The sequence below is a fragment of the Microcoleus vaginatus PCC 9802 genome, assembly GCA_022701275.1.
In the GTDB taxonomy this organism is placed as follows: domain Bacteria; phylum Cyanobacteriota; class Cyanobacteriia; order Cyanobacteriales; family Microcoleaceae; genus Microcoleus; species Microcoleus vaginatus_A.
The window spans coordinates 5,035,001-5,265,686 of the sequence record CP031740.1; the positions used below are offsets into that span (position 1 = coordinate 5,035,001).

General features: G+C 45.1%; 173 protein-coding genes, 28 tRNA genes, 21 pseudogenes and 1 other annotated feature (1 of these 223 only partly in view). Of the genes and pseudogenes, 88 read left to right on the forward strand and 134 right to left on the reverse strand.

The features are described from left to right. The 4 genes and pseudogenes from D0A34_20540 to D0A34_20555 form a co-directional block, all read left to right on the forward strand. Positions 1-358, forward strand: partial view of a hypothetical protein gene (locus D0A34_20540; protein ID UNU20938.1) — the 3' portion only. Its footprint begins 65 nt before the window's first position; the window shows 358 of its 423 coding nt (coding positions 66-423); the start codon falls outside the window, past its left edge; its stop codon occupies positions 356-358. Positions 359-917: 559 nt separating this feature from the next. Continuing rightward, positions 918-2,660: a group II intron reverse transcriptase/maturase gene (gene ltrA / locus D0A34_20545; GenBank protein ID UNU20939.1), complete on the forward strand. Its 1,743-nt coding sequence runs from the start codon at positions 918-920 to the stop codon at positions 2,658-2,660. 130 nt (positions 2,661-2,790) lie between these two features. Beyond that, positions 2,791-3,504, forward strand: a pseudogene (locus tag D0A34_20550) (HNH endonuclease). Positions 3,505-3,650: 146 nt separating this feature from the next. After that, positions 3,651-4,718: pseudogene (locus D0A34_20555) on the forward strand (ISKra4 family transposase). Positions 4,719-4,843: 125 nt separating this feature from the next. Here D0A34_20555 and D0A34_20560 read toward each other — a convergent pair. From D0A34_20560 to D0A34_20585, 6 genes and pseudogenes are all read right to left on the reverse strand, one after another. After that, positions 4,844-5,889 (reverse strand): annotated as a pseudogene (locus D0A34_20560) (IS630 family transposase). A 263-nt stretch (positions 5,890-6,152) separates the two neighbouring features. After that, positions 6,153-6,434, reverse strand: coding sequence for a hypothetical protein (locus D0A34_20565; protein UNU20940.1), 282 nt, complete (start codon positions 6,432-6,434; stop codon positions 6,153-6,155). An 87-nt stretch (positions 6,435-6,521) separates the two neighbouring features. Continuing rightward, positions 6,522-7,024, reverse strand: a pseudogene (locus tag D0A34_20570) (transposase). Between the two features lie 117 nt (positions 7,025-7,141). Next, complete coding sequence (locus D0A34_20575; GenBank protein UNU20941.1) at positions 7,142-7,450, reverse strand: transposase; 309 nt, start codon at positions 7,448-7,450, stop codon at positions 7,142-7,144. 3 nt (positions 7,451-7,453) lie between these two features. Continuing rightward, positions 7,454-7,747 carry a hypothetical protein gene (locus tag D0A34_20580; protein UNU20942.1) on the reverse strand — a complete coding sequence of 98 codons (294 nt, stop codon included), beginning with the start codon at positions 7,745-7,747 and terminating at the stop codon, positions 7,454-7,456. A 49-nt stretch (positions 7,748-7,796) separates the two neighbouring features. Next, on the reverse strand, positions 7,797-8,048 hold the full coding sequence (locus tag D0A34_20585) for a transposase (GenBank protein UNU20943.1): 252 nt from the start codon (positions 8,046-8,048) through the stop codon (positions 7,797-7,799). Between the two features lie 448 nt (positions 8,049-8,496). On the opposite strand from D0A34_20585, the pseudogene D0A34_20590 reads away from it, so the two are divergent. From D0A34_20590 to D0A34_20600, 3 pseudogenes are all read left to right on the forward strand, one after another. Further along, a pseudogene (locus D0A34_20590) lies at positions 8,497-9,210 on the forward strand (alpha/beta hydrolase). 108 nt (positions 9,211-9,318) lie between these two features. Further along, positions 9,319-10,463, forward strand: a pseudogene (locus D0A34_20595) (IS4 family transposase). A gap of 23 nt (positions 10,464-10,486) precedes the next feature. Then, positions 10,487-10,786 (forward strand): annotated as a pseudogene (locus D0A34_20600) (alpha/beta hydrolase). A 172-nt stretch (positions 10,787-10,958) separates the two neighbouring features. On the opposite strand, the pseudogene D0A34_20605 reads toward D0A34_20600, so the two are convergent. Next, positions 10,959-11,102, reverse strand: a pseudogene (locus tag D0A34_20605) (IS1 family transposase). Positions 11,103-11,748: 646 nt separating this feature from the next. On the opposite strand from D0A34_20605, the gene D0A34_20610 reads away from it, so the two are divergent. From D0A34_20610 to D0A34_20625, 4 genes and pseudogenes are all read left to right on the forward strand, one after another. Then, on the forward strand, positions 11,749-12,057 hold the full coding sequence (locus D0A34_20610) for a transposase (GenBank protein ID UNU20944.1): 309 nt from the start codon (positions 11,749-11,751) through the stop codon (positions 12,055-12,057). A gap of 386 nt (positions 12,058-12,443) precedes the next feature. Next, complete coding sequence (locus tag D0A34_20615) at positions 12,444-13,475, forward strand: serine hydrolase (protein ID UNU20945.1); 1,032 nt, start codon at positions 12,444-12,446, stop codon at positions 13,473-13,475. A gap of 1,327 nt (positions 13,476-14,802) precedes the next feature. Further along, a complete protein-coding gene (locus tag D0A34_20620; GenBank protein UNU20946.1) occupies positions 14,803-16,656 on the forward strand; it encodes an ABC transporter ATP-binding protein in 1,854 nt (617 codons plus the stop codon). Positions 16,657-16,743: 87 nt separating this feature from the next. Continuing rightward, a pseudogene (locus D0A34_20625) lies at positions 16,744-16,969 on the forward strand (transposase). A 475-nt stretch (positions 16,970-17,444) separates the two neighbouring features. On the opposite strand, the gene D0A34_20630 reads toward D0A34_20625, so the two are convergent. Continuing rightward, complete coding sequence (locus tag D0A34_20630; GenBank protein UNU20947.1) at positions 17,445-17,585, reverse strand: hypothetical protein; 141 nt, start codon at positions 17,583-17,585, stop codon at positions 17,445-17,447. 101 nt (positions 17,586-17,686) lie between these two features. Here D0A34_20630 and D0A34_20635 point away from each other — a divergent pair. Together D0A34_20635 and D0A34_20640 are read left to right on the forward strand one after the other, a co-directional pair. Then, positions 17,687-18,744 (forward strand): annotated as a pseudogene (locus tag D0A34_20635) (IS630 family transposase). Positions 18,745-18,971: 227 nt separating this feature from the next. Beyond that, positions 18,972-20,038 (forward strand): annotated as a pseudogene (locus D0A34_20640) (ISKra4 family transposase). A gap of 193 nt (positions 20,039-20,231) precedes the next feature. On the opposite strand, the gene D0A34_20645 reads toward D0A34_20640, so the two are convergent. From D0A34_20645 to D0A34_20675, 7 genes and pseudogenes are all read right to left on the reverse strand, one after another. Then, positions 20,232-20,744, reverse strand: coding sequence for a helix-turn-helix domain-containing protein (locus tag D0A34_20645; protein ID UNU20948.1), 513 nt, complete (start codon positions 20,742-20,744; stop codon positions 20,232-20,234). A gap of 199 nt (positions 20,745-20,943) precedes the next feature. Then, positions 20,944-21,135, reverse strand: a pseudogene (locus tag D0A34_20650) (alpha/beta hydrolase). A 30-nt stretch (positions 21,136-21,165) separates the two neighbouring features. Next, positions 21,166-22,309, reverse strand: a pseudogene (locus D0A34_20655) (IS4 family transposase). A gap of 333 nt (positions 22,310-22,642) precedes the next feature. Further along, a pseudogene (locus tag D0A34_20660) lies at positions 22,643-23,295 on the reverse strand (IS1 family transposase). 125 nt (positions 23,296-23,420) lie between these two features. Continuing rightward, entirely contained in the window at positions 23,421-23,714 is a 294-nt protein-coding gene (locus D0A34_20665; GenBank protein UNU20949.1) for a DUF3288 family protein, read from the reverse strand. 99 nt (positions 23,715-23,813) lie between these two features. Next, on the reverse strand, positions 23,814-24,722 hold the full coding sequence (locus D0A34_20670; GenBank protein UNU20950.1) for a hypothetical protein: 909 nt from the start codon (positions 24,720-24,722) through the stop codon (positions 23,814-23,816). A gap of 55 nt (positions 24,723-24,777) precedes the next feature. After that, the gene (locus D0A34_20675) at positions 24,778-25,347 is read right to left on the reverse strand and encodes a tetratricopeptide repeat protein (protein ID UNU20951.1); all 570 of its coding nucleotides are present in this window, start codon (positions 25,345-25,347) and stop codon (positions 24,778-24,780) included. Between the two features lie 172 nt (positions 25,348-25,519). Here D0A34_20675 and D0A34_20680 point away from each other — a divergent pair. Then, a pseudogene (locus D0A34_20680) lies at positions 25,520-26,262 on the forward strand (SDR family oxidoreductase). A 309-nt stretch (positions 26,263-26,571) separates the two neighbouring features. Here D0A34_20680 and D0A34_20685 read toward each other — a convergent pair. Further along, positions 26,572-28,732: pseudogene (locus tag D0A34_20685) on the reverse strand (serine/threonine protein kinase). 337 nt (positions 28,733-29,069) lie between these two features. Here D0A34_20685 and msrP point away from each other — a divergent pair. The 6 genes from msrP (at position 29,070) to D0A34_20715 (ending at position 36,444) form a co-directional block, all read left to right on the forward strand. Then, positions 29,070-30,053, forward strand: a complete 984-nt coding sequence (gene msrP / locus D0A34_20690) for a protein-methionine-sulfoxide reductase catalytic subunit MsrP (GenBank protein ID UNU20952.1) — start codon at positions 29,070-29,072, stop codon at positions 30,051-30,053. A 266-nt stretch (positions 30,054-30,319) separates the two neighbouring features. Continuing rightward, positions 30,320-30,982 carry a Uma2 family endonuclease gene (locus tag D0A34_20695; GenBank protein UNU20953.1) on the forward strand — a complete coding sequence of 221 codons (663 nt, stop codon included), beginning with the start codon at positions 30,320-30,322 and terminating at the stop codon, positions 30,980-30,982. Between the two features lie 52 nt (positions 30,983-31,034). Further along, complete coding sequence (locus D0A34_20700; GenBank protein ID UNU20954.1) at positions 31,035-31,874, forward strand: hypothetical protein; 840 nt, start codon at positions 31,035-31,037, stop codon at positions 31,872-31,874. A gap of 2 nt (positions 31,875-31,876) precedes the next feature. After that, positions 31,877-33,130: a hypothetical protein gene (locus tag D0A34_20705; GenBank protein UNU20955.1), complete on the forward strand. Its 1,254-nt coding sequence runs from the start codon at positions 31,877-31,879 to the stop codon at positions 33,128-33,130. Positions 33,131-33,133: 3 nt separating this feature from the next. Then, on the forward strand, positions 33,134-34,333 hold the full coding sequence (locus tag D0A34_20710; protein UNU20956.1) for a hypothetical protein: 1,200 nt from the start codon (positions 33,134-33,136) through the stop codon (positions 34,331-34,333). Beyond that, positions 34,330-36,444 (forward strand): Lhr-like helicase, encoded by a 2,115-nt coding sequence (locus D0A34_20715; GenBank protein UNU20957.1) that lies wholly within the window; start codon positions 34,330-34,332, stop codon positions 36,442-36,444. The genes D0A34_20710 and D0A34_20715 overlap by 4 nt, the downstream gene beginning before the upstream one ends. Positions 36,445-36,511: 67 nt before the next feature. Here D0A34_20715 and miaA read toward each other — a convergent pair whose 3' ends face one another. Continuing rightward, a complete protein-coding gene (miaA, locus tag D0A34_20720) occupies positions 36,512-37,435 on the reverse strand; it encodes a tRNA (adenosine(37)-N6)-dimethylallyltransferase MiaA (protein ID UNU20958.1) in 924 nt (307 codons plus the stop codon). A 258-nt stretch (positions 37,436-37,693) separates the two neighbouring features. Between miaA and gyrB the strand changes: the two genes are divergently transcribed. Next, positions 37,694-39,634 carry a DNA topoisomerase (ATP-hydrolyzing) subunit B gene (gene gyrB, locus D0A34_20725; protein ID UNU20959.1) on the forward strand — a complete coding sequence of 647 codons (1,941 nt, stop codon included), beginning with the start codon at positions 37,694-37,696 and terminating at the stop codon, positions 39,632-39,634. A gap of 234 nt (positions 39,635-39,868) precedes the next feature. Then, complete coding sequence (locus D0A34_20730) at positions 39,869-40,585, forward strand: heme oxygenase (biliverdin-producing) (protein ID UNU20960.1); 717 nt, start codon at positions 39,869-39,871, stop codon at positions 40,583-40,585. A 159-nt stretch (positions 40,586-40,744) separates the two neighbouring features. Here the strand turns inward: D0A34_20730 and D0A34_20735 are convergent, their stop codons facing one another. Together D0A34_20735 and mfd are read right to left on the reverse strand one after the other, a co-directional pair. Then, the gene (locus D0A34_20735; protein UNU20961.1) at positions 40,745-41,443 is read right to left on the reverse strand and encodes an S-layer homology domain-containing protein; all 699 of its coding nucleotides are present in this window, start codon (positions 41,441-41,443) and stop codon (positions 40,745-40,747) included. An 81-nt stretch (positions 41,444-41,524) separates the two neighbouring features. Beyond that, entirely contained in the window at positions 41,525-45,100 is a 3,576-nt protein-coding gene (mfd, locus tag D0A34_20740) for a transcription-repair coupling factor (protein UNU20962.1), read from the reverse strand. A gap of 289 nt (positions 45,101-45,389) precedes the next feature. Between mfd and D0A34_20745 the strand changes: the two genes are divergently transcribed. After that, positions 45,390-46,721, forward strand: coding sequence for an HlyC/CorC family transporter (locus tag D0A34_20745; GenBank protein UNU22394.1), 1,332 nt, complete (start codon positions 45,390-45,392; stop codon positions 46,719-46,721). A gap of 67 nt (positions 46,722-46,788) precedes the next feature. Here the strand turns inward: D0A34_20745 and D0A34_20750 are convergent, their stop codons facing one another. The 12 genes from D0A34_20750 to D0A34_20805 all read right to left on the reverse strand — a co-directional run bounded on the left by D0A34_20750 (position 46,789) and on the right by D0A34_20805 (position 63,940). Continuing rightward, positions 46,789-48,123: a hypothetical protein gene (locus tag D0A34_20750; protein ID UNU20963.1), complete on the reverse strand. Its 1,335-nt coding sequence runs from the start codon at positions 48,121-48,123 to the stop codon at positions 46,789-46,791. A 6-nt stretch (positions 48,124-48,129) separates the two neighbouring features. Further along, on the reverse strand, positions 48,130-49,455 hold the full coding sequence (locus D0A34_20755) for a hypothetical protein (GenBank protein ID UNU20964.1): 1,326 nt from the start codon (positions 49,453-49,455) through the stop codon (positions 48,130-48,132). Positions 49,456-49,468: 13 nt separating this feature from the next. Further along, positions 49,469-50,701, reverse strand: a complete 1,233-nt coding sequence (locus D0A34_20760; GenBank protein ID UNU20965.1) for an SGNH/GDSL hydrolase family protein — start codon at positions 50,699-50,701, stop codon at positions 49,469-49,471. 169 nt (positions 50,702-50,870) lie between these two features. Beyond that, the gene (locus D0A34_20765; GenBank protein ID UNU20966.1) at positions 50,871-51,278 is read right to left on the reverse strand and encodes a sxtJ; all 408 of its coding nucleotides are present in this window, start codon (positions 51,276-51,278) and stop codon (positions 50,871-50,873) included. Positions 51,279-51,371: 93 nt separating this feature from the next. Continuing rightward, positions 51,372-53,348 carry a hypothetical protein gene (locus D0A34_20770; protein UNU20967.1) on the reverse strand — a complete coding sequence of 659 codons (1,977 nt, stop codon included), beginning with the start codon at positions 53,346-53,348 and terminating at the stop codon, positions 51,372-51,374. 169 nt (positions 53,349-53,517) lie between these two features. Beyond that, positions 53,518-54,003, reverse strand: a complete 486-nt coding sequence (locus tag D0A34_20775; protein ID UNU20968.1) for a hypothetical protein — start codon at positions 54,001-54,003, stop codon at positions 53,518-53,520. Between the two features lie 146 nt (positions 54,004-54,149). Beyond that, a complete protein-coding gene (locus D0A34_20780) occupies positions 54,150-55,070 on the reverse strand; it encodes an NAD(+) kinase (GenBank protein UNU20969.1) in 921 nt (306 codons plus the stop codon). 440 nt (positions 55,071-55,510) lie between these two features. After that, the gene (locus D0A34_20785) at positions 55,511-57,160 is read right to left on the reverse strand and encodes a hypothetical protein (protein UNU20970.1); all 1,650 of its coding nucleotides are present in this window, start codon (positions 57,158-57,160) and stop codon (positions 55,511-55,513) included. Positions 57,161-57,244: 84 nt separating this feature from the next. Next, positions 57,245-61,060 carry a cobaltochelatase subunit CobN gene (gene cobN, locus D0A34_20790; protein UNU20971.1) on the reverse strand — a complete coding sequence of 1,272 codons (3,816 nt, stop codon included), beginning with the start codon at positions 61,058-61,060 and terminating at the stop codon, positions 57,245-57,247. Between the two features lie 191 nt (positions 61,061-61,251). Then, positions 61,252-62,112 (reverse strand): EamA family transporter, encoded by an 861-nt coding sequence (locus D0A34_20795; GenBank protein ID UNU20972.1) that lies wholly within the window; start codon positions 62,110-62,112, stop codon positions 61,252-61,254. Further along, entirely contained in the window at positions 62,109-62,846 is a 738-nt protein-coding gene (locus tag D0A34_20800) for an ABC transporter ATP-binding protein (GenBank protein UNU20973.1), read from the reverse strand. Before D0A34_20800 ends, D0A34_20795 begins: the two co-directional genes overlap by 4 nt. 281 nt (positions 62,847-63,127) lie before the next feature. Beyond that, positions 63,128-63,940 carry an ABC transporter ATP-binding protein gene (locus D0A34_20805; protein ID UNU20974.1) on the reverse strand — a complete coding sequence of 271 codons (813 nt, stop codon included), beginning with the start codon at positions 63,938-63,940 and terminating at the stop codon, positions 63,128-63,130. Between the two features lie 319 nt (positions 63,941-64,259). On the opposite strand from D0A34_20805, the pseudogene D0A34_20810 reads away from it, so the two are divergent. Further along, positions 64,260-65,282, forward strand: a pseudogene (locus D0A34_20810) (HEAT repeat domain-containing protein). 429 nt (positions 65,283-65,711) lie between these two features. Here D0A34_20810 and D0A34_20815 read toward each other — a convergent pair. Beyond that, entirely contained in the window at positions 65,712-66,635 is a 924-nt protein-coding gene (locus D0A34_20815; GenBank protein UNU20975.1) for a hypothetical protein, read from the reverse strand. A gap of 963 nt (positions 66,636-67,598) precedes the next feature. On the opposite strand from D0A34_20815, the pseudogene D0A34_20820 reads away from it, so the two are divergent. Continuing rightward, positions 67,599-67,939 (forward strand): annotated as a pseudogene (locus tag D0A34_20820) (hypothetical protein). Between the two features lie 72 nt (positions 67,940-68,011). Further along, positions 68,012-69,880 (forward strand): tetratricopeptide repeat protein, encoded by a 1,869-nt coding sequence (locus tag D0A34_20825; GenBank protein UNU20976.1) that lies wholly within the window; start codon positions 68,012-68,014, stop codon positions 69,878-69,880. A 195-nt stretch (positions 69,881-70,075) separates the two neighbouring features. Here D0A34_20825 and D0A34_20830 read toward each other — a convergent pair whose 3' ends face one another. Continuing rightward, entirely contained in the window at positions 70,076-70,711 is a 636-nt protein-coding gene (locus D0A34_20830) for a L,D-transpeptidase (protein ID UNU20977.1), read from the reverse strand. 673 nt (positions 70,712-71,384) lie between these two features. On the opposite strand from D0A34_20830, the gene D0A34_20835 reads away from it, so the two are divergent. Continuing rightward, the gene (locus D0A34_20835) at positions 71,385-71,885 is read left to right on the forward strand and encodes an autotransporter (GenBank protein ID UNU20978.1); all 501 of its coding nucleotides are present in this window, start codon (positions 71,385-71,387) and stop codon (positions 71,883-71,885) included. Positions 71,886-72,241: 356 nt separating this feature from the next. After that, positions 72,242-73,588 (forward strand): sorbosone dehydrogenase family protein, encoded by a 1,347-nt coding sequence (locus D0A34_20840; protein UNU20979.1) that lies wholly within the window; start codon positions 72,242-72,244, stop codon positions 73,586-73,588. Between the two features lie 211 nt (positions 73,589-73,799). Here the strand turns inward: D0A34_20840 and D0A34_20845 are convergent, their stop codons facing one another. The 4 genes from D0A34_20845 to D0A34_20860 all read right to left on the reverse strand — a co-directional run bounded on the left by D0A34_20845 (position 73,800) and on the right by D0A34_20860 (position 76,474). Continuing rightward, a complete protein-coding gene (locus D0A34_20845; GenBank protein UNU20980.1) occupies positions 73,800-74,396 on the reverse strand; it encodes a DUF924 domain-containing protein in 597 nt (198 codons plus the stop codon). A 113-nt stretch (positions 74,397-74,509) separates the two neighbouring features. Next, positions 74,510-74,866, reverse strand: a complete 357-nt coding sequence (locus tag D0A34_20850) for a peptidoglycan-binding protein (protein UNU20981.1) — start codon at positions 74,864-74,866, stop codon at positions 74,510-74,512. A gap of 129 nt (positions 74,867-74,995) precedes the next feature. Then, positions 74,996-75,634, reverse strand: a complete 639-nt coding sequence (locus D0A34_20855; protein UNU20982.1) for a ThiF family adenylyltransferase — start codon at positions 75,632-75,634, stop codon at positions 74,996-74,998. A 12-nt stretch (positions 75,635-75,646) separates the two neighbouring features. Beyond that, positions 75,647-76,474 (reverse strand): hypothetical protein, encoded by an 828-nt coding sequence (locus D0A34_20860; GenBank protein UNU22395.1) that lies wholly within the window; start codon positions 76,472-76,474, stop codon positions 75,647-75,649. A gap of 153 nt (positions 76,475-76,627) precedes the next feature. On the opposite strand from D0A34_20860, the gene D0A34_20865 reads away from it, so the two are divergent. Further along, positions 76,628-77,020, forward strand: a complete 393-nt coding sequence (locus tag D0A34_20865) for a DUF4189 domain-containing protein (GenBank protein ID UNU20983.1) — start codon at positions 76,628-76,630, stop codon at positions 77,018-77,020. Positions 77,021-77,163: 143 nt separating this feature from the next. Here D0A34_20865 and D0A34_20870 read toward each other — a convergent pair whose 3' ends face one another. Further along, positions 77,164-77,505, reverse strand: a complete 342-nt coding sequence (locus tag D0A34_20870) for a hypothetical protein (GenBank protein UNU20984.1) — start codon at positions 77,503-77,505, stop codon at positions 77,164-77,166. 446 nt (positions 77,506-77,951) lie between these two features. On the opposite strand from D0A34_20870, the gene D0A34_20875 reads away from it, so the two are divergent. Continuing rightward, positions 77,952-78,218 carry a DUF433 domain-containing protein gene (locus D0A34_20875; protein UNU20985.1) on the forward strand — a complete coding sequence of 89 codons (267 nt, stop codon included), beginning with the start codon at positions 77,952-77,954 and terminating at the stop codon, positions 78,216-78,218. A gap of 77 nt (positions 78,219-78,295) precedes the next feature. On the opposite strand, the gene D0A34_20880 is transcribed toward D0A34_20875, so the two are convergent. The 40 genes from D0A34_20880 to D0A34_21075 form a co-directional block, all read right to left on the reverse strand. Then, positions 78,296-78,616, reverse strand: coding sequence for a type II toxin-antitoxin system prevent-host-death family antitoxin (locus tag D0A34_20880; protein ID UNU20986.1), 321 nt, complete (start codon positions 78,614-78,616; stop codon positions 78,296-78,298). Between the two features lie 47 nt (positions 78,617-78,663). Continuing rightward, positions 78,664-78,951, reverse strand: coding sequence for a Txe/YoeB family addiction module toxin (locus D0A34_20885; GenBank protein UNU20987.1), 288 nt, complete (start codon positions 78,949-78,951; stop codon positions 78,664-78,666). 101 nt (positions 78,952-79,052) lie between these two features. Further along, positions 79,053-80,492: a VWA domain-containing protein gene (locus tag D0A34_20890; protein ID UNU20988.1), complete on the reverse strand. Its 1,440-nt coding sequence runs from the start codon at positions 80,490-80,492 to the stop codon at positions 79,053-79,055. Between the two features lie 209 nt (positions 80,493-80,701). Beyond that, on the reverse strand, positions 80,702-81,163 hold the full coding sequence (locus D0A34_20895) for a hypothetical protein (GenBank protein ID UNU20989.1): 462 nt from the start codon (positions 81,161-81,163) through the stop codon (positions 80,702-80,704). Positions 81,164-81,477: 314 nt separating this feature from the next. After that, positions 81,478-81,550, reverse strand: a tRNA-Asn gene (locus D0A34_20900). A 215-nt stretch (positions 81,551-81,765) separates the two neighbouring features. Continuing rightward, positions 81,766-81,966, reverse strand: a complete 201-nt coding sequence (locus D0A34_20905; protein ID UNU20990.1) for a hypothetical protein — start codon at positions 81,964-81,966, stop codon at positions 81,766-81,768. A gap of 123 nt (positions 81,967-82,089) precedes the next feature. Next, on the reverse strand, positions 82,090-82,296 hold the full coding sequence (locus tag D0A34_20910; protein UNU20991.1) for a radical SAM protein: 207 nt from the start codon (positions 82,294-82,296) through the stop codon (positions 82,090-82,092). Between the two features lie 298 nt (positions 82,297-82,594). Next, the gene (locus D0A34_20915) at positions 82,595-83,557 is read right to left on the reverse strand and encodes a GNAT family N-acetyltransferase (GenBank protein UNU20992.1); all 963 of its coding nucleotides are present in this window, start codon (positions 83,555-83,557) and stop codon (positions 82,595-82,597) included. A gap of 189 nt (positions 83,558-83,746) precedes the next feature. Then, positions 83,747-83,820: transfer RNA gene (locus D0A34_20920), tRNA-Lys, on the reverse strand. A gap of 120 nt (positions 83,821-83,940) precedes the next feature. Continuing rightward, entirely contained in the window at positions 83,941-84,168 is a 228-nt protein-coding gene (locus D0A34_20925; protein UNU20993.1) for a hypothetical protein, read from the reverse strand. A 113-nt stretch (positions 84,169-84,281) separates the two neighbouring features. Beyond that, a complete protein-coding gene (gene tuf, locus D0A34_20930; GenBank protein UNU20994.1) occupies positions 84,282-85,511 on the reverse strand; it encodes an elongation factor Tu in 1,230 nt (409 codons plus the stop codon). A 241-nt stretch (positions 85,512-85,752) separates the two neighbouring features. After that, a tRNA-Lys gene (locus D0A34_20935) sits at positions 85,753-85,824 on the reverse strand. Positions 85,825-85,925: 101 nt separating this feature from the next. Next, the gene (locus tag D0A34_20940; protein ID UNU20995.1) at positions 85,926-86,498 is read right to left on the reverse strand and encodes a dihydrofolate reductase; all 573 of its coding nucleotides are present in this window, start codon (positions 86,496-86,498) and stop codon (positions 85,926-85,928) included. Positions 86,499-86,526: 28 nt separating this feature from the next. Continuing rightward, positions 86,527-86,907: a type II toxin-antitoxin system VapC family toxin gene (locus tag D0A34_20945; protein UNU20996.1), complete on the reverse strand. Its 381-nt coding sequence runs from the start codon at positions 86,905-86,907 to the stop codon at positions 86,527-86,529. Next, positions 86,904-87,122: a hypothetical protein gene (locus D0A34_20950; protein ID UNU20997.1), complete on the reverse strand. Its 219-nt coding sequence runs from the start codon at positions 87,120-87,122 to the stop codon at positions 86,904-86,906. Before D0A34_20950 ends, D0A34_20945 begins: the two co-directional genes overlap by 4 nt. A 216-nt stretch (positions 87,123-87,338) precedes the next feature. Beyond that, positions 87,339-87,415, reverse strand: a tRNA-His gene (locus D0A34_20955). 6 nt (positions 87,416-87,421) lie between these two features. Next, positions 87,422-87,494: transfer RNA gene (locus D0A34_20960), tRNA-Ala, on the reverse strand. 54 nt (positions 87,495-87,548) lie between these two features. After that, positions 87,549-87,625, reverse strand: a tRNA-Ala gene (locus D0A34_20965). Positions 87,626-87,632: 7 nt separating this feature from the next. Next, positions 87,633-87,706, reverse strand: a tRNA-Arg gene (locus D0A34_20970). A 99-nt stretch (positions 87,707-87,805) separates the two neighbouring features. Next, positions 87,806-87,871, reverse strand: a sequence feature (possible 23S ribosomal RNA but 16S or 23S rRNA prediction is too short). Between the two features lie 168 nt (positions 87,872-88,039). After that, a tRNA-Arg gene (locus tag D0A34_20975) sits at positions 88,040-88,112 on the reverse strand. Positions 88,113-88,117: 5 nt separating this feature from the next. After that, positions 88,118-88,192, reverse strand: a tRNA-Val gene (locus D0A34_20980). A gap of 5 nt (positions 88,193-88,197) precedes the next feature. After that, a tRNA-Gly gene (locus D0A34_20985) sits at positions 88,198-88,269 on the reverse strand. 331 nt (positions 88,270-88,600) lie between these two features. Next, a tRNA-Gly gene (locus tag D0A34_20990) sits at positions 88,601-88,671 on the reverse strand. A gap of 5 nt (positions 88,672-88,676) precedes the next feature. Further along, positions 88,677-88,753 (reverse strand) — tRNA-Thr (locus D0A34_20995). A gap of 173 nt (positions 88,754-88,926) precedes the next feature. Next, positions 88,927-89,000, reverse strand: a tRNA-Leu gene (locus D0A34_21000). A gap of 51 nt (positions 89,001-89,051) precedes the next feature. Beyond that, positions 89,052-89,127, reverse strand: a tRNA-Leu gene (locus D0A34_21005). Between the two features lie 4 nt (positions 89,128-89,131). Next, a tRNA-Pro gene (locus D0A34_21010) sits at positions 89,132-89,204 on the reverse strand. A gap of 4 nt (positions 89,205-89,208) precedes the next feature. Continuing rightward, positions 89,209-89,289, reverse strand: a tRNA-Leu gene (locus D0A34_21015). A gap of 23 nt (positions 89,290-89,312) precedes the next feature. Continuing rightward, a tRNA-Leu gene (locus D0A34_21020) sits at positions 89,313-89,389 on the reverse strand. Between the two features lie 29 nt (positions 89,390-89,418). Beyond that, positions 89,419-89,492 (reverse strand) — tRNA-Gln (locus D0A34_21025). Positions 89,493-89,497: 5 nt separating this feature from the next. Continuing rightward, positions 89,498-89,576, reverse strand: a tRNA-Gln gene (locus tag D0A34_21030). 10 nt (positions 89,577-89,586) lie between these two features. Beyond that, positions 89,587-89,661, reverse strand: a tRNA-Asn gene (locus D0A34_21035). Between the two features lie 6 nt (positions 89,662-89,667). Continuing rightward, positions 89,668-89,740: transfer RNA gene (locus D0A34_21040), tRNA-Phe, on the reverse strand. 4 nt (positions 89,741-89,744) lie between these two features. Beyond that, positions 89,745-89,831, reverse strand: a tRNA-Ser gene (locus D0A34_21045). A gap of 4 nt (positions 89,832-89,835) precedes the next feature. After that, positions 89,836-89,909: transfer RNA gene (locus D0A34_21050), tRNA-Tyr, on the reverse strand. A 120-nt stretch (positions 89,910-90,029) separates the two neighbouring features. Further along, positions 90,030-90,106, reverse strand: a tRNA-Glu gene (locus D0A34_21055). Positions 90,107-90,112: 6 nt separating this feature from the next. Further along, positions 90,113-90,187 (reverse strand) — tRNA-Trp (locus tag D0A34_21060). A gap of 3 nt (positions 90,188-90,190) precedes the next feature. Next, positions 90,191-90,265, reverse strand: a tRNA-Met gene (locus D0A34_21065). 102 nt (positions 90,266-90,367) lie between these two features. Beyond that, positions 90,368-90,441, reverse strand: a tRNA-Cys gene (locus D0A34_21070). Positions 90,442-90,517: 76 nt separating this feature from the next. Next, positions 90,518-90,594 (reverse strand) — tRNA-Asp (locus D0A34_21075). 443 nt (positions 90,595-91,037) lie between these two features. On the opposite strand from D0A34_21075, the gene D0A34_21080 reads away from it, so the two are divergent. Together D0A34_21080 and D0A34_21085 are read left to right on the forward strand one after the other, a co-directional pair. Next, entirely contained in the window at positions 91,038-91,235 is a 198-nt protein-coding gene (locus D0A34_21080; GenBank protein ID UNU22396.1) for a hypothetical protein, read from the forward strand. A gap of 146 nt (positions 91,236-91,381) precedes the next feature. Then, complete coding sequence (locus tag D0A34_21085) at positions 91,382-92,182, forward strand: biotin--[acetyl-CoA-carboxylase] ligase (protein UNU22397.1); 801 nt, start codon at positions 91,382-91,384, stop codon at positions 92,180-92,182. A gap of 233 nt (positions 92,183-92,415) precedes the next feature. Here D0A34_21085 and D0A34_21090 read toward each other — a convergent pair whose 3' ends face one another. Then, on the reverse strand, positions 92,416-96,027 hold the full coding sequence (locus tag D0A34_21090) for a BON domain-containing protein (GenBank protein ID UNU20998.1): 3,612 nt from the start codon (positions 96,025-96,027) through the stop codon (positions 92,416-92,418). Between the two features lie 120 nt (positions 96,028-96,147). Then, positions 96,148-97,194 (reverse strand): 4-hydroxythreonine-4-phosphate dehydrogenase PdxA, encoded by a 1,047-nt coding sequence (gene pdxA, locus D0A34_21095; GenBank protein ID UNU22398.1) that lies wholly within the window; start codon positions 97,192-97,194, stop codon positions 96,148-96,150. A gap of 121 nt (positions 97,195-97,315) precedes the next feature. Here pdxA and D0A34_21100 point away from each other — a divergent pair, with 121 nt between their 5' ends. From D0A34_21100 to D0A34_21110, 3 genes are all read left to right on the forward strand, one after another. Next, complete coding sequence (locus D0A34_21100; GenBank protein ID UNU20999.1) at positions 97,316-97,420, forward strand: cytochrome B6; 105 nt, start codon at positions 97,316-97,318, stop codon at positions 97,418-97,420. Between the two features lie 197 nt (positions 97,421-97,617). After that, positions 97,618-98,595, forward strand: a complete 978-nt coding sequence (locus D0A34_21105) for an NAD-dependent epimerase/dehydratase family protein (GenBank protein UNU21000.1) — start codon at positions 97,618-97,620, stop codon at positions 98,593-98,595. 1 nt (position 98,596) lies between these two features. Next, positions 98,597-99,514, forward strand: a complete 918-nt coding sequence (locus D0A34_21110) for an NAD(+) kinase (GenBank protein UNU21001.1) — start codon at positions 98,597-98,599, stop codon at positions 99,512-99,514. A 100-nt stretch (positions 99,515-99,614) separates the two neighbouring features. On the opposite strand, the pseudogene D0A34_21115 reads toward D0A34_21110, so the two are convergent. From D0A34_21115 to D0A34_21135, 5 genes and pseudogenes are all read right to left on the reverse strand, one after another. Then, positions 99,615-99,737: pseudogene (locus D0A34_21115) on the reverse strand (AAA family ATPase). Between the two features lie 145 nt (positions 99,738-99,882). Then, positions 99,883-100,452, reverse strand: a complete 570-nt coding sequence (locus D0A34_21120) for a hypothetical protein (GenBank protein UNU21002.1) — start codon at positions 100,450-100,452, stop codon at positions 99,883-99,885. Between the two features lie 507 nt (positions 100,453-100,959). After that, positions 100,960-101,293, reverse strand: a pseudogene (locus D0A34_21125) (hypothetical protein). Next, positions 101,290-101,520, reverse strand: coding sequence for a DUF433 domain-containing protein (locus D0A34_21130; protein ID UNU21003.1), 231 nt, complete (start codon positions 101,518-101,520; stop codon positions 101,290-101,292). The pseudogene D0A34_21125 and the gene D0A34_21130 overlap by 4 nt, the downstream one beginning before the upstream one ends. A gap of 143 nt (positions 101,521-101,663) precedes the next feature. Further along, positions 101,664-102,611 carry a GTPase Era gene (locus tag D0A34_21135; protein UNU22399.1) on the reverse strand — a complete coding sequence of 316 codons (948 nt, stop codon included), beginning with the start codon at positions 102,609-102,611 and terminating at the stop codon, positions 101,664-101,666. Between the two features lie 472 nt (positions 102,612-103,083). On the opposite strand from D0A34_21135, the gene D0A34_21140 reads away from it, so the two are divergent. Further along, positions 103,084-103,515, forward strand: coding sequence for a hypothetical protein (locus D0A34_21140; GenBank protein ID UNU22400.1), 432 nt, complete (start codon positions 103,084-103,086; stop codon positions 103,513-103,515). A 440-nt stretch (positions 103,516-103,955) separates the two neighbouring features. On the opposite strand, the gene D0A34_21145 is transcribed toward D0A34_21140, so the two are convergent. Continuing rightward, on the reverse strand, positions 103,956-104,228 hold the full coding sequence (locus D0A34_21145) for a hypothetical protein (protein UNU21004.1): 273 nt from the start codon (positions 104,226-104,228) through the stop codon (positions 103,956-103,958). A 251-nt stretch (positions 104,229-104,479) separates the two neighbouring features. On the opposite strand from D0A34_21145, the gene D0A34_21150 reads away from it, so the two are divergent. From D0A34_21150 to D0A34_21165, 4 genes are all read left to right on the forward strand, one after another. Next, the gene (locus D0A34_21150) at positions 104,480-105,037 is read left to right on the forward strand and encodes an NUDIX hydrolase (GenBank protein UNU21005.1); all 558 of its coding nucleotides are present in this window, start codon (positions 104,480-104,482) and stop codon (positions 105,035-105,037) included. An 81-nt stretch (positions 105,038-105,118) separates the two neighbouring features. Further along, a complete protein-coding gene (locus D0A34_21155) occupies positions 105,119-105,874 on the forward strand; it encodes an ATP-binding cassette domain-containing protein (protein UNU21006.1) in 756 nt (251 codons plus the stop codon). Positions 105,875-105,927: 53 nt separating this feature from the next. Beyond that, on the forward strand, positions 105,928-106,389 hold the full coding sequence (locus D0A34_21160; protein UNU21007.1) for a DUF29 domain-containing protein: 462 nt from the start codon (positions 105,928-105,930) through the stop codon (positions 106,387-106,389). 33 nt (positions 106,390-106,422) lie between these two features. Next, positions 106,423-107,064, forward strand: coding sequence for an ABC transporter permease (locus D0A34_21165; GenBank protein ID UNU21008.1), 642 nt, complete (start codon positions 106,423-106,425; stop codon positions 107,062-107,064). On the opposite strand, the gene D0A34_21170 is transcribed toward D0A34_21165, so the two are convergent. After that, complete coding sequence (locus D0A34_21170) at positions 107,051-107,686, reverse strand: DUF1802 family protein (protein ID UNU21009.1); 636 nt, start codon at positions 107,684-107,686, stop codon at positions 107,051-107,053. The genes D0A34_21165 and D0A34_21170 overlap by 14 nt on opposite strands. Next, positions 107,670-107,912 carry a hypothetical protein gene (locus D0A34_21175; GenBank protein ID UNU21010.1) on the reverse strand — a complete coding sequence of 81 codons (243 nt, stop codon included), beginning with the start codon at positions 107,910-107,912 and terminating at the stop codon, positions 107,670-107,672. Before D0A34_21175 ends, D0A34_21170 begins: the two co-directional genes overlap by 17 nt. Before the next feature lie 259 nt (positions 107,913-108,171). Between D0A34_21175 and D0A34_21180 the strand changes: the two genes are divergently transcribed. Together D0A34_21180 and D0A34_21185 are read left to right on the forward strand one after the other, a co-directional pair. Next, a complete protein-coding gene (locus D0A34_21180; protein ID UNU21011.1) occupies positions 108,172-114,105 on the forward strand; it encodes a response regulator in 5,934 nt (1,977 codons plus the stop codon). Beyond that, positions 114,098-115,642: a hybrid sensor histidine kinase/response regulator gene (locus D0A34_21185; protein UNU21012.1), complete on the forward strand. Its 1,545-nt coding sequence runs from the start codon at positions 114,098-114,100 to the stop codon at positions 115,640-115,642. Before D0A34_21180 ends, D0A34_21185 begins: the two co-directional genes overlap by 8 nt. Positions 115,643-116,202: 560 nt before the next feature. On the opposite strand, the gene D0A34_21190 is transcribed toward D0A34_21185, so the two are convergent. From D0A34_21190 to D0A34_21225, 8 genes and pseudogenes are all read right to left on the reverse strand, one after another. Beyond that, complete coding sequence (locus tag D0A34_21190) at positions 116,203-117,483, reverse strand: glycosyltransferase (protein ID UNU21013.1); 1,281 nt, start codon at positions 117,481-117,483, stop codon at positions 116,203-116,205. Positions 117,484-117,563: 80 nt separating this feature from the next. After that, positions 117,564-118,280, reverse strand: coding sequence for a class I SAM-dependent methyltransferase (locus tag D0A34_21195; protein UNU22401.1), 717 nt, complete (start codon positions 118,278-118,280; stop codon positions 117,564-117,566). Between the two features lie 12 nt (positions 118,281-118,292). Further along, positions 118,293-119,228 (reverse strand): annotated as a pseudogene (locus D0A34_21200) (class I SAM-dependent methyltransferase). 14 nt (positions 119,229-119,242) lie between these two features. Continuing rightward, positions 119,243-124,600, reverse strand: coding sequence for a glycosyltransferase (locus tag D0A34_21205; protein UNU21014.1), 5,358 nt, complete (start codon positions 124,598-124,600; stop codon positions 119,243-119,245). Positions 124,601-124,641: 41 nt separating this feature from the next. Beyond that, positions 124,642-126,141, reverse strand: coding sequence for a methyltransferase domain-containing protein (locus D0A34_21210; GenBank protein ID UNU21015.1), 1,500 nt, complete (start codon positions 126,139-126,141; stop codon positions 124,642-124,644). Between the two features lie 15 nt (positions 126,142-126,156). Beyond that, positions 126,157-127,569 (reverse strand): ABC transporter ATP-binding protein, encoded by a 1,413-nt coding sequence (locus D0A34_21215; GenBank protein UNU21016.1) that lies wholly within the window; start codon positions 127,567-127,569, stop codon positions 126,157-126,159. A 134-nt stretch (positions 127,570-127,703) separates the two neighbouring features. Then, complete coding sequence (locus D0A34_21220; GenBank protein UNU21017.1) at positions 127,704-128,555, reverse strand: ABC transporter permease; 852 nt, start codon at positions 128,553-128,555, stop codon at positions 127,704-127,706. 181 nt (positions 128,556-128,736) lie between these two features. Beyond that, positions 128,737-129,276, reverse strand: coding sequence for a hypothetical protein (locus tag D0A34_21225; protein ID UNU21018.1), 540 nt, complete (start codon positions 129,274-129,276; stop codon positions 128,737-128,739). 74 nt (positions 129,277-129,350) lie between these two features. Here D0A34_21225 and ruvB point away from each other — a divergent pair, with 74 nt between their 5' ends. The 12 genes from ruvB to D0A34_21285 all read left to right on the forward strand — a co-directional run bounded on the left by ruvB (position 129,351) and on the right by D0A34_21285 (position 144,403). Further along, entirely contained in the window at positions 129,351-130,439 is a 1,089-nt protein-coding gene (ruvB, locus tag D0A34_21230; GenBank protein ID UNU21019.1) for a Holliday junction branch migration DNA helicase RuvB, read from the forward strand. Positions 130,440-130,451: 12 nt separating this feature from the next. Beyond that, the gene (locus D0A34_21235; protein ID UNU21020.1) at positions 130,452-131,015 is read left to right on the forward strand and encodes a Uma2 family endonuclease; all 564 of its coding nucleotides are present in this window, start codon (positions 130,452-130,454) and stop codon (positions 131,013-131,015) included. Positions 131,016-131,117: 102 nt separating this feature from the next. Further along, positions 131,118-132,872 (forward strand): DNA repair protein RecN, encoded by a 1,755-nt coding sequence (recN, locus tag D0A34_21240; GenBank protein ID UNU21021.1) that lies wholly within the window; start codon positions 131,118-131,120, stop codon positions 132,870-132,872. 236 nt (positions 132,873-133,108) lie between these two features. Next, on the forward strand, positions 133,109-133,357 hold the full coding sequence (locus tag D0A34_21245) for a hypothetical protein (GenBank protein ID UNU21022.1): 249 nt from the start codon (positions 133,109-133,111) through the stop codon (positions 133,355-133,357). Positions 133,358-133,473: 116 nt separating this feature from the next. Then, positions 133,474-136,683, forward strand: a complete 3,210-nt coding sequence (locus D0A34_21250; protein UNU21023.1) for a GAF domain-containing protein — start codon at positions 133,474-133,476, stop codon at positions 136,681-136,683. 452 nt (positions 136,684-137,135) lie between these two features. Continuing rightward, complete coding sequence (locus D0A34_21255; protein UNU21024.1) at positions 137,136-137,684, forward strand: inorganic pyrophosphatase; 549 nt, start codon at positions 137,136-137,138, stop codon at positions 137,682-137,684. Between the two features lie 158 nt (positions 137,685-137,842). Beyond that, entirely contained in the window at positions 137,843-139,153 is a 1,311-nt protein-coding gene (locus D0A34_21260; GenBank protein UNU21025.1) for a serine/threonine protein kinase, read from the forward strand. Between the two features lie 145 nt (positions 139,154-139,298). Then, positions 139,299-140,666, forward strand: coding sequence for a serine/threonine protein kinase (locus D0A34_21265; protein ID UNU21026.1), 1,368 nt, complete (start codon positions 139,299-139,301; stop codon positions 140,664-140,666). Between the two features lie 251 nt (positions 140,667-140,917). Beyond that, a complete protein-coding gene (locus D0A34_21270; protein ID UNU21027.1) occupies positions 140,918-141,430 on the forward strand; it encodes an inorganic diphosphatase in 513 nt (170 codons plus the stop codon). Positions 141,431-141,950: 520 nt separating this feature from the next. Next, on the forward strand, positions 141,951-142,859 hold the full coding sequence (locus tag D0A34_21275) for an MBL fold metallo-hydrolase (GenBank protein UNU21028.1): 909 nt from the start codon (positions 141,951-141,953) through the stop codon (positions 142,857-142,859). A gap of 20 nt (positions 142,860-142,879) precedes the next feature. Then, a complete protein-coding gene (locus D0A34_21280; protein ID UNU21029.1) occupies positions 142,880-143,446 on the forward strand; it encodes a diheme cytochrome C in 567 nt (188 codons plus the stop codon). Positions 143,447-143,845: 399 nt separating this feature from the next. Further along, positions 143,846-144,403, forward strand: a complete 558-nt coding sequence (locus D0A34_21285; protein UNU21030.1) for an HPP family protein — start codon at positions 143,846-143,848, stop codon at positions 144,401-144,403. Between the two features lie 52 nt (positions 144,404-144,455). Here D0A34_21285 and D0A34_21290 read toward each other — a convergent pair whose 3' ends face one another. The 4 genes from D0A34_21290 to D0A34_21305 all read right to left on the reverse strand — a co-directional run bounded on the left by D0A34_21290 (position 144,456) and on the right by D0A34_21305 (position 150,117). Then, positions 144,456-144,761: a hypothetical protein gene (locus D0A34_21290; GenBank protein UNU22402.1), complete on the reverse strand. Its 306-nt coding sequence runs from the start codon at positions 144,759-144,761 to the stop codon at positions 144,456-144,458. A gap of 177 nt (positions 144,762-144,938) precedes the next feature. Next, a complete protein-coding gene (locus tag D0A34_21295) occupies positions 144,939-146,093 on the reverse strand; it encodes a phosphodiester glycosidase family protein (protein UNU21031.1) in 1,155 nt (384 codons plus the stop codon). 253 nt (positions 146,094-146,346) lie between these two features. Further along, entirely contained in the window at positions 146,347-149,472 is a 3,126-nt protein-coding gene (locus tag D0A34_21300; protein ID UNU21032.1) for a phosphoenolpyruvate carboxylase, read from the reverse strand. Positions 149,473-149,892: 420 nt separating this feature from the next. After that, positions 149,893-150,117, reverse strand: coding sequence for a hypothetical protein (locus D0A34_21305; GenBank protein UNU21033.1), 225 nt, complete (start codon positions 150,115-150,117; stop codon positions 149,893-149,895). 635 nt (positions 150,118-150,752) lie between these two features. Here D0A34_21305 and D0A34_21310 point away from each other — a divergent pair. Next, entirely contained in the window at positions 150,753-154,277 is a 3,525-nt protein-coding gene (locus D0A34_21310; protein UNU21034.1) for a hypothetical protein, read from the forward strand. A gap of 106 nt (positions 154,278-154,383) precedes the next feature. After that, entirely contained in the window at positions 154,384-157,257 is a 2,874-nt protein-coding gene (locus D0A34_21315; protein ID UNU21035.1) for a DUF5117 domain-containing protein, read from the forward strand. A 57-nt stretch (positions 157,258-157,314) separates the two neighbouring features. Here D0A34_21315 and D0A34_21320 read toward each other — a convergent pair whose 3' ends face one another. The 6 genes from D0A34_21320 to D0A34_21345 form a co-directional block, all read right to left on the reverse strand. Further along, positions 157,315-157,668 carry a hypothetical protein gene (locus tag D0A34_21320; GenBank protein UNU21036.1) on the reverse strand — a complete coding sequence of 118 codons (354 nt, stop codon included), beginning with the start codon at positions 157,666-157,668 and terminating at the stop codon, positions 157,315-157,317. Next, entirely contained in the window at positions 157,662-157,991 is a 330-nt protein-coding gene (locus D0A34_21325; protein UNU21037.1) for a DUF433 domain-containing protein, read from the reverse strand. The genes D0A34_21320 and D0A34_21325 overlap by 7 nt, the downstream gene beginning before the upstream one ends. A gap of 14 nt (positions 157,992-158,005) precedes the next feature. Then, positions 158,006-158,422 (reverse strand): hypothetical protein, encoded by a 417-nt coding sequence (locus D0A34_21330; protein UNU21038.1) that lies wholly within the window; start codon positions 158,420-158,422, stop codon positions 158,006-158,008. A gap of 87 nt (positions 158,423-158,509) precedes the next feature. Beyond that, positions 158,510-158,716: a hypothetical protein gene (locus D0A34_21335; GenBank protein UNU21039.1), complete on the reverse strand. Its 207-nt coding sequence runs from the start codon at positions 158,714-158,716 to the stop codon at positions 158,510-158,512. Between the two features lie 150 nt (positions 158,717-158,866). After that, a complete protein-coding gene (locus D0A34_21340) occupies positions 158,867-160,330 on the reverse strand; it encodes a hypothetical protein (protein UNU21040.1) in 1,464 nt (487 codons plus the stop codon). A 287-nt stretch (positions 160,331-160,617) separates the two neighbouring features. Then, positions 160,618-160,854: a DUF433 domain-containing protein gene (locus tag D0A34_21345; GenBank protein UNU21041.1), complete on the reverse strand. Its 237-nt coding sequence runs from the start codon at positions 160,852-160,854 to the stop codon at positions 160,618-160,620. A gap of 126 nt (positions 160,855-160,980) precedes the next feature. Here D0A34_21345 and D0A34_21350 point away from each other — a divergent pair, with 126 nt between their 5' ends. From D0A34_21350 to D0A34_21360, 3 genes are all read left to right on the forward strand, one after another. Next, positions 160,981-161,283 (forward strand): DUF433 domain-containing protein, encoded by a 303-nt coding sequence (locus D0A34_21350; protein UNU21042.1) that lies wholly within the window; start codon positions 160,981-160,983, stop codon positions 161,281-161,283. Then, complete coding sequence (locus tag D0A34_21355; GenBank protein UNU21043.1) at positions 161,280-161,594, forward strand: hypothetical protein; 315 nt, start codon at positions 161,280-161,282, stop codon at positions 161,592-161,594. The genes D0A34_21350 and D0A34_21355 overlap by 4 nt, the downstream gene beginning before the upstream one ends. 66 nt (positions 161,595-161,660) lie before the next feature. After that, entirely contained in the window at positions 161,661-162,929 is a 1,269-nt protein-coding gene (locus D0A34_21360; GenBank protein ID UNU21044.1) for an IS701 family transposase, read from the forward strand. Between the two features lie 133 nt (positions 162,930-163,062). Here D0A34_21360 and D0A34_21365 read toward each other — a convergent pair whose 3' ends face one another. After that, entirely contained in the window at positions 163,063-164,040 is a 978-nt protein-coding gene (locus D0A34_21365; GenBank protein UNU22403.1) for a protoheme IX farnesyltransferase, read from the reverse strand. A gap of 133 nt (positions 164,041-164,173) precedes the next feature. Next, complete coding sequence (locus D0A34_21370; protein UNU21045.1) at positions 164,174-165,088, reverse strand: heme A synthase; 915 nt, start codon at positions 165,086-165,088, stop codon at positions 164,174-164,176. Between the two features lie 835 nt (positions 165,089-165,923). Between D0A34_21370 and D0A34_21375 the strand changes: the two genes are divergently transcribed. Together D0A34_21375 and D0A34_21380 are read left to right on the forward strand one after the other, a co-directional pair. Continuing rightward, positions 165,924-166,106: a hypothetical protein gene (locus tag D0A34_21375; GenBank protein UNU21046.1), complete on the forward strand. Its 183-nt coding sequence runs from the start codon at positions 165,924-165,926 to the stop codon at positions 166,104-166,106. A gap of 237 nt (positions 166,107-166,343) precedes the next feature. Then, positions 166,344-167,777, forward strand: a complete 1,434-nt coding sequence (locus tag D0A34_21380; protein ID UNU21047.1) for a receptor ligand binding family protein — start codon at positions 166,344-166,346, stop codon at positions 167,775-167,777. A gap of 503 nt (positions 167,778-168,280) precedes the next feature. Here D0A34_21380 and D0A34_21385 read toward each other — a convergent pair. From D0A34_21385 to grxC, 16 genes are all read right to left on the reverse strand, one after another. Beyond that, a complete protein-coding gene (locus tag D0A34_21385; protein UNU21048.1) occupies positions 168,281-173,623 on the reverse strand; it encodes a GAF domain-containing protein in 5,343 nt (1,780 codons plus the stop codon). Positions 173,624-173,735: 112 nt separating this feature from the next. Next, positions 173,736-174,014, reverse strand: a complete 279-nt coding sequence (locus tag D0A34_21390) for a hypothetical protein (GenBank protein UNU21049.1) — start codon at positions 174,012-174,014, stop codon at positions 173,736-173,738. Between the two features lie 94 nt (positions 174,015-174,108). Then, positions 174,109-175,518 (reverse strand): hypothetical protein, encoded by a 1,410-nt coding sequence (locus D0A34_21395; protein ID UNU21050.1) that lies wholly within the window; start codon positions 175,516-175,518, stop codon positions 174,109-174,111. 59 nt (positions 175,519-175,577) lie between these two features. Continuing rightward, positions 175,578-176,432 carry a tetratricopeptide repeat protein gene (locus D0A34_21400; GenBank protein UNU21051.1) on the reverse strand — a complete coding sequence of 285 codons (855 nt, stop codon included), beginning with the start codon at positions 176,430-176,432 and terminating at the stop codon, positions 175,578-175,580. A gap of 87 nt (positions 176,433-176,519) precedes the next feature. Further along, entirely contained in the window at positions 176,520-177,308 is a 789-nt protein-coding gene (locus D0A34_21405) for a hypothetical protein (protein ID UNU21052.1), read from the reverse strand. Positions 177,309-177,524: 216 nt separating this feature from the next. Next, positions 177,525-177,689, reverse strand: coding sequence for a hypothetical protein (locus D0A34_21410; GenBank protein ID UNU21053.1), 165 nt, complete (start codon positions 177,687-177,689; stop codon positions 177,525-177,527). A gap of 21 nt (positions 177,690-177,710) precedes the next feature. After that, positions 177,711-177,887 carry a hypothetical protein gene (locus tag D0A34_21415; protein UNU22404.1) on the reverse strand — a complete coding sequence of 59 codons (177 nt, stop codon included), beginning with the start codon at positions 177,885-177,887 and terminating at the stop codon, positions 177,711-177,713. Positions 177,888-177,908: 21 nt separating this feature from the next. Next, positions 177,909-178,055: a hypothetical protein gene (locus D0A34_21420; protein UNU21054.1), complete on the reverse strand. Its 147-nt coding sequence runs from the start codon at positions 178,053-178,055 to the stop codon at positions 177,909-177,911. Continuing rightward, complete coding sequence (locus D0A34_21425; protein ID UNU21055.1) at positions 178,042-178,254, reverse strand: hypothetical protein; 213 nt, start codon at positions 178,252-178,254, stop codon at positions 178,042-178,044. Before D0A34_21425 ends, D0A34_21420 begins: the two co-directional genes overlap by 14 nt. After that, positions 178,184-178,390: a hypothetical protein gene (locus D0A34_21430; protein ID UNU21056.1), complete on the reverse strand. Its 207-nt coding sequence runs from the start codon at positions 178,388-178,390 to the stop codon at positions 178,184-178,186. The genes D0A34_21425 and D0A34_21430 overlap by 71 nt, the downstream gene beginning before the upstream one ends. Positions 178,391-178,538: 148 nt before the next feature. After that, the gene (locus tag D0A34_21435; protein UNU21057.1) at positions 178,539-181,040 is read right to left on the reverse strand and encodes a glycosyltransferase; all 2,502 of its coding nucleotides are present in this window, start codon (positions 181,038-181,040) and stop codon (positions 178,539-178,541) included. 608 nt (positions 181,041-181,648) lie between these two features. After that, on the reverse strand, positions 181,649-182,230 hold the full coding sequence (locus D0A34_21440) for a hypothetical protein (GenBank protein ID UNU21058.1): 582 nt from the start codon (positions 182,228-182,230) through the stop codon (positions 181,649-181,651). A 166-nt stretch (positions 182,231-182,396) separates the two neighbouring features. Further along, positions 182,397-184,235 (reverse strand): CHAT domain-containing protein, encoded by a 1,839-nt coding sequence (locus D0A34_21445; GenBank protein ID UNU21059.1) that lies wholly within the window; start codon positions 184,233-184,235, stop codon positions 182,397-182,399. Positions 184,236-184,343: 108 nt separating this feature from the next. After that, on the reverse strand, positions 184,344-185,486 hold the full coding sequence (locus D0A34_21450) for a gfo/Idh/MocA family oxidoreductase (GenBank protein UNU21060.1): 1,143 nt from the start codon (positions 185,484-185,486) through the stop codon (positions 184,344-184,346). A gap of 167 nt (positions 185,487-185,653) precedes the next feature. Further along, on the reverse strand, positions 185,654-186,640 hold the full coding sequence (gene gshB, locus D0A34_21455) for a glutathione synthase (protein UNU21061.1): 987 nt from the start codon (positions 186,638-186,640) through the stop codon (positions 185,654-185,656). A gap of 67 nt (positions 186,641-186,707) precedes the next feature. Continuing rightward, complete coding sequence (grxC, locus tag D0A34_21460) at positions 186,708-186,971, reverse strand: glutaredoxin 3 (GenBank protein ID UNU21062.1); 264 nt, start codon at positions 186,969-186,971, stop codon at positions 186,708-186,710. A gap of 163 nt (positions 186,972-187,134) precedes the next feature. On the opposite strand from grxC, the gene D0A34_21465 reads away from it, so the two are divergent. Continuing rightward, entirely contained in the window at positions 187,135-187,416 is a 282-nt protein-coding gene (locus tag D0A34_21465) for a hypothetical protein (GenBank protein ID UNU21063.1), read from the forward strand. A 46-nt stretch (positions 187,417-187,462) separates the two neighbouring features. Here D0A34_21465 and D0A34_21470 read toward each other — a convergent pair whose 3' ends face one another. Beyond that, positions 187,463-187,801 carry a PEP-CTERM sorting domain-containing protein gene (locus D0A34_21470; protein ID UNU21064.1) on the reverse strand — a complete coding sequence of 113 codons (339 nt, stop codon included), beginning with the start codon at positions 187,799-187,801 and terminating at the stop codon, positions 187,463-187,465. A gap of 467 nt (positions 187,802-188,268) precedes the next feature. Next, positions 188,269-190,059, reverse strand: a complete 1,791-nt coding sequence (gene hflX / locus D0A34_21475; protein ID UNU21065.1) for a GTPase HflX — start codon at positions 190,057-190,059, stop codon at positions 188,269-188,271. Positions 190,060-190,439: 380 nt separating this feature from the next. On the opposite strand from hflX, the gene D0A34_21480 reads away from it, so the two are divergent. Both D0A34_21480 and D0A34_21485 read left to right on the forward strand, forming a co-directional pair. After that, positions 190,440-190,652, forward strand: coding sequence for a high light inducible protein (locus tag D0A34_21480; protein UNU21066.1), 213 nt, complete (start codon positions 190,440-190,442; stop codon positions 190,650-190,652). A 302-nt stretch (positions 190,653-190,954) separates the two neighbouring features. Further along, positions 190,955-191,233: a Photosystem I reaction center subunit PsaK gene (locus D0A34_21485; protein UNU22405.1), complete on the forward strand. Its 279-nt coding sequence runs from the start codon at positions 190,955-190,957 to the stop codon at positions 191,231-191,233. A gap of 325 nt (positions 191,234-191,558) precedes the next feature. Here the strand turns inward: D0A34_21485 and D0A34_21490 are convergent, their stop codons facing one another. After that, positions 191,559-192,236 (reverse strand): DUF2834 domain-containing protein, encoded by a 678-nt coding sequence (locus D0A34_21490; GenBank protein ID UNU21067.1) that lies wholly within the window; start codon positions 192,234-192,236, stop codon positions 191,559-191,561. A 16-nt stretch (positions 192,237-192,252) separates the two neighbouring features. Here D0A34_21490 and D0A34_21495 point away from each other — a divergent pair, with 16 nt between their 5' ends. The 4 genes from D0A34_21495 to D0A34_21510 all read left to right on the forward strand — a co-directional run bounded on the left by D0A34_21495 (position 192,253) and on the right by D0A34_21510 (position 194,927). Further along, positions 192,253-192,495 carry a hypothetical protein gene (locus D0A34_21495; GenBank protein UNU21068.1) on the forward strand — a complete coding sequence of 81 codons (243 nt, stop codon included), beginning with the start codon at positions 192,253-192,255 and terminating at the stop codon, positions 192,493-192,495. Beyond that, positions 192,492-193,655 carry a hypothetical protein gene (locus D0A34_21500; protein UNU21069.1) on the forward strand — a complete coding sequence of 388 codons (1,164 nt, stop codon included), beginning with the start codon at positions 192,492-192,494 and terminating at the stop codon, positions 193,653-193,655. The genes D0A34_21495 and D0A34_21500 overlap by 4 nt, the downstream gene beginning before the upstream one ends. An 18-nt stretch (positions 193,656-193,673) precedes the next feature. Then, on the forward strand, positions 193,674-194,369 hold the full coding sequence (locus D0A34_21505) for a cyclase (protein ID UNU21070.1): 696 nt from the start codon (positions 193,674-193,676) through the stop codon (positions 194,367-194,369). 183 nt (positions 194,370-194,552) lie between these two features. Then, positions 194,553-194,927, forward strand: a complete 375-nt coding sequence (locus D0A34_21510) for a signal peptidase I (protein ID UNU21071.1) — start codon at positions 194,553-194,555, stop codon at positions 194,925-194,927. Here the strand turns inward: D0A34_21510 and galK are convergent. Continuing rightward, positions 194,917-195,996, reverse strand: a complete 1,080-nt coding sequence (gene galK, locus D0A34_21515; GenBank protein ID UNU21072.1) for a galactokinase — start codon at positions 195,994-195,996, stop codon at positions 194,917-194,919. The genes D0A34_21510 and galK overlap by 11 nt on opposite strands. Positions 195,997-196,273: 277 nt before the next feature. Between galK and rsmA the strand changes: the two genes are divergently transcribed. After that, positions 196,274-197,095 (forward strand): 16S rRNA (adenine(1518)-N(6)/adenine(1519)-N(6))-dimethyltransferase RsmA, encoded by an 822-nt coding sequence (gene rsmA / locus D0A34_21520; protein UNU21073.1) that lies wholly within the window; start codon positions 196,274-196,276, stop codon positions 197,093-197,095. 98 nt (positions 197,096-197,193) lie between these two features. Here the strand turns inward: rsmA and D0A34_21525 are convergent, their stop codons facing one another. After that, positions 197,194-198,747 (reverse strand): ATPase, encoded by a 1,554-nt coding sequence (locus D0A34_21525; protein ID UNU21074.1) that lies wholly within the window; start codon positions 198,745-198,747, stop codon positions 197,194-197,196. 90 nt (positions 198,748-198,837) lie between these two features. Here D0A34_21525 and D0A34_21530 point away from each other — a divergent pair, with 90 nt between their 5' ends. The 4 genes from D0A34_21530 to D0A34_21545 all read left to right on the forward strand — a co-directional run bounded on the left by D0A34_21530 (position 198,838) and on the right by D0A34_21545 (position 202,097). After that, a complete protein-coding gene (locus D0A34_21530) occupies positions 198,838-199,815 on the forward strand; it encodes a 4-(cytidine 5'-diphospho)-2-C-methyl-D-erythritol kinase (GenBank protein ID UNU21075.1) in 978 nt (325 codons plus the stop codon). 183 nt (positions 199,816-199,998) lie between these two features. Then, positions 199,999-200,352 (forward strand): DUF3082 domain-containing protein, encoded by a 354-nt coding sequence (locus tag D0A34_21535; protein UNU21076.1) that lies wholly within the window; start codon positions 199,999-200,001, stop codon positions 200,350-200,352. 66 nt (positions 200,353-200,418) lie between these two features. Further along, positions 200,419-201,054: a DUF488 domain-containing protein gene (locus tag D0A34_21540; GenBank protein UNU22406.1), complete on the forward strand. Its 636-nt coding sequence runs from the start codon at positions 200,419-200,421 to the stop codon at positions 201,052-201,054. A gap of 284 nt (positions 201,055-201,338) precedes the next feature. Continuing rightward, a complete protein-coding gene (locus tag D0A34_21545) occupies positions 201,339-202,097 on the forward strand; it encodes a hypothetical protein (GenBank protein ID UNU21077.1) in 759 nt (252 codons plus the stop codon). A gap of 111 nt (positions 202,098-202,208) precedes the next feature. Here the strand turns inward: D0A34_21545 and D0A34_21550 are convergent, their stop codons facing one another. Beyond that, a complete protein-coding gene (locus D0A34_21550) occupies positions 202,209-202,427 on the reverse strand; it encodes a hypothetical protein (GenBank protein ID UNU21078.1) in 219 nt (72 codons plus the stop codon). 71 nt (positions 202,428-202,498) lie between these two features. Between D0A34_21550 and metH the strand changes: the two genes are divergently transcribed. After that, entirely contained in the window at positions 202,499-206,050 is a 3,552-nt protein-coding gene (metH, locus tag D0A34_21555) for a methionine synthase (protein UNU21079.1), read from the forward strand. A gap of 254 nt (positions 206,051-206,304) precedes the next feature. On the opposite strand, the gene D0A34_21560 is transcribed toward metH, so the two are convergent. Together D0A34_21560 and D0A34_21565 are read right to left on the reverse strand one after the other, a co-directional pair. After that, the gene (locus tag D0A34_21560; GenBank protein ID UNU21080.1) at positions 206,305-206,928 is read right to left on the reverse strand and encodes a hypothetical protein; all 624 of its coding nucleotides are present in this window, start codon (positions 206,926-206,928) and stop codon (positions 206,305-206,307) included. A gap of 269 nt (positions 206,929-207,197) precedes the next feature. After that, positions 207,198-207,524 (reverse strand): hypothetical protein, encoded by a 327-nt coding sequence (locus D0A34_21565; protein UNU21081.1) that lies wholly within the window; start codon positions 207,522-207,524, stop codon positions 207,198-207,200. Between the two features lie 150 nt (positions 207,525-207,674). Here D0A34_21565 and D0A34_21570 point away from each other — a divergent pair, with 150 nt between their 5' ends. The 7 genes from D0A34_21570 (at position 207,675) to D0A34_21600 (ending at position 215,961) form a co-directional block, all read left to right on the forward strand. Continuing rightward, positions 207,675-208,775, forward strand: coding sequence for a tetratricopeptide repeat protein (locus tag D0A34_21570; GenBank protein UNU21082.1), 1,101 nt, complete (start codon positions 207,675-207,677; stop codon positions 208,773-208,775). Positions 208,776-209,234: 459 nt separating this feature from the next. Further along, positions 209,235-210,932, forward strand: coding sequence for an NAD(P)/FAD-dependent oxidoreductase (locus D0A34_21575; protein UNU21083.1), 1,698 nt, complete (start codon positions 209,235-209,237; stop codon positions 210,930-210,932). 490 nt (positions 210,933-211,422) lie between these two features. Next, positions 211,423-212,523 carry an NAD-dependent epimerase/dehydratase family protein gene (locus D0A34_21580; protein UNU21084.1) on the forward strand — a complete coding sequence of 367 codons (1,101 nt, stop codon included), beginning with the start codon at positions 211,423-211,425 and terminating at the stop codon, positions 212,521-212,523. 387 nt (positions 212,524-212,910) lie between these two features. Beyond that, positions 212,911-213,264 (forward strand): hypothetical protein, encoded by a 354-nt coding sequence (locus D0A34_21585; protein ID UNU21085.1) that lies wholly within the window; start codon positions 212,911-212,913, stop codon positions 213,262-213,264. A gap of 290 nt (positions 213,265-213,554) precedes the next feature. Next, a complete protein-coding gene (locus tag D0A34_21590; GenBank protein ID UNU21086.1) occupies positions 213,555-214,076 on the forward strand; it encodes a hypothetical protein in 522 nt (173 codons plus the stop codon). Positions 214,077-214,184: 108 nt separating this feature from the next. Beyond that, positions 214,185-214,481 carry a hypothetical protein gene (locus tag D0A34_21595; protein UNU21087.1) on the forward strand — a complete coding sequence of 99 codons (297 nt, stop codon included), beginning with the start codon at positions 214,185-214,187 and terminating at the stop codon, positions 214,479-214,481. A 145-nt stretch (positions 214,482-214,626) separates the two neighbouring features. After that, on the forward strand, positions 214,627-215,961 hold the full coding sequence (locus D0A34_21600) for a hypothetical protein (GenBank protein UNU21088.1): 1,335 nt from the start codon (positions 214,627-214,629) through the stop codon (positions 215,959-215,961). Positions 215,962-216,320: 359 nt separating this feature from the next. On the opposite strand, the gene D0A34_21605 is transcribed toward D0A34_21600, so the two are convergent. Continuing rightward, complete coding sequence (locus tag D0A34_21605; protein UNU21089.1) at positions 216,321-216,641, reverse strand: hypothetical protein; 321 nt, start codon at positions 216,639-216,641, stop codon at positions 216,321-216,323. A 112-nt stretch (positions 216,642-216,753) separates the two neighbouring features. Between D0A34_21605 and D0A34_21610 the strand changes: the two genes are divergently transcribed. The 7 genes from D0A34_21610 to D0A34_21640 all read left to right on the forward strand — a co-directional run bounded on the left by D0A34_21610 (position 216,754) and on the right by D0A34_21640 (position 228,745). Further along, the gene (locus D0A34_21610; protein UNU21090.1) at positions 216,754-217,647 is read left to right on the forward strand and encodes an ATP-sensitive inward rectifier potassium channel 10; all 894 of its coding nucleotides are present in this window, start codon (positions 216,754-216,756) and stop codon (positions 217,645-217,647) included. A gap of 75 nt (positions 217,648-217,722) precedes the next feature. Continuing rightward, positions 217,723-218,049, forward strand: coding sequence for a DUF433 domain-containing protein (locus D0A34_21615; protein UNU21091.1), 327 nt, complete (start codon positions 217,723-217,725; stop codon positions 218,047-218,049). 193 nt (positions 218,050-218,242) lie between these two features. Next, complete coding sequence (locus D0A34_21620; protein UNU21092.1) at positions 218,243-219,418, forward strand: exonuclease SbcCD subunit D; 1,176 nt, start codon at positions 218,243-218,245, stop codon at positions 219,416-219,418. A 251-nt stretch (positions 219,419-219,669) separates the two neighbouring features. Beyond that, positions 219,670-222,711 (forward strand): SMC family ATPase, encoded by a 3,042-nt coding sequence (locus D0A34_21625; GenBank protein ID UNU21093.1) that lies wholly within the window; start codon positions 219,670-219,672, stop codon positions 222,709-222,711. Positions 222,712-222,798: 87 nt separating this feature from the next. After that, positions 222,799-223,968: a pyridoxal phosphate-dependent aminotransferase gene (locus D0A34_21630; GenBank protein UNU21094.1), complete on the forward strand. Its 1,170-nt coding sequence runs from the start codon at positions 222,799-222,801 to the stop codon at positions 223,966-223,968. A gap of 16 nt (positions 223,969-223,984) precedes the next feature. Continuing rightward, entirely contained in the window at positions 223,985-225,874 is a 1,890-nt protein-coding gene (locus D0A34_21635; protein ID UNU21095.1) for an aminopeptidase P family protein, read from the forward strand. A gap of 312 nt (positions 225,875-226,186) precedes the next feature. Continuing rightward, positions 226,187-228,745: a hypothetical protein gene (locus D0A34_21640; protein UNU21096.1), complete on the forward strand. Its 2,559-nt coding sequence runs from the start codon at positions 226,187-226,189 to the stop codon at positions 228,743-228,745. A gap of 76 nt (positions 228,746-228,821) precedes the next feature. Here D0A34_21640 and D0A34_21645 read toward each other — a convergent pair whose 3' ends face one another. Continuing rightward, the gene (locus tag D0A34_21645; GenBank protein ID UNU21097.1) at positions 228,822-230,090 is read right to left on the reverse strand and encodes an IS701 family transposase; all 1,269 of its coding nucleotides are present in this window, start codon (positions 230,088-230,090) and stop codon (positions 228,822-228,824) included. Positions 230,091-230,686 lie beyond the last annotated feature (596 nt).

The following is a 230,686-nucleotide window of genomic DNA, read 5'->3' on the forward strand; positions in this document are numbered from 1 at the left end:
CGGTCAAGCAATTAAAACAGCGCTAGAGTCGCGTCGTTCTCTGCGGCGCGGTCGCAGAAGTCGGCACACAAGATATCGTCACACGAGATTTTTAAACCGGACTAAACCCAAAGCTTGGTTGGCTTTTAGCCTCCAACACAGAGTTTTGACCAGGCTTACTAGGATCCACAAGTTATCAAAAGTTGCACCAATTAAAACAATCTTTCAAGAATTAGTCATAGGTGATTTACAGAAGATAGAAAAGCCGGGAATTTCAGGAATTGAGTATCAGCAGGGTGTGTTAGCTGGTTACGAAGTTCGCGAGTATCTGCTCAATGTGCGACCCGTTTCCGCGAAAACGGAAAGCCTAGCGGCTTAAAGTGTAGGCGGAGCAAGGAATCAGCCTTTCGTATGGGCTGAAATGAACCTTGACAACTTAACGACCTTGAGGGTGTAAGTCCCTCCCCACAGGTGCAGTGGTGAAAGCATTACTCCTACTTCTAGGTGTAGCAACCCTAGAGGTAAAGCGGGGTAAAAAAGGAGGTAACTCGGCAACCTAACTGAGAATCCCTTCGAGCAGGAATCCATGAGCAGCGCAAGCGAAGATGTGTCTAAACCATCGTTAGGTATAACCAGTGAAATAGGTTGATCACACTGGGAGTCCCAAAAGGGCAAGGATAGGGAGTTGGCGGGTGTTAAGCCGACCAACAAAGCATTTCCCATAAACCCGGTGAATAGCATCGCTCTAAAGATTCAATCAATGGTCGTTAGGAACGGGATAACCCCCATACATCTCTCAGGAAGGTCGATGCCTGAGTAGGTAGCTAGCCAGATGATGTATGGGGGCAGGATTGAATCAGAAGCTAATGCCTCGCTGTAATGGCGAGGATACGCTGACAGATTCACGATTGTTTGGAAATGAATAGGAACAAGTAGCAATGAATACGTCTAATACTGAGTCAATACAGACAGAAGTGGAATGGAAGGATATCAACTGGAAAAAAATACAGAGGATAGTCTTTAAGTTGCAAAAGCGCATATTCAAAGCCTCTCAACGTGGGGATGTCAAGGCAGTCCGTAGGCTTCAAAAGACTTTGATGAAGTCTTGGTCGGCTAAGGCATTAGCCGTTCGTCGGGTAACTCAGGATAATCGGGGCAAGAAAACGGCTGGAATAGATGGGATTAAGAGTTTAATCCCCAAACAAAGGCTAGAACTTATACACCAACTGAGGTTAAACCAAAAGGCTAAACCTGTCAGGAGAGTCTGGATTGATAAACCTGGTAGAGACGAAAAACGCCCGTTAGGGATACCCACAATGAACGACAGAGCATCCCAAGCTCTGGTAAAAGCAGCCTTAGAGCCGGAATGGGAAGCAAAATTCGAGCCAAACAGCTACGGATTCCGACCAGGGCGGTCATGCCACGACGCAATCGAAGCAATATATGGAGCAATCAAGCAGAAGCCGAAATACGTGCTAGATGCCGACATTGCCAAATGCTTCGACCGAATAAACCATGAAGCGCTGCTAGAAAAATTAAATACATTCCCCACCATCCGCCGTCAAATCCGGGCATGGTTGAAAGCGGGAGTGATTGACTGGAGCGAATACGCTAATCGCAATAAAAAGAAAGGGTTCAGTCAATCATCTGAGGGAACGCCGCAAGGCGGGGTTATATCGCCCTTGCTAGCAAACATCGCCCTCCACGGCTTAGAAAATCGGCTACTCCAATACGTTGAAACCGTAGATATGAAAAATAACTACGGCAGACAACAGAGCAAACGCTCTAAGCGAATGACCCTAACAGTAGTTCGCTATGCTGATGACTTTGTAATTCTACACAAAGATAAAGCCGTCGTCCAAAGATGTATGCAGATAACAGCAGAATGGCTCAGTGGCATTGGCTTGGAATTAAAACCCGAAAAAACCAGACTCTCACACACTCTAGTTGAAGAAGGAGGCAACATAGGGTTCGACTTCCTCGGATTTAATGTTAGACAGTTCGAGGTAGGGGAGTATGCGTCTAAGCAAGGATTTAAAACCATCATCACACCATCCAAGGAAAAGCTGAAAGTCCATCTATCTAAAGTAGGCGACCTAATCGATAAGCACAAAGGTTCATCGCGAGATGCCTTAATTGCAACACTAAACCCCGTGATAAGGGGCTGGTCGAACTATTACAAAACGGTTGGCAGCAAAGATATATTCCAACTTGCAGACCACATCATCTATCAGCAAATACGAGGATGGGCAATTTACCGTCATGAAAGCGCCGACAAGACTTGGACAACCAAGGGAAATAACAATTGGGTATTCGCCACCAAAAACGGCAAGCATTGTCTAGCCAAGCATGGCGATACTCCAATAACCAGACACACAAAGGTGAAGGGTGAAATAAGCCCTTATGACGGAGATTGGGTCTACTGGAGCAAACGAAAAGGGGAATACCCTGAAACTCCCAAACAATTATCCGAGCTTATTAAAAAGCAAGATGGGAAGTGTTCGCACTGCGGTCTGTACTTCACGTCAGATTGTCTAATTGAAGTACATCACATAGATAGAAACAGAAGCAACAACAAGAAGACAAATCTGACAGCCGTACATAGACACTGCCACGACATTATTCACGCCAAATGGGAACCAAAAGAGTGGGAGATGAGAAGTGATGAATCTTATTTCTAGCCCCCTAACCCTTAATGGGAAAGAGGTACGCATGACAAGCGCCAAACAGTCGAGGAGCCGGATGATGGGAAACTATCACGTCCGGTTTTGCATGGGAGTTCGGGGTAGCGATACCCCGTTCGACCCTACCAAATGGGAAAGACAATGCGCTTACTGTAGCGCGGAAAATGTACCGCTACAGGTCGAGCATATTCCTCCTAAAGCGTCGGGCGGAACCAATAGAATATCTAATTTATGCTTAGCCTGTGAACCTTGCAATACCAAGAAAGGGACTCAGGATATCAAGATATTCTTAGCAAAAAAGCCCGATGTTTTGAAGAAAATCTTGGCACAAGCTAAGCGCCCATTAAAAGATGCCACTGCGGTCAACTCAACCCGATGGGCTTTGTTTGAGCGCCTAAAAGAGACAGGTAAAATGATTATCACGGGTTCTGGCTGGTTGACCAAATTCAACCGCATACGGTTGGAATTACAAAAAACTCACTTCTTTGATGCTGCTTGCGTAGGTGATACGTCTAATATTTCCGTATTAGCAAATCAGCCCCTCAATACCAAAGCTACGGCGCATGGTTCAACGCAGATGTGTCGCACCGATAAGTTTGGATTCCCTTCTCGGTAAGTTCCTAAATTTAAGTTTGCAAAGGGTTTTCAGACAGGCGACATCGTAAAAGCCGTTGTTACTTCGGGCCAGAAGATTGGCACTTATACGGGTAGAGTTGCTGTTCGCTCCTCTGGTAGTTTTAATGTGTCCTCAGCCCAGGGCTTAATTCAAGGAATCAACCACAAATATTGTTTTTATATTCATCAAAAGGATGGTACAATTATGGATTTTGAGAGTTATTGACGGGACACTAAAGTATCCCGTGTCCCTTTTCCTCCTAGGGCTAAAGCCACTGGGTTTCCAAGCGGGTGCATCTCACTTTTGCAAATCTCTAAAAAAGGCTAAAATAAAAAAGCCAGTAAAAACCTAAAAAAAGATGAGGTAAAAAAATGACACCCTCAGATCAACAGCAGCTAAAAGCATACTTAGAAGGGGCAGCCGAAATTCTTTACAGAAATACAGACCCAACAGATCTAAAAACTTTTGAAAGTATAGAAAAAGCCTTACGTCAAAAAATGTTAGAGGAAGTAGGCCCAGAACTAGGTAGCTTTTTTTTTCAAAAGTATCAGGAATTAAAACAGGAAAAACCCGAACAGTAAAATCTGTAGTCGGGTTGCTCAAAATTACCAACAATCAGGCGGAATATTTCGGGTTAAAATCTTTTACTCAACTCAGCCCCCTGATGGAGAAGTGTACTCTTTTAATCAGTGCCAATGAATCTTATCAAAGAGGAGAAAAAGATTTAGAAAAATTCACAGGTATTAAAGTTTATCATAGTACATTACAAAGATTGGTGAAGCGACAAGATTTTTAATTACCTACATCTAAACAAGGAGTGCCAGAAATTACATTAGATGGGGGAAAAGTCAGGCTCCGCAATGAGTACAGGGGCCAGCCATGTTATTGGAAAGATTATAAAGCTCTCTGTTTAGATAATGTTTATTGTGGAGCTTTTTTTCAAAGTGAGCAAGATCTAATTGACTGGACTAATAGTCAAAAATTACTACATCCTATTTATTGCAAAGGAGATGGTCATGCCGGGATTTGGAACCTATTCCAAGAAATTGGAGTGACTGAACAAAGAGAAGAGATTTTAGATTGGTATCATTTGAAAGAAAATATTTACAAAGCCGGGGGGTCATTGAGACGATTAAAGCAACCAGAAAGTCTATTATGGTGCGGTCAAGTTAATGAAGTTATCGATTTGTTTAAAGACCTGAAAAAGAAAGCAGTTAAAACATTTTGCACTTATTTGGAGACTCATCGCTGCCGAATAGTTAACTACCTATTCTATCAAGAATAATCCCTGAGTTCTCTAGGTTCTGGAACAGTTGAGTCAACGATTAAAAGAATTGGACGAGCGGGTCAAACTATCGGGAGCGCAGTGGAATATTGAGAGTGTTTCCTCTATTCTTTCTCTTCGGTGTGCTTATCTTAATGGTCAACTCTCCAGTTGATGTATTTGCAAAACTGAGATGCACCCTTCCAAGCTCCCGTAAAGTTTTTATGAATGCAACTAAAAGAGGAGTAGTAAGTAGGTAGGCGGTAAAAAACCTATCTATGTAACAAAACATTAAGTTACCTAATTGGAGTTAAACTTAAGACGTTGTGTAGTGTAATTTCCCCTTTGTCCTCTAACTTCTACTCCATGAATTACGGCGTAGGCGAGTTCTAACTCATCATCAAACATTTGTCCTGCCAATTCATCTTTTTTAATGTGTTGCCACTCCAATTCAATGGGGTTCATTTCCCAACAATACTTGGGCAAAAAGAAGATATATAAACCTTGATTTTCCCAACGCGGCCATAATTCTTGGACTTCTTTGCATCGGTGTATTGGGCCGTTGTCTTGTACGATTACTCTCCGTCGTCCAATCTCAGCAGCTTCCTGGGCTTCTCGTTCCATCATTTTGATATAAGCTTTTCGATCAACACCCCCAATGATTAAACCGTAAACAAAACTGATTCCCTGTTGAAGAAGTCCGACAATACTTAGTCTGCGACCACGCCGTTTCGTTTGTTCCAACCGTTTTTGCTCACCTATTTGGTAATAAGTATAACCAGGTTCACTCCACGCACAAAATCCTGATTCATCTAAATATTTTAAGTCAATTCCTCCCGCCGCTGCCTCTAATTGCAACATATCTAAGTCGGATTGCTTCGTTTCTTGTACTATGAGGTCTTGTTTTCCTTTATGACTTTTTCTAAGCGAATTTCCAAATAAACCTTTTTTTTTAGTATCCGTCTTAATCGGTCGGCACTTAGTTTAACAGAACGTTCTTTTTCTAATTTCTGGACTAATTGAAGACTGTTATATGTACGTGGTTCGTTTTTGAGGCATTCTTTTAAAAACTCTATATCTGACTCTTTCCACTTGGGTTTTGCCCCTCGACCAGGCGATTCCCAAAGCCCTTCCATGCCTAGATGCGACCATTTATGTAAAACCTCTCTCACTGTTTGTGGAGTCCAGTTAAAATGAGCAGCTATTTTTTCAACGTACCAGCCATGTGCATTTAATCTAATTACTTCTGCTCTATCTTTGACTTTTTGTGGAACATCCGCAATTCTCAGTTCTAATAGAGTTTTGTCTTGTTGTTGAGTCAGGAATACCCTTAATCTAGCGCCCATATATTGAGTTACCTCAGTAGATGTATTCTCTTTCTTTACTTATTTTAACATACTTCGGTTTTTTTGCGCCGACCTACTTATTTGGTTGCGCCTAATGCTCCAAAGCAGAAGCCACATGTAGAAAATATCCTTGGCGTAGGAGCGAAGCGACTTGCAAGCGGGCATCTTGGCTATTCCCCCCGAGCCAGGAACGATCGCTCATAATGGAAATGAAGGCGAGCAAAGTTTATTGCCGTTGAATTTGGGCAAGCAAGCGCTCCCATTTAGCAAGAACAGCAGTACATAGCTGCTGTCGGTGTAATGTTTTTGGTTCGATTCAATTTACCAAAGCTATCAAAGTCAAGGAGATTGACATGGAATGTCCACGGTGCAAGGGGATCAAAATCATTCACGTCCGCGCTGTTCCGGGTGTCCACCAGCAATATGATGTGGAATGCCCCGTTTGCGGTGGCACTGGAGAGCTTCCAGACTCCACCGAACTCCCGAACCATTGCCCCGCTTGTGGCGAACCTATCCGCGCGGGCGAGACGTGGTGCGATCGCCATAAACCAGCAGAGCAACTTGAGTAGGCATTAAACCGAAATAAGTGCCAATAGAGAAGAATTATAGTCATTTCAAATAAAAAAGAGACACTATTGAGCGCAGTAGGCACAGATGAGTTCATCTAAAGATGTGCCAGGAGGAACATACATTCTGGCTCGCTTTAAGGCACTAAAATCGTGTTCAATATCGTTCAGGTCTGGAGGATATTTCGGGAGAAAAAGAACTTGATGATCCGTTTCCTCTACCAGTTCTCGAATGGCTGTTTTTCGATGAATCGGTGCATGCTCCATGATTAATATAGATGGCTTTGTTAGAGAAGGTAAGAAATATAAAGATAACCACCCCTAAAAGCCTCCTGCATTGAGGCTTCCCGTAAAAACCATTGGGGCAATTAAGTCCTTTTTTGCTTTCCGTCTTCCGGCTACTAGATTTTCTCTTTTTCCACGTTTTCCGGAATTTTCACCCAGATTTTTTTTCCTTTTTTTGACCAGCCCTAAGCACAATCTTGAAACGACTCAAATCCTGATTCCTCACTAAAAACCCGACTTTGACTCCCCGATACTTTAATCAATTATCTGAGATTATACCACTTTCATAAAATAGTGCTACAATTAGTAAGTATCGTTTGTGTGAGCCAGTACCCAAATACAGCAAATTCCAGGTTTATGAAGTACAGTAGCAGCAGCTTGTAAACCAGTTTTTTAAGTGCTTACGATTGACCAAATAAGCGTGCCGTAGCCAGCAAAATGTCAACCATCTTAGTAGTGGTTGGCGAGAACTGACGTAAAAAAGACTTGAGTTGCGACCACCATAATTCTATAGGATTGAAATCGGGAGAATAGGGTGATAAGTTCAGTAAACTAGCACCAGCGCTTTGTATCAATGGTTCAATAGTCCCCAACTTGTGAGCGGGTAGATTATCCATAACAACTACTGCACCCTCCCATAAGTTTGGCACTAAAAAATGTTCAATAAAGACTTCAAAAGCTCTGCCATCCATTGAGCCATTTAGTGTCATTAATCATACAACTTTTTTTAAGCTAATTGCTCCGACAACTGTGACTTTAGCACCGCGATAAAATGGTTTTAAATCGTAGACTCTACTACCACATCTTGAACGTGCATGGCTTCGCGTTAGCCCCACTAGAACCCCCATTTCATCCAAAAATACTAGGTTGTCAGGGTGAATATTTTTCACTTTTTCCCAATATTCACACCTCAAAATTTGCACTCTTTTAGTGGCAGACTGACTACTGCGTATGGTCTTTTTTTCCGCGTCAAATTTTGTTTTTGTAGTTAGTTCACGACACATCATGCGCTTAGCTGACAGCTTCGTTGTAGTTCAAACGCCAATATTCACAATATTATGACAACGTGCTATCCGGATATTTTTCTACCATCTGGATCAATTCATTTGTGCGCGAGTTTAACACACTTTTTAGGCTTCCACCCTGTTGTTGGGGTTGAACATGACCCGTCATTTGTTTTTGTTTTAAGATTTTTTGAACAAACCCTTTACTCACATCAAATCTGGCGGCTACTTTTCTAATTGAGGTATCACCTTGTTCATAAATTTTAACTATTTTCTCACGCAACTCAATCGAATAAGGTTTCATTTTTTTCGCTTATGTATTAAATAGAGTGGATCATATATACATGGAATCTGCTGTATCAGCCATCTAACTTCTCACCTGGCTAGGAATTGCTATAGTCAATGCTATAGTCAACAGAGTAATTTAGCGAACTCATGCAATATGAACTATATTTCGTATGTAACTAAAGCTAAAATTAAGTTTATACCTTTAGGTAGATTTTACTCGATTGGTCGGGAGCATAGATTTGAGGCAGCGTTTTTAGGCTACCAGCACAAAACAAGCCACAAAAGCTGTAAATAGCTAAGATTTTAAACGGCTACAACTTGCAAACTCTTAAAAAGATAGCTTGGTACTCCTAAGAGCAACCTCTCATCTAGCTTAAATAATTCCTGAACCCTTACTTACCAGCCGTCGCCGACTTGCGTTTTTTTTTATAGCTTATGTACGCCCTTTTAAACTAAAATTAATTATCAATTATAAACTTTATTTCTTCTTTATAAAAAACTTATCAATTGTTTGTACAATTGCTGCCTTTATTGTGGTCTTTGATGGCAAAACCTCCGCCGCAACTAGCGATTATTCACCGCCATTTAAAGAAACCAGCTTTTACAGTACAACGATATCTGCTAATAACGATTTAGCAGACATTTATTATCCCAAACCATCCGATATTAATTCGGGCAAGTATTCTTTCCAGATTGTACTTTTATTGCAAGGTGCGCTTGTAGATAAATCCTTTTATTCAAATTACGCTAGCCTCGGGGCGCGGTACGGCTTTGTGGAAGTCGTTCTGAACCATTTCCGCCCTTTCTTTGCTCATCAATCCCAACTCACCGCCTAGCTGTCAGAAACTTCGCAAATTGGGGCGGTTTTGTCTCAAATGGCGATCGAAAATAGAAACACTACATCTCCGATTTCGTCTGTTGTCGATACACAGCGCCTTGGTTTATTGGGTCATTCTTTCGGTGGTGCAGTGGGGCTATCAGTGATTGGTAACAAATGCCTCCCAAAATTGTATTTGTGTCAAGAGCCATTTACGCGCCCGGAAGAACTATTAACAGGTGTATTTTTTGGAGCCAACTTACGCAATCCGATTTCAAATGAATTTGTGCCTATCGCTAATGATGGCATTGCAGTGGCGTTGATTCAAGGCGCTATCGATGCTGTCGCCCTTCCAGAGCGAGCTGACGGGGTGACCACCCCGTCAAAAGCCCCACCAGTGGCGGATTTGCCCAACGTGAGGTAAAAAAAGATGGGGTCGAAATTGTTAAGTGTCCCCATCTAGATAATTATGTTTCCTCAATTTTACCAGAACCATCTAGAAAAAACAACTCAAACCGGCCGAATACCAGACCCTGAAGGCTCTGGTATATATGTTACAGAGTCACAGACAAGTTAGTATTGAATTACTGGCTTCTTTCTGGCCTTATCCGATTCAATTTGAAAGTCGGAGGCGTAGCCTGCAAAGATTTCTGAAATTAGACTGCTTCAACATAGAAAGCCTCTGGTTTCCACTTGTTAAATAAATTTTAAAAGCTAAATTTAACTAATCTCAACCTTTGAAACTCGCGAGCGATAGAACGCAGTGGCGATCGCATAATGTATTTAGGGTCAGTCTGATTTGGGAAAAACGAAGTATCCCCTTATACTAGCGACTGCTAGACAAGAGAGGATGTAGTAACCTTGGTGAACAAAAAGCTCTAATCACTCCTGTTTTAGAGTTACTATCAGATTATGAAGTTATCGTGTTGGGGGATCGGAAATTTGGTAACGTCAAGCTCGCATCTTGGCTCTGTCACAGACAAGTAAAGTTTATTTTTAGAGTCGAACAATGGCGCTATATCCAAGACGAGAACTAGGATTACATCCGCTTGTCTGACCTGGGTTTAGTACCGGGAACCAGCTTTTATTTATCCGATGTAAAATTTACCAAATAAAAAGGATTTGGGACTTTTGATATTGCGGGTTATTGGCGACGTAAATATCGGGCTAAACGGAAGGATGAAGGTTGGTATCTTTTGACCAAGGTCGGCAATTTAAAGCAATCAATCAATATTTTTCAAGGTCGGAGTGGGATTGAGGGGATGTTTAAAGACTGTAAAACAGGTGGTTATAATTTAGAAAAAAGCCCTGCTAATAATCCTTGTTTAAGAAGTTTGATATTATTAATAGCGTTCGCCTACAGTTGTGCAGTGATTCAAGATCAAAGAATCAAGACAATGGGAATCCAAAAATATGTGGGTAGGTTAACTGAATATGGGCGGTCAATACGTCGCCCTAGTAGTTTTTGGATAGGATTATATAGTCAAGGTTGGGTAATTGGCCTGGAATGCAAGTCAAGATATTATTAGTAAATTAATGAGAATCAGGCGTAATAAACTACCATTCTTTCAGAGGGGTATAAGGGCTATGTGCTTCATTTTATCAATGTTTTGACTCTTGTTGTCACCCCGTCAGCCGAGCGAGATCAAAGCACCTTTGATAAAATTCAAATACCACCCAAAACTTTGATTACTGTTACGGGTGCGAATCATTTCGGCATTAGCGATGTTAATAACCCTGCTGGTGCGAACCCCGACCTCAATACTGCTACATTAGAGCCAGCCGTTGGTATTGAAACGATCGCCCGTTGGAGCGCCCTGTTTTTGCGTGCAAATATGCTTAAAGATCGAGCTGCATTTGATTATATTTACTCTCAAGGTGATGGCCTCGATCCGAAGGTCAGTGTCACCAGCGTGGCAGTTCCACAAACATCTTCTCTGGCAGGATTGGCGAGGTTTGGTATTGTAGGACTTGGTTATCGTTGGAGAAAACGGAAAGCTACTATGGCGAGTAGTAAATAGCTACGGAGATGACTAAAACTTGGTGTAATTAAAGTCAGGACATTCCTTTGGGGGGTAGTGCTCCATAGTCAGGATACTATGACTAATTTCAACAAGTTAAGGATGCGTTATAATGATGAATAAAATACCAGATAGCCCCAATATGATTAGATATTTTTTTAGCAAACAAGAGAACTTTGCTCCCTAAGTTGGATATTCTTTGTCGCCTTGTATTATTAAATCTTTCTATATACAGCAGATTCCATGTATATGTGATACAGTCTATTTAGTACATAAGCGAAAAAAATGAAACCTTATTCGATTGAGTTGCGTGAGAAAATAGTTAAAATTTATGAACAAGGTGATACCTAAATTAGAAAAGTAGTCGCCAGATTTGATGTAAGTAAAGGGTTCGTTCAAAAAATTTTAAAACAAAAACAAACGACGGGTCATGTTCAACCTAAAAAACAGGGTGGAAGCCCCAAAAGTGTGTTACACTCGCGCACAAATGAATTGACCCAGATGGTAGAAAAATTTCCTGATAGCACGTTGTCAGAATATTGTGAATATTGGCGTTTGAGCTACAACGAAGCAGTCAGCCCTAGCATGATGTGTCGTGAACTACAAAAACAAAATTTGACGCGAAAAAAAAGACCATACGCAGTAGTCAGTCTCCCACTGAAAGAGTGCAAATTTTGAGGTGTGAATATTGGGAAAAAGTGAAAAATATTCACCCTGACAACCTAGTATTTTTGGATGAAATGGGGGTTCTAGTGGGGCTAACGCGAAGCCATGCACGTTCAAGATGTGGTAGTAGAGTCTACGATTTAAAACCATTTTATCGCGGTGCTAAAGTCACAGTTGTCGGAGCAATTAGCTTAAAAAAAGTTGTATGATTAATGACACTAAATGGCTCAATGGATGGCAGAGCTTTTGAAGTCTTTATTGAACATTTTTTAGTGCCAAACTTATGGGAGGGTGCAGTAGTTGTTATGGATAATCTACCCGCTCACAAGTTGGGGACTATTGAACCATTGATACAAAGCGCTGGTGCTAGTTTACTGAACTTATCACCCTATTCTCCCGATTTCAATCCTATAGAATTATGGTGGTCGCAACTAAAAGCTTTTTTACGTCAGTTCTCACCAAGCACCACCAAGATGGTTGACATTCTGCTGGCTACGGCACGCTTATTTGGTCAATCGTAAGCACTTCAAAAACTGGTTTACAAGCTGCTGCTACTGTACTTCATAAACCTGGAATTTGCTGTAATTTGTTAAGCCACTATTTTTGGCTAAGGGTTTGTATTTTTTGGTCGAAAAAATTGTCGACTAGACCGGCAACAAATCTGTGTAAGTAAGAGCACATTGACTCTCGAAGAGGTGGTAAAGAATTCCATAATCCTTTAGATACCAACTCCTCTCTGCTGCCAATATACACCCCAACAATATCTTTGGTCAGACCATCTATAGCCACCCAATCCACTGTTTATTACCTTTCGAGCCTACCAATGACCAAATCTCATAACATTGAAGTTTTAATTTACCCTTTTTCTATCCTTAATACGCCTTAACCCTAACCGAGAACTATTGACATGATTCCAGTGATTAAAAAAGCTTGGCTTTACACATTTTGCTTGTTTTTACTGACTTTTAGTTGCACAAGCATTAACTCCAGTAATAGAGAAGACACCCCCAACAAGCAAACAAGTGCGCCGAGCGGTATCACAATATCCAACGCCGATCGCACAAACGAATTACGCGATCGCATTGAACAAATCTCTCACGCTGCTCAAGGGCGTGTTGGGGTGACAGCCACAGTGCTAGAAACCGCGCAGTCAGTGACTCTGAATGGAAGTCAGCAATTTCCGATGCAAAGCGTTTACAAGTTTCCGATCGCGATGGCGGTGACTCTGAAGGGAAATCAGCAATTTCCAATGCAGAGTGTTTACAAGTTTCCGATCGCGATGGCGGTTCTGGCTCAAGTAGACCAAGGAAAATTGAAGCTACATCAGAAAATTCGTGTTGAAACCAGTGATGTACTCCAGGGTAGTCGGATTCTCGACGAGAAATCGCAGGGAATGGAATTCATTCTGGCTGAACTATTAAAGTACATGGTTTCTGAGAGTGATGGTACGTCTTGTAATGTGCTGTTACGACAAGTCGGTGAGCCAAGGATTGTCACGGAGTATTTGCGTAGTCTTGGCATCAACGATATCGTTGTTGCTAATACGGAGAAGGAGCTAGCGCAAGACCCAGCAGTGAAGTATCGTAACTATGCGACACCTGATGCTACTGTTGTTTTGTTACGCGCTCTTCATGAGGGGAAAGGGCTTTCAAAATCTAGTCAAGCCTTATTGCTGCAATTGATGACACAGACAACTACAGGTCCAAAGCGCATTAAAGGACTGTTGCGTGATGGGACAGTTGTGGCGCACAAAACTGGTACTTCATCTACTGTAAATGGAGTGACGGCTGCAACCAATGATGTAGGACTTGTGGCGCTTCCCAATGGGCAACACATGGCGCTCGCAGTTTTTGTTTCAGATTCTCCAGCAAACGATGCGATACGCGAGGAAGTCATCGCAAAAGTGACGAAGGTCGCATGGGACGAATGGAGCAGATAGACATAAAAGTTTATAGGGAACCGTTTCTTTAGTGTTTGAAAATTTCGCTCAATTGCGATCGCAACCATTCATGAGAAGGAGCAGGCTAGTTGGAGGCCTTGGTGAATACAGGTATGAATTCAAGATTTCGGAATGGCTATAGGCCAACTAGGGTGAGTTTTGTAACATCAAGCGAAAAGGTGATTCATACTATGAATCAGCCACGCTAGAATCCTTATCCCTACGCCTCTTCTTTCAACCCATCCTCCAACAACATCCGCACTCTGATCCACTTTCTTGCGCCCCGTCTTTGCAGCCAACATCGACACTTTACGGTGCAGAGTTTCCGACATATCCACAGTAAACCTGACCGTCGTTTCTTTATCCGGTGCTTGCAGTTTGCTCATTAAACTAGGCTCCTTTGATTGGATGGGTACAGGGTTTGGTGCAAATGCTTCCGGCTGCGGTGGTGTTGCAGTTGGCAATGCAGTTTCCTGTGTTGGTTGTGTGGGTGGTGTTTCCCCTATTAGTGATGTTGCGGGTGTTGTTCCTACTGATACAACTTCTGTTGGTGCTTGCACACCTGTTTTTATGTGTGTTAGCTTATTACGTAGAAGGGCATATGTGTCAACGATTACCGTCTGTCGTCATTGTTCGAGGATGAGGAGTGGTTGAAGGCTTCTGATTCAGGGTCGGTGGTTGTTCCGGTTAAGTCATCCACTCCAGCAAAACGGAAAGCTTCAACAAAATGTACTTGTGAGGGTTTTCCAGTTCCAAGTTTTCGGACGTTAATAACAAATTTATCGACAATCGCTAAAAACTGAGTCTCGCCTAAATTGCGTCTGGTTTCAGTTAGTTTCGACAAGCTGACGATACCAGCTCCTTTGCAACAGAGAGCTTTGGATTTACTGAAGGTTTCCCTAATATTGTAGTCATCTATTGAGCGAGGGCGTTAGCCCGATTGCCCGGCTGATTGGGGTTTTGCTTGGATGCTTAAGACCACAGGGGGGAAGTTCCGATTAAAAAGTTGAGATAGTCTCAACTTTGCGACCGCTTTGCAAAAAGTTTCCCGCTTTGCATCAAACCAGGAAGCCAAGCGCTCTCGCTTCCTATTTAGCTACCCTTGAACAACGAAACTATACTTACATCTTGCACCAGTCGAATAATCTCACATTCAATCTGCCCTGCTTGACAACAAAGGTTAAAACCCAAAGTTAATTTCTAGCTTGTCTGACTGGGGTGAGACTTCCTAATTGGTGCATTGTCTTACTTAGAGGCATCCAGCACATTTATGAATTTTCCATTCAAAGCACGTTTGAAGAGCCAGAAGAATTCACCAAAAATGGTGATGCCGTTAATTAACCAACATTGGTTGGTGCGGATCGTTCTGCGCTCCATTTCCTACTTCCGCAAAGACTTATGGCTGATCGTCACGCTCTTGCTTTTGATCGGGGCATCGGTGCTTTTCAACCTTCTCAACGCCTGGCCGATGGCGATTCTAGTCGATACGGTTTTGTCACCAACTCCGAAATCCGACTGGATTCATACACTGTTTCTTGCCCCGTTCGGTGAAGGCACGCTGAACCGAATTTTCGGAATGGCGTTCGTCGCGACGATCATCAGAATCCTGAGCGATACCGTTTTCATGCTCCGTAGGATGTTGAACTACCGCATCCAGTACAACGGAACCTTGCGCGTTCGCACCGAACTCTACGACAAACTACAAGCGCTGAGTCTCGGCTGGCACGGATCCCGATCGCAGGGTGACGCAATCTATCGGTTGAGCTACGACAGCCTCGGGCCTTGGGGGGTAATCGATACGCTCATCGGCTCCACTGCAGCATCGGTGACGCTGACGGCGATGATCTGGATTATGCTGTCGCGCCACGTCCTTCTCACCGTGTTTGCGCTTTCCTTCACTCCGCTTCTAATACTGGCGAATTGGTACTTCGAGGGAAGGATTAGGAGTCGAGCCCTCGAGTCGAAGGAGACCGATGCGGTGATGACCTCAACCATGCAGCAAGCTATAGAGTTGATTGGACTAATCCAGTCCTTCGGTCGAGAAGCAACGGAGTCGCGACGCTTCGGGCAGGCGGTCGAGCGCAGCGTCAATGCTTCCATGAGGCTCCATTGGCAAGAGAACCTCTATCCGCTGGCGGTTCAGGTAGTCTTCGCCCTCGGAAGCGGGGTAATCTTCGGCTACGGCGGATACCTAGTTTATCGCGACCAGTTCTTGCGTCCGGTGCAGGGCGGCGTGAGTATCGGCGATCTAATCGTATTCATGGCGTACCTCAATCAGTTCTGGGACCCGATAGGTTGGGTGTTGGGTTTCACGACCAAGATCCAGACGTTTGTAGCTTCATGCGATCGCATCTTTACGGTCATTGACGAGTCGCCTGCTATAAAAGATGAGCCTGATGCGCGCTCGCTTCCCGTCCATCCCCGCACACTAGCACTTGCCGACGTGAGCTTCGAGTACAACTCTGGGCAACCCATCTTACGGAACATCAGTGCTAGTATCGAGCCGGGTCAGATGGTGGCGTTTTTGGGTCCTAGCGGAACGGGAAAGAGTACGCTACTCAATCTTTTACCGCGCTTCTATGACCCGACATCGGGCAGCATCCTCCTCGACGGCTTCGACCTCCGCACCCTTAAAATTGCCGATGTTCGCAAGCACATGGCGCTCGTCTCGCAAGGCAGCCCACTTTTCCCCGGAACGATCGCAGAGAATATCGCCTACGGTCGCCCGGATGCTCTGCTCTCCGATATTCGGAAGGCGGCGGTGGAATCTGGGGCAGCCGAGTTCATCGAAACCTTGCCGGAGCAGTATGATACTTTAATCGCTGAGGGCGGTCAAAACCTCTCGGGTGGACAGCGACAGCGCCTAGCTATCGCGCGAGCGCTGGTCACTAAGGCTCCCATACTTATCCTCGACGAACCCACGAATGCGCTGGACTTGAAGCACGAGCAGTGGGTCATAGAGACTCTGCAACGTCTGCGGCGCAACAGAACCATCATTTTGGTCACGCACCGACTCGAAACTGCCGTAGACTGCGATCGGATTTTTGTGATGCAGGAAGGCGAGATTTGCGAGTCTGGTACCCACGCCGAACTCCTTACCCAACAGGGACTCTACTACCGAATGTTGGGCTACAACCCAGTAAGGTCAAGAGGACTTACTGATAAACCCTGCATAGAGTAGGAGTACGACATAGCGAACTTATAGAGTCTATTTGAGATCTTTTACGGTCTTGTGGTAACGTCACCCTATAAGCAAAACCCAGCAGCTATGCCTTACTGTAGCAGCCTAACGGACTCAGAATGGGAAATAATGGAACCCATACTACATCAGATATTGCCTACGAAGAAGCAGGGGCGCTTACCATCCAACTCGACAAAGAAAGAAATCTTGGATGGAATCTTGTATCAATTAAAGAATGGCTGCAATTGGCAAGACTTACCTGCGTGACTTGCCCCCGTACTCAACCGTATATTGGCATTACAAGCAGTGGCGATCGCAGCGAGTGATAGAAGAGCTGATGAGAGTTTTATAGAACCCATTTGAGATCTCAGGAAGCGGCTGCAAGCCGCTTCCACATTAGCCTGACAAACCAGAGGTTAATTTTATACCAAATCCGGGTTAGCTACCCCCGTTAGGATGGCAAAAAAAACTGCACTCACTTGTATTGGTTTAAAACTCCCAACTAGGAGAGAAATTGGGCAAGAAAGCTGTCACCTATTTCAGGGAATTTAGCGAATTTAACAATTACTAAACAAGTGAATATATTCGCCTTCGCAAGGCGAGCGCTCGTTGATGATATTTAAACAGGACTTCGCCGCCCAACGAGAGGTTATCCTTCAGAAGGCGAGCTGTTTTGTGGCCACCAGTAATAATTGGTCAGATTTTTGATGGGTTGCGTCATAGTTGTCGATAAAATTTGACGGCGTTCTTCGAGAACTGATTCCAAGTCTTGTATCTTGTCGAAACTTTTATTGACGCTTAGGTTCATCAGTCACAGACCACAGCCTTTCTGCTGGTTGAAGTTCTGGAGAGTAGGCTGGCAAATATTCTACACAAATTCCTGATGGAATAACCAGTCGCTCGCTTATATGCCAACCAGCTCTGTCCATGACTAATAAGATTATTTTGGATAAGTACGTCGGCGCGAAAAAACCTAACTATGTTAAAATAAGTAAACACAGAGAATACATCTACTAAGGTAACTCAATATATGGGCGCTAGATTAAGAGTATTTCTTACTCAAAAGCAAGACAAAACCCTATTAGAACTGAGAACTGCGGATGTACCACAAAAAGTAAAAGATCGAGCAGAAGTAATTAGATTAAATGCACATGGCTGGTACGTTGAAAAAATAGCTGCTCATTTTAATTGGACTTCACAAACAGTGAGAGAGGTTTTACATAAATGGCAGAAGCTAGGTATGGAAGGGATGCAGGGAATTAGCAGGTCGAGGGGGAAAACCCAAGTGGAAAGAAGAAGACATAGAGTTTTTAACAGAATGTCTCAAAAATGAACCACGTACATACAACAGTGTTCAATTAGCTCAGAAATTAGAAAAAGAGCGTTCTATCAAATTAAGTCCCGACCGATTAAGACGAATACTAAAAAAAAAGGGTTTATTTGGAAACGAGCCAGAAAAAGTCATAAAGGAAAACAAGAAGTTGCAGTACGCCAAATCAAACTCTTCAGACCTAGATATGTTGGAATGGGGGGCTGCTGCGGGAGAAATTGACTTAAAATATTTGGATGAATCAGGGTTTTGAGCTCCCAAGCGAACCTAGTTACACTTATTACAAACGAGGTGAGCAAAAACGGCTCGAACAAACCAAGAGGCGTGGTCGTAGATTAAGTATTGTAGGGCTTTTTCAACATGAAATCAGCTTTGTTTACGGTTTGGTAATTGGGGGTGTTGATCGAAAAGCTTATATCAAAATGATGGAGTCAGAAGCCCAGTCAGCGTCTCAGAGCAAGCGAATTAGAGTAATAGTACAGGATAATGGTCCCATACATCGATGTCATGAAGTCCAACAATTATGGTCGAAATGGGAAAGCGAGGGTTTATATATCTTATTTTTACCGAAATATTGCTCAGAAATGAATCCCATAGAATTGGAGTGGCAACATCTCAAAAAAGATGAGCTAGCAGGACAAATGTTTGAGGATGAATTAGAGCTGGCTTATGCCGTAATTAATGGGGTAGAAGCTAGAGGAAAAAAAGGAAACTACGCTACAAAACGCCTTAAATTTAGCTCTGAGCGCCCTACTTAATATTTTGTTACCTACTTGTAAATTTCCCCACCGACTTACTTAGTCCGGCTCCGGTTTGTAAGGCAAACTTTTCTAATACTAGGCTCAGCCATTCACAGTTGACTCTCGGCTTGGGATAAACCATTCGGTTTTCCCGGTGGGAGGATTCACAAATCGGGTGCATCTCACTATTGCAAATCTCTGAAAAAAGGGCGAAAATAAAAAAGCTAGTAAAACTGTGAAAAAAAATGACACCCGAAGACCAAAAGCGCCTAAAAGCACACTTAAAAGAGGTAGCATCCATTCTTTACAGAAATACAGATTCAACCGAACTGTCCAATTTTGAAAGTATCGAAAAATCTCTGCGTCAAAAAATATTATCAGAAGTGGGACCAGAATTAGGTAGCTTTTTTTTTCAACAGCATCAGGAATTAAAACAGGAAGAACGCGAACAGTAAAATCTGTAGTTGGGTCGCTCAGGATTACAAATAATCAGGCGGAATATTTCGGGTTAAAACCTTATAGTCAACTCAGTCCCATGATGGAAAAGTGTGCTCTGATAATTAGAAATAATGAGTCTTATCAAAAAGGAGAAAAAGATTTAGAAACATTCACAGGAATCCCAGTGTCTCATAGTACATTACACAGATTAGTAAAGAACCAAGAATTTGAAGGACCTACATCTAAACAAGGAGTACAGGAAATTACCTTAGATGGAGGTAAAGTCAGACTACGCAATGGAAACAAGGGTGAGCCATGTTATTGGAAAGATTATAAAACCCTGTGTTTAGATAATGTTTATTGCGGAGCCTTCTTTCAAAATAATCAAGACTTAATTGATTGGAGTAATAGCCAAAAACTGCTACATCTTATGTATTGTATAGGGGATGGTCATCCCGAAATTTGGAACTTATTTCAAGAAATTGGAGTGACTGAACCAAGACAAGAAATCTTAGATTGGTATCATCTGACAGAAAATTTGTACAAAGCAGGGAGTTCATTGAAACGATTACAACAAGCCGAAACTCTGTTATGGTCCGGTCAAGTTAATGAAGTTATCAATTTATTTAAATAGTTGAAAAGAAAAGGATTTAAAACCTTTTGCAATTATTTAGACTTCCATCGCAACCGAATAGTTAACTACCGATACTATAAAGAATAATCTTTAACTTCTATCGGTTCTGGAACAGTGGAATCCACGATTAAACGAATTGGACTAAGAGTGAAACTATCGGGAGCGCAGTGGAATATCGAGAGTGTTTCCTCTATCCTTTCTCTGCGCTGTGCTTATCTCAATGGTCAACTTTCCGCTTGATGTATTTGCAAAAGTGGGATGCACCCCACAAATCCGTAAAGATACACCCATTCATAGCGATGACAAACAACGGCCGATGGTCTTTCTCCAATTGGGGCCCATACTTTACGGAGAATTGGTTTGAGTCCTACTCTATGTTCATCGAAGGACCAGACCTCTATTTGCTGTGAAGGAAACTCTTTTTGTAGTTCCGTCACTCGGTTTGACAGTTTTTTTTAAATGCTTCTTGCTCAATTTTATCCCCGTTCTTATGTCGAGGTCGAGGTCTTTGAGGTGAGTAACCGCACTTTTTTAAGTATTCCCAACCCCTTTGTTTGCCGACTTGTTCTCTCCCGATTTTTTTGGCAATCCATAATGCGACCTTTGGTCTAGTCCACAGACCTCGATCGTCCGATTCTCCTGCTAAACTTAAACGCAGTTCTTCTAATTGAAGAGTGTTGAGCAAGGCATGGGTGGGGCGTTTCTTTGGAGGTTGCTTTTTGAGATGAATCGCTGTCTCTCCTTGCTGGTTATAGCTTTTAACTATTGCTCGCGCATAATCATAATTAATCCCAAGGACTGCGGCTGCTTCTTTAATGGTTTTTGAGAGCGCAATTAACCAGAGTAAGTGCCAGCGACGCGCTTCGATCGGGTTGGTTGCCGAACGGTAACGCTCCTTGAGTTCTGCGGCGCTCAAGTAAGGTTCCAGATGTGCTATTCTGGTCATCTTTTTGTTTGAACTATTAACTCATGAAGACTATTGTAGTTATTTTTGCTATCAATTTTCATGAGCCGATCGTCCGCAGAGCATTCGAGTCCCCGCAGAGCATTCGAGCGCCCGCTTGCCATAAACACATAGAGGGCAAGCGGGCGCCCCTGGCCCTCAATCGCCATCATAACGGGGGTAACTAACCCGGATTTGGTATAAGTTCATCTTGCCCCGATACAATGGCGAGAGCTTTTACTCCTCCCTGCGCTGCTAAAGCAAAGGCGAACGCTGCCCCTTGAGAGAAACCAACGGCGAGAACATTATCGAGATTTTGGATCCCAAGAAACTCTCGCATATCATCCACCCAAGAAGACAGGGTTTTATTTGGATGAGGGTCAGACAAACCCAAACCAGGTGGGTTGAGGGGGCGACAACGATCCTAAAGCGGTTGCTGGATAAGCTTTATGGCTCTCAATCCCCTCTGATAAAATGATTTCTTATTGCGAACCAAACCTATCATAGACTCTACCCACTCCTGGCAATACTCAAAGGCAATTAGCCAATTTTCGCCATATAAACCTATCCAAAAATTGCTATGTCTTCTTCTTGTTCTACCTGTCTCTTGGGGACGACACACATATTTTTCTTGTCTCTGAAGCCGAGTTCTTTTTCCTTGTAACCATGCCGAAGTCATCGCCAAAGCTATTACAATCATTAAAGCAATTAATCTATCCGGTGATGCTTGGCAACCTTCTTTCGTTATATCCTCCGGTTTTGCAGTCTTTAAACATTGCTTCTATGCCATAACGTTGACCGTAATTTTTAATCGCATTTTTCAAATCTGGGAGATTAGTTAATAGATACTAAGGTTCATCTTCTTGCTTACCTTTATATTTTCTTTTCCAGGCAGCTACTAAGTTAAAGCGAGAGAAACCTTTGGTTTGAGTTAAATTAATCTGAGGATAGAAGAGATGACTACCGGGTTGAAATGGAATAGTATTTAGTGCTTGAAATGGCTGTCTTTTTTCTCGAAAACTCGTATTACCTTTTTGGCGAAGCACAAAGCTAAGATGCTGACTGTGTAACCCGAAGTGCTAACTCTATACTATGAAACTCACGGTCGCCAATAATCACTAATTTATATTTTTTTAACAGCCAAATTACCGGACGTAATACTTGCTGCTGTTCAGCTAAATTAGAAGCCCCTTGTTATCTAACAGTGTCCAGAATATCGGGAAAGCTCTTTTTTGATAAATCGCACTTACCATTAAAACATTATACTCTTTCCATTGGGTTCTATCCAATGCAATGATTAATTTACTCCCAGCTTTGAGCTGACAGGATATCACCTGTTTCACTATCGGGAACCACAGCACCAGTATGCTGAGTGCTTTAATCTGTAAAAATCGTTGTATGTGACGCCGGCGACTACTTTGTAATATGGGTAATTGGAGGGTGGCAGCTAATCGTTCTATTCTAACTTGTTTTTGAGACTGTAACAACCACACTAGCATTTGAAGGGTAAGTAATTGTGCACGAGTCAGATATTTTTCGAGAATCTCATGATAGAATAAGGGCAACATATTATTGTTTGGGTCTTGTGGTATTAGCAGGACCCTTCTTTTTTATCACAACTGGGTATTCTTTTCCCTCGATAGATTATTTTGTCAATAAGCAGAAATTTTTGTGACGGGTCGATCGGGCGAAAAGTTTTGCCTGTAATAGTTTGGGGGCACTTGTCGCCCCCTGAAGCCATCAAGCTTGATTGCTTGGATCACTTTTTGACGGAGGTCGTAACTGTAGGGTTTGGGCATGGGTTTCGCTCCGGCACAGCCGGAGCAAGATTAAGGGATTCTTCCAGTATAGGGCTTAACCGCCTTGGCGGTTGCTATAATAGGCAGAGTTTTATACTTTAACTAATAAATGACTAATCGAATTGATATGGCCCAAATCAAGAGAGACTTAGAGTAACAAAAAGTTTTTCTATGTGTGATAAATAATGCCTAAGTCTTGTATTTTCTCCTTCAACGCGGGTCATATAAGTTTTACTAACAATGTGGTCACTCTCGTCAATAAACTGGGGATAAACCACGTAACCATCCGTAGCATAAAAAAAACATTTCCACCCTTTAATAATTTTCCATAAGGGCTTAAATGTTTCTGCGGATCTGTCACCTATAGTCCCGGCTAAAATTCCCGCAAACCCTTTATTCACTGCCGTCGCTCGCCAAATTTTGTTTTTTTTATTGCCCACAAATGTTTGCAATTCATCTATTTGTGCCACTGCGGGAATCTCGTCATAATTTGGCTGTTCAGACAAACTTAACCCAGCCAATTTAACCCAATTAATAACAGTGTTATGACTAACACCAGTTAGTCTTTCTATCCGACGAAAACCATTCCCTTCAAGGTAAAGATGCAGGCAATATTTTTTGACAGAATCGGGATAGCCTAGGGGCGAGTAGCTATCAATAAACTGGCGGCGACAGTTTTTACAAAGATAATTTTGTTTACCTCTTTTCTGACCATTTTTCTTAAGATTACTAGATTGACATTCAGGACACATCATAGCTGAATTTTCTTTGACTGTTAGCGCTCAGCATACCACAACTGTGCAACGCCAAAACGTTCCCGACTATTGTCTTAACCGCCAAGGCGGTTCGCGGTTCCTATAAATGTTGATTTTTGAGTGTCTTAAAGCCAATCTTCTTGATCGCTTTTTTGCTTTCTATAAACCTCACCTTTGGCGTGAATTTTACGGGTTTGTTCGTAAAGACTTTCTTCGGTATAATGCCATTTTTGCAGGACTTTTTTTAAGTCTGCTTGGATATCTCTAGCGCCGGGAAAGCCTCGGTAGCGAATTATTAATCTTGCTAATTCTGATAAATTGTAGTCGTTTGCTTCGGAGGCTAATAAAGTATTGACACTGGCTCGATCGCGCTTGTATTGCGGATGCTGCTGATCTTGAGTTTTTTCTACTGAATCCATACTATTTATGTTTCCCAATCATTTAGAATACCGAGATACCCGACTTCTTCAAGAAGTCAGGTATCTAATTAGACGTAGGACACGGTTGGGCCTAAGCCCCTACTGCACTTCTTCAGTCAGCCCCAGAAATTTTTGTGTTTGTTGAGTAATACCAAATACCCGATCGCCATGACAAAAGATTTCCCAGGCGCGAATTCCCATAAAACCAATACCTGCAACCGCCAAGGGCATCGCTGCGGCACCTAAAAGCGCAGCAATGGGGGGAAATATCATGCACAGTGTTAACAGAATGCCAGTAATAACACCGCCAGCAATGCCAGCTTTGGCGGTGGCGGTGGCGACTTGTTCCACTAACTCTGACTGGGTAATTTTCCCTTCAACGCACAATAGCGAGTTTTCTAAGATAGAAAATATTAACTCAATTACTGCTGCGGCGATCGCCCCTTTCATTGCAGCCCCAACAATTTCAGCAACTGCTGCTTTAAACGCTGCATCCGCTAAAACTTGCTTAGCGACTGCTAATTCTGCGGCAGTCATGTCTGCACCACCACGAGCACGATTCACCCAAAAATATTCAAAAATCCCGTTAGCAGCTTCGCTTCCGCCTCCATTGACGTGTGCTTGGATGTGACTCCAATCTTTATCTTGACAGAAGTTGCGAATTGCTTCTGGGCCTTGTGCACGAATTTGGGCGGGTATGGATTCAAATACTTTTGCTGCTTCTTGAACATTTCGCATTCCGTCACGCACCCCTGCCCTAGCAAATTTGGATTGCAGATTTGTTGGCAGGTTCTCAAAACGGATGTTATGTGCTATTTTAAAAGCTTCTTGAGTGGCGATCGCCCCGGCACTAACCATTGAACTTGGCGCTGATTGTACCCACCCCGTTAATATAGTTGCACTTTCCTCAAATTTTGCATCGATTTGGTTGCCTAAGTTTTGGATCTCGGCAACACTTTTTTGTACTTTAGCCGTTAGGAATTCGAGCGGATTATGGTTAATATCCATGTTGCTCCAGCTTGCATCGTTAATGATTGAATTATTTTGACTATAACATTCCTCTTCAGTAAGTGTTATTGTTTACTGAATTGCTTCTAGCTTCTAACTCCGGCTGTAAATTTAGAGCTTTTTTTTGATAAAATAAACCTTCATTAATTCGCCCTTCCTCTTCCAAACTTTTGCCTAAATTCCAATAAGCGACGGCTAAATCTGGTTGAAGAGCAATAGATTTTTGATAGTAAGTTATGGCCTCATCGAGCTGGCCTTGTTTGTAAAACATACTGCCCAAGTTAACATAGGCTTCGACAAAATTAGGATCAAATTCTATCGCCTTGGAGTAGGCGCGAATGGCCGCGCCTATTTTGCCTTGGGCTTGCAGGATATTGCCTAGAGTTTTGTAGGCGGCGGGGAAATTCGGTTGCTGGCGAAGTGCTTGGTAACATGAGGCGATCGCCTCTACATATTTCTGTTGCGTATAATAAATTTCAGCTATCTTGTTGAGTGCGATCGCACTATCCGCTTGAATGGCTAGTAATTTTTGATAGTAAGCGATCGCATCCTCAAGTTTTCCTGATTTCTGGAGGCTCTCGCCCGTTGACAAATACTGCTCTGCTAACTCGGAATTTACGGTCATAGATTTTACTTTAACAGCCGACACTACTTTACCACAACTGTTAGTTAGCAACCGCGATTTCTAGGAATATTCTGACTATTTTAGATCTTAAATTTGTTTCTGTACCAGAATGCGGAAAAAAATAGTATGATTATTTTGAACCAGCATCAACGCTAATTGCAGAGGATATCTCATGCCATCACTAGCAGGAAAAGTGGCAATTGTGACTGGTGCATCGCGAGGAATTGGACGCGCGATCGCCCTGCGATTATCCCAAGAAGGCGCATCAGTGGTCATCAACTACGCCAGAGGCGCAGAACAGGCCAAAGATGTTGTGTCAGCGATTGAAGCAGCAGGCGGCAAAGCATGAGCCGCGCAAGCCGATGTCAGCAAAACCGAAGAAATTCGCGATTTGTTCGATCGCACTCTGGAAACCTATTCACAAGTCGATATTTTAGTCAATAATGCAGGAGTAATTCTTTACAAACCTGTAGGGGAAGTTACCGAAGCAGAGTTTGATAATCTGTTTGCAATTAACGTCAAAGGCAGGTTTTTTGCTGGTCAAGAAGCTGCTAAACGCATGGCGGAGGGAGGAAGAATTGTTAATTTTTCCAGTTCGACAACGCCGATAATGATGCCCGCTTACGGGGCTTACGTGGCGACAAAAGGTGCGGTAGAACAGCTAACTCGATCGCTGCTGGCTAAGGAATTGGCCATCGCCAAATTACAGTCAATGTCATTTCTCCGGGCCCAACAGATACAGAACTCTTCACTGTTGGCAAAACCGCTGAACAAATACAAAGATTTACTCAAATGGCTGCTTTGGGAAGACTTGGAAAAGTTGAAGATATTGCCGATGTGACGGCTTTTTTGTACAGCGAACAAGCCCGCTGGATTACTGGACAAAATATCCGCGTTAACGGCGGCATTGCCTAAAGATATACTTCAGTCAGCTTGCAGTGGACTTCGTTTGTATAGCAGCAATGTCAAGAGACTGTTGGTTAATCAACCAGGGGTTTCACCACTTATCCCTAAAAATGGTAGATCTGGAGTAAATGTCTAATTGACCATATAGCTGTTAATTACCAAGAGCGAACGCAAATGCTGCGTTCCCGAGGTGGGGGGTAACACCCCCGGCGAAATCGCCAACAGTCTCTTTCAATCGCCGAGTTTAAGAATCCTCAACCAAAATCTTTGATTTGGCTGGGGATTCTTCAAATTTGATGGGGCGGACAATCAAACAAATCAAGGAGACAGCCGCCATACTTTAATCGTGTCGTCAAAACTGCCACTGATCAGAGTTTTGTCTTGAGGATTAAAAGCCAATTCCACCCAAGTAGAATGACCCTTCAGCGTGCCGGCGATTTCACCCGAACTCATGTGCCAGAGCTTGATAGTCCCGCTCAAATCGGCGCTAGCGAGCTTGTCTCCGTCTGGACTGAAAGCTAGAGACTGAATTCGATCGGCATGACCGTTAAAAATCACTTCACCCGAGGGTGCGGGCCCGTGTTCCTTGGTGATATCCCAAACCCTCACCGTATTGTCCCAGCCCCCACTGCCCAAAATTTTACCGTCAGGGCTGACAGTAAGAGCCGAAACAGCATCTACATGACCCATGAGAGTCGCTTGGAATTCCCCAGTCTTCCAATTCCACAGCTTGATAGTACCGTCGCCATTGCCCGTAAAGAGAGTGTCTTTATAGGGACTGAAAGCCACCGACTGCACCTGGTCAAAAACTCCTTTGAGAGTTTCCAACTCGGCACCGCCTTCCACTTGCCACAGCTTCAAAGTATTATCCTTACCAACGCTGGCGATGGCTTCGCCGTCTGGACTGAAAACGACCGAGAACACGCCATCTGTGTGTCCGTCCAAAGTCTGAATTAACTTGCCAGAATAGAAATTCCACAATTTAATCGTACCGTCAGCGCTGCCGCTGGCGATCGTCCTGCCGTCGGGACTGACGGCCACCGACCACACAGGCCCCAAATGTCCAGCTAAAACCTTGAGTAGCTTGCCACGACGCTTGTGTAGCAGATGAATTGTGCCGTCGTTATTCCCGCTGACTATCACGCGGCCGTTGGGAGCAACTGCTACCGCCCAAACCGGGTTTTTGTCTTGATCCGCCAGAGTCCGCACTGCGGGCCGGGAGTGCGATGCCTCACCGTTGAAATCCTGCATCGGGGGCGGATTGAACCGAATTTCGGGAATGGTAGAAACAGGCTCAGAAGAAGTGAAAGCCTGCGGTGCTGGAGATGGCAAGCGAATACCCAGCAGTACGGACAGCAGGGCAACCGTACTTGCTCCCCACATGGCTAAAGTCCACTTGGGTTTGCTGAGAATCACGTCTACGGGTGCCGGGCCGTATTTCATGTCTGTGAGAATTGCCTCGGTCGAGCGATAGCGTTTTGATGGTTCTCGCTGCACCATTTTATCCAGGATGCGGCCGAGTCGCCCCGAAACTGGTACTTTCAAATAATGCCTCCAGGCCCAACTTTCGGCTTTGATGTCAAACAAATCAAAGGGCGACATTCCCGTTAACAAGTGAATGCAAGTGACGCCCAAACTGTAGATGTCGCTGCTCTTAATCGCTTGACCTTTAATTTGTTCCGGGGCCGCGTATTCCGCAGAACCTGTCACCGTTTCTGTTTTCAGTGGCCCGCTGTTTGCCGGAATAGCCGCGCCGAAATCGACTAAAACTAGCCCAGAGGCACTTTCCTGGGACAGGAGATGTAGATCCTCTTTCCCTGCCAAAGCTGGGGAGACTTGGGGAGTTTTGCGGTGAATAATATTCGACGGTTTGATATCTCCGTGAATCAGTTGATTTTCGTGAACAAATTGCAGGACTGGCAACAATTCGCTCAGCAGATACCAAATTTGAATTTCTTTAACAACACCTTTTTCTGAAAGCCGATCGGCTAAATTGCGGCCTTCGATGTATTCTTCCACTAAATACTGGCAACCTTCGAGTTCAAAAGATGCCAGCAGTTTCGGTATTTGCGGATGTTTCCCCAACTCGTCGAGAACTGAGGCCGAGCCGCGAAATGTCCGGTTTTGCTGTGTGCGACCGTCGGCGACTGCCGCGGGCGCGCAGAACTGTTGAATGACGCAGCGGGGTTGCGAAGGTTGGTCTTCATCGACTGCTAAGAAGGTGCGGCAAGTGAGACTTTGACCGAGGGTGTGAAAGACTCGGTAGCGGCCTTTTAGCAGCAAGTTCGACTCGCAACTTTTGCATTCTGTCGCGCGATCGAGATTTTGGGGATTCTGGCAATGGGGATTGGTGCAGTAACTCATTTGTCTTGCCGCTGGAGACCCCCGTCCGACATTATTGCTGGTGGGGGAGGAAAGCGGGGCGGTGCGTGCCGCTTCCTGTGGACAAATTAAATAATTGGAATCTTTGCTTGATCATAATTGTTTCCCAGATTTTCGCCACAATTGCTTCGGTCGATCGCGCGTAAATAATTGCTGACTTTCCTGCGAGCGAGGTTTAATAGGTCGATCGATTGCTCGCGCGATCGAGTGCTCGGCGGGATTTGCTGTTACAGAATTACGTTATACTGTCATTGCGAATACTTTCAGTGCGATCGCAAGCATTGCCAAAGCAATCGCGAGGCATTGCCAAATATCCGCGATTGTTTGTTCTATGGAGTCAATCTCAAACCTCCAATCTCAAATCTCAAATCGACTAACAGATTAAAACTTCGGCAACTTTTGCCAAACTAACTACTAACTTTTAACTATTACTTATGCCGTTAATTCGCGTTCCCAAACCTTGGGAAATTCTGGAACCCCAAATTACCCCAGAAACAGCATTTCTCAACCGCCGCCGCTTCATGACAAATTTAATTGGCGCCGGCGTGACTGCTTCGCTGCTGCCGCTGACCGGCTGCCAAAGCAATACTAGCTCAAAAACTGCTCTCGATCAAAGCTCAACCCAAGCATATTCGGAATTGAGCCGGAATCCCGCCTTTGCGAAAGTCGATCGAGCGATTACCGACGAAGCCTTAGCTACAAAATACAACAATTTTTACGAATACGGCGGCACAAAATCTATTTGGCAAGCCGCTCAAGCTTTGCCAACAGAAAACTGGAAAGTAGAAGTAGGCGGTTTAGTAAAAAATCCCCGCACTTATGATATTGACGACCTCTACAAAAAATTTCCTATCGAAGAACGAGTTTATCGATTTCGCTGCGTAGAAGCCTGGGCGATGGTAGTTCCTTGGGTCGGGTTTCCCATGAAATTACTGATGGCTGATGTCGAACCGCAATCAAAGGCTAAATTCGTTCGCTTCACCTCATTTTACGATCGCAAGATAACTCCCGGCCCCGGTTTGATGTCGCAATTTTATCCTTGGCCTTATACCGAAGGTCTGCGGGTCGAGGAAATGGCTAACGATTTAGCATTTTTTGCCACAGGCTTGTATGGCAGAAAACTACCTAAGCAAAATGGTGCGCCGCTGCGGCAAGTGATTCCTTGGAAATACGGTTTTAAGGGGGCTAAGTCGATCGTAAAAATTGAATTTGTCGAACAACAGCCCGCCACTTTTTGGAATACAATCGGCCCCAACGAATACGCCTTTGAAGCAAATGTGGAACCCGACAAACCGCACCCCAGATGGTCGCAAGCCAGCGAACGGATAGTCGGCCCCGGTAACAGTTGGTCGTGGGAAACTCGCCCGACTTTGCCCTATAACGGTTACGGCGAATACGTGGCGAGTTTGTACAGTTAATTAAGTACGCGAGATGTAATTTGAGGAACCGGCTTGTCGGCTTGTTCCTCAAATTATTAATTTCTCTCTTTTCTCTTTCTCGGCGCCCTCTGCGTTCTCTGCGGTTAATAAAAAAAAACTTTTTTGTTCGCTCTAGGAAAATGAAATACAGGACACGGCAGTGCCGTGTCCCTACGCGATACCTGCACTATGTTTGTAAATTTTACCTTAAATTTGCAGTCGATCGACTACAATAAAAATTGATGAAGCTACCAAGGAATTGTTAAATGGTAACAACAACATCAACTCCCGTAGAGCAGCAAACTACCCCAGAAAACCGAGTTATTTTAAAAGGTGTCAGTTGGTCAACTTTTAAAGCATTGCTGGCAGATGTTGGGGACGATAGAGCTTGGAGAATTGCTTACGATGGAGGAGTATTAGAAATCAGGATGCCACATCTAGAACATGAAGTTCCGAAAGGACTGATAGAAAGCTTTATTGAAGCTACAGCAGACGAGCTAGAAATCGAAGTGATGAAAGCTGGTTCTCTGACTCTGGAACGGGAAGATTTAACTCGTGCTGTCGAACCTGATACTTGTTTCTACATTCAAAATGAAGCCAGCGTCAGAGGTAAAAGAGATATCAACCTCCCAGAGGATTTGCCGCCTGATTTAGCAATAGAGTCGGATTACACGAATTCTTCAGTTAATAAAGATTCCATATATGCTGCTCTTGGTGTTCCCGAACTTTGGAGGTATCGGCGGGAATCTCTGCAAGTTTATCACCTTGTAGATGGGAAATATGAAATGTGCGATCGCAGTTTAGCTTTTCCTTTTTTACCGATTGCAGAAATTCCCGGTTTCATCGAACAAAGCCGAACAGTCGGACAGCGTGCGGCAGTGCGTTTGTTTCGGCAAAGAATTAGAGAGATTTTGCCTAGTCAAAGTTAACCTCAAGTTATATAATACAGCATATTGCACGTCTATTTTGTAAAATTTACCTATGGTTGAAATCAATCCTTTCCCTGAAAATTTTTTAGAGCAAGCCAGAGAGCAAGCAGCCTCCACCACCCAAAGAGAAAAAAAACTCCAAGCAGATTTGGAAGAAATGAAAGACTTTCGCAAGGTATGGGAGGACCTTAACCTATTCCTTCATAAACAGTGGCCGCTGCACTGCCTGGATTTATTAGATAAGCACAAGCCCCTTATAGATAGGATTAGGGTTGATCAGTCCCCTGAAGTTTCCCTACTGGATGATATTTATCGGGTAGCCAAAGAGCGGGCTGAAGAGCTTAAGCCACATCGGTTTCCAGCCTATTTAGAAAAAGCTTGTCAGGCGACTAGCTTACAGTTAGATCAAGACAGTCGTCATCCCCGCTACAAGTTTGAGAAAGGATTCTTTCAGCTTGATATAGATGACAAAAAAAAAACAGCAAGCTTGTCTAACTATGAATCATCAAAAATGGTTGAATTCCCTGCTGACATAGGAGCTATAGTTGAGGTTGTACAACGAGAACACAAGAGGATTTTTGGGCGAACTTTTGATGGCAAAAAGTTTCTTAAAAAGCTCCTATCCCAATATTTGGCAATACTAAAGAAAGATAAACTATCAGATGGCTCAACCATTCCTATTCGCAATATCACGCAACGTCTCGGAAAGAACGAAAGTGGATTTCGTACAGATGAATTCCTCATCGACCTTTCACGGCTGGTTGAGCAAGGGCCAATAGAGATTGATGGCTGCCGTCTGGAATTACAACAGACGAAAGAAACTAATCAAGGAATGCTTCTTCACATAGAGCAAAAACGCTATATCGGTTTCATGTTCTTTAAAAAGGTGTAATTATGGCTCAGCGCATTGCTACTCAGGTTGTTGAGTCACTTCGCAAAGGTACTCCACCCCAGCGTGGTGTTGATTTATATTCGGTAGGAAATGAAAAATTAATCGCAGGGATTAAAAAATTTCATTTAAGCGGTATAGAAGAAAAGGGAATCATCCGTTTTATCAGCGGTTCGTGGGGAGCCGGAAAAACCCATTTCTTTAGGTTGCTTCGGGAAGTCGCCTTTCAAAATAACTGCCTAGTCTCTAATGTACAGTTGGATAAAGCAGCAGCTTTAAATAAGTTTGAGAGCGTTTTTTATTCTATTTTGCGGAATATTTCAACGAGATCTTACTTAACTGAAAACGAAGCAGCACCCTTTGGGCAAGTTTTAAAAGAATCTTTAGCTTATTTATCTACAGGCAATTGTAAAGTTAGTAACGAAGTTTCCTACGAGGATTACGTTAAAGCTAGAGAAGCTCTGATTCTCGATAGGAGCATTGATATTGATTTTAAAAAGATGATTCAAAAATACTGGGAAACTTTTCTGCCTGAATCCCCCGATCTAGCTCTTCAAGAACAAAATAGAGCTGAAATTCTCCAATGGTTCAGTGGAGAAGGTAGCGTGGCCATGTACCGGAAGCGATTTGAAGTTAACAAAATTGTTAATAAAGACAATGCGAAACTAATGCTACAATCCCTTGCTGGATTTGTGAGACTTTCCGGCTACAAAGGATTACTCATCCTGTTTGATGAGGCTGAACAGGCTTACTCTATTATGCGTAAATCCTCTCTACGGGATGCTCACAACAATTTGTTATCTCTGATCAATAATATTGAAGCCCTGAAGGGTCTGTTTCTCATCTATGCAACCACACCTGACTTTTTCACAGACCCCAAACACGGAATCATAACCTATGGAGCTTTAGAAGGACGAATCGGCAAGCCAGAGCAACAACGTCAACCGAGAGCATTAGATACTATCTGGAATTTTGATCAGGTAGTAACAGAGCTATCAGACTATCAGAGTGCGGCTAAGAAAATCCTGAGTATTTATGCAACTGCTTATCCAGAAGCGACACGAGAATTACCTTCTGAAGTAAAAGTTGAATTTTTTGTAAAAGAACTTTATGAAATTCATCCGGCCCTCAGTGGTGTTCGCTTTTGGCGCGTCCTAGTAACAGCTTTGATTACACATTTTGATGACCATCTTGAAGGAGAAACCAGGTCAGCGGAAACTATATACGACGACGTAATGGATCATCTTAGGGAGGAATAATCGGTGAATGTAGAAGTGCAGCGAGTCATTGAATCTCTTCGTCTTGGAATTCCCCCTGATGGTCATGTACGCTACTTCACAGTAGGTAGACTGTCAGAGATTACGGAGCTGACCGCTAGGCTTCAACAAGGAAAAACCGATGCGCTATTGCTAAAAGCTAACTACGGTTCTGGCAAAAGTCACTTGTTGCGATTTATCCGTGAAACCGCTTTAAAAGCAAATTTTGCTGTTAGTTCCGTAACACTGGATGCTAAATCTGCTGTCCGTTTCAATCGCATGGATCAGATGTTGGGTGCAGTCTGGCGTGGTTTAGAAATTCCAAACAACTCTGAAGATAGAGGTGTCCGCGCTTTCTTCGACTGGGTTTGCGAACAAGCACGTGAGAGTAAAGGAACAGCAGGTAAGCAATGGCAAAAAATAACGAATAACGGGCAATGGGATTTTTCTCAATCCCTTGAATCTCCAGCTACTTTTATTGCCTTGCGCGCTTGGATGAGCGGAAGAGTCAATAAATATTTAGTAGAGGATTTGCTGTTTCAAAAAAGTAATTATAAGACACAGGATCTTTATCAAGAGTTGATACATAAAAGCCGGATGTGCTACCGAAAAGAACTAGAATTAACTCGCACAATTAAGTGGCAAAACTATACAACAAAGGCACTTTTGTTTGACTTTAAATCTCAAGGTTACGCTCAGTCTTGGGCAGCAATTAGAGATATTCATACCCTTGCTTGTGCTTCGGGAATGAGGGGGATTATCATACTTTTCGATGAATTTGAGGATGTTTTATCTAACATTACAAATATAGCCCATCAAGAAATGGCATTTCAAAATCTATTCCAGTTTTTTGCAGGTCAGCAATTTCAGGGCATGAGTTTTTTTGCTGTGACACCAGAATTTGTCAGCAAGTGCAGGAAGCGTCTGATTAGTAAGGGTCGGTGGGATTATGACTATGCTCAATTGGATAGGCTTTCTACCTTTGAAATGAGTCCCCTAGAGATCAGTCAGTTACAAGAGTTAACCATAAAGATTAAGGAGTTTCATGGAATTGCTTATGGATGGGATACTAATTCATCGGCTATTGAACTAGGTCTGAGTGCGGTTGTCAAAAAAAATGGCTCTATTGCAGTTCAAGACCGTACTCGTCAAACGATTAAAGAAGTTGTGAAGTTTTTAGACCGACAGCTTGAGGAAATAGAATGAGTAGCATTGAATTGTTAGAGCGCCGTGTTGCTTCAGCATTTTATGGAAGTTTTACAACTTTGCGTCCGGTACAAGAAGCTGCTATTGAACTGCTAGTAAAGGGTCAAAATATTGTCCTCTCTTCTGGTACGGGTTCTGGGAAAACTGAGGCTGTTTTGGCTCCGTTGCTAAGTCGTTATTGGCGAAAAGCTGTCACAACTGAAGCCTTGATTCTGATTTATATTGCCCCTACGAAGGCACTGGTGAACGATTTAGGCAAGCGGCTGTATCCGCCATTGGATAAATTGGGACTTCGTGTTGGCATACGTCATGGCGATCGCGATGATTTAGTATCTGGGCAAACACCCCATGTTCTACTAACAACGCCAGAATCGCTGGAAGTGCTACTTTTCCGCAAAGATGCAACTTTACAAACAGTTTGCGCTGTAGTTATTGACGAGGTGCATCTTCTCTACAACACGCAGAGAGGATTGCAACTATCTGTCCTACTTCAAAGACTCCAACAAAGCTTAGGACAAGAGTTGCAATGGGCTGCCTTATCTGCAACAGTGGGGAGACTTTCAGATGTGCGCGATTTCTTGTTTGGATCAGCAGCTAGTGCTGAATTCCTTCAATTTCCTGCTCATCGTTCTATTGATGCCCATGTGCGGCATATTGCTGATGAAGCCAGCTTTCTGAAGCTCATTTGCAAGTTGACAGCAGGGAGACAGACTAAACTATTGATCTTTACTAATTCTCGCCGAGAATGTGAACGGTTAGCAGGAAGTTTGCAGCATGAAAAAAGGTTAACTTCCCTCATTTTTACTCATTACTCATCTCTCTCGCCAGAAGTTAGAGTGGAAACTGAGGAAAAATTTACTGCTGCAAGAACTGCGATATGTATTGCTACCAGTACATTAGAACTTGGTATTGACATCGGTGATATTGATGCTGTGATTCTTTGGGGATTACCCAGCGGGGTTGAATCATTCCTACAGCGAATTGGTCGCAGTAATCGACGCGCCAATAAAACAAATGTTATCTGCCTAGTACCGGATAATTCCGATCATATAATCTTTGAGTCGTTGCGTTTTATTGCTCTTGTCGATGCAGCGAAAAAAGGTGAGTTACCCATTCGCTCTCCCTATGAATTATTTGGAGCGATTGGGCAACAGTGTCTCAGCGTCATTGCATCGGATGGTGGTCGCTTCACTAGAATTGCAGAATTGTGCAAGCTATGCGATCACCGAGAGTATCTAGATCGCTCATCTATCGAAACAATACTTGGTGAATTAGCCAATAATAGTTATCTTCAGCGTCACGGTTTCAAAAATCAATATGGTGCCGGTGCAAACCTGTACAAGCTTGTCGATTATAGAATAATCTACGGAAACTTTGGTTCGGGGTCTCAAACTATAGAATTATGTTACAAATCTAAAGTTTTAGGTGAAGTTCCTGCTGAGAACTTACTCAGAGTTAGACCAGGAATGCTGGTACGTTTTGCAGGTAAAATTTGGCGGGTACGCAAGGCTTCGATGGCAGGTATCCTTGTTCAACCATCATCTGAAAAAGGTAGTGCCATTGATTTTACCTATGGGGGTAGAGGAATTAGCACAGATGCTTTTGTTTGCGATCGTGTCTGGCAAATCATCCACAATGAGGAATTGCCGAGTGAGGTTTTAACCCGGAGCCTACACGAAAGTTTAGAAAAAGCGAGAGATAACCTGCGAAGGATTTGTCGGATTGACCAAATTCCCTATATTCGTTCATCTAAAGGTATCCGCTATTTTACATTTGGAGGTTACTTGGTCAATAAGGCTGTAGCTCTGATTAATAAGCAACTAGATTACAAAGCTGATGATGTTTCGCTGCTGGTAATATCACCCATTAACTGGGCATCTATTCCCACAGAAGCACAAGCCTACGAATCAGTTTTTCATCGGCTGTTAGAGACATCTTCTGAACGATCTATTTATCAAACATTGCTACCTGCTGAGCTTCAATTGCGCGAATTCCTGCAAGATTGGTTAAGAAATGAGACAGTCCGCAGAGTATTGGTGAGATTGGCTCATTCTGATCCGGTGCTCGCCTCTCCTCAAATAGAAGTTTTATTTCCGGCTACTTATCGCTGAAAGGTTCAATATGATCTCACAGCTTTCTTAGATCATGGTCGTCCTCACTACGAACTTATTAACAGGATTATGTGCGATAGGCAAAATCTTCTTTGACAAATTGCTGCACTCTCTGCCAAACTCGCTCCAATAAATCTGGTGCGCTAACATCAAACCATTCAATTTCAGGATACGCTCGAAACCAGGTGCGCTGTCTCTTCGCAAATTGCCGCGTGTGCAAAATTGTTAATTCTTTGGCTTCTTCAAGCTTAATCTCGCCAGCCAAATATTGTTTCATTTCCTGATATCCCAGCGTGTTCAACAGTGGCAAGTCGCAGCCGTATTTTTTACACAAATATTCTACTTCAGCAATCCAACCGCGTTCTAGCATTTGTTCGGTGCGCTGTTTGATCCGATCGACCAAAACATCGATCTGGCAATCCAACCCTATTTGTAAAATAGGATAATTGGGAGGATTTTCGCCCTGCTGTTCGGAAATAGAGCGACCCGTGACATAAAATACTTCCAGTGCTCTTAAAGTTCTTACTGGGTCATTGAGGTGAATTTTCTCAGCGGCAGAGCGATCGACTTGCTGCAACATCGCGTAACATTGAGATTGTCCGAGTTCTGCAAGTTGCGATCGCAATTCGGGCATCGGCGCTACCCTCGGAATTTTCAAACCGCGCACGATCGATTTAATATATAAGCCTGTCCCTCCCACCAACAACAGAGGAGGAGACAGGGGAAAATCGACATCAGCAATTAATTTTTGAGCTTGCTGCTGGTACTCTGCTAGTGTCAGAGTTTCTGTCGGATCGCAAATGTCAATTAAGTGATGCGGTACACAAGTGCGATCGACCGCCGTCGGTTTTGCGGTTCCGATGTCAAATTCGCGGTACACTTGACGGGAGTCCGCACTCAGGATCGAGGATTGCAGTCGCGAAGCCAAAGCCAAAGCCACTCCAGACTTCCCCGTCGCCGTCGCCCCGCAAATCGTAATTAATCTAGGCATAAGCTGTCGCACATTTCCCTCTAAAAACTCTCAAATCCTCTCCTCTCCATGCTTTCTTCTCTCTCCATCCACTGATTCACCGCGATCGGGCTGGGCAGTCGCTAAGTAATCTCAAAACTATTCCCCTCCCTCCCCCTAATAAATTTCCCTTCAGAAAGCCCTAGCATCGCCTTTAACGGTTTTGTGCTATAATTTTAGGAGTTTTCCCATTTTAGAAGCTTTCGGGGCTTTAGGCCTCATTATTGGAGCTATTTTTGTATGACCAGCAGCTACAGCGCCGACCAGATTCAAGTTCTCGAAGGTCTCGAAGCAGTCCGTAAACGACCGGGGATGTACATCGGTACCACCGGCCCGCGAGGACTCCACCATCTAGTTTACGAGGTTGTGGACAATTCCATCGATGAGGCGCTGGCTGGCCACTGCACTCACATCGAGATTGACATCAACGCCGACGGTTCCGTTACCGTGACAGACGACGGCCGGGGTATTCCGACCGGCATCGTTGCCAAGACTGGCAAATCGGGAATAGAAACAGTAATGACTGTACTCCACGCCGGCGGTAAATTTGGCGGTGGTGGCTACAAGGTTTCTGGAGGATTGCACGGTGTAGGTATTTCTGTTGTTAACGCGCTGTCCGAGTGGGTAGAAGTGACAGTTTGGCGCGACCAAAAAGAACATTTGCAGCGCTACGAAAGAGGCTTTCCAGTTACTGAACTTAATGCCAAGCCCAACAAAGGCACTCGCACCGGCACTTCAGTTTCTTTCTTGCCAGATACTCAAATATTTAGCACTGGCATTGAATTTGATTACACTATACTCGCGGGGCGCTTGCGAGAATTGGGTTACTTGAATGCCGGCGTGAGAATTACCTTTAGCGACCACCGTTTGGAATTGCTCAAAAGTAGCGAACCTCGCATCGAAACCTACTGTTACGAGGGTGGAATCAAGGAATATATCGCCTACATGAACCGCGAAAAGCAGCCTCTGCACGAAGAAGTGATCTACGTGCAAGGAGAACGCAACAATGTGCAGATAGAAGTGGCTTTGCAGTGGTGCGTCGATGCTTTTAGTGACAACGTTCTCGGTTTTGCTAACAACATTCGGACGATCGACGGAGGCACGCACTTAGAAGGTTTGAAGGCTGTTTTGACGCGGACGATGAATTCGATCGCCCGCAAGCGCAACAAAATCAAAGAAAACGAGCCCAACCTCGCCGGCGAAAACGTTCGCGAAGGTTTGACAGCAGTGATTTCGGTCAAAGTCCCAGACCCGGAATTTGAAGGCCAAACTAAAACTAAGCTAGGAAATACAGAAGTTCGGGGAATTGTCGATTCCTTAGTAGGCGAAGTATTGACAGAATATTTAGAGTTTCGCCCCCAAGTAGCTGACGCTATTTTGGAAAAAGCAATTCAGGCATTTAAGGCCGCTGAAGCCGCCCGCCGTGCCCGCGATTTAGTGCGCCGAAAATCAGTCTTAGAATCGTCTCCTTTGCCGGGAAAATTAGCGGACTGTAGCTCCAGAGACCCCGCCCTGTCTGAGATCTACCTGGTGGAAGGGGATTCTGCAGGCGGATCTGCCAAACAAGGGCGCGATCGCCAATTCCAAGCAATCCTGCCTTTGCGGGGTAAAATTCTCAATATTGAGAAAACAGACGATGCCAAAATCTACAAAAATAACGAAATTCAATCGTTAATTACAGCACTGGGTTTGGGCATCAAAGGCGAAGAATTCGATCCGGGTCAATTGCGGTATCACCACATCGTAATTATGACTGACGCTGACGTAGATGGTGCTCACATCCGCACGCTGTTGTTGACTTTCTTCTACCGCTATCAGCGCGCACTTGTAGACCAAGGTTACATCTATATTGCTTGTCCTCCTCTCTATAAAGTGGAACGGGGACGGAATCATTATTACTGTTACAGTGATCGCGAAATGAACAATCTCATCCGCAATGAATTTCCGGCGAATGCTAATTACACCATCCAGCGGTTCAAAGGTTTGGGTGAAATGATGCCGACACAGTTGTGGGATACAACGATGAACCCAGAAACTCGGACGCTGAAACGGGTGGAGATTGAAGACGCTGCTGAGGCAGATCGCATCTTTACGATCTTAATGGGCGATCGAGTCGCCCCCCGCCGCGAATTCATCGAAACCTACGGCCCCAAACTCAACCTCCTCGACTTGGACATCTAAATTAGCCATTAGCTAACAGTCGAGGACGAGCGACTAAGGACTAAACTTTTGCAGCAGTTTGAACCCTTGTGCCTTCCGAGGCACAAGGCTTTCTGCCGTTTGAGGCCGGTAGGTTTTGTTATAAAAATTAATACAATCTCTCATCAAATCGATCTAAGGTAAATGCTTAGGTAAATTTTAGATTTTTGGCGCATCCATCAGCTACCACAAAAATAGAAGGTTGGACAATATAGCATGAGCATCAATTTAGCGACCAAATTGCGTGAGGGAACCAAAAAGTCCCACACAATGGCAGAAAACGTCGGTTTTGTCAAGTGTTTTTTAAAAGGCGTTGTAGAAAAAACTTCTTACCGGAAGTTAGTAGGAAACCTCTACTTTGTCTACTCGGCAATGGAAGAGGAAATGGAACACCAAAAGCAGCATCCGGTTGTTTCAAAAATTTACTTTTCTGAGTTGAATCGGAAACAAAGCTTAGAGCAAGATTTATTTTACTACTACGGTGCGAATTGGCGCGAACAAGTAGCTCCGTCAGCCGCAGCTAAAGCCTACGTCCAGCGGATTCGCGAGATTTCGGCAACTGCACCGGAACTGTTAGTAGCTCATTCTTACACTCGCTACCTTGGCGATTTATCCGGCGGACAAATCCTGAAGGGAATTGCCCAGAGGGGGATGAATCTTTCCGAGGGAGAAGGCACTGCTTTCTATGAATTCCAGGATATTCCTGATGAAAAAGAATTCAAGGCTAACTACCGTCAGGCAATGAATGAACTGCCGATTGACGAAGCCACCGCAGAGCGAATTGTTGACGAAGCTAATGCAGCTTTTGGCATGAACATGAAGATGTTCATGGAATTAGAAGGCAATTTGATTAAAGCAGTTGGTCAGATGCTTTTCAATACCCTGACTCGGAAGCGCGGTGGTGCCAGTACCGAATTGGCTACTGCTGATTGAGTTAAAGCTTACTAGGGATAATTTGAGCCTCGTTTAAGAGGAAAACTTTAAATCCTGGGGGTTTGATGGCTGCTTTTACAGTCACCCAATCTCCGGGATTTTGCATGGTGGGCGATCGACTTTTTAACTCACAACTCAACACTTACAACTCAAAGATATTTAACGCCCCATGCCGCGATTAGGAGGCTCCTCGTCCGGGACAGGCAAAGAAGTTGGCCTTACTTGGCGCTCCAAATACTTGCTCAAAGCGTAAGCGATATCCCCACGACTCATCGGCTTCAAAGGATTAATCTTATTAGTTGCGAGATCAACATTAACAAACCCTTCATAAAGTGCAGTAGCTAGAGACTTTCTAGCCCAATTAGGAATTTCACCTGCATCTGGATACTTAGCTAAAATTTCGGAAATGCTGGAATCGGGAAACTGAAAAACCCCGTAAGCTTGAGCAAAAATCGCTAAAGCTTCAGCGCGAGTCACCCTTTGATTTGGGAAAAACATTCCGTCGCGATATCCACTCATTGTTCCCGTTTTCAAAACAGTTTGAATCGCACTGTAAGCCCAGTAACTCTTCGGTACGTCCGGCAATTCCCTATCCGGTTTCTGAGCGGTTTTCCGCCGTTCCAAACCAAAAGTTTTTACTAAAATCACCGCCAAATCAGCGCGACTGACAAGACCCTGAGCATGAAAATTGCCACTGGCATTTTTATTCATCAACCCTGCATTCACAACCCGGTCGATCGGGTCAATTATTTCTTGAGATTGAACCGCCATAAACACTCCTTGCAGTAGGGCGATCGCCAAAAAAATACTCACTAACCTTTTCACGATTTTAATTATTCCTGTCCCTAAAACAATCATGAAAACAGCAGTAATATTTTTTCCGGTTCCATCGGTATTATTCTGTGGTTTCGGGGGTGCGCTAGATTTGGGGATTATATATTAAAATCCAACATTTGCTTCCGGCAAAGCGCCCTGCATTTTACCCAGCCAATCAATCAAATTATCTAATTGCTTTTGGGCCGTCAAAACCGCCATACCTCGAATAGTAACCTTCCCCTTGCTGTAGACAAAACGAGAGCGCAAATGTTCCGGCAAATTAGCCTTGAGCAAATTCCAAGCAGGCTCCTCCATAGCTGTTTCCAAAACTATGTGCTGCTTATTCTCCGGTTTGATCCGAGAAAAACCGATTTTTTTAGCGATTTGTTTGAGTTCGACCACACGGATAAGTTGCTGGGCTGGAAGAGGAATCGGCCCATAACGATCGCACCAATCAGCCTGAATCTGCTGTAATTCTTCAGGGGTATTAGCAGAAGCCACAGACCGGTAAGCGCTCATCTTTTGATCCAAATCTGCGATGTAATCGGCAGGAATAAACGCCGTCAAAGTTAGGTCAATTTGCGCGTCTTCAACTTTCGGAATTTCCTGACCTTTAATTTCCCGAATAGCCTCCTCTAACATTTCAGCATACAAATCAAAACCGATCGCCTCCATTTGACCAGATTGTTCAGTACCCAAAACATCACCCGAACCGCGAATTTCCATATCTCGGACGGCCAACTGATAGCCCGAACCCAACTGGGCAAACTCTTGAATTGCCCGCAGCCGCTGCCTTGCAGCATCAGACAGCTTGTTCTGCTTGGGATAAAACAGCCAAGCATGAGCTTGAATCCCCGCGCGTCCCACCCGTCCCCGCAACTGGTAAAGCTGACCCAAACCAAAGCGCTGCGCGTCTTCAATTAAAATAGTATTGACACGCGGAATATCCAAACCCGACTCAATAATCGTCGTGCACACCAAAATATCGAAATCTGCCGCACTGAAAGTCAGCATGACCGATTCTAATTCCGAAGCATCCATTTGACCGTGGGCGATCGCAATTCTGGCAGACGGTACCATCTCCTGCAACTGAGCGGCCAACTCATCAATCCCCTCAATCCGCGGCACCACGTAAAAAACCTGACCGCCCCTGTCCAATTCTTGACGAATTGCCGATCGCACCACTTCCGGGTTATAGGGAGCCAAATGCGTCTGAATCGGGCGCCTGCTGGGAGGCGGAGTCGAAATCAAACTCATCTCGCGAATCCCCGACAGCGACATATACAAAGTCCGGGGAATCGGCGTTGCTGTCAGAGTCAGAACATCTACCTCTGTTTTGAGAGCTTTAATTGCTTCCTTTTGCTTAACTCCAAACCGCTGTTCTTCATCCACCACCAACAAGCCCAAATCCCGAAATTTAATGGCTTTGCTCAAAACAGCTTGAGTACCGACAATCACATCTAATTCCCCAGTCGCCAAACGCTTGTGAATCTCCCGGCGCTCGGTTTCCGTGCGAAAGCGATTGAGCAAACCAACTTCGATCGGATAAGGGGAAAAACGCTCTGAGAGCGTGTGATAGTGCTGTTGGGTCAAAATCGTCGTCGGCGCGAGCAAAGCCACCTGCTTGCCCGCCGTAACCGCCTTAAAAATCGCTCTCAGAGCAACTTCTGTCTTGCCAAAACCAACATCGCCACAGACCAAGCGATCCATCGGTCGATCGCCCTCCATGTCGCGTTTCACATCCTGAGTTGCCTTCAACTGATCCGGGGTTGGCTGGTAAGGAAAAGAATCCTCTAATTCTTGTTGCCAAGGCATATCAGGAGGAAAAGCGTAACCTGTTTGTTTAGCTCTTTTAGCATAAAGATTCAGCAAATCCACTGCCAATTTCTTAACAGCTTTGCGAACCTTTGTTTTAGTTTTTTCCCAAGTTTGGCCGGTCAGCTTGTTTAGATCCGGTACTTTATCGCCTACAGTCCGAAACCTCGACAAAGCCCCCAACTGATCTGCCGCCACTCTCAGAGTACCGTCAGCGTATTGAATCAATAAATACTCGCGAGTTTCGCGATCGATCGTCAAACGTTCCAACTTGATAAATTTACCCACTCCATGCTGGCGGTGAACCACATAATCACCAGGGCTTAATTTATTCGGGTCTACTTGCTTAGAAGCAGCGCGACGGCGCTTGCGGACGTAGCTAAAAGTAGCCAAAGAATGCTGACCGTAAAATTCCCTATCGGTAATTAAAACAATCCGAAAAGTCGGCAGAATAAACCCTTCCAATTCTGCCAGCCCGCTGTACTTCAAAGCAACCGGAATGTGCTGCAATTGCAATTTGTCGATCGCCAAATAATCGCGCGGATTCACCACAAACTGAGCCGGACAGTCGTGTTCCGAAAGCAGAGAAACCGATCGACTCGGTTGAGCAGAAACCAGAAAAATGGTAAAACCCCGATCGCGCTCTTCCCTGAGCATTTGAGACAGCTTCGCAAATTGGTGAGGCATCACCGGCACAGGCCTGCTGGCCAAATTAATCGCAGGCGCTAGCTGGTCGATATCCGCAGAGCTTTGAAATTTTTTAGCAGTAGGATCTTCTGCCAATTCTGAAAGTTCTAGCCGATCGAAAGCTGCGACATCTGCCATTGATTCAGCAAAAGTGCGGTGAATTTTCGGAACTTTCAAATTAGCAAGTGGCAATTTTTCTGTGGCCTCACCAGCAACTGCCGATTCCCGATTGCAATTATTCCACTGTTCCTGTGCATTCTCAAACCAGCGGTCGCTGTGACCTTCGCACCCTTGGGGTTCGTCAATAACAACTAAAGTATTTTCTGTCAAATAATCCAACAAAGATGCAGGTTGCTCGAACGCTAAACCCAACAGCCTGCGGACAAATCTTTCCGCTTCATTTTCCCCTTCATTTTCGGGGTCGAAAGAGCCTAGGTGGTTGATTGCATCAAGCTTTTTTTCAGATAAAACTGCTTTAATAATTGTGTTAAAATTAGTAGGAGTTAAAACTAATCGCTCGACCTTATCGAGCGATCGCTGCGAAGAGGGATCGAACTCCCGAATTTGCTCCAAATCATCCCCAAACCACTCCAGCCGCACCGGCAACTCAGCCGCCACCGGAAACACATCGACAATATCACCGCGACGGCTCCACTGACCCTCCATTTCCACCAGAGCCACCCGATCGTACCCCATCGACACCAGTTGGCGGTCAAGTATCTTCGAGTCTTGAACCGCACCTCGCTTCAGCGTCAGACAGTAGGGTTCAAAAGCAGCAGGTGGCGGCAAGTGAGACTGGAGAGCTCTTTCGGTAGCTACAATCGCGATCGGCTTAGAATTGGCGTTTGTTTCTCGTTTCTCGACCAAATCCGCCAGCACCTGCATTTGTCCCCAAGTCATTTCGTTCTCGTCGGAGTAAGATAGCTCGTAGGGCGAAGCCTCCGAAGTTGGGTAAAAATGCACAGTCTGCCAGCCCATAGCCTCCAGCCCTGCCACCCAGCGGCCCGCTTCTTCTAGAGTGGCCGTCACTACCAGTAAACTCCGCCCTTCTTGCTGTGCGAGGGCGGAAGCTACTAAACCTTTGGGCAAGCGAGCGATGCCGTTGAGTTGCAAGCAGCGATGGCGCTTGAGCTTGTTGAGGAGTTCTGTGGCTAGGGGTGATCGCCCCAGGGTACGAATTATTGAAGAGAAAGTCATGCGCTTTTAATTTTAATCCCTGATCGGCGAAGGCTCTTTCCCTTTGCCTGTTAAGGAGATTGTACGACAAACATCCATGATTGTGCCGCTCTGCTGTTGACGCCTTGGAACTTAACTGGAGATAGATTTCTGCTTTAATATGTCGATCCTGCGATCGCGATCGAGCCCGGGACGTTAATCTAGTGACAGGTTTAGAAAAAATTTCGAGTTTGCGATCGAGATTCGCAGCTTGCAGGCTTCTCCTTTAACCGGGCAGAGCGCTTCGCCGTTACTACCGAAAATTTTAGAAATGTCCCCAAGTACCGATATTCTGATTGTTCTCCTGCTGGTTTTCCTCAATGGCTTGTTTGTGATGTCAGAGATGGCCATCATTTCTGTACGGAAGGTGAGACTGCAACAGATGGCTAACCAAGGTTCAACCAATGCCCGCGTAGCCTTGGATCTGGCTAATGCCCCCAATCAGTTCTTACCGACAGTTCAAATCGGGATTACGATGCTGGCTATTGTGTCGGGCGCTTTCGGAGAAACGACGATTTCTAGAAGAGTAGAGCCTTTGTTGCTGCTGATTCCTGCCCTCGCGCCCTACTCTAAGACGATCGCCTCAGTAGTAGCAGTTTTAACCATCACTTATCTGACCTTAATTATCGGCGAACTCGTGCCGAAGCGGCTAGCGCTCAACAACCCGGAGCCGATCGCTTCTAGCGTAGCAATTCCCATGCGAATGCTCTCAAAAATTGGCGCTCCTGCGGTTTATCTGTTAAGTCATTCCACTGACTTAGTGATGCGGATCATGGGGATTGTGCCTTCAACAGAACCGCAAGTTACAGAGGAAGAAATTAAAGTTTTAATAGAGCAAGGGACAGAAGCCGGAACCTTTGAAGAAGCCGAACAAGACATGGTAGAAAGAGTCTTTCGTTTGGGCGATCGGCGAGTCAGCGCCTTAATGACCCCGCGTCCCGATCTTACCTGGCTCGACCTCGACGACTCAGTAGAAGAAAACCGCCAAAAAATGCTCGGCAGCGGTCATTCTCGGTTTCCCGTCTGTCAAGGAGGCCTCGACAACGTGCTCGGTTTAGTACACGTTACAGATATGCTGTCGAGGACTTTAACCGGTCAACCCCTCGATTTAAGCGCTTCTTTACGGCGGCCTTTATTTGTACCGGAAAGCACGCGGGGGTTAAAAGTATTAGAGCTTTTCAAGCAATCTAGCAATCAAATTGCCTTGGTGGTAGACGAATACGGCGTGATTCAAGGATTGGTTACAGTCAACGACATTTTAGTCGAACTCGTTGGCGACTTTCCCTCGATTGAAGATGCTGACGAGCCGGAAGCCGTGCAGCGCGAAGACGGTTCTTGGCTGTTAGACGGAATGCTAGCAGTCGAAGATTTTTTTGAGCTGTTTGGAATCGAAGAATTGTCACCCGAACACAAAGGAAGTTACCACACGATGGGCGGTTTTGTGATTACCAATTTGGGCAAAATTCCCACAGCAGCGGAGCATTTTGAGTGGAACGGTTTGCGCGTGGAAGTAGTCGATATGGACGGGAACCGAGTTGATAAAATCTTGGTAATGCCACTCGAATCAGCGGCCGATCGACCTAAAGCCCAACCAAATACCTAAAATTTAAACTCAGCGGTAAGGTGCGCTAGGCGCACCCTACATCAACCATTCAGCGGATATTTCAGACCTACTTCTTTTTGCTTCTAGCCTCATCTTTCCGCAAAGATTCCAGAATAGAACGACCTACATAATTGCTAAAAACCAGCTCTCCAGCTTGATTGTAGTGGCAGCAGCTATCTACATAAACAGCCTCTTTAGTCTTGTCAAAAACATTCACAGCATTCAGTAGATTAATATTATTTTTTTCCAAATTCGGAAAGTTTTTGAAAAGAGCCGGATATCCAATTTGTACAGATTTAGCATAAGGAGTCTCCTTGTTAAAAGCAATCTGCTTTTCGGCTTCACCAAACACCCTTTTCGTCTGATAATATTGATTAGGCTGAAGAACATGAAAATAAGGCACATTACTAGCCGACAGGACTTTGTGCATAAAAATTGAACTTTTCGCCCAATTGTCCGCCATGTTTTTAAAAGCTACTGAATCCTGTAAAACCGACTTATTAGTATTTATATAAATAACGCTGCCACTGCCATTTTTTTGTTGTTTAATCCGTTCTTCTTCAAACTTAAGAACATCTGTTTTATAGTTATTTACTAGCTGTTGAACGTAAACAGAAGTCAAAGCATTGCACGCCGCTAAAGAGCAGTGTTGCAAACTTTCCAAACCCTCATTAATCCTAGTTTTATTTTCTTGAATTCGGAGAGTTGCTTCCATAGCCTTAGTAGAAAGGCTATTATTCGCGAAGTTAGCCAGCGGCGAAATATGCTGAATGCTTGGCATCGCCAAATCGACTTGATTTTTATTGTTTAAATTAGAAAGTGCTACTTCATTAAAACCATCTATATTGACGACCATATCTAATTCTTGACCTAAAGCCAAAAAGTAGTTTAAAATTAATAATTGCTGTGGCTGTTTGTAGCCTCCCGTCGCAAAAGACAAAATTACAAATTCTTTATCTTTTAAACCGGGCAACTGTTTGAGGTATTTAGGTAAAATTTGATTCTGAACTTGAAATATTGCATAATCGGAAGCCACAGAACCGCCAAAAACTCCGATAAAAAACTGATTAGTTTTAGTTTTCTTCAGAGGATAATCGTAAGGAGAAATAAACCCATAATTATTGACTTTAAAACCAGGTCTAAAATCAGCGCTGGGTTGTTGAATAAACCCAAAAAAAGGATGAAACCTTTCGACAATAGACTTGTTCAGCCGCACTCCTTCTAAATTAATTCCTAAATCCGACTTATTTTCCGTCTTTTCTCTAGTATAGAAAAATTGCTTGTGCTTGACAAAATACCATCCCAAGGAACCGAGTTCCAGGAAAACCAGTAAAAGCGCTAAGTTAATCAAAGCAATTGTTAGAAATTGTGGTTCTTTTTGGAGGACTTTTAAATCTTTCATAAACCTCTATTTCGACTTCCTGACTACTTTAATAATTGAACTGGAAACATAATTTGCCAATACTTCTTCTCCCACTGAATTATAGTGGCAGCAGGCATCTTTGTAAACCGTCTCTTTTGTATTGTCTAAAATATTCACTGCGCTAAAAACATTAACCCCAGCTTTTTGCAAATCATCGACTTTGGACAAAAGCACCGGATAACCTTTTTTTACCCCTTCAATGTAAGGACTCTCTTTGTTAAGCGCGATTTCCTTTTCCTTGGCGGTAAACGCTCGCTTAGTGGGATAATACTGGTTGGGCTGGATAAAGTGAAAATACTTAATCTTTCTACTTGATAAAATTTGATTCATCCCGATCGACGATTGGTACCACATCGATGCCATTTTGTTAAAAGCAGTGGCATCCTCGAAAACAGAGTCAGCTTTGGGAATGTACACTATACTGCTATTTGCCGGGTTTGAGTTGGATTGTTTGACTTGCGTATCGTACTTGACAACGGCTTGCTGATAATGGTTGATTAATTGTTTCACCTGTAGCGAGGTAACAGCGTGACACAAAGCAAGCTGACAAGTTTCCAATTTGTCAATACCTGCTTTCAACTGTTTTTTGTTTTCGTTAATTTGTACGATCGAACTCATCACTTCCGGTGACACGTTATTGCTCGCTAAACCTGTTAACGGCTGTATGTGCTGAACGCTGGGCATTCCTATTTCTACTCGGGCTTTGTTATTTAAATTTGACAGTGCTACTTCGTTAAAACCGTCAATATTGATGACTAAATCTAATTCTTGACCCAAAGCCAGAAAGTAATTTAAAATTAGTAATTGTTGGGGCTGTTTGTAGCCGCCGTTGCCAAAATTTAAAACCACAATTTCGCGATCGGCAAATTCTGGATAACTCTGCAATTTTTTAGACAATATTTGATTTTTATATTCATCTACTGCAAAATTGTTGGCAACGGAACCGCCAAAAACTCCGATAATAAATTGTTTTTTATTGGTTTTAACAAATGGATATTCGTAGAGGGAAAAAAAGCCGTGTTTGTTGACTTTTAACTTTAATTTTTCATTGGTAAAAGCACCTTGGTTGAGCACGTAGCCAAAAAACGGGTGCAGTCTTTCTACGATAGATTCATCTACTCTAATTCCGAGCCGTTCAATATCTTCTACTACTTGTTCTTTAGCTTTAGTTCGGGTATAAAAAAACTGCTTTTGTTTTATAAAATAAAAAGCTAGCGACAAAGCTTCGAGACAAATAAAGGCGATCGCCAAATTAACCGCTATTATAATTAATATATTTTTGCTTTTTTCGAGTACCGTTGAATCTTTCATGAAATTTGACGGCTTACGGTTGTTTTTTGGGAACTTGAGACTGCTTCAAATTTTCGCACAAATTTCTGTTAATCAGGATACTAGCCAGCCGATGCCCGAGTTCATTCCAGTGACCCCCACAGGGTACAGAGTTCTCAAAACCGTGGGCGCAGACTTGATATTTTTCAGTGTAACCTTGGATCTGTTCGGATAAATTTAGTACCCGAAAACCCTCGCGCGCGCCCAATTTTTCCAGCCGCCTATCGGGATAAAACAAATCCTGAATGTTGTTCTTTCTCATAAAATTTTTTCGCCTCTCGGCATCCGGTCTAACTTGCATCGGATCGCCGATCGTCACAACCAAGAAATCAGCATTTTTCTGCACGACTTCATTCCGCATCGTCACAATCAAACCCTCTGTCACCCTCCAAGCCTCTTGCCAAGCTGCATCCTGAGGTTCCTTGAGGTTTTGGGTACTTAAAGCGGTAAAATCCTGCGATAACTCACGCTTTTTCCGCTCTAAGTCTACTTTTTTAATGACCTGCAAAATGCGCGAATTGTTGACGAGAAAAGTGGGCATCCGGTCTACGAAGGAAACTGCTCTTTCGTTGCGGTCGATCGGCGCCAGATTGCGAAAAGACATATCCGGTACTAACTTGCCGCTAGCATCATAAGCAAAAAATGGTCGGTAGCGATCGTATTCCAATTGCGGCGAATTGTTAATTATATCATTACCAATAAAAAAAGCAAGAATTACAATATCAGGACTGTAATCCCACACTTTTTTTCGCAGCATTATCAATTGTTGAGCAGTACCGTAGCCCTGCACCCCGAAATTCATGACCTCAACATTTTTGCGTCCCTTAACAGCTTCGCAGTTGCCTAACTTTCGTTCCAATTTCGACCAGAAAGTTTGTTCGACAGGTACCTGAATTGCTTCGGTGAAAGAATCGCCCAAAACCGCCACGCGCAAAGTATTTGGAGGTTTGGCTTTTGTATGTTCACGATCGCGCAAACCCTCGCTATTGACCTGCACAAGACTCGCACCTTCCCCATTCCACTCCCCCGACGCACCCGGTTTCAGCTTCCAGCCCAAATTCGGATCGGAAGTGTGGAAACCAGTTGGCGCCGAGTCTACGAAATCTCTTATTTTTGGATAGCCCTCAACTCTAGCAACTCGCAACCCAACTTCACCAATTACCACCCCCATCAATAAACCGCCGAGTGTCAAACCTAAATTGACACCCAAATTTTTCAACTTGCTCATTATTTCAAAACAGCGTGTAAATAAACGGAGCAATCACAGAACCCTGACTCAATACAATCAAAGCTCCTAAAAAGACTAAAGTCACAATTAACGGCAACATCCAATACTTTTGGCGTTCTTTCATAAACGCCCACAAATCTTTGAGAAAATCTAAAGTTGCTTCAAACACTTAAAAAGGACGCTCCATACTAACTTTTGTTCTTGCTTTACTTGGGATGCGGTAAGTATCCATTTTCGGATTGAGCTTTCGCCGCATTGCATCTTCGCCGAAAATATTTTTGATTACTCCCATCGGCCAAACTATCAGGTAAAAAACTATCCCTAAGACGAGCGGCGTTTGGATTTTGTGGAGGAGCAGTCCAAACCGCATCCATGCGTGATAAACGGGATTCAGCGATTTCGGCGCAACCAATCCTAGCACGATTAGGACGGCGCCGATTGCCCAGGGCAGCCAAGGTAGAGAATGCCGCCGCAGTAAAGGTACTGCTAAACCGAAGATCACTGCAATCAAGCCGCCAATTAGCAGCCCGAAATCGCGCAAGCCTTTTTTGTCGAGTTTTTTAATTTCGTCGCTCATTAGAAATGGGGAATTGGGAATTGGGAATTGGGAATTGGGAATTAGTTATTAGTTATTCGTTCCCACAAATAACTAATAACTAATAACTAATGACTAATCTAGTTCAAATTCATTTTTCCAAGCATCATCTTGTTTCCAAGGAATTTGTTCGGACTTGGGAAGCAAGTAATTTTCCAAAACCAGATAGTCCATTTCGGTTCGCATGAAACAGCGGTAAGCATCCTCTGGAGTGCAAACAATGGGTTCGCCTCGGACGTTGAAAGAAGTATTTACGACAATCGAACAGCCCGATCGCTTTTCAAAATGGCTGATTAAGTCATAGTAGCGAGGATTGGTTTCTTTGTGAACAGTTTGGATGCGAGCCGAGTAATCGACGTGGGTGACAGCCGGAATTTCTGAGCGCGGAATGTTGAGCTTTTCAATGCCAAACAACTGCTCTTGTTCCGCAGTCATGGGAATGCGGAGACTCGCTTTGACAGGTGCTACTAATAGCATATAAGGGCTAGAATGGTCAATCTCGAAATAATCCGCAACTCGCTCGGCTAAGATTGACGGCGCAAAAGGTCGAAATGATTCCCGATATTTAATTTTCAGGTTCATCACGGACTGCATTTTAGCACTGCGGGGATCGCCAATGATCGATCGACCGCCCAGAGCCCGCGGCCCAAATTCCATCCGCCCTTGGAACCATCCCACCACATTTCCCTGTTCCAAAATCTCAGCCAACTGCGGCATTAATTCGGCATCGTCCAATCGGTGGTAGCTGGCTTTGACAGCATCCAAATATTCGAGAATTTCTGCGTCAGTAAACCTCGGCCCCAAATAAGAGCCGCGCATTTGATCGTGACAAGTTAAATGAGCAACAGACTTCGCCAAAGTTGCCACCGCTTGGTTTGCAGTGAGAACTTCACTCCTCTCCTCAACCGCTGCGTTTGTAGTGACAAGCTCAGTCTTGAGGGATTCTGTACTATTTGCTGTCGAGTTCGCGCTCACAGTGCGAGGTTGTTCGCAATACTGGTACCAAATCGCCAAAGCCGCGCCCAAAGCACCGCCAGCATCTCCCGCCGCCGGCTGAATCCAAATATCTTTGAAAATACCTTCCCGCAAGAGTCTGCCGTTAGCAACGCAGTTGAGAGCAACGCCGCCCGCAAGACAAAGATAATCGACATTCAATTCTTTTTTAACTGTTCTGCAAAGCCGCAAAACAACTTCTTCGGTAACAACTTGAATGGAAGCGGCTATATCCATTTCCCGCTGAGTCAATTTTCCTTCAGCTTGACGCGGCGGCCCTTCAAACAGTTCGTCAAACTTCTTATTTGTCATGGTTAAGCCAACAGTATAGTTGAAATAATCCATGTTCAAACGGAAAGTTCCGTCATCTTTGAGGTCTATTAAATAGTTGAGAATTTTGTCTACATACTTGGGTTCGCCGTAAGGAGCTAAACCCATGAGTTTGTATTCGCCAGAGTTGACTTTGAAGCCGGTGTAATAGGTGAAAGCTGAATAAAGCAAGCCCAAGGAGTGGGGAAAATCGATTTCCCACTGAGGTGTAAGTTCGTTGCCGTCTCCCAACCAAACCGAGGTTGTTGCCCACTCGCCCACGCCGTCTAGGCACAAAACGGCTGCTTTTTGAAACGGGCTGGGGAAAAATGCCGATGCTGCGTGGGATTGGTGGTGTTCGGTAAATAGCAGAGATGGCAGTTTATTCGTTTTGCAGTTGGCCATTTCTGCGAGCTCTCTTTTGAGCATGGTTTTGAGGTAAAGCTTTTCTTTGAGCCATATCGGCATGGCTGTTAGGAAAGAGCGAAAACCTTGGGGCGCGTAGGCTAAATAGGTTTCGAGAAGGCGCTCGAATTTGACTAAAGGTTTGTCGTAAAAGACTATTCGATCGAGTTCCCGCAAATCTATTTTCGCTTCTTTCAAGCAATAAGCGATCGCATTCTTGGGAAATCTGGCGTCGTGCTTTTTGCGGGAAAATCTTTCTTCCTGCGCTGCGGCTATAATTTCTCCATCGCGAATTAAGGCTGCGGCGCTGTCGTGATAGTACGCCGAGATTCCAAGTATGTTCATTCGTCTCCTCACAAATCGCAATGCGTTTGTATCTGACTATTTAGAATAGCTATCGATTATAGCTGCTTAAGTACGGATTTGGGCGATAGTTTTGCGATCGCCTCTAATTTTACCTGGATCGATGTCGGTGGGCCACCCGAGGGCGATCGCCTGTTAGAGAGCATTTAAGCTAGCGCCGGCGTATCCTGCGCCCCCAAGCTCTGAAGTAAGTGACCACCGGGAATTGATAAAATTCACCTACCAACCACAGCACGATGCCTAAATGCGACAAAAAAGCTAAGCCTGTCCAAGCTGCAGGCACCCACGACAACCGGCTGCCGGGAACCGGGGGAAAATAGTAAGCTGAAAGTCCCAGCAAGGTAGTGGGAAGGAAAATTAGACCAATAGCCGCTGCCAAGTAGGGCCATCCGAATTCTACGCCTTCGAGGTGGGCTCCTATCCACCGTTTGCCGTTCCAGTGCCAAGTTACGGGCGGTTGGCGATCGGCCATTTGGAGCGATTGTCTTTCAACGCTTGCGGTATAAATGTGCTGGCAGAAGTTGCAAGCTAGGGCGTCCATCATCGGCATGGTATAAATTTGACCGGTGCGGCACACGGGACAGGGATATGTATCTTGAGGGTTGAAAGGTCGGGGTGATTTGTGGAAAATATGCATAGATCAGGCTGTTTGTCAAGATATTGAGCGATCTTAACAAAGTACAGAGATTATGCGTTGGCTGAGGGCGGTTTTTGTATGATTGTTGGTTTTTTCACGCTTACGGGCCCCACGGGTTAATGCAGTTTCATGGTGGATGATTCGGATTAATTGCGGTGATTGTTGCTATAGCGAATTCTGGCTCCTGCCCAGTGAAGTTTTTCCCTCAAAGTGTTGTAATAAGAATAGTTTTCCCGCAAAATAATAAACTTGGCTTCGCAGTCTGCCCTCCGCACGTCTACGCGCTGTCCTGGCCAAATTGCAGTCCCCAAAATGCCGTCTGTCCAGAGTTTTGTACTGAGTTCGTAATCTGCTAAAGGCCAAATGCTGACGACTGAACCGGGCGGCAGGACGATCGCCCGACTGGATAAACTCAAAGGGCAAATCGGAGTAACTGCGATCGCCTCCATTCCCGAGTGCATAATCGGCCCGTTGGCAGATGCGGTGTAGCAAGTCGAACCGGTGGGAGTTGCCACAATTAAACCATCGCCTTGATATTGATCGACTACTTCGCCGTCAACTTCCATTTCTAGAATACAGCTCGGCATTCGATCGGCTGAAGCAGGTTTGACACACATTTCATTTAGTGCCAAAAATCGATCGCTTTCCGGTTCAAGATTAGTTCTGTTTCCCTCAAAAATCGCCGCCTGCAACATCATCCGCTTCTGTACGGCATACCTGTCTTCCGAAAGTCTGTCCCAAATATCCTCAGTATTTTGGAAATCCTCAAAAGACTCGCTTAAAAAACCCAGATGTCCCCCCACATTCGCTGCCAAAATCGGGATGCCGTCAGCCGCCAAATTCCGCGCAGCAGCTAGGGCCGTACCGTCGCCCCCCAGCACTACCGCTAAATCAATTGGGCTGTTACTAGAAGCTAAAAACACCGGATACGGGTTATCTTTCGGGCCACTCGGCCCCATTAAAACGTGACACCCGCGACTTTCTAATTGGCGGGCACACTGTTCTGCCCACCGCTGGCTGAGGGTATCTCTGGCTTTGTGGGCGATAATTACTTGTTTTAGTTGCACAACCTATCGATTTTAGATTTTAGATTTTGGATTTTAGATGATTAGATTTTAGACTGAATTGCCGCGAGCGGGACGATCGCACCGCACATCGATTTTAGACTTTAGATTTTAGATTTTAGATGATTAGATTTTAGACTGAAGTGCCGCGACCGGGACGATCGCACTGTTGTACTCGGAAAAATATTATTCCGATGCCGCAGGGCATCTCCCCTCGGAGATTCTGCCTCTGGTTTATAGCCATTCCAAAAAGTAATCCAATTTTTGGCAAGCTGCAAACCCTTATCTCATATCAATTCCGGTTATATCGGAATGATTAAACCACAGAGGACGCAGAGGATACAGAGGAAGGGAACAGAGATGAATAATTCCGATGAAGGGCGGATTTGATATCATCTGTCATTCCCAATTCTTTAATGGAAAATCGAAAATCGAAAATGGTATTATCCCTCGCTGCGGCTGGATTTGGGCCGCGGCCAGATAATGCTGGAATCGGCCGCGAGTAGGCGAGAAACTGCGATCGCCCCAAAGCGGTTGAGGTGGCTGGGGTCAAAAAAATAGTCGTTACGGCCCGGCCAGCGCTGCGACAAGTCGCGGAAAGCGAAGCCTTTTTGCCGCGAGAGTTGCTGCATTCGCTGCCGGAACTGCTGTTCTGCCCACAGGCGAGTTCCGTCTAAGTAGTCGTTGGTGAGGGGCAAATTAACGAAAATTAGGGGAATTTTGCGAGCTTTGGTAAATGCTACAACTGAATTAAAGGCTGTTGCTTGTTTGCCTCCGAGGTTGAAGTTTTCGTAGTCGCGATCGTACTGGCCTGAAACGTAAGCGCGTTCCCGATAATAAGTGTTGGGGTTGTAAGTGCCCGATATAGCCATGAATCCGTTAGAGTCGATCGAATCTGCCAATTGGTTGAGTTGTCTGATGGCTACTGTTGTGCGTCGCGAGACTGGAATCAATTGTGCTTTTTGGGTTGCTGCATTCGCTGCGATCGGTTTTAACTCATATCTTGCAGCATTCTCAGCAACGGGCAAGATGCCGGTTCCACTAGACAGGAATTTGATTGTGGGGTGGGTGTCAGCAACAGGCAAGATGCCGGTTCCACTGGACAGGAATTTGAGTGTGGGGTGGGCCTCTTGCCCGCCCCTGAAAGGTCGATCGACAGATGCCAATGCTTTGCGGAAAGTGTTGTTAGCGCAGGGCTGCGGGAATCTGTAACACAGCGGAATCTCCTTGGGTTCATCCGACGGCAGTTCGGGGCGAATGCCTGCTGCTAAAAGTTGGCTGCCTTCAGAATCGACGATCGAATTAAAAGTGCGATCGTCCCGGCCGCTGTTAAATCCGCGCACACCATCCGCCCAGACAATCATTTGAGGCAAATGCTCCGGCTTCAAAAGCCGCCGCAGTTGAAAGTCAACTACTTGTGCAGTTGCGCCGTTGACTGAAAAGTTAAATACTTTTAAGCCCGGACGGCCCCTTTGGGCCAAAGATTGTTTTAGCTGTTTGGGATCGACGCCCTGCAATGCCCGGGAACTGCCGACAATCAAAACATCTGGTGGGCCGACAGTCGCAACGTAGGATAGGTAAAGTTCTAGTTGTTCGTTTAGCAAATCGCTGCTGAAGCTGACTGTACTGGCTTGCGATCTGGTTGCGCTCGCTTGCTGCTGGGAATAAACCAGGTTTCTCATGTACTCGATTACTTTTTTCTCCGCAAACGCCCGTCTGGGACTGCCGGCGGGAACCGCTTGCATCCAGGCGACGGCCTGTACCCACAGGGCGGCTACTTTGTCCCAGTCTTGTTTTGAATTGGCTGATTGAGCCAAATTAGAAGCTTGGGTGGCAAAGTTAACTGCCTCGGTGAAGCCATCGTTTTGAGGGCATGAGGGAACGCGGACGGATTTTTTGGATTTGTTGGGATTTCGGGCTAACAGAGACGTTGGGGACTGGGCTAGGACTGCCGATTCGATCGAACCCGATGGCGCTGCGGTGTTGGGCGGCTTCGTTGACGAACATCCCAAAGTTAAGGCTAGCAAGGCGGTTGCGGCACAGGTACGTTTGAGGATGCTGGTGCTGATGCTAGCAATGTAGCGGCGAATCATAAAGCTTTCAGCGATCGCGAAACATTAATAGATATTACCGCAAGCCACCATTCGTCTGCAGCGGCGATGGTGACTTTTGAGTATTTATGTATGGGATTCGATGACTGCTTCGGCTTCAAGGGCGATCGACCTCAATTTATCCAATGTATCCTGGTTCGCACTCTGCCATAACCCCCGCTGACGAGCTTCTAGCAATCTTTCCGCCATATCTCGCAGTGCCCAAGGATTGTTTTCTTGAATAAATGTCTGCACTTTCTCATCAAAAATGTAAGCCTCTGCGATTCCTTCATACATAAAATCCTCTACACAATTTGCCGTAGCATCGTAAGCAAACAAAAAATCTACAGTTGCTGCAATTTCAAACGCGCCTTTATAACCGTGTCGCATGGCACCTTCTATCCATTTGGGATTCACAGCCCTGCTGCGATAAACCCGCGCAATTTCTTCTCTCAGTTGCCGCACTTTCGGATTTTCGGGAATCGAGTTATCTCCGAAATAGGTTTCAGGATTTTTGCCTTGCAAATTGCGAATTGCGGCAGTCATTCCGCCTTGGAATTGATAATAATCATCGGAGTCGAGGATGTCGTGTTCGCGGTTGTCTTGGTTTTGCAGAACTATTTGCATTTGGCCGAGGCGTTTTTCAAATGCTTCGGGTGCAGAACATCCCCATTCACTCTGTTTAACTCCTGCTACATCTCCCTGCAAATTTGAGGAACTAGAGGAGGTATAGGCGTAACTGCTCCAATTAATGTAAGCTTTTGCTAAATCGCTGTCGTCTGTCCAGTTTTGAGCTTCAATGATGCCTTGAAGTCCTGCGCCGTAAGCACCTGGTTTTGAGCCAAAGACTCGAAATTGCGATCGCCCTTGCGCCTCTTCCTGACTCAAACCTGTAGATTCCCAATACAAAATCTCTTCCTTAACTTGTGCTGCTAAAGGGTTGTTTTCTGGCGATTCGTCTAAATCGGCCACAGCTTTTACCGCACTGTCAAACAAATCAATTAAATTAAAAAAAGCATCGCGGAAAAAGCCAGAAATTCGCAAAGTAACATCAACGCGCGGCCGCCCCAAAACAGAAACTGGCAAGATTTCAAAATCTACAACCCGGCGCGAAGGGCCATCCCAAACTGGTTGAACTCCTATCAGCGCCAAGGCTTCGGCGAGGTCGTCTCCCCCTGTCCGCATGGTGGATGTTCCCCACACTGACAAACCCAAAGTTTTCGGATATTCGCCGTTTTCTTGGGTGTATCTTTCAATTAAAGTTTCAGCAGCAACTCTGCCAACTCTCCAGGCGGTTTCTGTGGGAATGGCGCGGATATCTACTGAGTAAAAATTGCGACCGGTGGGCAATACATCTGGTCGGCCGCGAGTGGGCGCGCCGGATGCGCCGCTTGGTATGTGCCGCCCATCTAGTCCGCGCAAAAGGTTGGTAATTTCTTGGTTTGTTTGGAGGAGTGAAGGTAAAAGATAGTTATTTATCCAGTCTAATTCGTGTTTAGTTGCTTCTCCTGTTTGGGAACTTATAACCGCAGATGAACGCGGATTAATGCGGATGTTTTCGATTAAATCATCTACTAAGTCAGCGGCTTTTTCTTCGAGTTCTGCTGTTAAATCGCCTGCTGTGCGGTGCTGAATTATCGACGTTGGATCGCAGGTTAAGGGGTCGAAATCGTAGCCTGAGTCTTCTGCTAGGGCGCGGGTTAAGCCCGATCGCCCGTTGGTGGGATGGCGGGCGATCGCAATTATCAAATCTCTCAACTGTCTACCTTCGGGACACTGCCCAAAAATGTGCAATCCGTCGCGGATTTGGGATTCTTTGAGTTCGCAAAGATAGCCGTCTGTGCAAGTGATAAATTCGGTAAATTCCGATTTATTTAGTTGTATTCCTAAGTCTTTATCTAAGTTTTCTTTGTTGGTGAGGGCGAGAATGCGATCGCGAATCATGGGCAATCTGGACGGATCTAAACTTTGGGCTTCGCAATACTCATCAATTAAGGTCTCCAACTGCTGCAAAGGCCCGTAGAGTTCGGCGCGAGTCATCGGCGGTGTCAGGTGGTCGATTATCACGGCTTGCGATCGTCTTTTTGCTTGGGAACCTTCCCCCGGATCGTTGACAATGAAGGGATAAAAATTCGGCATCGCGCCTAATGCTACTTCTGGATAACATTTGTTAGACAATGCTATACTTTTACCTGGAAGCCATTCTAAATTGCCGTGTTTTCCGGCATGAATTATGGCGTCAATTCCTAACTTTTCTCGCAGCCAATAATAGTAAGCGAGATAATTGTGAGTTGGTTCTAAGTCTGGTGCATGATAATTTAACGCGGGGTCAAGTTCATATCCCCGCGATGGTTGAATTCCTACAAATACATTACCGAACTGAATCCCCGGAATCGGAAAAGACGTATTGTTACTTATAAAATCTTGTGCATAGCTTCCCGGAAGCCCCCATCTTTTACAAATCGCATCTTGCACTTCCTGCGGCAAAGTAGCAAAATATTCTTCATATTCTGCCAAATCCAAAGATTGATGAACAGGCCGCAATTCGCGTCCTTCCGGGTCATTTGTCACCCCAGAAGTTAACAGTTCAATTAACTCGTTGCCGCTAGCGGGTAGGTTTTCAATTTGATAGCCAGCTTCCTGCATAGCTTTGAGGATTTCGACACAGCTAGCGGGCGTATCTAAGCCGACACCGTTGGCTAAGCGGGCGTTGCGGGTGGGGTAATTTGCCAGAATTATGGCAATGCGTCGGTTGGCGGCTGGGGTTTGTTTCATCTTCACCCAATTCGCGGTTAAATCTGCTACAAATGAAATGCGATCGCCCGCTGCTACATAGCCTACTACATCTGTTTCTAATTCGCTGTTCCAAGTCTGTACGGCTTTAAAAGAAACAGCCCTAGTAATGATTTTTCCGTCTACTTCCGGCAATGCTACATTCATCGCCACATCGCGGGGCGAAAGTCCCTGAAGTTCCGTTTCCCACTGTTCCAAACCGCCACCGCTGAAGATTGCTTGCAATACGGGAACGTCTAAGGATTTTAAGCTGTTTTGTGCCGGTTCTTGACTGCTGAAACCGGAGACTGCAAAACTTGTGGTGTTGAGCAATAATTGAATTGGTTCTGATTCTTTTGGCTGGAAATATTCCAGCAATTCTATTTGCAAATCCGGTTCCCGAAGAGAAGACACAAAGACGGGAACCGGTACTAAGTTTCGGTCTGCTAGAGCTTGACAAAGTGCATCAATTGGTGCTAAGTTTCCTGATAAGTAATGAGCTCGATAAAATAAAATTCCTACTTTAGATTTAGAAGTAATGTCCCCGTGTCCGCAAGTTGGAGACGATTCAATTTGCTTTTTCCAATCATAAATTCCGACGCGGGAAACTGTTTGAGGTAGGGGCGGATTATAAGCAGTTTTCAAGCAAGTATCGGCGGCAAATTTTAGTGCATTAATAAAGTTTTGGACTCCGCCTTCGGTGAAATAGCGCCAAAGTTGATTGACTGCTGACAGCGATACATTGGAATGGCTGATTAAATCGGGATCGGGACTGTCTTCTCCCGGCATTACAATCAGTGAGGCGTTAGTTTTTTGCACAGTTTCTCGCAGGATTTCTAACCCGTAAGACCAATAAGAACGCCCTCCTAACAGTCTTAAGATTATCACCTCTGCGTGTTCTAAAACTTCCTCGGCATAAGTATCAATTGTTAGTTGTTGCTGCAACTGAAGCAGGTTTACTGCGCGCACTTTGGGAAATTTTGCAGGCATTTTGGATGCCGCCGCTGCAAGAGTTTGAATGTCGGTGTCAGCAGCACTAATAAATACTATTGGTGCTGGGGTTTGCTGAATAAAAATTACTCCTTCTGCTTGAGGGTTCCAACCTCCTGGTGTGGCGGCTATTTTGTGCATTAATTTTTTTTATCTTAATAAATAGTGAGAGAAAGTGCGATCGCCTTGAGTATAACATGACTTATACATCAATAGAGGCGCGGGCTTGTTTCCCACCCAGACATCCCCGCCCAACCGAGAGAGGGCGAGCACGGGGGCACCGCCCCTACATTCGGCGAGAGAACGAGCGTCAAAGTCCCGGAAATCTCAACCTATAAACTGATAAATAAAACTCCCAAAATCATGATTCCCGCCCCTAAGAATCTTTGTTGAATATCTTTTTCCTTAAAAAGGAAATGACCGAACAATACACCCATTAACACGCTAGTACGCTTAATCGCGATCACTTGCACTACGAAAGCTAATGTCAAAGCTTGCATTTGAAAAATTATTCCAATAGCATTGAAAAACCCCATAGCAGCTAGCATTGGTAATTGTTTGAAAATTTGTCGCCCTGGATTTGGGGTTTTGTGCAATAAAACTGGCAGTAGCAACACACTCATAGTACCAAACAAAGAGAATACCCAAAAAATAGGGTTGGAATTTGTAACTCCTATTTTGTCAAAATTTGCGGCAATACTCCATAGTACTGCGACGATTAACATCAACTTGGGTCCGGGTTCATCCAGCAGTGCTTTGAATGGGGCTAAATATCCTTTAGATTTCTCTTTGATATTTAATAAATAAGAGCCTGCTACGATTAGTAAAATGCCAATATAATCAAAAAATTTGGGATATTCACCGACAATTAACGGTGAAGTTACCAACATGAATAATGGTGTCAAAGCTACCATCGGTAGTGTCAGGGATAAATCTGATACTTTGATGGCTTTGATGTAGAGGAGGGCTGTGACAGCGTTGATGCTACCTCCGATTAATAGGGCGAGCCAAAATTGAGAGTTTAATGGCGGAATTCCTGTATATAATACCCAGGGAAGCAAACAGATGACTGAAAAAAATGAGAGAGACCAAGCGACGACATATTCGTCACTTTTTTTGAGGTTTTGTTTGCCAAAAACGTCTTTGACAGCTTCAAAAAAAGCGGTCAAAATTCCCAAAATCAACCAACTCATCCTAAATATGCGCTCCTGACTCGCTCGTCGTTTAGCAAATCCGTTCCAATACCTGTGAGGGTAATATTACCAGCTTCTAGTACGTAACCCCGATCGGCAATTTGCAGTGCTAAACTGGCGTTTTGTTCGACTAAGAGAATTGTAACGCCTGTTGAGCGGAGGTTTTGAATAATTGCAAAAATTTCTTTGACGATCGCAGGTGCTAAGCCTAAACTAGGCTCGTCTAATAATAGCAGCTTCGGGCGACTCATCAGAGCGCGGGCGATCGCCAGCATTTGCTGTTCCCCGCCGCTGAGAGTTCCTGCTAGCTGGCGACGCCTTTCTGCTAGGCGCGGAAATATCTCAAATTGGCGCTCTAAATCGGCTTTTACTGCGGCCGAGTCCGATCGAATATAGGCCCCCAATTCCAAGTTACTCAACACCGTTTGCTGCGCCAAAACCCGCCGCCCTTCTGGACTGTGGGCGATTCCCAATTTCACAACTTCGTGAGCTTGGCGGCGGCTAATATCGCGCCCGCTATAAATAATTTGTCCTTGCCGCAAATTAACTATTTTAGAAATCGCTCTCAGGGTGGTACTTTTGCCCGCACCGTTGGCACCGATGAGACTGACAACCTCGCCTGCATTAATCGTGAGATTAATATTTTGTATCGCTTGAATTCCCCCATAACTTACAGAAACATTTTTGAGTTCTAAGAGGATGCTTTGGGTGGTTGTGGGTGAGCTATGTTGCATTTTGTGTGACTTGACTGTTGATAAAATTTTCTCTCTTTTGGCACAGTTCGCTAGTCGGTTAGTCCGCGACTCCGCCAGAGGTTTCAACCCCTGGCTCATAGCTGAAGTCCTCTTAATAGGACTGGGAGATACATTTAACAATAACTATTAATCTTACTCGTTCCCCCGCTCTGTCTGATAACGCAGAACCAGAGACTCTGCCTCGATTTTTTATGTTACCAAACGAGGCGGAGCCTGTAGATGTCGCTTCCCTGCCAGAGCCGGGGAAACATTTACAATTTTTACGTTTCATCTCCCAAATAAGCCTCAATCACCGCCGGGTCATTCCTCACAACAGCAGGTTTTCCCAAAGCAATAAGCTGACCGAAATGCAAGACGGCAATTCGATCGCACAACCCCATAACTAGCGGTACATGATGCTCGATCAATATTACAGTTAAATTGAATTGTTGGCGTACTTCTCGGATAAATTGGCTTAATTTGTGCTTTTCATTGGGATTCATCCCTGCTGCAGGTTCATCTAACAAAAGTATTTGCGGTTCTAAGGCTAAAGCGCGGGCAATTTCTAAGCGCCTCTGGTCGCCGTAGGGCAAGTTTTTGGCTTGTTCGCCCGCGCGATCGCCCAATCCGACTAAATCCAACAATTCTAAGGCTTTTCGCTGGGTTTGGCGTTCCATTGCGTTAGATGCTGGCAAGCCGAAAATCCCCGCCAGCACCGATAAAACTGGATTGCCCGATCGACTGTGGATGTGTCTGGCGATCGCCACATTTTCTAGGGCAGAAAGTTCCCCAAACAACCGGATATTTTGAAAAGTTCTGGCAATACCTTTATTAGCAATTTGATAAGGCTTCAATTGGGAAATATTTTCATTTTGATAAATCAGGTTGCCACTAGAAGCAGGTATCAGTCCAGTCATTAGATTAAATAGAGTTGTCTTGCCCGCGCCGTTAGGACCGATTAATCCAAAAATTTCGTGTTTTTCAACTGTAAAAGATACGTTGTTTACAGCAATTAAACCACCAAAACGACGAGTTAATCCTTGGGCTGCTAAAACAGGATTGCTTGTTGAGAGGGTAAGGGGTTCGGAAATCATAAACACATCATAGAACGAATATAAGATATCTATAGCAATCCTCGCATCATTTGTGAATTTCTTACTCCCGAGCGAGCGGGTTCAGGGAGGGTTGGGGTGCGGTAAAAAATTTACGACTCCTGCAAGGATTCCTATAATTATGCCTTAGACGGCGGAATGTTCTTAAAGTGGCGCTTTTTAAGCAGTATTTAGGGCGATCGATTTCACCACAGACAAGCACAAATTTAGATCGTCCGGAGTCCTGAAACAGTTTGATGAGAATGTATACACAATTATTCAAATGGCTGAGACGGCTCATCAAATACAAGGATTCTGGCCCATGACGAAGCACTACCGACAAAGATTAGTTGCCGTAATTGCCCTGTCGTTTCTATCTTTCACATCCCCTTTGCTGTTGACTCGCAATGCTGCGGCTGGAATTAAGGACGAACCCACAGCTAATCCCAAAGAGATTCCCTCCCTCACCGAGAAGTTAAAGAGTAACGATGAAACGGCACTTGATCCAGCTATTAAGCTGTTACGAAAAATAGGTGAACCAGCCATCCCTGATTGGATGGAAGCTTTGCAGGATCAGAATTTGTCAGTCCGCCAGAGTGCTGCTGAGGTTCTAAGACAAATTGCTCTTCCTGCTATTCCTGCCTTTGTTAAAACCTTGAAAGACTCAGATGTGTCGGTTGGTGCAGAAGCTAAAATTGCACTGCCGCAGCTAATTCGGTTGCTGAAAGACTCCGATGCAACTGTGCGTAGCCGTGCTGACTATGCTTTGGGAAGGATGGGTGCAGAAGCTAAAACTGCTGTGCCACACCTAATTCTGTTGCTGAAAGACTCCGATGCAACTGTGCGTAGCCGTGCAGCCAATGCTTTGGGAAGTATCGGTGCAGAAGCTAAAACTGCACTGCCGCAGCTAATTCTGTTGCTGAAAGACTCGGATGCAAAGGTGCGTAGCCGTGCAGACTATGCTTTGGCAAGGATGCGTGCAGAAGCTAAAACTGCTGTGCCACAGCTAATTGCCCTGCTTCAAGACTCAGATGTAACTGTGCGTAGTAGTGCAGCCTCTGCTTTGGGAAGTTTCGGTGCAGAAGCTAAAACTGCACAGTCACAGCTAATTTTCCTGCTTAAAGACTCCCATGTAAATGTGCGTAGTAGTGCAGCCTCTGCTTTGAATAAAATCCGTGCAAAAGCTTAAACTGCACTGCCGCAGCTAATTGTGTTGCTGAAAGACTCCAATCCAAATGTGCGTAGTAGTGCAGCCTCTGCTTTGGGGATGATTGGTGCAGAAGCTAAAACTGTTGTGCCGCAGCGAGTGGCTGTTGACAAGGTGGAATTTAGAGTTAAATACTGACAGAATCGGCCCTGATTATAGCAATATCTACATTAGCCAACCCGACCCGGATATTTACAAACAAATCCATGTGTTTGATGAACAATGTCCGGCTTTTACTTTCGTGAGCCCGGGAGTGGAGGGCGATCGAGCTTGGTGTTATTTCAAGAATGGTGTGCCGTCGCCAAGTCTGAGAGAAGGCAGGATTTCTAGTGTAAAACCAAGGCGTTAAAGAAAAACGGAAGCGGAATGTTCTTAAAGTTTCCCTTTTTAAGCTAAACTTCCCCCTACGGGGAAGTTTAACTCAACTTCCGAAGCGATTACAGAATTTCATCGACTAGAACACCACGGATGTAACCGTTCAGGGGGTTTAAAGCCAGACGTGAGAAAATCGCAGAGTCCGATTAAGGTAAGCCAGTTACATAATTCCTAAACCAATCCGGTTACAGGTTACTGCTGTGGACTTGGAATCTTGCTGAGAAATAATTCCTTAATCCGAGAATCGCGATCGTACATATGTATAACAGGAACAAGGCGATCGTCAACCATCACTTTGTCATCCTGAATCTCCCAATCTCCCTCATGATCTCCACACAGTGTGAGGACGGAACCACTCTTCAAATTATGTTTCACTGTTTGGTTACTGGGAAACTCATAGTTAATCACCTTATTGAACATTGCTTGATCTAGAGGCTTACGACGATGGCGTTGAGCCTCCACCACCATTAATTCAATTAATTGCATCATGAGATGGTTTCCTCCTAATACTGTCCCTGCACAGAGTATAGGTTTTCCCAACAGTTTTTCAAGAGTTGTTTTTCCATAAACAGAATTCACCCATTCACTATCTACATTTTCTGGAGTGGGCGGCCCAAAATAAATACCTGCTTCTTCAAAAACGTGAAGCTTACTAGAGTCTAAGTCCTCGAAGGGAGAAGCTTGGAAAACAACATCACGCACATCTGAAGTCATAACCATTCGATAACTGGAGTTAACCTTAAGGAATGTATGGTAAGTAATCCACCGACCTGCTAGCGGGTGAATCCAATTGGCAACCGTACTCCTATAATCCTCCTCTAAGTAGGTACGGTTAGAGCCTGAACTTAGTCGAATTAAAGCTTGCAGTCCCACCATCTTTGCGTGATAGATGAGATTTAGGATTTTTGAGCTAGTCACCCACTTCCACACATTTTCAATTGGTATAAGGGTAATATTTTTTTCTAGAGCTACCTTTGCGAACTCATCCCCTAAGGCATTAATAAACACAACAATATCAACTTTATCTGGATCACAATGCTGACGAGTTGATGCAACGAATCTGTAGAAATCATCGAATTTACAGTTGGTTGCATAACCCATTATTAAGTCTTTCATTGTTTGTTACCTCAAAATCAGTAGATGTAAACAGTAAAGATACTAACAGAGTCTTAATTGAGTCCGGGTATAGCCGTCTAACCGTTGACCCAAAACGCCTTCTGTGATTACCAAAAAGTTGGCATAGCCACCACTAATTGTGTCGCAGATATTGGGTAGCAGATGTATAATAAATGATTCCACTTAACTTACCACAAATAGCTCAGGTATGTCAACCTATTCTTACTGCCCGTCGTCATTTTTTTTGGTCGATCGAATTCGGCGCACCATCACACTCAAAAATCTGAGTGTTCGCACTTAAGAATGTGACCTGCATTACATAATCAAATACCTTATAACTCTCGAAAAAACTCTAAAAACCACCTTCAGAGCGAGGTGAGAATATTTATTAAGAAAAGCAGTGGGCGATCGTTATTTAGCAAAAATTTCCGGTGCAAAGGATACCAAATTTCTGTCACAACAAATCACATCGCGTTATAATGTAACAATTACCATACCGCCTGAATCTCGTTAAGATCTCGCAGGGATAATTGTATAACAATGTACATACCCGATTCGCCCAACGCAAACAAAAGTGCTGCTGACGATGTACGCTCTAGCAAGTGAAGGCCCGGATCTCCCAGGCTTGCTTGACGAATATCACCCGGGCAATCACAAAAGTTGTGCGATCGCTGCTTTATACCTAATTATCCAGGCGATTGCGTATTCTCTGCTAGCGATATAAATCTCTACTACGAATCCAATCATCCCAATTGGTACAAAAGACCCGATTGGTATTTAGTTGTCGAAGTTTGGAGAGTTTACCGAGACAGAGACTTGCGCCCAAGTTACGCCCTTTGGGACGAAGCCACAACTCCTTTAATCGTCATCTAATTTCGGTCACTAGGTAAGGAAGATGAAAATTTGGGGCTGACCGAATCGGAACAAAAAAAACCGCAGACTAAGTGGCAGATTTACGAGATAATTTTGAAGATTCTTTATTACTTTATTTTTAGCAAATACAACAACCTATTGAGAGTATTTCGGTTAGTTGGTAACCTTTACCGCGAACAAGTGTTAACAGGTTCTCGATTCTGGATACTGGAAATAAAGTTGAGTTTGGGTTTGTGGTAAGGTTCTTTCTTGGAACATCAGAGGTTGTGGCTGCGCTGGTATGATGTTAATGGCAATTTAGTTCTGACTCAGAAGAATTTGCAAGACAGCGAGCTCAATTGGAAAGGCAGCTAGCCGAATCTGAAAGTCAGCGGGCCAATCCATTAGCCGATCGACTGCGAGCAATGGGCATTAATCCAGATGAGCTGTAAAATTAAGTAGCAGCATGAAATGGTGCAAGCTGCAAGCGCTGTCCATAAAAATTTATTAACTAAAAATAACTTATGCCTGAATCTACCTCATTGCGCGATCGCTACCTAGCCCTAATCGACAAAATTGTCGAAATCACCCTCAAAGGTCAAATTCGCTCCAAAGAACAAGTTTATCAAATGCTGGTGCAAGACATTAGTACCGGTACTGGCGAAATCTTTGAACGCTGTTTCGGCGAACGCCTTGATGCCGCCGAAAATCAAGTCAGAAATGAAAAAGACGAAATCAAACAAGCAAAGGCAAATCGCACCCTGCGATCTCTCAAAACCATCCAAGGAGAATGGGAACGCTGGCAGAAAGATAACCGCGTCGATCGCGCAATTGCATCCTCAATCCAACAAATCGTTACCGCCGAATCTAACGCCCGCCTCCTGGCATTATTGCAAGTAATCGATCCGAATAAAGAACATCCGCTGACTCTGGCTCAATTGCAGCAATTGGCAAAATCCCTACACCAACAAATGCTGCAAACTGCCAATCCCGAAACCGAACAAGATTTGCAGCAAATCACCGCTGGTATTGCCAAAGGTTTAGAATCTTGGCAGCGTTTGGAACCGGAACTTGTGGGCTGGATTTATCAGCCGCAGCAGCTAGGATTTGCCGGTAGTCCCGAACAAAATGGGCCTTGGGCTTTTTGGGCAAAAAAAGTTAACAGTCCCTTTCCCCAGGCTCTTTTGAATACTATTGCAGTCGGTGAATCTGTAGTTCAATTCGCCGCCCAGCAATCGAGTTTAGATTTAGGCATCTTGGTGGAAGTGGCGATTATTTTGCAGTGCTTGCAACGGGCGTTGGCGACATGGTTTGATAAGCAAGTTTATGATTCCAAAGTTTCAACAAAAGCTTCAATTTCTACTTACATTACTTTTGCGGTAATTTGGAGTCAGCTAGCTAGTGGGTTTAATAATTCTACCAAGAGTGGCGAGCAGTTGGCAAATGCTTGTTTTCAAGTAACTTTGCAAATTTTGCGCGCTTTTTCCCAGCGGGAATACTTTCCGCTTTACGGGGGAATTTTTGCTTCGTTTGATGGTAAAGCGCTGCGGCATACTTTGGATTATTTAGACGAACCGCTGCGGCGAGTTGAAGGCACTCAAGCGAAAGCTCGGATTCTGACGCTTTTGGGTTATTCGATGCAGGCGGCTGGGGCCTACGAGCGATCGATCTTGCTGCACAAGCAAGCGCTGGAAATTGCCCGTACCGAAGGAGACAAAGCTTGCGAAGTTGCCAATCTCAATCACATCAGCCGCAACTATGTTGCTCAAAAAAATTATCAGGAAGCGATTAATTACAGCCAGCGGGCTTTAATTATGGCACGACAAGCGGGAGAAAGGCAAGGCGAGGCAAATGCCCTGGCTAATTTGGGTTACAGCGAAGTGTTTCAAGCGCGGCAGTTGGAGGAGGTGGAACCGGAGGTTTACGAGAGTGCGATCGGTTATTTGGAACAAGGTTTGTTGCTATCAGAAAAATTGGGCGATCGCCAAAGTCAAGCTTTTTGTTCCAGCAGTCTGGGTCTTGCTAAAATCGCCCTGGAAAATGCTGAAGCTGCGATCGAATATTTGCTCAAAGGTTGGCAAGCTGCTCAATTCTCAGGGGATTTATATTTGCAAGGTCTGAATTTGGCTTACTTGGCTCAAGCTTATTACAGAACCAACTCACTAGAAAAAGCGATATTTGCGGGCAGTTTGGGGATGTATACTTTGGAGCAAATTGGAGCGATGGAGTGGCGTCAATCGGCTGGTTTGTTGACAATTTTGCGGGGTCAAATGGGGGCGGAATCTTTTAAACAATCTTTGGCGAAAAGTCGAGCGAATATCATTCCGGCGATCGGTGTTGACGGCTACGATTACATCCCGGAGTTGCTGGAAAAATATCAGCAATCTATTTAACTCTTTGTGGAACAGGCCGGAAAGCCTGTTGCTGAGAGGGGTGCAAAATGTAAGTTTTAACTCACCCAATAGCTGCATTATCAATAAGTCTTTCATGGGCGGGCTCTCCTGCCCACCCCACAACCAAATTTAAGTCTTTGTGGAACAGGCATCTTGCCTGTTCATGTGTTTTTATGCACCCCAACCTCCAAATAATTAATGCTCCACAATCACCGGTGTGCCAACTGCGACTTTCTCAAATAAAGCCTGTGCGTCTTTATCAAACATTCTGACGCAGCCGTGAGAAGCCGCCCCCCCGATCGACTCTGGATTCGGAGTACCATGAAAACCAATCACATTCTTGCCATCCGTCCAAAACCCCATCCACCTACTCCCTAATGGATTGTCGGGCCCAGCAGGAATAAGTTCTCCTGTCCAAGGATTTTGCCAAACTGGATCTTTGATCATTTGCATAACTTTAAAATTGCCTGTAGGAGTTTCCCACCCGCCTTTTCCCACAGCAACCGGGAAACTGGCTTGCACCTTATTTTGTCGGTAAACATAGACGCGGCGTTCTCGCAATTTCAGCACTAAACGCACTTCCTCAATAGGATTTACCGCAGGTTTTGGTTCCTGGGGAATATAACGAAATGGTTCTCCCAGGGGCGGCAGTTCTGGGGTTCCGAGATTCGGCAATTTTGTCTCGGATGTGGGCCGCTGCGCTGCGATCGCACTATTACTTGAATTAGCCACCACTTCGGCCGTCGCCTGCTGCTGTAGGCCGACCGACAGCGCGGCTGCACTCAAGCTCAGTACAATTAACTTGTTAAACAAAAATTTGCTCTTCACCATTGTTTTGTTCGCTAAACTCCTCACCAGCAGTTCCTACAAAGTTCCTATCTAATTATCCGCCAACCGCACCCGAGGAGAAAAATTTTGAGATGGCTTTTTGACGGCCACTGCGCTGCACAGTGTTTAGTTGAAATTCCACCACTGATAACTTGTAACTCAACATAAAGCTTAGGCAATAATACTACGAAAAAAACAAGGTTTTTATAAGCGGCTCAGTGGACTTACGCAATAGAATGTCGTGATAAAACCCGGTTTATGCGTAAATATTGCCAGAAAATGATTAAATTATACCTCCGACTAATTTGATTTTTTAGCCATGACCGACTGGCGATCGAGTATTCAAACTATGGCGCTGCTGTATCCGGCAAGCACAATCTGTCTTTGGGTAGAGTTGCCCCCAGCAATAGTTAGGTTGGCGGAAAAAAACTGCTACGGTTGATCGAATAAACTCAATATATCACGGCAACACTCTAGAGATGCGAACCGCTGAACTTGTTGTAAATCGGGAACTTATGATGTAAAATTTAGTCTTTCAATACTTGTTCGATAATCTTTTTTTGAGATTGTCATAAATTTCCTACTCTGGGGATTAAACTGGATTAGGTATAGAGGTTGGGACTTTCGCGCAGCGGAAGCAAACCCGACCCTGAATAGCAGTTAATGTGAGGTTTCAATGCGTCTTCAGAACATCAAATTATTGACAGGTGCAACACTGTCGGTGGTAATTTCGGCGGTCTCAGTACATCCTGCGATGGCTAACCCTGCAACTCAAATAGCCCAAACGCAAACCACCACCACAGCAAACACTAGAACCATTGTCGGTTTTGTCAAAAGTATTGTCGGCGACGTAGTAACTATTCGCGAAGAAAGCGCGCCGTACAGGACTCTCAGGATTCAAAGATGCGTCCTGAGAATTATTGGCTTAGTACCGGGAATGAAAGTCAGAGCTACCGTCGCCGGATCTCAGATACAAAATATCGCGGTGATCCCCGATTATAAGGTGGTAGCCACAACGGTTGCTCGTCCCGCGACCCCAGCACCGGCACCGCGTCCGGCTCCTGAACCGGCACCGCGTCCGGCTCCTCGTCCGGCTCCGGCTCCGGCTCCGATTCCGGCTCCCCGTCCAATTCCGGCTCCTCGTCAGGCTCCGGCTCCTGTGAGAGGACTGTGGTAGAGCTAGGTTATACCATTTTCGATTTTCGATTTTCGATTTTCGATTAGAGAATTGCGAATGACCAAAAGCAATGTGGTCACAAGCCCCGTGATTCATTCGTGGAGCGAGAAAAAAGCTCGAATCCGGATCGCAAGCCCTCGGAGTTATCAGTGAGGTCGCTTTCTTCAATCTAAAATCTAAAATCTAAAATTGATTGACTGATCAAGCTCAAACTTTGGAACACTGGCCTACAGTTGGATTCTTTTTTGCAACTGGTATCAGTAAATGGAATTAAGCCACCGCGTCGGCGGTGGCTTAGCTATTTAATAGCAGTTAGAATAATAGAATTGTCCAGCAATTGTGGAGAAATCGCTGCTATGTATTACCTGCGTTTCTTGCTGCTAATTCTGCTGTTGCCGATGATTGCGTGCGATCGAGCTACTGATGCGATCGCCCCTGCTGTTGGCGACACCGGCCCCGTGTCGCAAATTCCCTCCCGTGCACCGCTGACAAATGTTGGCACAAATCAAATTGTACCGACCAAACCGCTGTCGCCGCAGCCAATCCGCATTGTTGCAACTTCTTTGCCACGGCCAGGAGCCAGCGAAAGCGCCTCAAAACCTCCTCAAGTAGTACCGATTCCCGCATCGCCAGTGCTGCGAGTGCCTGCTGGCTTTGTGGTCAACGTTTTTGCTGACAATTTAGACGCTCCCCGATGGCTGACTTTGACGCCGACAGGCGATGTTTTGGTAACAGAAACGCGACAGAATCGGATTACGCTGTTGCGGGATGCCAACGGCGACGGCGTTGCTGAGGTTCGCAAAACTTTTGCAAGTGCCCAAAACGGGTTAAATATTCCTTTTGGCATGGCTTTTGCCGATCGCTATTTTTTCCTCGGAAATACCGCTGAAGTCCGCCGATTTCCCTACACAAAAGGACAGGAACAATTGAGTGGTGCCGGTCAAAAAATTGCCGATTTACCGGGCGGCGGCTACAATCAACACTGGACGCGAAATGTTGTCGTTTCCCCCGACAAGAGCAAGCTTTTCGTATCAGTTGGATCGCAGTCTAATGCCGATGTCGAGCCGCTGCCGAGGGCCTCTGTTCAAGTGATGAATTTGGACGGCAAGAACCAGCAAATTTTTGCTTCCGGTTTGCGAAATCCGGTGGGATTGGATTTTCACCCAACAACCAATCAACTCTACACGACGGTCAACGAACGCGATGGTTTGGGAGATGATTTGGTGCCGGATTACTTAACAAGAATTCGTCAAGGCGAGTTTTACGGCTGGCCTTACACTTATTTTAAGCCGAATTTGCTCGACCCGCGCCACTCCAGAAATGGCAATAGCGATCGACCTGATTTAGCGGCTAAAACATTAATGCCGGACGTGCTGTTTCAGGCGCATTCGGCGGCTTTGGGGCTTCAGTTTTACGACGGCAAAACGTTTCCCAAAAGATTCTCGAACGGGGCGTTTGTGGCGTTTCGCGGGAGTTGGAACCGGAACGCTGGAACTGGTTATAAAATCGTGTTTCTACCTTTTAATGCCGCGAACGGACGCCCTCAAGGTTATTATGAGGATTTTCTGACTGGTTTTCTCACAGATCCGTCGGGCCCGAAAACTTGGGGACGCCCGGTTGGCTTGCTGGTTTTACCTGACGGGAGTTTGCTGTTTACTGAGGAAGCGAACAACCGGATTTATCGGGTGCAGTATCGCGGCTGACGATTGGGCGAGCGATAAATTCTTCACCCTCGTATACTTTTTGTTGAATCAAGAATTTATCTTCTTTTCTAATTTCACTATTCAATTTGAGATTCGCTGGGTTGCGGCGGGTTTTGTAGAGAGATTCTCTGCTGTTGGTTCTGATTGCGGCATAAAACTGCCTCTACAAGCCTCAAATATATCAGAACGATCGAGATTTTGCGATCGCACTTTAAAATCCAGAACCGGGTTGTTTGAGAAATTCCGCTTCTTCGGGGGTTGTTTCGCGTCCGAGAATTTCATTGCGGTGGGGAAATCTCCCAAAACGCTCGATTATTTCCAAATGCTGTATCGCGTATTCAATGACTGAATCGCTGTCAGGTTCGCCACTGAGTTGGCGAAATAGTTCCACAGATTTTTGCTGGTTTTCTAAGTTTTCGCTGTGTTCAAAAGGCAGATAAACAAATAATTTTTGGACAGTAAGCAATTCGCGATCGAATTTATTATTAACAGCGTATTCGGCGGTGGCTAAAGCTTTGTTGTCTGTGGCGAATGCTTGGGGTGTTCCGCGAAACATATTGCGCGGAAATTGATCGAGCAGTAGAATTAATGCTAGGCAGTTTTCCGGGGAATCTTGCCATGAGTCGAGTTTACCGGAGGCGGCGAGTTCGTATTGCTGCATAAAGCGCGATCGCACTTCTGCATCAAAATCCGCATCTTTTTCAAACCATTTCTTTTGGGCTTTGCCAAACTCAGGAGACTGCGCTCGACCAAACCAAAAATCTAAAACTTCATTCATTAGCAATCTAGTATGCGATTGATTGTTGATTAAAGCTTCTGTGTCTGTAGTTGCACAAAATGCGCTATCTGTGCAACTACAAACGGCAGCGATTAATGATTAGCAATAATGACTTAGGAACCTTTGTTGTGCAGTGCTTAAATTTACGAACTAGCAAACAGTCTGTCCCAAGTTTTGCCTCCTACCACTCCGTCTACAGGAATATGAGCTTGCCGCTGAAATTTCTTCACTGCATTTTCGGTTGTCGGACCGAACACGCCATCAATTACGATCGGGTGTGGGGACAAGCCCCGCGCGTTCAACAACTTTTGCAGTTTCTTCACATCGTGCCCTTTCGAGCCGCATTTTAAAATCCTTTTATGCTGTCTCACTGCGGGTCGATGGCAATCATCAGTGTAGCAAACTGCCGAGCCTGCTGCATAGTTTGCTCTACTTGTGCCCGTCAAAACTAATAGGGCGAAAATTCCTAGTAAATAATAAAAAGTCTGTGATCCGGCCATACTTTCCCTGTTAATTTTTAAAGCGTTTTTTGCAAGTTGGACGATTGTTTGAGGGTGAGAAACCGGGTTTATAGGATGGGGGCATCCAATCTTGATTGACCAGGTTTCTGGCAACAGTCAACCGACATTCTACAATATAAGTGGCTTTAGTGCAAAATCTCCGATCGTGCAAGTTAAATTTTGTTGCTCTTTGGTAGCAGCAAAGGTAACAATAACTTCGCAGGCAACTGCAACTGTCAGGATTACCAAGTTTCGCGCCAGTGGGTAATCGCAAACGTCATCATTCGCCGCTGAAGGAACCCGATAGTGTTCGTTCCAAATTATTTCGGAGTAATCGGCAGCTAATCCGACGTGCACGCAGGGAAGGGAGACACTCGCACAGTAATCCTTGACTGCTTGTCGGCCGACACTGTTATCAAAAGTATCGATGACAGCGGCGCTGTTGGCAAGCAGCCGATCGGCATTGGCGGGTGTCAATTCTTTTGAGTGCGCGTCAATGCTGACTCCCAAAGCGCGGTAGAGGTTGTTGGCGAGAATTTTGGCTTTGAATGCGCCGATGTCCGATCGATAATAGGGTTGAGTGGAAAGGTTGCGTTCCTCAATGCGATCGCGATCGATGACTTTTAACTGACAAAAGCCCGATCTCGCCAGACTTTCTGTAATATTCGCACCCAAGGCACCCGCCCCGCACACCGTTACCGGGAAATTTTTGATCTGCGACATCACTGCGGCACTTCTGTAAAGTTGTTCGTGAAAAAATATACTCATGGTAATCAAGAATTAGCGATTTTCGACGACTCCAACCAATGAATGCAAGTCGAAGTCTTTGTCCAATCCGCTGAGACAAATCCCCGCACTCATAACTGTCAAGTCATTTTTGGCGATCGCAGAAGTGTGGTGTTCTCCCGTTCCGCTAGTCCATTCAACCAGCCAATAATTTTGGCGATCGCCAAAATCCCGCAATTCACCGCCGCCCATTTTTAGCGCCCGCTGCAAGCGCTGTTGGGCCCGCACTTTCGGATCGAAATCTTTAATATTTCGGGACACCAATTCATAAACAGTTCGCATTTCCGGTGTCATCCCTTTAAAGCGAACTTCTTGAGGCAAAATCAACTTTTTTATAGCTGCTTTTAACTTCTCAGACGGCAGCGGATCGGCGCGTCTGTCAATCTCTTCAAACCACAAACAATGACCGTCCCACCGCGCAAGGATCGGCTCAAACTGCGAACCTTCTGTTACTAAATGAACTGGTACGGGTTTCGCAACACCAGTGCGCTGTTTAGCATCAGATTCGTTAACAGGATAAGCCAGCCACGTTTGCCCTTGCAAGACGTAAGCCAAGTGCAAGCGAACGGGTACGAGCAGTTGCAAATACTCGGCAATTTGCGGCAAACTCGGCTCCTCAATTACCGCAGCAATTTTTTCATTTACTGGCGCAAAAATACCCCACCCTTCAAAGTTGCGTGGCTGCGGTTGAAAATTATAAATCAATGAGCTAACTCTTATCCGCACGCTTCCCCCGGGCACGCAAGGAGCCAGGAATTGGGTATCGAGTAGGTGCGCTTCTTGGGCAGCGAGTTGGCTGAGGATTTTGCGGATATCTGGCACTGAATTGACCTCCATCATCTTACTTTTTGTTACCGAAAACACTTTTACTTTAAGAAAACATAAAGATTGCTCAACACTATTGACAGGAATTAATCTCCTAATCTAATATTGAGCGAACCTTGCAACTTAACCTTGTAAATATCTTAAGTAAATATGCTGCAAAAGCTTTTTTCTAAGTGGGTTGTAGTCACTGCTTTGACACTTCCTCTTTTTGGCTCAGTCCAGGTAGCGAAAGCTCAGGACACCTATGGAGCTACTGCTTATTCTCCGACTTCTGACGCCACTGGTATTAGTTGGGATCATGCGACAGAGAAAGAAGCACTAAACGCAGCAGTAGCCGTCTGCAATGAAAAAAGCGGAGGTGCGAACGACTGCGAAGCCCTGACCTCTAATAGCAATAATTGTGGAGCGATCGCAGTAGGCAAAGGAGGAGCAGGTGCGGGCTGGGGTGACGATAAAGAAGCAGCAGAAGCTCAAGCTCTTGCCGGTTGCAGCGAACTAGAGGGCGGCAGTTGTAAAGTGCAGCTTTCAGCTTGCAACAACTAATTAAAGGGATAAAAATCGGTGGAAGAGGTGTAGATGTTGGGTGCGAAAGCAGCTTAAAAAATAGTAAATGTATGGTGTGCATTGCACACCATACCAAATACAACTCAGCTAAAATTAGGGTACGCAATGCACACCCTACGCAGTTAATCTCCTACTTCGGAAGTAACTGCATCTGGTGGCAGCAAAGTTTCTAATCTATCTTTAGACCAATATTCAGTAGGGTAAGCGAGTGCAATAATATCAGAGAGTCGAATCAGCCACGTAACTTGTCCGTAAGCATCGATATGTTCCGCCTGTTCGTTAGGGGGAACTATCACCAAAAGTTCCACAAACTCCCCGAACAAATTAGTCGGGATGCCGCCGAAACTGCTATTATTTGTTTTAATCCAAACTTTACTGCCTCGATCGAGAGCTTCTTGGAGTCGCTGGCAGAGCAAACTGGATTTTTTGAGCTGGGATTTTTTGGCTTTCGACTTTTTTCCCATAGTTTTAAGAAGTTAAAGTAGTTGTATTGTGGGTTGCACAGTTCGTTGCACAGTTCGTTGCACAGTTCGTTGCACAGTTCGTTGAGATTTAGCGCGATCCTCTTCGAGGGCTTCGCTAACGCAGTTTGCTATAGAAACGGACTGAAGCAAAAAGGTCGATCGCCCCGTCGCTACCCCATCACTCTAGTCTATAAGAAACCGCTTTACTGCGATCGTAATAACAATTTAATCGCAAAATGGGGAAATGACACCAGCTCAAAAAAAATGCCACTGTCGCCAAACTCCAAACCCTGGTTGTCATCAGTGATTCGCAATCTAAAATCTCAAATCTAAAATGGAATTACCTGCCGTATCATGTTACACAATCAATCAACGAGGCCCGTGTTTCTACTGTGCCCAAATGCAGTATAATCGGCGGAATCTTCCCAAATCGTTTAAGTAAAACAATGGACTGGCGAAAGCTCATTCATCCAAACCCGAAAGCTTCAACAAGTCAACCAGCAGCCCCAGAAACTCGATTGTCTGTAGAATTTTTGCTGGGGCTCTTTGCTGCGGGATGGACTCAACAGCAGGTTTTAGAGAAATATCCTGCACTGACTGCAGAAAAGTTGCGCGCTGCTTTAGCTGCTGCTGATTCCCAGTTAGTGTCATCCATCGCTAATCCAGAATTACTAGAAATTATCGCCGAAGAAAGAAGGAAGAAGTCGATGTGAAAAGGCAATAATAGGAATCGCTTGAGGAAAGGCAGCCGGGAGTTGTGGAATAAAGGGCGCTCGGATTCCTCACTCTATTACTTTACTCTCATTTGTAGGATTTTTTCAGTATCATTCTCTTCATCAAGCCCAAATTTTTGGCAAATTTCATCGAGTGTCTGAGGTTGAATGACTCTTGATTTAGCTCGCTTCAGTGCCGTTAACAAGCGAGTTGCATTAGCAGGCGACCTCAGCAAATAAAGCGTTTCTAGCAAACTTTCTAATTCTGCCTCAGAAATCAAAACCGCATTTTTGCCGTTAGGTCTAGTAATAACTATTACTTCCCCAGTTTCAACAGCGCGATCGCAGAAATCTTTAAAATTTGCTTCAGCTTCAGTGTATGTAATCTCAGTTGACATAAATTTATAACTCCGACTAACTTAATGACTCAACCTTTATCACTTTACTAATAGTGATAGCGCGCTTTCAGAAAATCAATACGGTCATCACTAACTAAATAAACAATACGATGTTCTTTATTCAAGCGACGCGACCACGCGCCAGAAAACTCATATTTCAAGGGTTCCGGCTTGCCAATGCCTTCAAACGGGTCTCGCAGAATTTCTCTGACCATTTTGATTAAGCGTAACGCCATCTTGCGGTCAGTTTGTACCCAATATTCTAGGTCTTCTAAAAACTCCGGCTGAAAAACGGCCTGACGTTCTACGCGATCGCTCTCACCCTCAGCACTCATCTGGCAAACCCTGAATCATTTTTTCAATTTTATGCTCCCTCCTCGAAAAAATAAGGTGAGCATTGGCCGCGAGCTTAACTCACGAGCCATGCCCCATTATATCACTTGTCATCCCTCACAGGCAGCGACGTATCCAGAATTTCCATCAACAATTCCAGTCGCGAAGGACGGCTCAACATCGGCACTAAATTCGGCAAGGAGTAGTAATCGCCGGCAAACGTAAAGGTTTCCACCGATATTTGTTTGTCCTTTAATTGCTTCTCAACATATTCGCACCAAGCACCAACTCGCACAATCACAACATCAGGAATTACTCCCAACCTGCGGCAGTAATTCGGATAAGCATCCACGAAGTAAGGTGAAGAGTTTTCGCCTTCATCTGTTACGATGATAAATTGCTCGACTACCTGCTTTTTAATCCGCATTGCTTCCACCGCGCAACCGCAACTTGTGCCGCCGCCCGCCCGAATGTGCTTGAAAGCGCGTTCCCAGTCTGTCAATTCGCTGCCGTTTGCTTGCACTGGATATGGCATCGTGTCAAAGGCATAAACGAACAGTGCCGCGTCGGAAATGCCCGAAATCAAGGCCGCGAGACGCTTTCCGACTTCGATCGCACTTTCCATCGAACCAGACTTGTCAATCAGCAAACCAGTTGCTTTCGCAATCTTGCCACGCTTCTTCACCTGTTCGTTTGTCACCGCTTCCAGCTTCGCCGCCGTTGCTGCGTCGAAGTTCGCGCCCGCGCCCGCCACACTCGCTTTGTAAGCAGAAACCCGATCGCACTTTGCCGCTTCATCCAGCTTCGAGTCAATCAACTGCTTGACTTCCGGGTGTTCCATCGCGCCGCGAGACTGAATCGATTTCAAATTGTTGATAACTTCCTGCGGCGACATCGAGTTAATCAGCGCGGCCAAAACCGTTGGCGTTAGCTGTTTGATCGCACCAACTGCGATCGTATACGGAATCTTGTACTCAACAATCAAACTCGCCTGTTCCGCAGGTGTCGCCGCCTTTGCTAACTGCTTCAAAACGAATGCCAGAGAGTCTTCCGGCGGATTGTCTTTAAACAGAATAGCATTAGCGCGATCGCTCGGCTTGACGTGCAGCGTTGCGTACAAATGCTTCATCGCCTTGCGGTTGCGGATGGCGGCGCGATCGAAAAACTGTGCATTCTTTTCCCGCGATTTCAGATAGCGAGTGACAGCAGTGCGCGCGCTGCGCGGCACCTTATTCTGGTGCCGCTTCATAAAGTCCACAATGCGCGAAACCTCGTAGGGAGGGAACTCTTGCAGCATCATAAAACCGGCATCTCGGTGTTCCGTCAGCGCCGAAGTCAGCAAATTTCCGGCAAAAACTTCCTTGTGATCGCGCACGTCGCCGTGGCGTTGATACCACACTGCTAAATGACCGTAAAAAATGGGGTCTAATTCGATAATTAACTTGTGAATTTCTGCTACTTTTTCTAATACACGGTGAGGAGTGGTGAGCAGACTGTTGAGCATTTCCAAACGCAAATCGCGTTCTGCTGTATTCATATTCATTGTTTTTACCTTCCTATTGATTTTGGATTTTGGACTTGAGAAGTATTCCAAATCGGCGGTTGGCAGTTGTTGCACGCTAGCGAGTAAAATTTAAAAATCACCGCGCAAGTTTGGGGAGCTTTTTTTAGTAAACCTATGGCTAAACCTAATAGGGTCTGTATGTAAGCTCTCGCGATTGGGGCGCGGCAAAAACTGCGATTTGAAATTAACTATTTCAGGGAAACTGTTTCTAATTCTATCGCTCTCAAATCTGGTTCAACCCAGTTATTTCGAGCTTCCCAAGACATCAGCCGATCGCGCGTGTAGTAGCGAAATGGTAAAGTGCGATCGGCATATTTTGCAATCAAACCGTTAGCAAGATTTACCATCGATCGATTCCGGCTTTCATCGGCGAGATACCGGCGAATAGTTCGCACCCAAAACAGCGTTAGGGTTTCGTGATATCCGCCATCTTTTGTAGTCTCAATTCCCTGAACCGAGTTGTAACGTTTAATGCCATTCCGCACCGCATTTATCGCTTCTTGTTCCGAATCATAAAACAGATACCAAAGGGCAACGGTTAAATGCGCTTCGTGCGTCCATTGACTTCGCGGCAGGCTGCATTCTTGGAAAGCGTGAATCAGACTGTCTATCTCGCTGGGCGATCGGTAAATTAGAGTTGTATTTTTCATAATTTAAGTCTCCTCACACACCACTGTTCTATCTAACTTTTTATAAAGATGAGATGTTCCGCACAAGTTTACAAAGCGTTTTGACTGTCCGATGGCTCTACCCCTGAGCTACAGCCCCTTAAACGGGGCTGGCAGGATTTGAACCTGCGACAAATCGATTATAATGTGTGTATTCGCTTCACTCGTTAGGGTGCGGAACAAAATTTTTCTAATCTCTAAACTAGAAAGTTTTGACTTGTGATTCTTCTAAATTGCTCAATTATTTTTGCCTTTTATAGCATTAAAAGTCACTCCACGCAAGTTAAGAAAGCCGTTGGCACATACGCAGGAGTTGAACCCGCGACCTTTTCCTTAACAGGGAATTGCTCTACCAATGAGCTAGTATGTAAGCTTCCTTTGTTGGGGCGCGAAGTGGAACTTTTAAGCGCCTGAAAGATATAAAAAATTCAGCTATAAAAGGCAGCGCACAAGTCAGAGAAGCTTTGTTTCAGCCTCACGGCAAGTAGGACTCGAACCTACAATTCGATTTTAAGTCGAACGTATCCAGTTTGTAAGCTTCTTTAGTTGGGGTGCGCTGTCTAATACGTGCTTTAAGTGAATTTCTAGCCGTAAACCGCTTCGGGGCGAACAATTAAATCGCCGCTGGGACGGCGATCGAGCACGTAAGACTCGAAGCGATCGCCCTTGACATCAAAATGATTGGCCAGACGTTCCCTAATAGCCTTGTCGCTCATTCCTGCCGCGATACCCAGTTGGTTTTCTGCCACGTCATAGGAACGTCCTTCAAAACGAATGTGAACCATTACCGATACCTCCTAGAGCAATGTTGGATTTTGGATTAGTAGCTTATCTGCTCTCGACTTTGGCTTTTTGTGAGACTTAGCAAATTGCCAGTATCGGTAAAGATTCACGAAATCTGATAATCTTTACTGAAAGAAGCGCCGTTCTAAATGATAAGCTTGTTTGAGCTTGCGGATTTCCTCAGCCTTATTGGTTGATTGAAATCTGGCTGAACTTGTCTGTTCTGAATCCGCATTAAATTCGTTGAAATTAGACTGAGTTCGTACAACATCTGACTCGGCCAGAGTCAGTTTGTAACCGAACAGTCTCGTATAAAGTAACAACATGACCATCAAGTCTATATTACAAGACTTTCAAATTGATCTTCGTTGAAATTTTGAACAATATTTAGTTGTCAAGGTTCAGAATTGGCACGAAAAATACAGGTTTTTGCTTGTCCTGCGCTTTCCATATTTATATACTACATTCATACTACACAAGTGTCAAGGGGGTAGCAAAAGTTTTTTAGATAAAACTTACACGAGTGGCGAGAAACCTGGTTTTTTCAGGAAAATATTTCGTTGCTACCCGCATATCCGGTAAAAAACCGGGTTTCTTGGGTCAAAGCGCGATCGCCAACTGTAACATGGATTAAATATCCTTAACATAGGAAATACTGTCGCGAATATTGTGGAAGCCAGCAGACTCGTAAAGTCCCATCGCACCGGAGGGATTTTCAGCATCGACGCCGACAATAGCAGTAGCGACACCCGCAGCTTTCAGTCGATGCAAACCAGCGAGCAACATAGCTCGTCCCAATCCCATTTTGCGGAAGCCGCGCCGCGTACCGAGACAAGCAATCCACCCTTCATTGCGCCCGGTACGATCGCACTCTTGCACACTAATCTCGCAGTAACAAAAACTGACAAATGTGCCGTCATCAGCAACAGCAATCAAGTCTAAATCATTTCTGTAATCGGGTTTAGCTAACTCGTGCTTAAATTTATCCACCGTTAAATCGTGATGATTCCAGTGATCGATAAACGACTGGTTGAACATTTCTACCCAAGCTTCGGAATCCTGTTCGCCCGGGAATTGACGCAGCAAGAAGCCTTCGGGGAATTGCGGTTCTGGGATCGGTTCCAAGAGCGATCGCGCCATTCGGCAAAAATAGCGATCGACCTTAAAACCGCAGCTTGTCAGCACAGAAATGCGATCGCAATCCTCAGCGCGCGCGTAGGTTCGCAACTTCACGCGCGCGCCGCGCATCGCAGACACTTCGCGCATCCGCACTTCACCCCAGGCGATCGCGGCTGCTTCCACATCGCCTCCGCGCGCCTCCGGGTGGACGCGAAACCACAGCCAACCGTCAATTACTTCCCCAGGCTCAGAAACTGACAACTGAGCAAAACCGATTAATTTTCCTTCCGCATCTTCCCAAAGGCGAATATCCCGACTTTTGTTGAAAAACGGGGCGTTAAATTCTTGTTGCAGTTCCGATATGGAAGTACCTTCATCGAGCCGATCGACTTGTTCGCAAGTATTGATTAAATGGGCGATCGCACTTAAATCGCGATCGCCCGCATAGCAGCGCACCGAGAGACTTGCCATCATAGCTAATCACCATTTCCTGTCGTTATTCAGTTTAAAAATAGCTTGGACGATCGCACTTTTATCGATCGACTGATCCGATCGGTCGATCGGCGTTAAAAATCCGACAAGGCAAACACCCCGACGCATCGAACCGCTACAGCAGTTGACTGCACTCGTGAGTTTCGATAAATTTAGGTTCAGGATTTGGCATGGGAGTAGAAGGACTTGAACCTTCGACCTTGAGATTAAGAGTCACCTGCTCTAACCAACTGAGCTATACTCCCGCATCTAACCTAGTATAACACAACCCTTCGGAAAAATCAACTATTTTCGTAAAAATTTGTGGCGATCGCCCTTACTGCAATATTTAATTTAAGTTTGAGCGCCCTGATTCCACATTTGATTTAAGCGCGATCGACCTCAAGCACCTCGGGTGAAAGCATCCAACCTCTGTAAACTACTTCTGAGTTTTGGGGAAGCGGCGGGCTGATTTTAGGTGAATTGTCCCCCAAGGATTCTAAGCAAATAGCGGCTGTGCTGAATCCTGCGTTATTCAGCGATGCAGCTTGGTCGATGTACATCTCATCAATGTGTTTTGGATTGAAGTAATCGCTAGGAAAAAGAAATATCATCACAGCTTTATTATTGCGATTTAGCCTAACAAGAATATGAGTAATTGTACATAAAAAAATTAGTAAGGTGGACTTTTGCCCACCCTACTGATTCTAATTGGTTCCGAAAGCGTCTACTTGAGAATGTGGGAGACGACACCGGCGCCGACAGTGCGATTACCTTCGCGGATGGCAAAACGCATATTTTGTTCGATCGCGATCGGCTGCAACAACTTCACAGTCATATTAACGCGATCGCCCGGAACTACCATGTTGATCGCGCTTCCGTCATCAGCCGTAAAAGATGCGATCGTACCTGTAACATCCGTTGTCCGCACGTAGAATTGAGGGCGATATCCCGCAAAGAAAGGAGTTCGGCGGCCGCCTTCTTTATCCGACAGCACGTAAACCTCAGAATCGAATTCAGTGTGAGGTTGAATAGAACCGGGTTTAGCAAGCACCATCCCCCGCTCAATTTCGTCTTTTTGGATGCCACGAAGCAACAAACCGACATTATCTCCAGCCATTCCTTCATCCAGAAGTTGCTGGAACATTTCAACACCGATAACAGTTATCGTGCGAGTGTTTTGGATTCCCACCAATTCCACAGTATCGCCGACTTTGATTTTACCGCGCTCGATTTTGCCAGTTGCGACAGTTCCCCGACCTTTGATCGAGAACACATCTTCAACAGCCATCAGAAAAGGTTTGTCAATATCGCGATCGGGCGTAGAAATCCAGTCATCTACCGCATCCATCAAATTGTAAATGCCATCAACCCACTCATCCTCGCCGCGGTGTATTTTCGGATTAGCAGTCATCTTTTCCAGCGCTTTCAGTGCGGAACCTGCGACAATTGGAATATCATCGCCTGGAAAACCGTAAGAACTGAGAAGTTCGCGAATTTCTAACTCGACCAACTCCAAAATTTCCGCATCGTCCACCATATCTTTCTTATTCAAAAAGACAACCAACTTCGGCACTCCCACTTGCCGCGCTAACAAGATATGTTCGCGAGTTTGAGGCATCGAACCATCTGCCGCCGACACGACGAGGATTGCACCATCCATTTGAGCGGCACCCACGATCATGTTTTTCACGTAATCAGCGTGACCCGGACAATCAACGTGAGCATAATGGCGATCGCCTGTTTCATACTCAACGTGAGCCGTATTAATCGTGATTCCCCGCTGTTTTTCTTCCGGTGCAGCATCGATTTCATCGTACTTTTTAGCCTTGGCCCGACCCTGTGCAGCCAGCGTCATTGTAATCGCCGCTGTTAAGGTTGTTTTGCCGTGGTCAACGTGACCGATCGTACCGACATTGACGTGGGGTTTGTTCCGTTCAAATTTGGTGCGTGACATTACATTTGATTCTCCTCTAAGAGTTGTTTTTGGTTTCTAATCATGAGTTTTGAGTCCTTAGCCTGTTATTGATGACTAAGGACTGATGACTAATGATTAAAAAGGAAAGTGGAGGAGTCGAACCTCTACAGCTTTCGCTCTACGCTGGTATTCCAAACCAGTTGCTGTCCACACAGCCGCACCTCCAAGTTTTTGATTTTTAACCGCAGATAATTGCAGATGAACGCAGATAGATTGAAAGTGGGTGGTATAGGAGTTGAACCTATCTGGTACCGGTTAAAAGCCGGGTGCATAACCGCTTTGCTAACCACCCTTAAAAATTCAGCGTTTGTGTAATTCCTAAAAAATCATTGTGTAGTAAACACTTCAGTCCTTTTTTGCCCCCAGCAATGGCAACGCATAAAGTCCCGATTGCTAATGCTTCACTCGATAATGAAGCAACATGAAACCGTTGCTATAGATTTTGCGATCGGCAAGTTCCAAATTGGTTGGCTCGATTGCACCGGAAAAAAGAGGAATTCCGGCTCCGATAACTACCGGATTCAACTTCACAATCATCTCGTCAATCTCAGAAAAAAGAGTTGCCGCTAAAGCGCCACCACCGCAGAGCCAGATGTCTTTACCACTTTCTTTTTTCAATTCCTGAACCAATGCGACAGGATTGTCCGAAACAAGTTGAATATTCTCATCGGGACTGGCTTCCATAGTGCGCGAAAAAACATACTGCTTCAAGCTGGGATAAGGATTAGTTACACCAACATTTAGCCCTACCTCATAGGTTTTCCGTCCCATCAAAACCGCATCAAACTGCTTGTTTTCTGCAGGAATGCCTAGTGCTTCCTGAAGGTTAGCCGGAATAGTCTCAGGAAAGGAATCGAACAAATCAGCGAAATGCTCTCCTTCCATAGGGAAAAAATTAAATGAGCCATTTTCGCGAGCAATAAAACCGTCAACGGTGCAAGCAAGGTAATATTTGACTTTTCTCATGTTTCACGTTCATTTTGATAATTTGATATTACAACAATTTTACATCGTACTGTTTGAACCTATCGTCATGTGTAATGATAGTGTAATCTTCTGCTTGGGCTTGAGAAATAATTAGGCGATCGAAAGGATCTTGATGGTAAAAAGGAAGATTTTGCAATTTATCGTAATGGAGGAACTTAGTTTCTAGAATTTGAAAGTCGTGGTCGAGCAGAAAAATTTCTAACTCCGACACAGAAATAGACAAAGACAACTTACCGATGCTGATTTTGATAGTAAGCTCCCACAGACTCGCTTGGCTGATATAGATTTCATTGACAGGATTAGCAATCAGCGAGCGCACATACTCATCAAGCCGAGCGTTACCTTCAACAAACCAAATTAGAATGTGAGTGTCAATTAGATATTTCATGGCAACATATATTCTTCAAAACCAGGAGGTGTTTCATCAAAATCATCCGCAACGTAAGTAAAAATTCCTTGACCACAGCCAAATTGACGAGGTTTTAGAACAGCAGTCTTTTCGGGTGACTTTTCTTTCAGTTTTTGGATTTCCTTTAAAAGTTGAATATCCTTTAATAACAAAATCCACTGAATCAATTCTAATTTGAGAACTTGAATGCTCATGGCTTCTATGTTGAATAACTAGCAAATCTAGACTTATTATAAACCAATCCATCCACCGAGGAGGTACTGCCCCTCCTATCGCCGCGTTATCAGCACGGTGTCTCGCTTTTCGACTTCCGGTGGTTAATTAAAAGGAAGATGAAGGAATCGAACCCTTACAGTTACCTGTACCCCAGTTTTCAAGACTGGTTGCCAACCATTTAGCGGCATCTTCCCAGGGGTGTCTGACGGGAATTGAACCCGCTATTACTGGTTCCACAAACCAGCGCCGCTACCGCTTTGGCTTCAGACACCGCAAGTGGAGTCAAGGAGAATCGAACTCCTGGCCTCTTGCGTGCAAAGCAAGCGCTCTACCAATTGAGCTATGACCCCGCGTAAAAGATTCACCTGTGGAGTAAATCTAAAATCTAAAATCTAAAATTGGTGTGGTGGATTGCGATCGGATTTGAACCGATATCTTTCTAACAGCCAGTTAGATGCTTTACCAATTAAGCTACGAACCCCAGACAGCAGGAGCGGTAGGACTTGAACCCACAACATTCGAGGTAGAAGCTCGACACTCTATCCAGTTGAGTTACACTCCCATGTTTTTTGTTAATGCGCGATTCCCTACGGGATAGCTGCGCTTAACGCACTTTGACGTGCAAGTTATCAGAGCATTGCGTTTTCTCAATTACTAGAGGGACTCCCCCGATGAGTTACTACACACTCTTTAAAGGATGGCTACCTTTAAGCCAACCTGCCGGGTTCATGGCACTCCTCGTTCGCAAACGCCCGCTGATTTTGACAGCGTTACCTTTCCTCTCGTACTAAAGTATGTAGGCTCCAAAGATTGGGACACGCAAAGGGCGATCGCTCTTAATATAAAAAATTATCCATTCAATGGAATCAACCTCCTTAAATTAAAGCAAAAACAACGAGAGTGGCAGGACTTGAACCCACAACATCCGCGTCCGAAGCGCGGCGCTCTATCCATTGAGCTACACTCCCATAAATGGTAGTCCTGACAGGAGTTGAACCTGCAACATCTTGCTTGTAAGGCAAACGCTCTACCGTTGAGCTACAGGACTACAAAAGCGGATGATGGGACTCGAACCCATGCGCTGAGAATGGCATACTCAGATGCTAGCCGCTACATGACATCCGCAAACCGATTTAAAATTTGAGATTTTGGGCTTAACTGAGATGTTGCACCATTGTCAATAAGCCTTTTATGAATAGGCAAGATGCCTGTTCCACAAGAAAATCTATTCTTTGTGGAACAGGCATCTTGCCTGTTCTGGAGAATGGTGCAAGATGTGAGATTTGAGATGTGAGATTTGAGATTTAACTGAGATGTTGCACCAGTGTCAATAAGCTTTTTATGAACAGGCAAGATGCCTGTTCCACAAGAAAATCTACTCTTTGTGGAACAGGCATCTTGCCTGTTCTGGAGAATGGTGCAAGATGTGAGATTTAACAAAATTATTGTTTCGCCAAGCGGATAACGAGGCTCGAACTCGTGCCTAGAGTTTGGAAGACTCGAATGCTACCGTTACACCATATCCGCAATTGTGGGGCTGGTGATAGGAATTGAACCTACAACCGACTGATTACAAATCAGTTGCTCTGCCTAATTGAGCTACACCAGCACGCCAAGCAGATGGCGAGATTTGAAATGGCCAGAAAGCTTTACAAAAGCCTCATGTTGCCAATTACATCACACCTGCATTTTTGGTGGCGGGGGCAGGAGTTGAACCTGCTATTAAGAGGCTTATGAGACCTCCAAGCCTACCCAGGCTACTTCACCCGCGATGTCACCAAATACCCCTGACTGGCATCGAACCAGCACTAACTAGATCCTAAATCTAGCGCCTCTACCGATTGGGCTACAGGGGCAAAACTGATTTTAGATTTTAAATTTTAGATTTTAGATTGAATAAAACCTCATACCCCTGACAGGCCTCGAACCTGCAAAAAACACTCGTTTTGAGCGAGTGATGTTTTCCAATTACATCACAGGGGTAAAGTCGGGATGGTTGGATTTGAACCAACGACTCCATGCTCCCAAAGCATGGCTTCTGGCCGCTGAATTACATCCCGTTCATGCTCCTAGTGAGACTCGAACTCACACTCAAAATAAAACAGATTTTAAGTCTGCCGCGTCTGCCAATTCCGCCACAGGAGCAAGTAGAAACTTAGTTAAAAATTTGGTACTCCTGGTGAGATTTGAACTCACACAACACAATTTTTGAAATTGCGGCCTCTGCCAATTGGGCTACAGGAGTGTAATTGATCTGCTTTGGTAATAGCAGAACTGGGAAGGCAGGGATCGAACCTGCATTTTTCCGCTTTCAAAGAGCGGTGCCATACCGATTAGACGACTTCCCAATAATTGGGTGCCGGGGTAGGCTTTGAACCTACAGAAACTCCTATTTCAGAGATAGGCGACTTTACCAATTTGTCTACCCGGCAATTTAAAAAATGGCTGCCCCAGTAGGACTCGAACCTACAACCTAGCGGTTAACAACCGCTTGCTCTACCATTGAGCTATAAGGCAACGCAATCCCCCAAGTCAGTATCGAACTGACGACCTCTTGTTCTTCAGACAAGCGCTCTACCAACTGAGCTATCGGGGGAAAACGGAGAAGGAGGGATTTGAACCCTCGACGGCTGTTAAACCGCTCTTTCTTAGCAGGAAAGCGCCTTAAGCCACTCGGCCACCTCTCCACACCGAAAACGGAGGGATTTGAACCCTCAATCTTCAGTTTTATTAACTGAGATGTTATCCGGCTACACCACGTTCTCAAAATTGCAACTGCGGATTAAATGCAGTTACAAATGGGTCGGGCTGGAATTGAACCAGCAACGCTTTAAGCTACTGTTTTACAGACAGCTACCCACGCCAGTAGGAGGGCCGACCCAGTTTGGAAGTGCTGACGGGAGTTGAACCCGCAATCACTTGGGTGAAAACCAAGCGGCTTAAACCATTTGCCTACAGCACTATAAATTGGCACAGGAACTGAGATTTGAACTCAGAATGCTGGTTTTGGAGACCAGAGTGTTGCCAGTTACACCATCCCTGCTTGTGGTCGCAGCGGCCGGAATTGAACCCGCATTGACCAAGGTATGAACTTGGCGCTTTACCATTAAGCTACGCTGCAATGTCACTTTCGCTTCGTTCCTTTTCAAAGTTAAAAAATTCAATTAAAAGACTGTTAGTTTAATCTTTTAATTTCTATTTTTTAATTTCTGATTAGAAACAGAGGTTAGGGCGGGATTTGAACCCGCGCAATTCGGTTTTGCAGACCGACGCCTTCAACCACTCGGCCACCTAACCTGGGAGTCCCGACGAGGTTTGCACTCGCAATCTTCTCCTTGAGGGGGAGACGGCTTGACTTTTGCCTACGGGACTTTGACGGGAGTAACGAGACTTGAACTCGCAACCTTTCGCTCGACAGGCGACTGCTCTGACCGGTTGAGCTATACCCCGCGAAAATGAACAATATTCTGTCCTTGAATCACTCAAGTTGGGACGGGGTGGCGGTTGATTCCGCGTACTACAACCCGATCGGGCTTTTGTTGCCGGAGTCTACACCGCCAATGTCCACAATTATGTGACATGATTAACTTCCTATTCAGTTGTCAAGGTTCATATTGCTCGTGGGGTAAAGCTTTGAAGCTCTTTCCCCTTCGCCATACATTTATACTACATTACGTATTACAAGACTGTCAAGGGGGTAATACAACTTTTTTTTAAAGTTGCTGCGAAGCGGCAAAACTGAGGCGCTGCTTTTTGCTAAACCCCTTATAAATCAAACATTTGGCTGCTGAACTGGTAGTGTCGCCTTAGTTGAATCCGATGCTGAAGTTGTACTACAGTCGGATTTCTCTAAATTCTCGCGGTCGCGCGAGGTGGCACTTCGGGAAAAGCAGATGGCGTTTGAGCCGATCGCACTTAATCTCGACGGCGACCAATTTAAGCCAGATTTTCTGGCAATTAACCCGTTCCACCGCATACCGGTTTTAGTGGATGAAGATTTGACTGTGGTGGAGTCGCTGGCAATTCTTGATGATCGGGAGGCGAAATACCCCACGCCTGCACTGTCAATTTCCGCTGAGACATATCTATAGAAGACTTCGATCGCAACCGCAAGAATTAACACTGACGAAAATGCCGATAGCCCAAACTCGCACAAAAGATTAATCGCCCTGCGATAATCAGCTTTTAGATATCCAATACTACAAATCAAACCTTGTCTGAATTGCCCTTAACTCCCGTGCCCGCATTGCCAGAAGCCGATCGTCCAAACCTCCATCAGTGGCTACACTCCTTGGATACCTGTCCGAGTACCAACAGTTGGGCGATCGCCCGCGCGGCCCAACTCCACCACGGAGATGCAGTATTTACTAGGCGACAAACCAGCGGGCGCGGCCAACACGGGCGCACCTGGCACGCCCCAACTGGTGTCTTGACTGTTAGTTTTGTACTCGACAACCTCAACCCCACTCTGTTGCCCGGGCTCAGTTTAGCAGCCGGTTTAGCCGTGATTTACGCGATCGAAGATTTGGTTCCCGACTGTCGCGATATGCTGCGCCTGAAATGGCCAAACGATGTCTGGATCGATCGCCACAAATTAGCGGGAATTCTCTGCGAAGCTACTTCCGGCAATGTTTTTGGTAAAACTCGTGCCGTTGTGGGAATTGGACTCAACCGCTGCGTAGATTTCGCGGCTGCGGGATTGGATGAAAGGGATCTCGGCAATGCGGTAAGCTTGCATTCTATTGCTAGTACAGTACCAGATGAACTGTGTTTGGTCGATCGACTGCGGCACTATTTACTCGAACTAGCCGATATGTTTTCCATCACAGACAAGCCAGCCTCCAAGTCCGGTTTAGCGCTACTTTTACCCGAATTGCGCCGCCGCGATCCGTTGATTGGCTGCCCGGTGGCGATCGAACTTGCGTCGGAAACCATCTGCGGAGAAGCAGCGGGCATGGACGGAAGCGGCCGCTTGTTAGTATGCTTGGCGGGCGATCGAATACAAGCCTTTACCTCCGGGCGAGTTCGATTAATTTAAGAGGAAGGAGGAAGAAGGAAGAAGGAAGAAGGAAGAAGGAAGAAGAAAGAAGGAAGAAGGAAGAAGGAAGAAGGGAAATGCGGTCAGAGCAATATTTTCACCGATCAAAAATGTCCTAACCTTCTTGCCAGTTACTATAAATTAAGAGAAAGAAGTCATTAGTCATTAGTCATTAGGGAAAATTCCCAATTAACAATGCCCGATGCCCTATTCCCTATTCCCTATTCCGAATTTTAATTTATCACCTCAAATACTACCAATCTGCTCAGCCACAGGGGTTGACTGGCCTCCACACCTTCGGGACGACCCTTAGTAGAAGCAACTTGTATTCTGTTGCCATTTATCCCTTGTCTAACCAAAATACCTTTCACATTTGTCGCCCTTTCCAGTGCCAACTTTTGATTTTCTACCGGAGTGCTTTTAAAATCGCTGTAGCCAACTATCCTTAAATTCTTCGTGCTATTTTTCTCCATATATTCCTTGACTTTACTAAGCTTTTGTGCTACATCTTTCGCCTCCAAACTTGCCGAACCTGCACCGAAATACACGCGAACTGGCATTATTATCTTTGGCGGCGGTGGAGTTCCTATTATCACTGTATTTGTTACCGACTTCACCCCCGGAATTTTCTCAAAAGCTTGAGTTATTTTCTGAGCATCTGGCACTTTGCTTACGCTGCCTGCAACGGCGACTTTTCCCTCTGCATAGCGAGCTGAGATATTAATGCTTTCTACTTTATTCAAAAGAGCTGCCGTCCGCTTGACATCGGCTTCGACTAAAACCGGATCTGGAGGTACTTCAACGGCTATAATTTTATTTTCAATTCTTGATTGTGGAGCCACTTGCTGAGCGATTTTTTCCGCTTTCAATCGCAGATTTTGATTCGGCACTCGTCCCGAAATCTGCAATAATTTATCTTTAACATCTGCCGCGATACGATAAACCGATAACTCGGGAGCAGATTGTAATGCTAAATTCGTATCTGCTTCTAAGCTCGCTTCAACTGCGCTGCGGTATTGATGAATTCCCCAAGGTACCCCAATTAAACCTAACGCTGCCAAACCGATAATTGGTAAAATGGGAAGTTTAGAAGATTTAACTTTTACCTCTGTATCGATTAATTTTTGCAATTTCGAGTTTACTTCTGGTGGTACAGTTGCTGGATCGCCGTTAAATGACCGAATTTGATCTCCGTATTCTTGAACAATATTGTTGAATATCGCTCGCATTTTGTACTTAAACCACTGGCGGGTTTCTCCTTGCATCACTACTGCCAGATAACACGAACCCGCTACTTCCAATACGATCGTAAATGGGCCGTATTCTATAGCATCAATCTCTGCAATATTTCCAGACTGAGATATGCAATCGTTGACAAAAGCCCGAATAGCAGTCAGCATCCCCGCTACCATGTCTGATTCTAGCTGTTCGCGTTCAGACTTCTGCACTGCTGAAATTACTAATCCCGATTCTGTTTGAATTAAAAAAACAGCTTTAACACTCAGCGGTGTTGTTTCTTTCATCAGCAATTCTGCTTCAGAAATGCCCTGTAATTTGGATTTAATTTTGCGACTAATTCTCTCTGGACTTAAAGATGCTTCGAGTTTTTCATTAATTTCCCGCATCATCTCGGCGATGTATTTTAAAATCGTGCTACCGATGATCGGATAAAGTGCATCCGACATTGCTTCTCGCTTGAGATGAATTTGCTGTTTGATAGCGGCGGCCATTTCCGGCGCTATCGCCATTGCAATTTCATCGGGCGATTCACTGATTCTGTGGCTGATTCCTACAGGAAGAGCCGCCGATATGGCTACTCCCATCGATTGCCTGTTTTCTCGGGTTTTGGTATTAATTACTTCATCAATTATCGGAGCTATGGTTTCGGCAAATGAGGTTCTCGACTCCTTAATTGTTTGGAGCATCATTTCGGGAAACATGATTTTAATTCTAGCGATTAATTCTTCCCGATTGCCTCCCCATTCAGCCTCAGTAATTTTGCGATCGAGTTCCCCTACTTTATCGTTGAGTCTGTAATTATAACTTACAACTTCATCTAACAATGGTAAAATAGATTCGATGACCGACTTTTGCAGTTGGGCGTGATGGCTAACCATCAGCTCGTCAATCAAAGGTTTCAGTAAATCGGTAAACAAGTCTGTCGATTCATAAATTCGGTGTTCGATCGCCACAATCTGTTGTTCGATCTTCCCGAGTCTTTGATCGATCCTTTTATTCTGAATGATGGCATCGACAGCCGGGGCGATCGCAGATTCTATCTCTAGCTTTGCTTCCCCGATGTTTCGAGACAGCATTTCTACAATCACTGGCATTATTCTTGCCATCAACCCTTCTATCTCGGCTAAAACTTGCTGCTGAACTTCGACAATCTTACTTTCATTATTTAATATTTGTGCTGCAATACCGCTGTTTTGAAGAGCTGTGTTGACACCCGGTGCGATCGCCTCTCTCACCTCTAACTTTGTCTCCTCGATTTTTCGGTTCAGCGACTCAATCATTAACGGCATTAACCTTGCCATTATATCTTCTGGCTGAGATTTTTGCTGTCGCTGGAGATTATTTAGTCTACTTTCTACGTCGCTCAATTTTCCTTGAACTTCTCTTTGAAGAATTGCTGATTCTATCAAAGGTTCAATGGTCGCTGCTACTTGTAATTTAGATTCATCGATTTTATGATTTAGCAAATCAGTTATTGCGGGCATTAGAATCGCCATTATCTCTTCTGGCTTCTGAATAGGCGACTGTTGTGTAGCCAGTCGGCGTTCGATGATGCTCAATACTTTTTCTTCTATTTCTACCCAAGCTATTCTTACCTGTACTGAGGGGGTAACAGCTTCTACAATCTCTGATTTTAATTCACTAATTTTGCGGTTCAGCAATTCGCTAACTACTGGTACTAGCTGCTTGATTAAATCTTCCGGTTGCTGCTGGTAACGCTGCTGAATATTCGCAACTCTCTCTTCAATTCTTACTACGTGTTCTTCAAGTCCGTTTTGATTGCGAATTACTTTATTGACTGTCGGTGCGATCGCCGAAGCTACCTCTAACTTAGACTCCTCTACCTTACGCTTGAGCAGCTCGCCCACCACCAACATCACCCGTTGCATTAACTGTTCTGAATTCGGCAGTTGCTGCGGGTTAAAGTTAGCAATTTTATTTTCCAAATCCGCTATTTTTGTCTGCAATTCGAGCCGATTAATTTGATCGCCGCTAGCGAGTTCGATCGCCTTTTTTAATTCCGACTTCAACCGCTCTAATTCATCTCTCACTAACTCAGGAATTAACGGTTTCAGTAAAGTCATCAACTCTTGGGGTTCAGACATCAACTTCTCAAAATTTTCTAACCTTTGTTCCACGCTCAAAACATTACTGTAAAATTCCGGTAAATCCCTTTCAAACAGCAATTGTTGCAACCGTTTAAACTCCTCTACTGCTTGTTCTAATTCTTCCTCCGACGGCCGATTTTTTTTTGCTACGTTCCCGGCTATAGATAAATCGGATTGCTCATTATGGTTTTCTCGTCTTTGATATGGGATCTCTTCCTCGTTAGTTAATACTTCCGGTACAATACTTGGTGATTCGATCCGAAAAGACAATTGTTTGCGCCGATTTTCCTCATCCTCCAACCGCTGCACAGACTTTTCAGAAAGCGGTAACTTCAGCTCGCTTGGTTCTTTTTTTGATTTCTTTAATAACTGGAATTCAGTCAGTATGGTTAGCAATTCCTGAAGTTGCTCTCCCGCTTTAGAACTTCCCAGAGTTGCATCAGAAACCTCTTTTTCTGACTGAGGTATTTTGCCTGAATTATCATTAGATGCTGCCATACTGCCCTACCCAAACGTGATTTTAATCGACCGAAGGAAATTACCAGCTTGCTTGCCGCCTCACCCCAGCGAAAATCAATAGGAATGACACAATTTTTCCAAGCGTCAGGCGTACTAAAGCTATCGCCTTATTTTAACTGCTGTTCTGCGACTAGCCAACTGGGCCGCCAACTGCAATGCTGCCTTCATGCTGGAGGCATCTGCAATCCCCTGACCTACAATATCAAAAGCTGTGCCGTGATCCGGAGAGGTGCGGACAAAAGGCAAGCCAATTGTAGTGTTGACTGCTTTATCGAAAGCCATCAATTTTACTGGAATCAACCCCTGGTCGTGGTACATTGCCAAGTAACCGTCGTGAGCTTCCTTGGCTAAACCGTACCAAACTTTAGCCGGTTTTACCCACAGGGTATCTGGGGGGACTGGCCCGTCTAACTGCACTTGAGGAAAGCGATCGCGCTGCGTTTCCAACCAAGGTATCATCCAGTCTTGCTCTTCATTTCCCAGTTTGCCGTTTTCGCCGCTGTGAGGATTTAAGCCAGAAATCGCAATTTTCGGTCTTTCCAGCCCAAAATCTTCCCGCAAACAGTCTATCAGTAATTCTAGTTTTTCACTCAGTAATTCGGGACTCAACGCATCGGGGACTTGACGGAGGGAAATATGTGTGGTAGCCAGTAAAGTTACGAGCGTCCAGCCACTGTGGGGAGATGTGGCGGCAAACAGCATTCCGAATCGCTGCGATTTTGCTCTTTCTGCGAGGAGTTCTGTTTGTCCGGGATAATTGTAACCGGCCGCCTGCCAGCAAGTTTTGGAAATCGGGCCTGTCACGATGGCGGAGAATTCGCCGGCAATGGTACGGGCGATCGCACTTTCCATGTAAGCAAAGCTAGCCGCCCCGCTAGCTGCACTCCCGACACCGGGGACAATTTCGCCCCACTTGCTGTCTGGTTCAATATCAATAATGTTTAATGTTTCGGGATTTGCCGCTTCTGCTGCTGGATTGCTCGATCGCAACTTATCGTAAGTTTCCTGCAAAACTCTCCTAGAGCCTATAACCGTTACTCTCAAGCCAGTAGCGGGCTCTGCCAACGCCTTGAGAATCACTTCCGGGCCAATTCCCGCCGGATCTCCCAGAGTTACAGCTAGTTGTGATTCCCGATCGAGACTCAAGGCAGTTTTCTCCAACAAAATACAGCAATTTCGGCACTGAAATTTTAGCATTCATGTACCTGCTTGCCCCAAATTATATTATCTTTATTTAATGCGATCGCCCAATTAGACATATCAAACCATGAATCCTGAAATTTTCACTGCAGCCTTTTTGTCCTTTTCCCTAATTTTCGTGGGTATAGGTGGAGGCTTCCTCCTGCTCAAATTGCAAGGCCGCGAAGAATAAGTTTTTTTCAACCAATCCTTCAGAAGCCTTCTACCTTCAGCCTTCTAGAGTCTACTTGCTGCCGAAAGTCAGCCTTGTGCCGAATATCTCAAGCCTAAAATGAGAAAATTTCAGGTTTTTGTTAAGTTTGTTATAAAAACTTAACAAAAACCTGATACCATCTTATTGAAAGTTTAAGATTCATAATTAATCCCTAGATGACTTTATTGATTTTAGGTGCCACCGGCACTCTCGGCCGCCAAATAGCCCGCCGCGCCCTAGACGAGGGCTACCAGGTGCGCTGTTTAGTCAGAAGTTACAGAAAAGCTGCATTTTTGAAAGAATGGGGCGCTGAACTCGTACCGGGGAACCTTTGCCAGCCAGACAGTCTGCCTCCGGCCCTAGAAGGCGTCAGTGCTATTATCGATGCAGCAACAGCCAGTGCAGCCGATTCTGTCAGCATCAAAAGAGTAGACTGGGACGGAAAAGTATCGCTGATCCAAGCAGCAGCAGCAGCAGGCATCAAGCGTTACATATTCTTTTCCTTTCTCGACGCGGAGAAATATCCCCAAGTCCCCTTGTTGGAAATCAAGCGCTGTACCGAATTGTTCTTAGCAGAATCCGGTCTAGACTACACAATCTTGAGACCTTGCGGCTTTTTGCAAGGACTGCTGAGCCTGTATGCAATGCCGATTTTGGACAATCAGGCAGTCTGGCTGCCCAACAAGCCATCCGCCCTTGCCTACATGAACACTCAGGACGTTGCTAAATTTGCCGTCCGGGCCCTTTCCGTTCCCGAAACGGAGAAAAAAAGCTTTCCGGTGGTGGGAAGTCGTGCTTGGGATGGTGAAGAAATCGTGCGGTTGTGCGAACGGCTGTCAGGGAAGCAAGCCAAAATTACGCGCACCCCAGACGCCTTGTTGAAGGCTACTCGTCAATTTGCTAAGTTCTTTCAGTGGAGTTGGAACGTAGCTGACAGATTGGCTTTTTCAGAAGTTTTGGCAGCCGGAAAACCCTTGAAAGCTCCGATGGATGATGTTTACAGTGTCTTCGGAATCGACCCTAAAGAAACTACTACTTTGGAGTCTTATCTCGAAGAATACTTTAATCTGATTATGAAGAAGCTCAAGGAAATAGAGTACGAGCAGCTTAAAACTAAAAAACGGAGTAAACAAAAAATGCCCTTTACATTTTAAAGTGCCGAAAGCAGGGATTATATACAACGACGTTAAACCTGTGGCTTGTCGCATCGCCGCAGAGTTGGAAGACAAGCTGACTGCCCGCGGCTGGGAGGTTTGCTCGGTTTCTGGTTCCGGAGGAATTCTGGGCTATTCTAGCCCCGATCGCCCGATGTGCCACAATCCGATCGAACAACTCGTCCCCCCCGGTTTTGACAGCGACATGGAGTTTGCAGTGGTTTTGGGCGGCGACGGTACGGTACTGTCGGCATTTCGCCAAGTTGCTCCGATTGGAGTGCCGCTGCTGACTGTCAATACCGGTCACATGGGCTTTTTAACAGAAACTTACCTTAACTTGCTGCCGCAAGCTTTGGAAAAGGTAATCGCCGGAGAATACGACATCGAAGAAAGGTCAATGCTGGCCGTGCGACTGTTTCGAGAAAACGACTGCCTCTGGGAAGCCCTTTGTCTCAATGAAATGGTGCTGCACCGGGAACCGCTGACTTGTATGTGTCATTTTGAAGTGGCGATAGGTCAGCACGCCTCTATTGACATTGCCGCCGATGGAGTCATCATCGCGACTCCCACAGGATCGACAGCTTACGCCCTTTCTGCCGGCGGCCCTGTCATCATTCCCGGAGTGCCAGTGCTGCAGTTGCTGCCTATTTGCCCGCATTCAATGGCTTCGCGGGCTTTGGTGTTTTCCAACACCGAGCCGGTCAAGATTTTGCCGGCGAGTCCAAACCGCCTGGTAATGGTGGTAGACGGGAACGGCGGATGTTATGTTCTGCCGGAGGATTGGGTGCAAGTCGAGCGAGCTCCGTACCAAGCCCGGTTTATTCGGGTGCAATCTTTTGAGTTTTTCCACATTTTGCGGGAAAAATTAGGCTGGGGCTTGCCTCACATTGCTAAACCGAGTTCCGTTGAGTTGCCTTGATAGTTGTTGTTGACACTCCCCGACTATCAAGGTACGGGGATTGTTGGCTCAACCAGTTGGCTTGCTCGTAGATATCATATCAAGTCCTAGCTGTAGGAGACCGCAATTCCCGTTCCCGTTTTTCACCGATTGAAGGGATTTTGATTTCTTTATCTGTTGATAAATCGTAGAATAAAGCAGCAATTAGTGTGGGTAATGTAGGGCGACATTTATCCACCGGAATCCTTAATTCTCGATCGAGCTTCCGAACCATCTCCAAAGTCAGGCAGTGTTTACGAGATAACGATAAAGTTGAGCTGCTGCCGATCGTCCCGATTACCCACAAACACACTTGATGCAGTCGGATCCAACGCAAGGTTGGACTGTGCTTACTTATTTTGGGTAAGCTTACCAAGCAGTGCTGTATGTTTAGCTCTCAAAAACTCAAAAGTTTCTATCACTTCCCGCTCAAAATCAACAGGCCAATTAATTTTTGAATGCCACGAATATTCGACACCTTCCTCCTTCCATCGCTTGTGTTGGATTGACCATGAGTTTTGATGATCTAGAAAAGCAACATAGCTATCAGGAAAACGAGTTCCTTCAATTAAATGTGTTTTAGATGTTAGCAATTCTTTAATCTGCTCATTTCTAGGTAGAAAAGATTTTTCAGCCCAGAACAGCCAAGTTTTAAGTTCTTGTTCAGGAAGTGGTTTACCTTTTATAAAAACATAATCCCTTTGTAGCGTATCAAGGAGATCCTGATACGTTCGACGAGCTTCATAAAGAAGAAAAGCCATTGGACCATATAATTCCTCAAGCTGTCTTTCTACGTGTTTTAACGAAGCTTCTGTTCTTTGTCGTATACGATCGCGTCGATCGGTAAGTATATGATTGACTATCCATCCGACAGCACTAACAGCACCAGCTATTAAAGCAACAACTACTGAAGTATCCATACAATTCGTCACTTAACCTTACAACCTAATTCAGCATTGGTTGATCGTTAACATAAATTTCCCACCCATAGCTTTGAAACAGGGTCTAGATTCAGAAATAAAGCAGTCCAACTTATAATTCGCCGTTGCGGTAAAATACTGAATATAATCGAATAATACCGCAACTTGATGATGTATGTCAACCCCTTCTTACTCCCCATCGAAATCTCCTTTTCTCGATCGAATTCGCCACACGATTCTACTCAATCACTTAAGCCGTCGCACTGAAAAAAGTTATCTTTATTGTATTTTAGATGAGAGTCGATCGCACACTTTCGGCGATCGGAAAAATCGAGACATTCATCACAACTTCTTGACACACGAATCACTGTAACCGAGCGCCCCATATTGTTGTATGAATTTCTGTATTCAACCGTTCTTCCTAGTCGGGTGCATTCTCGCGCCGATCGCCCTTCTGTTTTCTCCATCTGTAAAAAACGTGGAAATAGGCCCAAAGCCATCGGTGCATTATGATAAAGCAAGCAGCGATAAATTCTCGTCTTCATAAAATAATTTAATTGCGTTAAAATGCCCACGTAGCAAATTTTCAATTTGCAATGTCGAACAGTTTCCAAGGCAAAGCCAAATAACTTTCGGGGGATTTCCAAATACTAAGCTCAGGTCGTGCATATCCGCGTCTTTCGAGACAATCATCAAATTATTGTATGAATGCATAATCCCAAACTATTGGGTCGATCGTTGCTTTCATTCCCAGATCTCGAACGTGAAGCGAATTTGGGAAAATATCGCTCAAATGATTCGGCAACTTGGGCGACAAGTTTTCATCAAAAAGTAATTTCATGCCGATAAGGTCGCGGTCATAAACCGACGCTCGCGGTCAGCAGCATAAGCTATGCAGGCTTTTAAATCTTCTCGCGTCAAATCGGGAAAATCATCAAGAATTTCTGCTTCGGTCATCTCGGAAGCCAGGTACTCAAGCACTTCATAAACCGTAATTCGCAAGCCGCGCACACAAGGCTTACCACCGCGTTTATTTGCTTCGATCGTGATGTGGTTTCGGTAGTTCATAGTTGGAATTATCGTCCTTGTGTTCTCGACCTTTGCAAAATCTTAGCCTATGGCTGCGGATCTGGCAAAGTTGTCAATCTTGTTTTTAATCTGCTGCTGAACACATCAGGATTAAGAGAGGGAAACTGCCAACAGATAAAGTTTTATTCTTCTACCCGATAGCCCAATTCCGCCAAACGAGTGCGCGACTGCCGCCACTTCGGCTGCACCTTGACAAATAATTCCAAATACACTTTGCCTTCAATTAACTTTTGAATCTGTTCCCGGGCCGCACTGCCGATCGACTTGAGCATACTGCCGCTTTTACCGATTAAAATGCCTTTTTGGGAATCCCGTTCGACGTGAATTGTCGCCAGAATCCGAGTAATTTTTGCTTCTTCTTGAACAATGTCGATCGCAATTGCTACGGAATGCGGCACTTCTTCCCGCGTCAGCAGCAAAATCTGTTCCCGAATCAATTCGCCCATAATAAAGCGTTCCGGCTGGTCAGTCACCAAATCGGGCGGATAATAATAAGGCCCAACCTCCAAATGTTCGATTAACAATTGTTGCAGCGGCTCGACACCCTCGCCCGTGAGAGCCGAAAATTTCACTACAGGCCACTCAGGATTGACAATTTGCTCGTAAGTGCGATCGATCAACACGGAATCCTCCGGTTGTTCGTCCAACTTATTCATCCCCAAAATCACCGGAACTTTGCAATTGCTGAGAATTTCGACAATATATCGATCGCCCCCTCCCGATTCCACCGAACCATCCACCACAAACAGCACCACATCCACCGACTGAATCGCTGTGCGGGCATTCTGCACCAAAACCTTGCCCAATTGGTGATGCGGCTTGTGAATTCCGGGAGTATCTACAAAAATAATTTGTGCTTCCGGTGTCGTTAGGATGCCCCGCAGCCTGTTACGCGTCGTCTGAGACACCGGCGAAGTAATCGCAATTTTCTGCCCCACCAACTGATTCATCAGCGTTGATTTTCCGACATTCGGGCGTCCGACAATACCCACAAAGCCGGATTTGTAACCCGCCGGAGCTGCGGGAACCCCCATAATGTCCGATACGTCGATAAATTTACTATCTTCCACTAAAATCACCTATTTTCAAGCCCCTTCTCTGTCTATTGTCGCCTGAAAATACTCAAACGCCCATTGGTGCACTCTAGCATCTTTCTCGCTTTGGTATACCTTGCAACAGTCAAAGCTCGATCGAGCCGCAAACCACTGTTAAAACGTGATAGGCGATCGGCAAAACTTGATATCTGAGACAAAATTTGATAAAGTTCCAATGACATCGCTCAAAAATGAATCATTCTGGTAAAACCGACTACCAAATGCTGTAACAACTTCAGATGTGTAAATGTCTAACTCAACTGAAACTATTCTACAGTTTGTCAGGCCAACCAGTTATAACATTTTTGAGAATGTTTGGTAATAAATTAGGTAGATTAAACTCAAACTCAAAAGCTCAATGTCATGAGGCGCTTTTTTCATAAAAGCTACTGTTTTTAGAGCCTACCTAATTAGTGCTAATCGTCATAAAGTTGAGGAGATGAATCAGATGAAATCGAAATTATTTTGGAGTTTTTGCACCGTTTTGGTAGCCAGCCTGCCTGTTCCTGGGTTGGCTCAAACAAGCCCTCCCACAAGCCCTCAAGTAGATTTTGACTACAAGGGTGGCTCAATGAAATACCAGTTGCTACCAGGCAGAATACAGGACAGAACCTTGCCCAGAGCCTTTGACTTTCCGATTATTACCAATGTTGGTACTGACACTAGCATCACCTCGGATTTCCTAATTACCGATCAGTTTCGCGCCCCAGCGGGTCGTACAGAATACACCGGAGCTCTCACCGCCTGGGCAGCATCAATCAGAGAATGTCTCGCCAAACAGCCTCTCTTGATTCGAGCCAGCACTAAGAATCCGGTTCGGATTAATGGCAGAGTAGGCACGATTGTTAGAAACGTAAATAACCGTGCAGTTTGCAAATAAACCAGCAATATCATGACGGCTAAATTGACCGTAATTGCTGTAACGGCGGGTTCACCAATATCTCCAATGCAAGCATCGGTACAGTAAACCCCTCACCGCGACGATATTGTGGTCAATCGACCCTACTTGATATAACTTCCAGTGTGTGAAGACAAAAACTAGAGAGTGTTTTTAAACAAAAAGAGCAATAGGTTTTCTATTGCTCTTTTTGTTAGCGAAATTTCAATTAATATGTATTAGGACTTATATGATGTCCGCTGGAACGACATCATATAAGAGGTTTGCAGAGAGGAATGCAAGTCCTTATCAAACTTTGAGGACTTGCATTCCTCACTGCAAACGACATAATTACGCAGAAACCAGCTTTTGTCCAAAATATCCGGTGGAACCCGAGGGATATGGATTTTAACACCCGGTTTATGAAAGTTTGTCTGCGTAATTCAGGATTTAGTAGCGCAAAATTCATGTGTACTCAGTAATATTTCGCCATAATCAGGAATCCAAGCTAGCCACTGTTCTTCCGAACATTCACACAACAGCCACGCTTCGTCAAAGCTGAATGCGGTTGGCGGATTGAACAATTTAACCCACATAGAAGGAGCCAATTTTGGTGCAGGTACGGCGCAGCCAAATTTTTCCCAGTCGCGGGTGCTGGCGAAGCTTCCTGGGGTTGGTTGGGATGACCAAGTACGAATATCTGTTTGCAGTTTCATAACAACTCCTTTCGAGCTAAGAGTCTACACCAGGGCCGGGTTGTAACAACCCAGGGCGAAGGCGCAGAAAAAATTTATTATGTAGTCTATGCTACGGAATTTCCCAGGCGAATGTGTAAGGTTGTAGCAAAAATTTACAATCGAGAGGAAAACACAGGCTCAAAGCTGAAAAGGTCGATCGGCTATTGTTGCGCTCGGCAACGATAGCCTACCATAGCAAACAACATCTGATTTATTTCAAAAATTCCCACATGAACCAAACTGCAAAATCCCACTGGAAAACTCTAGACCGCTTTGTAGAAATCAACTCTCATTGGGTAAAATTAATCGCGGAACATCTCGAAACAACCGAAGGAAAAACAGTAGAATATTGGCGAGTAGAAAGAGCAGATTCAGTGGTTATCTTGACAATTCAAGCTGACAAATTGCTGTTTCCCCCACCGATGTATCGCCCCGGCGTGGCAGAAGCAACCCTGGATTTTCCCGGCGGTCGCGTACCAGCCCAAGCCACGCCAGCAGCGGCTGTCCCAGCTATACTCAAGAAAGAATTAGGCGTGACAGAAAGCGCGATCGCCCGCATCGAACCGATTAACACCGTCGGCTGGGCAATAAACAGTTCCTTCTCCAATCAAAAACTCTACGGTTTTGTTGCAGAATTGCGCCCGACAGCAACAGTAAACCCCGAACTGATCGGTGCTGAATATCCTCTCACCCCAGACGGAATTCGCGACTTGCTCAAAAAATTAACTTGCCTCCAATGTCGAGCATTACTGCTAGAATGGCAAAATCAAGTCGATTTTAGATTTTAGAGTTTAGATTTTAGATTAGGAATTGTTTTCCGAGGGTCGCCGATTTTAAGTTGCTCAAAACCAAAATCACCAAAACTAATCATGCCTCTCAATAATGAAGTTGCTGTCGAATGCCTCGACGTTACATATCGCCTCAACCGCAGGCATTTAGTAGACAAACTCAATTTCAAAGTGCTGCAAGGAGAAGTTTTAGTATTGCTGGGACGAAGCGGGAGTGGTAAAACTACCACCATGAAATTGATTAACAATTTACTAACGCCAAGCAGCGGTGAAGTTCTTGTCATGGGAAAACCGACAACTCAGTGGAACCCCATTCAACTGCGTCGAAAAATTGGCTATGTGATTCAAGAAATCGGTTTATTTCCCCATTTTACCGTCGAGCAAAACGTCGGTTTAGTGCCGAAATTGGAAGGTTGGGAGGGCGATCGTATTCAATCTCGCGTCCGGCAACTGTTAGAATTAGTCAACCTCGACCCCCAGCACTTCGCCAAACGCTATCCCCATCAGTTATCCGGCGGACAGCGACAGCGGGTAGGCGTCGCTAGAGCACTGGCGGCTGACCCTCCGATATTGTTAATGGACGAACCGTTTGGTGCTTTAGACCCGATTACTCGTCTGGAATTGCAGCGGGAATTCGGTCAATTGCAGCAGCAACTCGGCAAAACTGTGATTTTTGTGACTCACGGCATTCAAGAAGCTTTTTTGTTAGCTTCTAGAATAGGTTTGATGCAAGATGGACGGTTGGTTGAAGTGGGATCGCCCGATGATTTTCTAAAATCTCAGCATCCAGAAGCTCGCGCATTTCTTGAATGTTTGCAAGTAGCTAAATTTGAATGATTTTAGCAAAAGTTTGGTACTATAGTTTTAGTAACTAAGCTGATAATCAAACGATGCACAGTCTTTACGAGACAGACTTCTATGCTTGGACGCAAGAACAAGCCAAGTTACTTCGCAAGTGTCAGTGGAGTCAACTTGACTTGCCAAATTTAATTGAGGAGATTGAATCTTTGGGCAAACAGGAACGTCAAGAGCTTAGAAATCGTTTGAGCATTTTGCTGGGACATTTGCTGAAGTGGCAATATCAGCCCCAGCAGCGGAGTCGTAGCTGGCTGTCTACAATTCGAGTGCAGCGGCGGGACACTCAGAGACTGATACAAGATAACCCCAGTCTGAAACCTTACTTGCAAGAAGCTTTCCAAGAAGCTTATCAAAACGGTAGAGATTTGGCAGTAGGAGAAACAGATTTACCTCTCAAAACATTTCCTCAAAACTGCCTTTACACCTTAGAAGAAATTCTGGACTCTCGCTTCTATCCTGGTGAACAAAGTCCTGAAATGGAAAATGATTTATAAGATTGACAGCAATCAGGAATAACCAATTACCCGATGATAATTTTTATCAACCGCTATGGCGCTGAGATAATTCAGCGCGCCACCGAGCATTTATATTTAGTAACTGTTGCAATTTTTATCGCTATTAGTGTGGGGATTCCCCTCGGGATTTTAGTCACGAGAAAACCAAAATTGAACAAGCCCATTTTGGGATTTGCTAATATTATGCAAACAATTCCCAGTTTAGCTTTGTTTGGCTTGCTACTCCCGGTAAGTGGAATAGACAAGAGCACGGCTATTATCGCCCTCACTCTGTATTCTTTACTGCCAATTATCCGCAATACTTATACTGGTATTGTCGGCGTCGATCCAGCGATTACGGAAGCAGGAAGAGGCATGGGGATGACTGATATGCAACTGTTATGGCAAGTGGAAATTCCCCTGGCACTGGGCGTGATTCTGGCGGGGGTGCGAGTAGCGACAGTAATTGCGATCGGACTTGCTACAATCGCCGCTGCAATTGGCGCGGGTGGCTTGGGGGTGTTTATTTTTCGCGGCGTTGCTACCGTCAACAATCAGTTACTTTTGGCTGGGGCAATTCCGGCCGCTTTAATGGCCTTAGCTGCGGATTTTGGGCTGGGTTGGGTAGAATGGCACCTCTCTAAAACTACCTTAAAAACTATTAATGAGGACTAAAATCCTGGCTACCTTCCGTCAGCGTTGTCACTCTCTGCGAACCAGAAGCATTCGCAGGATTTGCTATCAGATTGCGGATTTCATTTGAGCGTTCAATGTACTCTCGATCGCTCAAAACAGCTTCGCTTCCCTCCAGCGAAATACCATCTGCCAAATCGAGCCAAGAACGGCAACCGCCGTATTCAGGAGTGTAGGGAATTTCGCGGATTTCTGCAAGGCGATAAGCCCGCAGCAATAAAATATAAATTGGCTGATTTTGTTTCCATTTCAGGCGATCGCTGACAAAATTTTCATTCCAAATATGGTACGGAAATAGCGCAGTAATTGCCGGTTCCCAAGCTACCAAAAAAACATCGGTAATCTCAGCCCAACTGCCAATTCTAATAATTTCTGGATGCCAACCAGATTCTACAGTTTTTACCTGACTCGCAAACTCCGGCTTTAATAAACCCGGCTGTTGGTGTTCAAAAGTTGGATACAGCAAAACCTGTTTGTCATTGACATTGAACTGTCCTGCTTGCTCGCGAATTCCCCCCTTCCGCAACAGCACAATCGTTTGACCTTGTTCCAAAGCATTAACTGCTACATTCCATTCTTTCAGCGCCCTAGTAGTTGATTTCATAGGAATTTAGTTGAGTTTTAACAATAATAACAAAAATCGGTATTTTCAAGCAAGTACAGCCATTTTTTCCTGTTAAAATAAGGTAGTCGTGACTATGTAGGACTACCTTATTTTGATAAAGACAATAATTGGTTGGACTACAGAGGGGGCGAACTGCTGTTTTCTTTGTTACTCTAACCGATAAAATAATCGTCTCTTCTGTGTCCCAGCTATTTTCTACTATCACATCGGTAGATGCAGCAATTTTGTCGTTAATTTTTTCAGGACTTTACTTAAACATTTAATAAAGTTTTAATATTCTCGCATATTAACTACCAAACAACCGTATTGAGATTTGTTAAAATTTAAATATTATTCAAAAAGCTTTGATTATACTTATTTAGAGTGCATTGAAAATTGTTTTTTAATTCGGTTCTGTCATAAATATCAGTAGACCTACTGAAATACCGCCTGCTCTTCAACTTGTCATTAGTGAAATTACGCACATGAGCATTACTATTTTGGGTTACAACCTAAGCGCAGCTATTTACGAAAGTGTCAATACTATTATTTATCGCGGCATCAAAGAGAGTGATAGAACCTCAGCAATTATCAAAACCTTCAAAGCTGAGCATCCGACAATCGAAGAAATTTCCCGATTAAGACACGAACATAAAATACTCCGACATTTAGACAGTCAAGGAATAGTCAAACCCATAGCCTTAGAAAACTATCATAACGGCTTAGCGCTGATAGTAGAAAATTTTAGCGGTCAATCTTTAAAAGATTTTCTTAACAATCAACCCTTGGCTATAAACGCCTTTCTAAAAATCGGAATTCAGTTGGCAAAAACTCTGGGAGAAATTCATCACAGGAATGTAATCCATAAAGACATTAAACCCTCAAATATCCTAATTAACTCAGAGACAAAAGAAGTAAAAATTATTGATTTTAGCATTGCTTCTCTTTTAGAGCGAGAAAATCAAACTGTCACCAATCCAAACTTATTAGAAGGAACTCTTGCTTATATGTCGCCGGAACAAACCGGCAGAATGAACCGCTCAGTGGACTACCGTACCGACTTTTACTCCCTTGGTGTTACATTTTATGAAATGCTGACGGGTAAGCTACCTTTTTCCGCAAAAGACCCCCTAGAACTCGTTCATTGCCATATAGCTAAAGCACCCATACCACCTAAAAAGCTCAATCCAGAAATCCCGGATGCAGTTTCTGAAATTGTAATGAAATTATTATCTAAAACTGCTGAAGATAGATATCAAAGTGCTTGCGGAATAAAAATTGACTTGGAAACCTGCCAGCAGATGCTTTCTGCTGGAGAGATTTTCCCCTTTATGATAGGTCAACTAGATTCCTACAGCCAATTTATGATTCCGCAAAAACTCTATGGGCGGGAAATAGAAGTTGCTAGTTTGCTAGAAGCCTTCGCTCGCGTCAGTGGTGGGACAACGGAAATGATGCTAGTTTCCGGTTATTCAGGTATCGGCAAATCTTCCTTAGTTAACGAAGTTGATAAACCTATAGTCGGAGCACGAGGGTATTTTATTTCCGGTAAATTTGACCAATTTAAGCGGAATATTCCTTATGCTGCTCTAATTCAAGCATTTCAAGGATTGATGCGGCAACTGCTCACTGAAAATTCGGCTCAAATAGCAATTTGGAAAGCTAAAATTCTCGAAGCCCTTGGTGCCAATGGGTCAATTATTATTGAGGTTATTCCCGAAGTAGAAAAGATTATTGATCCACAGCCTGCGGTTCCGACTTTGGGACCCACTGAATCTCAAAACCGATTTAATCGAGTGTTTCAAAAATTTATACAGGTGTTTAGTAAACCCGAACACCCCCTAGTGATATTTTTGGATGACTTGCAGTGGGCAGATTCGGCTTCCCTCAAGCTTATCCAGCTAATTATGACCGATCCAGATAGTAAATATCTGCTATTAATTGGGGCTTATCGAGATAATGAAGTCAGTGCCACTCATCCCTTAATTTATACCTTAGAGCAAATTCAAAATACTAGGGCAACAGTAAATAATATTATCCTCCAATCTTTAGAGCTCTCTCATGTTAACCAATTAGTGAGCGAAACTCTTCGTAGTCACATTTCCGAAGTTTTACCCCTGGCTGAGTTAGTTTTTAAGAAAACCCAGGGAAATCCCTTCTTCTTAACTCAACTGCTCAAATCCCTTTATCAAGACAAACTTCTATCCTTTGATTTTGATCGAGTTTGTTGGCAGTGGGATATCCAACTGCTTCAAGGCATTGATATCAGCGATAATGTCGTCGAATTGATGGTCAGCCAAATTCAAAAGCTATCGTCCCCGACGCAGAATGTCTTAAAATTAGCTGCCTGTATAGGAGATAAGTTTAGTTTAGACGTTTTGGCAATTGCTAATAAAAAATCTCAGTCAGAGACGGCAAGGGATTTATGGGAAGCGCTACAAGCTGGTTTCGTTCTGCCACTAAATAATTTCTACAAAATCCCCCTGCTATTTGACTCGGAAATATCTACAGAAAACTCAACGGAGCAGTTTAATGTCACCTACAAGTTTTTGCATGACCGAGTGCAACAGGCGTCTTATTCTCTGATACCCGACGCTCAGAAAAAAGAAACTCACCGAAAAATTGGTCAACTCCTGCTGAATTCCACAACCCCTGAAGAACGAAAAGAAAATATCTTTGCACTGGTTAACCAACTAAATTATGGAACGGATTTAATCACTTTAGAGTTGGAAAGATATGAGTTGGCAGAACTGAATCTGATCGCCGGACAGAAAGCCAAAGCTGCCACAGCTTATGAGTCGGCTGTCAAATATTTGAATGTGGGTTTAGGACTCTTGGCGGAGGATAGTTGGGAGAGTCAATATGATTTGACATTAAACCTCCATCTGGAAGCAGCAGAAACTGAATATATAAACACTAACTTTGAGCGATCGCAACATTTGTCTGAGACGAGCCTGAAACAAGCAAAAACCCTTCTCGAAAAAGGCAAGGTTTACGAGCTTAGAATTCAATTAGAGATGTCTCAAAATCGAAGAATATCAGCTATAGATAATGGACTCGCCGTTCTGGAAATGTTCGGAATTAGCCTAGAGCAAGAACCCCCTCAAGAACTGATAGTTGATGATTTAGCTAACTTGCCGACAATGACAGCTCCCGATCAACTCGCAGCTATGCGAATATTAAATCTTATTATAACACCAGCTTTTATTGTAGATCCTGCGCTGTTTCCGCGAATTCTTTATACAAAAATAGCCTTGTCTATTAAGTATGGGAATTCGCCTGAATCTGCTTTTGCTTATGTTTGGTATGGAGTGCTACTCTGTGGAGGATTAGGAGACATAGATTGTGGCTATCGATTTGGCAAATTAGCTATTTTTTTACTAGAAAAATTTAACGCAATTACCCTTAAATCAAAAATAATTTGTATATTTAATTGTCTGGCTAGGTTTTGGAAAGATCCGCTTAAGGCAACCCTAGAATCTTTGGTTGATGCAATTCAAAGTGGTATAGAAACTGGAGATATAGAATATGCTTGTCACAGTATTGCAAATTATTGCAATCACTTATTTTTTAGCGGGGGAGAGCTCCAAAAAGTTGAGCAAGAACAGGCAAAATATGTTGCTATGACCATTCAGCTCAAACAAGAATATGATACTTTATTTGTGAAAGTTCACCAGCAAATAGTTGACAATTTACTGGACAAAACCTCAGACAAATACCATTTACTAGGTCCAAGCTTTAATGAAGAAGAACTACTGCCTGGAATTATAGCTTCTAACAATGGGACTTTGCTCTATGCCTATTATGTCGGCAAAATGATGGTATCTTATTTATTTAAAGAGTTTAATCAAACCGTGATACTTGCTCATTTAGCATTAAAATACGCCAGCATGGGGGCAGGATTAATCCACATGAGTATCGACAACTTTTACCATTCTCTTTCCCTCCTAGCACTGTATCCAAAAGCCTCGCCAAAAGAGAAAGAAAAATATCTAAGTGTAGTAGCAGCTAACCAAGAAAAAATGAAGACTTGGGCGTTCCATGCGCCGTGCAATTTTCAGCACAAGTATGAGTTAGTAGAAGCAGAAAAAGCGCGGGTTTTGGGACAACCTTTAGAAGCGAGCGATTATTACGATCGCGCCATAGCAGGAGCCAAAGAACAGGGATATATCCAAGAAGAAGCATTAGCCAACGAATTAGCAGGAGACTTTTATTTTTCCCGTTCTAAAGATAAAATTGCTCGGATTTATTTAACCGATGCTCGCTACGGATATATTCGCTGGGGAGCTAAAGCTATAGTCAAAGATTTGGAAGCCAGATATCCTCAAATATTTTCCCGGATAGCCAAGCCCGAAAGTCAAGGTAGCCCGGTCACGATGCTCACTAGCTCGACGAGTGGAGGAAGTGCAGGATCTCTAGATTTAGCTACTGTGATCAAAGCATCCCAAGCTCTTTCTGGTGAAATTGTACTGAGTAAGCTGTTGGCAAAATTGATGAAAATTGCGATCGAGAATGCGGGCGCTCAAAGTGGCATTTTTATTTTAGAAAAAGCGGGAAGTTTACTAATAGAAGCCTATGGAACCGTAGATAGCGATGTAGAAGTGCTGCAAACAATACCAGTGGAAAATAGTCAGCAACTACCCATATCTTTGATTAACTATGTTGCCCGAACTCAGGAAAATGTTGTATTAAGCGATGCGAGTTGTGAGGGAACCTTCACAGCGGATACTTATATCGTAAACCAAAAGCCAAAGTCAGTATTATGTACTCCAATCGTTCATCAAGGAAAACTTACTGGGATTCTGTATTTAGAAAATAATCTCACAACTGGCGCTTTTACTCCCGAGCGTTTAGAAGTTTTACAACTTTTATCTTCTCAAGCAGCTATTTCGATTGAAAATGCCCGTCTTTATAACGATTTGGAAGCAGCAAACGCTACTTTAGAAGCGAAGGTGGCAGAAAGAACGCAACAGTTACAAGAAAAAAATATCCATTTACAAAAAGCAGAAAAATCAGCGAAAGCCGCCAACTCTGCCAAGAGTGAGTTTCTTGCTAATATGAGCCACGAGCTCCGAACGCCACTTAATGGCATTTTGGGTTACACGCAAATCCTCAAACGACAAAAAAACTTACCTGACCAGCAAAAGGATAGTCTGAACGTCATTAGTCAGTGCGGGGATCACCTCTTAACCCTGATTAACGATATTTTAGATCTCTCTAAAATCGAAGCCAGAAAAATGGAAATCCACCTGAGTAAGTTCCATTTATCAGAATTTTTGGAAGGCCTGGCTGAAATTTGCAATATTCGGGCAGAACAAAAGGGAATCTCCCTGATTTACGAGGCAATTACCCCACTACCTATTGCCGTCCAGGGTGATGAAAAAAGGTTGCGGCAAGTTTTAATCAACTTACTCGGCAATGCGATTAAGTTTACCGAAAAAGGTGGGGTGGCATTCAAAGTAGGATATCAGGATGGCAAAATCCGGTTTCAAGTGGAAGATACCGGAGTTGGTATGGCACCAGAGCAATTACAAGATATATTTTTGCCTTTTCACCAAGTAGGGGATGCCAACCGCAAGGTTGAAGGAACCGGGTTGGGACTGGCAATTAGTCGCCAATTAGTCCAGATGATGGGCGGTGAAATAAAGGTGAAGAGTACATTAGGACAAGGGAGCATTTTCTTCTTCGATTTAGATTTGCCAGAGGTATCGGAATGGGCGACTAATGCAGCCAAAGCCAATGCCCACACAATCGTTGGTTTCAAAGGCGGAAAGCGAAGAATTCTCATAGCTGACGACAAGTGGCAGAATCGCTCGATCATGGCAGGAATGCTTCAGCCGTTAGGATTTGAAATTCTGGAAGCAACGGAGGGTCAGGAGTGTTTAAACAAGGTGGCAGAGTTTAAACCAGACTGTATTTTAATGGACTTGATGATGCCAGTAATGAGTGGCTTAGAAGCAACGCGCCGGCTTCGCAAATCACTAGGTCAGAGTAAGTTAGTGGTGATTGCTACTTCTGCCAGCGTTTTTGATTTCGATCGACAACAAAGTGCCGAGGTAGGTTGCAATGATTTTATTCCCAAACCCATACGAATCGAGGAGCTTTTAGAAAAATTACGTACTCATTTAGGGTTAGAATGGATTTATGAAGAAAACCAGGAAGAGATTAGGAAAGCAGAAGGAGAAAAAAAATCTCTAAGTTCTGAAATTGTAGCTCCTCCCGATGAGGAAATCGCCGTTCTATTCGATCTAGCGATGATGGGTGATCTGCGAGGGATTGCGGAGGGAGCTGCAAAACTAGAACAACTCAATGAGCAATGGGTGCCCTTTGCTACCCATCTGCGCCAGTTAGCGAAAGGATTTGAAGAACAACAAATCCTCGAGTTTATTAAAAAATATAGGACGACAACCAATGAGTAGTAAACTTGCCGAACAAAGCACCATTTTAATCGTAGATGACACTCCGACTAATTTAGGTGTCCTGTTCGATTTTTTGGCTGATTTTGGCTTTAAAGTATTGGTAGCTAGGGATGGCCAAAGTGCTCTCCAGAAGGTCGCATATGCTGCGCCCGATCTGATCCTGTTGGATGTGCTTATGCCGGGAATAGATGGGTTTGAAACTTGTCGCCGTTTGAAAGCGAATGATTTAACGAGAGACATTCCCGTGATTTTTATGACGGCTCTTGCTGATACGGTGGATAAGGTTAAAGGTTTGAGTCTGGGTGCGGTGGATTATATCACTAAGCCTCTTCAGCATGAAGAGGTTTTAGCTCGTGTTAATGTCCACATGAAGCTCCGCAACCTGTCGAAGAAACTCCTAGAGCAAAATGTGTGCTTGCAAGCAGAAATCGAACAGCGTGTCAAAGCGGAATCCTCGCTGTTGAAGCTGGCATCGGAGTTGGAAAGGCGAGTTGACGAAAGGACGGCTGAACTTTTTCTATCCAATCAATTGCTCAAACAAGAGATTCAAGAGCGTCTGCAAGCAGAGGCGGGATTGCAAGAATCGGAAGCTCAATTGCGAACCCAAGCTCAATGTTTAGAAAAAGCTTTTCGCGAATTGCAATTGACCCAAACTAAACTTGTGCAGAGCGAAAAAATGTCTTCTCTCGGTCAGCTTGTTGCAGGTGTAGCCCATGAAATCAATAATCCCGTTAATTTTATTTTTGGGAATCTTTCTTACGCCCATGATTATACCCAAAATCTGATTGATCTAGTTAATCTTTATCACCAAGAATTCCCTGCGACTGGGCAAATAATTGAAGATAAAATAGACGAAATAGAACTAGATTTTTTGGTTGAAGACTTACCTAAATTGCTGACTTCAATGAAGGTAGGTGTAGACCGGATTCGGGAAATTGTTCAGTCGCTGCGAATCTTCTCGCGATTGGATGAATCTGAAATGAAACCGGTGGATATTCACCTGGGTATTGATAGCACTCTGTTAATTTTGCATAACCGCGTTAAAGGAAGGGGCGATAGACCTGCAATTGAGGTGGTTAAAGAATTCGGCAATCTGCCTCTGGTAGAGTGTTATGCCGGTCAGCTTAACCAGGTGTTTATGAATCTTGTTGCTAATGCTATTGATGCCATAGATGATTATAATACGACGCGATCGTTAAGTGAAATGAAAGCTAATCCTTCTAAGATTTTCATTCGCACGGAGGTCACGGAATCTAATCGGGTGTTAATTCATATTAAGGATAACGGCCCTGGGATGACAGAAGAAATTAGCCAACATTTATTTGAGCCATTTTTTACTACTAAGCCTATCGGGAAGGGTACTGGTATTGGGCTGTCCATTTCCCATCAGATTGTAGTGGATAAACACGGGGGTCAGCTCAATTGTATTTCAGCTCCCAATCAGGGGGCAGTCTTTATTATTGATATTCCAATTCACCAGAAAATTTTTGCTAATAATTTAATTACGATGTCTGAAACAGCTTTGGGTATTTCTTAGTTGATTTTAACTTAAGGGGAGTTCAATAAATTTTAAGGGTTGCACAACTATATCAAAATCGATCAGGCAGGGGGATATTCCAATACTTTAGGTAATGAAGTAAGAGACGGATAGAAGCCTTCGGTAGCATCTCACTTTTGCAGCCAAGCTAGAAATTGGAGTTTTGAGGCAGGAGGCAGAAGGAAGGAGAAGAAGTGTTTTTACAAATATGAGATGCTCCCTTGCTATTGCGGATGGGGGCGGATTCACATTTAGGACACATTTAGGACAGTTTGTATTTCCATTATGCAACGCCCGAAAATACACCGGACGCGCGGGACGCCCATCCCACAAAAAAAATCAAAATCATCCCGCTATTATGCAACGCCTAAATTATTGCTCTCGAAGCTAGTTTGCGACTAGCCTAGAAAGGATTAACGGACTGCTATCACACTATTTAATTTGGCAACTAAAACGTCCAGATGTTCCGATGTTTATCGTCTAGTGGGTGGAGTCTCCTGTGCGGTGTAGTAGCACAGGAGAGCTTATGACCAGGGGTTTAGTGCTGACCAACTTTATTGCTAAATTCTCACGGCAAAAGATGCTGCTAATTCCCGTTCTGGTTCCATACCAACTGTGGGTGGCATGGAACGATTTGCTACTTGCTCGATCAGTTGTAAATGTTGTGGCAGCATTTTAGCTAAACTGTAGCGTTCTAGGGCGGTTTGACGGGCTTTGATGCGAATTTCTGCCATACGGGTAGGATGGTCTAAAACTTCATCAATGCGATCGGCTACTTGTTTCGGTGAGAAGTAATCGACTAGCAAACCGTTTTCTCCGTCGCGGATCACTTCTCTGACTGGCCCTGTGTCGGAACCGATTACTAAACATCCTGTCGATAAAGATTCAATCATCGACCAAGATAGTACAAAAGGTCTGGTCAAATAAACGTGTACGTCCGATGCTTGAATTACTTTTAAATACAGTCCGTAAGGTAGCGGCCCCACAAAGTGAACTCGCGACAAATCTAGGGGGACTTTTTTGAGCATATAGTCTTTGTAAGACTCGCCGTTGGGTAAAGAACGCCCGTAACAAACTCTTTCGGAACCAACGATTACGACGTGACAGTTGGGGCGGCGTTCTTGTACATAGGCGATCGACTCAATGAATTCGGGAAAACCCCGGTAAGGTTCCATTCCCCGTGATACGTAGGTGACAATTTCATCAACGCCAGACAAGTCTAAGTTAGGCAAAACCAGTTTAGCACCGGGGTCTGGTTTGAAGTAATCGGTATCTACGCCGTCGTGGAGTGTGGATAATTTTTGTTGTAATTCTGGCGGAAATTGCGATCGCTGCCAATAAGTGGGCGACACACCCCAATCGCAAGAATATAAATCGATCAGAATCGGCGCATTTTTGATTCTAATTCTGGCCATATCGTCAACTGTTAAAGGTTCCGCTGGGTCGAAATCTGCGTCGGAACCAATAGCATGATAAAACCACTCGAAATAACACAAAAGCGGCGTATTTGGAAAAGCTTCTTTGACAAATAATGTTGGCCCCCAACCGGAATGTCCGCAGATAATATCGGGTACGAAACCGTCTGCTTTGAGTTGTTCTGCCATTCTAAATACGGCTTGTCCGTAGATGACGGCACTTTCTAAAGGGCGGACGTATTGGTGAGTCTGCGCGTGGGGTTCCCGGCTGGGGGTAAATGCTGCTTTGCGAACGCCGGGAATGTTCCATTCGGGACGCTCGTTTTTAGTGCCAAAAACAATTTGATTTTTGGGATCTGCGCCTAAAGCCGTGATAATGTGGCGGTATTGGGCGGGGAAGTTGGGATGAAGAAATAATGCTTTCATTGTCTGTTGTCTGTTGTCTGTTGACTGTTGACTGTTGTTAGTTGGATAAAATATTTAGATTCGGCTAAAAAGCTGTGGTTTTATTCATGGGGGGTTGGTGCTTTGCATATCCAGACGCAATCTCGCGGTACTGAAGATGTATTTTTCACGAGGATTTCATAGTTTAAATGAGTGAGAAATTTTTCCATAATTGTATCAGTCATAACTGAAAATGCAGTGCCGTCTCTGCGTCCCAGCAGGTTTTTGTCCCACTCGCTGGCGAATTTTTGCCACCCTAATTCGCTGAGAATATTGCCGTGGTGAAAGACGCAAATTCGATCGCCCCGCAGTAGTTTGGGAATTTGAGTTAGGTAGTTGAATATGTCTACCGGCTCTATGTGTACCATTGTATCGTAACAAAAGCAGGCATCGGCTGAGGACGGGGCGATGCTGTCTAATGTTAAACCGTTGAGTTTGACGTAAGAAACGCGATCGCTCCCCAAGCGCGATCGGGCGGCTTGCAGCATTTGACTGGAAATGTCGGCACAAATTAGTCGATCGCAATATTTTAGCAACAGCGAACCTGTTTTTCCGCCGCCGATACCAATTTCTAAAACCCTATGTTCTTTTTTGATGTACGGTGCAATAAATTGCTGTTCTATCAAGGATTCATATTCTGATAGCGAGTTAGCCGCACCGGCACCTTTCCCTATCCATTCATCCCCCAAATAAGCGAGTTCAGGATTATTATCTTTCCATTCTTGGGCGTAGCTATCCCAAGCTTCTTCGTAGTCTATTTTAGGCGGTATTATTTCCATTGTTTTTGGTTTTTTTGGTCTCAGAATACACAAACAAAAATCGCTTGATAGTCCTCCGGGTACAGCCATTAAGATTTTTTCAATCTCAAGCAATAACTTGACGATCGTTTCACTCTTGGGTTCTCCGTCTGAAAGTTGATAGTGATCTAACAAAGGGTAAAGTTCGTGAAGCAACCCCCCACCGGCTGGATTCAAGACTTCCACATCAAAGTAGAATTCTAAAAACGGAAGTATCAGCTTTGACCGGACTGCTTCTGAAGGGTCTTTTGCCAATACTCTCTCAATACTTGGACTCGTAAATATTTCACTTGTTCCCGATCTTAGCGTGTAGTGAAAACATTTGTAAATGCCATTAATCAAATTCACTTGATTTTGATTGTATATATTGTAGCAATCTCCTACGTATTCATTTACAATAAAATATCCATCGGGTTTTAAACATTTCCGAACACTTGATAAACATCGTTCTAGTTCTCTGACGTGGTGCAGCGAACCCGAGCAAAAAACTAGATCGTATTTTTTATTATCATCAATCGTAAACAAATTAAAGTCATCTTGATAAAAATTAATCTCTACTCCCGCTGCTGCGGCATCTTTTCTAGCCATTTCTAAAGAACTTTCAGAAAAGTCAAAGGCATCAATTTGAGTGACTAATCCTAATTTAGCCATCGCAATCTCGTGATTCCCCACACCGCAACCAATAGACAAAAGACGATCGAACCGTCGATTCTTGAAATAATTTTTGACTAACCACTGTAGCCAGTAATCATTAGTCTGACAACCTGACAACCGATGGTTTATAGCTTTTTCAATAATTGGATTAGACAACCAATAACCTTGCTTCCCAATGGCGGCTGTTGGGTTAGCCTCCCAGTAATTTTTAGCTGTTAATTCATTGGAGCTGTTCTCTTCCCTACGCTCAGAATTTGACTCCATACTTTTACCCATTGAATCTTGAACGATTACTTTTTAGTAAAATAAGCTTCTCGAAAAATTTGACCGTAAGTTTGAGTCATTTCTGCAAAAGTATTCAACGACTCTAACACATATTTAGCATTTTCTGCTAACCGCTGGCGCAAAGATTTATCCTCCAATAAAGTATGCAGTGATGCCGCTAGTTCTTCTGGGCGATCGGGCGTATAAAATAAACCATTAATTCCTGGTCGCACTTGTTCTCTAATTCCAAAAACAGGCGTTGTAATAATTGGCAACTCGCAAGCCATCGCCTCCAAAATCACTCTCGGAAAACTTTCGACGCGAGAAGTGCAAACAAAAATATCAGCCGCTTTGTAATATTTCCCTGTCTCCCCAGTTTCCGGGACTACTGTCACCCTTTGCCGCAACTCTTCTGGCAATTCCCCCACTAACTCGGCTAATTTATTGCTGTAAATACTCGGACGATCGCCCACAATAAAACACCTAATTTTATTGTGCCATTTGTCAGACAAAAGTGAAAGTGCTTTAACTAAATCCTGCTGTCCTTTGCGTTCGCATACCGTTCCCAGCAGCAAAATTACCACATCTTCCGCTGCAACACCTAAACTTTTTCTAGCCGATTCAGAATTATCCGAATTTTCCAGTTTGCTCAAATCTAAACCGTTGTGAATCACGGTAAAATTGTGGTGGCTGTTGAGAGACCAATACCTGTCCCGCGTTGCATCCGCCACAAAAATTACCTTGTAAGGAAAGCGAAAACACTCTAAAGCTCTCGCCGCAATCTCCGAACCAAACCTGTTAAAATAAGTTTGCCAAGGTTCGCTTTCGTGCACGTTCCACACCACAGGAATTCCGATTTGGTGCGCCGCATCAACTACAAAAAAGTTTTCTAAAGTATTGGCATAAATTGCATCTATTTTTAAACTTTCAATCTCTTTGCTAAAACTGCGGATGGCTTCATCATAAGCATCGCGCTGATAGATGTGTTCGAGAGGATTGTCGCGCACCATTACTTCAATTCCCTGCTGTTGGTAAGCTTGACGCAGAGGCCCCTCTGTTGTGCAAAGTACGATCGGCTTAATCACACCCTCAGCCGCCAATTTCACCGCGATTTCGTACTGATGCAGCGGCGCACCAGTGAAATCCAGCGAATTGCTGCACATCAAAACTTTGATAGGATGGATAGAACTGTTTGCTACTGATAACCAACCACTCTCAGCAAATTCTAATTCTTCCTTATTCCTGACATCAGTTACATCAGTTACATCTTGTACAGTGCTCGTTGCCGAACTTCCTTCTTCCTTCATAAAAACCCGTCGAGGTTGAATATGAAAATACTCATCTTCTAAAGACAAGTGAGGGCTGTAAAAACTGTCTTTTTTCCCCGCATACTTGCGTCTAAAAGCCGCCACTTCTTGAGGATTGTCGGTAAAACCCCTAGAAGTTCCCTCTTTGTGCAACAACTCCGCATCGGGACAATATACGCACCGATAACCCCGTTCTAACAGTCGGTATCCGTAATCTGCATCATTGTAAGCAACAGCAAAATTCTCTTCATCAAAACCGCCCAATTCTAAGAACAATTGACGCGGAGTAATCGTGCAAGCGGCTGTTACCGCAGAGTAATTTCGCGTTACCATCGCTTGAGACAGATAGCCTCGATTTTCGCTGTTCATCAGCTTAAAAGCGTGACCCGCCAAACCGTGATGCAGCCCGTGAATTACGCCCGCGTGCTGAATTCTGCCGTCGGGATATAACAGCCTCGCGCCGACTGCACCCACGCCAGGGATTTGAGCGTATCCCACCATTTGACTCAGCCAGCGCGGGTTAATTACTTCAGTATCGTTGTTCAAAAACAACACATATTCGCTATCAACTTGTTCGGCAGCGCGGTTGTTAATTGCTGCAAAACTAAATTTCCCACCAGGATTTTTTATATGCAAAACTTGGCAATTTAATTGCTTTAAATATTCCAGAGTTTTAGGGTCGTCGCTTTCGTTGTCGATGACGGCAACTTGATAATTTTTATATGTGGTAGTTTCTAGAGAATCCAGACAGGCTTTCAGCAATTTAAGCTGATTTTTAGTAGGAATAATTACCGTTACTGAGGGACCATTATCTGGGAAATCCTGGGCAAATATACCCAAATTTTCTTTAGTCGCCCATGCGTGCTGAGCAACATTGCCGTTAATTTGGCGACGGTTTAGTGCATCTTGAATGGCTTTTTGGCCTGCGGCAAAACTGGCGGGTTTCGCGGCCCCAGATATGGCTGTAGAACCGGGTGCGGTTCGCCAGTGATACAGCACTAACGGCAGGTGCGCGACGTGGCGAGAAATTTCGGTTGCTCTCAATGCAAAATCGTAATCTTGCGAGCCTTCAAGACCTATCCGCAAACCGCCTATTTGTTCAAAAATGTGTCTTCTCACGGCGCACAAATGACCGAGATACATATAGGAAAGCAGCAGTTCCGGCGACCATTCCGGTTTGAATTGCGGGGCGAAGCGGCGACCTTTAGTGTCGATTTTGTCGTCGTCGGAATAGAGAAAATCGGTAGCTGGATGCGAGGCAAAATATAGGGCGACTTCGCCTAATGCGTCGGGAGTGAGTTCGTCGTCGTTGTCTAAAAACAGGATGATGTCGCCTGTTGCGAGGGCGGCGGCGCTGTTGGTGGCTGCGCTGATGTTGCCGTTTTCTGTACGAAATGTGATGCGGATACGATCGTCCTTTTGAACCCAGCTTTTCAAATTTTCAGCCACAGTAAATTCGGTGCTGCAATCGTCGGCAATGCAGAGTTCCCAGTTTGGATAAACTTGATTGATTACGCTGTCGATCGCACTTTCGAGAAAATCTATCTGCGGGTTGTAAACTGGCATTACTACCGAAATTTTTGGCAGGGGTTCCCGGCAGGATTTTAACCGAGAAATTAAGTAATCGCGCGCGCGATCGTTCCACTGATTCACACCCAGCCATGCGTCATATCTATCAATGGGTTGAGGCACCACAAAACCCGCAGGCGGCAGCAAATCTCCCGGCGCAGTAAACTGTTTTTGCTGCCGATAAATCTTGCCCAACTGGCGAATCACCTTCACAATTTCCCAAGGCATCGGCACAATCCTGCCCAGACGCTGTTTTCTTTCCCTCGCCCGCTGCTGGATTGCGGCTGTAAACCTTGATAACTCCTCAAATTTATCAGCACTTCGCTGCCAGATATGGTAGCGCCGCACAGTCAATATTTTCGGCGCTTGAAAAGACAAAATTTCCCCGGTTTCTAACTCAGCTTGCAGAGAAACGTGCCATTCGCCCGGAGGCAAATCGACAAGGGCCTCAAAACCGCTTTCCGAACTGTTAACCCAGTCGGGAAACACTTCGCCGACATCTTTTCGCCGCAAACCGTAGGCGCATTCTACAGAAGTATCGCCGCACAACAAGCTTAATTTAGCAATTTTGCGATCGTGGTGGCAGCACCAACCTGCAAACAAAATTTGACCCTGACGCTGTTCCCACACCACCGGTACATCTAACGATGCTTGAATCGTTGAAACTAACAACGGATAAGCTGCCAACAAATGCCATTTACCTCGCTCATCTTGCGCTTCCAGTAGCACTTCGTGCCGTCCGGCAGGGGCTTCCAATTGAATTGTAAAACCTGATTTCTTCGCAGCCGGAATATTAGAGTGTGCTAGCGCTATATCACTTCTGTCTAGGCCGTAAACGCCTGCGAAACTCTGGTCTTTAATTCTAGCCCGGACTGCTGTAGTCTCTCTTTTTTTGTGAAAAACCCAGCCCACAATTAGCAGGTGGGAATCGCAAACTTGCCAAGTAGTGGGTTGGTCTAACGAAAAAACAAATTTAGGGAATAAGTCGCGGATTCTGCGCTGAACTTCCCACCATTTTTCTCTCACTTGCCACCATCTAGAAGACTTGATTGTAGCCAGTTCTGCCCGAAAAAGTTCATTTTCCTGGCGGGCTTGTTCTAAATTTTCCTGAGTATCCTTTAATTTTTCCTGAGTTTGACTTTGTGCTGTTTCTAACTGAAGTAACTCAGCTAACTTTTGCTGCAATACAAATTCAGTCTCTTCAAATTGTACCTGAGTTTGCCCTAATTCTGCTTCTAATTCTAATACTTTCGCTAAAGCGGTTTGAAATTGCGATTCTTTGCCGGCAAGCTGTACCTGAGTTTGTCCTAATTCTGTTTCTAATCCGAGGAGTTTCGCTAAGGCTTCTTGAAATTGCGATTCTTTGCCGGCAAGCTGTACCTGAGTTTGCCCTAATTCTGCTTCTAATTTTAAGACTTTTGTTAAAGCTTCTTGAAATTGCGATTCTTTGCCGGCAAGCTGTACCTGAGTTTGTCCTAATTCTGTTTCTAATCCGAGGAGTTTTGCTAAAGCTTCTTGAAAATTTGATTCTTTGCCTGCAAGCTGTACTTGAGTTGCTCCTAATTCTGTCTCTAATCCCAACACTTTCGCCTGGGCCTGGTGAAATTGTTCTTGCCACTGTTTGAGTTCGGAAGACCTAGTTTTTTGCTGTTTTTCCAGCAAGCGGATTTTTAGCCAATCTTCAAATGGCCAGACTGGAGAACCTGGGAAATGAATAACTTGATCGATCGCACCTTTCGATTCGCTGCTCAGATTGCCAGCTTGGGTTTCCAAAAGTTCATATAGTTCTAATGCTTCGGGAAAATATTTTTCTATTAAACTCGGTCTGTGACTTTTGACAATATCGTTGACTAATAAAGATTCTTCAAAATTGTCGCCCGGTATGGCACCTAAGTTAACATTAAATTTTTCGTTGACTCGATCGAGGAAAAGTTCAGGAGTGTTGCCGATGGGGTAAACGTTGGCTAGGAGACAGCGGTCGGGGAAACGTTCGTAAAGTTCTAAAACTTTTTGATTGTAGTGAACCCACATTTTTACTGCCATTTCGGGGTTTTGCAGCAAGCTGACATCGGTTCCCCGGCGGTAAAGGGAATCGACTACTTCCCAGGGCGATCGATAAACACAGATAAAATTAGCTTCGGGGAGTAAATTCAGCCAAAAATCCCAAAAAAGAGCTGTTCGCGGGTCTTTCCAACCCCAATGTTTGTGAGTTTGTTGATTTTGGTCGATCGCGCGTTTAGCAATTTCCACATATTCCGCTGCTACCGGAATCGTTTTTTCAAACGTACAGCCCAGTTCATCAATACCGTGCGATCGCAAAACACTTTTGTGAAACTCCACAAAATCAACATTCTCGAAATGACCCTTCACATTTCCGTCGGCCGGGCCCACTAACTTTTTGCCAATATCAACCCCGACTTTCTGAAACAAAGAAGCTGTTAAAGACGTACCGGAACGGTGCATTCCGGTAACAATAAAAACCGACGGTTTGCTGTCATTTGTACTCACAATTTATCTCCCTCGCCCTAATTCCACACCAAATTTACTCGCTATTCTCCCGCTAAGCCCAGGGAGCGCCTGACTTGAAACCACGCGCTTCTGATCTTCCAGAACTTGCTGCTTTCCATTGCTACAACTCGACACTGCGCTTGCTCTAGTTCTTGCTTGAGATTAATTAGTTGATTTTCCGTTTTCTCCAACTCCACTTGCACAGATACTAACTGATTTTGAGTTTGCTCCAATTGCGTTTGAGCTAAAACTAATTCAGTTTGAGTTTCTTCCAACTTCGTTTGAGTAATCATTAACTTACTTTGCTTTTGCTCCCCTTCTATCTTAGCCGAGGCTAACTGAGTCTCGAGTAATTTGAGTTTGGTCTGGGTAGACCCCAACAAAGACTGCGATTGCCTTTGGTTAACCAGCGATTTAACAGTGCAAGTTTCCAGAATCCATTCCAAACCATAGTTATTGATTGCTTTGACTATTAACACATCCTGCAGCGCCACCGTATTTTTTGGTAAATAACACCTCCAACCCGACTGCAAAGCCCCATCATTTTCAAAATATCCAGCCACATCAGGGCGATCGTAAAAAGGCTCGCACGTCTGTACAACCTCGCCGTTTACCAGCACTTGCAGCTCCTTAACTCGACCGTCGAAATTCACATCAGCCACCCATCCTTCCAGATACAAATTCTCTTTATTCGTAAAAGCAGCAACATCAATATATCCTTCCGGATGATGATGTAATTTCAACTCCGAAAAATCTCTAACTAACTCATTTGTTACAACATACAAATCTTGAAACCTGCATATGCCTTTTTGGAGGCGGTGAACAAAAGCTTTGCCTCCGCTAACTTTCTCCACACATTCTCTCACAAACTTTTCAGTTACATAAGTTGTGCCGTATTCCTCCTTATCTAAAGACTGACTTTCACTTTTAGGACTAAACAAAATACCCTTGACCGGCATTTCTGTATTAGCTGCACGCAAACACTCATCGTGAACGCTGAACATCAAAATGCCGTTAGGAGTCAACAAATCGTACAAATTTTGTAACCAACTTGTAAAAGTTCTTTCCGGCATATGGCTGAAAAAAGAATTAGCCAGAATGCAGTCAAACTTTCGGTCAATTAAATAATTTTCTGGTTCTCCAGTTGAGACAATACCGTTGACGCCCAGGTATTCCGTTTGAAACTTAACCGCGTTAGCATAAATATCAGAAACCCAAATTTGTTCCTGCGACATTTCCTGAATCAAAAACCGGGTAAATCGACCGTAACCGCAGGCAAAATCTAGAAAAGAGGGGACATTTTCAAAACTGCCAAAATGCCATTCCACAACTTGTTTAACCGTATCCAAGATGCGACGCCCGAGCGAATAATAGCGCACCAAAGCCCGATCGCGATCGTCTTTAACGTTCTTCAAGCTGAACAAATACATTTCATCGTCTTCGCAGATATTCAGTTTAAAATTTTCGGGAAACTTAGCTTGATCTTGAATAAATGCTTTGATTACCGGATTTTCGACTAAATCTAAATTGATATCGCTCATTGTTTTTACAGAATTTTAGATAACCTCTGTTGACTGCTCTTTCACTGTAGAATCAGCATTAACAACAGTTAAACACGGTTCGATCAGCAAGTCAACGATGCCGTTACCGCAGGACTCTGTACAAGACTGAACTCTAAACATCGCCACATCAACGCAGCGATCCAGATAAGTTAAATCTCCATCAACCGTTCCCACAACCCCAGCATTCAGAAAATAAACCCCGGGATTCAGCAAACATTTAAACTGAAACTTAACTACAATTGTCGTTCCTGCTTCCACATACCTAACTGACTGACTAGAAGCCTTCAAAGAAGCACCCGCCAACTCAAAACCGCTAATCGTTTTAATCAACATTCCAAACCTAACCTTGGAAGTTGACCGCGAGAAAGTGACAGAGTAAGTATAAATATAATCTTGACGGCCTAGCAAGTGATTTACCACATTGCCCTTCAGCGTCTCGATGTGAGGGTTGATAATTTCCGCTCCGCGAGACGGGTACCTTACCGTATTCGACGGTATCATCCCCGGATCGTAAAATTCATCGTAATATTCCTTGGGTTTAGAGAGATGTTGCTCCGGTTTAACTTCCCTCTTTGTGCTTTCTAAATTAGCATCCTGAAGGTGGTCTTGACTTTCCTGTTTTGTCAGTTGGTTCAGAGCTCGAATATCTGACTTCAACCCCAAAACCTGATCCGGATCGGCATAAATCAGCTTTTGATACTTAGAAATTACCACCTTCGGCGTGTGAGCGAGCAGCAATTCACCGCTATCCATTAAAATCGCCGACGTACAAAGTTGCACCACAGAAGTAGCAGCGTGAGAAACAAATAAAATTGTTCCGCCACCTTCCTGAATGCTTTGCAAGCGGGCAAAACACTTGCGTTGAAAAGCTTCGTCGCCCACCGAAAGCGCCTCGTCAACCACCAAAATATCTGGCTCGACGCTAGTCGCAACGGCAAAAGCTAGCCTGACAAACATACCGCTAGAATAAGTTTTGACTGGCTGTTCGATGAAATCCCCAATATCAGCAAAAGCAGCTATATCGTCAAACTTTTCTTCAGTTTGTTTTTGATTGAATCCCAGTAACTGAGCGTTAAAAAACACATTTTGCCGCCCGGTAAATTCCGGGTTAAACCCGCTTCCGAGTTCCAACAAAGCGGAGACTCGCCCTTTAACCTCCACGCTTCCTGCCGTAGGCGTTAGCGTCCCCACAATTATTTGCAGGAGAGTGCTTTTCCCCGAACCGTTGCGACCGACGATTCCCAGAGTTTGTCCTTGAGGAATTTCCAGATTGATGTCGTGTAGGGCCCAAAATTCGTCAGCCAGTTTTTTGCTGGGGTAAATAATTTCCTTTAAGCGGTCTCCTGGATGATCGTACCGCTTAAAGCATTTGGAAACATTTTTTAGTGAAATTACATTTTCTGTCATTGGCGGCAGTCAATCGATTTTAGATTTTAGATTTTAGATTTTAGATTGACTTGAAATCTCAAACATATTTACAGCACAATCGATTTTAGATTTTAGAATTTAGATTTTAGATTGACTGTAGATCTCAAACAAATTTACAGTACGTCAGCAAAAGCGGGACGCAAACGCCGGTAAACCGCCAAACCTCCACAAAATATAGCAGCAGAAATTAGCGTGGCGACACCCCATTCGCCCCAATGCTTAACTTCTCCAAGCAGTATGAGGTCTCGATAAACCTCCGCGATGGCGGCCATTGGATTTAGCCAAAATATCCACGCCCGCCACTCTTGGGGGATTATTGATGCTGGGTAGACGATCGGCGTCAAATAAAACCAAAAATTTAGAATAACACCTAATGTCTGAGGAATGTCTCGCAAAAATACAGTCAAGCCCGCTGTCAAATATCCCAAACCAGCAGTTATCAGCAACTGAGGCACCCACACCAGCGGCAGCAAGCATAAAGTAGCGTTGAGCTTTTGCGACGACACTACTACTATCACAATCAAAGCTGCTAAACCCAGAGAACTTTCAATAAAAGCTGTAAAAATCGGCACTAGCGGCAGCAAACCGAGAGGAAATACCACTTTTTTCACTAAATTCGGCTGCCCCACCACCGATACTCCCGACTTGATCAAACCGCTGGTGAAGGCACTCCAAGGCAACAAACCTGCAAACAGCCAGACTCCAAATGTAATGTCGCTGTTTTCCGGGAAGCCTGCAAGGCTGAGCTTTACCTTGAGGACGATCGAAAATACGTATGTGTAAATCACCAATTGCGATAGCTGATTCAGCAGCGGCCACAAATTGCCCAGAATCGAGCCTTTGTATTGAGCTTCCAAGTCCCGGCGCACCAATGTTGCCAGCAGATTCAGCTTGGCCCACCGCCCGGGCGTACTTGCCTGCCGCCGCCGGCCCAGCCTTCGGGCCTTTTGGGCAACTTCTTTCACAGTTCTCTGCAATTTTTTCGCCCTCGTTCACTACCTTCACACCTAAATCAACTCAAGCTACAATTGTGCAGCTTTTGTTAAACCGCAATTATTCCACAGCCCCGCCGCTTTGATCAAGGATCTGCCACCCTAGCTTCGGCTTCTTCTTTCTTTCTTCTTTCCTCTTCCTTGGGAGGTTATTTTAGCCGCTCGCCGATCGAACTGCCGAACCGATCGCTAGTTTTTGCTCGTCGTCGTAGCCCCACCGCTGGAAAAATTTTTCATACTTGCCGTTGGCACTCTGCAAACTTTCTAGCATTTGCGACGCTAAAGTTTGACAGGCTGGCATTTGCAGGATTTGAATTAAATTGCGCGATCGCTCCTGCACTCTAGCAGAATCGGCCGCCATTTCCTCCTTTTGCTGGCGCGAATGATGCACAACCATTGCCGCCGACATCGCCAAATTTTTCACCAGCAGTTCTGCTACGATCTCAGGAGCCGATCGCAGCGCCTCGACTACTCCGGGTGACGGGTGATCTGCCTCCTGTCGATCATCCGTTAGATAGGTGACAAAAAAACCCCTAGCACCGTTCTGTGTTTTCACCAGAGATGTAACAGCTTGCTGGATGTCGGCTTGTAAAAGTCGATTAGCCTCCATGAACGACAGTAAAGATTGAGTCAGCTCGATCGCCCCCTCAAAAGTTATGCTTTCCGATGCTAATAAAGAAGAGGGAATACTCATAACGAACTCAATAATTTTAAAGATTCTGCTAACAACAATTGTAAACACTTCCCGCTGCCCGATCGCAAATAAATATGGCTATTATCTCCTCCAAACAACAGCCCCCCGACCCAAATCTACCTGAAGACATAGCCCCGGCCCGTCGCAAAAAAGTCGCCAAACCCGAGGCGGAATCGCTGCTAGAATCGCAAGAACTACCCGACGAAATCAACAGCAAACAAGACGACAAAATCCGACCCCAGCGCTTAGCTGAATACATCGGGCAAAAAGACTTGAGAGAAGTTTTGGCGATCGCAATTGCAGCCGCCAAATCTCGCGGCGAACCTATGGATCACCTGTTACTCTACGGGCCTCCAGGGTTAGGAAAAACCACAATGTCGCTAATTTTAGCAGCAGAAATGGAAGTTGAATGCAAAATCACCACCGCCCCAGCTTTAGAAAAACCGCGAGATATTGTCGGATTGCTGATCAACCTCAAAGCAGGCGACGTGCTGTTTATCGACGAAATTCACCGCTTATCTAAAGTTACAGAAGAAATCCTCTATCCGGCAATGGAAGACTGCCGCTTAGATATTACGATCGGTCAAGGCAAAAGCGCCAAAATCCGCAGCATTCCCCTGAAACCATTTACCTTAGTAGGAGCAACCACAAAAGTCGGATCGCTGACATCTCCATTGCGCGATCGCTTCGGCTTAATCCAAAGATTGCGCTACTACGAAATAGACGAACTGAGTCTAATTGTCCAAAGAACCGCCCAAGTTCTCGACACTAAAATCACCCCTGAAGGAGCCATAGAGATTGCCCGCAGAGCTCGCGGAACGCCCCGGATCGCTAACCGTTTGCTGCGGCGAGTTAGAGACTACAGCGAAGTCAAAAACTTAAAGCCAATTGATGCCGAAGTGGCCTCACTAGCCCTGGAATTATTCAACGTCGATCCGCTGGGTTTAGATTGGACAGATCGACGGATTTTGACAGCAATGATTGAGAACTTTAACGGTGGTCCGGTGGGTTTAGAAACTCTCGCAGCTTCGACAGGAGAAGATACTCAAACCATTGAGGATGTATACGAACCGTACTTAATGCAAATCGGATTTTTGCAGCGGACAAGTCGGGGCAGAATGGTAACTCTTGCTGCTAGAAAACATTTGGGTTTTATGGAATAAAAGGAGTAAAAAATGGTACAAATACAAACAAGAACACTAACTTTGTCCGAGTTTTTACAACTTCCCGAAACCGAACCAGCTAGCGAATATGTCAACGGTCAAATCGTCCAAAAACCTATGCCACAAGGAAAACACAGCAAATTACAGGGAAAGCTAGTCACTACAATTAACGAGGTAGTCGAACCGAGAAAAATTGCCCTAGCCTTTCCTGAATTGCGGTGTACTTTTGACGGCAGATCGACCGTGCCAGATGTCACAGTATTTACTTGGGAAAGAATACCAGTTGATGAAAATGGGGATGTTGCTAATGTATTTGAAACTTACCCAGATTGGACAATTGAAATTCTGTCTCCAGGCCAGAGTCAAACTAAAGTAACTGGGAATATTTTACACGGTCTGAAAAACGGCACTCAAATGGGTTGGCTGATCGATCCGATGGTGCGCTCGATCTTAATTTATCCCCCTGGAAAGCAACCAGAAATTTTAGCAAAACCCGAAGAAGTGTTGCCCGTTCCAGATTGGGCAGCAGAATTGCGGCTGACGGTAGGAGATTTGTTTGGGTGGTTGAAACTATAGCCGAAGTCAGTTGCCAGTTGACAGTTGTTACCAATTCCCAATTACTAATTACTAATTACTAATTCCAATTTCCAATTCCAAATTCCAAATTCCAAATTCCCCATGTTAATATCCCTTAGAATAGAAAACTTTGCCTTAATTGACTGCCTGGATCTAGATTTTGGCCCGAGTTTGAACGTATTTACAGGGGAAACCGGCGCCGGCAAATCGATTATTCTAGATGCGATCGATGCAGTTTTGGGCGGGAAAGTCGATCGCCGATCAATTCGCACCGGAGCAGCGCGGGCAATATTGGAAGCTACCTTTGAATTGGACAAAGCCGCAGCTTTGTGGCTGGGCGAGCAAGAAATCGAACCCATAGACGGAAATTTAGCCGTTTGCAGCCGGGAAATTAACGCATCAAGCGGTGCTCTACGCACCAGATCGCGCTTGAACGGAATTCTCGTCAACCGCCAGTTAATGGATCAACTGCGCGATCGGCTGGTCGAAATTACCGCCCAAGGCCAAACCGTCCACCTCGGACAAGAAACCCTCCAGCGAGAATGGCTTGATTTATACGGCGGCAAAAAGCTTACTGAAGCGCGATCGATAATCGCCTCCGCGTGGCTGGGAGCCAACAACGCCAAAACAGCCCTCAAACGCAGGCGTCAGTCGGAACAGCAGCGACTGCAAAGACTTGATTTGTTAGAATACCAAGTCCGAGAACTCGGGGAAGCCCACATCGAAGACGCCGACGAACTCGAACAGCTAGAACAAGAATCAATCCGGCTGGGCCACGTCGTCGAATTGCAGCAGCAGAGTTACCAAGTCCACCAAGCCCTGTACCAAAACGACGGCGACAGCGCATCAGCCGCCGACTTGTTGAGCAAAGCCGAAGTAATTTTAAGCGACATGGCGGTTTACGATGTGCAGTTGCAACCAATCCTAGAAATGGTCAGCGATGCTTTAGCTCAAGCCACAGAAGCCAGCAGGCAAATTAGCAGCTACGGCGAACAATTAGAAGCAGATCCCGAAAGACTCGAAGAAGTAGAAGATCGGATTCGCGAACTCAAACAAATTTGCCGCAAATACGGGCCGCTCAAAGAAGCGATCGCCTACTACCAAAGCATCCAAAACGAACTAAACGAACTTTTAGAAGGAGGCGAGTCAATGGAGGCTTTAGAACTCGCATATCAGAACGCTTTAGAGCAATTAAAAGACGCTTGCAGCCACCTCACCACCCTGCGACGCGAAGCAGCCCTCAAACTAGAAACGCACCTCGTAGGAGAACTTAAGCCATTAGCAATGGAAAAAGTGCAATTTCAAGTCGAGATCTCCCCTTGTACCCCAACCGCTACCGGTGCCGACCAAATCGCCTTTTGTTTCAGCCCCAATCCGGGCGAACCTTTGCAACCTCTGGGCGCGATCGCCTCCGGGGGAGAAATGAGCCGCTTTCTACTCGCCATCAAAGCCTGTTTTTCCCAAATAGAAAGTGCTGGTACGCTGATTTTTGACGAAATCGACGCCGGAGTCTCCGGGAGAGTCGCCGGGGCGATCGCCAAAAAACTCTACCAACTTTCCGACAAACACCAAGTTCTCTGCGTCACCCACCAGCCGCTGATCGCCGCGATGGCTGATTTTCATTTTCGCGTCAACAAACAGACGATCGAAGCAGAACCAAGTATCGACGAACCCGCAGCCCACTCCGAACCAATGGAACGCACAGTAGTCAGAGTTGCCGCCCTCAACAGTGAGCAGCGGCGCGAAGAACTGGCCCAACTCGCCAGCGGCCGCTCAGCAACAGAAGCCATCGCCTTCGCCGAATCCCTGCTTGTCGAAGCCGCCGGATTGCGCCAAACTCAGTCTGCCAAACCCTAAGCAGACCCTCAAGCCGATCGTGGGGTCAAAAGGCGGAGTTTTTCCGATCCGGAGGTTACACTAAAAATGGCAACCGCAAGTTTTACAAAAAAAGCTGAAAGCCCCGTGAGTTTAGTTACGGGATGAAAGCTAAGAGCAGCAAAATTGAGAGAAATTCTAGTTAAAAACCACAATTGTGTAGAGAAGGGCACACATCACTAGCAACTGGTGGTGTCACAATTGCCGATAGTCCTACAATGCCATCCCTCTTTCAGCAGTGCTCCCAGCAGTACGCATTCATGTTCATGCAGGCGATCGGCTCAAAGATCGGCAGAACTTACTTAAACCAGGCACACACAATGTCAAAATCAGTTAATAAACCATTTAAACAGGATTTGCATTCTATAACAAGAGTGCAGCAATGCCACAGCAGCGTTACCGTCGCACCAGCAGTTCACCAGCAACCCCAACTGGATTACCCTTTGCCTGTGGCCGGAGTTCTGTAAACTGGGAAATACTTTCACACATAATTGAGTTTTGTGCGACAGGTAACTCACTAATGAACTTGCCCGCTCTCCTAGCTTAGAGACTAACCCTTACGCTTAAGATTCTGTAAAGGTCTATGAAATCTGCATCTCCCAATCTGCCAGCTATGGAAAACAACATGACAGTGACAGTAGAGGCCACTGTTGTCAGTGAAAAGGATGATTTTACTGGTGTCACTGAAAAACATCAGGAACAATATTCTCAGGATGCTTCTAGCAGTAGCGCCCTTGCCAAAAGTCCAGGATTATCCGGTGTTCTCGATCTCCTAAATAAAGAAAGCTTTACAGAAGTAGTTAAGGAAGTAGAAGAGAAACTTAAGGTTGTCAATCAAACCCTGGGAATGCTGGACAATATTCTTGACAGCCAGGGATTTGACGCCATCCTTAACGAAATGTTGCAGTCGATTACCCTGAAAACCGGGGAATTGCTGAATGCCGATCGCAGCACGATATTTTTATTAGACGAAGAAAAGAATGAACTTTGGGCGATCGTCGCTAAAGACGAAAATGGCAAAAATTTAGAGATCCGAGTTCCGGCCCATGTGGGCATTGCCGGAGAAGTAGCCACGGAAAAAAAAGTGGTGAACATTCCTTATGATTTTTATAACGACCCCCGCTCGGCTAACGCCAAAAAAGTTGAGGAAAGAACAGGATATCGCACTTATACAATGCTGGCGATGCCCCTGCTCAACGAAGAAACAGGAGAGTTAGTAGCAGTAGTTCAACTGATTAATAAACTCAAACCCAACCACGAACATTATGGTACTTTAGAATCACAGATTGACAAGGCAGGATTTACTCAAGAAGACGAACAAGTTTTTCGAGAATTTGCCCCGTCGATTCGCCTAATTCTAGAGTCTTCTAAATCTTTCTACGCAGCAACTCAAAGACAACGGGCCGCGACAGCGCTGATGAACGCCGTCAATGCTCTTTCTCAGAGCGGTTTAGACTTAGAAGATACCCTAAAAAGGGTGATGGATCAGGCCCAAGAACTCATGAACGCCGATCGCAGCACCCTGTGGCTGATCGATGAAGAGAAAGACGAACTGTGGACGAAAATCCCGTTCGCCGGCAGCCTGAAAGAACTTCGCATACCCAGAACAGCAGGTTTTGCAGGCATCGTCGCCGAATCCGGCGAACCGCTGTTGATTCCCTTTGACGTGTACGATGATCCTCGCGCTGAAATGGCCAAAGAAGTGGATCCAAAAACTGGCTACCGTACTTGCAGTATGCTCTGTATGCCAGTCTTTAATGCAGATCACAAATTGATCGCAGTTACTCAATTAATGAACAAAAAAAAACAAGGAGAATTTCCCCCCTACAACCCCGAAAACTGGCCACAAGCCCCCGAACAATGGAAAGCGAGTTTCAATCGCAGCGACATGGAATTTATGAAGGCGTTTAATATCCAAGCAGGAGTCGCCCTGCAAAACGCCAAACTATTTGCAGAAGTCAAACAGCAAGAACAAAGACAAAAAGATATGCTACACGCCCTGACTAACGGCGTGATTTCTACAGATAAAAAAGGCCATATAGTAGCGACCAATCCCAGTGCCACAAAATTACTGGGTGTCAGCGATGCCGAATTAGCCGAAGGTCAATCTTTGCGCGAGTTAATTAAGTTAGAAAAAGGCGATTTTGCCAAGTGGTTTGATGCGTCTTTGTCTCCAGAAGACGATAAGGATCGCCAGCAGTATTACCCCGATCAAGTTTTGCTATCCTGTGTAGGGAAACCGCAGAGTATCAATCTCTCGATAAATTCTATGACGGATGCGATCGACCCCAGCAAGGTCAACGGCGCGTTAGTCGTCATGGAAGATATTAGCGAGGCCAAGCAAGTCAAGAACTTGATGTACCGTTACATGACGCCTGAAGTAGCCGAAGCTTTGTTAGCTTCAGGGGATATTGGATTGGGCGGTAAGCGCAAAAACGTTTCGGTGCTGTTCTCAGACATTCGCAGCTATACCACACTTACGGAAAAATTGCAAGCCGAAGAAGTGGTAGTGATGCTCAACAAATATTTTGAAGTGATGGTAGATGTCGTATTCGAGTACGGAGGGACTCTCGACAAATACATCGGCGACGCTCTGATGGCAGTTTTTGGCTCTCCAGCGCCCCTAGACGATCATGCTTGGTGCGCCATGCAAACGGCAGTGAAAATGCGGGAAAAACTGGCAGAGTTCAATCAAGAGCGTATGGCAAATGGCGAACTGCCGATCGGTATCGGTATGGGCGTGCATTCCGATGAAGTTGTCAGCGGCAACATCGGCAGTAGCAAACGCATGGAATTGACTTCGATCGGAGACGGCGTAAACCTCGCCTCTCGCTTAGAAGGCGCTAGCAAGCAGTACGGCACCGACTTGATCATCAGCGACAATACTTACAGAGATTATGCCGATCGGCTCTACGTGCGAGAACTCGACTTTATTACTGTCAAGGGCAAAAGCGAACCCGTAATCGTTTACGAACTCGTCGGCATCCGCGAGGGATACTCGCCAGTGGGCAAGTCACTAACCGAAACACAGCAAAAAATTGTAGAACATTACACCAAGGGGCGCGAACATTACAAAACTCCAGTCAGCCAAAGACTCTCAGAAAGTGAGGTGAAAAACATCTTAAAGGATGTCGCCGAAATGCCGGAGGCAGAGATTAAGAAACTGTCCTACAATCTAGAGCAACAGTTGGAACACGAACTAAGGAAGCTGTTATATCAACTGAAAAAGCTGTCAGAGTACGATCCGAAAAACCTGTCAGAAGCCGACAAACTCATCGTACTGTTGCAGACAGAAATCCAACTGCTGAAATTGGAAGGAATGAAAAACCTCTCGGAAGACGAAGCCAAAATGCTGCTGCAAGCAAAAATCAAGCGGCTATCAGCAGACGATATTAAATACTTGCAAGAAGGCGAAGTCAAAAAACTCTTGGAAGCAGACATCTTAGAACCATCAAATCCCCAAATCAAGAGGCTGAAACCCGCAGAGATCAGGCAGCTATTGCAGGCGAAAATTAAAAGTCGGGCCTGCGAGACAGTTGCAGAAATGTTAGATGAGGAATTTGAAAACCTGGGACTCGATCGGGTGAAAAAACTGCTGAGCGAGTTTAAGAAAGCCTTAGAACCAAAAGCCAAGCAAGCCTTTACAGACGCTGAACGCGAATTTGACGCCGTTCTGAAAGTTGACCCGAAAAACAAGGCAGCTAAATTGCACGTCGATCGCTGTATGTTATTTCAGCATGCGTTTTCAGATGTACTCAACTGGGATGGTGTGTGGAATCTCACAGAAAAATAGCAGTAGCCCACAGCAAATCCTCGCGGTGGCGCCAGGGTTCCGGGTGGGGCAATCGCGATCGGGGGTGCGCCTCCCACCCCACCACCTATTAACCTGAATATCCTATTGAGGTAATTGTAAATAAGCTCCAACAGGTATTATGGTTATATAACCGGATTTGAATTTGCAAGCGAGATGCCGGGGTTTCGCCCTACGTGTTTCCTTCGCACTACCTACGGCAACAAACTTAGCACTTCTATTATTTGAAGCGCTTAAAAATAGTTATGACTGGTGGCAGCGTTACCCGGTTTCTGAGAAAAATCTTGGAGAAAGGCGACGAAACATCCGCTCAAAAACCGGGTTTCTCACCCCGCCCGCGTAAGTCTTAATAGCGTTACCGGCTCCTAAAAAGAGCTTCGTTCGCAGATAGTCAATGTTCTAGTCTTAGATATAGAAAACCACTAGCGTCAATTATGAATAATTGGAATTCGCAATCGGGAGATGTTGAGTGGGTAGATCAGGTTTACCAACTATTGCTGGAGATTGCTCGCAGCTCCCTGTCAGATATCCCCAGAATCCCGGAAAACATCACTGTTAAGGCTATCCCTCTGATCCAGAAGGTACAAAGCATTCAACAAAGACCTGACGGGCAAGTGTTCAAATCCGGTTCCTTTTCAGTAAACGATCACGAATGGGTCGATCGAGTCTGTCAACTATTGGTAGAACTAACCAGCGCCTCTTTGTCCGAACAGCCCAAAATGCCGGAAAACCTTGCAGGCAGATCTTTAGCCCTCGCTGATCGAGCACAAAAAATTAAAGAAGATATCGAAGAAAATGGAGCCGGAACCCCAGCAGATGAAGAGGACAATTCCTTACAGTCTCCAGACGCGCTGCTTTCCCTCTTGCACCACAGTTTGAAAACTCAGCGCGCCAAAAGCTACAACCCCGATGCCCCCGAATGGCAGCAAGTCTTGAGCCTGCTCGACGTAGTGCAGTCAATTTACAAGCAAATCCAAAATTAAATTCAAGCTTAACTCAGGGGCGTCTTTATTGTGCGAGATCGCTGGCTCTTAAAGGCGGTTGCTCTGTAACAGAAATTTTTTTGCTGTAGCCCGAACATTTCCGATTATTGCACTTTTGTCAACTACACTAGGTTTAATCGGTTCTAGGGCAAGAGAACATGAGCGGACAAAACATCGGTGATTTGTCAAAAGAAATATTAGCCGATCGCTATCAGTGCGATCGGCGGCTCGGCAAGCAAGCAGGAAGGCAAACCTTACTCGCCCGCGACTTAAAAACCCAACAGCAAGTAGTAGTCAAACTCCTCTCATTCAGCAGCGACTTTAACTGGGAAGACTTAAAACTGTTTGAGCGAGAAGTCGAAACCTTAAAATCCCTATCCCATGTCGCAATTCCCCGATATCTAGACTCCTTTGAAATCGACACCCCCAACCGCAAAGGATTCGCCCTAGTTCAGAGTTACATCGAAGCCAAATCCCTACAAGAATATCTTTCAGACGGCCGCACCTTCAGCGAAAGCGAAGTCAAACAATTAGCCACAGCATTATTAGACATCCTCGCCTACCTGCACCAGCGACAGCCCCCGGTGATTCACCGCGACATTAAACCCAGCAATATTTTACTCAAGAATCGATCGGGTAACAGCGTCGGCGAAGTCTACCTAGTCGATTTCGGTGCAGTTCAAACTCTAGCAACCCAACAAGGGAAAACAGTCACCGTTGTCGGAACTTATGGCTATATGCCGCCCGAACAATTTGGCGGGAGGGCGGTTCCCGCTTCCGACTTGTACAGCTTGGGAGCAACATTAATCGCTTTAATTACCAAGCAGCATCCTGCAGACTTGCCACAGAAAGATTTGCAGCTCGAATTCGAGCAATTCACCCAACTGACTCCCGGTTTTACCAATTGGCTAAAGTGGATGACGCATCCCAGTTTAGATCGCCGTCCCGCTTCAGTGCAAATAGCAAAAGAAGTTATAGAAAAACCACAGCAAATACATAAATATTCCCTGCCCTTGAGACAGGGAAAAACGGTGGATACCTTCAGCTTGTTCGGGAATGCGATCGGGCGCAGCACTTGGATGGTAACTCTAAGTGTAGGAGCTTGTGCACCAATTTACAGCACCTTTATTATTCCGGTACAGGGGACAATTATCGAAGCATTATTCATCGGTATTTTTCTCGGCTTGCTGCTGGGGTTGGGGAACGGAATAATCGTAGGGATTGTGACGCGCTTGTGGTTTTTTCCCCTAACTAATCCCAAACTTCACCGACAGGTCTTAACTGTAATTAGTATCGTCCTCTGTACCTCGACAAGTATCGTCTTCTTTCGGATAATGGATTTGAATACGCTAAAGGATTTGAGTGGTGAGATTTTCATGGTGCTTGCACACTCGCTAATTGCAGGACTGTCAATGGGGGCAAGTAGCAAGTCCATTGCCCGGTGGTATCAAAAAGAAAGTGGACTGTAATCTAAAATTTAGAGAGCGCTGGACTCACTCCGAGCAAATAAACCGGGTTTTTTGGGGAATGTTGGGGTTGCAACGAAGTATTTTTGTAAAAACCCGGTTTCTGGGTTCCGATGATCACCTCACATTCAAATTAATGTAAAAAAACATGACCAGCAAAATATTAGCAGAACGCTACGAAGTGCAGCGGCAACTAGGAAAACAAACAGGTCGCCAAACGCTGCTGGCTCGTGATTTACAAACTCAAAAATTAGTTGTCATCAAACAGCTATTCCTCGGCAGCGATTTTGAATGGCAAGACCTCAAGCTATTTGAACGAGAAGCGGAAACTTTAAAAGCACTTTCTCACCCAGCAATTCCCCGCTACCTCGATTACCTGGAAATTGACGAAGCAGACACTAAAGGATTTGCCTTGGTACAGACTTATGTAGAGGGGAAAACTTTGGAAGAGCATTTGCACTCGGGACGTACTTTTAGCGAAACCGAGGTGCAAGAATTAGCTAAATCGCTGTTAGAAATTTTGATTTATTTGCACGAGCAAAATCCGTCTGTAATTCACCGCGATATTAAACCCAGCAATATTTTACTGCACAGCAGATCTGCCCACTCCGTCGGACAAGTTTATTTAGTTGATTTCGGTTCGGTGCAGAACCAAGCTGCAAAATTTTGCGGCACAATTACAGTAGTGGGAACGTACGGGTATATGGCACCGGAACAATTTGGCGGGCGCTCGGTTCCGGCTTCTGACCTCTACGGTTTAGGTGCAACTTTAATTTATTTGGTAACAGGTTTGCATCCCACTGAACTGTCGCAACAGGATTTGAAAATTCAATTTGCCGATCGGGTAACGCATCTCAATTCTAATTTAGTCGATTGGCTGGAGTGGATGACAGAACCTAGTTTAAACAAACGGTTATCCTCGGCTTGGGAAGCATGGCTATCGCTAAAGAATCCCTGCTCGACCGACAAAACTACTATGGCAGTCCAGTGGCAAGGCAGCGATATTAAATTGACCAAAAATTCGGAATTTATAGAAGTTATAATTCCGCCGCAGGAAGTCGATTTTGGTTTAAGTGCCATGCTTTCGGGTTTGATTGCGACGCAGGTCACATTATTGATCAGTTTTGATAACGGGGATATACATCCGCACCTTCTTCTGATACTAGGAAGTTTCTTAGCTGTGGCAGGAGTATTAAAGTTTATCGAGGCACTATTTTTGGAAGTACGTCTCAGAATCGATCGCCAGCAAATATCCTATAGCAGCCATCTGCTCGGGTTGAGATGGAATAATTCCAAGGCAGCCCCCAGACCGGACATTTGCCAGTTGGAAATTGAACAAATTGGATACAAAGTTTCTCAGATGATTATTCAAACCAGCAACCAAAAATATCGACTAGGAGTGAAGCAGGGACTAAGTGAATCAGAAATCGAGTGGTTAGCGACAGAACTAAGCCAGTGGTTGGGATTGAAAATTCAAATAACTTTGACAGACGGTAAAAAGAAGATATCGATGTGAAAATATCTCCCTCGCCCAAACAAACCATAGCCCTCTCAAACTGTGGGATGGGCGTCCCGCCCGTCCAGTGTATTTTCCCCGCAGGCGAGACACTCCACAAGCATCCTCCTCAAATAGTGCAGCGCTGATCGCACTCGTCCGCTTTCGGTCAATCTCATGCAGCCGAAAGGCCCGATCGCCCGTAAAATGCTATCAAAGGGATTTGGCAAGTAGCACTCATCCCAATCATCTGTTAACTTGGAGATATTGTTGTGGACTTATCGCTAATTCCGGCACAGCCGAAACCAGGACTGCTCAACGTCCTCATCGAAATTACCGCCGGTAGCAAAAACAAGTACGAATTTGATAAAGACTTGCAAGCCTTTGCTCTCGATCGGGTGCTTTCTTCCTCAGTCCAATATCCGTGCGACTACGGCTTCATACCCAATACCTTAGCCGATGATGGCGACCCCCTCGACGGCATGGTGATGATGGATGAGCCCACATTTCCAGGGTGCATAATCGCAGCCCGTCCGATCGGAATGCTGGAAATGATCGATGGAGGCGACAGGGACGAAAAACTGTTGTGCGTTCCCGACAAAGACCCGCGCTACGCTCACTATAAGTCCCTCAAAGACGTAGCCCCCCACCGCTTGGACGAAATAGCCGAATTTTTTAGAACCTACAAAAATTTGGAGAAAAAAGTCACGGAAATTCTGGGTTGGCAAGATGTGGATCAAGTTATGCCCTTAGTGGAAAAGTGCATCGCAGCCGATCGCAAATAAGCCCCTAGCCCGCACTCCTCGACTGCAACCCGACTAAAAACTCAGGAGGCCGAACTTAAGGCGATCGCTGCCGGTCTAAGGATGCAGTCGAGGAACGGGTAGCTAGAATGTCAAATCACTCGTCAATGCCGAGTCACCGGAACGGCATTCCTCAAAACCCTGCCCCGGCCCCAATCTTGAAAAAAATACTACTCCTAGAGTAAGATGAAGCGCAAATTATACCCCTGGGGAATGCGTTCTACGTTTGAGGAAATTTTACCCTAACACTTAGATAGATCGGCGCTATCTTAATCTCAGAACACAGAACACGCCGGGCAGCCCGCATGATGCAAAAAATAATCTCTCAAGCGTGACATCTCCTACACCAACCCGTAAGGTTGAGAATTCTAACAGCCGAAGTGTTCGGCACATGGTTTCCCGATAAAGCGCTTGATTATAGTACAGATTGCTAAAAACTAAAAACTAAAAAGTAAAAACTAAGATTTCAACTCCCAAGTTCCTGCCGCCAAAACTAAAAAAAATGCCAGATTCCGCACCCTCTCTACCCAATCCACAGCCTTCCGATCGCAAAGCCACAATGGAAAATAGTCCTTTGACCGAGTTTGTCGTTCAGTTTTGGGGTGTGCGCGGCAGCATCGCCACCCCCGGCACCAAAACACTGCGCTACGGAGGGAACACCTCCTGTGTAGAAATGCGATTGGGCAAAAAACGCCTAATCTTTGACGGTGGTACGGGCCTGCGAGTTCTGGGTCTAAACTTGCTGCGGCAAATGCCTGTCGAAGCCCATATGTTTTTTAGTCATACTCACTGGGATCACATTCAAGGGTTTCCGTTTTTTACTCCCGCCTTTATCCCAGGGAACTGCTTTCACATTTACGGTGCGATCGCCCCCAACGGCACTACCATCAAACACCGTCTTGCCGACCAAATGCTACACCCCAATTTTCCCGTCCCCATTCAGGTAATGCAGTCAGACCTCAAATTCAACGATTTGACGCCTGGGGATATTCTCGAACTCGACGATGTGAAAATAGAAACGGCACTGCTCAACCATCCTAATACCGCGATCGGATATCGAGTCACCTGGGAAGGACACACGGCCGTCTACTGCACCGATACAGAACATTTTCCCGATCGCCTCGACGACAACGTGGTACACCTAGCTCGCAACGCCGACGTGCTGATTTACGACGCCAACTACACCAACGAAGAGTATTACAACTTCAAAACCCCGAAAGTCGGCTGGGGACACTCGACTTGGCAAGCAGGAGTAGAAGTAGCGAAAGCTGCTGGAGTCAAAAAAATCGTGATGTTTCACCACGATCCGGGCCACGACGACAATTTTCTCGATCAAGTCGAAGCAGAGGTGCAGGCAACGTTCGCCAATGCCTGCTTAGCCCGCGAAGGCATGAGCATACCAGTGATTTAACCAAAAATAAATTCAGAATTATGAAACAGCAAAAACCCCGCAAACGTCGCAGAGTAGGCTTGCGGGGGCTTTACTCAACGTTGCTAGTGTTGATAATTATCTGCTGTACCTGTGGCGGATGGGTTGCAGCTCAGACTGCCTACTCTCGCACTCCCGCGCGACTTGCTCAGGTGTCTTCGATCGAGGATACTGGTACGGTCGATCGCATTCCCGAACGCTACCAACTCGGACAGCAACTGTACCTAGAAAACTGCGCCACCTGTCACATCGGTTTACCGCCGCAAGTATTACCTACAGAAACTTGGCGCAGATTGCTGCAAGATTCCCAACACTACGGACAAACCATCAAACTGCTAGTAGACCCCCCCCGTCTGCTAGTGTGGAACTACCTGCAAACTTTTTCCCGTCCCCAAGCAAAAGACGAAGAACTCGCCTACCGAGTCGCCAGTTCTCGCTATTTCAAAGCTCTGCACCCCAAAGTAAAACTGCCACAACCCGCAAATATCAGCAGTTGCGTTACTTGTCACCCCGGCGCGTCTCAATACAATTTCCGCAAGCTTACCGCCGAGTGGCAAAACTCTCCCTAACGAAGATTAAGTTCGTAATTATATCCGAGTGCGAGCGAGAAGAGCGCACTAACCAGAAAACGGCGATCGCATTCTCAACTAGAGACTTATCCAAAGTGTGGATGCGATCTTTCAATTCATGCTTAGTGGGCATCGCACCTTAGAAATAACCTCTCGCTTTACCCTGATCAATAACTCTGACGGCTAACGGTGAGGTTGTGCGACTGCCGATAACGTGTGTTGCAAAACCCACCAAACTTGCTCGTGGGTTCCAAGCGAGTGGTTAGCTGCGGCTTGAGTGGCATAGAAGTAAAAAATCTGTGCGTTTAGCTACTTTTTGACAAATTGTTATGATATCTTAACTTTACCGGAGGCTAGTTCAGACAATTTAAGAAGCCTGGTTATCAAGTAACCTGATTTATGATTGACAGTAAAAAAATTCAACTGAAATGGGAAAGTTATTGGTTTAAAACCTTTGGGAGATGGCGATCGTGTCCATTGAGCTGCCCAATAGACAGACCTCATCCTCGGCATATTTTTTGGAGTTTGATTGGCAGTTTTTTGGCAATTACTGCAACGTCCTATCTTGCTCTAAAAACTAATACTCCTTTACTAATGGCTCCGTTTGGCGCTACAAGCGTTCTGATCTTTGGTGTCCCTGACAGCCCTTTGGCTCAACCCCGGAATGTCATTGGGGGCAATTTCTTAGCTGCTCTCACCAGTTTAATGATTGTGCATTTTCTCGGTTCTTCTCCCTGGGCGATGGGAATGGCTGTTTCTAGTGCGATCGGAGTTATGCAGATTACCAGAACTCTACATCCGCCTTCGGGAGCAGTTGCCTTAGTCGTCATGATGACCAAACCAGACTGGAAATTTTTGCTAACACCTGCTTTTGAGGGATCAATAATCTTGGTCTTGTGCGCCGTCATCTTTAATAATTTAGCGGCAGAAAGGACGTATCCCCAGCACTGGTTATAGCATTGTCTCTAATGATTTCAATTTATGGTAGTGGTAAAGAGGAAAGGACAGTTTAACTCGCTGGCGTAGCATTGTAGTGATGGATGAACGTCCAAATTGCACCAATCTGGTTCTCTAACTTCTTGGAAAATGACAAGGTTTTTCTGACGATTCGCCACAGGCGTTGTCGCAAAGTGCAGTTGAACCGTTCAAGGTAGCTGGTTTTTCCAGTTTCTTTGCCCATTCCAGGGTGTCGTTTACTGGGTAAAACCTGCACAAATTGCCGTCCACAGTCTCGACATTTATAGTTCTGCTTCTGATGCCGAGTTCGACCGTTTTTCATCACTAATTCAGACTGGCAAATTGAACAGGCAGGCAAAGCAATAGACATACAAACAAGTAACATCAGAATCACAGCGATCTGATTCTCTCATCCTTCCCTCGGGAGCACTACCCAAAATCGGGATGCTCCCTCGATTGCGACTTCCATCGGACTTCTTTCTTCAATCCGTTACATCCCGTACAGTGCTTCGTTGCCGAACTTCCTTCTGCTAGGTCAATCAAAAAAAACGGACGGATCGGGGGAAGGTCGAGATCCCTTTTGAAAGCGTTCCCAAGACTGTTTTAATTGAGCAGGAGCCGGATTTTCGCGATCGTAAACCACCAGCACATTCGTCAAATTCCGGCCCGGTGGCAATAAAATCTGCCCCTGATGAGCCAAACCCACCGAAGCGCCCCCGTCCAAATTCATCGCTTCAAAACAGCCGATCGCCTGCATAACTTTAGCTTCTGCTTCCAAAGACAAACTATCCAGAAAAGTCACCAAAAATAACTTATCTCTGGAAGCTGGAAAGCCGATCGCCGTTCTCGAACCCACGCCCAAAACATGAGAATCTTTAAAACCTTCCGATAAAGGAGACAGCCAAACTTTCCCCCCTTTAACCAATCTCGGCCCGCAAGTCAGAGAAAACCAATGTTGACTCCAATCCGGCTTACCTTCACTTCTAGCCGTCACCATTTCCAATTGATTTCCCGCTTTAATCCCCAAAGTCGTGCCGTAATTTTCCCATCGGCTGTATTTCAGAAACTTACCCGCCGCCACCATATTTCCCAGCACAGCTTTCTGCTCATCTTTACCAAAAAAAGTCCCGTTAGCAACAACAGCAGCCCGGGAACGCGACACCATATTTTCAAAAGGTTCGTCACCCCGCGTTACTTTAGAAGTATTTGCAAAAGCTGCATCATTAGCTAACCCAATAGTGATATAAATTTCGGGGTCTGCGAGGTCAATAGTTGTCAGATAAAAACTTGCGCCCGCTACATTTTGACTGCTGACTTGTACAGGTTTTGCTTGATTAGCGGAACGTCTAATAACTTGAGTTTGAGACTTCACAAGAGGAGAATTCGCGGCCTTTGGTTGATGAATTTCCGGCGATTTAACGATGGGATTGCTGGGCAGAGTTTGAGGATTTTTCGCGGATTTTAGAATGGAATTACTAGGCAGAGGTTGAGGAGTTTGATTTGATTGTATACTTGATAAAAAAGCGAGTAACTTTTGCCACAGTTGACCAGCGAGAGTCAAGAAACTATCTCGGTTTTGGGCGATCGCAAAATAGTCAGCCAAAACTCGTGCCAAAGCTATGCCCGTTAAAAACAAAAAAGTGCGCCGCAGCATCGGGCGACAACCTTCAGACTGTTTGCGTTTAGACATAAAAAATCTCAGCTAGGATAGCGAACAGTTTTCTATGGCTGTGACTACAATGGGCGATCGCGCGAATTCTGAAACTACCAGTAGCAAGGTGCGCCGAGGCGCACCTTACCACTAATATCAAATCCGGTAGCCTCGGAATTAATATTACCCATAGCTAGGAAACGGCAGTGCCGTTTCCCTACAGTTAATCAGGGTAGGGAAACGGCACTGCCGTTTCCCCTATATCACGTCGCTAATGCTCAAAACTCTTTCCCTAGCCGGTATTCCGCATCCCCGCAGCAATTCCATTAATCGTCAGCAGAGCTCCCCGCAACAATTCACCCTTGCTGTAACGCGAGTGAATCACCCCCGGAACCCCGCCACTACCGTGCTGCCGCAAGCGTTTCAGCAGCGAAACCTGCAACAAACCCAAAGGCACAATCGTCGCATTTCGCAACTGCACCGAACGCTGCAGCGACGGATCTTCGTCCAACAAACGCTGGTGTCCGGTAATCGTTAAAACCAAATCGCGAATCAAGTGAAATTCGGCAGCAATTTGGTCGAATAAAGCCTTAAAACGCTCCTTGTCAGCCGGCAAAGCTAACTCCTGCACGTAGTGTTCTGCAATCTGCAAATCCACCTTAGATAAAGTCATTTCCACCTTAGAAATTACCATTCTAAAAAATGGCCATTTCAAGTAGAAATACTGCAAAAGTTTCATGTGTTCTTCCGGTTCCTCCAGCAAAAACTCTTGCAAAGCTGTGCCGACACCGTACCAAGAAGGCAGCAAAAAGCGGCTTTGAGTCCAGCTAAACACCCACGGAATTGCTCGCAAACCGCTGATGTCTTTTTTGCCACCGCGACGCGCGGGGCGAGAACTAATTTGCAACTGGCTGATTTCTTGAATCGGGGTAACTTGGTGGAAGAAATCGACTAAATCCGGCTGTTCGTAGATTAAATGGCGGTAGTGCGATCGCGATCTCACCGACAACTCCTCCATAATCTCATTCCAAGGGTCGATGCCATCAAAACCAGTGTGTAGCAAACTAGCTTGAATTACCGCCGCCGCTACAGTTTCCAAATTGTAAAGCGCCAACTCCGGCAAAGAATATTTAGAAGCCAAAACCTCGCCTTGTTCGGTAATCTTAATTCGCCCGCTAATACTCTTTCCAGGCTGAGCCAAAATTGCCTTGTAAGCAGGCCCGCCGCCGCGTCCTACAGAACCGCCTCTGCCGTGAAAAATCCGCAACTCTACACCATGTTTTTCCGCAACCACTTGCAAAGCCTTTTGAGCTTTCTGAATTTCCCAATTGCTGCTGAGGAAACCAGAATCTTTATTGCTGTCCGAATAGCCCAGCATCACCTCTTGCAATTTGAGAGTTTCGAGTGGACATTGGATATTTTCTTCGCTTTTTTCCGCTATTTCCTGCGCGTATCCTCCTGTTAGTAAAGCCCTATAAAGCGGTAGATCAAATACCTGCTGCATTACTTCCGGCGCTTTTTTCAAATCTTCCACCGTTTCAAACAGGGGAACTACTTGAATACTGCTAATTCCTGTACCCGGATCGTAAAGCCCTGATTCTTTTGCTAATAGTAAAACCGCCAGTAAATCGCTGACCTCGTGACTCATGCTGATTACGTAAGTTTGGCAGATTTCCGGACCAAACTCCTGCTGCATTTGCCGCAATATTCGGAAGGTATTAATCGTCTCGCAAGTTTTGGGAGAAAACGGCAATTCTGCTGGAATTAAAGGGCGGCGAGTTTGCAGTTCAGTTGCGAGCCAAATAACTCGATCGCATTCCGACATTTGATTGTAAGGCTTTGGCAAAATTTGCAAGTATTCAGCAATTTCGCTCAAAGCGTCGGAGTGTACTGTTGACTCTTGGCGGATATCTAGGTAAGCCAAATTAAACCCGTAAATTTCTACTTGGCAAAGCAGATTTTCCAAGTCTCGACAGCTCAAACCTGTTTCCACTAAATTGTGCTCGATGAGCTGGAGCTCGGTCAAAAACTCAGCTCCCGATCGATAAAGGCCGGTCATTCCGGGATTTTCCGACAAAGCTTCGCGCTCCCGCTGCAACTCGTCTCCTTTGTAGAGCCGCCAATTGCGATCGCGCGTATTTTCCAGTCGCTGCAGCACGTAGGCCAGCTTCAACCGATAAGGTTCTTGGCGGTAGCGGATCGCCCACTGCTCGTAAACATCGGGAAATTCCGATCTGTCGCGATCGAGAGATTCGAGCAATTCGGGCAGCACGTCGCTCCAGTGCAGCGACAAACTCAAAAGTTCGTTCAGCCGCTTCACCGCACCGATGTACTTCTCTAGCACTAAGTGGCGCTGATAGCAAGCCGTTTGCCAAGTAACTTTCGGAGTCACAGAAGGGTTGCCGTCCCTGTCTGAACCCACCCAAGAACCGAACTTGCAAAAATTGTAACTAGGCGGTTTGAGATAAGGGTAAGAAGCGTGCAGAGCTTGCTTTAAGCGGTGGTAAAGTTCGGGAATAGCATCAAACAGAACTTCCTCGAAGTAGTGGAGAGTGTATTCCACCTCGTCAAGCACAGTCGGCTTGAATTGGTGCAGTTCGTCAGTGCGCCACCAGAGGCGAATTTCTTCCATCAGTTGCTCTTGGAGAGCGGCCGCTTCCCAGCAAGACACCGGGTAAGGGCTTTGAGGGTCTGCCCCGAGTACCTGAAATTTCTCGTCAACTTGGTCTAGCTGTTGGAGAATCTTCGCCATCCGCCGCTGCTTAGTGCGGATCGTGTGACGGACAATTTCCGTCGGGTGAGCGGTGAATACCAAGCGGATGTCCAACTGATCGATCAAGCGCTGGATTTGCTGGCTCGGCACGTTCAAGCGTAGCAGCATCGGGAACAGTTGGTGAAAAGTGCCGGCGTCTCGGGCGATCGTCTCGCTGCTGTCTGCCTTGCTCAAAGCTGTTTGGGTGGGGCTTGGGCCTTCCCTATGCCGGGGGCGATCGGGGGCATCCGTTGCTTGTCCTGGCAGCTTAGAAAACATCCGCCCCCCAGCGTCGTTGCTGCTAGCGTAAGCTAGCTGTTGGTCTCGCTGTTCGTAGTGCTGTTCGACAATGTTGATTAACTGGAAATACAGTGCAAAAGCCCGAGCGGCGCGGATGGCGGCGTTAAGGTCGAGCTTTTCGATTAGCTGTACGACATTCGAGTCGCGAAAGTGAGTGGCCTGTCCCTCGGCGGAATTGACCGATCGCATTTGTTGGAGCAAATCCACCAATTCCTGCCCGCACTCCTGTCGCAGCACCGATTCCCACAAGTCCTCTACTACTTTGAGGCGATTGCGCAGAAACAGGTCTGATTTTGAGTAAGCGGGAAAATGGGAAATAGATGTTGCATCAATAGCCTGTTCTGAAGACTGGAGGACTGAACTCATCGGGCTGTTCCTCAATAGCTGCGGGTGTCAAGAAAATTGTATTGTTTAGTTTCGCCTAAAACACTTTTGTTTGCAGTCAAATTTGAGACAACTTATTACAAGGTAGAAAGTAAAAGGCACTTATTTACAAGGTATAAGGAAAGACCGATTCTTCCAGCACGGATTGTACTGATTGTCAAGCTTTCAGGTCAGTTAACTTGCAGTTTGAGATTTTAGACGATCGGCGTGAGACGTTCGGCGAGCGCTCAGCCGAGTCGCGGTCAGTCGAACGATTTTAGATTTACTCCAAAGATGAATCTGGGAAGTTGAACTAGGGTCGAAAATTTTGATCTCTCCACGACAGAAGTCGGGGGCTGGTATCCGTTTTTGGGCGGGGTCAAAAAAATTAACTTCTAGCTGCTGCCTCCTTCCTTGGGCTTTCTAGTCGTGTGATTGAGGAAAGTTGAGCACGGGGAGGCGCGAGCCCCGAAAGACTTCTTCGCTTTCAACGCCGATCGACGCAACAAACTCAGCAGCAGCTTTAGCTACCACCAACCCGCCCAGCATGGGTAAGGCGACCAAGCTCAATAAAATGTCTGAGGGAACTGGCAACTTTGGACTGTTAGGTGTTTTAGTTTTGAGCAAGTCTTGGTTTTCCGACGGCATAAATTTCTCCTGTGTCAATCCGTAATCCTCAGTTTACAGGGCAAATAATCATCTTGACTGCTGCCTTCTGACTAATGACTTCTGAGATCAAATCCGGTGACATCCGAATGATATCTTGCAAGCGATCGTCCCCGCGTAGCCAAGTGTATAAATATCTTGTCGCGAGATATTAAGCTCGCACTTGGAAAAAACGCTTTGTATAAAATCGGGATACTCTCCGAATGCTATCGATCGTGCGACTCTCTCCGCGTAGCCCAACGAAACCACAGCACTACAGTCGGAAAATAATAGACATTTCCAGAAAAGCCGGTCTTGAACAGGCAGGATGCCTGTTCCACAAGAATTATGAGAGAGGTCTAATTATTATTGGGATGCAAACGGAAACGATATGACTAATGACGAATAACTTGTTGGTTGGCTTAATTTGGACCTATCTGTGCCAAAATGTCGAGGTATTATCAAAAAAATATTCCCCAACGGCTCGAAGCCGAGGGGATACAAGGCAAGACACTAAGTCCAGCATGGCTTAAACCAAACAAAACGGTTAGGCTCGGCAAATCAAATAATTGTCTGTAAAATCTGTAACTGTGCTATTTCTAGAAAACAAAACCAGCTTTGGCAAAATTTAGAGTTTCATGTTGAATGCGAACGGGAGCATATTGGCAGACAATCGATCGAGCGCGTCGCAGTGGGCGCAAGAAGCTTTAGGGCTTCCCGAAGTTCAAGTACAAGCGCGTTTGCGGGGAAATCACCTGCACATTTTGTGCGAAGCAGCGCAGTGTCCGTCTCAAGAATTGGTGACGGCGAGATTCACCAACGCCCTCGAACACACTGATTTAACGCGACTGCTGCCCGATCGACCTAAAATTTACCAGTTGTTTCTGTGCGGTCGCAAAATCGGTTCCCGACAAAATGACTGGACAGTCCGGCTCGATTGCAGCAGTCCGCAGCGACAGCAACAGCCACAGCCACAGCAACCGGAACCAAAAGTTGCCGAAGTGCCGCCGCCAGTGAGTTCCCCCGAGGAACCGCCAGGAAGCAGTAAAAGAGGCGGATTTTTCGGCAAATTTAATAATGACAACCACAAACTCAAACACACACCAAAACCGGTAGAAACATCGGCCCACCCGCCGCAAGTACGGGAAGAACTGGATTTTGACGCCGAAAGTCTGCCCATCGCCTCCCGGATTCAATACCCAGAAGTTTTTGAAACTTCCGCCGTGACGATCGACACTTCGGCTGCTGCGACGCGGGAAGCTTTTAGTTCCGCCGTTCCCCCGCAGCAGAAAGCGAGCCGTGGCGCGGTGGCTTTGATTCAATCCCCCGAAGCTGACTCAGGCGAGGGCGATCGCGGTGGAACATTGACGGTTTCGCCGGAAACTTTGGCGCGCCGGGGCTATCCAGATGCGATCGCCAGCTATCTCAGCGAAATCCTCGGGCCGATGGGAGTTTCGGTGAAAGTAAGCATTCGCGAAAAAGAACTCAAAAGCAACCGGGAAAACCTGCCGGCTCAGGCGCCGGAAAATATCAAGCCCAAGGAACGCCGGCTGCTGGTGCTGTGCGAGTCAGCTTACAGCCCCGACCCTTCCTTGCTGGCAGAACCCATCGCCGGCAGGCTGCGGAAACTGCAACTAGAGGATTTCCGGGAAGCATTAATCGGCAGCCAAGTCAGCGGCGAAGCGAAGCCGGACTGGGTGCTGCGGGTGGATTTGACTTCGCCGGACAAAATTCTCAAGGAATGGGCCAGGTGGGGAGACGTACCTGCGATCGCCAAACTGCTAAACCAACACTTGGCAGCATCGAGAGTCGAAGTGCGGGCCACCCTCAAAGAAGCAACCCTCCACCTGTTTTGCAGCAAAACTGCCAAAAAAGGACAAAAGACTAAACGGCAAGAATACCCCGACAAGCAGCAAACCACCGACACGATCGCCCCTTTGTTAGCCTCCTTCGCGCCCCAAGGCCTCCGCGCAGCTACTATCTACGGCGTAGAACCAGCCAAGGACTCTCAGGCAGCGCCCGAGTCGCCGGTCTGGATAGACTGGGTGGACTTGCCTGCTGCCCACCATCCCGACTTGGCTGCGAGCACCAGAACGCTGGCTGCTGAGGGCGACCAATTGGCTTTGACTTTTTTATTGAACAGGTTGCTCAACCCTAGTCTCAGGCGCAAGCTGGAAACAGGAGGGATTCGGGCGGTCGTGCTGCAAAAAGCCGACGTGCTGCACGTCATGACTGAAGCTCTGACTTGTCCTTCTCAGTCGAAGGTCGGGCCGCCGGTGGCTAAATTTTTGCGGCAGTTACAAATTCCGGGAGTGTCAGGGGTGCGAGTCTACGGACGCCGCGCGGGCCAGAAACTGCCCCTGTGGCGCTACGCAATCGACCTCAGAACGGCTGTTGACGAGGAATCAGCGACGGCACCCGCACCGGCTCCCTCTCAAGTGGCTGTGTTGGAAAAGGAACCGGTGCCGGAGTTTGCGTCGGCGGAGGATGGGAGTTTTTCGGGTTTGGGCGACAATTTGGTGTTCGATGCTCCGGCGCCCAACTCCTGGCGACCCCGCTTCAAAATCAGACTCCCCGGATACAATCTGGGCGAGCAGTTAGTTCAAGCTGCAGTGCAACCGCTTGTCGCTTCGGGTTTGTTTGTTCCCAACGATGGTTTATCAACGAATGCTGCGGCGCCGGGAGGCGTGAGAGCCGATCGCGCGGCGGGAATGGCTTTGATTTGGGCGATCGCGGGCTGTCTGCTGACTTTCAATACCGATTGGCTCCTCGGTCTATTTCTGCAATCTGCGACGGTCAGTCAAGCTCCTAGCGCCTCGGAAGTTTGTAAGGGCCCAAATTGTCAAAATTCAGCCCCCAAGGCTTTGGGCGACGTTACAGCCCGACTTCCGAACGAAACCCCGAACCCCGTTCCCACTTCTGGGGAGGTAAATTTGCCTCAAACTCCGTTGCAGCCGTCGCCGGAAGCCAACCAGCAAGAGGCTTTTAATGGCTCTGGGTTTACGAAACCGGGAAATACTAGCGTTCCTGTAGCTGATGTTTCTGCTCCTGCGGTGTTCCCAACTTTGAGGAGCCAGCAGCTTGACGAGCAGATAGCGCGCTATCAAGAGTACATCCACCTGCACAAAAAACCGCCGGATATTTTAATTGTCGGTAGTTCGAGGGCGCTGCGGGGCATCGACCCGGCGGTTTTGGAAACAGCTTTGGCAGCTTCGGGCTACCCGGGGCTGAGGGCTTACAATTTTGGGGTTAATGGAGCTACTCTCCAGGTTGTAGATTCGCTCATCCGCCGGATTTTGCCGCCGCAACAACTGCCGAAATTGCTGGTGTTGGCGGACGGGGCGAGGGCTCTAAACAGCGGGCGGCCGGATTTGACTTTTAGTGCGATCGCTTCTTCGGAAGGTTACAGGCAATTGAGCCGGGGTAGTTTTCTGATCCGCACCAATCAATTAGAATCCGAAACATCGAACGAAAGCGCCAACAATCCGGTGGCGACTGCCACTGAATTGGTGAACAATTTGGGACAAACTCAAGCTAAGGTTCAGCAATTGGTGAGTCAAAAGTTGGTTGAGAGTTCTGCAATTTACAAAAAGCGCGATCGACTCAAAGGGTTTTTGCGATCGCTCGCCAATCCATCAGCCCCTGTTGCAACCGAGATCGCCCAAACGCCAGCCCTGGGTCAACAAACAACTGAAAATTCCCAGCCAACTGCTGCGAGTAAACCCGTCAGCGAGTTTCAACCAAATGGCTTTTTGCCGATCGATATACGCTTCAATCCCGAGACTTACTTTCAGAAGCACCCGAAAGTATCTGGTTATTACGACTCCGACTATCAAAATTTTAAATTGATAGGCGAACAAGCTCTAGCACTCAAAAATTTGATCGAATTTACCAAGGTTCGCAACATCAATCTCGTGTTTGTGAATATGCCTCTGACGGAAGATTATTTAGACCCGGTGCGGACAGGTTACGAACAAGAATTCCGGCAATATATGCAAGAATTAGCAGCCCAAAGCGGACTAATTTTCCTAGATAATAGTTTATTGTGGCCCCAGGCGCGGGAATCTTTTTCCGACCCCAGCCACCTCAACCGTTACGGTGCTATTGCAGTTTCTAAGCGGTTGGCTCAAGATCCCATGATTCCCTGGCCGGCGAAACAGTAGTTTTGACTTTTGAGTTTTGAGTTATTTTAGAAGTTAGATGCTCCCAGCGTTGGGAGTGCGGCGCGACTATCTCAAAACTATTCTTTCCTGCGGCTAAATACTGAAAATGAAAAGATTGATATTTCCTGAAAATAGCAAAAATCAACAGATAAAAATTCCGAGAAAAAATCTGCCTTTGATATTTTTTATATTATCTTTAGCATTTTTCTGTTTCAGTTTGTATAAAGGTTTCTGGTTACCTTTAGCTTTATCCTCTGGACCGCCCAGCAACGAACAAAGTGGCGAACAGCAAACTCTGGCACCCTTTGAACAGGTTGTCCAAGACGCACAAAAGTTAGAGGGACTATTTACTCTTTACCGCAATCAAGCAACTGATAAAGTATATCTGGAAATTAAACCGCAACAACTCGACAAAAAGTTCCTGTGCTTTGTGACATTGGCATCGGGTTTGGGGGAAGCGGGCATTTTGAGCGGAATGCCGATCGGCGATTTCTTATTTCAACTGCGGCGCGTCCAAAATAACGTGCAGTTTGTGATACCAAATATAAACTTTCGCACAAGGCCGGGCGACCCGCAAGCAGGTTCGGTAGAACGGGGATTTAGCGAGTCGATTCTCTATTCTTTGCCGCTCAAAAGCATTCATTCGCAAAGACAAACTCTGCTGATCGATTTAGGCGATTTGCTGATGAGCGAAAAGCGGGATTTACCAGGGGTAAAAGCGATTTTGCCGATGATTTTGGGCGCTTCTTACTCGATCGATGAAGACAAGTCTTATTTTAAAGATGTTAAAGCGTTTCCGCTGAATGTGGAAATTGCTTCTATTTACGGTTTTTCTAGCGATGATGACAGTGCGGTTAACTATTTACCTTCGGTTCCTGACAGTCGGGCTTTTAACCTCCGCATTCACTACAGTTTCTCGGAAGTGCCGCTAAATAACGGCTACCGCCCCAGACTTGCGGATGAGCGAGTGGGCTATTTCCTCACAGCATATAAGGACTTTTCTGACAAGAGCGGCCGCGAGCCTTTTGTGCGCTATATCAATCGCTGGCATTTGCAAAAGCAAATCCCGACGGCGCCGATGTCGCCTCCGGTGCAGCCGATCGTCTTTTGGATTGAAAATAATGTGCCTCGCGAATACCGAAACGCAATTCGCGAGGGCGTTTTGGAGTGGAACAAAGCTTTTGAAAAAGCAGGTTTTACTGAGGCAATTCAGGTCAAACAAATGCCGGACAATGCTAAATGGGACCCGGCTGACGTTCGCTACAATACTATTCGCTGGTCGAGTTCTTTTGATCCTCAGTTTGCCGGCATTGGGCCGTCTCGCACTAACCCGCTGACGGGGCAAATTTTAGATGCTGACATTCTGTTGGATGCTAATATTGTCTGGCAAATCAAACAAGGCTATCGGTCTTTGGTGGAACAAAATCGCTCGGTATCTAAGAGTTTTCAAGGGCGAAACGGTTCTAATACTAATCCCTGTCAGTTCGGGATGTATTCTCGCTATTTGAATCTGTTAGAAAATGGGGATTTAGGAAAAAGCAGCGGGGAAAATGATCGAGGTGGAATTGCTGATGATTTGCCGACTTTGGTAGAAAGATACCAGGAGCAAAAACGCTCGCCTTTATCGCGGTTGATGTCGAGTTCGGATATGTGTTTTGGGTTGGAATCGAGCCGACAGTTTGCGATCGGGGCAATGTCGAGGTCACTGTTGGAAAATGCAGCGCCTAGCAGTGGGACGATTGACAATTATGTGAATGAATTTATCCGATTTTTGACTACCCACGAAGTCGGTCATACTCTCGGTTTGAGGCACAATTTTCACGGGAGTACGATGCTGCAACCGGAGGATTTGAACAATACTCAGGTAACTCGCACGCAAGGTATGGTGGCGTCGGTGATGGATTATGTGCCGATTAATTTGGCACCGCAGGGAACTGTGCAGGGCGACTATTTTCCAACGATTGTAGGGCCTTATGACGATTGGGCGATCGAGTATGGTTACAAGGTGATTGGCGGCCCAAACCCCAACAGCGACTTACCAGCGCTGCAACAAATTGCCAGCCGCGCTGCGGAACAGCAATTAGCTTACGCGCCGGATGAGGATTCTGTTGATATTCTCGATCCCGCTGCAAATAGCTTTGATCTCAGCGCCAATATGCTGAGGTACTCGCAATGGCAATTGGATAATGCTAGGGCGATGTGGAAGCGTTTAGAAAAGCGAACTCCGGTTGGGGAAGACGGTTATAACGAACTGCGGGTGATGTTTGATTCGGTGTTTGGGTATTATGTTCAGCAGGTGATGAATGCGACTTTGTATGTGGGGGGACAGTCGTTTAATCGGATTCGCCCTGGAGATACTAATGCGAAGTTGCCGTTTGTGCCGATCGAACTTTCTCAGCAGCGAGAAGCTTTAGCAACATTAGAGAAGTACGTTTTTGCCCCGGATGCGTTTAGTTTTGCGCCGGAGTTGCTCAACAAATTGGCGCCTTCGCGCTGGGAGCACTGGGGAAGTCCGGCTTTGGTGTTTCCTCTAGATTACCCGATCGGCGATCGAATTACTTTTTTGCAGCGGTTTGTGTTGCGAGTTTTGCTATCTCCGACGCGGCTGGCGAGGCTGCGGGATGCCGAGTTAAAATCGGCGCCGGAAACTGCTTTGAGGTTGCCGGAAGTGTTGGATACTGTGCAAAAGGATATCTGGAAAGAGGTTTTGCAGCCGGAAAAGAAGATGCAAATTTCAACTTTTCGGCGTTCTTTGCAGCGGGAACATTTAGCAATTTTGATCGGAATGGTGCTGCGAAAAACGAATGTCCCAGAGGATGCGCGGAGCTTGGCTTGGTACGAGTTGCGGCAGTTGCGGGAGGGTTTGAGCAAGAGTATTCGGAATTTGGATCGGAATGCGGATGCTTATACGCGGGCTCATTTGGAGGAAACGCGCGATCGAATATCTAAGGTTTTGAATTCGCAGATTCAGTCGAATTAATCTTATAGCAACCGTCTTGGCGATTGCTATAGTGTAAAAAATCTGTTTTACTTTGCATCAAAGGGGTAGCTTGGCAATACGATCGACCCATTCCTCTGCACTAGATGCTGCCCAAATCAAGAGTAGTTCTTCGATGACAACTTCCATCGGTATTTTTCGGGAAACAATAATGACTCCAGCACTCTGATTAGTAGTAATGAACTCAGCAAATTCCGATGGCATTGTTTTGCGATCGTGGCTGACGAGAACACGTCTTTGCTGTGCTGCAATTGCCAGCACTTCTAAATCTTTAACGCCTTCTAACCCAGCAGCAAAGGCAGTTTGAAAGTCGATTGTAGATTCTCGTCGCAGTAATCCTGTGACGATTGCCTGATTCAAGTCAGCATCAGCTTGGTAGCGAATATTCAAGATCGCACCTGCTGTCTTGCTGCTTTAGCTGCAATCAGTTTGTTGTACAAAGCTGGATCGCTGGTTTGTAGAGGTTGAGGCATGGCATCAAATGCAGCTTCTTCGGCGGCTAAGTAAGCGTCGATTTCAGCGCGGTTGGCTAGATAAAAGGCGATTGCCCCATAAACCTGTTCCAGTGTCAGTAGTGGGAAAGACTGAACAATAGTTTCGGGCGATAATCCTTGTTGGAAAGCATAGGCGATCGAGTCAAGAGAAATCCGAGTTCCTTCAACCCAATAGGCATCATTCCGATACTCTATGTAAGTTTTAACTGCTACAACTGGCATACATTTTTTTGATTCTAACTACTTATTATCATAGACGGAAGAACCCGCAGGCAGCCGAGGGTTTGCATGAGCTCCGTCAGAGGTTGGTTGCGGAAGGTTGCGAGTTGAATTAAGGCTTGAATGCGGGCAACATTGAGTTGTTCAAGACGATCGCTCATTTGGATCAGTTGCTTGTGTTCTTCGGGAGTCAGGGTTTCGGCATGACGCTTGGCGATGAGGGCATGGTATTCTTCCCAGGTTTGTGCACTAAAGCCGATGTTAATTTGTTGCAGCAAGTCGGCTTCAGTAGGTTGGGTGGTTGGAAGTCTAGGCTGGAGGCGTTCTTGCAGGGCGTTGAGGATGTAGCGATCGGGTTCAACGCCCTGTCGAGATGCTTCAGTGCGGATCTGCTGTTCGAGTTCGGGAGAGAGGTTGAGGGTGATGGTGGTCATGGTTATCTTGGCAGCAACATCTATTCATCATTTTAGCGATCGCACTTTCACCTTATCAAAAACTTCATCGCCTGCGAGTTCTCGATTTTACTGCCCGCGTCCTGGTTTGCAATCTACGAAACCTAATGCTTCTGTGTCGAGAAAATTGGCGATCGCCATTTCGATCACCGCTGCGATCGGATATTCAATTTCCGCAGCACGCGCAATTAGAGCCGCTTGAATTCGTTCTGGCAAGCGTCTCAAAATGATTTCGGCATCAGCAGGAGAAAGTTGTTCTTGAAGTTTAGCTTGCATGGCATTCACCTTTGGGTTGGAATTGGATAGATACATTCAAGCCACTACCCAACGTTCCGCTTCACCCGCCACAAACAGCCTCTCGAACTCAACGAAAAGACTCTAATTGGTCGGGTGCAAGCGGATTGTTAGACCGTTGTTGACTTTAACTTAAATCTGAGCATAACGCTCTTGAAGACTATCGTATAAGCGGCGGGTCATCTCAATAGGAATCCCGGCAGGTGGACACAAAATTTTCAATCCTTCAATGCCACCCGCGAAAAGAACCTTGACTAGATCAGGTGTAGACTCAAGCAACTCAAAAAACTTTTGAATGAAAGTTTCTTGCTCATTAGTATTACTAATTGGATAACTGAGAGAAAGTTGACTCAACAAATCTTGTATCTTTTGAGTTGCTTCAACTAGATCCTGCTCCGGAATATTAACATTTTGTTTTGCATGTTGAACAAACCTAACATTACTTCCTTCCGTCGCAACACCAACACCGATAGTTGCGCCTTGCTGGTTAATATTAAAAATGGGTTTTTCAGCCATTATAATCACTCCTGGTTGTAAATTACGAGCTGTTTTTGGTTGTTTTTCAATTGGTTCGGCCCTCTCAACTTGCTCCATAGCATTACGAAGTTGGCTAAGTAGTTCTTGTTGGCTAAATCTTGCCCCATTCTCCAATTCGTCCACAGAGCGCTGCATATTCGTAAAGAAGTTACGAAAGAAGTTTGAAAAATCGCTAAAAATAGGCAATGTAACCTTGTCTTGGTAATTATTTTTATGAGATACCACCAAACAAGGAAATGTATTGGGGTAGATACCAAGGCTTCTTGCTATTTTATAGGTTTCAGACTTATTATATGGGCTACTGCGTGTCCAACCAAGAAGAGACCATGCATAATAGGCTTTCTGCTCAAGTCTTGCTTTCCAAAATTCTGCCGCATGGATCTTACCATGCGGAGCTTCAACAACATAAACAGTAGTATCTGAGCCTGACATTTGATGCAGTTCGTCTAGATGTTCACGTATATACTTAGCTAATTCAACATCCTCGTCTGTATACAGCAAAACAACATCAAATTTAGTATCTCTACTGAAGCTAGTATATCTGTCTTTACGTGAATCCTTTCCATTCAGAACCATTTCCTGGAAATCATCAAAGTGCTTAACAAAAGCCATACAATATTGGACACCAAAATTATAAGGCTTATGATTTATTTTCCGTATTACGATCAGATCATCTTCAAGTATGCCTAGCTTTGATATTCTGGTGTCTTCTGATACTATCCCATCGTTTGCAGCGGGATAGTACATGGAATATGAGATCGCGTAGTCAAAATCTGGGTCTTCCTTATAACCATAAAAATTTTGTGATGGCTCCCAACGATCTTTGTCAAAACCAGCAAAATGCTTCCTCGCTTCTCTAATAACTTCCGATACTTTTGCTTGAGGACTGACATAAATCCTCTTACATTTTTCAACATCCAATTTTTGGATTGCTTCGCCAGCCTTCAAAAAGTAAGCCCAATGGCATCCTGGCCACTCCTTCTCATAACAGCAACTGCTTCTCCAAGACTGCCAGTCTTCGTAAGTAATAACTATTAAACTAATGTTGCTATCTGACATGATTTCCACGTTCAACGGAATTTTTTGAATTTTTCACAGAATGCCCTAGTCAGTCTAAAATGCATCACCTGCATTACGCGCATCTCCAGCACTGAATAAATAGGCTTTTGGTAGGTTCCCCAACAGAAAAGTTTATCGCTCTAAATTATAATTGTATCGCTGTTGCGGTACAATACCCAATATAATAGAAAGATACCGCCGATCGCTCGATCGCTGATGTATTTCACCAAAAGTAGCAGTAATCCACACAGCAATTGCTGACGATAGACGAGAATTCAACAAAATTTTCATCCTGCTAAAACGGGACGATCGAGTTTGCGAACTGCATAGAGAAGCGCAGCTTTGAGATCCTCAAGTTCCAAGTCTGGCAATTCTTCAAGAATTTGCTCAAAACTCAAACCCGCAGCCAGCAACTCTAGGATATCGATGACTCGAATCCGCATTCCCCGGATGCAGGGACGATCGCCACATTTTCTTGGGTTCACTGTGATTCTGTCAAACAGATAAGCAACGGATGCTGGCATTGGTTAAAATTGTTTGAAACCTTTGTCTCTAGCTTACCTCATTTATCGCTCGAAATTCACACCGCGATATAATTCTGCGATCGCTATGCTGTAATAGAGATTAGTCCATTCAAACTTCGATAGTTTATGACCGCAGTAGTATCTATTGACATTGGTACGCTCATTACACGCACTCCCGGACTGCATGGTGGATGTCCTCACATCGTCGGTAAAGGCGTTACCGTTCGCCGGATTGTAACCTGGTACAAGCGAGGATTGACTGCTGAAGAGATTGGCGATCGCATCGGACATCTCACCCTCGCCGAAGTCTACGCTGCATTAACTTACTATCATGCCAACACCCCAGAAATTGAAACTGATTTAATTAATCAAGCAGCACAAGCCAAGCGTCTTGAAGCTTTGTACAGCAACTTTGGTAAAGAAGCATGAGTGAGATTAGGCTTTACCTAGATGAAGACTCCCAGGATCAGTCCCTACTACGGGCATTACGGGCACGTCAAGTCGATGTAACCACCGTCAACGAAACTCAAACAGAAGGATTAATCGACGAAGAACAACTTCGGCTAGCTGCCAGTCAAAACAGAGTTTTGTACAGTCACAATATTGGAGACTTCTGTCCGTTACATACTGAGTTCCTTGGCAGAGAGGAATCTCATGCTGGCATTGCGCTGATCTCACAAGACTATTCCGTGGGCGAGCAAGTTAGAGTCATTATGGAACTAACTGCTAACGGGACTTAAACAAAAAAATTGTGCTAAAAATAGTATAATGTAGTCAGGTTAAGCTTTTTACGTCAAAAACGCGCAATGAAAGAAACAACTCCTAGCGCCATGCCACCATGCTTCGATCGATGGTGTCGTCGTTTTGACGATGTTTTTAGCCATCAAGCCCAAAAAACAGGGTTTAAGCACTATTTAGGGGGATTATTGGGAGAAAGTGAGCGAAAAAACCTGACTCAGATGTCAAGAGACTGTATAGGAGTTACATACAACCGATTGCATCATTTTTTGACAGAAGCTCCTTGGAATGCCCAGCAAGTTAACCAACGACGGTTGCAGGTGATGCAGCAGTGTAGGCAGACTCATATCAGCAGAGGGTTTACTCTGATAATAGATGATTCCGGTCACAGAAAAAGTGGCAATTTAACAGCAGGAGTTGGTCGGCAATATATTGGAGAAATCGGAAAAACAGATAATGGTGTAGTAGTGGTAACTACACACTTATATGATGGAGTGAAAAGCCTACCACTTGATGTTGAATTATATCAACACGCTCATTCGTTACCTCAAGGAAAAGAAAATCCAGAATTTATTAAAAAACCCGATATAGCCATCAAACTAATTGACAAATGCTTAGAAAGGAAAGAGCGACCAGCAGTAGTTTTAATCGATGCAGGCTATGGGAATAATAGTAGATTTTTGCAGGAGTTAGAGAAAAGGAAGTTAACCTATGTAGGAGGATTAGCCAAAAATCGAAAAGTAGTCTGTCAAATAGAACCCGAGCGACAACCCGAAGAACTCAAACTCTCAGAATTAGCAAAACGTTTACCAGCAGAGGCTTTAAGTGCTATTACACTAAATCGGGAAAAGCCCAGAACTGTGTGGGTAGCAACTATCACAGTAGAATTCTCAACCATGTCCGGGCCAAAAACAGTCGCTATCGTCATGAATGCTCCGACTTGTTCTACCGCCACAGAAGTTGATTATTTAGTGACTAACGCTGCCAGTGAGCGGGCAACAGCATCATGGATAGTAACAACTTACTCCCAACGTAATTGGGTAGAAGTGTTTTACCGTGAAGCTAAAGGATGGCTAGGGTTAAAAGAATATCAAATCCGAGGAAAGAGAAGCCTTTATCGACATTTAATATTAGTATTTTGTGCTTATACTTTTATCATTTGGCATCAGTTAACAGGAGGATTGCGTCGGCAGTGGGCTAACCAACCTTTAACAACATTTACTGAAGCTTTGTCAGCTTTTAGAACAGCTATATCTTACAGGTTTTTTGGCTGGTTGCAAGAAAACAGGGACCTATTTACTTTATATAAAGCCAGTTTGGGCTTTGTTTGGGCTTAAAACTTGTTTAAGTCCCACTAATAAGACAGCAGAGGAAATGGTGAACCAGTTAGAGTTTTTGGGTAAATACTTGAAAAATAGCTAAATACTCAGAGCCCCGACTTCTTCAAGAAGTCGGGGCTCTAACAGCAGACTACATCACCACCGCACTAATCAAAGTTTGCACATTTTGTACAACAGCAGTAGTAAAATTATGAGTCACAGGCAAACTGTCAACGACTATTCCCGCGCACAATAGCATCAGGTACAGAATAGAGTATTTGAAGAGCGATCGCGCAACTTTCTTATCCTCTGGAGTCTGCAACAGCAACCAAGCTTTTTGGGCAAAAATAGCACCGAGGAAAATAGCTGTTCCCGCATACACCGCGCCCGCTAAATGCAGGGGATAAACTAGCAGCAAAGTTGCAGGAATCATCAATAGCGTGTAAATCCAAATTTGGCGGGCTGTGGCCTCGTCGCCCTCAATTACCGGCAACATCGGGACGCCTACTTCCTTGTATTCATCGCGAATCATCATTGCTAACGCCCAAAAATGCGGCGGTGTCCACAGGAATATAATCCCAAACAGCAGCCACGCACCCCAACTCAAATCTCCCGTCACCGCAGCCCACCCAACTAGCGGGGGAATCGCCCCTGCTGCACCGCCGATGACGATGTTTTGCACGCTGTGACGCTTCAGCCAGTGGGTGTAAATTAGGACATAGAAAACGATGCCTGACATTGCTAGCAATGCGGCTAATAAGTTGGCAACAACTGTGAGCAATGTAAAGGATATTGTAGCTAGGGCGATCGCAAATATCAAAGCATCCCGCTTCTTCACACGCCCGGAAGGAATCGGCCGCCACCGGGTGCGCTCCATAATATAATCGATGTCACTGTCGTAGACACAATTAATCGTATTCGCCGAGGCGGAAGCTAAAGCGCCTCCAGTAATAGTTGATACCAGCAATAGCGGGTCTACTTCTCCTTTTGCCGCCATCCACATTCCTGCTGAGGTGGTGATTAGCAGCAGTAAAATAATTCTGGGTTTTGTTAGTTGATAGTAACTTTTCACGACTTGCGAAAAGTTTTCGTGGAGGCGGGGCCTGTCGTTGGTAAGGATTTCTTGCATCGGTTGTAAGCTGTTAGTAATTATTTGCGAATTCGTCATTAGTCATTAGGTTGTAGGGGCGGGTTTTACGAGAAATATTTGCTGTAGCTACAAGGATTAATAAACCCGCCGCCTCTTACTTTAGTCTTATCTCTCAAGCTGATAAAACTCGATCGCGCCAAGCTAAAACACTAAAAGCTATCAGGGTTCCCAGCAAAGCAGCACCGACTGCTTGGTGGGCGACTGTCAGCGGTTCTACCTGAAGGTGCAGCCGGAAAGTTGCTAATCCCAGAACTAATTGAGCAATTAGGCAAACACTCGCCCAATTAGCCAGTTTTCGCAAATTTGGACTGAGTGCAGGCTGCCGCCAAGCCATGACTGCTACGGCTAAAGTCGCTGCTGTAGCTGGTACGATACCGGCGATGTGGCTGTTCATTACCGAGCACAATTCTGAGGAGTCCAAACATTGGTGCAGTGCCCATCTAGAGCCTACTAATGCTCCTAGCAAACTTTGCAGGTAAACTAACAATACTGCGATCGAACTTACCCAAGCCAATTTGCCGACATTTCCTGTAGCTTCGTAGGGAGTCAGCATGAAACCGATGACTAGCAGGGCGCCAAAAAACAGTAAAGCTGTTCCCAAGTGAGCGGTAACGATGTCAAATCTGAGCAGTTGTGTTACTGTCAAGCCGCCCAATACGCCTTGAAAAACAATTAAAAATACTGCCCCAGCGCTCGCCCAAGGCAGCCATTTTGGCAGGCGGCTGCGGTAAAACAAAGATAGTCCTAAAAGTGCGATCGCGCTTAAGCCGATCGCTGCTGCGTCCAACCGGTGAAACCATTCCAGAAATACCTGCAAATTCATTTGCGCTGCAGGTATTAATTGACCGTAGCACAGCGGCCAGTCGGGGCAAGCGAGCCCCGCATTCATGACTCGCGTGGCGCTGCCTACAGCCATTAACAGCCAGGTTGCGATCGCAATTTTCCACACTAGGCCGCGGATAATATCTTTTGGCTGCCACTGCACTCCTGCTGCTGCGTTTGGCTGATTTAAAACTGAGTTTGCCATGGAATTTACCTTAGCCTTTGTTATCGATCGAACTTAATTAAATATCGAGGTTTTGCTTTGACTGAGCTTAGCCGAGCTTAACACTCTTTTTCTCTGACCAACCGTCATTTTTACTACCTTAGCGACACTTTTATCCAATTAGTTTGTCTTTATATTTTTTTCAACTTTCTTCTTTATATTACAAAAGATGTCCTTTATTTTGTCAAACTTAAAAAAACTTTAATCTTTCCCCGCCCCTGGATCGTTAAGAACTCCCCCACAGTCGAGATTGCACGGAAAAATAAAGATTTAATTAAGAAAAACCATTTATCAAATAATTGTGATATGAAACGCTCAAAAATTTTTACAAAAAACTAAGCAATATAAAAAAACCTATAAAGTAGATTCCCAACAAACTATATTTAGCTGATTGTTCTACCCTAGTAGGAAGTATGACGGCAAATAAAACGGCAGTCAACAAGTTAAGCAAGCTATAAGCCAGCGACTCTTTACTCCAGGCGTCATAGGCGCGAGCAAGCTGTTCAACGATGGAAAAAGAAACAGGAAAAATACCGGCTTCGCTGGTGGTCCTAAGATGACGGCATAGCGATCGCAGCAATCAGGTTGTGCTACGGTCAAAACAACCACCTGATGCCACAGCAAGCCTCAGAATAAGCACCGATGGTAGAGGCTTTTATAACGTCACGATCGCGATCGCCACAGCCCTATTTATGGCGTTGCATAATAGCGGGGGGATTTTGATTGTTTTGTGGGATGGGATCTCGTCGCCCGAAGGCGTGTATTTTCACAGCAGGCGGGACGCTAACCCCTATTCCCCACAAGAATCATCCTCAAATTGTACAACACCCCGATCGCACCCCCGCTGAGCGCAGGCTCAGGAGACGCGGTGCCTGAAACAGCACCAGAAATCACGCCAGAAATGCCTCCCACCCCCAGCAGCGCCAAATACGACGAAGAAGCCAAACCCTCAGAGACGGGACAATCCCCAAGTATCACAGTCAACCTCACTGGCATCTAAGCTGCTACGCAGCTAGATTGTAGAATACCAAGTAGAAATAAATTACCAAGCGCTAAAATATATGTATATGTCAGCCAAAAATCATCTATCTTCCAGTAGAACAATTAGAATAATTGCTACATAAATTATTGAATGAAGGAAAACTTCTTATTAAATGCGCTACATCCCGTACATTACTCGTTGCCGAACTTCCTTCCTTCTTTGAATCTAAAACCTAAAATCTAAAATTCTGCCCCCATGTCCCAAAAAAACGAAACCGCTGTTCTGGTATTATCGCTCCTAATTACGATCGGGCTAGCCGGTGCAGGTATTTGGTGGCTGACAAGCCGAGGCGGCATCAATCTCGGAGGTTTATCACCCCAAAATCAGACATTTCCCAACTCTGCGACGGGGAATTCGCCGCAGTCAGAGGAGGCAATAGGGCAGCGTCTGAGTGCTGGCCAAAAACTGTTACTTCCAGAGCGAGCAACAACAACCAAACAAGCAGCAGTACAGGCGATCGCATCTGGCAACTATAACGCAGCTATTTCCGACTTACAAGCTTCGCTGAAAACCAATCGCAACGATCCAGAAGCACTAATTTACCTCAACAACGCCCGCATCGGGGATCTAAAATCATACACAATTGCCGCAGCAGTTCCCATTGGCGGCGATATCAATGCTGCTCTAGAAATTATGCGGGGCGTAGCTCAAGCTCAAAATGAAATCAACCAAAGCGGCGGCATTAGTGGCACTCCATTAAAAGTCCTAATTGCTAACGATGACAACAACCCAGAAATGGCTGCACAAATTGCCAGTGCTTTAGCAAATAACTCGGAAATTTTAGGAGTAATCGGGCATTTTGGTTCAGATACAACGCTAGCAGCCAGCAAGATTTACCAGCAAAAACAATTAGTAGCAATTTCTCCGACAAGTACCTCTGTGCAGCTTTCAGGAGTTGGCAACAATATATTTCGGACAGTGCCGAGCGATCGGTTTGCGGCTAATGCTCTTTCCCGCTATATGGTGGGAAAATTGCAAAAGCAAAAAGCTGCTGTATTTTTCAATTCTGCCAGCAGTTACAGCAAATCTTTAAAAGATGAATTCACCACTGCTATTTACGGAGATGGAGGACAAATAGTATCGGAATTTGACTTTGCTAATGGCAATTTTAATGCTGCCGATAGCGTTAAAAGTGCGATCGCCCAAGGAGCAGAAGTGATTATGTTAGCATCCAATTCAGCCACGATCGACCAAGCTTTGCAAGTAGTGCAAGTAAACGCCAAGCGGCTGCCGTTACTAGCGGGAGACGGTGCTTATAGTGCTAAAACACTGCAAATCGGTGGCGCAGGAGCAACAGATATGGTGCTGGCTGTTCCTTGGCACATTCTCGCAGATCCGCAGTCAAACTTTCCCCAAACATCCAAACAACTTTGGGATGCTGAAGTAAGTTGGCGCACAGCTTTAGCCTACGATGCGACCCTGGCGTTAATTGCCGGTTTAGGGCGCAATCCGACTCGTACAGGCATTCAACAAGCTTTATCGGCCTCAGATTTTTCGGCAAATGGAGCCTCCGGCCCGATTCGGTTTTTACCTTCGGGCGATCGCAATCGAGCTGTCCAATTAGTAACTGTTAAACCCGGAAATCGCACCAGTTACGGTTACGAGTTTGTGCCGATATCCGGTTTATAAACTATTTGCTAACAGGAAAATTAGGTGATAACATTCAGTAATAAGTTCTCTGAGTTATCCAGCAGAAATCCTAACAAGATGAGTAATTATATCAAATCCGCTTGCATCGGAATTAATATTACCCCCAATCAGGACACGGCAGTGCCATTTGCCTACAATTAATCGGGTGAGAATTACATCTATCATTAAGTGTTCTTGATTATTTGACCGTCGAGACACCGCGAGTGCCCATTGGTGTCAACTTAACGTTAAACAGGTAGTCCGACAGTCCGACAGGGAATGAATTCCCGGCCTCAAAGCTAAAGTCCTCTCCAGAGGACTGAGAAGAAAATTTTTTAAACTCATGAGTCCTCATAGCGAGGACTTTAGCTATTAGACAGGGGTTTCAACCCCTGGCGGACTGCCGGATAGGCGGGAGGACTGATAAACTAAAAGCTTAAGTTGACACGACGAAAGGCAGTGCCGTGTTCTCGGTATCATTCCTCAACTAAATTCTTCCATACTTACTTCTGTTTGATTACTACCAAAGTAATGTCATCAAATACTTTTTGTTCCCCGATGTATCGCCGCAGGTCGTCAATAACAGCTTGCTTGATTTCTGCTGCTGACTGTCCCCTGTTAAGGGCAATAACTTCAATCAATGGCTCGATACCGTACTGAGCTTCCTTCATATTAAAAGCTTCCGTAATTCCATCACTATAGAGTACGACAACATCCCCCGAATTTAAGTGTATTTCACTAGAAGCAATGAAATCGGCAATATCTGCTTCCAAGGCGATCGGGAAGCCTAAGTCCATGGTATCAATCCGCTCTACTTCGCCACTGGAACGCACGACAATCACCTCTTCGTGCTGTCCGCTCAAACGCAGGGTGTTGTCCCGGTATTCCAGCAAAGAAAGGCTCATATTTTTACTGGACTTCATGCGTTCTACGTTGTCAAAAAGCGTTTGGTTGACTGTCTGCAATAATTTAACTGGGTCGGTTTCATTGTGAACCAACAAAGTGCGAATTGCTGTTTGCGCCATAATCATTAACACGCCGCTTTCTAAACCGTGTCCTGTCACATCGCCGATGCCAATTGTGGCTTTACCGCCGTAATTTAGTACGTCGTAGTAGTCGCCGCCAACTTCATCAGCCGGCTCCATAAATGCAGCAATTTCTAGCCCTGCAATTGACTCTAATTCCTGCTGTTGAGGCAAAATCATTTGTTGCAGGCGGCGGGTTACGTCTAGTTCGGCACTCATGCGAAGGTTTTCTACTTTTAGCCGATCGTTCAAAACCAATATTTCTGCATTAGCCTGGGCTAACTGTGCGGTGCGATCTTCTACTTTTTGCTCTAAAGTTCGGTTGTAATCTTCTAATTTTTCGTAGAGAGTTGCATTTTCAATAGAGATCGCAGCTTGAGCCGCAATGATTTTTAAAGTTTCGACTCTTTCCGAGGTAAATGCACCGATCGCCAAATTATTTTCTAAGTATAGAATGCCACCTAGTTTGCCTTGATTGAGTAGGGGGGTGCAGAGGATCGATTTGGGCCCAGTTGCGGTAATGTAAGAATCCCCAGTAAATAGTCCTTCATCGGTGGCGTTATTTAATACTACATTTTCGTGGCTGCGAGCGACGTAGTTAACTATGGCGGTTGACAGTAGGGGAATTCCAGTTGCAGGATCTACAGAATCTACCGGAATGGATTGCATAATGGTAATGATCTCGCATTCTACGGCTGCTTCGGCTTCAATCGCCCAATTGCCGCCTTTATCCAGAATCAGAAAACCTTTTTGAGCGCCTGCGTTTTCAATTACAGTTTTCATCACCTGGTTTAACAATTGTTCGAGAACGATTTCACCGGAAATAGCTTGGGATGCTTTCATTACTGCGGCAAAATCCAGTGCTTCGCCGGAATTGCTACCAGTTGTGGTGATGGGATTGATGATATTATTTTCAGTATCTGTTCGGGTTGAACCAAGCGACTGAATGGCTAAAAACTGCGGGTATCGCCCTTCTAAATCTTTTACCTTAGCTATAGCCCCCCAGCGCTGATAAGCATAGTGGGCATCTTGCAGGTAGTGACGGGCAACATGATTTTGATTTCTGCCTAAATAAAACCTGCCTGCTAGTTCGTAGGCGAGGGCTTCTTCGTTGAGATATTCATTTTCGCGGGCTAAGATGATGGCTTTATCGTAATATTCTCTGGCATCCTTATCGTTGCCTAATACGCGATCGCGTTCCGCTTCTACTAGATAGAATTTGTGCAGGTAATTCATGGGAGCTTGCTTTGCCCATGTTTCCATTTTTTCTTGTTTACCAGCAACCTTTGTCAGGATTTCTTCTCTTTCTGTTTCTGAGGAATTAGGATAGAGCGCTAGTCGGGCTAACATATCATACAAATAGACAACAGGGAGAATAAAAAAGGAGCCTGCATTAGCTGAGTATTCTTCAAAGCGGTCTGCATTCTCCACAGCTTGCTGAAATTCCTCGAAAAGATAACAGAGGATAACTTTATGTGAATAAACGTGCATGAGCCCAGTTCTATCGCCACCTGCTTGATGAACGGGTATCATCTTTTGTTCGTCGTATACTTCACCAATCAAACAGCAGGGATTTTCTACTTGTTCCCCCATGTTCAGGATCGCCTGCATAGAGATTTTACCCCAATGAATGTATGCTTCCTGTTGAGTTTGATAAGTAAATTCAAGGGCTTTCGCCATTTCTTTCTTGGCATCGATCAGCTCCACACCGCTGAGGTACAAAGCGTAAGCATAGCTAAGGGTAATACTAGCAGCATATTCAAGATCTCCTGTTTCTATCGCACATTGATAAGCTTCCATGCACAAAGAAGATGTGTCTTTGAGCGGTTCATTCCAATGCTTGATAAATGTCTTATATATTGCATAAATTCTTGCTTTAAATGTTCTATCTTTGAATCGATCCAGTAGCTTCAAAGCAAGTTGACTAAACTGATAGCCAGTGTCAAGCTCTCCTGACGAGCAGAGGATCATTCCGTAACCTATATACGGTAAAGCAGAGCTAGCAGCATTACCATGCTGAATCGATAAATTCACCTGTCGGCACCAAATTAATAAGCTCAGTTGATTCATTGCTATGAACGCAGGACCCAACAAGTAGTTCATCACCCGCATAGCTGCTAGTTTATACGGGTCGGTCATTTGCGGTAAGTCGATTAGATCCTGGGCTTGCCTGCCCGCTAAAGCAGATTTTATCTGCTCCATCTCTTGTGCCAGATCGGATTGGTTCGGTCGTTGCGGTAATTCTACCCCAAGTAATTTCAGAACTTCTAGCCCAATGTCGATCGCCTCTAGGAATTTAGTTTGGGCGCAATAAGCTTGCATCTTGACTTCATAGACTTTTACTTTTTCTAACAGCGTTTGGGCTTTTTGCAAAACTACCCCAGCTAAGCGCTCCATTTCATCGTAGTTAGCAATTGTATAAGCTGTTTCTGCTGCTTCTAAATGCAAATCTAAGGTAAGGTTGTACTGCTGCGACCAACTCTTTTTATTTAACAAACTTAAGCCAATCTGAAGGTAATTGAAAGCTGGTTGACTAGCCGCTGAAGATTTGGCTTTTTTACCTGCCTGTAAGTTTAATTGAGCTAACTCGTATCGCTCTATTTGTTGATCTATCAGCGCTCGGCCTTTGTTCAACTGATTGACAATATCAAACAGCTTCTGTGCCACTTCTTCAGATGGTGTATTTTGAAGTAACAACCTGCCCACGCGCAGATGTACTGATTGTCTATCAGGTTCGGAGATGAGAGAGTAAACTGCTTGTTGAATGCGATCGTGAGCAAATTTGTATTCTGCAACTAACTGATCGGACAAACCTGCTACATCAAGTTCCGCCAACTGATAGGCATGGCTGAGGGGTATAATTAGACCGGATTGGAGTGCTGACCGTAAATCTGTTGCTGTTTCTTGGAGAGATTTTTCGTATATAATCGCCAGTGTTTTCAAGTCAAACTGATTCCCCACGCAAGCTGCTAATTTTAATACTGCCTGAGTTGCTGTCGGGAGTTTTTTTACATTTTTGCTCGTCAGATCTAAAACGTTATCTGTAATTGGTTGCGCTTTTATTTGTTCTAAGTCCCACTGCCATTTCTGAGATTCGTAGTTAAAATATAACCATGCTTCAGAATGCAGGGATTTTAAGAATTCATTGATAAAAAACGGATTACCACCAGTTTTTTGCTGGAGCAATTTGGCAAGTGGCTTAGCATTTTTTGATTCCGCAAAAAGCGTATCAACTAAAAGTTGCGTAATATCGGTTAAGGCTAAAGGTGTCAAAAATATTTTATTAATGGTTGTTACTTTTGCTTTGGCAATATTTTCCAAAATTTGAGTTAGCGGATGTGCTTCGCTTACTTCATTATCCCGATATGCACCAATTAGAAATAGATATTTATTATCGGCTACTGTCATCAACAGTTGAATTAATTCTAGCGAGGCTCTATCTGCCCACTGTAAGTCGTCTAAGAAAATTACTAAGGGATGTTCGAGTTGTGTGAATATATTAATAAATTTTTGCAAAACCCGATTAAAGCGATTTCTCTGTTCTGCTGGCGGGAGATCTGGTAGGGGTGGTTGCGAACCAATAATTAGTTCTACTTCAGGAATAACTTCAACGATTACCCCTCCAGCTTCCCCTAATTCTGCTTGGAGTTTCTCTCGCCATTTGCTAATTTCTGCATCGCTTTCTGTTAGTAACTGCCGCACTAACGAACGAAATGCCTGAATTAAGGATGCGTAGGGAGTATCTCGTTGAAATTGGTCAAACTTACCAGAAATAAAATAACCGCGTTGGCGAGTCAGCGGCTTATATATTTCTTGTATTAATACAGTTTTTCCAATCCCACAATATCCTGAAACCAGCATCATTTCGCTGGTTCCTTGGCTGACTCGCTCGAAAGCAGCTAATAGGGCAGAAATTTTCCGCTCTCGCCCGTACAGTTTTTGCGGAATTTGAAATCGATCGGAAATCTCGTGCCGATCAATCGGGAAAGGGTCAATTTGCTCTTTGCTCTGCCACTGTCTGAGACATTCTTGTAAATCGGCCTTTAGCTGATATGCTGATAAATAGCGTTCCTCAGCATTTTTTGCCATTAATTTCAATACGATCGCCGAAATAATAGGTGGAACTTCTGGTTTAATTTCGTGCGGTGGGATAGGTTGTTTAGCAATATGACAATGCACTAATTCCAAAACATCATTGGTGGGGAAAGGTAACTGTCCGGTTAGTAATTCATAAAAAGTTATCCCCAACGAGTAAAAATCAGTGCGGTAATCGATTGTTCGATTCATGCGACCTGTTTGTTCTGGCGAGATATAAGCCACCGTTCCTTCTAATACGTTCGGGTTAAGAAAACTTGGGTTTTCTCGCGACAGGGTTGTAGAAATTCCAAAATCAATTAGCTTCAGCTTACCTGTCTGCTGATTTAAAACAATATTTGATGGGTTAATATCTTTATGAATGATGTGCTGCTGGTGAACCTGACCGAGAATGTCAACAATTTCAATTGCAAGATGGAGAAATTCAGCAATTGTAAATTGTTTCTTAACGATTATATAATTGAGGGATTCGCCACCAAAATCTTCTAACGCAATTACCCACTGATTTTCTATGTTTTGGAAGCTGTAAACATCTATTACGCCTGATAAATTAATGTTTTGGGTTATTTCATACTCTCGCTTAAACCAGGCAATTTTTTCAGGTGAAGGATAGGATTCTTTGAGCATTTTGAGGATAACAGGCAGATTGTCTGCTTGCCGATATCCGCGATAGACTAAGGAGTTACTGCTCTCATGCAGTTTTTCAGTAATTTGGTAATTTTGCATACTTATGTTTTGAGGATAAAAAACCGCAACAAGTGCGGTTTGAGATGAGGAAATATCAATCTACTTTCCCAAGTGTAGACAATGATGAGTAATTTAACTTCAATCCCACATCCTATTCAGAGTCAGGTTTGGGGTCTGGCGGTGGAGAAGGAGGAAAAGGGTCTGGATCTGGCAAGGGATCGGGTCCGGGATCGAACACAGTAATAGCAAACGTAACTCGTTCCTCAGCAAAAAGTGCTGTAATTTTAGCGTTTTCACCGCTCATCATTGCAGTCTGTTCTGCTTCAGTTAAACCCATTTCTTCCATTAAGGAACTGGGGTTGTTGAGGAAAGCACTTTGTTTCTTCGTGTCAAGTGCTAAATCTGTTAACAAATCCAATAGGTTACTCATGGGATATTCTCCTAAATCTCTAAGGTCGCGAACAGTGAAGAACTAAACTAATCGTCATTGATTTTTTCAGTTGATTTTCTGGCAATTAAGGGTTTCATTGATTGGGTTCAGAAAATTTTAACACTATTCCATCATCGTGCAACTTTTTAAATATCTTTACTCTGTCTTCATGTGAAAACACTGGAGTTTGATAAAGCCTTTCTGTAACGTAGTAAGGATTGATGAGGAATGCAAGCTCTAGATAAGCCGTTTCTGTACCAATATTACTTTTGTTTCCCAGAAGATGGCTTACTTCGGCAAGAAAGAAAAGAATATAACTCCACATCTCTGTCAGTGCAAAGTTTTCCCATAGCCATAATTGTGCCTCTGTTTTTTTTACACCTAAATCAGGTTGTTTTATCACATCTTCTAAAACAAGCTTCTTTAATTTATGTCCCTCCTCAGCATGACTATTTATCCATTTCAACTGTTCTATACTAACTGAGGGTTCTGGAACATTAATTTGATGTCGTAATACCTTTTTAAATTTGTGACAAAACTCCACTTCTGTATCTTCAAAAAACTGCTCTAATTTTCTTTGAATCTTTTTAATGTCGTTTGGTTTTAATGACCCTCTTTCTTCCTTCTTTTGGTTAGCCTCAATTATGGTGAGAATTAGCTTAGCCATCAAGTCCCCTGGACTAAGTATTAAAGCTTGTTGGAGAAAAGCGATCGCCCTAATGTAGTGTGTTTTTTTATCCTCTGGGTCTGAGTGTTCCTTGGTCAAATAAAAAGACAAGAAAGCGTGTTCGTAAAGATTTACCCTGCCACTTTTCAAGAATGGAACGGGAGAAGAAGACTGTTGCATAATCTCCATACTGGGAGCTATTACAGCTTCAACTCCCAAATCCCAGAATGAATTTTTGTAGTCTTGAGTCAATCTGTAAACTGTCGATCGCATACCCCATGCCCAAGCGTATGTAGGCATGAGTTCAATCGCTCTATTAAGGCATTTCAAAGCGTCTTTTGCGTGTTGTTTTATGTTTTCTTTTCCGCAAGAATTTTCTGGATTAGGTTGCTGAGATATCGGCTCCTTCAGGAAGTGGATGATACCTTTAGTTATATACAGGCGATGGGTTGCCCCCAAGTGAGCTAATGCCCAGGCATAGTTACTGTCTTCTGGTGGTTTAGAGTCAAGCGCTTTTTGGAAATGCTTGATCGCCTTTTCAACATATTCTGGCCTTCTGTTATTTTCCGTAATTGCTCGAAGACGATAGGTTTCACCTAGCTGTGCATGAGCCCAGAAATACCTATCGTTTTTGTCGATCGCTTTCTTTAAATAATGTTTTGCTTTCCCATAATCCATCAAATGGTAATAGGTTGCTCCTAAGTGAGCATTAACCCAAGCATTGTCAGGATACATTTGGAGTTGTTCAAATATCTCGATCGCCTGTTCGTAAGCCCCTGACAAGCGAAGAGTTTCTGCTTGTTGAGCCATCATCATATCGCTGATATCCATCTGCATAAAATTATCCTGAAAAGACACTTGATGTTTAATTACTTGAAATTTGTTTTCTCAAACACTTAACTAGCGAGTAATGCCTGAGTTCTCGGGTCGTCCCGCCAATCCAACCAAGCTGGATCGTGACCGACTAACTCAATGGCTTCATCGTTGATAGGAATAGCTTCTCGCAGATATTCCCATGCTTGTTCGCAGTTACCTGTCAAGATTGCTAAACCGCTGAGTCGGTAGAGAATATCTCCCCGATCGCCCGTTTCCCATTGAGAAAGCAATGCTGTCCGCGATCGCTCGATTTCCCTTGCGGCTTTGTCCACTCCTTGCCAACGCGCCTTTGATACTGCGATACAGTATAAAGCTGTCGTGTCATCAGCAATTTGTTGCAACCTCTGTTCACAACAGGCGATCGCCTCGGAATATTGACCGTCATAGCAAAAGATCAACCCTCTCTCCGTTTGCCAATTTTTCACAAATATGGTTTCGTCAAGGGCGATCGCTCGATCGAAGTCAATCAGGGATTGCTTGTAGCACTTCATCAACTCATAAACGCGGCAGCGATAAGCGATCGCCCAAACGTAATCCGACTGATGCTCAATTGCTCGATCCAAGTCAGCCAGTGCCTTTGTGTAATATGATTCTCCCAGAAAGCGGTAGGTTACGCCTCGGTGTGCGATCGCCCAATTATAATCAGGGTTCAGTTCAATGGCGCGGTTGAAATCTGCGAATGCCTCCTGATAGCGTTTCATCAGATAATAAGTTTCGCCCCGGTGTGCGATCGCCCAAGCATTGTTAGGCTCCAAGTCGAGCGATCGGTTGAAATCGTCTAAAGCTGCTTCAAAATGTCCCGTCAGCCGATGGTTTTCACCATGATGAGCCAGAGCCCTAGCATCGTCGGGGTTTTGTTCTATATAAAGCGACATTACCACATTTTTTCTCCTTTAACACATACACTTTTTGCCTGCTGGAAAAATAATGTATTTTTTACTACATTCTCTTGGCAAAATACCTTAAGTTTCTTTAACAAAAGACATACCCAACCGTGCCATCATTTCACTGTTTACAGGTGCAGGCGCTTGAGGCGGAACATAAAGTGTCGAAACTAGAGTAACACGAATCTCAGCCAATTTAGACAGAGGAATATGCTGGATAACTGGCTCGCAAACCGGGTAATAAACCGCTGCTTCGTAAACAATTACTTCGTGGTCAGAACCATAGTATGTTTCTAAAACTTCAGCTAACACGTTTAGACCGCGCAATTGAATCTCTTCTTGATAAAAACCCAGATTGCCGATCGTCGCAATCTGCCACAAAATTAAAGCACTGGTCGGGTCAAATTTCCGCCGCCGAATCAGAAAATCTGTCGCTTCAAAACTTTGACATCCATTGCGTCCTGGGTCAATACCGAGGTCTGCAAACAAGCAATCTTCGGCTGAAATTCCTGGCAACATTTGCGCCCGAAAGCCTTCGTGACGCGCCTGTTTTATTGCTTCATGGGTAGGGTAAGCAAAGACACCGGGATGACCATAAAAAACAGCACAAACATTCAACCCCTGACGAACTTCAGCCAAAATGCGATCGACCATTTCTCGATAAGTTTCTCTACGCCGCTGATTGTTGGTATTGTAAGGTAAGGCTTCTGCGGTGGGATTGAGTGTCTGTAGCCATTTAGCAGTAACAGGATCGGCTACGGCGAACAGAACTTTGTCAGCTTGCTCGATCCACGCCTTCGCTGCTAAGGTCAGATGACCAACTAATTGAATTCCCGTCCCGACAACAGTTAAAGATCCCGTTTTCAAATGTAACTTCCTCCAAGCGATCGCAAAATGTGTTTCAGTTATGGTAGTAACGCAAATTGCTAGTTATATAATTAAAGCTGCTAAGAGGTAAGTTGTTACGCTCTTTTAGCTGTTATTGCAGCTCGGATAACAGCAAAGCAAGCAAAACAACCTAGCATGATACAAATGACAACTTAGCCTTGCTCGCTCGGTCTTCCTGAAAAATCTGATCGACTCCTACTTCAAACGATCACCAAAATACTCTCTATACAACCCGCAACTTACCGTCGCCAGATTGCCTTGTAAATTTAGCAACCCCATACTTTCCAACTTAAATTCCTCCACTAAATACAACTCCACAGGTGTGCTGCTTTTGACAACTCCCACGAAGGCTGCCAGCAACTCTGGCTGCTGTTGTAAGTTTTACAGTTGTCGTTTTAGGCGATCGCTATAAATTCCGGCAGAGATGGGAGAGTTTTGCAATACTTGCTCTGGAGTGACATCCCCACGCCCGATATGATCAAGACTTACCCCTACTAAATAGGTATTCCTGTTTACAAAACCCGTCAGTTGCTGGGCATCTTCCGCTGACCAATCCAGTCCTTGCCGTTTCGCCCAATTCTACACTTGCTCGCTATTAAAGGGCGGTAATTCCAGATTAAACGGCGATTTATTTGCGCTCAGCGGGATATACAGCTTAGTGGAGTGTACCACGACTAACCGGAGTTTTCGCCCAATTCCCCGATTTTTGGCTTCAGGAGTGCCCAGTTCGCAAAAGTCCGCAAAAGTCGATCGTCAAATTGGGATAGGCAAACAAGCGATCGATCTCGTCTAAAGCTAACACTAAGGGTTTGGTTGTTGAGAGTAGCAAATACTGCTCGAAGTACATCTTGCAGCTAACCGGGCTGCCAAATAGAGCCTCCCCATATTCTGCTATTTGATTGCAGTTGCAAACCCAAACCGACATGGGCGCAGAACCACCGCAAGAATCTATCCAAATCTTGAAAATTTTCTCTATTTGCTAACTGAAAATGTATAAATATTTTTGCACGATTACTTAAAAGATATGAGGTAAGGTAATCTAAAAATTCCTCAGCCTTCATCTGCTGATATAGCAATCCTTGCAGGAGTCGTAAATTTTTACCCCACCCCAACCCTCCCCGAACCCGCTCTGAGTCCGTAAGAATTTCACAAATGATGCGAGGATTGCTAGATCAGCCGTGCAAAATTCCCAACTAGGAAAAATTGACTCTAAAGTTGCGAAACTCCGATCGGCCTCACTGGCCTATTCCTCTCAAAAACAGCCCTCGGTTTCAAAGCAATTCTCAACAATAGCCACAGCGATCGCCATTCTCCGGGAGTTTCCTGCCGCTTCCACTGGCCCGGGCGACAGTACAGCATTTCGATCAAACAGCGGTGCTGGCTAATGTTCAGGCGATCGAACGCAATTCGCACAGTAGGAAATTCCACAAAACTGCACTCTTTCCCATCCCGAAAACTCGACTCCAACTGAGATTTATCGCTCACCAACTCAATCTTAGCCACAGGAATAAAACATTTCTCTTCCATAATTTCCAGAGTCGCAGAATCGCAATCTATTAAACCTTTTGCCAAACGACGCTCAGCGCCCAGCTCAATAACGGACGGCGCTACCGATCTCCTTGCTTTGACTGCCGCACTTCGAGGAACCGCTTTTATTTTACCCTGCGATAAACTTGTCTCAAAGGCATATTTTGGCAAAATTTCTGCTGCTGTAAAACTCTCTTTACTGCCTTTATTTTTCACCGCAAAACTTGGCCACTGGGTCAGAGCAACTTCAGCGCCACTTTCCGAAATTACAGTGGTTACACCCCAAAAACTTTGACCGCCAATATTCAATTGTACAACCCTGCGTAAATTGAACCATTCGTAAATGTCCGGCTTAGGAATATCCACCAAAATCAGTAATGCAATCCCGATCATCAGCAGGTTGTAAGCGCTCCAAATCCATCCCAAACTCATTCCTTTTGACAAATGTGCACTTTCTGATATTGACTGTACGGTGCCAACATTTCTAACTAAATTAATGTGTAAATTGTGCCACAAACTGACTGCTGTAGCTGCGAACAAGACAATCAAAGGCCATCCCAAATTCCAGTTAAAACTAAAGCGATCGCTCGCAATTCCTTTTGGCGTCACCTGAAACCCTTTCCCAAAGGGATTCAGCATGGAACTCACTACCGTCACCCCTAAAGGAATACACTGGACGAACGAATAAATATCGGAAAGCAAAGCCGATCCCGATCTGCAGTTCAGCCAAGAAAACACAGTAAGTTGCACCAAATAGTAAGGCAGGAAAAAGTACAGCAATTCCCGCGCACTTGCCCGCAAAGGAATTATGTCGAAAAACGAATAACCTAAAGGTATCAACAGATATAAAACCTTGGTTAAACTGGTAAACCAGTGCAGCAATCCTTCCAAATGAGACAGCCTTTGTACGAAGGTGAGACCGCGAATTGTTAAAGGATTGGAATCAATAAAAAATGCCTGAAGCGTGCCTCGCGCCCAGCGTAGCCTTTGATTTAGATGAGCCTCTATATTTTCAGCCGCCAAACCAGCACTCAATTTTTCATCTAAATAAACTAAGCGATATCCGGTTGCTGACAGCCGAATTCCGGTAAAATAATCTTCGCAGATTGAATCTGTGACCAAGCCTCCCGCTGCTTCTAAAGCACTCCGCCTAACTACAAAAGATGTACCGCAACAAACCACGCTGTCGGCGCTGTCTTTGATGATTTCAATTTGCCTGTAAAATATTTCTTCTTCCGGCGCGAGTACATTTTCTAAACCTAAATTACGGGAGATGGGGTCGTGGTTGTAAAAGCTTTGCGGTGTTTGAACGAGGGCGATTTCGGGATTTTGAAAAAATCCAACTGTTCGAGTTAAAAAGTTTTTAGTGGGAATAAAATCTGCATCGAAAACTACAATTAGTTCTCCATTAGTTAGGCCTGTGGCATGGTTAATGTTTCCAGCTTTGGCGTGAATATTATCGGGTCTGGTTATATACTCGCATCCCAGTTCTTTTGCCAGCAACTTGATTTCAGGGCGCTTAGTATCGTCGAGCAAATATACTTTTTTGTTGGCATAATCTAAAGCTTGACAGCCGATTACAGTGCGCCGTAAAATAAAAGCCGGTTCGTTGTAAGTTGGGATAAAAATATCTACGGGCGGGGTGAAGTTTCCAGCTTCAACTGCAACTGCCATGCGATCGGCTTCTCGACGCCGGTCTTTCATTCTCAGCATTAAATATAGTTGAATACTGGTGTTGAAAACCAGTAGCATTTCTAGGAAAAACAGCCCTAAACTAAAGATACCGTTGAGGGGATCGGTTAAATTTAGAGTAGCGAGCGATCGCCATAAAACGTAGCGAATGGTTAAAGCCAGAACTATTGCAACTACTACAGCGCGCGACCATTTCTGCGGTTGAGGCGAAATTTTAATTGCAGCTAAAGCAACGGAGACAAGCGCGATAGTCGGCACTAACAAATACATCTTGCTCGTAGCAGGCACTTGCAGCCACACAGGCGGGTTTTGCTGCCAAGTGTTGATTGTGGCAAAAATACCGCTGACTGTACCTTCACGGGCAAACCAGGCTCCGGCGATCGCACCTGCGAAAGCAACCGCCCCCAACACGACTAACGTTGCCACCGGCACCCGCGAAATCCGCCAAAAGCGGCGTTTCAAGTCTTGAAGATCAAATCTTGAAGTTGTCATAAAATAATTTTAAAGTCCCGATCGTGCATGCAACAGTAACGGTTTCCTGCTGTCCACTTTTTAATTCAGTTGAAAATTCCGACACACCCCAATTACTATATTTACATTTTTTAACATTCTGACCATTGTATGATAATTCATCTTGCTTGCTGTTGCCAAACTGTTAAGCGAGTCCCAACCTGGCCCAATATAGCAGAAGGAAGAAGGAAAAAGGCTTTAGTTACCTAGGAGAGAAGTCAGAAGCAATCTTCGGCAAGGATTTCAGCAATTAAGAACGTCCTAACTTACATCTTGCAGCAATGTCACCAACAGGCTTTCGGGCCTGTTCCACAATAAAAAATATTTCTTGTGGGGCGTTTCTCGCACGCCGCCCCTAAAAAGCTTATTGAAAATGCTGCAACATCTCAGTCCTAAACGTCGGGCGCGCTTGCTATAATTCAAAAAAAATTATCTTGTCTACAAATCAAATAGGATTGCTATATCAAACTATAGCAATCCCTATGAGTTAAAAATTAGACGAATTTGACATCTAACTAAAGGTAGATTAATTTTATATTAATTAAAAAAAATTACCGCTATCGCAGCCCAAAAACTCAGCCATCCAATAACTAATCAGCAATTTCTAATTGCGAGATTGCATAGCGGGCGACAGCCAAACTAACTCTCGCTTGCTCTATTTCCGACAATTGGGCCCAAGGTCTTTTAGTCTCCGTGACCAATTCCACCCCTTCCGAATCAATATCTCGCATGGCATAAGCCAAAGGACGCGCCAACACCTGCAAATCTTCCTCAGCCCACTGAGGCAAAATATCTAACACGCACTCTACCATTTGGTCAGCTAAAGATTGATACTTAACAGTTGCGTTTTGCACGCTTTGAGCGATGGTGGCCAGAAAATCTTGAGGAACGCGAGCAAATTTTTCGCGCAAAGACTTTTGCAGAGCAGTCGTCAGCCAAACTTGTTCTAATTGCGAGAATAAAACTTGCGACTTCAGGGCAATATCGCTGTCGCTGAAGGAATCAGATAGGGCAAATTCCTGTTCTAGGGCAGCCAAATAAGATTCTGATTCAAGCTGTGCAGGATTCCAGGGATAAGCAACATCAGTCTGAACTATTGTGGCGAGAAGTTCCATCTGGGCCTGAGTTTGTGAGTCGCGAAAATATTCAGAATCAGGAGATTGGGGAGCCATGATGTAATACCTCAGGGGGAAAAGGAAAATATAGAAGGGGGACTGTGCCAAGAGCTAGTTGGGAGCTATCAGTGGTAAGTAACTCTTTTAAATTCAGATTGGAGACTCAACGCCCAGAACTTTGCTGTGCCACTCGCCGCTTGCCTTCATTAACTACACGCGCACCTTAATTCGTTCCGCAATCAGTCTCACTGTAGCCCGAAGTTTTAGGAACCTCAATAGTGAACTCAAAAATCTGACCTTGAGAACTGCCAAATTTTAGCTGAGTGCCCGATCGCAGCAGCAATTCTTGGTGGTGAACTCTCTGCCATCCCTCATGCCCCAAAACTAGAGTCCCATAACGAGAAAAATCGCGCAGGAAGTAGCTAGGTTCGCCCCGGCTATCTCCGATAGTGTTTCGGCAGAAAATCTCGGCGTGTTTTTGAGAAACCCACTGTTCTCGAATCACTACGTCGTTTTCTTCCCAGCGTCCGACTCGAACCATACCTGCGCGAATCGGCCAAACCTGATTGGTCGATTCGGTGGATTTGGCATTTGGTCGATCGCGCCCCCGCAAATAAGCACAAGACGGCAAGCGTCCCAGCCAAGTAGAAGAATTTAAAGGCAATTCAGTTTTCAGGTCATCTACCGGCTCAGTTAGCTGACCGTCAAACTCAGGGTGCATATACAGCACAGGCAGCGTCCAAGCCGGTTGATTGAACTTGTAGAGCGTTAGTAACTGCTGTCTGGCGACGGCGACTGCCCGATCGATCGACATCCGTCCGGCCAAAGCTTGAGCAAAAGTTTGGATAAAACTCAGGGCCTCGCGATCGGCGATCGAGTCCCGCATCCCCAACACCGCAGGCACCCCGTGATGGATCAGTACCTCAGCCAAACTGCTGCGGGCGATCGCCTGTTGCTGGCCGTTAGTTGAGTGCAGCCTCTCCACCGCCGGCTGAGCTCCCCAGCAGGCATTAAACACCGCCAGAGTCACGCGGCACCGAACTAAAACCTGAGCCAGTTCAGTACCATTAATCGCCGTTTCCGGCCCCAAAAATAGCAAGCCGCCGTCGGGGCCCGGGATTCCGTGGCCGGCGTAAAACAGAATGTTGTAAGCTTGCGTTTCCAGCCGAGAAATTAGTTCCGCCGGAGTAGGTTCGATCAGAGTATCGACCCGAGTCGGAACGCTGATGTCGGAATATTTGCCGCTGTCGTCGGTTTCAAAAGCACTTTCCAGAATGCCAGCTAAGGCGAGTGCTTCTTCTCCCAACTGCAAATGACGGTTATTGCTGCTAGAAAATTGAGAATTAGCACCGCGGCCGGGTTCTGCTTGTCCCAAAACTAGCAAAATGTTGAGCGACTCCGCAGGCTGCAGGGGTGGCAAAGGTTCAACATTGCTGGTAGTGCGGCTGAACAGCAGTTGTTGCGACAGAGAAATTGCCGGTTGACCGGCTTGAGGCTGCATAATTTCCCAAGGCAAAGCAATTAAATACGGTTCGCGCAAGTCTACGCGCACTCGCAGGGGTAGATTTTGCCCGATCGCGATACCTTTACTTTCCTGGAGACTACCCTGAATCGGCCCTTCAAACAGCCACTGCCAAAGATTCATCCCCAAATGCTGCATCAGGCGGCTGCTGTAGCTTGCCGGTGGCCGAGGCGGATGCTGATCCCCTTTGTCGGCCCACCCCCGTTGACCGAGGTGGAGCGGCACAGAGGGCGTCGCTGGAGCGAGGTCTAGCGACTGAGGACTTCGTTGTTCAGTTTCTGCCAGTATATTCTGGTTGTTTTCCGGCGAGACGAAACTGCCATCAGGATTTAGGGGCAATTCGTGAATTGTCCCGGAGGGCGAAAACATTTCCTGCCAAGCTTTCCAAGATTGAGATAGGGTATCGGGCCACATACAGTCGTGGTGAACGTACCCGCTGGGATAGGGAGCTTGTAGAACCCAAGTGGCAAAATGGTTTGCCCCAGCGGTTCTCAGGCGAGCGATCGCTATACTGAGGCAAGGACTTTCAGGGCGCGCCATTCACAACTACCGACTCTGGATATAGGGTTGGATTGAGTTTCTCTATTTGTAGTTTATCGGGTTTGGGGTGCGATCGAGTGCGAGAGATTGCTTTGGGAGTTTTTACTTTTACTTAGTGCCCAAAAATTTATCTATATTCGGTAAATCTACCCAAGTTCCCGTAGCATTCGACTCCTGGGTCAAGTCCATCAACAACTGAGAGTAAACCCCTTCTCTGAGGGACGGTATCAAAGATTTACCGGCATCTATTGCTTCTACCCACCTATCTACTACTCGAATAAACGGTGCAATCCTCCCGTCTGGATAAACTTGAGGAAACTCCAATCTTTGAGGAATTTTGATTTCAGCTAAAGGTTCTCCACCTTGGGAACCCCACAAGCGAAATCCGTGGACGTAATCTTGCTGGTTGTCGCTTCCCAACACCAACGTACCCTTACTCCCGTATATTTCCACCCAGTGTCCCCGCCCTTGATAAGTAACAGAACTCAAACAAACTTGACAAGGAGTTCCCCCGGCTAATTCCAACATCAACGTGCACGAATCATCGGCATCAACTAATTTTAAATTTCCCGAATCATTCGGATCGGGCCGCCGCGAAATTCCTGTAATCAATTGCCCAGAAAGCCTCTGCGGCGGGCCGAACAGCCAGCTAATATAATCAAAAACGTGAGAACCTGTCGCGCCCAAAACTCCGCCGCCTCGCTCTTTTTGCGCGTACCAATTCCAGGGGCGACTCGCATCAGCGCGGCTCGACACCAGCCAATCTATCTTAATTAAACGCTTTTCTCCCACATATTCTGCTGCCAATAATTCTGCTAGCATTTGCCATGCGGGGATGAAGCGAAACTCAAAGTCCATTGTGGCAATTGCTCTCGAACCACCATTTTTAAAATCGGTTTGGGATTCGTTGTTTGCCAATCGGTAAAGTTCTCTGGCTTCATTTGCTGTCAGGGCTGTGGGTTTTTCTAATAATAAATGCTTGCCTGCTTCCAAGACGGTTTTTGCCATTTCAAAATGCAAAAATGGCGGTGTGGAAATGCTGACGCCCGCTACTTCTGGGATGGCTACTATATCGGCGATCGAGTCGCAGGCATAGGGGATATTGTGGGTAGAGGCGAGATCCTTTGCTTTGTCTAAATTCCGGTGGTAAACAGCCACAACCTCTGTCCGGTGATGGGCCTGGAATCCGGGAAGGTGTACTTTTTGACCGAAACCTGTACCGACTACTGCAACGCCAATTTTTGACATAATTTAATAATTGGGAATTGGGAATTGAGAATTGGGAATTGGGAATTGGGAATTGGGAATTGGGAATTGGTAGCAACTAACAAATAAGTTATGACTTCAACATCTGCCTGATGGTCGATAATTAATCCGTGTATCCGTGTCCTAATCTGTGTCGTGCTTTCCTTCTTCCCTCATCCTTCTTCCTTCTTCCTTCTTCCTTCTTCCTTCTCCACCCATTCAATTACTTGTTTGCCCAAACTAACGCCGTCAAACAAGTCAATTTCTCTGATCCCTGTAGGGCTGGTGACATTAACTTCTGTGAGATAACCGCCAATGATATCAATGCCGACAAAGTACAGTCCGTCCCGTTGCAGCACGGGTTCTAACTGAGCACAAATTTGCAGTTCGCGATCGGTAATTTCTGTTTTTGCGACTCGGCCGCCGACGGCCATGTTGCCGCGAAATTCATTGCCAGTGGGAATGCGGTTGATAGCACCAATGGGCTTGCCGTTCAACAATATAATCCGTTTATCTCCCTCTTTTGCTTCCGGCAGATAAGTCTGAACCATCACTGGAATTTGCCCTTGTTGAGTGCTAATTTCGACCAGGGAGTTGAGATTGCGATCGTCGGCTTCCAAGAACAAAATCCCCTCGCCAGCTTTGCCACCCAACGGTTTAAGAACTGCTGCTCCTTTTTTCTCAACAAATTGCCGAATTACCTGCTTGTTTTGAGAAACAATTGTCTCGGGGATCGCTCCCTCAAATTGCAAAGCATACATCTTTTCATTCGCCGCCCGCAATCCTTTGGGACTGTTAACTACCAAAGTTTTAGTGGGATCGATGCCGTCTAGAAGGTAAGTAGCGTAGAGGTAAGGAATGTTGACTGGGGGGTCTGTCCGCATAAATACTGCGTCCATTGCTTCGAGAGGCTGCAAAGTAGGATGTTCTACCTGGTACCAAGCCTCCGCAGCCTCCCAGCGTCCATCTACCAGTTTGACTGGGGTGAGGGCTACCCGACTTAGCATTGCCCAGGTTTTGCCGCCGATGACGCTTAGTTCGTTGGCTTGAGTCGCCCAGACTTCGTGACCCAACTCTTGAGCGGCTTCCATCAGCGCTACGCTGGTATCGTGTCCTGGAATTAGTCGCGCGAGGGGATCGATGATGAATGCAAATTTCATTGTCAATTAAAATTAAGAATTGGTCACCGGAAAATTTGGGCTAACTAAAAATCCCACAGGGAAGGCCTTATTTTGCTGCTAGCAACGGATCTAGCAGGCCTTGAGTATCGAGTCTGTGGATGTCGTCGCAGCCGCCTATGTGTTGGTCGTTAATGAATATCTGGGGCAGGCTGCGCCCTCCGTTGGCTCGATCGCTCATTTGAGCCCGTGCTGCTTCATCTCCGTCGATCGCGTACTCTGTAAAATCAACCCCTTTTCGCTTCAGCAGTGCTTTGGCACGAACGCAAAACGGGCAGGTTCTCCAAGTGTAAATTTCTACTTTAGGGGTCATGGACGCTCAAGCAATAACAATATTTTTTAATTGTAATCTTAACCCTAGTGCGGACTGTTTTTAGTTTCTAGGCTGAAACCCTTGATTTTTCGTTGGTAGCGAACTTGCCTTGGAGCCTTGAAACCCTTATTATACGGTTGACTCTCAAAAACTGTCGGAAGGATTGATCTTAACCAATCTTTATTTTTATTTTTATTTTTATTTTTATTTTTTAATTTTTATTATATATAGCAACCTTATCTGTTGCACCGGAGGTTATTCATGGCTGAAACCCTTACCGGGAAGTGCATTTGCCTTCTTCCTTGTTTTTACCCTGACTGAAGTCGCTATAGCTTTCTTCCTTCAACATCCGGCTCTATTTGCAGCGTACAAGCTAGGTGTGAAGTTATTTTTTATACAATTTTTTATTATTTTATATATTAAGGCAACAAATACCCACGCTTAAATAAACGAAGACATTTGGAAGGCAAACAGGTTGGTCCTCAGCCTGCCTAGCGCTGCGGACCAACCTGCTTGTTTCGCTTTCTGCACGAACAGATCATTCCTGCACCTGTCAGTAGGACTGCGATCGCAGTACCCGGTTCAGGAATAGAAGTGGAGTTTCTCGAAGGTGTGCTTGTGTATATTTGGGACAAACCCGGCTGGGCAGCCAATGGCGGGTCGGGTTCCGTTGCTGTTGATTCCTGGCTGGGGGCACAGGCACTAGAATAATTTCCAGGCCCACACACATCTACTTGTGCTGAAGCCGGAGGGGCGGCAGCTAGATAGTAAAACGCTGTTGCCATGGTGGCAGAGAGTCCAATTGCTAGTTTTGCCAGTGGCGTACACATAACTATTTAGTTAAACAGTGGTAAAATCGAAAAATAGAAATAGTCCTAGAGATTAGCGCTGTACGACGGGCAAGGATTTTAGAGTTCTTACAATAAATGGATGTATTCTCTGCCGGACGTCCGTAAAAGATAGTATAGCGCTTGAGGTGAGTGCCCAAACACTTTAATAATAATATTATTCTCTTTCACCTTGACGTCGCGTACCGTGGTTGGGCCAGAGTGAAGCAACATCTTTTTGCAACCTCTGAACCAATAGCCGTTACAGCCATTAACAAAGAGTGTTTTTACCTTGACCGGGGCCTCCGGAAATTATTTATTTAACCGAGCGCAAAATAGAGATGTTGTATTGTACTTTGCAATGCACAATCTGACTACTCTTTTATAATCTCATAGTTCCACTAGATCTGTCCTCAGTATATGTACGTATATTCCCCCATGTCAACTACTCAAAAGAAATATTTAAGTATTTACCGAGGGTAGAGTGCGTATTCCACGAGTTGAGCTAGTCTGTCGCGGAGAGTTTCCATCCCGAGACCTTTGGCAGCCGAAATAAAGACGGCTTGAGGAAATTCTTCTCGGGCGAGGGCGAGAGTATCTCCATCTACGGCATCGATTTTGTTAAAAACAACAAGGGCTGGCCCGGGAGTTACGGGCATATCGGTCAAAATATTCATGACCGATCGAATTTGGCTCTGCCACGCGGGATGGGAGAGATCGACTAGGTGCAGCAAAGCATCGGCGTCAGTGACTTCTTCGAGGGTAGCTCGAAAAGCGTCGATCAAGGAGGAGGGCAGTTCGCGAATAAAGCCCACTGTATCTGTGAGGACGATCGACAGGGGTTCCCCGGTGACGCCGGGAATGGTCAACCGTCGAGTTGTGGGGTCAAGGGTGGCAAATAACTGGTCGGCGGCATAGACCTCGGAATTGGTGAGCAGGTTGAGCAGAGTGGATTTACCGGCGTTGGTGTAGCCGACGATCGCGACTGAGGGTACTTCGTGATGATGCCGGTTCTGCCGCAGCCGGAAGCGGTGCGCCAGCAGTTGATTTACTTCTTGCTGCAATCGAGAAATGCGTTTGGCGATCGTCCGCCGTTCGGTTTCTAGTTTGGTTTCCCCGGGGCCTCTGGTACCAATGCCAGCACCCTGTCTCGACATTGCCTGACCGCGACCTCGGAGCCGGGGTAGGGCGTACTCTAGCTGAGCGAGTTCGACTTGCAATTTACCCTCGCTCGATCGAGCTCTTTGGGCAAAGATGTCGAGAATTACCTCTGTTCGATCGACGACCCGGATACCTATCTGAGTTTCCAAGTTCCGTATTTGTGCGGGCCCCAGGTCGCGATCGAATACCACGAGGTTAGCGCTAACCGTCTGAGCGGCGAGGGAAATTTCCTGAACTTTGCCTTCCCCGACGACTGTCTGCGGATGGGGGCGCGATCGTTTTTGGCGCACTGTTTGCAGCACCTGACCCCCCGCGCTTTCAACCAGCCGCGTGATTTCTGCGAGCCCGTCCTCAAACTCCAACTGAGTCATGTGCTGAGTCATTACACCCACCAACAGCACTTTATCTTGGTCTGCATCGACCTGCTTAGCGACAAACTCTGCTTCAAACTCTGCTTCGAGTCCTTCCACCAAATCCAGAAAGTCTTGGTTGGCGAGTTCGTCCAAATTCAGCGGTTCTGATATTTTCCAGGGAAAGTGTTGAGTTTTGATTAGTGACTTTTCAATTGAAGGCTCTTCTATTTCATCAGTTGAATCTGGTTCTAACTGAGCGCTCAAAACAGAGAACTCAAAATTTGGCTGGTCTCCTTGGGGTATCAAGTGAGCGAGATAAGTTTCTTGGATGTAACCAGTCGCACCGCCGCCGCGGCGCTGAAATCCTCCGCCGGTCAGTGTCAGCCAAACGAGGGCGTCCAGGCGCTGAATTGCCATTGCGGTGAGAGCTGCTTCGCTTGGGGTTTCTGGCTTCAGGTGGGTGGCGATGCAGCGAATGCCGCTGAGGCGACCTCCCCCGTAGCGGGGTAATTCTAAGGGCGCAATCTGCGTTTGGCGGGGTGAGCCCACGCCGACGCGAATTACTTGTCCGCGACGGTTGATGTAGGCGCAGATTGGTTTGTCTATTTCTGTGCTAATGGCTGCGACGCGCTGGGCGAATTCTGCCGTGGTTATACGATCGCCCGGTAGTCGCTGATGGTAAAGCTTTTCGAGTTGCTTGAGCTGGCTGGACTTTAAACCTTGAAGATGGCCGTAGATGGTTTCGATAACTGTTTCTCCCGATCGATCTGTTTATCTCCTATTTTAGTAAACTCAAGGGCGATCGTGTTCGGGTTTTAAGTTGAAATTTACTAAATTTTCTTGCCTCTAGCATAGCGCGGATTCAGTCTTGTCGAGTCACCAGCGCCGTTGTTTGTCGCTACGGGGCGATCGAGCCTTTCACAGCGACTCTCTCAACTTGCAGTTGGATTTAGTATCTACATATACAGGCGATCACTGAAAAATCTCGCGCAACAAAACTTAACACTTTATTTTTTGTTTCAAAATCCTCCTTTAGACTTGTGTGTATCTTGAGCCTAGAGACAGATAGCAAAGCAGAAATTAGGTCGCTACCATGAGAAGCGAACATTGTTAAGGAATGTAAAAACATGGAAACTCGTCCTACTAACTTGCCTCCTACAGCTAATGCTTACAACGGCAAAGATAGGAATGCCTTTTTGTTTGGCTTCAACCCGCAAGCAGAACTTTGGAACGGTCGCTTAGCGATGATCGGTTTCTTAGCTTATTTGCTTTGGGATGCCGCTGGATATAGCGTTCTACGTGACATACTTCACTTTCTGCCTACCTACATTGCTCACTAATGAGTAGCACTCTTTCCTGTCTGGCAGCGTGACTAAATGCCGCCACTGCCAGACAGGCTAAAAGTTACAAATGGCAGCGAGTATGGTTTTGTCCCTTTGTATCTTTCGTTACTTTTGAATGGCATTAAAAGACTTCTTGCTGTGATTCCATGATTACGGGTGGGGGCGATGTCGCTGGCGCGGTGAATATTCCTATGGATAGATATTTATTACGTAAAGGCGCTCGCTCCTGCTATTATATTGGTGGAAAGAAATCTCATCGAGCATTTCTGATAGTTTATGAAAAAGTAGGAGCATCAACAATGATTAACTCAAATTTACTGGCAGTAGTACAATCGACTGTGACTGACACAGCATCCGGAAATTGGCAAAAGCCTCTGGTGATGTTTATTTGCAACATCTTAGCCTTGCTAGTTCTCAGCCGCCGAATTTGGTATCCCCACGTCGGGCCGAAAATGCCTTTGCCCTTCCCCTCTCTGTTCAACAATGTTAGCGTACCGGCATTTCTGGCTTGCATGAGCGCTGGTCATTTGCTGGGAGTATTCACGATTTTGTCGCTGAGTATCGACAAGGCTATCTAGTAGCAACTGTGTCGTTTAGTGGGCGAGTTGTTACGGCAATAAACCCGTTTAAATGATCCAAAAAAATTGGGCAGGGGTAAGTGAAAAGCACTCACCCCTAATTTTAGTTTTCCCTGCGGACATTACGCAGAAACCGATTTTTTTTTCGGTTGTTTTTTGACCGTGCACCCTACAACAGAGGAAAAGTGCCAGAGTTTGATCGAGTGGTCAAGTGCCTCATTTAGATAAAACCTTTGAAAATCGAGATATTATGCAGGCGGGCGCACCCTACAACTACAGCCAGTGACAGTTAGCCTTAGCCCAGAAAATAAAATTTTTCCATGTTTCAATTTCTGGCTGTCAGTGGGAAAGTGGCGATTTCTGTTGCAGAGTCTGGCAGAGGGGGGCGCAGACAAAGATAAACTAGCGGCCCTAACAGCGGAACTAGAGAGACTGCCCAAAAAATGCGATCGTCGGCGAGTCCACGGCGTGCCATGTCGTCTCCCAGAAGTGAGGGAAATATTACAGCCATCAAGCAACAATCCCAAGTTATTAAATGCACAAAAGGAATTGACTGCCACTGCTGGACATAATCTCCCCAATCTCCATTTAACCAAGCCCAAGCTAACAGCCAGATAGTAGTTAGTAAAAGTACAAGGCCTGTCCAGCGGGAGTCTGATATTTTGATCAACATATCTTTGCGGCCGGAAAATTGTGGCTGGGGCTGGCGGAGGAGTAAGTAGGGAATTAAGCCGATGATACCGGCGCCGTTGGAAGCGATGAAAGCAGGCCCAGCGGATATATTTTGGGTTCTCTCATCAATGAATAGGAGGCAAGCGTAGACCATCGGCCACACTCCCATGAGAGCGAATACCGTTACAAGGTAGGGGTTAATTCCTTCTAGCTGGAATTTGATCATTTTTTCAATAACTGTTAGCGTTCCGGGCTGATCGAGAGGAGCTAGCAGTAAGGTGTAGGCAATAAATGTTGCCCATAGCAACCCCAGAAACATTTTTGTTTTCATCAGATATAACGAGTAGTTGAACCCGACTAAACTAAATTATGGTAAAGTAGCCGCCCAGTTAGCGGCGTCTATCTTAGGTGATAAGCAGTTCGATTGGGACAGCGGCTGCAAACCCCGTTTTAATCCGGGGATGAAAGGCACTACATCAGGCGAGCATTACTTTAGGCAGACGCAGGAGCCCCGCCAGGGAAGATACATTTTAAAGAATCGGTTGTTTCCATTACACAACCCTTTATTAGAAAAGGAGTTTCAGCGATGAACTTAATATCTGTAGAGGAACTCAAAGCGCTGGTACAACAATCTGCTGGATTGTGCGTCTCTATTTATATGCCAGTCGCTCAAGGAACAGAAATTCAACAAAATCCGATTCGGTTCAAAAATTTAATCAGAGAGGCTGAAGACAAAATAGTAGAGTACGGATTTGACAAAAAAGAAGCTGGGGAATTGCTAGAGCCAGTCCGATCAGAAATTGACCAGGAAAACTTTTGGGAAAATCAAAGCAACCTGCTGGCGATTTTTGTCGGTTCAGGATTTTTCCGTTACTATAGCTGTCCGGTGAATTTTGATGAATTAGTGGTTGTAAGCGACAATTTTCACGTCAAGCCCCTGATGCCTCTGCTGACAGGAGATAATTTATTTTATGTTTTAGCTCTCAGTAAAAAGGAAGTGAGGCTGATTGAGTGTACGGCTTACAGTGCTCGGGAAGTTGAAGTTGAAAACTTGCCGAAAAGCCTTGAGGAGGCTCTGCAATATGACCCGACAGCTAAAGATGGTCAGTTTCGGATTGCTACTTCCAAAGGAGGCACTAATAATTCTTTTCAGCAGCCGGGAAGTTTTCACGGCCAGGGAAGTCCGGATCGAGATGAACCCCAGCAGGAAATATTGCAGTATTTCCACATAATCGATGGGGCGCTGCACAAATATTTGCACAATAAAAAAGCTCCTTTAGTATTAGCTGGAGTTGAGTATTTGCTCCCGCTTTACCGAGAAGCCAATACCTACCCGCATTTAGTTGAAGAAGGAATTACAGGGAATCAGAAACTTCTCAAGCCGGAAGAGTTGCGGGCCGAAGCTTTGCCGCTGGTGGAACCTTTGTTTTTGCAGGCTCAGTCGGAGGCGATCGCACAATACCACGATCTGACAGGAAGCGATAAAATTTCTGCTGATTTGAAAGAAGCTGTTTCGGCTGCTTATTTTGGACGGGTCGATCGACTGTTTGTTGCTCTTGGCGTTCAGCAGTGGGGTACTTTTAATCCCGATACGAATTCGGTGCAAATCCACCCAGAAGCAGAATTGGGCGACGAAGATTTGTTGAATGCGGCAGCAATTCAAACTATCCTCAACGGCGGAACTGTTTACGCAGTGCCGCCAGAAAAAGTGCCGGACGAGGCACCTGTAGCTGCTATTTTTCGCTATTAATTTACCAGGTTTAAACCAATGGAATCTACTTCAATGACAAATTCCGACAAACAAAACCAAAGTAGTAGCAGCGGCGATACCGAACGCTGGGCATCTTTAATAGGCGGCGGGGCACTGGTGCTTTTTGGTTTGTCGCAGCGTTCTTTGCGAGGTGCTTTGCTGGCGGTTGCGGGCGGCGGTTTAGCGGCGCGCGGTCTGGGGGTGGTGGAGGGTTTGCAGTCTGCTGCTGATCAGAATCAAAGCATTAAAGTTGAAAAGACGGTGACGATCGACAAACCGGCTGATGAATTGTACCGTTTATGGCGCAATTTTGAAAATTTGCCTCGGTTTATGAAGCATCTCAAACACGTTACTGTCATCGATGAAAAACGTTCTCACTGGATTGCCAGCGCGCCGATGGGCAATAGTGTGGAATGGGATGCAGCGATTGTCCGCGAAGAAGAAAATCGCTTAATTGCTTGGGCGTCTGTTGAAGGATCTGATGTTGACAATTCTGGTTTTGTGCGCTTTCAACCGGCATCTGCAGGACGCGGTACAGAGGTAAAAGTTGTCATCGAATACAACCCTCCGGGGGGCGCAATTGGTGCTGGCGCTGCTAAACTATTTGGCGAAGCTCCAGAACAGCAAATTGCCAATGATTTACGTCGCTTTAAGCAGTTAATGGAAGCTGGGGAAATAGCGAGTACAGAAGGTCAATCTTCGGGCCGCAAGTAATAAGTTAGATGGTGTCTCCGGATCTAACTAACATCTTGCACTATTCTCAAGAACAGGCAAGATGCCTGTTCCACAAAGAGGGAATTTCTTGTGGGGTGGGCATCCTGCCCGCCCATAAAAAGCTTATTGAAAATGGTGCAAGATGTCAGATCTAACCATCTTTGTTTTTTAGCTGATTAACTGATGTCATCTCAAGTGGTTTTTGGAAATGCGGGCGCTGAAGGGGCAAGTCGGGGCGGGTGGTTTGCGGGTCACTTTATTACCCCTGAAAACGACGCGCGATCGACTTCTGTTTTAGAGGTAAAATGGGGCACTCACCCCGCCGGAGATTGTAGGACTCAGTGGGCGGTAAATGCTGCCGCCACCACGCTTTCTATCCTGGTAAAAGGGCGGTTTCGGCTGCAATTTCCCGAGCAAGAAATCTTGCTTTCTCGCGAAGGAGATTATGCTCTGTGGCAGCCGGGAGTGCCTCATTATTGGTCAGCCGAGGAGGATTCGGTGATCGTGACTGTGCGGTGGCCTTCGCTGTCGGGAGATAGTTCGGGAATTAAGAATTAACTTTAACTTCTGGAACCAAAACGCGACCGTTATAACCCGCGCGCTGGTAGCGATCGATCGCCTCTGATGCGATAACACCCGCTTTCCCACTCTCCACCAAGGCTACGCAAGCACCGCCAAAACCTCCGCCCGTCAGCCTTGCGCCGAAGACTCCCGGGATTGACTGCAAGATGGCCGCGAGCGTGTCTACTGCCGCTACCGAAACTTCGTAGTCGTCGCGCTGGCTGGCGTGGGAAGCATTCATTAACTCACCAAAACGCTCTGCCGACACAGATTTTACGGCTTCGAGCACGCGGTTGTTTTCGGTAACGACGTGGCGCGATCGCCTTTTGAGGGGTTCTGGCAATACTTCGACTGCTTGGGGATCGGCGATATCCCTGAGAGCTTTAACTCCCAATATCCGCGCGGATTCCTCGCACTCGGCGCGGCGCTCGTTGTAGCCGCTTCCTGCTGCTAGTTTGTGGCTTTCGCCGCTGTCAATTATTAAAATTTCTGTGCCTGCGGGAAAAGGTACCGGGCGGCATTCCAGGCTGCGGGTGTCGATAAATAGCATGGTGTTGGTATCTGCTAAACTCGACGCCATTTGATCCATGATGCCACAGTTCAAGCCGGCATACTGGATTTCGGCTTGCTGTCCGATTTGAGCTAGCCGCACGTCGTCTAGGGGGAGGTTCAGCAGCGCGCGCAGTCCTCTGAGGGTGGCTATTTCTAAAGCGGCGCTGCTGGACAAACCGGCTCCGATCGGCACATTCGAGGTAATGTAGAGATTTATTGGCGGTACTTTGTATCCTTCTTTTTCTAAAAGTCTGAGGCAGCCACAGATATAACTGACGAAGTTTTGCGGTATTGTATCGTCGTCTGAATAATTTATGAGTTCGTCATATTCTGCTGAATAAAAATGGTGTCGATCGTCACTGCTGAAGCCGATTTGTACTGTTGTGCGCTGGGGAATCGCAGTTGGAAGTACAAATCCATCGTTGTAGTCTGTGTGTTCGCCCAGCAGGTTTACTCTTCCGGGTGCGCTGGCTGTGGTTTTAGGTAATGTACCAAATACTCGTTGGAATTTCATTTTTGGGGAAGTGGTAATTGGTTATTGGTTATTTGTTATTGGTTATTTGTTATTGGTTATTTGGAAAAACAGCTATCCGTGTCTCCGTGACTTACGTGTTGTGCTGTTGGTAATTGGGAAGAAATAAATTTATTTTTTCTCGTTTGTCCTTATTATAGTGCCCAATTTTTTTGGTTAATTCAACCCCTGTTAACAAAAATAAACATCACCGTCGGTTGGGAAAAGATATTGAGCTGTGATAGAATGACAGGCTAAGATTTCTCCAAAAATTCAAAAAATGCGATCGACCAGACCCCGGAAACAGTTTGCTCAACATTGGCTCAAAAGCGAGAAAGCCTTAGATAAGATTGTGAAAGCGGCTTCTTTGGATCGCGATCGCGTCCTGGAAATTGGGCCGGGTACGGGGATTTTGACTCGGCGTTTGCTGCCTGCTGCTGAGTCTGTTGTTGCTGTGGAGATCGATCGAGATTTGTGTCTCAAGCTAGCCAAACAACTCGGCAAAACCGACAATTTTTTACTGCTACAAGGGGACATCTTGGAAATGGACTTAGAGGCGGAACTAACGGCCTTTCCCAAATTCCAAAATCCCAATAAAGTTGTTGCCAACATTCCCTATAATATCACCGGCCCGATTCTGCAAAAACTGCTGGGAACGATATCTGTTCCTGCGGCTAAACCCTTCGATTCGATCGTGCTGTTAGTGCAGAAAGAAGTGGCCCAAAGGCTTTACGCTAAACCGGGTTCGACAGCTTTTGGCGCTTTGTCGGTGCGGGTGCAGTATTTAGCAGAATGCGAGTTAATTTGCGATGTGCCGTCTAAAGACTTTTTTCCGCCACCAAAAGTCGATTCTGCCGTGGTGCGGCTGGTTCCGAGACTGATAGAAACTCCGGCGGTTAATCCGCGCTATTTGGAGAATTTAGTTAAGTTGGGATTTGGTAGCAAGCGCAAAATGCTGCGAAATAATTTGAAAGGGGCTGTGGACTTAGATAAACTTGTTCAATTGCTAGAAGAGTTACAGATAAATCCTCAATCTCGCGCTGAAGATTTAAGCGTGGATCAATGGGTAAGTTTGAGTAATAATATTATGGGCGATGTTTGAAGTTCAGGATTGTGTTAGATACCAGAATTATTAAATAATTCTGATACCTGGGTATTTTTTTAATAAGAACTTTTCGGTGTGACTACTAACAGTTTAATTTAGGTTTGATGGGGATTATTAAAGGTTTCTTGCAGGGTAATCGGAATTTTAATAATAAATTCTGCACCTTTCCCCGGGGCAGAAATACAGTGCAATTCGCCTTTATGTCTTACTGTGATAATTTGATAGCCAATCGATAAACCTAATCCCGTGCCTTTACCTACTGGTTTAGTGGTAAAAAATGGATTAAATAACTGGTTCCTCACCGATTCAGTTATTTCTGGCCCGTTGTTGCTAATTCGGATTTCTACCACTTGACTGTCTGAAAGTTTGGTAGAAATTTTGATGAGGCAGCGATTAGCTTCATTGCCTGCCATCGACTCGCTGTGGCTGTCATCTTCTAAAGCATCAATAGCATTAGCTAGGATATTCATAAACACTTGATTTAGCTGTCCGGGATAGCACTCTATTTTCGGTAAATTGCCATATTCCTTGAGAACTTGAATGCTCCACAAATCTGGCTTAGCATTCAATCTGCTTTGCAAAATCATCAGTGTGCTGTCAATTCCTTCATGAATGTCGGCTACTTTCCTTTCTGCTTCGTCATGGCGAGAAAAAATTCGCAGCGACTTGACAATACCAAAAATCCGCTCGGCGCCGTTTCTCATAGAAATTAATATTTTTGGCAGGTCAGAGATGATAAAGTCTAAATCTATAGACTCGATTTTTTCTTTAAGTGTGGGTAGGGGATTCGGATACTGTTCTTGATAGATATTCACCAGTTTGATTAAAGTATCGGCATACTCACGGGTGTGAGTAAGATTGCCGTAAATAAAGTTAATCGGATTGTTGATTTCATGAGCAAGCCCAGCGACCAATTGCCCCAAAGATGACATTTTTTCGCTGTGAATTAGCTTTGATTGAGCCTGCTTCAATTCAGACAAGGCTTGTTCGAGCTGTTGAGTTTGAGACTTTAACTCTGCGGTGCGTTCCTCAACTCGAATTTCTAATTCTTCTTTAGCTTTTTTTAGCGCAGCTTCTGCTAATTGGCGCTCGACAATTTCCGATGCTAGGAGTCGGTTTGCCAATTCTAAATGTTGAGTTTGAGACTTTAACTCTGCGGTGCGTTCCTCAACTCGAATTTCTAATTCTTCTTTGGCTTTTTGTAGTGCAGCTTCTGCTAATTGGCGATCGACAATTTCAGATTCTAGGAGTCGGTTGGCGGATTCTAACTGTGCGGGACTCGGAAGTGCTAGGGCTTGAGGGATTAAGTCTACCAAAAGTATGGCTGTAGCAAAGGAAATAAGGGCAGTAATTGCTTTCATTGTTCCTGAAAGCCAATAGGTAGGATGCCAAAGCGTCCAGACTTCAAATATGTGAGTGATGCCACAGGCGACGATAAAGCCTCCAAACATGGTAAAGATCCAGTCAAAGGGCAAATCTTCGCGTTTGGAAATAAAATAAATCAGTGTAATCGGGATAGAGAAATATGCTAGTGCAATGATCGAATCTGAGGCGACGTGAAGCCAGACTAACGGGGTCTGCCAGAGATAGCAGTGACCGTGAGGAATAAATGACCCGGAACTAAAAAAAGTTTTCCACATTTCCTGCATAATATTTCCTTTGAGTTGTGAGAAAATGGATGCGGACTGGTGTCAATTAATTGCAACCAGGGGTTTCTTTCACCTGCGGCTTAATCACCTATGCGTTCATATTCTCTGTTAGCTTCAGCAAAAATCAATCTGTATTTGGAAATCATAGGCGATCGCCCGGACGGATATCACGAACTGGCGATGGTACTTCAAAGTATAGATTTAGCCGATCGAATTGACTTGCGCGCGATTGGTACGGACACGATTCGCGTGCGCTGCGATCACCCGCAAGTCCCTCCTGATAAGAATAACCTGGCCTACCGGGCGGCGGATTTGTTGGCGAAGCAATTCCCCGATGCTTTGGCGAAATACGGCGGAGTCGAGATTGCCATTCACAAGCAGATTCCAGTGGCGGCGGGGCTTGCCGGCGGTTCTGCCAATGCGGCTGCGGTTTTAGTCGGGATGGATTTGCTGTGGCAATTGGGACTTACTCAGTCGGAGTTGCAAGAATTGGGGGGAACTTTGGGTTCGGATGTGCCTTTTTGCATTGCGGGAGGTACGGCTTTGGCAACTGGTCGCGGGGATAAACTGTCGCCTCTGCCTGATTTGGCAGGCTTTTCTGTGGTTTTGGCGAAGTACCGCAATCTCAGTATTTCCACGGCATGGGCGTATCAAACTTATCGCCAGCAGTTCAGTAGTTCCTATTGTGCAGTGGAAGATTTGGGGTGCCGCCGGGAACGGCTGCATTCGGGCCCGATGGTGGGGGCGATCGCCCAAAAAGATCGATCAAAAATTGGTCAATTGCTACACAACGATTTAGAAAAAGTTGCTTTGCCCGTGTACCCGCAGGTGTTGCAGTTGCGGCAGGCTTTTGAGTCGGCGGGGGCTTTGGGAACGATGATGTCGGGTTCCGGGCCGACGGTGTTTGCGCTGGCCGAGTCTTCCGAGCAGGCTCAGCAACTTATGGAACGGGTTAAAATTGCGATCGCTTCTCCAGATTTGGATTTTTGGGTAGCACAGTTTAGCAATACTGGAATTCAGATTTTTTCGGAGGGAAACGAGACGAAACCGCCGATTTCGAGGGTGTAACTCGAAGAGGGTGCGATCACCATCGCCCGTTAAACCTGTCTAACAGGCGAGGGTCAAGATGAATCTAACTTTTCGCAGAGTCTATTGAGATCGAAGAACTGATAATATGCCATGCAACACCGATTTTAGTTTTGGTGAATTAACCAGAAATCTAAAATCTAAAATCTAAAATCTAAAATCGCCATGACTGATTTAACTAATCCAAATTCTACTTCTAAACCTCTGAGTTCGGCTGGAGATGCAACCTCTGCATCTTCGACGCCGCCGACGATTTTGCGGTGCGTGATGGGTTCGCTGATCGCGGGCGGGTTTGCGACGGCTTTGTACGCGCTAACTTTGTCGATCGTCCAAACTTTTGCAAATTCGCCCATTCATTCTGACAATGTGACTGCGATTAATATTGGCGCGGCTGTGCGAACTTTAGTCATGGGGATTGTGGCTTTGGGCGCGGGTGTTTTTGCTTTTGCATCTTTGGGTTTGATGCTGCTGGCTGTGCAACTTTTAATTCAAAAGTTGCTAAAGAAACCTACAGCTTGAAGTCTAGCAATTGCAAGAATTGGGCTACACAAACTTTCATGTGCAAGGCAAAGAGTGAAGAGTAAGATCGAAGCAAGGGAATTATTTACGATCGGACACTCCAATCTGAGTATTGAAGCGTTTGTTTTGCTGCTGCAACAACACGGAATTACGGCGGTTGCGGACGTGCGATCGCATCCTTTTAGCCGCTATTTACCTCATTTTAATAAATCTGAAATTAAAGCTTCTCTGTCAAGTGTCGGCATTCAATATGTTTTTTTAGGCAAAGAGTTGGGCGCGAGACCGGAGGATTTAAGCTGTTACGATTCTAGCGGTAAAGCTTTATACGATCGCATAGCAGCCACTCCTCTATTTTCCGCAGGAATTGAGCGCTTGCTAAAAGGCGCATCCAATTATAAAATCAGTTTAATGTGTGCGGAAAAAGACCCACTTACTTGTCACCGGACTATTTTAGTGTGCCACAAACTTAAAGAATTTAATTTCCCGATTAATCATATTCTGTCAGATGGCAATTTAGAATCGCACCAGCATTTAGAAGAAAGACTTTTGAGCAAGTTTAACAAAGGCAAAAAAAATAATCAGCCAATCCAGCTAAGCTTGTTTGAATTAGAGCCTCAAGTTAAAGAAGAAACAGTTGATTTAGCAGCAGCTTTTCACCGTCATGGATTAGAAATCGCTTATGTCAGCAAAGAAAGCAATTAATTTATTTACAAAATCGGTCGATGTTGGCGGGTTTTGCTAAGCGAAAATATTTAAATTCCTGCCCGCAAAAGCTAATTTTTTAGGGACACAATGCGCCCATTACTGCTAGAAGTAGCGCGTCAAACGATTTTTCGCATAAGTCCTGAACAACTCTTGACATCGCATACATTTATAAAATAGGGTACAGCCCTCCGCGCCCACCCTATTTTTATAAATTTTCTTCGAGTTTTAACGTTGTTCATGCTATAATTCTGCGGGACTGTAGCAGAAAGGGGTGCTTTTTGATGAAAGCAGAATTTTATTTTGACTGTCACAAATATATTTGCAGTTTAGTTCAAGTAGATTTTGTCAAAGAATTAAAAATAAAAAATCATCAAGGTTTTGTTTTGGCTGTTAAGCAAGGAGAAAAGATTGGACTTTTGGGGAAAAGCCGCCATAATGCTAAACAAGTTGATGTATCTAAGCCGCATTTTTATAATGTAATTAAAGCGGCTATGAGCGCTTTGGAATTAGAAACTAAAAATGAGGTGATATTAGAGAGAAATCGAACTCTTGCTGATGCCGAAGAAATGATTCAGCAGCAAAACCGAGAAATTCGCGTTCTCAACGAACAGATTAGAATGCTTGCGACTAAGGTTGAGGAATTGTCAAGGGAAAAGCAGCAGTTATCAATGCAGCTAGTAGACAAGGAAATCAGGAAAACTGAAATTAGTCAAGAAAGTGATGATTTTTTTGCTATAGCAAAATATTTAGTGACGGCGGAAAGTGAGCATCGGATTGGAGAAGTTGAAATTAATGAAAAAATCGAAGAATTGTCTGTTCAAGCTTCTGGGTTAGCGGGGCAGTTAATCGCAAATCAACAGAATTGGGAGGAGATTGAGGAAGAGGAAGAAATCAGCGAGGGCGATGTTGAAATTGTTGATTTTGAAATTATAGAAGAAGTAGAAGAAAATATCAAAAAAGTAGAAGTTCAAGGAGGCGAAAGTGAAATTAAGCGACTGCCTAAAAGGGCTTCCAACAAAAGGATGAGAAAGAAATCTTAATGCTTTAGTTATATAGCAATCCTCGGATCATTTGTGAATTTCTTACTCCCGAGCGAGCGGGTTCGGGGAGGGTTGGGGTAGGGTAAAAATTTACGACTCCTGCAAGGATTGCTATATGACTCGTTTAATTGTGGCGATCGCATTTTGGCAAAATTGCTCAACAGTTAACCGGAAAAACCCCTCGCAGCCGATCGCCCGTTTTCCCCCTGCAGCCTCGCCCACAACAAAATTTTGACAATTATTCAGGGCGATCGGTAAAATTACAGGTACGATCGAACTATTGTCAGCAGCATTAAATCCTTCAGTAATTAGTCGTTTGCCAACAGTCACATAATTGTTGACAATATTGCACAATAGATAAAATTGTAAATATATAGCACCGGCGTTTTTTTTGACCGCTTATGAATAGCAGATTCCTCGATCGCCTCCACCACCCCTCACGCCCCGTCATCGTCTTCGACGGCGCGATGGGAACCAACCTGCAAGTCCAAAACCTCACCGCAGAAGACTTTGGCGGCAAAGAATACGAAGGTTGCAACGAATATCTCGTCCACACCAAGCCGGAAGCCGTCGCCAACGTGCACCGGGGATTCCTCGAAGCAGGGGCCGATGTCATCGAAACAGACACCTTTGGCGCCGCTTCCATCGTTCTCGCCGAATACGATTTAGCAGACAAAGCGTATTATCTCAACAAAACTGCCGCCGAACTCGCCAAGGGTATCGCCGCCGAATTTTCCACGCCAGAAAAACCGAGATTTGTCGCAGGATCGATCGGGCCAGGCACCAAATTGCCAACATTAGGACACATTGATTTTGACACTCTCACCGCCGCTTTTGCCGAACAAGCAGAAGGACTTTATGACGGTGGCGTTGACTTATTTATTGTCGAAACTTGTCAAGATGTGCTGCAAATTAAATCAGCATTAAATGCCATTGAAGAAGTATTTAAGAAAAAAGGCGCGCGGATTCCGTTAATGGTATCAGTCACAATGGAAGCCACCGGCACAATGTTAGTCGGTTCCGACATCAGCGCCGCCCTAGCCATTTTGCAGCCTTACCCGATCGACATTTTAGGCCTCAACTGCGCCACCGGGCCCGATCGCATGGCCGAACACGTCAAATACCTTTCCGAACATTCGCCCTTCGTCGTTTCCTGCGTTCCCAACGCCGGTTTACCCGAAAACATCGGCGGCCACGCGCACTACAAACTCACGCCAATAGAATTAAAAATGGCCTTGATGCGCTTTGTCGAAGACTTAGGCGTACAAGTCATCGGCGGCTGCTGCGGAACCCGCTACGATCACATCCGCGAACTAGCAGAAATTGGCAAAACTCTTAAACCCAAAATCCGCGAAATTACTTGGGAACCATCCGCCGCCTCAATTTATAGCGCCCAACCCTACGAACAAGAGAATTCCTTCTTAATTGTCGGCGAAAGACTCAACGCCAGCGGTTCCAAAAAATGCCGCGATTTGCTAAACGCCGAAGACTGGGACGGTTTAGTAGCAATGGCCAGGGAACAAGTGCGAGAAGGCGCGCACATTCTCGATGTTAACGTTGATTATGTCGGCCGCGATGGCGTGCGAGACATGAAAGAATTAGTTTCCCGCGTTGTGACTAATGCCACTCTCCCTTTAATGCTGGATTCCACAGAATGGGAAAAGATGGAAGCAGGCTTAAAAGTTGCCGGCGGCAAATGTTTGCTGAATTCCACTAACTATGAAGACGGAGAACCGCGTTTTTATCAAGTTTTAGAGTTGGCGAAAAAATACGGCGCGGGCATAGTTATCGGTACAATTGACGAAGACGGGATGGCCAGAACTGCTGACCAAAAATTTGCGATCGCCCAGCGCGCATATAACGCCGCTGTCGCCTACGGAATTCCCGCCGAGGAAATCTTTTTTGACACCCTAGCTTTGCCCATTTCCACCGGGATTGAAGAAGACAGAAAAAATGGCAAAGCTACCATCGAATCGATCCGCCGCATTCGCCAAGAATTGCCCGGTTGTCACGTAATCTTAGGAGTTTCTAACATTTCCTTCGGCTTGAATCCGGCGGCGCGGCAAGTCTTGAATTCGATGTTTTTGCACGAAGCGATGCAGGCCGGGATGGACTCGGCAATTGTCAGCGCCAATAAGATTTTGCCCCTCGCCAAAATCGACCCCAAACACCAAGAAATCTGCCGTAAACTGATTTACGACGAACGGGAGTTTGACGGGGATATTTGCGTTTACGACCCCTTGGGCGACCTGACAACGGTGTTTGCGGGCAAAACTACTAAGCGCGATCGTACAGAAGACGCAAGCCTTCCGGTAGAAGAACGCCTGAAGCAGCACATCATCGACGGCGAACGCATTGGACTAGATATCCAACTCGCCAAAGCATTAGAAAGCTATCCGCCTCTCCACATAATCAATACTTTCCTGTTAGACGGGATGAAAGTAGTCGGAGAATTGTTCGGTTCGGGACAAATGCAACTGCCATTTGTATTGCAGTCAGCAGAAACCATGAAAGCGGCAGTTGCCTATTTAGAACCGCACATGGAAAAGTCAGAATCTGGGGACAATGCCAAAGGCACATTCATCATCGCTACTGTCAAAGGCGACGTTCACGATATCGGCAAAAACTTAGTTGATATTATTTTATCAAACAACGGCTACCGAGTGATAAACTTGGGGATTAAACAGTCGGTTGACAATATCATCGAAGCTTACGAAAAGCACAAAGCCGACTGTATTGCCATGAGTGGCTTGCTGGTAAAATCCACCGCGTTCATGAAAGAGAATCTGGAAGTGTTCAACCAGAAAGGAATCACCGTTCCGGTAATTTTGGGCGGCGCAGCTTTGACTCCCAAGTTTGTACATGAAGACTGCCAAAATACCTACAAAGGTAAAGTAGTTTACGGCAAAGATGCGTTTTCTGATTTGCACTTTATGGACAAACTCATGCCAGCCAAATCTGCTGGTAAATGGGAAGACTTGCAAGGATTTTTAGATGAAAGAGAGGATGATAATGGCGCGGTTAAAGAAGCTAAAGCGGCGCCAGAAACTTCTGTAGAAGATGCCAAGAAAGCAGACACTCCTGTGGTGATAGATACCAGGCGATCCGAAGCAGTTGCAGGAGATATCGATCGCCCGACTCCTCCTTTCTGGGGAACGAAACTGTTGCAGGGAGAAGACATCCCCTTTGAGGAGATTTTCTGGCACTTAGATTTGCAAGCTTTAGTTGCCGGTCAGTGGCAGTTCCGCAAGCCAAAAGACCAATCGCGGGAAGAATACGATGCTTTCTTAGCGGAAAAAGTTTATCCGATCTTGGAAGAATGGAAACACAAAGTCATCGCCGAAAAGTTACTGTATCCCCAAGCAATTTACGGGTATTTTCCCTGTCAAGCTGAAGGCAATTCTTTGTATTTGTACGACCCAGAAATCATGGCTGGCGGGCAAGATGTATCGACACCCGCTGCAACATTGACATTTCCCCGCCAAAAATCGGGGCGCAGGCTGTGCATTGCCGACTTTTTCGCGCCCAAAGAATCGGGTAAAATCGATGTATTTCCGATGCAAGTAGCAACAGTGGGAGAAATTGCTACAGAGTACGCGCAAAAGCTATTTGCTAACAATCAATATAGCGACTATCTCTACTTTCACGGATTAGCGGTACAGACAGCGGAAGCCGTAGCAGAATGGACTCACGCGCGAATTCGGCGCGAATTGGGCTTTGGTAGCGAAGAACCGGACAACATTCGCGATATGCTAGCCCAAAGATATCGCGGTTCGCGGTACAGTTTCGGCTATCCCGCTTGTCCGAATATGGCGGATCAGTACAAGCAACTGGAATTGTTAAAGTGCGATCGTATCAACCTCTACATGGATGAAAGCGAACAACTGTATCCCGAACAATCAACAACCGCCATTATCACCTATCACCCAGCCGCCAAATACTTCAGCGCTTAATTTATAAAGTGCGCTATAAGCACCTTTCTCTCGCTTTTATCATTCATTATCCTCGTTCCCAGGCAGAGAGAGCCTGGGAACAAAGATCCCGAGGCTGTGCCTCCCTTTAAAAACCGAGAGGCAGAGCCTTAAAAAATGCGTTTTCAGGTATAACCTGGGAACAAGAAAAAAATAGTTCACCAATTAAACCAACAAAAAAGCACCTTAAAAAAAGTGCTTTCCTGAATATGAACTTTCCGTGTCTGACGAAACTTTTAGGAGTGATGCCGAGGAGTGCGCGCGCCGGCAGATGCTCCTACCATCGCAGCAACTAAACCCAATAGTGAGCCGAACAAGAACGACCAACCAGCTTTTGCAGCATTACCAGCAATATTGCGAGTATCCTGAGCAGATACGTTAGGTGCTCGGTTCGGCAAATCAACCCCGCCCTGCTGCGCTTGATTAATTGCTTCTCCCGCATTCGCAGCTATTACGCCAAAAGTACCGGCCACGCCATTTGCTAACAGCCAAGAGCCAATTGTTAAGGTAGTTGCCCACAAAATTGCTCCGTTCAAAAGTGCTGTGTTGCGGTTCATCGGGCCGCAAGCGCGAGCAGTTACCCAACCGCCAACCCCCAAGCTAATTAACAAACTAATAATTGACCAAATTCCGACGCCGGTACCCACGTCCCCTGAAATACTGCGCGGAGCTCCTGAATTAGCAATGTTGCTCAACCCGATCGCAGCGCCCAATGCACTTAACACCAGTTGTGTGCCGATCGCAATTACCAAACCTGAAAAAATCGGGCCCCAACGTACTCGATCGTGGTATTCCATGATTGAATTCACAACCACGGGTTCGGTACCAACATTATCTACAGGTCTATTTACGTATGACATAGGTTTTTCTTTCCTCTGAGAATTGCTTTAATTTTTAACCATCTTTCACCTAAGCATTGATTATGGCTGAGATTGATAGGAAGTATATCTGCCTGGGGAAAGAACCAGTATCTATGTCTGAAGAAATAAACGAAAAAGTCATCAGCCACCAGCCCGCCGCTATTAGCGAATCATTGATGATTGATGACTGATGAGTGATGAATATTTTATCCCGTTAGAAAAGTTCCCGGACGTATACAGGAAATGCGGACGTATACAGGAAAGACAGCTTAACGCAATCTTACAGCCGTTCCAACGGCTGTAATCAGCAGCAAAGCCCCGTTCGAGTCTACATTAATCGTGCCTGTGTCCACTTCCACCCCGATTACGGCATTGGCGCCCAGGCGCTGGGCCCGTTTTTCCAGTTCCGCGAGGGCATCTCGCTGTCCTTTGAGAAACACTTCCTCGTAACTGCCGGTGCGCCCGCCGATGATGTCGCGAATGCCCGCGAAGAAATCTCGCAGGGCGTTGGTGCCGTAGACAACCTCAGCAGTTACTATTCCCAGGTAAGATTGAATTTCTGCTCCTTGGATGATATCAGTTGTTGTTACAATCATCAGTTGGCCTCAGTCGCGAAAATTTTGAGTGGGTCTTGTTCTGTAGATTTACTACATCTCGCCGCTCAAACATTCCTGGTAAACCATAAGTTGTCAGCTTGCTAAGCTGACAGCAACTCGCCCTTTCATTCCACACACTCTTTGAAACAAATGGCCGTGTACAAACAAAGTCTCTTGGTATTCAGTACGCTGTTAGTAGCAGGATTCGCGGTCGCTGCGCCGCAGATAGCGCTCTCAGCAGAAACATCTGTTCAAGTCAACCCTGAAAATAATTCAAATTTAGATGCTCTGCTGCGACAAGGGCGCGAGTTGGTAGATTTAGGAGACTACAGTAAGGCGATCGCCATTTATCAGGAAGCAGCACGTTTAGATACGGAAAACCCCCGCATTTTTTCTGGTATTGGCTATTTAGAAGCGCGTCAAGGCAACTATCAAGCCTCAGTGGAATTTTACCAACAAGCGATCGGTCTGGAACCGAACAATGCTGACTTCCAATACGCCTTAGGATATGCTATGGCGAATTTGCAAAACTATCCCGCAGCAGCCACAGCTTACCGCCGCGCCGCTGCGCTCGATCGCAAAAATGTCAATGCCCGGATCGGTCTCGGAGTGGTACTCTTTCAGCAAAAAGATTACAGCGGTTCTTTTAAAGCATACCAAGAGGCGATCGCCCTCGATCCGAAAAATTGGCAAGCTTATTCTTCAATGGGTTTAGTATTGATCCAGCAGGAAAATTTTGCCAGTGCAGTTACCGTGCTCCAACAAGCAGCCGAACTCGCTCCCAAACAAGCCGGTGTCCAGTTAAAATTAGGCACTGCTTTGCTGCGTGCCGGCTATACTTCCGAAGGGCTAGCAGCTTTTGAAGAAGCTGCCAAATTGGAGCCCCGGAATCCAGAAGTGCAGTTAGAAATTGGCGAACTTCTCAAGGGTCAAAACGACTTAGACGGAGCGCTGGTAGCTTATCAGCGGGCTATTGCGGTGCGACCAAATTTAGTGGAAGCACACGCAGGAATCGGGCAAATTCAACTGGAAAAACAAGATTTTTTAGCAGCCATTACCACTTTTGGGCGAGTGATAAAGCTCGATCCAAACAGAGCCGAAGCTTATTACAATATGGGTACGGCACTCAAAGCGCGCGATCGCAAATCCGAAGCAATTGAAGCTTTTCAACAAGCCCTCAACACTTACCGCCAGCAAGGCAACAATGAGGGTGTACAAAAAGCTGAGGCGGCGCTCCAGCAACTAAAGTAATATTTCTCAATGTACTAATTGGTAATTGGTAATTGGTAATGAGTTTTGAGTTTTGAGTAAGTAATTTTTGTAAGGCTTAACCCTTCCAATCCCAGGGTTGCCAGGAAGGACAGAATCTCAAAACTTTTTTTATTACCTCTTACCTCTTGCCTCTTGCCTCTTCCTTCGTTTAAAAAACTCCGGTTTATCTGGCAGATATTACTCGTGATTAAGTTTTATTTTGCGCGCAAATAAACGTGATTAAATGCGGTATAATACTGGGGCAAATTTTCAGAGGGGATCGCTCTTAAAATCAGAGAGGAAATCAGGGCGATCGCAGTTAAAAATTTGCGACAGGCTATCTCTTTTGTAAGATGCTCAAACTACTCTCTTAAGACCAATCTATTTCTATTGGTAGAGACTGGCAACTTGTTAACATTTGTAAAATGAGCAAAATATCTTATCCCCAGAGCTTCATCTATGCAAACGTATGACGTGATTATCATAGGAGCCGGTCACAACGGACTGGTCTGCGCCTCTTATCTCCTCAAAGCGGGATATACCGTCCTGTTGTTAGAAAAACGTTCGGTTCCCGGCGGCGCGGCAACTACTGAAGCTGCGATTCCCGAATTGCCGGATTTTAAATTCAATATGTGCGCGATCGACCACGAATTTATCCATTTAGGGCCAGTTGTAGAAGAATTAGAACTGGAAAAACACGGTTTAGAATATCTTTTCTGCGATCCAGTTGCCTTTTGTCCGCATCCCGACGGCAAATATTTCTTAGCGCACAAATCTGTAGAAAAAACTTGTGCTGAAATTGCCCGCTACAACGAGCGCGATGCTAAAAAATATGCCGAATATACAGACTTTTGGCAGCGGGCTTTAGGTGCGATGGTTCCGATGTTTAATGCGCCACCAAAATCCCTCATAGATATTGCAGGCAACTACGATATTGCCAAACTAAAAGATTTATTTTCAGTGATCGGTTCCCCCGACAAAACGCTGGACTTTATTCGCACGATGCTCACCAGCGCTGAAGACCTTCTCAACGAGTGGTTTGACGAGGAATTTATCAAAGCACCTCTAGCAAGATTCGCCGCAGAACTCGGCGCGCCTCCTTCGCAAAAAACTCTGGCTGTAGGCGCAATTATGCTGGCAATGAGGCACAATCCCGGCATGGCAAGACCGCGCGGAGGGACTGGTGCATTAGTGCAAGCGCTGCTTAATGTAGTGAAAAGTTACTCGGGTGTGGTACTTACCGACCAGCACGTCGAGAAAATATTAGTTGATGACGGTCGCGCTGTGGGAGTTCGAGTTGCCAACGGCACGGAATACCGCGCTACAAAAGGTGTCATTTCTAATATTGATGCTAAGCGCTTGTTTCTGCACTTAATGGACTCCAGCGATGTTGACAGTGCCGACCCGGATTTGCGGGAAAGATTGGAGCGCAAAATTGTTAACAACAACGAGACTATTCTCAAAATAGACTTAGCTCTAAATGAAATGCCCAAGTTTGAGCGCTGGAATCATCGGGACGAATATTTAATCGGGTCGGTTTTAATTGCAGACTCGGTGAGACACGTTGAAATTTCTCACAGCGAGCCTTCAATCGGCAGAATTCCCGACTCTGACCCATCGATGTATGTAGTGTTTCCGACGGTACTAGACCCGTCAATGGCTCCCCCCGGACATCATACGGCTTGGATTGAATTTTTTGCTCCTTACATGATCGAAAATGCTGAAGGAACCGGCCAGCACGGTACGGGTTGGACGGATGAGCTGAAAAACAAAGTTGCCGATCGCTGCATCGATAAATTAGCAGAATACGCGCCAAATATCAAAAATTCAATTATAGGGCGCCACGTGGAGAGTCCGGCGGAGTTGGGAGAGCGTTTGGGCGCTTTGAAGGGGAATTATTATCACGTTGACATGACGTTGGATCAGATGATATTTTTCCGTCCTTTACCGGAGTTGGCGAATTACAAAACACCGATCGACGGTTTGTTTCTGACGGGGGCGGGAACGCATCCGGGCGGATCGATTTCCGGTATGCCGGGACGCAATACGGCTCGCGTTTTCATGCACTCGCAGCAGCCTTTCGCGCAGACTTTGGCAGATGCGGCTAATACTCTGAAAGCGAAGGGTAAGTCGGTATTTCGGAGTAATGAGAAGTAAGATTTTTTGAAACACAGATGAACGCAAAGAAACGCAGATGAATCACATCTGCGTTTCTTTGCGTTCATTTATCAGTCTGTGAGTGCGAGAATTTTTTCTGGTTGATTCTCTGTGAAGGGAAAACGATTTGCGATCGCCCTCAATACCTTTTCTAAATCTTGTGCATCTTTCGCGAGCGGTGGCGACGCTTTGCGTTTCATCAAATCTGTTTAAATATTTTTGGATCACAGAGTATATTCCATCGATAAAATTCTCAATATTAGAAGAACAAGTTAACGCTGAAGGCATTTTGGAACTTAGTGTCGCCGCCAAACCTCTAATGAAAGCAGAACAGGCAAGTCGCTGGTAGAAGTCGCTCCCCATCTCCGGATCAGGGCGATCGCCGCCGATTCCCCAGCATTTCGCATTCTCCTCAATTCATACTTTATGCGGATGAAAACGCCGGCCCCAAGTTGAGAAACTGAGAAATGGCGTTACCCTTTTTTTAGCGATGGCAAACCGAGTTTTGATTGTCGGCGGGCGGGGACGAATTGGCAGCAGCGTTGCCCAAGACCTTGTTACCCACACCGACGCGGAAATTACTGTTACCGGACGCAACTCTGAAGCCTCTATTGGGCCGGGATTGCCGCCGGATAGGGTGCAGTACCAAACTTTTGATTTAGCGGACAGTGCAGCCCTGCAAAAAGCAGTTTCAGAGTCTAATCTTGTCGTTCACTGTGCGGGGCCTTTTCACTACCGAGACGCCGGCGTGCTGAAAACTTGCATCGAAGCAGGTGTTAATTATACTGATGTCAGTGACAGCCGCAGTTTTACTCGCAAGGCTTTAGAATTGCGCGAAACCGCTAAAAATGCTGGGATTACTGCTATTATTAATACGGGCATTTTCCCCGGTGTGTCTAACAGCATGGTGCGCCGAGATGTGGAACAATTAGATGAAGCAGAACACATCCATTTAAGTTATGTAGTCGGAGGTTCTGGCGGCGCTGGCGTTACCGTCATGAGAACCACTTTTTTAGGTTTGCAAACTCCTTTTGAGGTTTGGGAAGATCGCAAGTGGCACCAAGTAAAACCCTACAGCAATCGCGAAACAATTGAATTTCCCGCGCCCTACGGCAAAACAGGGGTTTACTGGTTCGATATGCCGGAAGCAATTACTTTGCCCGAAACTTTCCCCGTCAAATCAGTTGTGACTAAATTCGGTACGTCTCCCGACCTTTACAATCACCTTACCTGGTTTGTTGCTAAGTATTGGCCCGCTAGCTGGCTCAAAAATAACTCCGTGATTGAATTTCTCTCCTACGTCAGTTATGGGATGACAAGTGTTACTAATAGTTTTAGTGGGGTTGGTGTGGCAGTGCGATCGCAAGTAACCGGTCTCAAAAACGGTCAACCGGCTAAAGTTTGCTCGACAGCGGTACACCCAAATGCTGCCGTCGCTACTGGCATTGGTACTGGTAGCATCGCTCAATTAATGTTAGAAGGTAAACTGGAAAAACCGGGGGTTTGGTCGGTAGAACAAGCTCTTTCTACTGAGCTATTTGAAGGAGCTATGCAGAACAGAAACCTAGATATAGAGCAGGTTGTTGTGTAGTTCGTTAGGTTATTTATAGCAATTTAAAATGTTGGTTAATGGGATTTTTTCCCGAACTGCGAAGACGCGAAAGACGCGCCGAAAGAGAAGACTCAGGGGCTTCGTAATTGATGGGAAAACCCCTAGATAGGGTTCCTCGCAGGAATGGCGAGCGCCCCTCATAGGAGATGAGTTCCGCTTGTCTAACTAATCTATCTTTTGGTAGAAGGAATTGTAACAAGCAGGCGCTTAAGATATTGGACATCATCGGAAACATCCCTTTTTGCTCGCTCTAGATGCGGTAGCTGCGAAAAAGATTGCGCTTGAACCAAGGTTGTCAATGTGTGATCGCAGTGAAGGGGCGACAAACACCATAATTTTTGCGGAAAAATACGAGGAGAAGTTGATATGAAGCGGGTTTTAAAAGCTCTCGGACAAACATTGATTCAAAGCATTTTGCTGGTCTGTACGCTGGCTTTGATTAGTCTGGTAGGTCTAGCGGTAATACCCAGTCAGGGTGCTTACGCAGGTCAAGACAAGAGTCACGCGCCGCAAGAAGCTACAATTACTGAACCCGCAACAAGTTTCGAGGATCTCAATCCCCAAGCAGGAGCTTATGATGAAATAGTCAAAACTGCTCAAAATCCTGCCAACGTCGAGAAAATTTACGACGAAAGCTTAAAAGAGTACAAGGGAGAACACCCGCAAGAAGGCATAGTTCAAAAAGCTGAAGAGTTGATCGAAAAGGTCACGGGCAACTAATAAATCAACAGATTTCTATCTAACTCAAGTTGCTGGTAAATACAGAGCTTCGGTGAGTAGACAATTGAGCCGCTATCAGGACTCACTTGAAAATAATTCTCTAGGGTGCGCCGGACAGCGCACCTTATCGCTTTAGAGTAGGGGGTTAAACCACTTGTTGCATCCAGAGCGATTTTCTCCTTCCCCTTTTATTTAAGCTAGCAGATTCATCCTTAGGGAAGATGAAGAGAGAGGAATTAAAAAAGTAAATTAAAATAATAGTTACAGTCAGATAAAAGGAAAAAAATATCATGAGCGATGACAAAAAAACGGTACATGAACCTGATGCTAACCTCGACCCGCTTTCCGGGGAAACAGGGGCTCATCCAGTGGGAACGGGTATAGGTGCGGCGAGTGCGGGTGCTGCGGGTGCTGCGATCGGCGGTGCCATCGGCGGGCCTGTAGGAGCAGTTGTAGGCGCTGTTGTTGGTTCGTTTAGTGGCGGTTTGGTGGGCAAAGGTGTGGCCGAGGCGATCGACCCCACGGTAGAAGATGCTTACTGGCAAAGCAACTACAGTTCCCGTCCTTACGTGGACACGAGCGCAACTTACGAAGACTATCAGCCTGCGTACCGCACCGGTTATGAGGGATACACCCGCTATGGCAATAGTGGTAAGAGCTTCAACGAGATTGAACCGGATTTGCAGCGCGACTACGAAACAAATCGCGGTAAATCAAATGTGAGTTGGGACAAAGCGAGACACGCCACGCGCGACGCTTGGGCTCGGGTGGAACGCCCTGTAGCGGGCGACAGTGCCCAAGACGCCCGCTAAGGGCTTACGCCAAGTATTTCTCAGTCTTGGGCGCACACAAACTCCAGCGTTCCGGCTTTTTTACCCGGGTTTCGGAATGCAGCCAAGTGTTGTGATAAAAAAACCCGGTTGCTGCGCCTTGGACTGTTGTTGATACCTGGAACTATTTTTAACACGAGTTTAGCGAAGTTTTTGGGGATTTTCAGTCCCTCTCTACATAGGGGAGGGTATTTTTATGGTCGGTTGAAATCGCATTTTTCAGCACGATTTTTATTTCACAGGAGTGCGAGCCTCTTGCTGGCTAGAGATGTAGAGGCTTTGCTGTGGGGGACGATCGCACTCCTAATAAACGCTTTTTACCAAATCGGGATGCTTCGGTTGGAGATGGGCATTTTTTTTAGACTATTAGCCTTAAAATTAAACTAACTCAGGACTGAGGCATCGATCGCATATTTTTGCCATTGTTCGCGATGCGCTTTCTGCAATCGCAGCCGGATCGTAAAGCGTCGGTTGCTTCAAGCCCGATAATTGTTAAAAATCTAAATCCTCTCATTCAAAATCGGTATAAATTGTGGATGAAATGTTGGAAAGAGCTTGGACACTCAAGCAAAATTTAATTGACTTTGTGCTGGATGCTGAGGGAGAGTTGGCGGTAGCTTTGGAAGCTTATGCTGCTGCTCGAGCGACTGGCGAGCGCTACGATATTGCTCAGCAAAATCAAGTGATTGACAGTTTTACCATCGAAGGTAAAGTGGGAGAGAAAACGCCGATCGACCTATTTGTCGAAAGTCAGCCGGATTTAACCGAGAGCGATCGTAGCTTGCTCGAAAGTTGGGAGCAAAGAAGCTTCACTGGCTTATTTGAAATCACTCAACTTTCCCCCGACAGGTTTGAACTGATGAACTGGCCGACAGCTAAGCACTACGTTGTCAAACCCAACAGTCCTAATTTTCTTGCAGAAATGTCTCGCTTTAAGTTAGGAGAAATCTTGCTGGCTCGGATTGCTCCCCTTACCGATGACTGGTGGATACTTTCGAGCTCTCCCATGTTGAAGGGGAAATTGGGTAAGCCGAAGTTGGCGGTGGCGATCGGCAATTTCAAGCAAAATCACAAAAAGAACCTATACAGCGATGCGCCGGAATTGTTAGAGCAAGCTTGGCAGTCAGTAGAAAAGTACCATGAAGATTTTACGGAATTTTTTGGCAGTGAGGAAGTAACGCTATCGGGATATCACCTGAATAAACAGTTGGCTGAATTTCAGGAATTTATCACTAAAAAACACCTAGCTGATATCGGCATTGATGGAAGTAAATCTCTGGCGGAGATCGTTGAAGATGCCGGAGTCGATCGAGAAGAAGTCAAAGCAGCAGCCATCGCGGCAGCAGGTGCCGATACTAACGCAGTTGAGGTAATGCTCGACAGCAATGCTAGTCCAAAAATGGTAATGCCGAAAGTCGAATTGCCCGATCGCTTCAAGAAAGCCGAACAGGTGACAGCACTTTCTCATCCTCGCTGGGGACAAACCTTTTTGTCTACTTACGCTCAATTTACTGCACTGCTAGCAGCCGAAGACTTTTCAACCGTTCCCGGTTACGAAAAGCTGGTGCGTAACTATCTAGAAGATCCTGCAATTAATGTCTGGATTTGGCAACGGTTAGCTAAAGTTAATCCAGCGAAATTAGAACAAATTTTGCAAACTGTATTGGAACGTAGAGACTTTCAGATCGATCGCGATTTAGATGCCCTGCTGCAAGAGTTTAAAAAACCCTTAGAACCCGAACTCCCGGAAATTGCAAGCGTTCCCGTGCACCTGCACAACTTATTTCAGGAAGCTTTAGGCGAAGTTAATAAGTCCAAGTCCAAACCGCAGGAGAAAAAGAAAAGCTCTAAAGGCTTTAAATCCTAAGCAACCGAGTTCGTGGCATACTCCTACACGCTATGCTATCGCATACAGTGTAGGCTGCTCACCAACTCCACCTCATGCTATGCCCTAATGCGCCGACTTCGCCAACGGATACTCGATGAGATGGTCGCAGCCCAGGGACAGCAGAAACAAAGTGGCAATTTCAAGTATGAGTGCGATCGACCCTAGCCATTTTGGGCGCGTTAGTCTGCATCCCTCAGATAATAAACCTATTAAACAAGCTCACAGCTAGCTGTGAGCTTATTGCCCGGTAATATAACTCAAATAGTTTTGCAGCCAGGACTTTAGTTTTTCTTCACCGCGATCGAAATAACTGAAGTCCTCACTACAAACACCTTTTGTTAATCTTCAACTCGTCGGACAGCCATGCGTTGCAGCGGCAGGCTGAGTATGCTAGAAGCAGTCAACAAGTAAGAAAGAACCGTAGTCAGCTTCAAACTGAGCAATAACCAGCTATCTTCTGGTAGGTGAAGTTTCAGCCCGAAAAAAGAGATGCAGTACACTATCCAGTAAGTAAAGCTCATCTTGATTAGGATTTCTTCGCTCAAAGTGCGATCGTCCGTTGGCGGTGAGTTGCGATTATCACCCAGCAGGACTAGACCCGCAATAGAAGCCACAAAAGAAACCATAACGAGATAGTCATGCCAGTTAAGCTCAACCATTTCTAAACTCCGCTTGTATCCGAATTTTTGGAATCAGACATCAGTCTAAAGGATAAGTTTTCCCGCTCCAAGCAATAGTTACAAATTGAAACAGCCGGAGTTACAAATCGCAATGAAAACTCACCACAACCGCCAGCCACAGGCTCGTTTAGTCAGCCGCCAAGGACAATTCCCCTTAAATATTGTCAAGTTGGGAGTACCTCGCCTGCATTTTGCCGACCTCTACCACAGGCTGCTAACTCTTTCTTGGCCGCGATTTTCCATGCTGATTTGTCTCTCCTATACAGTCACAAATTCTTTATTTGCCTTAGCTTACTTGGCGGGAGGAGATTGCATTGCTAACGCGCGGCCGGGTTCTTTCCAAGATGCCTTTTATTTCAGCGTGCAAACAATGGCGACGATCGGCTACGGCTCTATGTATCCGCGCACGGATTACGCTAATACTATAGTCGCGATTCAAGCGCTTTTTGGTTTGTGGGGAGTGGCTATGGTGACGGGACTGGCTTTTTCGAGATTTTCCAGACCAACAGCTAGAGTTATTTTCAGCCGCGTAGCTGTGATCGCTCCTTTCAACGGTGTTCCGACTCTGATGTACCGCACGGCAAATCAGCGTTTTAACCAAATTTTAGAAGCGCAGCAGCGAGCTACTTTGATCCGCAACGAGGTAACAGCGGAAGGAGAATTTATGCGGCGTTTTTACGATTTGGAATTAATGCGGAGTCACTCTCCGATTTTTGCCTTAACTTGGACTGTTATGCACGCAATTGAGGAGAGCAGTCCTTTGTACCAACTTACTGCCCAAGACTTGATGGAGCAACAAGCAGAAATTGTAATTACGTTAACAGGAATTGACGAAACAGTTTCGCAAACTATTCATGCGCGACATTCTTTTGTGGCGTCTGAAATTATCTGGAATATGCGGTTTGTAGATATTCTTTTGAAATCGGCGACGGGAGGGCGGGTGGTTGATTATACTCGGTTTCACGATGTGAAGCCTGTGGAATGAATGTTTTAATTGAGCCAGTGCTAGAATACCTGTAGGGAAAAGAAGTGAATATTTACGAACTCAATAACTGCGATCATGACACTGAAAGAATTGCAACCGCAACTCTTGGCTTTAACTCCCGAAGAGAAGGCTCAAGCTATACAATTCCTAGCCCAAAGTTTAAGCAACTTTTGGCCGGGGATTCAAAAGACTCCCGGTGTCATGGGCACAGAAGCCTGTATCCGAAAAACTCGGATTCCTGTTTGGCTGTTGGTAAGTTATCGCCGTCAAAGTGCCACCGATGCTCATATTTTAGAAGGTCATCCCGATCTGAGTGCCGCAGATTTGGTGAATGCTTTTAGTTATGCTGAGGCATATCCTGATGAGATTGAAATAGCAATTAGAGAACAGGAAGAGGCATAAACAGTGGCAGATCTTTATACCGCGCTCGCACAAAGCATTAAAACTGAGATATTTTACCATTTTAAATCAGCCTTTTATGAACGGGCAAGATGCCCGTTCCACAAAGAAGGAGTTTCTTGTGGAACGGGCATCTTGCCCGTTCTTGAAAATGGTACAACATCTCAGTTAACATAAACAAAAAACTCCTCGTACTATGCGAATAATTCATACTGCTGACTGGCATTTAGGGCGACGTTTTCGAGGAATCGATCGCACTTTTGAAATTGCGATCGCCCTGGAACAGATTTTGAAGCAAGCAAAAGCCTTGGATGTCGATGCTGTGCTCGTTGCGGGCGACATTTTCGACGTACCCAACCCACCCGCTTACGCCGAACGCATTGCTTATAACTTTTTCTGCGAACTCCAAGCGGCAGGAATTCCCGCAATTGCGATCGCCGGTAATCACGATTCGGCATCCCGCATCGACAGCATCGCGCAATTGCTTTCCCTCGCCGGTGTTCGCGCTTTAGGCAAACCCAGGCGTTCCGCAGACGGCGGCACGATTACTCTCAATACAAAAAGCGGTAAACTTTGTGTGGGAGCGATGCCTTTTGCTTCCGAACAAAGACTGTTAGATGCTAATTCTCTCTGGCAGTCTGGCGATGCCGATCGCCGAAAAGACTACCGCGAAATAGTAGCATATTTACTCGAAGATTTAACCAGGGATTTTAGAGACAATACTGTCAATTTTCTCATGGGACACATGAGCATTGACGGCGCTCGATTGGCAAAATCCGAAGTCGCTTATTACACGCGAGAAAAATACCTGCTCTCATCGCAAACTCTGCCGCCGGAAGCTCAGTATGTCGCCCTCGGACACATCCACATTCACCAGCGGATTTCTGAGACTTCTCCCGCTTATTATTCGGGTTCTTTGATTCAGTTAGATTTTGGAGAAGCGGAACAGGAAAAAGGATTTTGCTTGATAGAAGTTGAGCCTGGAGGTGAGGCAAAGGTGGAATTTAAGCCTGTGGCTTGCCACAAGCCGTTAAAAGTGCTTAAATGTCATAACGACAATCTCGATGAAACTTTAGAAGCTCATCAGTATCATCCGGGTTTCTTGAAAGTAATTGTCGAACTGGACAGTCCGCAAATCGGACTTGCCGATCGAGTGCGCCAAATCTGTTCTCAAGCGCTGTTAATTGAACCGCGCTATCCAGATGCAGCGCTAGAACCAACAGAAATAACTAATATCGATCCCAATAATTTCGATCCGGCAGCAGAGTTTTGCAACTATTATCAAAACCGATTAGGAACGACACCGAGATCGGCCGTATTGGAGGAATTTCAAAATTTGTACAAGAAGTTTAAGGAAACAGTTAACAATTAAATGGGTAAAAAGATACAATCCCAAATTTCCAAGTTCAAAGACTTTTAAGACTGAAACCCACGCTCAATGTCGCTTGTAGTCGAGTCTAGATTCCCCTAAATTCCCCTTAAGAAGGGAGAGTTTGATCGTACTCTTGTCCCCCCCTTGTTAAGGGAGGTTAGGGGGGATCGGGAAGACTGTAGAAGAAAGACAGTAGACCTGAATATAACAATCTAAAATCCAAAATCTAAAATCTAAAATCTAAAATCAGTATGCGTCCACTCGAACTTATTCTCGAAGGATTTACCAGCTTCCGCCAGGAACAGCGTTTAGATTTTTCTCAACTCGATCTGTTTGCAATTACTGGTGCTACAGGTGCGGGCAAATCTTCACTCCTAGATGCCATGACTTACGCTCTTTTTGGCACGACAACTCGCAGCGGCAAACAAGTAAGTGATTTGGCAAGTCAAGGCAGCGAAAATTTAAAAGTGCAGTTGCGTTTTGCTGTGGGTTCGGCACAGTATCGGGTGACGCGAAGGTGGCGTTTTCGTCCGAAATCTCCCGAAAATAAGGTGATTTTGGACAACTGGCAAAATGGTCAATGGGAAACTTTGGGGACGAGTATCGTTGCTGTTCAAAATACCATTGAACAGATTTTAGGAATGGATTTTGATACTTTTACGCGAGCAATTGTTCTGCCTCAAGGCAAGTTTGATGAGTTTATTAAAGGGGATACTTCAAAACGCCGGGAAATTTTGCGCCAGCTAGCGGGATTTGAGATTTTTGAGCAGATGCGGAAGGAAACAAATGAGCTCGCAAAGTTGCTTAAACAGGAACGGGAAATCGTGGAAAGGCAGCTAGCTGAGTTGAGTGCGCCGACGGCGGATGAGGTGGATCAAAGACGATCGCAACTTTTGATTTTAGAGCAGCAGTTGCCTGAGTTCGATCGCGCCGTTATGAAAGCTCAAAAGAATCTAGATGAAGAGGAACAGCTATTTTCGCAAATCGCTCGCTGGCAAGAGCTACAACAAGAACTGACCCAATTAAATGCTAATTCTGCTGAGGTTGCTATTTTAGCACAGCGTTTAGACAGAGCGCAAGCTGCCAATCATTTACAGGGAGATTGGGCTTTAGTGCGATCGGCTCGCAGTCAGTATGAAACTGCCGAAAGTGCTTCGGTGGCAGCGCGAAAGCTGTTAATTAAAGCTCGCTCCGAGCTAGCAGTAGAGCAGCAGCTATTTGACGCGGCAAAAGCCAAAGAAGAGGCCCTAGCGCCACAAATTAAGGCTCGCGAAGATGCTCTAGCTGCTGCTAAAGTATATGAAGAACAGCGCGCTCAATTAGAAAAAGAAGTTGCACTCGCCCAAAAAAGTCAACAGGAAAAACTCCGCTTTTTTCAAGCAGCAGATAAAGAACTGCAAGCTGCTAATACTAAAATTCAAAGTGCGGGTTTTCGAGTTACTCAAGCAGCGGCACAGCTAGAACAGTATTCGCCGGGAGGACAGCGTTTAGAGCAATTGCAGCAAATTGCACCCTTACTGATGGAAGTTCAGCTAATGGCTAAGCAGGAAAAAGCTCAGCAGCAACAGTTGGATAAATCGATCGCAGAAAAGGAAAGCGCTCAACAGAATTATGTGGAGGTTGCCACTAATTTAGAAGCAGCCGAAATCAGGCTAAAAGAGTGCAGCAGCGAGTTAGAAGCGGCCCAAACCGCTAATGCGGAAGCGGCACGTTTGGAGAGTGTTGCTGCTGTCAGAATGTCGCTGAATTCTGGGGATACTTGCCCGGTGTGCGGGGGGGTGCATCCTGAGAGCGAGAGCCTCCCTCCTTTGCCAAATTCTAATATTGTCGATGTCGCTGATTTCCGGCGTAAATTTGCGGCGGCAAATCAGGTTTTTCAAGCTGCTCAAAGCTTGGCGGCTGAGGCAAAAAGTGCAGTTTCAGCCTGCCTGCAAAAAGAGTCTGAAATTGCTCAAATGCTGGAATTAACGGGGAATAGAGTTGCCGAATTGCAGCAGCAAATCACTCAAGTTATGGAAAATCCTCAGTGGGAAAGCTTGGGGTTGCAGCAGGAGTTGGCAATACTTAAAGAGAGCGATCGCCAATACCGCGAAACCGAGCAGCAGTTCCAACTGGCATCATTGGAATATGAGAATTTTCAGCAAAGATTTAATTTTGCTGTGGCGACTCAAGCAGCTAAACAGCAAGAATATCAAGATGCGATCGCCGAATCCGACCGCAGGCAGCAGCAGTTGCAAATTTGTGTAAATGCGCTCTATCAAATTACCGAATATCAACCTTATCCTAATTTAGCAAAAGCCTTAGAAGAAGATAAGCAAGACTTGGCCAATCTGCTGAAAGTTGCCGAACAATCATATCAAACTGCTCAAAATAGGGTGATTCAAGCAGCAGATAGAGAGCAACAAGCTGGGGAGGTTTTTGGACAAGCCCAGGCCCATAAACAGCAGCTAAACCTGGATTGGTCAGCAAAATTAACGGCGGCTGATTTCACAGAAGAGACATTTTTAGCAGCGGTTGCGACAGTTAAGGAACAATCGCAATGGGAAAATGCTATTCGCTCTCACCGCGAATCAAAAATTCAGTTAGAGACGCGGGCGAAAGATTTGAGCGAGGCGATCGCAGGCAGAACTACCGATGAGAATACTTTAGCGCAAGTGCGATCGGCAAAACATACCGCCCAAGAAAACCTCAAACAAGCCAACAACAACCGCGCCGAACTGTTAGCTTGGATTCAAGTAGCAGCTCAAAATCTCGAACAAGCCGAAAGACTGTCACAGCAAATCACAAATTTCACCGAACAAGAGCAAACTTATCACACCTTAGCGCAGAACCTCAAATCCAACGAATTTCAATCATACATTTTAGAACATTTAGAAGCAGAATTAGTCGGCAGCGCCACCTTAATTTTGCAAGAATTAACCGAAAATCGCTACAAACTAATAAACCAAGACGGCGAATACTGGGTAGCAGATAATTGGAACGGCGGCGAAGCTAGACGAGTGCGAACCCTTTCCGGCGGCGAAACCTTTGCCACTTCCTTATCAATGGCTTTAGCTTTGTCAGAAAAGCTGTCTCAAGGAGCTCACTTGGGCAGCTTATTTCTAGATGAAGGATTTGGTACTTTAGATACCGAAACTCTCGAAAGCGTTACTCAAATTTTAGAATCTTTGCGGCAGCGAGACAGGCTGATTGGAGTGATTACCCACGTTCGAGAATTGGGCGAAAGATTGCCCGCACAAGTTAAAGTTTCTAAATCCCCCCAAGGTTCTAAAATAGAAGTACATAGATCCTGAAGTGAGAGGCGCGTGCGTGAAATAGTAAACTTGCTTAAGGACGTACATTATCACTAAACCTGCCCCTACAATTACCTATAATATATGATGAAAAATCACCCGACTCGAATGCAATCGGTACAGTCGCCAATAATTCCAGTAGTTGGCGAACTGATCCGCCAAAATCCGGGAACAATATCTTTAGGACAAGGCGTAGTTTACTACAATCCGCCACAAGAATCATTTGACCGAATTCCCGAATTCTTCGCAAATACCGACAATCACAAATACAAAGCCGTGGAAGGAATTCCCCAATTACAGGATGCCATCGCAGCCAAACTAAAAACAGATAACGACATAGAAATTAACAGCAAAAACTGCATTGTCGTTACCGCCGGCAGCAACATGGGATTTACCCACGCCATTCTCGCCATCACCTCGGCGCGAGACGAAGTTATTATCCAATCACCTTATTACTTCAACCACGAAATGGCGGCAATTATGGCAAGCTGCCGACCTGTGATAGTAGAAACTGACGCTAATTATCAACTTAATATCGATGCTATAAAAAAAGCAATTACCGACAAAACGCGAGCCATAGTTACCATTTCACCAAATAATCCCACTGGTGTTGTTTATCCTTCCGAAGCACTCCGGGAAGTTAACGAAATTTGTCGCCAGCACAACATCTATCACATCAGCGATGAAGCTTACGAATATTTTACTTATAACGGCGTCAAACACTGTTCGCCTGCAGCTTTTCCCCACAGCAGCAAACATACAATTTCTCTATTTAGCCTCTCCAAAGCCTACGGTTTTGCGAGTTGGCGGATCGGGTATATGGTAATCCCAGAACACTTGCTCGTTTCAGTGAGAAAAATTCAAGATACAATCTTAATTTGTCCCCCAGTAATTTCTCAATATGCAGCCCTGGGAGCCTTGCAAGTTGGTAGAGGTTACTGCGATAATTATGTAAGGGCGATCGCATCTGTGCGACAACTCGTATTAGACGAACTCAATACCATCCAAAATTTGTGTACAATTTCCCCTGCCTGCGGAGCATTCTACTTTTTCTTGAAAGTTGATACTGAAATCGATACAATGGAATTAGTAGAAAAATTAATTCGCGAATATCACGTAGCAGTGCTTCCCGGTACAACCTTCGGCATGGATAGCGGCTGCTATTTGCGCGTTGCTTACGGTGCTTTGGAAAAAGCAACTGCCACGGCAGGCATTAGGAGATTAGTTAAAGGTTTGAAGACAATTTTAAACAAGTAAAATAGGAAATTTAAAAATGGTTGCCACTAACTTAAAAGCAAATACAAACCTTCAAGATACATCCGCTGCAAAACTGGCAGACTTGCGCGATTTGATGGCAGATTATGAATTAGATTGCTATTACATCCCAGCTGTTGACGAACACTTAAATTTATCAGTTCCAGCAGCCAAGCAGCGGCGAGCTTGGATGTGCGGTTTTACGGGTTCCGCCGGTGATTTGTTGGTTGGCAAAGATTCCGCTTGGTTGTTTGTAGATTCCCGCTACTACGAACAAGCCGAATTGCAAGTCGATACTGGAATTATTCAAATATCGAAACTCGGCTTAGAAGGAAATTTAACCTTAATTGAAACTTTAGAAAAACTGGCTGTAGAATCGGCAGAAAAATCAACTAAAATTCGCATGGGTCTTGACCCGTTTACTGTAGCGACAGAGCAATATCAAAATTGGGTGAAAAAATTCGCCAATGCAGAGATTGAACTCATACCAATCGGGGATAATTTGACAGACAAAGTGCGATCGCAAACTCCTTGGCAAACAGCAGAGACTTTACCCGCGATTGATGCAGATCCCATATTTAGCTTACCTGTATCCCTGACCGGAGAAACCGCCGCCGAAAAATTAGCCAGAGTCAGGGAAGCGATGCAAAAAGCCAACATCGATGTGCTTCCGATTACCAACCTGAATCAAATAGCGTGGCTGTTCAATCTCCGAGGCTCGGATATTCCCCACATTCCCATTTTCATATCCTATGCCATTATCACCACAGATTCAGCGTTTTTGTTTACAAATCCCGAACGAATTTCACTAGAAATCAAGCAAGAATTGCGGGCGGATGTAACTTTGCTTCCCTACGCAGACTATCCGCATACATTAGAAACTTGCGTAAATTTGCCACATAAAGTTCGGGTACTTTTAGACCCGAAACACAGCACAGCAGGCACGTACCAGTTAATCTTAAACCATCAAGAAGCGCAGTTTTACAACATCGAAATAGTTTTTGAGGCGCATCCGGTAGAAGGGATGAAAGCTCGCAAAAATCCCGTAGAAATCGAGCAGATGAAATCAGCCAATTTCAAAGCAAGTCGAGCGAAAACTTTGACTTTAAAGTGGTTGACAGAACAGCTAGAAAATGGTAATCTGTTGACAGAGTTTGATGTCAAAGAAAGCATCGAAAGATTTTACCAGCAAGAAACTGATTTTCAGACTTTAACTTTTAGAACGATCGCAGGTGCGGGAGCCAATAGCTCGATCGTACATTACGGAACCCCCAGCCCAGAAATCACCTTAAAACCCGGAGAATTGCTGCTGCTCGACTCAGGCGCGCAATATTTAGCAGGTACAACGGACGATACGAGAACAATAAGTATCGGAGAACCGACGGCGCTACAAATAGAACACTACACCACAGTTTTAATCGCGCACATCAACTGTGCAATGCAGCAATTCCCCAAAGGAACAACGGGAGCGCAATTAGATGCGATCGCCCGTGCGGTATTATGGCAAGAACAGCTAGACTACGGACATGGCACCGGGCACGGAGTCGGCGCGTTTTTAGCCGGTCACGAAGGGCCAAACGGCATCAGCAAATCTGTGCAGTATCCCCTGGAAGCCGGAATGGTAACTAGCATCGAACCGGGATATTACGAACCGGGATGGGGCGGAATTCGCATCGAAAATCTCTATGTTGTCAGGGAAATGCCATCAAAAAACGGTACAGTTTGGTACGGATTTGAATCGCTGACGTATATTCCGTTTGAGCGCAAATTGATAAATGTCGATCGACTGTCAAACACTCAACTAGCATGGTTGAATAATTATCACGCTTCGGTAGTCGAGAAACTGGAACCCGTACTTGATGCAGCAACAATTGAATGGTTGAAAACAGCCTGCACTGCGTTAGGTTAAGCCTTGTAATTTGTCGCACATTTAACTTGTGCACCTATTTTTCGGGAAACTCTTGTGGGGTGGGCACGCGAGTCCGCCCCAAAGGTACAAAATAGCACATATCAGATAGGGACACGGCACTGCCGTGCCCCTACTGTTACATAGTTAAATAGTTACACTTATCATAATAAAATTACCTACTGATAAATAGCTAAAACTCTTGCTATAAAATTTTAGGGTTTCAGACAATTAGGTGATTTAAGTCATAGTATATGCAGAGGACTACTGTTAAATTCATAATGATAATTACCAAAAACAAGGGGGTTAAGTTTTATGAAAGCAGAATCAGAAGTATCTATTTATTTTGCAATCTCTATTTTCTCGAATGAAAAATTTACACCTGATGATTATAGACTAAACTATAAATCCTATGAAGAGCTAGGTCTAATTTGTGAAAATTGTAGAGAACTTATCTTTTTTAAGCAAGGTACAAAAAGAATTTCTCACTTCTCTCATTTCAGAGATACAGGCAAAGATTGTCCGTGGAGAACAGAGAGCCATAGTAATACACTACATACTGATGCAGAGGGTAGAGAGCAAAGCTTAGAAAAGTTCCAGACTAAATTTAAATCGATTATTGAAGAAGGGATAATCAAACATCAGCAAATTTCATCTTCTCAGCTTCGCGAGCAAATAAAGGAAGGTAAAAGCTTAGTTTCTACATATAAGATTGATATCGACTCTTGGCTAAGATGGTTTAATCAAAATAGAAAACAACTGGGAAGTATTGCTAAAAGTTTGTATCAAACTAATGAGTTAGTATCTGAGGAAAATCAGATATTTTTTTTAAACTTACTTGATTACTTGTGCGTTTCTGCTAGTCAAGATATTTTGAGAGATATCCTTTACTATGTAGTTGGTTTATTGGATAAAGAGATATCTCTTAAGAAATATTTAGAAGAGGTTCCCTCTAAAGTCATTGAATTAATGAGTTATACCGAAAACTCGTCTATTTCCAATACAGTATCCCTAGAGGAAGTAGCCAATCCTATAGTGTCCGATTCTATAGCTATAGAAGAAGATACTTCTATTCAAATCTTAGGTGTGATAGAGGAAACAACAAATTGTAAAGAAAAAGAGTCTATTTGGGGAGAAGACGGTAAGATTGCCACAGAAAAAGAAGAAGTAAAAATTTTACCTAGAAAGGATGTTCCACTAGCACCTAAGAAAAAGCTAGTAAACGTTTCAGATACTAAGTCACTAGCTATCAATTCATTAGAGTGGAGTGGAATGATTGCCCATATCCCTTGTAAGGTGACTCTTGTTAACTCTAAAGACCATTGGCAACTAGAGGCTTTACCTATAAGAGATATCCCAAGCTATCCTCTGTTTTACACTTTAGCTAATAAAGCTATAGAGGATAAGTGGCAGGAAGAGGAAGTCTTTAACGTTCTTATATCTCCTATCGATAAGGAGTTGAAGAGGTTAAATGAGCTAGCTTCTAAATCTGAAGATCCAGAAATGATCCAAAAGATTGGGTTAAGGGAATCTAAGTTAGAAAAGTTGAAAGTGGCTTTGGTGGGTGAAAGAAAATTAGACCTTAACACATTATCGGAATGTTCGGAAATAGTCAAGCAGTCAATAGAGAAAGCTGATTACAAACCTTCACCTACTGACCCCTATTACTCTCGATACATCCTCGCCCAGGTGTATTTCCTTCAAACTAATGAAGACAAAATCACGTATCTCTTAGATGATTATATGTCTCATAAGAGAACGGCTAGTGAGGTACAAACAGCGATTAACTTCCTTAAACTTGTTCCCAGGAATTTAGACAAAAAGTTTCCTGACAAAAGACCAACTTTAAAGGAATTACAGGAGTTTATTATTCCTCTATTCCGTTCTAAGTTTGGAGGTCAATCGAGGGGTAGTTTGGAGCTAAAAGTGAGAGAAGAGAGAGGAAAAATACTGATTGATGTTATCTACCAAGATAAAATTCAGCTAACCCAGCTACTTACTATCAAAATGCCAGCTACTGAGGGAAAAAACTGCGGAAAAGTTACCACAAAAGTAGCTCCATCACTAGATTTTGAGAGTCGAGCAGTGTTTGAGAAATTTCTCAGGACTAAAGATGGTAGATTTGCCACTCAAGCGATGAATCAATTAAAGTCTTTAGTTCAAGTATTTCTCTCTAAAAATTTCTCTACTCTAGTAGGAGAGAATAAGATAGGAAAGTCAAAAAAACTTACCGAAATCATCGGATTTGAGCGCTCCAAACAAGGTTGGGGACAGATAAAAAGAGGTTTCATTAAGTACATGACTCCTTTCACCTCGGCTTCAGATGTCAATAAAGGTAAGCTAGTCTGGTTGAATTCCAATAAAGTCCTAAATGCTCAGGACTTAGAGAATTTAATCATGAAAATTGCTGAGAATTGGAAAAACTGGCACAGGAAGGATCAAGAATACATCCCTTTAGGTGACACTCAAGCAAGGAATCAAGATCCTCAAAACTTGGTTTTTATGTTAATTAAAATAATGACAGAAAGACCACACATTGAGCAGATTGCTTGGAAACATACTATCGATTGGATCTGTGAAATTGTACAGCTACCAATAGGATTCAGAGCTTCAAACGGGGTTATTCTTACTCCTGATGCTATGTATGGCAGTCACATCGAAAAGTGGGAACACAGGATCAAAATTCAGCTAGTTGACCTATTACTAGAATCTCAAGCAGGGAGCATTGAAGCTTGGTTAAAACAATCGATAAGCCAACTATACAACGCATCAGAGAGATTAGAGCTAACTCTTTCTAAGGACGTTCAAAAGCATTTAGAAGCTATGCACGAAGCCTTGGATATATCACTGAAAGTAGAAGAAAGCAAACTTTAATCTATTTACCCTTAGTATGGCTGGTAATTGTATTAGGGGTTTTACACAAAATCTATTAGTGGGACTTAAACAAGTTTTAAGCCCAAACAAAGCCCAAACTGGCTTTATATAAAGTAAATAGGTCCCTGTTTTCTTGCAACCAGCCAAAAAACCTGTAAGATATAGCTGTTCTAAAAGCTGACAAAGCTTCAGTAAATGTTGTTAAAGGTTGGTTAGCCCACTGCCGACGCAATCCTCCTGTTAACTGATGCCAAATGATAAAAGTATAAGCACAAAATACTAATATTAAATGTCGATAAAGGCTTCTCTTTCCTCGGATTTGATATTCTTTTAACCCTAGCCATCCTTTAGCTTCACGGTAAAACACTTCTACCCAATTACGTTGGGAGTAAGTTGTTACTATCCATGATGCTGTTGCCCGCTCACTGGCAGCGTTAGTCACTAAATAATCAACTTCTGTGGCGGTAGAACAAGTCGGAGCATTCATGACGATAGCGACTGTTTTTGGCCCGGACATGGTTGAGAATTCTACTGTGATAGTTGCTACCCACACAGTTCTGGGCTTTTCCCGATTTAGTGTAATAGCACTTAAAGCCTCTGCTGGTAAACGTTTTGCTAATTCTGAGAGTTTGAGTTCTTCGGGTTGTCGCTCGGGTTCTATTTGACAGACTACTTTTCGATTTTTGGCTAATCCTCCTACATAGGTTAACTTCCTTTTCTCTAACTCCTGCAAAAATCTACTATTATTCCCATAGCCTGCATCGATTAAAACTACTGCTGGTCGCTCTTTCCTTTCTAAGCATTTGTCAATTAGTTTGATGGCTATATCGGGTTTTTTAATAAATTCTGGATTTTCTTTTCCTTGAGGTAACGAATGAGCGTGTTGATATAATTCAACATCAAGTGGTAGGCTTTTCACTCCATCATATAAGTGTGTAGTTACCACTACTACACCATTATCTGTTTTTCCGATTTCTCCAATATATTGCCGACCAACTCCTGCTGTTAAATTGCCACTTTTTCTGTGACCGGAATCATCTATTATCAGAGTAAACCCTCTGCTGATATGAGTCTGCCTACACTGCTGCATCACCTGCAACCGTCGTTGGTTAACTTGCTGGGCATTCCAAGGAGCTTCTGTCAAAAAATGATGCAATCGGTTGTATGTAACTCCTATACAGTCTCTTGACATCTGAGTCAGGTTTTTTCGCTCACTTTCTCCCAATAATCCCCCTAAATAGTGCTTAAACCCTGTTTTTTGGGCTTGATGGCTAAAAACATCGTCAAAACGACGACACCATCGATCGAAGCATGGTGGCATGGCGCTAGGAGTTGTTTCTTTCATTGCGCGTTTTTGACGTAAAAAGCTTAACCTGACTACATTATACTATTTTTAGCACAATTTTTTTGTTTAAGTCCCGTTAGTCACTCCTTTAAATTAAGAGTTTGTGTAAAGTGGACAGTTACTTATTACTTTTGAATTAAAAAGTAATGTCAGCATTATTTCCCCGTCTTAGTTCTGTTCTCAATTCCTACTTATTTCTAGAATTATTTTTCCATATGCTCCTATCTGGAAAGAACAAAGCTGGAGAGAAAATATTCAAACCCGTAAAAAATGCCAGCATAGAGACTCTTATAAAGACATAAAACAGCTATGTACCCTACTAGATAGCCAAGCAGTTTTAAATCCTATCTAGCTTAGTTTTACTTCACACTTTTTATACACTACTAAGATAGGACATTATATCTAAAAAGTGATATAGGAAAGTATATAAGAAATATGAGAATCTATAGGAACAGAGTAGAGGCGATAGCTAAATGGTTGAGGTTAGAGTAACCCGCTTTCCTTATGTGCTTCTATTACATAATTTATTTCAATGCAAACTTAAGGTTCTATAACTAAAACAAATCATATTATATGCCTCTAGATGGAGCTACAGG

Coding starts and splice junctions, on each gene's coding strand:
- ltrA (UNU20939.1), top strand. CDS start 918: ATGAATACGTCTAATACTGAGTCAATACAGACAGAAGTGGAATGGAAG.
- D0A34_20565 (UNU20940.1), bottom strand. CDS start 6,434: ATGGCGATCGCACCACGTCTCGCCCGCGCGGATAGGTTCGCCACAAGC.
- D0A34_20575 (UNU20941.1), bottom strand. CDS start 7,450: ATGACACTAAATGGCTCAATGGATGGCAGAGCTTTTGAAGTCTTTATT.
- D0A34_20580 (UNU20942.1), bottom strand. CDS start 7,747: ATGATGTGTCGTGAACTAACTACAAAAACAAAATTTGACGCGGAAAAA.
- D0A34_20585 (UNU20943.1), bottom strand. CDS start 8,048: ATGAAACCTTATTCGATTGAGTTGCGTGAGAAAATAGTTAAAATTTAT.
- D0A34_20610 (UNU20944.1), top strand. CDS start 11,749: ATGACACTAAATGGCTCAATGGATGGCAGAGCTTTTGAAGTCTTTATT.
- D0A34_20615 (UNU20945.1), top strand. CDS start 12,444: ATGATTCCAGTGATTAAAAAAGCTTGGCTTTACACATTTTGCTTGTTT.
- D0A34_20620 (UNU20946.1), top strand. CDS start 14,803: ATGCCGTTAATTAACCAACATTGGTTGGTGCGGATCGTTCTGCGCTCC.
- D0A34_20630 (UNU20947.1), bottom strand. CDS start 17,585: ATGGACAGAGCTGGTTGGCATATAAGCGAGCGACTGGTTATTCCATCA.
- D0A34_20645 (UNU20948.1), bottom strand. CDS start 20,744: ATGACCAGAATAGCACATCTGGAACCTTACTTGAGCGCCGCAGAACTC.
- D0A34_20665 (UNU20949.1), bottom strand. CDS start 23,714: ATGGATTCAGTAGAAAAAACTCAAGATCAGCAGCATCCGCAATACAAG.
- D0A34_20670 (UNU20950.1), bottom strand. CDS start 24,722: ATGGATATTAACCATAATCCGCTCGAATTCCTAACGGCTAAAGTACAA.
- D0A34_20675 (UNU20951.1), bottom strand. CDS start 25,347: ATGACCGTAAATTCCGAGTTAGCAGAGCAGTATTTGTCAACGGGCGAG.
- msrP (UNU20952.1), top strand. CDS start 29,070: ATGCCGTTAATTCGCGTTCCCAAACCTTGGGAAATTCTGGAACCCCAA.
- D0A34_20695 (UNU20953.1), top strand. CDS start 30,320: ATGGTAACAACAACATCAACTCCCGTAGAGCAGCAAACTACCCCAGAA.
- D0A34_20700 (UNU20954.1), top strand. CDS start 31,035: ATGGTTGAAATCAATCCTTTCCCTGAAAATTTTTTAGAGCAAGCCAGA.
- D0A34_20705 (UNU20955.1), top strand. CDS start 31,877: ATGGCTCAGCGCATTGCTACTCAGGTTGTTGAGTCACTTCGCAAAGGT.
- D0A34_20715 (UNU20957.1), top strand. CDS start 34,330: ATGAGTAGCATTGAATTGTTAGAGCGCCGTGTTGCTTCAGCATTTTAT.
- miaA (UNU20958.1), bottom strand. CDS start 37,435: ATGCCTAGATTAATTACGATTTGCGGGGCGACGGCGACGGGGAAGTCT.
- gyrB (UNU20959.1), top strand. CDS start 37,694: ATGACCAGCAGCTACAGCGCCGACCAGATTCAAGTTCTCGAAGGTCTC.
- D0A34_20730 (UNU20960.1), top strand. CDS start 39,869: ATGAGCATCAATTTAGCGACCAAATTGCGTGAGGGAACCAAAAAGTCC.
- D0A34_20735 (UNU20961.1), bottom strand. CDS start 41,443: ATGATTGTTTTAGGGACAGGAATAATTAAAATCGTGAAAAGGTTAGTG.
- mfd (UNU20962.1), bottom strand. CDS start 45,100: ATGACTTTCTCTTCAATAATTCGTACCCTGGGGCGATCACCCCTAGCC.
- D0A34_20745 (UNU22394.1), top strand. CDS start 45,390: ATGTCCCCAAGTACCGATATTCTGATTGTTCTCCTGCTGGTTTTCCTC.
- D0A34_20750 (UNU20963.1), bottom strand. CDS start 48,123: ATGAAAGATTTAAAAGTCCTCCAAAAAGAACCACAATTTCTAACAATT.
- D0A34_20755 (UNU20964.1), bottom strand. CDS start 49,455: ATGAAAGATTCAACGGTACTCGAAAAAAGCAAAAATATATTAATTATA.
- D0A34_20760 (UNU20965.1), bottom strand. CDS start 50,701: ATGAGCAAGTTGAAAAATTTGGGTGTCAATTTAGGTTTGACACTCGGC.
- D0A34_20765 (UNU20966.1), bottom strand. CDS start 51,278: ATGAGCGACGAAATTAAAAAACTCGACAAAAAAGGCTTGCGCGATTTC.
- D0A34_20770 (UNU20967.1), bottom strand. CDS start 53,348: ATGAACATACTTGGAATCTCGGCGTACTATCACGACAGCGCCGCAGCC.
- D0A34_20775 (UNU20968.1), bottom strand. CDS start 54,003: ATGCATATTTTCCACAAATCACCCCGACCTTTCAACCCTCAAGATACA.
- D0A34_20785 (UNU20970.1), bottom strand. CDS start 57,160: ATGATTCGCCGCTACATTGCTAGCATCAGCACCAGCATCCTCAAACGT.
- cobN (UNU20971.1), bottom strand. CDS start 61,060: ATGCACAAAATAGCCGCCACACCAGGAGGTTGGAACCCTCAAGCAGAA.
- D0A34_20795 (UNU20972.1), bottom strand. CDS start 62,112: ATGAGTTGGTTGATTTTGGGAATTTTGACCGCTTTTTTTGAAGCTGTC.
- D0A34_20800 (UNU20973.1), bottom strand. CDS start 62,846: ATGCAACATAGCTCACCCACAACCACCCAAAGCATCCTCTTAGAACTC.
- D0A34_20805 (UNU20974.1), bottom strand. CDS start 63,940: ATGATTTCCGAACCCCTTACCCTCTCAACAAGCAATCCTGTTTTAGCA.
- D0A34_20815 (UNU20975.1), bottom strand. CDS start 66,635: ATGAAAGACTTAATAATGGGTTATGCAACCAACTGTAAATTCGATGAT.
- D0A34_20825 (UNU20976.1), top strand. CDS start 68,012: ATGCCTGAATCTACCTCATTGCGCGATCGCTACCTAGCCCTAATCGAC.
- D0A34_20830 (UNU20977.1), bottom strand. CDS start 70,711: ATGGTGAAGAGCAAATTTTTGTTTAACAAGTTAATTGTACTGAGCTTG.
- D0A34_20835 (UNU20978.1), top strand. CDS start 71,385: ATGCGTCTTCAGAACATCAAATTATTGACAGGTGCAACACTGTCGGTG.
- D0A34_20840 (UNU20979.1), top strand. CDS start 72,242: ATGTATTACCTGCGTTTCTTGCTGCTAATTCTGCTGTTGCCGATGATT.
- D0A34_20850 (UNU20981.1), bottom strand. CDS start 74,866: ATGGCCGGATCACAGACTTTTTATTATTTACTAGGAATTTTCGCCCTA.
- D0A34_20855 (UNU20982.1), bottom strand. CDS start 75,634: ATGAGTATATTTTTTCACGAACAACTTTACAGAAGTGCCGCAGTGATG.
- D0A34_20865 (UNU20983.1), top strand. CDS start 76,628: ATGCTGCAAAAGCTTTTTTCTAAGTGGGTTGTAGTCACTGCTTTGACA.
- D0A34_20870 (UNU20984.1), bottom strand. CDS start 77,505: ATGGGAAAAAAGTCGAAAGCCAAAAAATCCCAGCTCAAAAAATCCAGT.
- D0A34_20875 (UNU20985.1), top strand. CDS start 77,952: ATGGACTGGCGAAAGCTCATTCATCCAAACCCGAAAGCTTCAACAAGT.
- D0A34_20880 (UNU20986.1), bottom strand. CDS start 78,616: ATGTCAACTGAGATTACATACACTGAAGCTGAAGCAAATTTTAAAGAT.
- D0A34_20885 (UNU20987.1), bottom strand. CDS start 78,951: ATGAGTGCTGAGGGTGAGAGCGATCGCGTAGAACGTCAGGCCGTTTTT.
- D0A34_20890 (UNU20988.1), bottom strand. CDS start 80,492: ATGAATATGAATACAGCAGAACGCGATTTGCGTTTGGAAATGCTCAAC.
- D0A34_20895 (UNU20989.1), bottom strand. CDS start 81,163: ATGAAAAATACAACTCTAATTTACCGATCGCCCAGCGAGATAGACAGT.
- D0A34_20905 (UNU20990.1), bottom strand. CDS start 81,966: ATGGTTCACATTCGTTTTGAAGGACGTTCCTATGACGTGGCAGAAAAC.
- D0A34_20910 (UNU20991.1), bottom strand. CDS start 82,296: ATGGTCATGTTGTTACTTTATACGAGACTGTTCGGTTACAAACTGACT.
- D0A34_20915 (UNU20992.1), bottom strand. CDS start 83,557: ATGATGGCAAGTCTCTCGGTGCGCTGCTATGCGGGCGATCGCGATTTA.
- D0A34_20925 (UNU20993.1), bottom strand. CDS start 84,168: ATGATATTTCTTTTTCCTAGCGATTACTTCAATCCAAAACACATTGAT.
- tuf (UNU20994.1), bottom strand. CDS start 85,511: ATGTCACGCACCAAATTTGAACGGAACAAACCCCACGTCAATGTCGGT.
- D0A34_20940 (UNU20995.1), bottom strand. CDS start 86,498: ATGAGAAAAGTCAAATATTACCTTGCTTGCACCGTTGACGGTTTTATT.
- D0A34_20945 (UNU20996.1), bottom strand. CDS start 86,907: ATGAAATATCTAATTGACACTCACATTCTAATTTGGTTTGTTGAAGGT.
- D0A34_20950 (UNU20997.1), bottom strand. CDS start 87,122: ATGAGCATTCAAGTTCTCAAATTAGAATTGATTCAGTGGATTTTGTTA.
- D0A34_21080 (UNU22396.1), top strand. CDS start 91,038: ATGGCGTTTGAGCCGATCGCACTTAATCTCGACGGCGACCAATTTAAG.
- D0A34_21090 (UNU20998.1), bottom strand. CDS start 96,027: ATGGCAGCATCTAATGATAATTCAGGCAAAATACCTCAGTCAGAAAAA.
- D0A34_21100 (UNU20999.1), top strand. CDS start 97,316: ATGAATCCTGAAATTTTCACTGCAGCCTTTTTGTCCTTTTCCCTAATT.
- D0A34_21105 (UNU21000.1), top strand. CDS start 97,618: ATGACTTTATTGATTTTAGGTGCCACCGGCACTCTCGGCCGCCAAATA.
- D0A34_21120 (UNU21002.1), bottom strand. CDS start 100,452: ATGGATACTTCAGTAGTTGTTGCTTTAATAGCTGGTGCTGTTAGTGCT.
- D0A34_21130 (UNU21003.1), bottom strand. CDS start 101,520: ATGAACTACCGAAACCACATCACGATCGAAGCAAATAAACGCGGTGGT.
- D0A34_21140 (UNU22400.1), top strand. CDS start 103,084: ATGAAATCGAAATTATTTTGGAGTTTTTGCACCGTTTTGGTAGCCAGC.
- D0A34_21145 (UNU21004.1), bottom strand. CDS start 104,228: ATGAAACTGCAAACAGATATTCGTACTTGGTCATCCCAACCAACCCCA.
- D0A34_21150 (UNU21005.1), top strand. CDS start 104,480: ATGAACCAAACTGCAAAATCCCACTGGAAAACTCTAGACCGCTTTGTA.
- D0A34_21155 (UNU21006.1), top strand. CDS start 105,119: ATGCCTCTCAATAATGAAGTTGCTGTCGAATGCCTCGACGTTACATAT.
- D0A34_21160 (UNU21007.1), top strand. CDS start 105,928: ATGCACAGTCTTTACGAGACAGACTTCTATGCTTGGACGCAAGAACAA.
- D0A34_21165 (UNU21008.1), top strand. CDS start 106,423: ATGATAATTTTTATCAACCGCTATGGCGCTGAGATAATTCAGCGCGCC.
- D0A34_21170 (UNU21009.1), bottom strand. CDS start 107,686: ATGAAATCAACTACTAGGGCGCTGAAAGAATGGAATGTAGCAGTTAAT.
- D0A34_21180 (UNU21011.1), top strand. CDS start 108,172: ATGAGCATTACTATTTTGGGTTACAACCTAAGCGCAGCTATTTACGAA.
- D0A34_21185 (UNU21012.1), top strand. CDS start 114,098: ATGAGTAGTAAACTTGCCGAACAAAGCACCATTTTAATCGTAGATGAC.
- D0A34_21190 (UNU21013.1), bottom strand. CDS start 117,483: ATGAAAGCATTATTTCTTCATCCCAACTTCCCCGCCCAATACCGCCAC.
- D0A34_21195 (UNU22401.1), bottom strand. CDS start 118,280: ATGGAAATAATACCGCCTAAAATAGACTACGAAGAAGCTTGGGATAGC.
- D0A34_21210 (UNU21015.1), bottom strand. CDS start 126,141: ATGAGCGATATCAATTTAGATTTAGTCGAAAATCCGGTAATCAAAGCA.
- D0A34_21215 (UNU21016.1), bottom strand. CDS start 127,569: ATGACAGAAAATGTAATTTCACTAAAAAATGTTTCCAAATGCTTTAAG.
- D0A34_21225 (UNU21018.1), bottom strand. CDS start 129,276: ATGAGTATTCCCTCTTCTTTATTAGCATCGGAAAGCATAACTTTTGAG.
- ruvB (UNU21019.1), top strand. CDS start 129,351: ATGGCTATTATCTCCTCCAAACAACAGCCCCCCGACCCAAATCTACCT.
- D0A34_21235 (UNU21020.1), top strand. CDS start 130,452: ATGGTACAAATACAAACAAGAACACTAACTTTGTCCGAGTTTTTACAA.
- recN (UNU21021.1), top strand. CDS start 131,118: ATGTTAATATCCCTTAGAATAGAAAACTTTGCCTTAATTGACTGCCTG.
- D0A34_21245 (UNU21022.1), top strand. CDS start 133,109: ATGCCATCCCTCTTTCAGCAGTGCTCCCAGCAGTACGCATTCATGTTC.
- D0A34_21250 (UNU21023.1), top strand. CDS start 133,474: ATGAAATCTGCATCTCCCAATCTGCCAGCTATGGAAAACAACATGACA.
- D0A34_21255 (UNU21024.1), top strand. CDS start 137,136: ATGAATAATTGGAATTCGCAATCGGGAGATGTTGAGTGGGTAGATCAG.
- D0A34_21260 (UNU21025.1), top strand. CDS start 137,843: ATGAGCGGACAAAACATCGGTGATTTGTCAAAAGAAATATTAGCCGAT.
- D0A34_21265 (UNU21026.1), top strand. CDS start 139,299: ATGACCAGCAAAATATTAGCAGAACGCTACGAAGTGCAGCGGCAACTA.
- D0A34_21275 (UNU21028.1), top strand. CDS start 141,951: ATGCCAGATTCCGCACCCTCTCTACCCAATCCACAGCCTTCCGATCGC.
- D0A34_21280 (UNU21029.1), top strand. CDS start 142,880: ATGAAACAGCAAAAACCCCGCAAACGTCGCAGAGTAGGCTTGCGGGGG.
- D0A34_21285 (UNU21030.1), top strand. CDS start 143,846: ATGATTGACAGTAAAAAAATTCAACTGAAATGGGAAAGTTATTGGTTT.
- D0A34_21295 (UNU21031.1), bottom strand. CDS start 146,093: ATGTCTAAACGCAAACAGTCTGAAGGTTGTCGCCCGATGCTGCGGCGC.
- D0A34_21300 (UNU21032.1), bottom strand. CDS start 149,472: ATGAGTTCAGTCCTCCAGTCTTCAGAACAGGCTATTGATGCAACATCT.
- D0A34_21305 (UNU21033.1), bottom strand. CDS start 150,117: ATGCCGTCGGAAAACCAAGACTTGCTCAAAACTAAAACACCTAACAGT.
- D0A34_21310 (UNU21034.1), top strand. CDS start 150,753: ATGTTGAATGCGAACGGGAGCATATTGGCAGACAATCGATCGAGCGCG.
- D0A34_21315 (UNU21035.1), top strand. CDS start 154,384: ATGAAAAGATTGATATTTCCTGAAAATAGCAAAAATCAACAGATAAAA.
- D0A34_21325 (UNU21037.1), bottom strand. CDS start 157,991: ATGCCAGTTGTAGCAGTTAAAACTTACATAGAGTATCGGAATGATGCC.
- D0A34_21330 (UNU21038.1), bottom strand. CDS start 158,422: ATGACCACCATCACCCTCAACCTCTCTCCCGAACTCGAACAGCAGATC.
- D0A34_21335 (UNU21039.1), bottom strand. CDS start 158,716: ATGCAAGCTAAACTTCAAGAACAACTTTCTCCTGCTGATGCCGAAATC.
- D0A34_21340 (UNU21040.1), bottom strand. CDS start 160,330: ATGTCAGATAGCAACATTAGTTTAATAGTTATTACTTACGAAGACTGG.
- D0A34_21345 (UNU21041.1), bottom strand. CDS start 160,854: ATGCCAGCATCCGTTGCTTATCTGTTTGACAGAATCACAGTGAACCCA.
- D0A34_21350 (UNU21042.1), top strand. CDS start 160,981: ATGACCGCAGTAGTATCTATTGACATTGGTACGCTCATTACACGCACT.
- D0A34_21355 (UNU21043.1), top strand. CDS start 161,280: ATGAGTGAGATTAGGCTTTACCTAGATGAAGACTCCCAGGATCAGTCC.
- D0A34_21360 (UNU21044.1), top strand. CDS start 161,661: ATGAAAGAAACAACTCCTAGCGCCATGCCACCATGCTTCGATCGATGG.
- D0A34_21365 (UNU22403.1), bottom strand. CDS start 164,040: ATGCAAGAAATCCTTACCAACGACAGGCCCCGCCTCCACGAAAACTTT.
- D0A34_21370 (UNU21045.1), bottom strand. CDS start 165,088: ATGGCAAACTCAGTTTTAAATCAGCCAAACGCAGCAGCAGGAGTGCAG.
- D0A34_21380 (UNU21047.1), top strand. CDS start 166,344: ATGTCCCAAAAAAACGAAACCGCTGTTCTGGTATTATCGCTCCTAATT.
- D0A34_21385 (UNU21048.1), bottom strand. CDS start 173,623: ATGCAAAATTACCAAATTACTGAAAAACTGCATGAGAGCAGTAACTCC.
- D0A34_21390 (UNU21049.1), bottom strand. CDS start 174,014: ATGAGTAACCTATTGGATTTGTTAACAGATTTAGCACTTGACACGAAG.
- D0A34_21395 (UNU21050.1), bottom strand. CDS start 175,518: ATGCAGATGGATATCAGCGATATGATGATGGCTCAACAAGCAGAAACT.
- D0A34_21400 (UNU21051.1), bottom strand. CDS start 176,432: ATGTCGCTTTATATAGAACAAAACCCCGACGATGCTAGGGCTCTGGCT.
- D0A34_21425 (UNU21055.1), bottom strand. CDS start 178,254: ATGTCGGTTTGGGTTTGCAACTGCAATCAAATAGCAGAATATGGGGAG.
- D0A34_21430 (UNU21056.1), bottom strand. CDS start 178,390: ATGAAGGCTGAGGAATTTTTAGATTACCTTACCTCATATCTTTTAAGT.
- D0A34_21435 (UNU21057.1), bottom strand. CDS start 181,040: ATGACAACTTCAAGATTTGATCTTCAAGACTTGAAACGCCGCTTTTGG.
- D0A34_21440 (UNU21058.1), bottom strand. CDS start 182,230: ATGGCTCCCCAATCTCCTGATTCTGAATATTTTCGCGACTCACAAACT.
- D0A34_21445 (UNU21059.1), bottom strand. CDS start 184,235: ATGGCGCGCCCTGAAAGTCCTTGCCTCAGTATAGCGATCGCTCGCCTG.
- gshB (UNU21061.1), bottom strand. CDS start 186,640: ATGAAATTTGCATTCATCATCGATCCCCTCGCGCGACTAATTCCAGGA.
- grxC (UNU21062.1), bottom strand. CDS start 186,971: ATGACCCCTAAAGTAGAAATTTACACTTGGAGAACCTGCCCGTTTTGC.
- D0A34_21470 (UNU21064.1), bottom strand. CDS start 187,801: ATGTGTACGCCACTGGCAAAACTAGCAATTGGACTCTCTGCCACCATG.
- D0A34_21480 (UNU21066.1), top strand. CDS start 190,440: ATGGAAACTCGTCCTACTAACTTGCCTCCTACAGCTAATGCTTACAAC.
- D0A34_21485 (UNU22405.1), top strand. CDS start 190,955: ATGATTAACTCAAATTTACTGGCAGTAGTACAATCGACTGTGACTGAC.
- D0A34_21490 (UNU21067.1), bottom strand. CDS start 192,236: ATGAAAACAAAAATGTTTCTGGGGTTGCTATGGGCAACATTTATTGCC.
- D0A34_21500 (UNU21069.1), top strand. CDS start 192,492: ATGAACTTAATATCTGTAGAGGAACTCAAAGCGCTGGTACAACAATCT.
- D0A34_21505 (UNU21070.1), top strand. CDS start 193,674: ATGGAATCTACTTCAATGACAAATTCCGACAAACAAAACCAAAGTAGT.
- D0A34_21510 (UNU21071.1), top strand. CDS start 194,553: ATGTCATCTCAAGTGGTTTTTGGAAATGCGGGCGCTGAAGGGGCAAGT.
- galK (UNU21072.1), bottom strand. CDS start 195,996: ATGAAATTCCAACGAGTATTTGGTACATTACCTAAAACCACAGCCAGC.
- rsmA (UNU21073.1), top strand. CDS start 196,274: ATGCGATCGACCAGACCCCGGAAACAGTTTGCTCAACATTGGCTCAAA.
- D0A34_21525 (UNU21074.1), bottom strand. CDS start 198,747: ATGCAGGAAATGTGGAAAACTTTTTTTAGTTCCGGGTCATTTATTCCT.
- D0A34_21530 (UNU21075.1), top strand. CDS start 198,838: ATGCGTTCATATTCTCTGTTAGCTTCAGCAAAAATCAATCTGTATTTG.
- D0A34_21535 (UNU21076.1), top strand. CDS start 199,999: ATGACTGATTTAACTAATCCAAATTCTACTTCTAAACCTCTGAGTTCG.
- D0A34_21545 (UNU21077.1), top strand. CDS start 201,339: ATGAAAGCAGAATTTTATTTTGACTGTCACAAATATATTTGCAGTTTA.
- metH (UNU21079.1), top strand. CDS start 202,499: ATGAATAGCAGATTCCTCGATCGCCTCCACCACCCCTCACGCCCCGTC.
- D0A34_21560 (UNU21080.1), bottom strand. CDS start 206,928: ATGTCATACGTAAATAGACCTGTAGATAATGTTGGTACCGAACCCGTG.
- D0A34_21565 (UNU21081.1), bottom strand. CDS start 207,524: ATGATTGTAACAACAACTGATATCATCCAAGGAGCAGAAATTCAATCT.
- D0A34_21570 (UNU21082.1), top strand. CDS start 207,675: ATGGCCGTGTACAAACAAAGTCTCTTGGTATTCAGTACGCTGTTAGTA.
- D0A34_21575 (UNU21083.1), top strand. CDS start 209,235: ATGCAAACGTATGACGTGATTATCATAGGAGCCGGTCACAACGGACTG.
- D0A34_21580 (UNU21084.1), top strand. CDS start 211,423: ATGGCAAACCGAGTTTTGATTGTCGGCGGGCGGGGACGAATTGGCAGC.
- D0A34_21585 (UNU21085.1), top strand. CDS start 212,911: ATGAAGCGGGTTTTAAAAGCTCTCGGACAAACATTGATTCAAAGCATT.
- D0A34_21590 (UNU21086.1), top strand. CDS start 213,555: ATGAGCGATGACAAAAAAACGGTACATGAACCTGATGCTAACCTCGAC.
- D0A34_21605 (UNU21089.1), bottom strand. CDS start 216,641: ATGGTTGAGCTTAACTGGCATGACTATCTCGTTATGGTTTCTTTTGTG.
- D0A34_21610 (UNU21090.1), top strand. CDS start 216,754: ATGAAAACTCACCACAACCGCCAGCCACAGGCTCGTTTAGTCAGCCGC.
- D0A34_21615 (UNU21091.1), top strand. CDS start 217,723: ATGACACTGAAAGAATTGCAACCGCAACTCTTGGCTTTAACTCCCGAA.
- D0A34_21620 (UNU21092.1), top strand. CDS start 218,243: ATGCGAATAATTCATACTGCTGACTGGCATTTAGGGCGACGTTTTCGA.
- D0A34_21625 (UNU21093.1), top strand. CDS start 219,670: ATGCGTCCACTCGAACTTATTCTCGAAGGATTTACCAGCTTCCGCCAG.
- D0A34_21630 (UNU21094.1), top strand. CDS start 222,799: ATGAAAAATCACCCGACTCGAATGCAATCGGTACAGTCGCCAATAATT.
- D0A34_21635 (UNU21095.1), top strand. CDS start 223,985: ATGGTTGCCACTAACTTAAAAGCAAATACAAACCTTCAAGATACATCC.
- D0A34_21640 (UNU21096.1), top strand. CDS start 226,187: ATGAAAGCAGAATCAGAAGTATCTATTTATTTTGCAATCTCTATTTTC.
- D0A34_21645 (UNU21097.1), bottom strand. CDS start 230,090: ATGAAAGAAACAACTCCTAGCGCCATGCCACCATGCTTCGATCGATGG.